This window comes from Echinicola salinicaeni, from assembly GCF_014280965.1.
GTDB classification, from domain to species: Bacteria; Bacteroidota; Bacteroidia; order Cytophagales; family Cyclobacteriaceae; genus Echinicola; species Echinicola salinicaeni.
Genome location: NZ_JACODZ010000008.1, coordinates 173,015 through 371,590 on the forward strand (window position 1 = coordinate 173,015; position 198,576 = coordinate 371,590).

The 198,576-nt window shown below is 38.0% G+C and carries 175 protein-coding genes, 9 tRNA genes and 2 riboswitches (1 of these 186 running past the window's edge); of the genes, 92 read left to right on the top strand and 92 right to left on the bottom strand.

The genetic code is table 11. From position 1 onward, the window contains the following. The 3 genes from H7U17_RS16440 to H7U17_RS16450 form a co-directional block, all read right to left on the bottom strand. On the bottom strand, positions 1–362 hold the start of the coding sequence (locus H7U17_RS16440) for an MBL fold metallo-hydrolase (RefSeq protein ID WP_186758022.1). Its footprint begins 481 nt before the window's first position; the window shows 362 of its 843 coding nt (coding positions 1–362); the start codon lies at positions 360–362; its stop codon lies off the left edge, out of view. Between the two features lie 119 nt (positions 363–481). Continuing rightward, the gene (locus tag H7U17_RS16445; RefSeq protein WP_186757848.1) at positions 482–1,429 is read right to left on the bottom strand and encodes an acetyl-CoA carboxylase carboxyltransferase subunit alpha; all 948 of its coding nucleotides are present in this window, start codon (positions 1,427–1,429) and stop codon (positions 482–484) included. Between the two features lie 230 nt (positions 1,430–1,659). Then, the gene (locus H7U17_RS16450; RefSeq protein ID WP_186757849.1) at positions 1,660–2,727 is read right to left on the bottom strand and encodes a BamA/TamA family outer membrane protein; all 1,068 of its coding nucleotides are present in this window, start codon (positions 2,725–2,727) and stop codon (positions 1,660–1,662) included. Between the two features lie 929 nt (positions 2,728–3,656). Between H7U17_RS16450 and H7U17_RS16455 the strand changes: the two genes are divergently transcribed. The 4 genes from H7U17_RS16455 to ilvA all read left to right on the top strand — a co-directional run bounded on the left by H7U17_RS16455 (position 3,657) and on the right by ilvA (position 5,340). Continuing rightward, positions 3,657–3,730 (top strand) — tRNA-Asp (locus tag H7U17_RS16455). Positions 3,731–3,768: 38 nt separating this feature from the next. Next, positions 3,769–3,842 (top strand) — tRNA-Asp (locus H7U17_RS16460). 49 nt (positions 3,843–3,891) lie between these two features. Next, a tRNA-Asp gene (locus tag H7U17_RS16465) sits at positions 3,892–3,965 on the top strand. Positions 3,966–4,086: 121 nt separating this feature from the next. Next, positions 4,087–5,340 (top strand): threonine ammonia-lyase IlvA, encoded by a 1,254-nt coding sequence (gene ilvA, locus H7U17_RS16470; protein WP_186757850.1) that lies wholly within the window; start codon positions 4,087–4,089, stop codon positions 5,338–5,340. 75 nt (positions 5,341–5,415) lie between these two features. Here ilvA and H7U17_RS16475 read toward each other — a convergent pair whose 3' ends face one another. Next, positions 5,416–8,568 (bottom strand): PKD domain-containing protein, encoded by a 3,153-nt coding sequence (locus tag H7U17_RS16475; protein WP_230981458.1) that lies wholly within the window; start codon positions 8,566–8,568, stop codon positions 5,416–5,418. A gap of 185 nt (positions 8,569–8,753) precedes the next feature. Beyond that, positions 8,754–11,888, bottom strand: coding sequence for a PKD domain-containing protein (locus tag H7U17_RS16480; protein ID WP_186757851.1), 3,135 nt, complete (start codon positions 11,886–11,888; stop codon positions 8,754–8,756). A gap of 365 nt (positions 11,889–12,253) precedes the next feature. Between H7U17_RS16480 and H7U17_RS16485 the strand changes: the two genes are divergently transcribed. The 3 genes from H7U17_RS16485 to H7U17_RS16495 all read left to right on the top strand — a co-directional run bounded on the left by H7U17_RS16485 (position 12,254) and on the right by H7U17_RS16495 (position 16,660). After that, complete coding sequence (locus tag H7U17_RS16485) at positions 12,254–13,489, top strand: Bcr/CflA family multidrug efflux MFS transporter (protein WP_186757852.1); 1,236 nt, start codon at positions 12,254–12,256, stop codon at positions 13,487–13,489. Positions 13,490–13,770: 281 nt separating this feature from the next. After that, entirely contained in the window at positions 13,771–15,390 is a 1,620-nt protein-coding gene (locus H7U17_RS16490) for an ABC-F family ATP-binding cassette domain-containing protein (protein ID WP_186757853.1), read from the top strand. Positions 15,391–15,475: 85 nt separating this feature from the next. After that, complete coding sequence (locus H7U17_RS16495) at positions 15,476–16,660, top strand: class I SAM-dependent rRNA methyltransferase (RefSeq protein ID WP_186757854.1); 1,185 nt, start codon at positions 15,476–15,478, stop codon at positions 16,658–16,660. Positions 16,661–17,024: 364 nt separating this feature from the next. Here H7U17_RS16495 and H7U17_RS16500 read toward each other — a convergent pair whose 3' ends face one another. Next, positions 17,025–17,882: a formate/nitrite transporter family protein gene (locus H7U17_RS16500; protein ID WP_186757855.1), complete on the bottom strand. Its 858-nt coding sequence runs from the start codon at positions 17,880–17,882 to the stop codon at positions 17,025–17,027. 60 nt (positions 17,883–17,942) lie between these two features. After that, complete coding sequence (locus H7U17_RS16505) at positions 17,943–18,548, bottom strand: hypothetical protein (RefSeq protein WP_186757856.1); 606 nt, start codon at positions 18,546–18,548, stop codon at positions 17,943–17,945. Positions 18,549–18,803: 255 nt separating this feature from the next. Here H7U17_RS16505 and lhgO point away from each other — a divergent pair, with 255 nt between their 5' ends. Then, positions 18,804–20,006 (top strand): L-2-hydroxyglutarate oxidase, encoded by a 1,203-nt coding sequence (lhgO, locus tag H7U17_RS16510; RefSeq protein ID WP_186757857.1) that lies wholly within the window; start codon positions 18,804–18,806, stop codon positions 20,004–20,006. A 142-nt stretch (positions 20,007–20,148) separates the two neighbouring features. On the opposite strand, the gene H7U17_RS16515 is transcribed toward lhgO, so the two are convergent. The 4 genes from H7U17_RS16515 to H7U17_RS16530 form a co-directional block, all read right to left on the bottom strand. Continuing rightward, positions 20,149–21,657 carry an FMN-binding glutamate synthase family protein gene (locus tag H7U17_RS16515; protein ID WP_186757858.1) on the bottom strand — a complete coding sequence of 503 codons (1,509 nt, stop codon included), beginning with the start codon at positions 21,655–21,657 and terminating at the stop codon, positions 20,149–20,151. A gap of 114 nt (positions 21,658–21,771) precedes the next feature. Further along, on the bottom strand, positions 21,772–22,734 hold the full coding sequence (locus H7U17_RS16520; protein ID WP_186757859.1) for a YheT family hydrolase: 963 nt from the start codon (positions 22,732–22,734) through the stop codon (positions 21,772–21,774). 84 nt (positions 22,735–22,818) lie between these two features. Continuing rightward, positions 22,819–23,187, bottom strand: a complete 369-nt coding sequence (locus H7U17_RS16525) for a hypothetical protein (protein ID WP_186757860.1) — start codon at positions 23,185–23,187, stop codon at positions 22,819–22,821. Positions 23,188–23,189: 2 nt separating this feature from the next. Next, positions 23,190–24,398 carry a BaiN/RdsA family NAD(P)/FAD-dependent oxidoreductase gene (locus H7U17_RS16530; protein WP_186757861.1) on the bottom strand — a complete coding sequence of 403 codons (1,209 nt, stop codon included), beginning with the start codon at positions 24,396–24,398 and terminating at the stop codon, positions 23,190–23,192. A 607-nt stretch (positions 24,399–25,005) separates the two neighbouring features. Between H7U17_RS16530 and H7U17_RS16535 the strand changes: the two genes are divergently transcribed. Beyond that, entirely contained in the window at positions 25,006–25,749 is a 744-nt protein-coding gene (locus H7U17_RS16535) for a DnaJ-like cysteine-rich domain-containing protein (RefSeq protein WP_230981459.1), read from the top strand. A gap of 82 nt (positions 25,750–25,831) precedes the next feature. On the opposite strand, the gene H7U17_RS16540 is transcribed toward H7U17_RS16535, so the two are convergent. After that, positions 25,832–26,434: a tetratricopeptide repeat protein gene (locus H7U17_RS16540; RefSeq protein ID WP_186757862.1), complete on the bottom strand. Its 603-nt coding sequence runs from the start codon at positions 26,432–26,434 to the stop codon at positions 25,832–25,834. Between the two features lie 15 nt (positions 26,435–26,449). Next, on the bottom strand, positions 26,450–27,265 hold the full coding sequence (locus H7U17_RS16545) for a 2,3,4,5-tetrahydropyridine-2,6-dicarboxylate N-succinyltransferase (RefSeq protein WP_186757863.1): 816 nt from the start codon (positions 27,263–27,265) through the stop codon (positions 26,450–26,452). Between the two features lie 296 nt (positions 27,266–27,561). Between H7U17_RS16545 and H7U17_RS16550 the strand changes: the two genes are divergently transcribed. The 7 genes from H7U17_RS16550 to H7U17_RS16580 all read left to right on the top strand — a co-directional run bounded on the left by H7U17_RS16550 (position 27,562) and on the right by H7U17_RS16580 (position 34,420). Then, a complete protein-coding gene (locus H7U17_RS16550) occupies positions 27,562–28,422 on the top strand; it encodes a glycosyltransferase family protein (protein WP_186757864.1) in 861 nt (286 codons plus the stop codon). Between the two features lie 484 nt (positions 28,423–28,906). Further along, positions 28,907–29,575 (top strand): metal-dependent transcriptional regulator, encoded by a 669-nt coding sequence (locus H7U17_RS16555; RefSeq protein ID WP_186757865.1) that lies wholly within the window; start codon positions 28,907–28,909, stop codon positions 29,573–29,575. Then, positions 29,572–30,492, top strand: a complete 921-nt coding sequence (locus H7U17_RS16560) for a metal ABC transporter solute-binding protein, Zn/Mn family (RefSeq protein WP_186757866.1) — start codon at positions 29,572–29,574, stop codon at positions 30,490–30,492. Before H7U17_RS16555 ends, H7U17_RS16560 begins: the two co-directional genes overlap by 4 nt. Further along, complete coding sequence (locus H7U17_RS16565) at positions 30,489–31,277, top strand: metal ABC transporter ATP-binding protein (RefSeq protein ID WP_186757867.1); 789 nt, start codon at positions 30,489–30,491, stop codon at positions 31,275–31,277. The genes H7U17_RS16560 and H7U17_RS16565 overlap by 4 nt, the downstream gene beginning before the upstream one ends. 1 nt (position 31,278) lies before the next feature. Beyond that, positions 31,279–32,571: a metal ABC transporter permease gene (locus tag H7U17_RS16570; protein WP_186757868.1), complete on the top strand. Its 1,293-nt coding sequence runs from the start codon at positions 31,279–31,281 to the stop codon at positions 32,569–32,571. After that, a complete protein-coding gene (locus H7U17_RS16575; protein WP_186757869.1) occupies positions 32,568–33,473 on the top strand; it encodes a metal ABC transporter permease in 906 nt (301 codons plus the stop codon). The genes H7U17_RS16570 and H7U17_RS16575 overlap by 4 nt, the downstream gene beginning before the upstream one ends. Positions 33,474–33,643: 170 nt before the next feature. Further along, complete coding sequence (locus H7U17_RS16580) at positions 33,644–34,420, top strand: NIPSNAP family protein (RefSeq protein ID WP_186757870.1); 777 nt, start codon at positions 33,644–33,646, stop codon at positions 34,418–34,420. A 56-nt stretch (positions 34,421–34,476) separates the two neighbouring features. On the opposite strand, the gene H7U17_RS16585 is transcribed toward H7U17_RS16580, so the two are convergent. After that, the gene (locus H7U17_RS16585; protein ID WP_186757871.1) at positions 34,477–35,067 is read right to left on the bottom strand and encodes a hypothetical protein; all 591 of its coding nucleotides are present in this window, start codon (positions 35,065–35,067) and stop codon (positions 34,477–34,479) included. Between the two features lie 95 nt (positions 35,068–35,162). Beyond that, positions 35,163–35,687, bottom strand: a complete 525-nt coding sequence (locus tag H7U17_RS16590) for a HEAT repeat domain-containing protein (RefSeq protein WP_186757872.1) — start codon at positions 35,685–35,687, stop codon at positions 35,163–35,165. Positions 35,688–35,767: 80 nt separating this feature from the next. Here H7U17_RS16590 and H7U17_RS16595 point away from each other — a divergent pair, with 80 nt between their 5' ends. Continuing rightward, complete coding sequence (locus H7U17_RS16595) at positions 35,768–36,481, top strand: hypothetical protein (protein WP_186757873.1); 714 nt, start codon at positions 35,768–35,770, stop codon at positions 36,479–36,481. Between the two features lie 79 nt (positions 36,482–36,560). Here the strand turns inward: H7U17_RS16595 and H7U17_RS16600 are convergent, their stop codons facing one another. Further along, complete coding sequence (locus H7U17_RS16600; RefSeq protein ID WP_186757874.1) at positions 36,561–37,889, bottom strand: ammonium transporter; 1,329 nt, start codon at positions 37,887–37,889, stop codon at positions 36,561–36,563. A 512-nt stretch (positions 37,890–38,401) separates the two neighbouring features. Between H7U17_RS16600 and H7U17_RS16605 the strand changes: the two genes are divergently transcribed. Beyond that, the gene (locus H7U17_RS16605; RefSeq protein WP_230981461.1) at positions 38,402–39,742 is read left to right on the top strand and encodes an OmpP1/FadL family transporter; all 1,341 of its coding nucleotides are present in this window, start codon (positions 38,402–38,404) and stop codon (positions 39,740–39,742) included. A gap of 193 nt (positions 39,743–39,935) precedes the next feature. Here H7U17_RS16605 and H7U17_RS16610 read toward each other — a convergent pair whose 3' ends face one another. The 16 genes from H7U17_RS16610 to H7U17_RS16685 form a co-directional block, all read right to left on the bottom strand. Continuing rightward, a complete protein-coding gene (locus tag H7U17_RS16610; protein ID WP_186757876.1) occupies positions 39,936–40,895 on the bottom strand; it encodes an aldo/keto reductase in 960 nt (319 codons plus the stop codon). 155 nt (positions 40,896–41,050) lie between these two features. Continuing rightward, positions 41,051–42,121, bottom strand: coding sequence for a ThiF family adenylyltransferase (locus H7U17_RS16615; RefSeq protein WP_186757877.1), 1,071 nt, complete (start codon positions 42,119–42,121; stop codon positions 41,051–41,053). Then, positions 42,111–43,232, bottom strand: a complete 1,122-nt coding sequence (gene thiH, locus H7U17_RS16620) for a 2-iminoacetate synthase ThiH (protein WP_186757878.1) — start codon at positions 43,230–43,232, stop codon at positions 42,111–42,113. The genes H7U17_RS16615 and thiH overlap by 11 nt, the downstream gene beginning before the upstream one ends. Beyond that, positions 43,229–43,993 (bottom strand): thiazole synthase, encoded by a 765-nt coding sequence (locus H7U17_RS16625; RefSeq protein WP_186757879.1) that lies wholly within the window; start codon positions 43,991–43,993, stop codon positions 43,229–43,231. The genes thiH and H7U17_RS16625 overlap by 4 nt, the downstream gene beginning before the upstream one ends. Further along, positions 43,974–44,627 (bottom strand): thiamine phosphate synthase, encoded by a 654-nt coding sequence (gene thiE / locus H7U17_RS16630; RefSeq protein ID WP_186757880.1) that lies wholly within the window; start codon positions 44,625–44,627, stop codon positions 43,974–43,976. The genes H7U17_RS16625 and thiE overlap by 20 nt, the downstream gene beginning before the upstream one ends. Next, positions 44,617–45,219 carry a thiamine phosphate synthase gene (locus H7U17_RS16635; protein WP_186757881.1) on the bottom strand — a complete coding sequence of 201 codons (603 nt, stop codon included), beginning with the start codon at positions 45,217–45,219 and terminating at the stop codon, positions 44,617–44,619. The genes thiE and H7U17_RS16635 overlap by 11 nt, the downstream gene beginning before the upstream one ends. Then, the gene (gene thiC, locus H7U17_RS16640; protein WP_317172754.1) at positions 45,219–47,090 is read right to left on the bottom strand and encodes a phosphomethylpyrimidine synthase ThiC; all 1,872 of its coding nucleotides are present in this window, start codon (positions 47,088–47,090) and stop codon (positions 45,219–45,221) included. The genes H7U17_RS16635 and thiC overlap by 1 nt, the downstream gene beginning before the upstream one ends. A gap of 12 nt (positions 47,091–47,102) precedes the next feature. Continuing rightward, positions 47,103–47,309 (bottom strand): sulfur carrier protein ThiS, encoded by a 207-nt coding sequence (gene thiS / locus H7U17_RS16645; protein ID WP_186757882.1) that lies wholly within the window; start codon positions 47,307–47,309, stop codon positions 47,103–47,105. A gap of 55 nt (positions 47,310–47,364) precedes the next feature. Then, positions 47,365–47,464, bottom strand: a riboswitch (TPP riboswitch). 89 nt (positions 47,465–47,553) lie between these two features. Next, positions 47,554–48,795, bottom strand: coding sequence for an alkaline phosphatase family protein (locus tag H7U17_RS16650; RefSeq protein WP_186757883.1), 1,242 nt, complete (start codon positions 48,793–48,795; stop codon positions 47,554–47,556). Between the two features lie 139 nt (positions 48,796–48,934). Continuing rightward, complete coding sequence (locus tag H7U17_RS16655; protein ID WP_186757884.1) at positions 48,935–50,146, bottom strand: tetratricopeptide repeat protein; 1,212 nt, start codon at positions 50,144–50,146, stop codon at positions 48,935–48,937. Positions 50,147–50,174: 28 nt separating this feature from the next. Then, positions 50,175–52,730: a DNA gyrase subunit A gene (gyrA, locus tag H7U17_RS16660; protein WP_186757885.1), complete on the bottom strand. Its 2,556-nt coding sequence runs from the start codon at positions 52,728–52,730 to the stop codon at positions 50,175–50,177. 94 nt (positions 52,731–52,824) lie between these two features. Then, positions 52,825–53,775: a hypothetical protein gene (locus tag H7U17_RS16665; protein ID WP_186757886.1), complete on the bottom strand. Its 951-nt coding sequence runs from the start codon at positions 53,773–53,775 to the stop codon at positions 52,825–52,827. A gap of 254 nt (positions 53,776–54,029) precedes the next feature. Beyond that, on the bottom strand, positions 54,030–54,539 hold the full coding sequence (locus H7U17_RS16670) for a hypothetical protein (RefSeq protein ID WP_186757887.1): 510 nt from the start codon (positions 54,537–54,539) through the stop codon (positions 54,030–54,032). A gap of 154 nt (positions 54,540–54,693) precedes the next feature. Continuing rightward, positions 54,694–55,347: a ribulose-phosphate 3-epimerase gene (gene rpe / locus H7U17_RS16675; RefSeq protein ID WP_186757888.1), complete on the bottom strand. Its 654-nt coding sequence runs from the start codon at positions 55,345–55,347 to the stop codon at positions 54,694–54,696. A 159-nt stretch (positions 55,348–55,506) separates the two neighbouring features. Then, positions 55,507–57,159, bottom strand: coding sequence for a S8 family peptidase (locus H7U17_RS16680; RefSeq protein WP_186757889.1), 1,653 nt, complete (start codon positions 57,157–57,159; stop codon positions 55,507–55,509). Beyond that, positions 57,146–57,823: a hypothetical protein gene (locus H7U17_RS16685; RefSeq protein ID WP_186757890.1), complete on the bottom strand. Its 678-nt coding sequence runs from the start codon at positions 57,821–57,823 to the stop codon at positions 57,146–57,148. The genes H7U17_RS16680 and H7U17_RS16685 overlap by 14 nt, the downstream gene beginning before the upstream one ends. A 163-nt stretch (positions 57,824–57,986) precedes the next feature. Between H7U17_RS16685 and trpF the strand changes: the two genes are divergently transcribed. Beyond that, positions 57,987–58,613, top strand: a complete 627-nt coding sequence (gene trpF, locus H7U17_RS16690; RefSeq protein WP_186757891.1) for a phosphoribosylanthranilate isomerase — start codon at positions 57,987–57,989, stop codon at positions 58,611–58,613. 50 nt (positions 58,614–58,663) lie between these two features. Here the strand turns inward: trpF and trmB are convergent, their stop codons facing one another. The 9 genes from trmB to holA form a co-directional block, all read right to left on the bottom strand. Further along, on the bottom strand, positions 58,664–59,323 hold the full coding sequence (trmB, locus tag H7U17_RS16695) for a tRNA (guanosine(46)-N7)-methyltransferase TrmB (protein WP_186757892.1): 660 nt from the start codon (positions 59,321–59,323) through the stop codon (positions 58,664–58,666). A 1-nt stretch (position 59,324) separates the two neighbouring features. Next, on the bottom strand, positions 59,325–60,617 hold the full coding sequence (locus tag H7U17_RS16700; protein WP_186757893.1) for a bifunctional folylpolyglutamate synthase/dihydrofolate synthase: 1,293 nt from the start codon (positions 60,615–60,617) through the stop codon (positions 59,325–59,327). A gap of 6 nt (positions 60,618–60,623) precedes the next feature. Then, positions 60,624–61,592, bottom strand: a complete 969-nt coding sequence (locus H7U17_RS16705; RefSeq protein WP_186757894.1) for an energy transducer TonB — start codon at positions 61,590–61,592, stop codon at positions 60,624–60,626. Between the two features lie 5 nt (positions 61,593–61,597). Next, entirely contained in the window at positions 61,598–61,990 is a 393-nt protein-coding gene (locus H7U17_RS16710; RefSeq protein WP_186757895.1) for an ExbD/TolR family protein, read from the bottom strand. Between the two features lies 1 nt (position 61,991). Next, positions 61,992–62,687: a MotA/TolQ/ExbB proton channel family protein gene (locus tag H7U17_RS16715; RefSeq protein WP_186757896.1), complete on the bottom strand. Its 696-nt coding sequence runs from the start codon at positions 62,685–62,687 to the stop codon at positions 61,992–61,994. 1 nt (position 62,688) lies between these two features. Further along, positions 62,689–63,525 (bottom strand): SPOR domain-containing protein, encoded by an 837-nt coding sequence (locus H7U17_RS16720; protein ID WP_186757897.1) that lies wholly within the window; start codon positions 63,523–63,525, stop codon positions 62,689–62,691. A 109-nt stretch (positions 63,526–63,634) separates the two neighbouring features. Further along, on the bottom strand, positions 63,635–65,317 hold the full coding sequence (locus H7U17_RS16725) for a TonB-dependent receptor domain-containing protein (protein WP_186757898.1): 1,683 nt from the start codon (positions 65,315–65,317) through the stop codon (positions 63,635–63,637). Positions 65,318–65,346: 29 nt separating this feature from the next. Next, entirely contained in the window at positions 65,347–68,334 is a 2,988-nt protein-coding gene (locus H7U17_RS16730; RefSeq protein ID WP_186757899.1) for a tetratricopeptide repeat protein, read from the bottom strand. Positions 68,335–68,349: 15 nt separating this feature from the next. After that, the gene (gene holA, locus H7U17_RS16735; protein WP_186757900.1) at positions 68,350–69,372 is read right to left on the bottom strand and encodes a DNA polymerase III subunit delta; all 1,023 of its coding nucleotides are present in this window, start codon (positions 69,370–69,372) and stop codon (positions 68,350–68,352) included. 218 nt (positions 69,373–69,590) lie between these two features. Here holA and H7U17_RS16740 point away from each other — a divergent pair, with 218 nt between their 5' ends. After that, positions 69,591–70,322 carry a tetratricopeptide repeat protein gene (locus H7U17_RS16740; protein ID WP_186757901.1) on the top strand — a complete coding sequence of 244 codons (732 nt, stop codon included), beginning with the start codon at positions 69,591–69,593 and terminating at the stop codon, positions 70,320–70,322. On the opposite strand, the gene H7U17_RS16745 is transcribed toward H7U17_RS16740, so the two are convergent. From H7U17_RS16745 to H7U17_RS16755, 3 genes are read right to left on the bottom strand one after another with little or no spacing between them, the layout of a single operon-like run. Continuing rightward, a complete protein-coding gene (locus H7U17_RS16745) occupies positions 70,323–71,156 on the bottom strand; it encodes a universal stress protein (RefSeq protein WP_186757902.1) in 834 nt (277 codons plus the stop codon). 20 nt (positions 71,157–71,176) lie between these two features. Then, positions 71,177–72,097: a 2-hydroxyacid dehydrogenase gene (locus H7U17_RS16750; protein ID WP_186757903.1), complete on the bottom strand. Its 921-nt coding sequence runs from the start codon at positions 72,095–72,097 to the stop codon at positions 71,177–71,179. Further along, positions 72,098–72,706: a DNA-3-methyladenine glycosylase gene (locus H7U17_RS16755; protein WP_186757904.1), complete on the bottom strand. Its 609-nt coding sequence runs from the start codon at positions 72,704–72,706 to the stop codon at positions 72,098–72,100. Between the two features lie 93 nt (positions 72,707–72,799). Here H7U17_RS16755 and H7U17_RS16760 point away from each other — a divergent pair, with 93 nt between their 5' ends. Further along, entirely contained in the window at positions 72,800–73,651 is an 852-nt protein-coding gene (locus H7U17_RS16760) for a DUF2911 domain-containing protein (protein ID WP_186757905.1), read from the top strand. 81 nt (positions 73,652–73,732) lie between these two features. On the opposite strand, the gene H7U17_RS16765 is transcribed toward H7U17_RS16760, so the two are convergent. Together H7U17_RS16765 and H7U17_RS16770 are read right to left on the bottom strand one after the other, a co-directional pair. Then, positions 73,733–75,439, bottom strand: a complete 1,707-nt coding sequence (locus H7U17_RS16765) for a sodium:solute symporter family transporter (RefSeq protein ID WP_186757906.1) — start codon at positions 75,437–75,439, stop codon at positions 73,733–73,735. Positions 75,440–75,532: 93 nt separating this feature from the next. Continuing rightward, entirely contained in the window at positions 75,533–78,010 is a 2,478-nt protein-coding gene (locus tag H7U17_RS16770) for a PIG-L family deacetylase (protein ID WP_186757907.1), read from the bottom strand. Positions 78,011–78,448: 438 nt separating this feature from the next. Between H7U17_RS16770 and H7U17_RS16775 the strand changes: the two genes are divergently transcribed. Then, positions 78,449–78,991: a DUF4136 domain-containing protein gene (locus H7U17_RS16775; RefSeq protein ID WP_186757908.1), complete on the top strand. Its 543-nt coding sequence runs from the start codon at positions 78,449–78,451 to the stop codon at positions 78,989–78,991. A gap of 27 nt (positions 78,992–79,018) precedes the next feature. Beyond that, the gene (locus H7U17_RS16780) at positions 79,019–79,609 is read left to right on the top strand and encodes a hypothetical protein (protein ID WP_186757909.1); all 591 of its coding nucleotides are present in this window, start codon (positions 79,019–79,021) and stop codon (positions 79,607–79,609) included. A gap of 675 nt (positions 79,610–80,284) precedes the next feature. Here the strand turns inward: H7U17_RS16780 and H7U17_RS16785 are convergent. The 4 genes from H7U17_RS16785 to H7U17_RS16800 form a co-directional block, all read right to left on the bottom strand. Beyond that, positions 80,285–80,357 (bottom strand) — tRNA-Thr (locus tag H7U17_RS16785). A 51-nt stretch (positions 80,358–80,408) separates the two neighbouring features. Further along, positions 80,409–80,481, bottom strand: a tRNA-Thr gene (locus tag H7U17_RS16790). 203 nt (positions 80,482–80,684) lie between these two features. Continuing rightward, complete coding sequence (locus tag H7U17_RS16795) at positions 80,685–82,544, bottom strand: DUF349 domain-containing protein (RefSeq protein ID WP_186757910.1); 1,860 nt, start codon at positions 82,542–82,544, stop codon at positions 80,685–80,687. 54 nt (positions 82,545–82,598) lie between these two features. Beyond that, positions 82,599–83,168: a YqgE/AlgH family protein gene (locus H7U17_RS16800; protein ID WP_186757911.1), complete on the bottom strand. Its 570-nt coding sequence runs from the start codon at positions 83,166–83,168 to the stop codon at positions 82,599–82,601. Between the two features lie 95 nt (positions 83,169–83,263). Between H7U17_RS16800 and pdxH the strand changes: the two genes are divergently transcribed. After that, positions 83,264–83,899, top strand: a complete 636-nt coding sequence (gene pdxH / locus H7U17_RS16805; protein ID WP_186758026.1) for a pyridoxamine 5'-phosphate oxidase — start codon at positions 83,264–83,266, stop codon at positions 83,897–83,899. A 56-nt stretch (positions 83,900–83,955) separates the two neighbouring features. On the opposite strand, the gene bshB1 is transcribed toward pdxH, so the two are convergent. From bshB1 to H7U17_RS16845, 8 genes are all read right to left on the bottom strand, one after another. Continuing rightward, a complete protein-coding gene (gene bshB1, locus H7U17_RS16810) occupies positions 83,956–84,672 on the bottom strand; it encodes a bacillithiol biosynthesis deacetylase BshB1 (RefSeq protein WP_186757912.1) in 717 nt (238 codons plus the stop codon). 65 nt (positions 84,673–84,737) lie between these two features. Continuing rightward, complete coding sequence (locus H7U17_RS16815) at positions 84,738–85,721, bottom strand: peptidoglycan DD-metalloendopeptidase family protein (RefSeq protein WP_394353725.1); 984 nt, start codon at positions 85,719–85,721, stop codon at positions 84,738–84,740. Positions 85,722–85,772: 51 nt separating this feature from the next. Next, positions 85,773–86,717: a thioredoxin-disulfide reductase gene (trxB, locus tag H7U17_RS16820; RefSeq protein ID WP_186757914.1), complete on the bottom strand. Its 945-nt coding sequence runs from the start codon at positions 86,715–86,717 to the stop codon at positions 85,773–85,775. Between the two features lie 192 nt (positions 86,718–86,909). Further along, complete coding sequence (locus H7U17_RS16825; protein WP_015267200.1) at positions 86,910–87,773, bottom strand: sigma-70 family RNA polymerase sigma factor; 864 nt, start codon at positions 87,771–87,773, stop codon at positions 86,910–86,912. Between the two features lie 83 nt (positions 87,774–87,856). Further along, a complete protein-coding gene (gene pnp, locus H7U17_RS16830) occupies positions 87,857–89,998 on the bottom strand; it encodes a polyribonucleotide nucleotidyltransferase (protein ID WP_186757915.1) in 2,142 nt (713 codons plus the stop codon). 109 nt (positions 89,999–90,107) lie between these two features. Continuing rightward, positions 90,108–90,383 (bottom strand): 30S ribosomal protein S15, encoded by a 276-nt coding sequence (gene rpsO / locus H7U17_RS16835; protein WP_186757916.1) that lies wholly within the window; start codon positions 90,381–90,383, stop codon positions 90,108–90,110. Between the two features lie 77 nt (positions 90,384–90,460). Continuing rightward, positions 90,461–92,302, bottom strand: a complete 1,842-nt coding sequence (locus H7U17_RS16840) for an LptF/LptG family permease (RefSeq protein ID WP_186757917.1) — start codon at positions 92,300–92,302, stop codon at positions 90,461–90,463. Positions 92,303–92,386: 84 nt separating this feature from the next. After that, a complete protein-coding gene (locus H7U17_RS16845) occupies positions 92,387–92,782 on the bottom strand; it encodes an START-like domain-containing protein (protein WP_186757918.1) in 396 nt (131 codons plus the stop codon). 172 nt (positions 92,783–92,954) lie between these two features. Here H7U17_RS16845 and H7U17_RS16850 point away from each other — a divergent pair. Together H7U17_RS16850 and H7U17_RS16855 are read left to right on the top strand one after the other, a co-directional pair. Continuing rightward, positions 92,955–93,028 (top strand) — tRNA-Met (locus H7U17_RS16850). Positions 93,029–93,081: 53 nt separating this feature from the next. Continuing rightward, positions 93,082–93,345: a GIY-YIG nuclease family protein gene (locus H7U17_RS16855; protein ID WP_186757919.1), complete on the top strand. Its 264-nt coding sequence runs from the start codon at positions 93,082–93,084 to the stop codon at positions 93,343–93,345. A gap of 402 nt (positions 93,346–93,747) precedes the next feature. Here the strand turns inward: H7U17_RS16855 and rplT are convergent, their stop codons facing one another. The 8 genes from rplT to H7U17_RS16895 all read right to left on the bottom strand — a co-directional run bounded on the left by rplT (position 93,748) and on the right by H7U17_RS16895 (position 102,974). Further along, positions 93,748–94,092 carry a 50S ribosomal protein L20 gene (gene rplT / locus H7U17_RS16860; RefSeq protein WP_186757920.1) on the bottom strand — a complete coding sequence of 115 codons (345 nt, stop codon included), beginning with the start codon at positions 94,090–94,092 and terminating at the stop codon, positions 93,748–93,750. 106 nt (positions 94,093–94,198) lie between these two features. Further along, on the bottom strand, positions 94,199–94,393 hold the full coding sequence (rpmI, locus tag H7U17_RS16865) for a 50S ribosomal protein L35 (protein ID WP_186757921.1): 195 nt from the start codon (positions 94,391–94,393) through the stop codon (positions 94,199–94,201). 22 nt (positions 94,394–94,415) lie between these two features. Next, a complete protein-coding gene (gene infC, locus H7U17_RS16870; protein WP_186757922.1) occupies positions 94,416–94,967 on the bottom strand; it encodes a translation initiation factor IF-3 in 552 nt (183 codons plus the stop codon). A gap of 88 nt (positions 94,968–95,055) precedes the next feature. Next, positions 95,056–97,005, bottom strand: coding sequence for a threonine--tRNA ligase (gene thrS, locus H7U17_RS16875; protein WP_186757923.1), 1,950 nt, complete (start codon positions 97,003–97,005; stop codon positions 95,056–95,058). Positions 97,006–97,183: 178 nt separating this feature from the next. Then, positions 97,184–97,882, bottom strand: coding sequence for a TrmH family RNA methyltransferase (locus H7U17_RS16880; RefSeq protein WP_186757924.1), 699 nt, complete (start codon positions 97,880–97,882; stop codon positions 97,184–97,186). 1 nt (position 97,883) lies between these two features. Further along, positions 97,884–100,490, bottom strand: a complete 2,607-nt coding sequence (locus H7U17_RS16885; protein WP_186757925.1) for a DNA gyrase/topoisomerase IV subunit A — start codon at positions 100,488–100,490, stop codon at positions 97,884–97,886. Positions 100,491–100,547: 57 nt separating this feature from the next. After that, positions 100,548–102,452, bottom strand: coding sequence for a DNA topoisomerase IV subunit B (locus H7U17_RS16890; RefSeq protein WP_186757926.1), 1,905 nt, complete (start codon positions 102,450–102,452; stop codon positions 100,548–100,550). Positions 102,453–102,479: 27 nt separating this feature from the next. Further along, entirely contained in the window at positions 102,480–102,974 is a 495-nt protein-coding gene (locus H7U17_RS16895) for a DNA topoisomerase IV (RefSeq protein ID WP_186757927.1), read from the bottom strand. Positions 102,975–103,279: 305 nt separating this feature from the next. On the opposite strand from H7U17_RS16895, the gene H7U17_RS16900 reads away from it, so the two are divergent. Then, positions 103,280–103,675, top strand: a complete 396-nt coding sequence (locus H7U17_RS16900; protein ID WP_186757928.1) for a magnesium transporter CorA family protein — start codon at positions 103,280–103,282, stop codon at positions 103,673–103,675. Positions 103,676–103,681: 6 nt separating this feature from the next. Here H7U17_RS16900 and H7U17_RS16905 read toward each other — a convergent pair whose 3' ends face one another. Next, entirely contained in the window at positions 103,682–104,599 is a 918-nt protein-coding gene (locus H7U17_RS16905; RefSeq protein WP_186757929.1) for an ROK family protein, read from the bottom strand. A 49-nt stretch (positions 104,600–104,648) separates the two neighbouring features. Further along, positions 104,649–105,137, bottom strand: coding sequence for a YkgJ family cysteine cluster protein (locus H7U17_RS16910; RefSeq protein WP_186757930.1), 489 nt, complete (start codon positions 105,135–105,137; stop codon positions 104,649–104,651). 108 nt (positions 105,138–105,245) lie between these two features. Here H7U17_RS16910 and H7U17_RS16915 point away from each other — a divergent pair, with 108 nt between their 5' ends. Continuing rightward, complete coding sequence (locus tag H7U17_RS16915; RefSeq protein WP_186757931.1) at positions 105,246–105,605, top strand: arsenate reductase family protein; 360 nt, start codon at positions 105,246–105,248, stop codon at positions 105,603–105,605. On the opposite strand, the gene H7U17_RS16920 is transcribed toward H7U17_RS16915, so the two are convergent. Then, positions 105,602–106,432, bottom strand: a complete 831-nt coding sequence (locus H7U17_RS16920; protein ID WP_186758027.1) for a CvfB family protein — start codon at positions 106,430–106,432, stop codon at positions 105,602–105,604. The two genes, H7U17_RS16915 and H7U17_RS16920, sit on opposite strands and share 4 nt — an antisense overlap. Positions 106,433–106,610: 178 nt before the next feature. Here H7U17_RS16920 and H7U17_RS16925 point away from each other — a divergent pair, with 178 nt between their 5' ends. Both H7U17_RS16925 and H7U17_RS16930 read left to right on the top strand, forming a co-directional pair. Continuing rightward, the gene (locus tag H7U17_RS16925) at positions 106,611–107,501 is read left to right on the top strand and encodes a 3-hydroxyacyl-CoA dehydrogenase family protein (RefSeq protein ID WP_186757932.1); all 891 of its coding nucleotides are present in this window, start codon (positions 106,611–106,613) and stop codon (positions 107,499–107,501) included. A gap of 28 nt (positions 107,502–107,529) precedes the next feature. Continuing rightward, a complete protein-coding gene (locus H7U17_RS16930) occupies positions 107,530–108,147 on the top strand; it encodes a deoxynucleoside kinase (protein WP_186757933.1) in 618 nt (205 codons plus the stop codon). A gap of 5 nt (positions 108,148–108,152) precedes the next feature. Here the strand turns inward: H7U17_RS16930 and H7U17_RS16935 are convergent, their stop codons facing one another. Both H7U17_RS16935 and H7U17_RS16940 read right to left on the bottom strand, forming a co-directional pair. Further along, positions 108,153–108,797: a DUF7255 family protein gene (locus tag H7U17_RS16935; RefSeq protein WP_186757934.1), complete on the bottom strand. Its 645-nt coding sequence runs from the start codon at positions 108,795–108,797 to the stop codon at positions 108,153–108,155. A 24-nt stretch (positions 108,798–108,821) separates the two neighbouring features. Continuing rightward, entirely contained in the window at positions 108,822–108,983 is a 162-nt protein-coding gene (locus H7U17_RS16940; protein WP_186757935.1) for a hypothetical protein, read from the bottom strand. A gap of 132 nt (positions 108,984–109,115) precedes the next feature. Between H7U17_RS16940 and H7U17_RS16945 the strand changes: the two genes are divergently transcribed. The 3 genes from H7U17_RS16945 (at position 109,116) to H7U17_RS16955 (ending at position 112,662) form a co-directional block, all read left to right on the top strand. After that, the gene (locus H7U17_RS16945; RefSeq protein ID WP_230981462.1) at positions 109,116–109,484 is read left to right on the top strand and encodes an Hpt domain-containing protein; all 369 of its coding nucleotides are present in this window, start codon (positions 109,116–109,118) and stop codon (positions 109,482–109,484) included. A 78-nt stretch (positions 109,485–109,562) separates the two neighbouring features. Beyond that, positions 109,563–111,926 (top strand): S9 family peptidase, encoded by a 2,364-nt coding sequence (locus H7U17_RS16950; protein ID WP_186757936.1) that lies wholly within the window; start codon positions 109,563–109,565, stop codon positions 111,924–111,926. A gap of 196 nt (positions 111,927–112,122) precedes the next feature. Next, positions 112,123–112,662: an SRPBCC family protein gene (locus tag H7U17_RS16955; RefSeq protein ID WP_186757937.1), complete on the top strand. Its 540-nt coding sequence runs from the start codon at positions 112,123–112,125 to the stop codon at positions 112,660–112,662. 47 nt (positions 112,663–112,709) lie between these two features. Here H7U17_RS16955 and H7U17_RS16960 read toward each other — a convergent pair whose 3' ends face one another. From H7U17_RS16960 to H7U17_RS16985, 6 genes are all read right to left on the bottom strand, one after another. Continuing rightward, entirely contained in the window at positions 112,710–114,515 is a 1,806-nt protein-coding gene (locus H7U17_RS16960) for an OmpA family protein (RefSeq protein ID WP_186757938.1), read from the bottom strand. A gap of 1 nt (position 114,516) precedes the next feature. Then, entirely contained in the window at positions 114,517–115,488 is a 972-nt protein-coding gene (locus tag H7U17_RS16965) for a deoxyhypusine synthase family protein (RefSeq protein WP_186757939.1), read from the bottom strand. Between the two features lie 104 nt (positions 115,489–115,592). Next, the gene (locus tag H7U17_RS16970) at positions 115,593–116,231 is read right to left on the bottom strand and encodes an OmpH family outer membrane protein (protein ID WP_186757940.1); all 639 of its coding nucleotides are present in this window, start codon (positions 116,229–116,231) and stop codon (positions 115,593–115,595) included. A gap of 125 nt (positions 116,232–116,356) precedes the next feature. Next, entirely contained in the window at positions 116,357–117,259 is a 903-nt protein-coding gene (locus H7U17_RS16975) for a histone deacetylase family protein (RefSeq protein ID WP_186757941.1), read from the bottom strand. 68 nt (positions 117,260–117,327) lie between these two features. Beyond that, positions 117,328–117,891 carry a hypothetical protein gene (locus H7U17_RS16980; protein WP_186757942.1) on the bottom strand — a complete coding sequence of 188 codons (564 nt, stop codon included), beginning with the start codon at positions 117,889–117,891 and terminating at the stop codon, positions 117,328–117,330. A gap of 189 nt (positions 117,892–118,080) precedes the next feature. Continuing rightward, positions 118,081–118,446 (bottom strand): phage holin family protein, encoded by a 366-nt coding sequence (locus tag H7U17_RS16985; protein WP_186757943.1) that lies wholly within the window; start codon positions 118,444–118,446, stop codon positions 118,081–118,083. Positions 118,447–118,827: 381 nt separating this feature from the next. Between H7U17_RS16985 and H7U17_RS16990 the strand changes: the two genes are divergently transcribed. The 9 genes from H7U17_RS16990 (at position 118,828) to H7U17_RS17030 (ending at position 128,815) form a co-directional block, all read left to right on the top strand. Next, positions 118,828–119,577 (top strand): acyl-CoA desaturase, encoded by a 750-nt coding sequence (locus tag H7U17_RS16990; protein ID WP_186757944.1) that lies wholly within the window; start codon positions 118,828–118,830, stop codon positions 119,575–119,577. Positions 119,578–119,770: 193 nt separating this feature from the next. Then, positions 119,771–120,133: a BlaI/MecI/CopY family transcriptional regulator gene (locus H7U17_RS16995; RefSeq protein ID WP_186757945.1), complete on the top strand. Its 363-nt coding sequence runs from the start codon at positions 119,771–119,773 to the stop codon at positions 120,131–120,133. A 5-nt stretch (positions 120,134–120,138) separates the two neighbouring features. Beyond that, positions 120,139–122,574 carry a M56 family metallopeptidase gene (locus tag H7U17_RS17000; RefSeq protein ID WP_186757946.1) on the top strand — a complete coding sequence of 812 codons (2,436 nt, stop codon included), beginning with the start codon at positions 120,139–120,141 and terminating at the stop codon, positions 122,572–122,574. 101 nt (positions 122,575–122,675) lie between these two features. Next, entirely contained in the window at positions 122,676–122,795 is a 120-nt protein-coding gene (locus tag H7U17_RS17005; protein ID WP_186757947.1) for a 30S ribosomal protein THX, read from the top strand. Between the two features lie 179 nt (positions 122,796–122,974). Next, a complete protein-coding gene (locus H7U17_RS17010; RefSeq protein ID WP_186757948.1) occupies positions 122,975–124,000 on the top strand; it encodes a hypothetical protein in 1,026 nt (341 codons plus the stop codon). A 487-nt stretch (positions 124,001–124,487) separates the two neighbouring features. Next, positions 124,488–124,597: riboswitch (SAM riboswitch) on the top strand. 197 nt (positions 124,598–124,794) lie between these two features. Then, positions 124,795–126,102 carry an O-acetylhomoserine aminocarboxypropyltransferase/cysteine synthase family protein gene (locus H7U17_RS17015; RefSeq protein ID WP_186757949.1) on the top strand — a complete coding sequence of 436 codons (1,308 nt, stop codon included), beginning with the start codon at positions 124,795–124,797 and terminating at the stop codon, positions 126,100–126,102. Positions 126,103–126,106: 4 nt separating this feature from the next. Further along, positions 126,107–127,162, top strand: a complete 1,056-nt coding sequence (gene metX / locus H7U17_RS17020; RefSeq protein WP_186757950.1) for a homoserine O-acetyltransferase MetX — start codon at positions 126,107–126,109, stop codon at positions 127,160–127,162. After that, positions 127,155–128,381 (top strand): homoserine dehydrogenase, encoded by a 1,227-nt coding sequence (locus H7U17_RS17025; protein WP_186757951.1) that lies wholly within the window; start codon positions 127,155–127,157, stop codon positions 128,379–128,381. Before metX ends, H7U17_RS17025 begins: the two co-directional genes overlap by 8 nt. A 44-nt stretch (positions 128,382–128,425) precedes the next feature. Further along, on the top strand, positions 128,426–128,815 hold the full coding sequence (locus tag H7U17_RS17030; RefSeq protein ID WP_186757952.1) for a VOC family protein: 390 nt from the start codon (positions 128,426–128,428) through the stop codon (positions 128,813–128,815). Between the two features lie 2 nt (positions 128,816–128,817). On the opposite strand, the gene H7U17_RS17035 is transcribed toward H7U17_RS17030, so the two are convergent. Beyond that, positions 128,818–130,245: an alanine/glycine:cation symporter family protein gene (locus H7U17_RS17035; protein ID WP_186757953.1), complete on the bottom strand. Its 1,428-nt coding sequence runs from the start codon at positions 130,243–130,245 to the stop codon at positions 128,818–128,820. 389 nt (positions 130,246–130,634) lie between these two features. Between H7U17_RS17035 and H7U17_RS17040 the strand changes: the two genes are divergently transcribed. The 12 genes from H7U17_RS17040 to H7U17_RS17095 all read left to right on the top strand — a co-directional run bounded on the left by H7U17_RS17040 (position 130,635) and on the right by H7U17_RS17095 (position 140,591). After that, positions 130,635–131,528: a cell division protein FtsX gene (locus tag H7U17_RS17040; RefSeq protein WP_186757954.1), complete on the top strand. Its 894-nt coding sequence runs from the start codon at positions 130,635–130,637 to the stop codon at positions 131,526–131,528. A gap of 1 nt (position 131,529) precedes the next feature. Beyond that, positions 131,530–131,736, top strand: a complete 207-nt coding sequence (locus H7U17_RS17045; protein WP_186757955.1) for a DUF3098 domain-containing protein — start codon at positions 131,530–131,532, stop codon at positions 131,734–131,736. Positions 131,737–131,743: 7 nt separating this feature from the next. Beyond that, a complete protein-coding gene (locus H7U17_RS17050; protein WP_186757956.1) occupies positions 131,744–132,541 on the top strand; it encodes an undecaprenyl-diphosphate phosphatase in 798 nt (265 codons plus the stop codon). Position 132,542: 1 nt separating this feature from the next. Then, the gene (gene truB, locus H7U17_RS17055; protein ID WP_186757957.1) at positions 132,543–133,226 is read left to right on the top strand and encodes a tRNA pseudouridine(55) synthase TruB; all 684 of its coding nucleotides are present in this window, start codon (positions 132,543–132,545) and stop codon (positions 133,224–133,226) included. Further along, entirely contained in the window at positions 133,223–134,155 is a 933-nt protein-coding gene (locus tag H7U17_RS17060) for a bifunctional riboflavin kinase/FAD synthetase (protein ID WP_186757958.1), read from the top strand. Before truB ends, H7U17_RS17060 begins: the two co-directional genes overlap by 4 nt. Positions 134,156–134,167: 12 nt before the next feature. After that, positions 134,168–134,863, top strand: coding sequence for a CoA transferase subunit A (locus H7U17_RS17065; protein ID WP_186757959.1), 696 nt, complete (start codon positions 134,168–134,170; stop codon positions 134,861–134,863). A 30-nt stretch (positions 134,864–134,893) separates the two neighbouring features. After that, the gene (locus H7U17_RS17070; RefSeq protein WP_186757960.1) at positions 134,894–135,550 is read left to right on the top strand and encodes a 3-oxoacid CoA-transferase subunit B; all 657 of its coding nucleotides are present in this window, start codon (positions 134,894–134,896) and stop codon (positions 135,548–135,550) included. Between the two features lie 377 nt (positions 135,551–135,927). Further along, on the top strand, positions 135,928–136,992 hold the full coding sequence (gene rsgA / locus H7U17_RS17075; protein WP_186757961.1) for a ribosome small subunit-dependent GTPase A: 1,065 nt from the start codon (positions 135,928–135,930) through the stop codon (positions 136,990–136,992). A gap of 122 nt (positions 136,993–137,114) precedes the next feature. Continuing rightward, positions 137,115–137,927, top strand: coding sequence for a hypothetical protein (locus H7U17_RS17080; RefSeq protein ID WP_186757962.1), 813 nt, complete (start codon positions 137,115–137,117; stop codon positions 137,925–137,927). A 349-nt stretch (positions 137,928–138,276) separates the two neighbouring features. Beyond that, positions 138,277–139,446, top strand: coding sequence for a hypothetical protein (locus H7U17_RS17085; protein WP_186757963.1), 1,170 nt, complete (start codon positions 138,277–138,279; stop codon positions 139,444–139,446). 510 nt (positions 139,447–139,956) lie between these two features. After that, positions 139,957–140,175 (top strand): DUF1272 domain-containing protein, encoded by a 219-nt coding sequence (locus H7U17_RS20815; RefSeq protein WP_186757964.1) that lies wholly within the window; start codon positions 139,957–139,959, stop codon positions 140,173–140,175. Continuing rightward, complete coding sequence (locus H7U17_RS17095; RefSeq protein WP_186757965.1) at positions 140,172–140,591, top strand: GNAT family N-acetyltransferase; 420 nt, start codon at positions 140,172–140,174, stop codon at positions 140,589–140,591. Before H7U17_RS20815 ends, H7U17_RS17095 begins: the two co-directional genes overlap by 4 nt. A 114-nt stretch (positions 140,592–140,705) precedes the next feature. Here H7U17_RS17095 and H7U17_RS17100 read toward each other — a convergent pair whose 3' ends face one another. Continuing rightward, a complete protein-coding gene (locus H7U17_RS17100) occupies positions 140,706–141,575 on the bottom strand; it encodes a LysR family transcriptional regulator (RefSeq protein WP_186757966.1) in 870 nt (289 codons plus the stop codon). Positions 141,576–141,667: 92 nt separating this feature from the next. On the opposite strand from H7U17_RS17100, the gene H7U17_RS17105 reads away from it, so the two are divergent. The 3 genes from H7U17_RS17105 (at position 141,668) to H7U17_RS17115 (ending at position 143,943) form a co-directional block, all read left to right on the top strand. Then, a complete protein-coding gene (locus tag H7U17_RS17105) occupies positions 141,668–142,375 on the top strand; it encodes a class I SAM-dependent methyltransferase (RefSeq protein WP_186757967.1) in 708 nt (235 codons plus the stop codon). A gap of 436 nt (positions 142,376–142,811) precedes the next feature. Then, the gene (map, locus tag H7U17_RS17110) at positions 142,812–143,576 is read left to right on the top strand and encodes a type I methionyl aminopeptidase (RefSeq protein ID WP_186757968.1); all 765 of its coding nucleotides are present in this window, start codon (positions 142,812–142,814) and stop codon (positions 143,574–143,576) included. 7 nt (positions 143,577–143,583) lie between these two features. Further along, positions 143,584–143,943, top strand: a complete 360-nt coding sequence (locus H7U17_RS17115; RefSeq protein ID WP_186757969.1) for a DUF2200 domain-containing protein — start codon at positions 143,584–143,586, stop codon at positions 143,941–143,943. A 27-nt stretch (positions 143,944–143,970) separates the two neighbouring features. Here H7U17_RS17115 and H7U17_RS17120 read toward each other — a convergent pair whose 3' ends face one another. Continuing rightward, positions 143,971–148,458, bottom strand: a complete 4,488-nt coding sequence (locus tag H7U17_RS17120; protein WP_186757970.1) for an excinuclease ABC subunit UvrA — start codon at positions 148,456–148,458, stop codon at positions 143,971–143,973. Positions 148,459–149,180: 722 nt separating this feature from the next. Between H7U17_RS17120 and H7U17_RS17125 the strand changes: the two genes are divergently transcribed. Continuing rightward, positions 149,181–149,627 (top strand): DUF4174 domain-containing protein, encoded by a 447-nt coding sequence (locus H7U17_RS17125; RefSeq protein ID WP_186757971.1) that lies wholly within the window; start codon positions 149,181–149,183, stop codon positions 149,625–149,627. A 71-nt stretch (positions 149,628–149,698) separates the two neighbouring features. Here H7U17_RS17125 and H7U17_RS17130 read toward each other — a convergent pair whose 3' ends face one another. Next, positions 149,699–150,139 (bottom strand): DUF2147 domain-containing protein, encoded by a 441-nt coding sequence (locus H7U17_RS17130; protein ID WP_186757972.1) that lies wholly within the window; start codon positions 150,137–150,139, stop codon positions 149,699–149,701. Positions 150,140–150,573: 434 nt separating this feature from the next. On the opposite strand from H7U17_RS17130, the gene gldC reads away from it, so the two are divergent. The 3 genes from gldC to H7U17_RS17145 all read left to right on the top strand — a co-directional run bounded on the left by gldC (position 150,574) and on the right by H7U17_RS17145 (position 155,477). Continuing rightward, positions 150,574–150,915 (top strand): gliding motility protein GldC, encoded by a 342-nt coding sequence (gene gldC / locus H7U17_RS17135; protein WP_186757973.1) that lies wholly within the window; start codon positions 150,574–150,576, stop codon positions 150,913–150,915. A gap of 204 nt (positions 150,916–151,119) precedes the next feature. After that, the gene (locus H7U17_RS17140; protein ID WP_186757974.1) at positions 151,120–154,011 is read left to right on the top strand and encodes a TonB-dependent receptor; all 2,892 of its coding nucleotides are present in this window, start codon (positions 151,120–151,122) and stop codon (positions 154,009–154,011) included. A gap of 11 nt (positions 154,012–154,022) precedes the next feature. Further along, positions 154,023–155,477, top strand: coding sequence for an SGNH/GDSL hydrolase family protein (locus tag H7U17_RS17145; RefSeq protein ID WP_186757975.1), 1,455 nt, complete (start codon positions 154,023–154,025; stop codon positions 155,475–155,477). A 123-nt stretch (positions 155,478–155,600) separates the two neighbouring features. On the opposite strand, the gene H7U17_RS17150 is transcribed toward H7U17_RS17145, so the two are convergent. From H7U17_RS17150 to H7U17_RS17160, 3 genes are all read right to left on the bottom strand, one after another. Next, positions 155,601–155,672 (bottom strand) — tRNA-Glu (locus tag H7U17_RS17150). A 155-nt stretch (positions 155,673–155,827) separates the two neighbouring features. Continuing rightward, positions 155,828–155,899 (bottom strand) — tRNA-Glu (locus H7U17_RS17155). 24 nt (positions 155,900–155,923) lie between these two features. After that, a tRNA-Glu gene (locus H7U17_RS17160) sits at positions 155,924–155,998 on the bottom strand. A 204-nt stretch (positions 155,999–156,202) separates the two neighbouring features. Between H7U17_RS17160 and gap the strand changes: the two genes are divergently transcribed. The 3 genes from gap to H7U17_RS17175 all read left to right on the top strand — a co-directional run bounded on the left by gap (position 156,203) and on the right by H7U17_RS17175 (position 158,690). Beyond that, positions 156,203–157,207, top strand: coding sequence for a type I glyceraldehyde-3-phosphate dehydrogenase (gene gap / locus H7U17_RS17165; protein WP_186757976.1), 1,005 nt, complete (start codon positions 156,203–156,205; stop codon positions 157,205–157,207). 14 nt (positions 157,208–157,221) lie between these two features. Then, entirely contained in the window at positions 157,222–157,752 is a 531-nt protein-coding gene (locus tag H7U17_RS17170) for a YdeI/OmpD-associated family protein (protein WP_230981463.1), read from the top strand. 68 nt (positions 157,753–157,820) lie between these two features. Further along, positions 157,821–158,690 carry a cation diffusion facilitator family transporter gene (locus tag H7U17_RS17175; RefSeq protein WP_186757978.1) on the top strand — a complete coding sequence of 290 codons (870 nt, stop codon included), beginning with the start codon at positions 157,821–157,823 and terminating at the stop codon, positions 158,688–158,690. 59 nt (positions 158,691–158,749) lie between these two features. Here the strand turns inward: H7U17_RS17175 and H7U17_RS17180 are convergent, their stop codons facing one another. The 3 genes from H7U17_RS17180 to H7U17_RS17190 are packed head-to-tail and all read right to left on the bottom strand — an operon-like array spanning position 158,750 to position 160,644. After that, on the bottom strand, positions 158,750–159,346 hold the full coding sequence (locus H7U17_RS17180) for a methyltransferase domain-containing protein (protein WP_186757979.1): 597 nt from the start codon (positions 159,344–159,346) through the stop codon (positions 158,750–158,752). Between the two features lie 6 nt (positions 159,347–159,352). After that, the gene (gene arfB / locus H7U17_RS17185; RefSeq protein ID WP_186757980.1) at positions 159,353–159,769 is read right to left on the bottom strand and encodes an alternative ribosome rescue aminoacyl-tRNA hydrolase ArfB; all 417 of its coding nucleotides are present in this window, start codon (positions 159,767–159,769) and stop codon (positions 159,353–159,355) included. 2 nt (positions 159,770–159,771) lie between these two features. Then, positions 159,772–160,644 carry an AraC family transcriptional regulator gene (locus tag H7U17_RS17190; protein WP_186757981.1) on the bottom strand — a complete coding sequence of 291 codons (873 nt, stop codon included), beginning with the start codon at positions 160,642–160,644 and terminating at the stop codon, positions 159,772–159,774. Positions 160,645–160,844: 200 nt separating this feature from the next. Here H7U17_RS17190 and H7U17_RS17195 point away from each other — a divergent pair, with 200 nt between their 5' ends. The 8 genes from H7U17_RS17195 to H7U17_RS17230 all read left to right on the top strand — a co-directional run bounded on the left by H7U17_RS17195 (position 160,845) and on the right by H7U17_RS17230 (position 169,189). Then, positions 160,845–162,158 carry an L-fuconate dehydratase gene (locus H7U17_RS17195; protein ID WP_186757982.1) on the top strand — a complete coding sequence of 438 codons (1,314 nt, stop codon included), beginning with the start codon at positions 160,845–160,847 and terminating at the stop codon, positions 162,156–162,158. A gap of 74 nt (positions 162,159–162,232) precedes the next feature. Beyond that, positions 162,233–162,988, top strand: a complete 756-nt coding sequence (locus H7U17_RS17200) for an SDR family NAD(P)-dependent oxidoreductase (RefSeq protein ID WP_186757983.1) — start codon at positions 162,233–162,235, stop codon at positions 162,986–162,988. Between the two features lie 210 nt (positions 162,989–163,198). Further along, positions 163,199–164,056, top strand: coding sequence for a fumarylacetoacetate hydrolase family protein (locus H7U17_RS17205; protein ID WP_186757984.1), 858 nt, complete (start codon positions 163,199–163,201; stop codon positions 164,054–164,056). A gap of 78 nt (positions 164,057–164,134) precedes the next feature. Further along, positions 164,135–164,962, top strand: coding sequence for an amidohydrolase family protein (locus tag H7U17_RS17210; RefSeq protein ID WP_186757985.1), 828 nt, complete (start codon positions 164,135–164,137; stop codon positions 164,960–164,962). A 253-nt stretch (positions 164,963–165,215) separates the two neighbouring features. Beyond that, entirely contained in the window at positions 165,216–165,551 is a 336-nt protein-coding gene (locus tag H7U17_RS17215; RefSeq protein ID WP_186757986.1) for an L-rhamnose mutarotase, read from the top strand. 274 nt (positions 165,552–165,825) lie between these two features. Beyond that, the gene (locus H7U17_RS17220) at positions 165,826–167,049 is read left to right on the top strand and encodes an exo-alpha-sialidase (RefSeq protein ID WP_186757987.1); all 1,224 of its coding nucleotides are present in this window, start codon (positions 165,826–165,828) and stop codon (positions 167,047–167,049) included. A 101-nt stretch (positions 167,050–167,150) separates the two neighbouring features. Further along, positions 167,151–167,522 carry a BlaI/MecI/CopY family transcriptional regulator gene (locus tag H7U17_RS17225; RefSeq protein ID WP_186757988.1) on the top strand — a complete coding sequence of 124 codons (372 nt, stop codon included), beginning with the start codon at positions 167,151–167,153 and terminating at the stop codon, positions 167,520–167,522. Next, complete coding sequence (locus tag H7U17_RS17230) at positions 167,519–169,189, top strand: M56 family metallopeptidase (protein ID WP_186757989.1); 1,671 nt, start codon at positions 167,519–167,521, stop codon at positions 169,187–169,189. Before H7U17_RS17225 ends, H7U17_RS17230 begins: the two co-directional genes overlap by 4 nt. A 356-nt stretch (positions 169,190–169,545) precedes the next feature. Here the strand turns inward: H7U17_RS17230 and H7U17_RS17235 are convergent, their stop codons facing one another. Continuing rightward, positions 169,546–171,294 (bottom strand): ABC transporter ATP-binding protein, encoded by a 1,749-nt coding sequence (locus H7U17_RS17235; protein ID WP_186757990.1) that lies wholly within the window; start codon positions 171,292–171,294, stop codon positions 169,546–169,548. A gap of 65 nt (positions 171,295–171,359) precedes the next feature. Next, positions 171,360–172,028, bottom strand: a complete 669-nt coding sequence (locus H7U17_RS17240; RefSeq protein ID WP_186757991.1) for an MCP four helix bundle domain-containing protein — start codon at positions 172,026–172,028, stop codon at positions 171,360–171,362. A 439-nt stretch (positions 172,029–172,467) separates the two neighbouring features. On the opposite strand from H7U17_RS17240, the gene H7U17_RS17245 reads away from it, so the two are divergent. The 15 genes from H7U17_RS17245 (at position 172,468) to H7U17_RS17315 (ending at position 188,106) form a co-directional block, all read left to right on the top strand. Further along, on the top strand, positions 172,468–172,803 hold the full coding sequence (locus H7U17_RS17245; protein ID WP_186757992.1) for an ArsR/SmtB family transcription factor: 336 nt from the start codon (positions 172,468–172,470) through the stop codon (positions 172,801–172,803). A gap of 39 nt (positions 172,804–172,842) precedes the next feature. Next, the gene (locus tag H7U17_RS17250; protein WP_186757993.1) at positions 172,843–173,385 is read left to right on the top strand and encodes a DUF6428 family protein; all 543 of its coding nucleotides are present in this window, start codon (positions 172,843–172,845) and stop codon (positions 173,383–173,385) included. 5 nt (positions 173,386–173,390) lie between these two features. Further along, positions 173,391–174,014 carry a low molecular weight phosphatase family protein gene (locus H7U17_RS17255; protein WP_186757994.1) on the top strand — a complete coding sequence of 208 codons (624 nt, stop codon included), beginning with the start codon at positions 173,391–173,393 and terminating at the stop codon, positions 174,012–174,014. 218 nt (positions 174,015–174,232) lie between these two features. Continuing rightward, entirely contained in the window at positions 174,233–175,264 is a 1,032-nt protein-coding gene (gene arsB / locus H7U17_RS17260; RefSeq protein WP_186757995.1) for an ACR3 family arsenite efflux transporter, read from the top strand. A gap of 232 nt (positions 175,265–175,496) precedes the next feature. Further along, positions 175,497–176,075 carry a hypothetical protein gene (locus tag H7U17_RS17265; protein ID WP_186757996.1) on the top strand — a complete coding sequence of 193 codons (579 nt, stop codon included), beginning with the start codon at positions 175,497–175,499 and terminating at the stop codon, positions 176,073–176,075. Positions 176,076–176,299: 224 nt separating this feature from the next. Further along, on the top strand, positions 176,300–176,911 hold the full coding sequence (locus tag H7U17_RS17270) for a fumarylacetoacetate hydrolase family protein (RefSeq protein WP_186757997.1): 612 nt from the start codon (positions 176,300–176,302) through the stop codon (positions 176,909–176,911). After that, the gene (locus H7U17_RS17275; RefSeq protein WP_186757998.1) at positions 176,898–178,763 is read left to right on the top strand and encodes a M23 family metallopeptidase; all 1,866 of its coding nucleotides are present in this window, start codon (positions 176,898–176,900) and stop codon (positions 178,761–178,763) included. Before H7U17_RS17270 ends, H7U17_RS17275 begins: the two co-directional genes overlap by 14 nt. A 66-nt stretch (positions 178,764–178,829) precedes the next feature. Continuing rightward, positions 178,830–179,279 (top strand): thioredoxin-dependent thiol peroxidase, encoded by a 450-nt coding sequence (gene bcp, locus H7U17_RS17280; protein ID WP_186757999.1) that lies wholly within the window; start codon positions 178,830–178,832, stop codon positions 179,277–179,279. A gap of 10 nt (positions 179,280–179,289) precedes the next feature. Then, on the top strand, positions 179,290–180,141 hold the full coding sequence (locus tag H7U17_RS17285; protein WP_186758000.1) for a transketolase: 852 nt from the start codon (positions 179,290–179,292) through the stop codon (positions 180,139–180,141). Positions 180,142–180,206: 65 nt separating this feature from the next. Further along, entirely contained in the window at positions 180,207–181,175 is a 969-nt protein-coding gene (locus H7U17_RS17290) for a transketolase family protein (RefSeq protein ID WP_186758001.1), read from the top strand. A gap of 200 nt (positions 181,176–181,375) precedes the next feature. After that, positions 181,376–182,299 carry a DUF6807 family protein gene (locus tag H7U17_RS17295; RefSeq protein ID WP_186758002.1) on the top strand — a complete coding sequence of 308 codons (924 nt, stop codon included), beginning with the start codon at positions 181,376–181,378 and terminating at the stop codon, positions 182,297–182,299. A 245-nt stretch (positions 182,300–182,544) separates the two neighbouring features. Next, positions 182,545–183,351: an AraC family transcriptional regulator gene (locus H7U17_RS17300; protein WP_186758003.1), complete on the top strand. Its 807-nt coding sequence runs from the start codon at positions 182,545–182,547 to the stop codon at positions 183,349–183,351. 72 nt (positions 183,352–183,423) lie between these two features. Then, on the top strand, positions 183,424–185,886 hold the full coding sequence (locus H7U17_RS17305) for a TonB-dependent receptor domain-containing protein (RefSeq protein ID WP_186758004.1): 2,463 nt from the start codon (positions 183,424–183,426) through the stop codon (positions 185,884–185,886). A gap of 314 nt (positions 185,887–186,200) precedes the next feature. Next, entirely contained in the window at positions 186,201–187,211 is a 1,011-nt protein-coding gene (locus H7U17_RS17310) for a DUF3500 domain-containing protein (RefSeq protein WP_186758005.1), read from the top strand. A 127-nt stretch (positions 187,212–187,338) separates the two neighbouring features. Further along, positions 187,339–188,106, top strand: coding sequence for a cyclase family protein (locus H7U17_RS17315; RefSeq protein ID WP_186758006.1), 768 nt, complete (start codon positions 187,339–187,341; stop codon positions 188,104–188,106). A gap of 72 nt (positions 188,107–188,178) precedes the next feature. Here the strand turns inward: H7U17_RS17315 and H7U17_RS17320 are convergent, their stop codons facing one another. Both H7U17_RS17320 and H7U17_RS17325 read right to left on the bottom strand, forming a co-directional pair. Beyond that, positions 188,179–189,507, bottom strand: a complete 1,329-nt coding sequence (locus tag H7U17_RS17320; RefSeq protein ID WP_186758007.1) for a Gfo/Idh/MocA family protein — start codon at positions 189,505–189,507, stop codon at positions 188,179–188,181. Positions 189,508–189,698: 191 nt separating this feature from the next. Further along, positions 189,699–190,460, bottom strand: a complete 762-nt coding sequence (locus tag H7U17_RS17325) for a 3-keto-disaccharide hydrolase (RefSeq protein ID WP_186758008.1) — start codon at positions 190,458–190,460, stop codon at positions 189,699–189,701. 365 nt (positions 190,461–190,825) lie between these two features. Between H7U17_RS17325 and H7U17_RS17330 the strand changes: the two genes are divergently transcribed. Beyond that, positions 190,826–191,437, top strand: a complete 612-nt coding sequence (locus H7U17_RS17330) for a hypothetical protein (protein ID WP_186758009.1) — start codon at positions 190,826–190,828, stop codon at positions 191,435–191,437. Positions 191,438–191,761: 324 nt separating this feature from the next. Here the strand turns inward: H7U17_RS17330 and H7U17_RS17335 are convergent, their stop codons facing one another. Continuing rightward, positions 191,762–192,895, bottom strand: coding sequence for an NAD(P)/FAD-dependent oxidoreductase (locus H7U17_RS17335; RefSeq protein ID WP_186758010.1), 1,134 nt, complete (start codon positions 192,893–192,895; stop codon positions 191,762–191,764). 246 nt (positions 192,896–193,141) lie between these two features. On the opposite strand from H7U17_RS17335, the gene H7U17_RS17340 reads away from it, so the two are divergent. The 4 genes from H7U17_RS17340 to H7U17_RS17355 all read left to right on the top strand — a co-directional run bounded on the left by H7U17_RS17340 (position 193,142) and on the right by H7U17_RS17355 (position 198,526). Then, positions 193,142–194,326: an aspartate aminotransferase family protein gene (locus H7U17_RS17340; protein ID WP_186758011.1), complete on the top strand. Its 1,185-nt coding sequence runs from the start codon at positions 193,142–193,144 to the stop codon at positions 194,324–194,326. 373 nt (positions 194,327–194,699) lie between these two features. Further along, a complete protein-coding gene (locus H7U17_RS17345) occupies positions 194,700–196,334 on the top strand; it encodes a hypothetical protein (protein ID WP_222439230.1) in 1,635 nt (544 codons plus the stop codon). 101 nt (positions 196,335–196,435) lie between these two features. Then, positions 196,436–197,644, top strand: a complete 1,209-nt coding sequence (locus H7U17_RS17350; RefSeq protein ID WP_186758013.1) for an MFS transporter — start codon at positions 196,436–196,438, stop codon at positions 197,642–197,644. 300 nt (positions 197,645–197,944) lie between these two features. After that, complete coding sequence (locus H7U17_RS17355; RefSeq protein WP_186758014.1) at positions 197,945–198,526, top strand: YdeI/OmpD-associated family protein; 582 nt, start codon at positions 197,945–197,947, stop codon at positions 198,524–198,526. Positions 198,527–198,576: the final 50 nt, after the last annotated feature.

The window sequence follows — 198,576 nt, forward strand, 5'->3', positions numbered from 1 at the left end:
AATTGATCTGTACCCGATCTATATTGCACTCCGCCCCCACAGTGATCAAAATGAAGGTGCGTCAAAAAATTATCTGTAATATCACTTGCTGAAAAGCCTGCTTTTTCCAAAGAACCATGAAGGCTATCCTCCCCATGAAGGTAATAATGTGAAAAGAACTTGGCACTTTGCTTATTTCCAATCCCGTTATCAATTAATACCAAACGATTTCCTTCTTCCACTAATAGGCATCGCATTGCCCAATTACAGAGATTGTTCTCATCAGCGGGATTTGTTCTTTGCCAAAGGGTCTTTGGCACCACTCCAAACATAGCTCCCCCATCTAATTTAAAGAATCCGGTATTGATCACATGTAAGTTCATATGGAAATTAATATTTTTATAAAACATTGATTTAAAGCAATTTAACAAACTGCAGTTAAAGTATAGAAACAAAAAAACCTCTGCGCAATACAGAGGTTTTAATTATATCTATTATACGCCTATTCATTAACGACGCCCATACTCGAAAACTTATCAATTCGAGTTTCAATTCTTTTCTCAGGTTTCATTTTATCCAACTCTTTCAAAGCATCTTGGATATTAGCTTTGATCGTAGATGCCATAGCCTTCATATCTTTATGGGCTCCACCTAATGGCTCTGGAATAATACCATCAACTAATTTATTGTTTTGCATATCAGTAGCGGTAAGCTTAAGCGCTTCCGCAGCTTGCTCTTTGTAATCCCAACTTCTCCAAAGAATGGAAGAACAAGATTCAGGAGAAATTACAGAATACCATGTATTTTCTAACATCATCACCTTATCTCCTATTGCTATTCCCAAAGCACCACCAGAGGCACCCTCGCCGATGATAATACAAATCACTGGAACTTTCAGCATGAACATCTCCTTGATGTTTCTTGCGATGGCTTCACCTTGTCCTCTTTCTTCTGCTTCCAATCCAGGAAATGCCCCCGGAGTATCAATGAGTGTAACGATTGGTTTTCCGAACTTTTCAGCCATTTTCATAAGACGGAGTGCCTTACGGTACCCCTCAGGATTGGCCATACCAAAATTTCTTTCTTGTCTTTGCTTGGTATTACGGCCTTTTTGTTGTCCGATAAACATTACAGTACGTCCATCGATATCTCCAAGTCCGCCAATCATGGCTTTATCATCTTTTACATTTCTATCACCATGAATTTCTATGAAGTCATTGGTAATCTCATAAATGTAATCCAAAGCATAAGGTCTATCTGCATGTCTGGATAGTTGAACCCTCTGCCATCTGGTTAAATTTTGGAATGTTTCTTTCTTCAAAGTTTTTATTTTTTCTTCCAAAGACTGAATATCGGCTGACAAATCTATCTCTTTGCCTTTAGCCAATTCCTTCATTTCCTGAAGTTTAAGCTCTAAATCAGCAATTGGCTTTTCAAATTCTAGGACCATGTTTAATTTTTTTAACCAAAACAAAGATAAAAAGATTATCTCGAAGAAAAATCTTTGCTCAATAGACTTTTACCTAATAGTCAAAGATCATTAAATGTTTCTATTTAAGCAGTCACCATAAGATTCTATTTATCAATAATTTAACTAAATTATCCCTTCATACATAATTATTTTAAGATTTTAGAAGCTAGATGATATGTCGAAAATTATTTTTTAAATATAGATTAGGCCTAAAATGCTTCAGAGAAATTAAAGTAAAGGCCTGAGCTCTTCTTTCCCAAACCAAAATCCACCCTGAGGTTCATCCTCGGCTGCAATTCTAAACGATAGCCCAAGCCTAAATTTGGCAACCAGTGCTCCAACTCACCTAAATCATTGGCAACTGTTCCTGCACCCAACCATGTACTTATTCCATGCTTGCTTTTATTCCCTGTTTTATCCAAAAACATATACCTCCATTCTCCCACCATAGCCACTCCAGCTTTATCCCTATACTGACCATTTAAATATCCTCTCAAAATAGAAGTATCCCCTATTAAGGTCATTGCACTGTAAGGCACTTCACCATATGCCCTCCTCCCATACCATCTAAATGCTAAGGTGTTTCCAGGACGATTTATGGTTTTATAATAGCGTAAATCCATATCCATAACATCAAAATCTTGATTACCTCCTAAATGCTTGCTTGAATTATAATAGGAAATAGCGGCATAGAACCCTTTATAGGCATTTACTACGACATCTCTGCTATCGTAAGTTAAAGAATACACCAAGCCTGATTCCTTGATTTTAGGACCAAATGCCAAATAATTAGGATCTTCGTTCATTATAGGATTTGTCTCTTTGACATTAAAACTGCTGTATAAATAAGATAGGCCAAGATATAAATGAGGCAGGATCCTAAAATCGACCCTAGGCTGAAATTGAAAATACACTCGGTTATAAGCTGTCGTTTCTTTGCCCCTGGAAAGCGACGAATTTGTTTCATAACCAATCCCAAAATAATCATCATTGACATTGGATACTTTTGTAATCAACTTTACCCTTAACCTATCTCCCAACCAAAATGTATTGATCGTTGAACTTAATCCAATATTTCCCCTACTGCTGATCATCCCCAATAAAGGTATGGAAGACCGTTGCAGATCAGGCTGTTTGGGGTCTGTCGTAAAAGTGTACAATAAACCACCACCAATTAGTAATCCAGCTTCAGGTGTATATCCTGGGCCCGCAAACACGCTTAAAAATGGCTTCCCTGCTGAAATCAAGGAATCTTTTTTGATTTGTCTTGCCTCCATGTAATTTTGGATTCTATCCTTTAAAGACGCTTTCTGGGCTAGAGTATCCTTATTTATCAAAAAAACACAACAGATCAGCGATAATACTAATTTAAAAAGCACACTTTTCACATATCCAGTTTGGATATCGTCTCTCCGCCTAAAGCAGAAATTTCCCTTAAAATCCACCTTGATCATTGAGTGCCCCACATTATATCATTCTTTTTGTTTAAAACCTTTCTTATATCTATTCCACTTTTCTTTTTAGCAAGCATAAAGAAAAAATTCAACCTCCTCTTATTAAAACAGTAGCTCTATTGAATCCCTTATAAACTTAATTATGCCCGCCCCTTAGTTTTACTAAAATAGGCTTTCTTAGATTTCCACTTAGGGGTTCAATTTATTTCTGTAAAAACCTGTCTTTTGATAGGCTAGTCTGTATAATCTCCCAATAAATCGGGACCGGTGGTGAAAATTAAAATTACTTTTACTAAGACTAATAACCATTGTGGCGTTAAATAACAATACTAATTAACTAAAATAACAATCTTTTATTTCAAATTGAGCTTCTGTTCAGGATTCTCAATATTTTCCAATTGTCCTAGCTTATCCGATATAAACAATACCCCTTTTAATAACTAGCTAACTCATTTGAGTGTTTATAATATCCTTACCTTCTAGCTTCAACTATGGGGCCATCAAACGAAATAAAGTCTCTTGGGATAAATATCAATAATAGATAAATCTATTAAAATATAGTTTTTGCCAAATTTTAGGTGATCAAACCATTGAATCTACTCGAAGATGATTTATCTCAAAAAAATTATTTAGCTGAAAAAGAGGGGGATTAGGGTATGGGGCTAATATTTTTTTACAATGGGGTTTTGCTTTAAAGAACAATACTACTACCTTTGCATCACTTCAAACGAGAAGTAATAAATATTATTAACGGAGTGGTAGTTCAGTTGGTTAGAATGCCTGCCTGTCACGCAGGAGGTCGCGGGTTCGAGTCCCGTCCATTCCGCTTAAAAATTTTATTGAAAGAAGTTAACCTATTATCAAGGAGTGGTAGTTCAGTTGGTTAGAATGCCTGCCTGTCACGCAGGAGGTCGCGGGTTCGAGTCCCGTCCATTCCGCAAGAATCGTTCTAAGAATTAAATGATAGTGTTAACTGATTTTATCTAAGGAGTGGTAGTTCAGTTGGTTAGAATGCCTGCCTGTCACGCAGGAGGTCGCGGGTTCGAGTCCCGTCCATTCCGCAAAAAGCCTTGCTAAGCAAGGCTTTTTTGTTTTAAAGCTATTTACTGGTAGATAATTCAGAATATATCAGTAGATACAGCTTATATTTATAGGGACAAATAGCTATCTACAAGTAATATCATGAGTGATTCTGTTTCTTTTGAAGGTATCGTTCAAGCGAGTCATGTTTTGGCCAATGTGGTCACCCCTACTCCTCTGCAATACAACTACCAATTGAGTGAAGAATACGGTTGTAATGTCTACCTAAAAAGAGAAGATCTCCAAGTTGTAAGATCTTATAAACTTAGAGGTGCCTACCATAAAATTGCCAGTTTAAGTGCTGAAGAAAAAGCTAGGGGCGTAGTCTGTGCCAGTGCTGGAAACCATGCACAGGGAGTAGCTTTTGCCTGTAAAAACCTGGATATACAAGGTACTATTTTTATTCCATCCACCACTCCCGCTCAGAAAATTAACCGAATGAAGCTATTCGGAAAGGACAGAGTAGAAATTATACTGGCTGGAGATACTTATGATGATGCCTATAAAACTGCCTCAAACTATTGTAATGAAAAAGGCGCTGTCTTTGTTCACCCTTTTGATGACCCAAAAGTCATAGAAGGTCAAGGTACAGTAGGTAAAGAAATACTTGACGAAGCAAAATTCCCTATCGATTATTTGTTTTTACCCATTGGAGGTGGTGGATTAACTGCCGGAGTCTCTACTTACTTTGAAAGAACCAGTCCTTCCACCCTTATTATTGGTACTGAACCAGAAGGTGCTCCTTCAATGTTGACTTCAATTCAAAACCACAAGAACACTGCTTTAGAAGAAATAGATGGTTTCGTGGATGGTGCCGCTGTAAAAAAAGTCGGTAATCTGACCTTTGATATTTGCGAGAAAAACCTTGATGAGATGCTCTTGGTTCCAGAAGGAAGGATTTGTACAACCATACTGAACCTTTATAATAATGAAGGAATAGTAGTAGAACCAGCCGGAGCCATGACCCTGGCAGCGTTATCCCTTTATGACAAAGAAAAAATTAAAGGCAAAAATGTAGTTTGTGTAGTAAGTGGCGGGAATAATGATATCATGAGAACAGCAGAGATCAAAGAAAGATCACTGCTCTATGAAGGATTAAAACATTATTTTATGATTCAGTTCCCCCAGCGTCCTGGTGCGCTCAAAGATTTTGTCACCAAAATCCTAGGACCAAATGACGATATTGCCTATTTCCAGTTTACTAAAAAGAACAATAGAGAAAATGGCCCTGCAGTGGTAGGAATTGAATTAAAAAACCCTAATGATTTGGGTGGGATTTTTGAAAGACTGGATGAAAACCGTTTCAAATATAATTACCTCAATGATAATTTAGATCTCTTAAATTTATTGATGTAAGATAAATTTTAACAAAACAGCCCTGAGAATTATTTTTCAGGGCTGTTTTGTTTTATATAAACCGCTTAGGGCAATTTAATACACTACTGTAAACACTCCCCTTTGCTGCTCTGTAATTGAGTTTCCCTCCAATATATAAGTATACTCGATCAAATAGGTATAGCTTCCACTTGTAGCCAAATTATCATTTACCCTGCCATTCCAAGGCGCAGCACCGCTATAGATCAATTCTCCCCAGCGGTTATAGATTGACAATGCGTAATCTAAATTACAATTTGAAATAAGCTGAAATAAGCTATACTCCCCATCATCAGTTGGGTTAAAACCGGTTGGCATCCTTACAATTGGTGCCGCCTCAGGCATTTCAGCAGCACCGAGGCTAATGCATCCATTTTGATCAAGCACTGACACACTGTAAATTCCTTTGGGCAAGCCCTCAATCCTAGCGCCTGTACTTTGGTCATAATCCCAAGTATAGGTAAAAGGACCATTCCCCCCGCTTGGTACTGCCAACAATACACCTGTAGATTCTCCAGGACAACTTTTTTTCACCAATTCAATATCCACTAAAATGGGTTCTGGGCTTGGTACCTCCAAAGAAATATTCACTTGGCAGTTATTGGCATCTGTTATAAAATAAGCCTGTTCACCTCCTGCTAAATTGGTCAAATAAAACTCATTTGACTGAAATGACGCTGATTCATAATCTACACGATAAGGAGGTACCCCACCACTTACTTGAACCCTAAGCTCACCATCTTCTTTTCCATAACAGCTCGTCCCCACAACTTGAATGACCTCAGCTTGAAGCTGATCTGGCTGTTTAATTTCAATATCTTTATGAATAAATTCACAGCCCTTACTGTCTATGACAGTCACACTATACATTCCTGCTTCCAATCCATAAGCTGTATTGGTTAACAAATTCTCGTCGTGACTCCATTGATAAGAATATGGAGCTGTGCCCCCACTCGTGCTAAGCAAGATCTCACCCTCATTGCCTCCAAAACAATTAATGTCCTCTTTAGTGTATTCACTGATAATTTCTGGATTAACATTTACATCTAAGCTTTCTGAAATCCCTGCACACATTGCATCCAATAAACTAGCTTCCTCATACCATAATTCACCTTGAATTCCAGGATTATCCCACTTTACTTCTACCAACTCTCCATCAGCACCAGAAACAATTTCCCCACCAGTAATAAACCATTGGTAAGTTCTTTCAGGAGCTCTTTGTGAAACCTCATAGGTATAAAGTTCATTGGGATCAAAACAGATTTCAACGGGACCTATAGGAGCTTTTGGTTCGATCCTCTGATCAATTTCAACTTCCAATATAATGGGCTCTCCCGGACAACCACTTTCTGTAAAAGGTTGAGCGGAAATATATGCCATATCATTGGCCTCACCCCATAATACAGTTGCTGATTCAGCATCGGATTCTAAAAGTTCACCACCAAACACCTCCCAATTAACCCTGCCAATATTTTCCGTATTGGCCAGCTCATAGATTATTTCATCTACATCTGGACAAACCATATTCGCTCCCATGATTTCTCCCTTAGTTTCCAGCACAATAACTTCAAAAGAGATATCTTCTTGTTCTTCGCAGGAATTTTCACTTATGGAGGCTGTTACCGTTACAGTATATTCGCCAGCATTTTCGAAGGTATGATTTACCTCCTGACCTTCTTTTATACCTGTACCATCTCCGAAATCCCAAGTAAAATAGGTGAAAATCGGATTTTCTGGCTCTATGCTCCATAAAGACTCTTGGTTCAAACAAGCTACCTTATCACCTACTACCTCAAATTCATACTCAGGTTCTACCAAAAAATTTAAGTTTTCCAGACTCGCACCCACCGAGTAACCATACGACTCTATCTCCCCAAAGCCATATACATAAGCAATAAACCCTTCTGCATTGCTAAGTTTATGTGTTCCACTATAAATATTAATCCTGGCATACTCATAGGAAGGATTAGAGGGTACTGGAATAAATTCACCTGAAATATCCCTTCCATCCAATCTCGTTTGATCTACGGAAGAGCTAGCCACTATGATATTCACATAGTTATATTGAATTTGTTGAACACTCATAGCCTCAAAAGTAATACTGGTCAGCATTTGCTCATTAGGGCTATAGGTGACCATAAACGGGTCTCCTAAATTTTCATAGAGCGCAGTAGATAAATTACAATTTTGACTCTTGGAAAAAGTAGTCACCGAAATCGGCTTATCACTTTCTATAAACCTGATATCCTGAGCACCTAATTCAAAGTTTTTAAACCCTCCCTGATCCAAATTGGCTACACTTATACCATTCATACTGATTTCGGTATCATCCTCTGCAGCAATGATCTTTACCAATTCACCGGATGAGCGATCTTTTAACGGAATGTGGATAAACTCCTTACCCCAAGTGTTGATGGGATACATTTGTTGAAACAAGTGGTCATTGGCATTACCACATTTCCCAACGCCTGTCCATTTATTACCTCCAAAAACAGCTACATTCTTGCAATCATTTGCACTGGTCCCCAGAACCCTCACCCTACTACCGGTCAAATCAGCCCTTGCCTTTAATTGATAGCTTTGACCGGCATTCAAAACAACTTGAAAAGCGGTGTTAGCAGCCTTTCCATCTATGGTTCTTTCACTTGGAGTAATTTCTACTGTTGTATTATCCTCCACAGCCACCACCATAAATAGGCTTTCGTTATTATAATTTAAATTTTGATTATTATTATTTGGAGTAATTTCAAAATGAGAAGTAACATAATATTCTTTGCCAAGGGTGGTCACAGGAAGTACAACTGTACCATCAGCACTTCTTAACCTTTCGTTAAACGCATGAACGGAAACCTTTCCATCTGAAATAATATGAATACCTTTGTTTTCTACCCTACCTGAATTCCTATTTAATAAATCCTGTTGGCTTTCAGGAATCCTGAGTGTATAATTTTGACCTGCTTGCAAATTAAAGTTATAAGTCAATCCAGAACTAAAATTACTAAGGTCTATAGTCCCTTGAGCGGCTTCATTAGCCGATATAACTATTACAGCAGTACCGTTTTCCCCATTGGTATTGTTCTCCATAAAGCCAAACCAAAACTCTTTGCCAACTGTGGTCAACTGTCCATATACCGTATTAGTGCAAAAAAATAATAGTACAAATACTATTGGCAAAATGTATTTTATATAGCTCATTTTAACCTTAGGCATACGGCTTTTTAAATAAGAATCCCATAATAATAGGTGAATGATGATATTAGTAAACTATTTAGAATCTTAATTATATCACAATTTCTTATAAATTATACCAAAAACATCCCTATTTAATTATTAATGAGTAAAATTTATTAAGAAGTGACCTATAGGTCTTTTAAAATTATGGAGCTAAAAAATTATCAATCCACAATCTGGAAAGTACCTCTGCTATTTTTACTAACCTGATTACCTTCCAATTGATAAGTATACTCCAAAACGTAATTATACGTATCAGGGAGCGCTTTCTCCCCTGCAATGGTTCCATCCCAACCAGAATTCCCCATATAAATTAGTTCTCCCCACCTATTATAAATAATAATTTTATAGATAAGTGGGCAATTAGCAACTGGCTCAAAGTAAGGAAAATCACTGTTATCACTCGGTTTGAAAGCATTGGGCATCCTTACAGCAGGTGCCATCTCATCTAATGCTGCACTGCCAAAACTGATACAGTTATTTTCATCTGTAACTGTTACTGTATAAGTTCCTTTAGGGGCATTATTTAAATTAGCTGAAGTCTGATTTTCATAGTCCCATGTATAACTAAATGGCTCACGCCCTCCCCTTGGAATAGCAAATAATTCACCGTCTGCCTCTCCAGGACAACTTCTTCTTAGCACCTCAATCCCTACCTCCAAAGGTGCTGGACTAGTGATCTCAAAACTTATTGGAATTGAACATCCATTTCTATCAACAATTGTAAACGCATGAATGCCACCTGACAAACTTGGCAAAGAAAGTTTGTCAAGTGATAGCCCAAAGCCTTCATAATCTATGGCGTATGGTTTGGTGCCTCCTTGAATTGCCAATTCAGCAAATCCATCTGCACGCCCATAGCAACTAGTACCATTTAATGCTATTACTTTTGCCTCTAAAGGATCTGGATACCCTACTTCTATACCATTCACATTTTTCTGGCAACCATTTGCATCAGTAATCATTACACTATATGTACCTTCTGGCAATCCTTCCACTCTAGAGGAATTTAAGGAGGGATCATGCCCCCAAGAATAACTAAATGGCGAAGCACCCTCAATAACATCCAGTTCTATAAAAGCACTTTGATCACCAAAACACAAACCGTTCTGAACCGTGACATCCAGTTTGATTTCCTCCCTTACACTTACACTCAATATTTCTGATATGCCACTACATTGTCCACCATTTGATTCTTCAAACCAAAGCTCTCCTGTCACACCAGGTTGATTCCAACGAATTTCTACCAAAGTATCATTCTTCACTGAAATGATTTCTCCTCCGGACACGTACCAATCCACTTGCCTTCCAGTGATAACATTATTCGCCATATATTCATACCTAATATCAGGGTCAAAACAGACTTCCTCCGCTCCCTTTGGCATATCGGGACTAATATCATTGCTAATATTCACTTTTAAAACTATTGGCTCCCCGGGACAACCCTCAAAAGTAAAGGGCTGGACCTGTAATTCTGCTTCCTCATTACCCCCTCCCCATATGACCTTCACTGTATTGTCTTGTTGACTGATGATTTCACCACCCTGAATTTTCCAATCATAACGCTCAATTCCAATTTTATCTATCAATTCATAAGTCATTTCTTCAAAAGGACAAGAAGCTTCGGGGCCAACTATTTCACCACTCGTTTTCAATACCTCTACTTCAAATACAATTTCTTCCTGTTGATCACATGAAGACTGGCTTACTGCAGCAATTATTGATATGGTATATGTCCCCGGCTCTTGAAAGGTATGATTCACTTCATTTCCCTCCTTTATTTCAGATCCATCTCCAAAATCCCACTGAAAATAGGTGAAAATTGGATTTTCAGGTACAATTGACCACAAGGCCTCTTGATCAAGACAGGCTACTTTTTCTCCGAAAACTTCAAATCTGTATTCAGCATCCACTTCAAAATTAAGATTCTCTAAATTGGCTCCCACAGAATAGCCATACGATTCTAGATAGCCAAAACCATAAACATAACCAATAAAGCCATTGTTATTTTGTAAGTGATGAGAACCACTACTAATCTCAACCCTTGCATAAGAAAACTCAGCATTACCAGGGACTTGGTTAAATTGATTACCAATATTCTGTCCATCCAAAAATGTTTGATTAACTGAATTGGAATAAGTGATTATATTAACATAATTCTGCTCAATGGAAATGATATCCAAAGCCTCAAAAGTTACATCTTTTAAGAGCTGCTGGTTGGGACTATAGCTGATCATAAAGGGATCACCATATGTGGATAAATCCTGACTTTGGTCATTACACATTTGGCTTTTAGCAAAGACCGAAACATCTGCAGGTTGGCTTGTTTCTATCTCTACAACTTCATTATTTTCGAAATCTAAAGTGGCATACTCCCCTTCATTCAAAGTCGTATAATACTGTCCATTAAGACTGACCTCGGTGCCATCAGCAGCTGCGAGCACCTTGACCATTTCTCCAGAAGTCCTTCCCTTAAAAGGAATGTGAATAAATTGTGTTCCCCAGGTACTGATGGGATAAACTTGTTGAAATAAGTGGTCATTTGCTTCACCACACTGGCCAACCCCAGTCCATTTATTACCACCAAAAACTGCTATATTTTTGCAATCCTCAATATCTTCACCTAAAACCCTCACCCTAGATCCTGTGAGATCCCCCCTAGCCCTGAGCTGAATACTCTGACCCTCATTCAATAGCAATTCAAAAGGAACCTTTGCGGATTTTCCATCATCTGTATCTACCGAAGGAGTTATTTCAACTCGCGTATCATCTTCCACACCTACCACAAGTAGTAAACTTTCATTTTTGGCATTGAGCTCTACCAAAGGGTTATCACTTCCGGGTGAAACTTCAAAATGAGAAGTCACCAAATAGTCCTTTCCCAAAGTAGATAATGGTAGGACGACAGTTCCATCCGCACTTCTATATCTTTCATTAAAAGCATACACAGATATCTTTCCATCAGAAGAAACAAACACTCCCTTATTCTCTATTGTACCTGAAGAGCGGTGCATCAAATCTTCTTGGTAGGTAGAAATACGCATGGTATAACTTTCGCCCTCCTGTAAATCAAAATTTATCGTCCAATTGGGACGAAAATTGCTCAAATCAATTGTTCCTTTTGCCGGTTCATTGGCTGTAATGATCAGGACTGAATTTCCATATGATTCTTCAGTAAAGTTCTCCATAAACCCCACCCAAAAGGCTTCACCTACGGTCGTCAATTGTGCAGAAGCGGTCTTTATGCAAGCAATGCAAAAAGTAAGAGTGAATAAAAAAACTAATGAAATGGACTTCATTTTAAAACAATTCTGGATTTACTATAGCAATAGCTAATTACTTACAGGTAAAATTCTAAACAATATTGGTATTTACAAATTATTTACTTTTGCTATTATCCATTTTTTATAAAATCACCTATTTTCTTTCAACCATGAATAATTTTCACTTTTCTACCATTTGGCCAATTTTTCTAATCAACAAGCAAATACCCACCTATTATTTATAACAACAAAAAGACAAATACTTAACAGATCAATAAATCAAACCGTATTTGATTAAGCATAAATCAATAAAACAAAAAGAAAATTATGAACTAAGCACAAATAAATCCTGTTTAGAAACATTAAGATTATTTTGATCGAAGTAATAAAGAGGTTTGGAGATGAGTAAGAAACAGTATTTTGTAGTCATTTTGATTTTAGGTGCTTTAAGTACCATAAGTCCTTTTTCCATTGACATGTACTTGCCTGGTTTTCCTGCTATTGCAGAGAATCTAGGTACGAGTATTGCCAATGTCCAACTGTCTCTTACCAGTTACCTAATTGGTATCGCCATTGGACAGTTATTCTATGGACCGCTTTTGGATCGATTTGGTCGTAAAAAACCACTGTATATTGGATTAGCTATTTATGTTTTGACCTCTGTGGCCTGTGCCTTTACCACAAATGTGGAAAATTTAATACTGATGCGTTTTTTCCAAGCAATCGGTGGATGTGCAGGTATGGTCGCTGCCCAAGCTTTGGTCAGAGATATATTTCCGGTTAATAAAATTGCTCAGGCTATGGCTTTGCTGATGTTGGTTATAGCGGTTTCCCCTATGATTGCTCCTACATTGGGAGGATATGTCACTGCCCATTTTTCATGGCATGTGGTCTTCTTAATTTTAGCTGCAATTACCACGATCATCATTATAGCCTCTTATTACTTTCTACCGGATGGTTCAAAGCCAGATACTGATGTTTCATTGAGGCCAAAGCAAGTATTAAAAAAGTATATCGAGGTTAGTAAAAACCGCCAGTTCTTGGTTTACATGCTTATTGGAGGTGTGGCAGGAGCTGCTCCATTTGCTTATATCTCAGGATCTGCAGATGTTTTTATGAACATCTACCATGTTACTGAGCAGCAATATGGATGGATCTTCGCACTATTGGCTACCGCTATGATCGGATCCACTCAACTAAACCATATTCTATTGAAAAGATTCAGTAGTGAACAGGTCATTAAAGTTGCCTTAACCTATCAGACCATCGTAGGTTTCATTATGATCATAGGAGTCTGGAATGATTGGTTAAATGTATTCACACTGATCGGATTGATGTTCATATTCCTGACCGGTCATGGCTTATGCAACCCCAATGCTGCCGCACTTACTTTGGCTCCTTTCACCAGAAATGCAGGAAGTGCTGCTGCATTAATGGGAAGCGCCAGAATGGCCATGGGAGGTTTAGTTTCAGCAGCCGTGAGTGTATTCCACAATGGAACAGCCAATCCGATGGTCATTATGATGAGTTTCTGTGCTGTCGGAGGTTTGCTGACATTAATATTGGACAGTAGTTTCAAGAAAAATGCGAGAAAAAGAAAGGAGATGGAGGAAAAACAACACTCCATGGCCCTATAAATTATACTGATTACCAGCCGTATTTTGTTGATTAATCCCGATAAGCCATTTATTGATTATCGGGATTTTTTACTTTCATCAATTTATAAGGCTTTCAAGTGAATGATAAAGTATGATATCATTTATCCAAGTATTGGAAGATGGTTTGACAAAGTTCCGCACCAATATCTAATAGATGATAAAAAAGCTATAATAGACCTTTGATTTAGATTAGGTTTTGGTTCTCTGCCCCAATAAAATTTGTATCTTTGCCACTTGTAAAAATAGAAGCGAAATAATTCATGATTTCAGTTGATAATCTTTCCTTAAAGTTCGGTAAACGAACCCTTTTTGACGAAGTAAATCTCAAATTCACACCAGGCAACTGTTATGGGGTGATTGGTGCAAATGGTGCTGGTAAATCGACCTTTCTGAAAATCCTTTCTGGGGAACAGGATAGTACTACTGGTAGCATTAATATAACGCCTGGTCAGCGTATGGCTGTTTTGAAGCAGAACCACTTTGAATTTGATGAGGTGGAAGTGCTCAAAACGGTGATTATGGGCCATAAGAAGCTTTACTCTATCATGGAAGAGAAAGATGCTATCTATATGAAGCCTGATTTCTCTGAAGAAGATGGATTGAGAGCTTCAGAACTAGAAGCTGAATTTGCTGAAATGGATGGCTGGAACGCTGAATCTGATGCCGCTGCCATGCTATCTGGATTGGGTATCACCGAAGATCTTCACTATGCGTTGATGAAAGATTTGGCAGGTAACCAAAAAGTAAGGGTACTTTTGGCCCAAGCCCTTTTTGGTAATCCTGATATCCTAATTCTCGATGAACCTACCAACGACCTTGATGCTGAAACCATCAATTGGTTAGAAGAATTCTTGGTCAACTTTAAGAACTTGGTCATTGTAGTATCCCACGACCGTCATTTCTTGGATGCCGTTTCTACGCATATCGTGGATATTGACTTCTCGAAAATCAAGATTTATTCAGGTAACTATACCTTCTGGTACGAATCTTCCCAGTTGGCTGCCAAGCAGAAATCTGATCAAAATAAAAAGGTAGAAGAAAAGCGTAAGGAACTTCAGCAGTTCATTGAGCGGTTCTCTGCCAATGTGGCCAAATCCAAACAAGCTACTGCAAGAAAGAAAATGTTGGAAAAGCTGAATGTAGATGAAATCCAGCCTTCCACCCGAAAATACCCAGGCATTATCTTTAAGCCGGAAAGAGAAGCGGGCGACCAAATCTTTATGACGGAAGAATTGGCCCTTCAAGATAATGAAACTGTTTATTTCAAAGATGTCAACCTTATGGTAGACAAAGGAGATAAAATTGCTTTTATCTCTCGTACCAAGCAAGCTGTCAACAAATTCTTCCAAACCATTATGGAGGAAATTCCAGTACAAAAAGGAGAATTCAAATGGGGTGTGACCATTAATAAGGCCTATCTTCCAAATGACAACTCCAGCTACTTCAAAACTGATTCCAATCTAATCGATTGGTTAAGACAATATTCGTCCAACCAGGAAGAAGCATATGTAAGAACATTTCTGGGAAGAATGCTATTTACAGGTGAAGAAACCTTAAAATCAGCGTCGGTGCTTTCTGGGGGTGAAAAAGTAAGGTGTATGATTTCTAAAATGATGCTCCAAAACCCTAACTTATTGGTGATGGACGAGCCTACCAACCACCTTGACCTGGAGTCAATTACCGCATTTAACAATGCCATTATTGAATTTAATGGTACGGTTTTATTATCTTCTTATGACCATGCATTTGTTCAGTCAACGGCCAATAGAATAGTGGAATTCACTCCTAATGGCACCATAGACCGCCGCATGTCTTATGATGATTATTTGGCTAATCCAGAAATCAAGGAACTTAGAGAAAAAATGTATCAAAAGGCCTAATAAGCTTTATAGATAAAAATCAACTAATCCCTTTTTGTATAGCCGTTTGGTTTTAGCAGGAAGGGATTTTTTAGCTTTAGATAAAATGAGCAAGTATCCTAAAATCATATTAAAGAAAGGCAAAGAAATATCCCCTAAGAGAAAACACCATTGGATATTTTCTGGCGCCATAGCCCGAACTGATGAGCACTTAGAAAATGGTCAGTTAGTCAGTGTTTACAGCAATAAACATGAGTTTCTAGGTATTGGACACTATCAGATGGGATCCATTACGGTGCGGATCATCTCCTTTGAAAACAGAATCATTGACGAGCAATTCTGGCTAGAAAAAATAAGGACTGCCTATGAAATGCGTTCCAAAATAGGATTGACTGAAAGTCAATCTACAAATGTCTACAGGTTAATCCATGGTGAAGGGGACCAGCTTCCTGGTTTAATTATTGATTTTTATAATGGAACAGCCGTTATACAAGCCCACACTATTGGCATGTACCAACACCGATTGGATATCACCGAAGCCTTAAAATTGGTCTATGGTGAAAGGCTTGACGCTGTCTATGACAAGAGCGCAGAAACACTTTCTAAAAACCAACTTGAAACTGAAAACCAGTTCCTATTTGGCACTCCAAAAACCAACTTGGTTAAGGAATACAATTCCACTTATGAAATTGATTGGGAAAAAGGGCAAAAAACGGGCTTCTTCATAGATCAAAGGGAAAACAGGAATTTGTTGGGCACTTATAGTAAGGGAAAGAAGGTCTTGAACACCTTTTGCTATTCAGGAGGCTTTTCCATTGCTGCATTGCAAGCAGGTGCTAAGGAAGTACATTCTGTGGATATCTCTGCCAAAGCCATAGAACTGACCGAAAAGAATCTAAAGCTCAACCCAAATTTGAGTGGAAAGCACGAATCAAAAGTGGCTGATGTGGTCAAATACATCAGAGAAATCGAACAAGACTATGATGTGATCGTACTGGATCCACCAGCATTTGCAAAAAATATGAAAGCCAGGCATAATGCAGTTCAAGCATACAAACGCCTAAATGCGGAGGCTTTGAAACATATTAAACCCGGTGGAATACTATTTACCTTTAGTTGCTCACAGGTGGTTGACAAAGCTTTATTTGCTCATACATTAACCGCGGCAGCCATTGAAGTGGGAAGAAATGTAAAAATCTTACAATATCTTTCCCAACCTGCCGACCACCCTATTAATATCTTCCATACAGAAACTGAATATTTAAAAGGATTGGTATTATATGTTGAATAGATGAAAGAGGCTGTCTGATAAGTCGGAAATATGTCCCCGATCTAGAACGGGGCAGGCTATCACGATTGAAGCAACATGATCTCAAAGTACTCACATTGTACAAATAAAGGGATTGCCTGTCTTCCACCTTTAGGCAGGCTTCTCTTCGCTATTGCTACATTCGCAATTACATGGATTTTTGAGACAGCCCGTTTTTACTATAATATGTATATTCACAATTGATTCAGTTAAGATAAAAAAAGGCTCTAAACGATTGTTTAAACTAAGAGAACTTAGATAGTAGCCTCTTTGGTCTTAAAGATTCTGCCATGTGACTACTAAATCAAAGGATATCTAATCTTTGGCATCATCATGGGCTATCAGATTATTTTATATCAATATTAGAAACAAAAGCCCGGTATTTTAATAAAGCTACAAATACCGCTCCGCCTATTGCATTTCCTAACAAAGCGAAAAATTGAAAATTAAGGTAATTCAACAAATTGATTTTATCCGAACTCACCAATCCCGAAAATACCTCCACATTACCTATGATACTGTGATGTAAACCTGTAAAGGACATCATTGCAGTAATAATAAAAATAATTACTATTCGGCTAAGTGTATCTCTTGATGAAGTCAGTAGCCATGACAATAAGCCCATTAGCCAACCTGCCAAAACAGCACTGGTAAGTATAACAAGCGGGGAAAACTCAGTTACATGCAAAGCAATCTTTTCTACCGTAGATAAATTAAATATCCCTAATCTTGGACCTATCCACATTAATAAAAATGAAATAAGATAACCTCCAATCATATTCCCTGATATAACTACAAACCAGATTTTTAATAGGCTACCAATGCTTCTCTTCTTGTTTAATACGGGTAAAGTTAGCAAAGAAGTTTGTTCTGTAAATAGAATAGATTGACCAAGAATCACCATTATAAAGCCTACAGGATACACCAAAGAAATCAGTTTATAACTATTTTCTTCAGTGATAACCCCGGAAAAAAATTGGAAAACTGTACAAATAAGCAAATAACTAAAACCAATCTCCAGCCCCGCTGTAACTGAGCTTAATAATAAGCTTATGGGCTTTCTGTCATAGGTTTCTTGCCCTTCCGTGATTTGTTGCTTAAGGATTTCTCCATGGGATTTGGAAGCATCCTTTGAAATAGAGGAAGATTTCTTTAACTCAGAATCTATACTTCTTTGCTTCTTTGCTTCTTCTTTGTCGGACATAGTATTTACTTGAAAACTGTAATTTTCACAAAATCTATTCCTTATTTTCTTAGAAAGCTACTATTTCAATAAAAAACCAACTTTATAGGTCAACATTGCATGCCAACCAAAATAGTTATCATAACCTGTTACGGATAGATCTATAGCGTGTTTTCGATCAGCTTGGTTTCCTTCCCAATCAAATGATAGCTGCGTGATAAGCCCCAATTGACTTCTTGAAATCCTTTCATGGCCATTGGAAACCAACACATTGTTTTCATTAATGGTATAGCCAATAAAATACTTATCCACACCAACATGATAAGATGGCCCAGCTGCCAAGCCCATCCTAAAACCGTCGTTCGTTTTCAGTATATCAGCCTGAAAACCCAAACTCATTAAAAGCGCTGTACTTTTATCAGCTAATGATGGATATGGATTTTCACTCGTTCTTTTTTGAGGAAAATCGGTGGATTGAAATAAGATCAGCGAAGGGTTGAGAGATAAGCTTTTGTTCAAATAATAATTTAAATCACTGGCAATATTGATTCCAGGAATCCCCACATTCCCCTCTACCGCAACGCCTCCTCCAAAATTTAGATAAGTATCGGATTTCGATTGGGCATTTAATTGAAGAAATGATAAAAAGGAAATTACTAAACCAATTAAAAATATTTTAATATTCATAATCAAACAATTTTATTTCATACAAAGCTAATATATCAAATAAAAGTATTCAATAAAATCAACTAATTATTAGAAAATAACAGCATACACGATTGATTACCAATTAATTTAATTTCAATACACATTTTCACTTTAATTGAATACATGAATTGCCCTATTACACTTTACCAATCTGTGATAGTAATGTATATTTGTATTCGTTAATGTAAGTACCTTCATTTTATACAACTACTTACCCCTGACTCACCAAGATTTATGACATACGATATTACAATTATAGGTGGCGGTATTGTTGGACTGGCCACAGGTTTAAAAATAAAACAACAAAATCCAGCTTTAAAGGTAGCCATTCTCGAAAAAGAAGATGAGCTGGCCAAACACCAGACTGGTAATAACTCTGGTGTAATCCATTCTGGACTTTACTATAAACCGGGCTCCTTAAAAGCTACCAACTGCATCAATGGTTACCATGAGTTGATCAATTTCTGCGAAGAAGAAAACATCCCCTTTGAACTTACTGGAAAAGTTGTCGTTGCTACCAAAGATGAACAAATTCCATTATTGCAAAACCTGCTCCAGAGAGGCCTCCAAAATGGCTTAGAAGGCACCCGTCAAATCTCACTGGATGAATTAAAGCATTATGAACCCTATTGTTCGGGAGTTGCTGCTTTACATGTTCCCCAGACTGGAATTGTAGATTATAAAAAAGTAGCTTTAGCCTACGGAGAAAAATTCAAAGCTATTGGAGGAGATATATTTACATCTCATAAAGTGCTGAAAATAAATCATAAAGACAATTTGTCTGAAATCGTTACTTCAAATAATAATTTCACTTCAAAACTAATCATTAATTGCGCTGGTCTATATTCTGATAAGGTGGCAGATATGAATGGAGAAATGGATCTTGACGTAAAAATCATTCCATTCAGAGGAGAATATTATAAGATAAAAAAGGAAAGAGAATATTTGGTTAAAAATCTGATCTATCCAGTGCCTGATCCTAACTTCCCTTTTCTGGGAGTTCACTTTACCAGGATGATGAAAGGCGGCGTGGAAGCTGGACCGAATGCCGTGATGGCATTCAAAAGAGAAGGATATAAGCGAACAGACTTTAATTTCAGCGAGTTCAGGGAATCCATCACCTGGCCAGGACTTCAAAAAGTAGCCAAAAAATACTGGAAAACCGGTATTGGAGAATATTATAGATCATTCTCAAAAGCGGCTTTCACTTCTGCCTTACAAGAATTGATCCCTGATATCAAAGAGGACGATTTGGTGGACGGTGGTGCTGGAGTCAGGGCCCAAGCATGTGACAGAACTGGAGGTCTTTTGGATGATTTTGCTATTACTGAAAACGCACATGCTATCAATGTACTGAATGCTCCCAGTCCTGCAGCCACCAGTTCCCTAAGTATCGGCGGGACCGTTTCAAAACTTGCCATCCAGCGATTTGAATAAAAAAAGAGGCTGTCTCAAAATATATTATTTCGAAGCTAGGATAAAACTCTAGATTTGTTTGTTAATGGGAATCAACTCTATGAGATTTTCCTTTCGTCAGAATGACACAAAAAAATTGACTTATGAGACAGCCTGTTTTATTTTAATCAACCCTATTCAGTACTGAATCAGGGAAATATTTATTACTCAAAGCGACCATTTCGTCCCCTTTCACAAACATACTTATATCTATCTCATCAGTGTGTTTCACTCCGCATGCTCCCAAGAGTTCCAATACAGCATGCATGGTATTTCTATGGAAGTTATAAGCCCTCTCCGCTTTGTCATCAACTACCAAACCTTTTACCAACATTTTATTTTGAGTAGCCACTCCTGTTGGACAATCGTTGGTATTACACCTTAAGGCCTGAATACAGCCTACACTGAACATAAAAGCCCTTGCAGAATTACACATATCCGCACCCAGTGCCCTCATCCTCAATATTGAGAAAGCAGTCAACACTTTACCACTGGCAATCACCTTCACATTTTTTCTTAATCCATATTTCTCCAGCGTTCTATTAACAAATATCAATGCCGGTTCAAGAGGAATGCCCACTGAATCGGAAAATTCCAAAGGTGCTGCCCCGGTACCTCCTTCAGCCCCATCCACGGTAATAAAGTCTGGTGCTATACCTGATTTCTTCATAACTGAACACAGGTCAATAAATTCCTCTGTCCTCCCTATGCATATTTTAAATCCAATAGGTTTACCACCACTCAATTCTCTTAACTCCTTAATAAAATCAACCAAGCCCTCAGGATTTGAAAATTTCTTGTGACTAGGTGGAGAAACTATGGTTGTATGGGCCTTTACTCCTCTTATTTTGGCTATTTCAGTTGTATTTTTCTCTCCTGGTAAAACACCACCATGGCCAGGTTTGGCACCCTGAGAAATTTTGAGTTCTATCATTTTGATCTGCTCATGGGCAGCCGTTTCCTTGAATTTTTCTGGATCAAATTCTCCATATTCATTTCTACAACCAAAATATCCTGTCCCGATTTGCCAAACCAAATCACCACCTTCCTTTAAATGGTAAGGAGAAATACCACCTTCACCAGAATTGTGATAAAACTTCCCTTTCTTTGCACCTTTATTAAGTGCCATCACTGCATTCTTGCTCAAAGAACCAAAGCTCATGGCCGAAATATTAAGAATTGAAGCACTGTAGGGCTTTTTACAATCCTTACCTCCTACGATGACCCTAGGTATCTCAGTTACTGGAGGAGTGGCATAAATCGAGTGACGGATCGCTTCATAGTTTTCTCCTGAAATATCTAATTGCGTACCAAATGGATGCGTATCATTGACATTTTTTGCCCTTCGGTAAACAAGTGCCCTGTGATTTCTGCTAAAAGGTTTGCCATCAGTAGTTCGCTCAATAAAATATTGCTGGATCTCCGGAGAAATCATTTCAAACAAATACCTGAAATATCCTAAAATGGGAAAGTTACGAAGTATGGTATGTTTCTTCTGAAATCGATTGTAAATCCCTGTTAATGCCAATGGAATGAGTATAATAAATGCCCAAATCCATTGTTCATAATAATAAGTTAAAATGGAAAAAATGATTACAAGAACGATTGTAATATTATAAAATAAATACCTCATCTTAATTACTGTTGTTTATACTATTTAAATATACCTTTTAAGAAGGAATGAAAAAACTGCAAGCCTCATTTTGAAATGCTGCTATTCCCAATTCGAATAGATTCAAAACCTTATCTATTGCTCCATCAAAAATCGATACATCCTCTGTTCAACCCAGCTAAATTCCTGATTTTTTAAAGCAAATCCTGTATGCCCCCCTCTCTTGGGCATTTCTAGAAAAAGGTTGGCCTTTTTTTTGGCCAATTCTACAGGATAACACCTTTCTTGTAATAAGGGGTCATTTAAGGCATTTACTATCAAAATTGGAATATTAACCTGGTGCAACCAATTATCAGGGCTTACCGATTCATAAAAATCCCGGGCATCCTTAAAACCATGGATTTTGGCGGTAAAGTGATTGTCAAAAGTATTGAATTCCCTTACTTTATCAAGGAATTCCAAATCAATCAATCCAGGAAATTGTTTCCCTTTCTCTGCCATCTTTACCTTGAGCTTGGAAAGAAATTTTTCCTTATAAAAGAAATTACTAGGGAAATGAAGTGTTGCGGCACTATCTGGAAGATTACATGGCGTACTATAAACCGCTGCCTTCTTAATTTGACTTGGAAGAGATCCGGCTTCCTCTCCCAAATACTTTAAGGTTTGGGCACCTCCCATACTGATTCCTGCAAGATATATTTCACTGTAATTATAATTATCTACTACATGCTCTACGACCGTCTTTAGGTCATAAGTAGATCCATGATGATACAGAATCGGTCTGTGGTTCATCTCTCCACTGCAGGATCGGTTATTCCAAGCCAAAACATCTACATCTTTTTGGTTAAACAATTTCACCAAAGCTTGTATATAATGTCTGGAAGAATTCCCTTCCAATCCATGTGAAATTACTAGTAATTTGCACTGTCCTTGCCTACTCCAATCCAAATCCAAAAAATCTCCATCTGGAGTTTCAATCCTTTTTCTTTGATAAGCTACTCCTTCTATTTTTCTAAAAATACTAGGTAAAATGGTTTCAAAATGTCCGTTAAGATAAAGTGCAGGCGGACCAGGGTAATTGGAATTTATTATTGGCATGTTATATTTTGAACAATGTTAATATGTCCAAAATATAACATGCATAAAGTCCCTAAAAAAGTCAAAATACTGGTTTGGTAAATATTAATTTATTGTCGAATTAATATCAGCCAATAAATCATTAACAGCTTCCTCAAATAGATGATAATGATTATCCAAATCAGCATTTAATCCTTTGGTGTTAATCAAGTTTCTACCATTTTCCAAAACGAAGCTGAGCTTTCGCAATTCGAAAATAGTGATTGTCGGTTTCACCTTATGACGTGCTTGATGCAAGATTTCAGGATCCTTTTTATCCAGCCCTTGTAGGTATCTTTCCTTCAATTCCTTCACTGAATTGGAAATGGCATGAAGTAATTCTTTTTCAAATGCTACATCTCCTTCTGACATTTCATGGACCTTATCAAAATTAATGTTAATACTTTCTACCATAAGTAAATTTGGATTTCTCATAGCTAAGTTGTTGAAGATTTTCCTGCTAAATATCCTGTCGTCCACGCAGCTTGAAAATTGAATCCCCCTGTAATACCATCGATATCTAATACCTCTCCAGCAAAATATAATCCTTTTAAGATACGACTTTCCATGGTCTTTGGATTGACCTCTTTTAAACTGACTCCTCCTGCGGTAACAAACTCTTCTTTAAAAGTTGTTTTACCATTTACATGCAATATATAACAAAAAATATGTTGTTCCAAACCATTTATTTGCTTTTTACTAGTGTTCATCCATAGTAAATCCCTTTTTATACCTGATTTTTCTATCAAATGTTCCCAAAGTCTTTTTGGTAAATCAAAAAGCGGATAACCCAAAACCTTTCTTTTTGGATGATTGGCCTTATATGCCATCAATGTATTTCTAATTTCTTCTTCTTTTAATTCAGCATTCCACCTGATATGTGCATTTGCATTATAGTTATGATCATATAACCATTGAGCGCCAAAGGCTGATAGCTTTAATACTGCAGGACCACTAACTCCCCAATGTGTAATCAATAATGGCCCCTCATAAGAAAGTTTTGTTCCTTCCAATCTAACATGTGCATTTGGAACAGATATTCCCTGCAGGGATTTCAGGCTTTCGCCTGGCGTATTGAAGGTAAACAAAGAAGGAATAGGTGACACTATATCATGTCCTAGATCCTGATACATACTAAATCCCGCTAACTTTGGACTTCCCCCAGAAGTAATGATGACCTTGCTCACCTTTTCAGTTCCATCTCCCACAAAAAGTAAATAACCATTCTCATCTTCCTCTATTTTATTTACTGCTGACTTCAATCTAACCTGCACCCCATTTTTATCAGCTTCATTTCTCAATACATCAATGATGGTTTGGGAATCATCGGTTATTGGAAACATCCTTCCATCCTCTTCTGTCTTCAGTTTTACTCCTCGTGATTCAAACCATCCTATTGTATCTTTTACTTGAAACTCCTTGAATGCCTTCTTCAAAAAATTGGCTCCTCGGGGGTAATTCTTCAATAGATGCGAGGTTTGAAATGCTGCATGGGTAACGTTGCACCTTCCTCCTCCAGAAACTTTAACTTTTGAAAGGGTTTTTGAAGTCTTTTCAAAAATGATAACCTGCGCACCTTTTTCTGCTGCATGAATTGCTGCGAAAAAACCTGCTGCTCCACCTCCAATAATTCCTATTTTATTCATATGTCATTAAAACAATTTATTTGGGCAAAAATGGAGAAAATTGATGATAGCATCCATAAAGTCACAATTATTCTAACTCTTTAAAAAATATTTTGTTAAAGCCACCCTCTAGCTCAATTAATATCATTGAAATTTTTATGGCTTCTGGCTCTCACTCACATATTTCTCCTATTACTGTAAGCTATTGGTATTACATTGATTCATGATTCGCTTTTTGCCCCACACTTGCAAAAAATGAATCTTTTAACGCTTCCAAACCAGCGCTAAGCCTGATTTAGTCTCAGCTCAAACTCTTGTGATAATTTTTAAAAGAACATCTGAGATGGTGCTTCTAAAAATAGACCTTAGTATGACCTTGAAGTTTATTAATATTCACACCAAATTTCTTGTACTAAAAAACATTATAATTAAGATAATAATTATTGCCCAATAATTAGATTAAATATCCTTACAAATTCACATTTTAAAACATAAACTTCTGTTTCGATATTAATAGGCTCCAAAATACTAGTAGTTAATTATCCTTAAATATTTCAGAAAATGTATGGACATTTGGATCAATTTTAAGTTCTTTAGGCACTGGAAAAGAACTCAATAGTTGAAAACAATGCCGCTTATTCATTATAAAAGATTCAAGAATTACGGGATAAAAAGATATCCACATTATTACTTCATTTTAATTCTCAGTTTATTCAGCCTGATTATTTTTGATTCCTCAGCTCAGGTAAAACCCAACTTGGGACAAACTGATAAACTGATGCAATTGGGCAAACAAGCCCTTGAAACCAAAGAATACGAAAAAGCCAATTATTATTTCAGGGAAATAATTGAAAGTGGTGTACCCATTCCATCGGAAATGCCGTATTTTTTTGCAGAAACCCTCTTTGCTCTCAAACAATTTGATAACAGTGCTAATTTTCTCAATAAGTATTTACAGTTAAATGGCTTTAAAGCTGACCACTTTGATGAAGCAAAAGGGCTCCAAAAAAGATTGGTCTCTCCGCTGAATGCAATAAGGTCTTGTTCTCTATGTGATGTGAAGGGGTACCGTTATCATACCTGCTCCACCTGTGAAGGCAAAAAGGTAATAGAACAAGATTGCCATTATTGTAAAGCCAATGGAATCGTTGGATGCAGTAGATGTAAAGCTACCGGTTTGATTACAAAGAAAAATATCTTCGATCAAACAGAATATTTTAAATGTGAAAGATGTGAAGGAAAAGGCAGATTGGTTTGCCCCTTCTGCAAAGGTTCATTAAAAGAAAATAGTGATTGCAATAGCTGTGATGGTTTTGGAAAAGTCCATTCAGATGAAATTTGTGACCATCAAGAGGAAAAAGAAATTATCTAAGCTATTTTTTAAAACTAGCTCCTTACATATAAATAAAAAGCCAGGAAAATTCCTGGCTTTTTATTTATTCATCTTGAAAGAATCATTTACAATATTTTTCCAAAGCTACATCAGCCTGCTTATAATTAAGCCCAGAAGCCAACCTAAAATCTTCACATGCACTGCGCGTTTTCTTGGTGGCATATTTTAAAACACCTCTGTAATAATAGGCCTGGCCATATTTCTCATCTATCTGAATGGCAGTACTGTATTCATCCATTGCCTCGTCGGTTTTACCCATTTGATGCAATGCCCTGCCTTTCATAAAATAGGCTGTTGCAGGTGCTCCAGGAACCTCTACAGCATAACCTGCATATAGCAAAGATCTTTCAAAATTGTCTTCCTTCTGGTATAAATTGGAAAGACTGAGTAAGATCTGAATATTTTTTGGGTCTTGTTTGTACCCTGCTTCAAAATCTTCCTTGGCTGAGTCTAAATCCCCTAACTCCTCATAAGCTCTTCCCCTTTTATAAAGGGCATTTACATCTTTGGGTTTGGTGGCCAATCGTTCAGAGTAAGCATCCACTGCCTCTTTGTAATGCCCACTTTCAAAGAATTTATCACCTTCAGAGCTTCCTTGATTGTTACATCCCCACATTAGACTTGTTGAAACCAACAAGACCAAAACCGATTTTTTGTAATTCATTATTCAATTTAAATTTTAGACTGCGACATTATTTTCTCTCAAAGCCTCATTCAATGAAGTTTTGCGATCTGTCGATGCCTTTCTTTGTCCGATGATCAACGCACATGGAACTTGGAATTCACCTGCTGCAAATTGCTTAGGTATTGATCCAGGAATAACCACTGATCTTGGAGGAACATAGCCTCTGTATTCTTTTGGTTCATCACCAGTCACATCAATGATCTTGGAGCTGGCAGTCAAGGTTACCCCTGCACCAATTACAGCTTCTTTACCTACATGAACCCCTTCTACGATAATGGCTCTAGACCCAATAAATGCACCATCTTCGATAATTACCGGAGCAGCTTGAACTGGTTCCAATACTCCTCCAATACCTACTCCACCACTAAGGTGAACGTCTTTACCGATTTGAGCACAAGAACCTACAGTAGCCCAAGTATCCACCATAGTACCTCCATCTACATAAGCACCGATGTTCACGTAAGAAGGCATCATGACTACACCACTTGCAAGAAACGCGCCATATCTAGCTACTGCGTGAGGAACTACTCTTACACCATGTTTGGCATAATTGGTTTTAAGAGCCATTTTATCGTGAAACTCAAAAGGACCTACCTCGATGGTTCTCATTTTTTGGATAGGGAAATATAAAATAACCGCCTTTTTTACCCAGTCATTTACCTTCCATTCGCCACCTTCCACTGGCTCGGCTACCCTAATTTTTCCTGTGTCCAAATCATCAATCACTGTTTTTACAGCAATTTGAACATCCTTTTCCTTTAATAACTCCCTGTTTTCCCAGGCCTTCTCAATGATAGTCTGTAATTCCATAAAATTATATTAGATTCGCTCTAGTTAAGTTTTCTTTTTTAATGAATAAAGCCACTATACTTATCGCTTCCGTACTGAAACCTGTTAATGACACAAGGGCTTTTGACAAACTCGCAATTTCACTGCGTGAAACAAATAAATACCACATAAACATCATAGGATTTTTAGAAAAAAAAACACCAAAACAGGATAATATTGAATTTACTTCAATATTTAACAAAAACCGTCTGCACCCCTATAGGCTACTGGCTCCTTTTAAGCTTTGCTATTTTTTATTTAAATCAAAACCAAAATTGGTGATCATATCTACCTATGAATTATTATTTCCTGCTGTGCTACTCAAGGGGATATTGAAATACAAACTGATTTATGATGTACAGGAAAATTACACTAAAAATATTGAATTTAACCAGACATTAGCCGATTGGTTAAAATTAATTCCCATAAAATATATCCAGTCTGTTGAGAAAATCACTAAACCAAAAATAGACCATCACTTTTTTGCTGAAAAATGCTATCAAGATGAATTCCCAGACATCAGAGATTATACTGTATTAGAAAACAAATATGCCGGTAAGTCTCGCTCAGTCCCCCAATTCAAAATTGATGATGATCATTTAAAATTCGTTATCACAGGAACCATCACCCCGGCATACGGAGCAGCACAAGCCATCCATTGGTTCAACTATATGAAACAACATTACCATAATGCAAGCTTAGAAATAGTAGGGTACTGCCCCTTGTCCGAATACAAGTCAAAACTTGAAGGACTAGCCTTGACCAGTCCAGGTGTAAAACTCAGGCTGAGCGCTAAGCCTATGGCCCAGAAAGTAATTTACGATGCTTTATTAAAAGGCAATATCCTATTATTACCCTACCATGACCTACCCAGCATTTCCCCAAAAATCCCCACAAAAATTTATGAAGGATTGGCCTTGGGCATCCCAATGATTATACCCCAAAATCCTATTTGGGAAGAACTGATTTTGCCTTATTCTGCTGGATGCTCTATCGACTATTCAAAACCAGAAGATAGCCTTTTAACATTTAAAAATTTCCTTAAAACTCCTAAGTATACTAAGACCGTTGGGCCTGAAGTAACTTGGGAAAATGAAGCAAATAAGCTTTGTAAAATAGTAGCTAAGTTGATCCCTTAAATGCTCTTCAACTTAATAGCCTCTTTCATTTTTTCCAGCTCCATTTAACTAAGCTATTCAGTTCATTTTCTATTCCCAACTTGGCACTGGGCGTAGTATATACTACGCCCAGCGCCGTGTTCCCAGTACAGTGTCCCATATGCTAGTACCAAAAGCTAGCACCGGATATCCAATAGTCAACTTATACACATCTCTATAAAAAGTTATCCACCAATCCCACCTCTAAAAAACTATAGGTATGAAAACGGAAACTCTAAATTTTAAACCAAAAGTAAAACAACGAAAGAAATAGTCAAATCATAAAACCTTATATTCCTGATTATTAAACAATAATTCAACACTAACTAAACTTTATTTTAGTCAAGACTTAAACAATAATAACATTAAAATTTGAGTTATCCACAGTCGATTTAGGTCTTATTGAAATATTTTTTTAGTATAATCTAAATCACTATATTTGAATTGTCAACCTAAACATGAATTAATGCCGAGCTTAACATACGCAGAAGAGAACTACCTCAAAGCGATCTACCATTTGTCTGATGGAGGCAAGAACAATGTCTCTACCAATGACCTCTCCAAGGAGATGAAAACCAAGCCTGCCTCTGTCAGCGATATGTTGAGAAAACTTTCAGAAAAAGAGGTAATCAACTATAGAAAATACTATGGGGTCACAATCACAGAAGAAGGGAAAAAATCCGCCCTACAGATCATCAGAAAGCACCGCCTTTGGGAAGTATTTTTAGTAGAAAAATTAATGTTCAGCTGGGATGAAGTACATGATGTGGCGGAAGAGTTGGAACATATAAAATCCCCTATCTTGATCCAAAGATTGGATGACTTCTTAGGCAATCCAAAATATGACCCTCACGGTGATCCTATCCCGGATGAATTTGGAGATGTAAAAGCAAGACCTAGACTCCCCCTCAATGAATTGATGGTAAATGATGGAGGTCAAATCGTAGCAGTGAAGGACAGCAGTGCTGCCTTCCTAAGATACTTAGACAAAGTGGGAGCTTATATAGGAGCCAGAATAAAGGTACTGGACAAAGTGGAATTTGACGGATCTTTGGAAATATTGGTTGACAACAAGAAAACCCTGTTCATGTCCAAAGATGTTGCAGGAAATATATTAATCATGCAAACCTCATGAAATATAGATTTCTATTTATAATAATATACTCCGTTCTAACCAGCTCCTGCAAGTTTGACAGAGATGGAGAAAATGGAAAGTTCCGAATTACTGCCACCACCAATATCATGGCTGATGGTGTAAAAGAATTAGTTGGCGACAGCGCTATTGTGACTCCTGTCATGGCTGTGGGTGTCGACCCTCATTTGTACAAGGCATCTCAAAGAGACCTTGATCTTTTCTTCGATGCTGACTTGGTTATTTACCATGGGCTTCATCTAGAAGGAAAGATGGTGGAAGTGCTGGACAAATTTGCCAGAACCCATCCCATCATTGATGTTGGTGAACTGCTCCCTCCCACCCTATTGATTGCAAGTCCCGAATATGCCAACACGGTGGATCCTCATATTTGGTTTGATGTCAATTTATGGACAACTGCCATGAAAAATCTGAAGGATGAGATCATTAGAAGAAAACCAGAGTGGAAAGATTATGTCAATACCAACTGGGAAAAATATCAGATAAAGCTAAATGAATTAGATAGTTACACCAATAACAAAATCCACGAAATCACTCAACAAGGCCAGATATTGATTACCGCCCATGATGCATTTTCCTATTTCGGAAAGGCATATGATATAGAAGTGAAAGGACTACAAGGTTTATCCACTCTTAGTGAGCCTGGACTAAATGATGTTTCCAAATTGGTCAGTTTCATAATTGAAAAGGACATCAAAGCCATTTTCATTGAACAATCCATTTCGCCCAAGGCTATTAAAGCGGTAATTGAAGGATGTAAAAGAAAAGGACATGCTGTGAAGCTTGCTGGACCACTATATACTGACAGTTTGGGGGAACCTGATGGCCCAGCAGGCACCTATCTTGGAATGGTAAAAACCAATGTAGATGCTATCGTACAAAACCTGAAATCAGAATGATACAACAAATAGATAATCCAGTAGTTGAAGTACATGACCTTATGGTCAGCTACGGGCAAAATCCGGTACTTTGGAATATTGACCTGACTTTACCAGCAGGCGCCCTCATTGGTATACTTGGCCCTAATGGAGCAGGAAAATCCACCCTCATTAAAAGCATAATGGGGCTTATTGAAGCCAATAGTGGCTATTCAAGGATTTTTGACCAAGAGTTAAACCAAGTTAGAAACAGGGTAAGTTATGTCCCTCAGCGGGAGTCTGTAGACTGGGATTTCCCAGCATCTGCATTAGATATTGTGATGATGGGAACTTATCATCATTTGGGAATATTCAAAAGACCGGGCAAAAAGGAAAAAGCATTGGCAATGACCTGTTTGGAAAAGGTAAATATGAAAGCCTTTGCTAATAGACAAATCAGTGAACTTTCAGGAGGCCAGCAACAGCGGGTATTTATTGCAAGGGCCTTGGCCCAGGAAGCAGATATTTATTTTATGGATGAACCATTTGCAGGAGTAGACATGAGCACTGAAAAAGCCTTAGTAAGTCTCTTCCAAGAAATGACTGCAAAAGGAAAAACTGTCATCGTAGTACACCATGATATATACTCCGCTGGAAAATATTTCGATTGGCTTATTATGCTAAACATGCACTTGATTGCTTCTGGCCCTACCGAACAAGTGCTTACCGAAGAATTGTTGACCAAAACCTATGGAGGCAAGCTATCCATGCTTACGGATATTGGAGAGTTGATCAAAAAGAGTGATTTCAATCCATTGAAAAGTTAATATGGAAGATTTTATTTATTTCTTTTCTTTTCAGGATCCCAATGTACTGATGGTCGTAGTAGGAATATCCCTCCTTTCAATCAGTGCTGCCATGGTAGGAACATTCACCTTCCTGGATAAGAAAGCTCTTATTGGTGATGCCATTTCACATGCTGTATTACCAGGAGTTTGCCTGGCTTTTATGCTATCAGGCAATAAGAATCCCTACTGGATAGTTTCTGGTGCATTTATTACCGGAGCCTTATCCACTTATATCATCAGCTGGATTTCGAATTATACCAAACTAAAGGAAGACACCGTCATTGCAGCGGTATTATCCATATTCTTTGGATTGGGAATCGTCATCATGACGCAATTACAGCAAACAGGAAATGCTGCTCTCTCTGGCTTGGATCATTTTATTTTTGGGAATGCCATCTCTATTGTCAGAAAGGACTTGTTAGTATATGGCATCCTTGCCCTGACCATTATTCTAGTTATACTTTTCTTTTACAAAGAATTTAAAGTAATGGTCTTTAACAGATCATTTGCACAAAGCATCGGACTACCGGTAAAAAGATTGGAATTCCTGTTTAATTCATTGATGGTACTTGCAGTAGTCACAGGCATACAAGCCATTGGGGTAGTATTAATGGCTGCCCTGCTCATCACACCTGCCGCAGCAGCCAAGTTTTGGACAGATCGACTGGACCGGATGCTGATCATTGCAGTAGTGTTTTCCCTAATTTCCGGAATTGTTGGTGCCTATATTTCCTTTGCTCTTCCCCATATGCCTACTGGCCCTTGGGTAGTAATTGTACTTTCCTTAATCGCCTTTTTATCCTTTTTCTTCTCCGTAAAAAAAGGAGTTTTGACCAAGTGGATTGCAAAGAGAAATTATCAAAGAAAAATTCATTCTGACCATATTCTTAAGGCACTTTTTGGGGCTTGGGAAAAGGGCAAACAAGGCCTGAAAACTGAAAATATTTTCAATATATTCCCTGGTAAAAACTTTAAAACCCAGTATTCAATCAATAAATTAAATAAAAAAGGATATATAACTGAAAATCAATCAATAATAAAACTTACTGAATCAGGTTTAACCGAAGCCAAAAGGATCGTTAGATTGCATAGATTATGGGAATTATATATGACTGAATATATGAATATAGCCCCGGATCATGTACACGACAGTGCTGAAAAGTTAGAACATATTATTACCCCTGAACTAGAATCCAAATTGGATAGAAACCTTAATTTTCCAAAAGCGGATCCACATCATTCTATCATTCCTAGAGACCCCAAGAAACCATGAGTTTTGATCCAAATGCTTTCATTATTATCGTAACCGGATCCATGATTGCTATATCATGTGGATTATTGGGTGTGTTTTTAATGCTTAGAAAAATGGCCATGACAGGAGATGCCATTTCCCATGCCGTATTACCAGGAATTGTCCTAGCTTTTATGATCTCCGGAAGTCGTCATGGATTGGCCATGGTAATAGGCGCTGGTTTGGTAGGAATTATTGCCACTGTATTTATCGAATATTTAAGCAATAAGGTCAAGTTACAATCAGACGCATCCATTGGTATCACCTTTACCTCCCTATTTGCCATAGGTATTATATTAATCACCTTCCTTGCCAATAAAATAGACCTTGATCAGGACTGTGTACTTTATGGAGAAATTGCCTACGTTCCCATAGATCTATGGATATCAGGATCTGGACAAATTCTTGGACCACGAGTCACCTATTTATCCTTAATTAACCTAATACTGGTCAGTCTATTTATTTACCTGTTTTTCAAAGAACTTAAAATCAGCACATTTGATAAGGAGTTTGCAGCAAGTATTGGGCTTTCTACTGTAGGGGTCAATTATGGATTGATGGGAATGGTATCATACACTACTGTTAGTTCATTTGAAGCTGTAGGCGCTATTTTGGTAGTAGCGCTATTGGTGGTTCCACCTGCAACTGCCTATCTATGGAGTAAGGACCTAAATAAACTGATTAAGATCACCATAGCATTAGGCATCATCGTTTCAATTGCCGGTTATTATTTGGCTTTCGCTTTGAATAGCTCCATTGCTGGCGCCATGGCTTCTGTTGCGGGTCTTATATTCTTTGTTAGCGTAATTTTACAAAGGAAACAATTGCCCCTTATCAAGAAAAAATTAAGCAGTTTAAAAACCGGAGAAGCCAATACCCTTTAATGAGTTAAATGCTTCAGCAAAATATCCTAACGCTTCTAATAACTTTATAAACTCGTTTATCTGTACTATATTTTTTATAAGTGGTAATTATGCGAGTTTAAGCAAATTTATTTATTCAATTTAGTATCTATATTTAATACATAAATAAACACTTAATCAAACCACTACCTATGAAACTTAAATTAGCATTAGGCACCTTTGTTTTGTTATTGATGAACGTATTTGTAGTCTTGGCCCAAAAAGTCCAAGACCGCAGTATCTATGAGATCAAAATTTATCATATCAGTAGTACCGATCAGGAAAAAACCATTGATCAATTTTTAGAAAAAGCTTATATCCCTGCAATGCATAGCAAAGGCATAAAACATATTGGGGTATTTAAGCCAATAGCATCAGATGAACTAAATGGTAAAAGAATTTATGTGTTTACCCCTTACTCTTCAGCAAATGAATATATGGACATAAGTTCTAACCTACATTTGGAAGATTTGAAAAACGGAAAGAATTATCAGTACGCCTCACATGAAAAGCCTCCTTTTGATAGAATGGAATCCATTTTACTTAAGGCTTTTAGTGATATGCCCGGATATGATGTCCCCAAACTGAAGGGACCTAAAAAAAATAGAATATATGAATTGAGGAGCTATGAGAGTCCGACCGAAAAACTTTTCCATAATAAGGTAAAAATGTTCAATAGCGGAGAAGTGGAAATCTTTGATAACCTTGGTTTCAATGCTGTTTTCTATGGAGAAGTAATTTCAGGCCCATCCATGCCCAATCTGATGTACATGACTTCATTTGATAATATGGATGTGGAGAAGGAAAAATGGAAATCATTTTCAGATGACCCTGCTTGGAATAAACTAAAAGTAGACCCTGAATACCAAAACAATGTATCGCACATTGACAAATACTTCCTCTACCCGACCGATTATTCAGAACTATAATAAAAAAATCCCTTTAGAAATTATCTAAAGGGATTTTTTATGTTTTCTTAGTTTCCTTATTCTTTCGGAGGAGTGATCATTATATGGGCCCTGTGAGTTCCTGGATCCATTATCCAAGGCATACCGGGAGCTTCAGGCTTAAGTGGTAATCCAGTACTTTCCACAGTTGCAAAAGGGATATAAACAACATAGCGGAAATGACCATTTTTCACTTCTCCAGTATTGGCATCATAATCTTCTTCATTGGCAGAAAGTACAAATAAGGTAGCCCCATTAGTGGGCATATATAATTTTCTGCTTTTAACTTCTTCCTCACGGATATCAAAAATCTCCTTAAAATTCTTCCCTTCTTTTCTCAACTCTCGACCTCTTTCCATAAAAGCCTCCAAATCCTTATGGTAGCAGGAAGCATTAAAGCCTTCCTTTGTAGGATCATCAGCAATACAAATAAGTTCATTGGTTCCGTGACGCAAAATGACCAACTCTCCTTCCTTATCAAAACCATAAACAGTTGCTGCTAGTCTTCCTTCCTCAGGTGCTGCCAGGACTGCAGATTTTATTTGACTCTCTTTGGAAGGAAATGAACTTTGCCCTAGCACTGGTAAAGTTGTAATTGCTACTAAAAAAAAGATTAGGATAGATCTCATAGTAAATTATTATATGGTTTACCCTAATTTACTATACTTTTATCAAAAAGTAAGGCATTTATTCTTGAGTATTGACTGTCATTAATAAATGATCTCTATTCCTCGAACATAGATTTTAAATCGTTTAGAATGGATTCCACCTCTTCTTTTTTAATATCAAAACTCTCATCATGTTTGCTATTATTCTGAAAGTGATTCCAATGCTTTTCGGCCTTCTTGATGGTCCTAGGAGTGATATCAAACTCAGTATAATCAAGGTAGTCCTTGGCTATAAAAGACGCTTTAAAATTACCAAAAAGGTAAAGCCTTAAGATATCCACAAACTTTGAACTCAAGTCAAAACCTTCTAAGGCTTGCACAAAGGTACCGTTTTTCATCTTGTTATTCTTATCATGAATAACCTCCAATAATGGTTCCAAAGCTGCTTGATTATCTTCCATGGCTGATAAAGCCCTAGCTGCCAAATAGCCACTTTCAATATCATCACCTTTCAAAACATCCACTAACTTTTGGAGCACTTCCTCCCCTCCAATTTCTGCCAGTTGGTCTGCATAAACATAAGCTTCCTCTTCTTGCTTATCACACATTTTCTGAATCAAAAGGTCAATATTTGCCGCCATATTTGTTGAATTTTTCAGTACTTTGACAAAGATAATTGGATAATTTACAAGGGCGATACTATTGAACTAAATTCCTGGATATGGAGGAAAGATTGATCACAGCAAGTGAATGTGAAAAGTTAATGGAAAAGTTAGCCACCTACACTTTTCAACAGGAATACCAACCTCAAAGAAATATATTAATCTTAAGCGAAGGCAATGAAAAAAAATTGCAAATACGCTTTCCTATTTATTGGCATTCTGCAAAGGATCAAAATAGAAATCAATTAGACCAGACGAACTATGTACTACTGATGATCCGCTCAGGTATAGCCACCGTCGGATATTTTGAAAATGGAGAGAATATGGACCATAAGGTTTTTAGGGCTTATATGGTAAGAAAAAAACAAGGCAAAAGCCAGATTAAACACCTTAAAACCAAGGGAAAATCAAGAGCAGGTTCAAGGGTAAGACTAGCGGAAACACTGGAATTTTTTGAGGACATCAATGAAAGGCTCCAATATTATTTCGATGAATTCAGGGTAGATAAAATTGGATTGAGTTGTGCCACCACCCTCATTCCTTATCTATTTGGCAGTAAAAAAGCAACGCCATTTGATAAAGACGATTCTAGGCTATTTAAGATTCCAAAACACATAGCCAATCCTACTTATGAGGCATTATTGGATACCAATAAATTTATGCTCCAATCTGAAATTCAATATGATCAAAGTCTAAATGAATTGATAGAAGGGCTTTTGATTTCTTCATCTTCTAGGCCTGGATCTACTGAAGATGAAGAAGAAGATTGGTAAAAAAATAAACCAGATTGGAAGCTCCCAACACTTAAAAACTAGGCTGAAATAACTTTCAATCTGGTTCTATAAAATATTATCAAGCAGACTCTCCATGTTGGGAAATATCCAAGCCCATTTCTTCATATTCATCCCTTACTCTCAGTGTTACAAACTTATTAAGTAGGAAAAATATGATATAAGCCATTCCGAATGAGAATATAGATACTCCCAATAGAACTAACATATGTGATCCAAACACTGACCAGCCCCCATGCAATAAACTTGAACCTTCTGGTTGGGCAAAAATGGCGGTCAAAATCATACCCATGATTCCCCCTACACCATGGCAGGCAAAAACATCCAATGTATCATCCATTTTCTTCAAAGACTTAGCATTGACAGCCAAATTAGAGACTATGGCTCCTATAAAACCAAAAAACATACTTTGTGGAATGGTAATAAAACCAGCGGCTGGGGTAATCACCACCAAACCTACTACAGCTCCAATACATGCACCCATTGCTGAAATCTTCCTTCCTTGCATCCGATCAAAAAACACCCATGTCATCATTGCAGTAGCAGAGCTAATGGTAGTCGTGGCAAAGGCGATAGCTGCAGTTCCATCAGCAGCTAAGGACGAACCGGCATTAAAACCAAACCAACCAAACCATAACATGCCAGTTCCCAACATTACGTAGGTCACATTCGATGGAGCATGATGTTGATTTCTTCTTTTCCCAATAAATATAGCTCCTGCCAAGGACGCCAAACCTGCACTAATATGTACCACTGTTCCTCCTGCAAAATCCAATACACCAAAATATGCTCCAATCAAACCATCAGGATGCCATACCATATGACAAAGCGGGGCATAAACCAATACCACAAAAATCCCTATAAAAAACAGGTAACCAATAAACCTCACCCTTTCTGCAAAGGAACCAGTAATGATGGCAGGTGTAATCACTGCAAACTTCATTTGAAATAAAGCAAAAAGTACAAATGGAATACTACTCGCTATACCAATATGGGGTAACTGACCGACTTGATCAAAAAACATATACTGAAATGGATTACCGATCAACCCATAGAGCTTACCATCTATTTCTATTCCTATAGGATCCCCAAATGAAAGACTGAAACCAATAACCGCCCAAACCATGGTTACCACACCCAGGGAAATGAAACTTTGGAGCATGGTAGAGATCACATTTTTCTTTCCTACCATTCCTCCATAAAATAAAGAGAGCCCGGGTGTCATTAGCAATACCAAACAGGATGCGGTCAATAACCAGGCAATATCTGCAAAAACTAAATCATCCTCTGAACCAAAATTTTCTACAATCGGCTCAGCTGTTTCCCAAAAAAGCCCTACTAAGGAAGCAATAATGATTGTCCCAAAGGCTACTTTCCACTTTTTCTTCATACTATTTCAAAATTTGGGATCAAAATTAAATCAATTTTTCGGCATTTCCAGAATTTTTTGAAAAACATAGTTTTTAAAAAAAAATCGAAATTTTACGTATTCATTCTCTTCATTTCACTACCTTATTATATTTCAATTTTGCTAATACTTTTTAAGCTTTCAGAAAAATAATATTCATCGTATTTTAAAAAATACTCTTTTATTGATATAGGTATAAATTGACCAGCTCATAAACACATTGGACACCCAATATTGTATATAAAATTTATTGAAAATCAATAGTTTAAATCCTAATAAATAATTCAGTTTTAGTTAAATTAAACAATATTCAATTCTTATTTAAAAAGGATCCATAGATCCTAGCCATAAGGTACCTATTATTTACTTTTAATATGATTCCATTAAAAATGAGACTTTCCTTTATTCTCATATTCTACATTAATTGTTTTTTTCAGTTTAATGTATTTGGACAAAACCATCATTTTTGGACTAGAAATTATGGAAGTGAATCCATGCTCCTGAACGGTTCTGTTATTGGAAGTGTAGAGGATTTAGGAGCAGTTTATTATAACCCTGCGAGGTTGGGCTTAATAAAAAACCCTGCATTCGTCATTAGTGCAGATGTGTATGAACTCAATAATTACAAAATTGAAGATGCCATAGGAAGCCGAGCAGATCTAAACAAATCTAATTTTGGAGGCGCCCCTAGTTTGGCTGCTGGATCCATAAAAATGAAAAGCAATTCCAAGCATTCATTTGCCTATGCCATTCTTTTAAGAAGTAATAATGATTTTGGTATAAACTACAATAATGAGAATGAACGTGATATTATGCCATCAATTGCTGGAAATGAATTGGTAGAAGGTGAAGTAGACCTTGTAAATAATTCAAAGGATCATTGGTTTGGAGGAAGTTGGGCTTATGCCATTAAAGAGAATTTGAGTGTTGGAACATCGGTTTTTGTATCAAAATTAAGCTCCAGTAAAGGTAATATATACAATATAAGAGCTTTGGATAATAATGGTGATGTCAGTGTTTATGAATATAACCGGAATTATCAGATTCAAAGTTATGGCCTACTTGCCAAATTTGGCTTAGCCTATACCTTGGATGATTGGAATTTAGGATTAACCATAACCACTCCTAGAATACTAATAAGTGGAAAAGGCAAATACAATTTTTATAATTACTTCTCCTTCCCTCCTGAAAATGAAATAAATGATATTTATGCCAATAGCTACCAAGATGATCTAGATATTAAATTAAAAACGCCCTTTTCCATAGGATTTGGCGCTGGTTATATGCTAAGCAAAAAAAATATTATCCACTTCAGCGCAGAATATTTCCATCGAGTAAAGAACTTTGATGTCTTGAAAGCTGAGCCCCATAATATGCAAAGCCAACCTGATTCCACTATTAATTTCTCTTTGATAGATGGTTATAAGAGTATCCTGAATATTGGTATGGGAGGAGAATGGTATCTAAATGAAAATATTAGCCTTTATGGATCAATAAGTACTGACTTTAATTCAAGTCCTAAGGAAGTGTATAGTTTTGTCAGCCAAATGCCCATTGCTTCAAATATGGAATTTGATGCTGATTACCTGCATATCGCGGTCGGTACATTGGTCACTATTAAAGGTGCAGACTTTACATTGGGAGCAACCCATACCGGTGGAAAAAGTAATTATTCCCAACCTGTCAACTTACCCCTGCAAAATGTCAACTATGACCCGATAGAAACAGATGACTCAGGTACAATTAAGTGGTCCAGATGGCAATTTATAATTTCTGTCTCCATTCCCTTCTTTAAAGATTATGTAAAGAAAATTGAGGATAAAATTGGGCTGTAGTCATTTCAATAATGTGAAAGGAAAAATGAATGAGGCTGTCTCTTATATAGAAACAGCCTCATTTATTATGCTTAATTTGTCAATTTTATAAGTCTCTTCCGCTTAATTCCTTAATGATTAAAAATTAAAACCATGATAACATGAAGAAAAGCCCATTAGTCAAAAGAACAATGATGTTTTGATAAGAAATATTTCAACTATATTCTTCCCAAAAATCCGACAACTCATAAGGACTATCGTGCTGGGTCCATAGCTTTCCATCCGTAAACCTATACGGTCCATCCAACTTATTTAAGCTATCTATATCTGATTGACTCAAAGTTAAGTTAGTAGCATCCAAATTCTCAGCTATCCTTTTCGCATTAACAGATTTAGGGATAACTGCGATATCCCTACTCATTCCCCAAGCTAGAACCACCTGAGCGACGGTAACATTATGATTTTTTGCAATGGAAGAAACAGTATCATTTTCTAGCAAAATCGGTAAATCTAAGCCACCTGCTCCCTTCGTCCTATAGGCAGCCCCCAAAGGAGCATAGGCTGTTAAATGAATACCTTCACTTTTGCAGAAATCCACCAACTCGTTTTGTGAAAGGAATGGATGCATTTCCACTTGGTTCATTTCGGGCTTAATCTTAGCTGAACCAAGAATTTCCTTGAGTTTCTTTATCTTGAAATTAGAAACACCAATATGCCTCACTTTGCCTGTTGCCGATAATTCTTCCATCGCTTCCCAAGTACTAGTAAGCGGGATATCATCCAAACTTTCAAAATCTTCTTTCTTCTCTGGAAAATCTACTCCATGCTTAAGTGCTAGCGGCCAATGCACTAAATAGAGATCCAAATAATCTAACTGAAGGTCTTTCAATGTTTGCTCTAAAGCAGGCTTCACATGTTCAGGCCTGTGGGAATCATTCCATAATTTGGAAGTAATCCAGAGTTCCTCTCTTATTACCAGCCCATCCTTAAAAGCTTTGGCAAAAGCCTCACCTATTTCCTTTTCATTTTTATAAATATAAGCACAATCAAAATGCCTATAGCCTAATTTCAAAGCAGTAATAATGGCTTCATAGACTTCTCCAGGCTTGGATTGCCAAGTGCCAAGGCCAAAAATGGGCATCTTGTCCCCATTATCAAAAGTTAAGGTTTTCATGTTAATTAAGATTTTTATGGATTGTCCCTTTCATAAAAGATTATACTAAAACTACACCTTTTGAAAGGGATTTAAAAACTTGAAAGTTCCAATTTTCAATCCTAAAATTAAAAATTTCAAAATGTGCTAGGATACTGCTATTAGTAATCAATTCTTCAATCAACTACTCCGATAGCATTAATACCTCCTTTTAAATGGACTACATTATTTAATCCCTGTTCTTTCAAGTATTTAAGCGCCTTATCACTTCTTTGACCAGACTGACAAAGAAGCAAAACTCGATCCATTGACTTAAGTTCAACAACCTTCTCAGGTAGCATTTGTAATGGAATGTTTATTCCACCTCTATTAAAGTTGGAAAATTCTGTTTCTGATCTTACATCTACAATTCTTGTCGACCAATATAGTTCTGATTTTATAAAATCAACTGCTTCTATTTCGACCAAACCAGCTTCTATTTCACAAGCATAATCCTTACTTTCCAATTTATCAATTTCCTTATTCTCTTTAATTAAAGTATATCTCATTACACATTGACTATTGGTCAAAGCATTGGTAATAAGTAATTTTCCTGATAATGGTTCACCAATTCCAGTTAGAATTTTGATCACTTCATTGGCTTGTAAAGTACCGATCAAACCAGGCAGAACACCGATAACTCCTATCTCACTACAATTTGGCGCATCCAATGGATAAGGAGGCTCTGGAAATAAACACCTATAGGTAGGCCCATCCTCTCCATAATTAAATACACTTACCTGACCTTCAAATTCCAATATGGAACCAAATACAACTGGAATCCCCAAAATCACAGCAGCATCATTGATCAAATAGCGTGATTCAAAATTATCTGTTCCATCCACTACCACATCATAGCCCGACATAATTTTCAATGCATTATCGACATTCAAGAATTCTTCATAGGTGAAAATGCTAATGTCTGGATTTTGGGCACTTAACTTAGCTTTGGCACTTAAAGATTTGAATGCTCCTATATCATTATCTCCAAACAGCACTTGCCTTTGTAAGTTGGATATTTCCACCTTATCCCCATCTACAATCCCAATAGTTCCTACACCAGCTGCCACAAGGTATTGTAAAACCGGGCATCCCAAGCCTCCAGCACCAATTACCAAAACCTTGCTGGCTAATAACCTCTCTTGTTTTTCCTTCCCAAAACCCGGTAAGGAATAGTGACGACTATATCTTTCTGAACTATTCTGCATATTGTAAAATTTGATCCCAGTCCTTCCAAACTGCTTGGTAACCATTATTTTTCAATAATGCCGCAATTTCTTTTGGACTCCTTTCATCGGAAATTTCAAATTGTTCCAAAGACTGTTTCTCCACAGCATAACCACCGGGATTGGTTTTAGAACCTGCACTCATGGAGGTAATCCCTAACTTGATGACATGGTTACGGAAATGTTCAGTTTCTCTGGTAGATAGAGATAATTCTACATCAGGGTCCAGCAATCTATACGCACAGATCAATTGCACCAATTCTCTATCACTCATGGCCACTTTAGGCTCTTGTCCACCTGAAAATGGTCTTAACCTTGGAAAAGAAATCGCATATTTGGTTTTCCAATACTTCTTTTCCAAATATTGGAGGTGCATGGCCGTATAAAAACTATCTACCCTCCAATCTTCAAGACCTATTAAAGAACCTATACCAATCTTATGAATACCTGCTTTTCCCAAGCGGTCAGGAGTTTCTAATCGATAATCAAAATTTGATTTCTTTCCCTTCGGATGATGTTCCTTATAAGTTTCTCGGTAGTAGGTTTCTTGATAGACCAATACACTGTGCAGCCCACTTAGTATAAGCCGCTCATATTCATCTTGGTCAAGAGGCTGAACCTCAATACTTACATTGGAAAAATAAGGTTTAACCAACTGTATGGCATGTTCCAAATAATCCACTCCTACAGTCTTATTGGCTTCCCCGGTTACCAAAAGCACATGGTCAAAGCCCATAGACTTTAAAACTTCCACTTCCATAAGAATTTCCTTATCGCTAAGGGTTTTCCTACGGACCTTATTGTTCAAGCTAAAGCCACAATATGTACAAATATTTTGACATTCATTCGAAAGGTAAAGTGGTGCAAAAAGCTGCATATTATTTCCAAATCGCTGCAAAGTCAGTTCCCTGCTTTGTCTGGCCATGGTTTCCAGATAAGGTGCTGCAATTGGAGAAATCATCACTAAAAAGTCATCAAGACTTTTTTCTTTTTTTGCCAATACCCTTTCAATATCCTGCTTTGTAAATGTATCCAATCGCGCTTGGATTTCATCAGGTGAGTATTTGGCGAGGATATCTTTAAATTCCATCATAAAGAAAGAAATTCGGTTAAAGGGCTACTTGAATCTGCTTGAGCACTAACTGCAGCAGGACCGCATTCATAGGCTGTTCGACCTGCTTCCACAGCCATTCTGAAAGCATCAGCCATTTTTACCGGATCTTGCGCAACAGCAATGGCCGTATTGACCAATACAGCATCAGCACCTATTTCCATCGCTTGGGCCGCATGGGAAGGCACGCCCAAACCTGCATCTACCACCACAGGCACATTGCTTTGCTCGATAATAATCTTAAGGAAATCAAGCGTCTTCAATCCATTATTACTTCCAATTGGAGAACCCAATGGCATCACTGCTGCTGCTCCAACCTCTTCTAATCTTTTGCATAACACTGGATCGGCATGTATATAAGGAAGCACTATAAAACCCGCTTTTACCAATTCCTCTGTTGCCTTCAAAGTCTCGATAGGATCAGGTAGTAAATATTTGGGGTCTGGGTGAATTTCCAATTTTACCCAATTGGTTTCCAATGCTTCCGCTGCCAGCTGAGCAGCAAAAACTGCTTCTTTAGCTGTTCTTACACCAGAAGTATTGGGCAATAGGTTGATGCGCTGATGAGATAAATGTGCCAGCATATCATCGTGTTCGCTCTTCACGTCCACCCTTCTCAAAGCTACAGTAACTAGTTCCGATTCAGAAATCTCCAAAGATTCTTGCATCAGCTCATAGCTGGGAAACTTCCCTGTACCTGTAAATAGTCTCGATGTAAATGTCTTATTGGCTATAGTTAGCATAATCAAATGTTTTTGTAATGTGTTCAATAATCAGTTTTTGGTTTTCGGACTTATGAATCAACCCCGAAAGTGCCACGCCATAAATTCCTGTGGTGCTTAAATCATCAATATCCAATTCCTTAATACCACCTATTCCCAAAACTGGAATATCAATCCCTTTAAGCCTAAGGGACTCCATGATTGAACGATACCCTTCTTTTCCTAAAATTGGGCTCAGCTTTTTCTTGGTATCAGTAAACCTGAAAGGCCCTAAGCCAATATAATCTGCTGTTTCTGCCACTTCTAGAATATCTTCCAAACTATTGGCTGTCGCGCCTATGATCAACTTACTTCCATATCTTTCCCTGATATAAGCCACTTTTTTGTCTTCCTTTCCAACATGAACACCCGATGCACGCACCTTATGAGCTATTTCAGGATGATCATTGATAATCAGTTGACATCCGTATTGGTCACAAATATTCTTGGCTTTTGAAGCTGTTTGAAGGATGGTTTCTTTTGGAAATTCCTTCATCCTAAGTTGAACCCAGTCTGTCCCATTTTCGCATACCTGTTTGATATTATACAAATAATCATCCTGATGGTCTAAATTTGGTGTTATATAGTGTAAGGTGCTGATTTGCTTATCTTGCATGAATTAATTCTTTATTTATTCCCTTAAAAGCAGAAGTTCTAGAAGCTACATCTACTTCTTTCCATATCTCACCCATCATTACCACACCATCAAACCCCATTGCTTTAACTTTTAAAATATTACTACGACTAATCCCTCCCAAAGCATATAAGGAAAAACCAAGTTGCCGTTTATCATGATGCATCCAGTTCCTTAATGCTTGATGGTCAAATCCAGCCCTATAACCTTGCTTTGAAATACTATCAAAAATGGGACTTATAAAGCCATAATCCAGTACTCTATTTTCTACTTCCAATAGTTCATTTAAATGATGGAAGGATTTTGACTTTCTTAATGAAGAGGCTAAAATTTTCTGATCGCTCTTAAAATGACAGCCACCCAACCCCAAATCAGTCGCCAGTTTCAAATCACCATGCAAACTGATTTTTGAATAGTGTTCAACAGGAATAGATTTAACTAGTTTTTCGATTCCAATATTAGTCCAATCGGGTTTTCGAATGTGCAATCGAGAAAGCCCCTGATCCAACAATTGGACCAGGCTTTCTTCCTCTTTTTCAGGGTAGTTTGGATCTGTTATCAGCAATAAGTCCATTACTGGTTGAGGTAGATTTCTCCGCCCTTATCGGTAAATTCCTCCGCTTTTTCCTTCATACCTTTTTCAATAGCATCTACCCCATCGAGTCCTTTTTGGTCCGCATAATCACGAACATCTTGGGTTATCTTCATAGAACAGAAATTTGGCCCGCACATGCTGCAAAAATGAGCCACTTTTGCCCCATCAGCAGGTAAGGTTTCATCATGAAAAGCCCTTGCTGTATCAGGATCTAAGGATAGGTTAAATTGATCTTCCCATCTAAACTCAAATCTGGCCTTACTCAGTGCATCATCCCTATGCTGAGCTCCTGGATGGCCTTTGGCCAAATCTGCTGCATGGGCAGCTATTTTATAAGTGATCACGCCATCTTTAACATCCTTCTTATCCGGTAAACCCAAATGCTCTTTAGGTGTAACGTAACAAAGCATAGCACAACCATACCAACCGATCATTGCAGCTCCTATTCCTGATGTAATATGGTCATAACCAGGTGCTATATCTGTTGTCAATGGACCTAAGGTATAAAAAGGTGCTTCTCCACATTCCACCAGTTGCTTATCCATATTCTCCTTGATCATATGCATTGGAATATGACCTGGTCCTTCTATGATGGTTTGTACATCATGCTTCCAAGCAATCTTGGTAAGCTCTCCCAAGGTTTCCAATTCGGCAAATTGTGCTTGATCATTGGCATCTGCAATAGAACCAGGTCGCAATCCATCACCTAAAGAGAAGGTTACATTATACGCCTTCATGATCTCACAGATTTCCTCAAAATGAGTATACAAGAAATTCTCCTTATGATGTGCCAAACACCATTTTGCCATAATGGAACCTCCTCTGGAAACTATGCCTGTTACTCTTTTGGCCGTCAATGGAACATATCTTAACAAAACCCCCGCATGAATGGTAAAATAATCCACCCCCTGCTCGGCCTGTTCGATCAAAGTATCCCTAAAAAGTTCCCAAGTTAGGTCTTCTGCCTTGCCGTTAACCTTTTCTAAGGCTTGATAAATCGGTACTGTCCCAATAGGCACAGGACTATTTCTCAATATCCACTCTCGGGTTTCATGAATATTTTTCCCTGTTGAAAGGTCCATGATGGTATCTGCTCCCCATCTACATGCCCAAACAGCCTTTTCCACCTCTTCCTCAATACTTGAGCCAATGGCTGAGTTGCCAATGTTTGCATTGATTTTAACCAAAAAATTCCTACCAATGATCATTGGCTCTGCCTCGGGATGGTTAATATTGGCTGGAATAACTGCCCTGCCTTGAGCCACCTCTTCTCGGACAAATTCTGGTGTAATATGATTTTTAGGGGTATTTGCCCCGAAGTTTTGTCCAGGATGTTGCTTGGTTAATTCTTCTTGCTCCGTAATTCTTTGGTTTTCCCTAATGGCTATATATTCCATCTCTGGTGTAATAATGCCCTTCTTTGCATAATGCATCTGACTGACATTTCTTCCTTTCTTGGCTTTCAAGGGAGGTTTTACTAATTCAAAACGAAATTTATCCAAGGCTGGATTATCTAATCTTCTTTGACCATACTCCGAAGTTAGTTTATCCAATTGCTCCACGTCACCGGTAGATTTAATCCACTCTTCTCTTAATCTGGGCAATCCTTTTTTTACATCAATTTGAATATTGGGATCAGTAAAGGGGCCACTAGTATCATATACAGTTACGGGGGCATTTTGCTCTACAGTTTGGTGCCTATCCAAATGAGAGACGGTATCATGTAGGCCGATTTCCCGCATGGCCACTTTTATAGGGTGAATTTCACCTGAAACATAAACCTTTTTAGAATTTGGAAATGGATCAGTCGTAATAATATTGTCCATTTCCTGTTGATTGATATCCTTCATAGTTAATATAGATTATCCACCTTGCGTGGCTTTAATGATTAAAATGTCATCGTTTTCTTTGAGCTTAAAATCATCCCATCTGGATTTGGGAATTACCTCTTGGTTTACGGCTACAGCAAGACCACGGAGTGAACTAATATCTTGATTGGCCAACAATCCTGATAAAGTAATATCCCCGTTTGCATGAACCATTGGCTCACCATTAAGGAGAAAATTCATAAGAATAAACTTTAATAATTAAGAAAATAACTTCAGGAATGAAGATAATCTGTCGGAAGGACGCTTCACTTTTCCCTTCGCCCGCATTACCGGGATCAGGTTCAGAGGGTATGTCTCAGCCCCGATTGTTTATCGGAACACCCCTAAAGTTTTTATTACGTGTTTACAAAGGTATGGTCATTAGCCAATTTCCAAAATGTTTTGGAAATTTTCTTTTATGATCAAAAAGTATTAGCTCTAAAAATCATTCCACAAGACCTTGTAAAACAGATACATCACCATCAATATGATCCGGAATAGGTAAATTTAGAATTTCACAAATGAACGGATAAATATGAATGTTCTCAAAGGAATTAATTTCTATACCATTTTTGATAGCTGGACCATTTGCATAAAAGATACCATGCATCTCTTTGAATTTGGGGTGAAAACCATGTTCTCCAAATATATCGGTATCAAACATTCTTGACCTTTGGTTATACTTTACAAAACCTGATTTATCTATCAGATAATACCCCAAATCAGGAATTAGCATTAGATCTCCTAGTTTGGAATTATTGTCACCTGCATCACCATAATATTTTTTTGACCGAGGGTTTACCACCTTTACATGCTGAAGATTTTTCCTGATCCTTCTCCTTATTTTTGCCTTATCCTTGTATTTGTTCAGATAAATATGAAGAACAGAGCCATTATTATAATACTCCAAGGGAAGCCCCTCCAATACACTTTCTACATCCAATAAATTGTCTTTTCTTATATTGACCATTCCATGGTCAGATACGACCAAAATATTGACGTCCAAGCCTGTTTGCTTTGCGGCATTGAAAAGTACCCCAAGCTCAGCATCCAAACGAAGAACTGCCTCTTCGATTTTTTCGTCATTTTCTGGGCCATATCTATGGCCAGTATCGTCCAAATCTGAAAAATATAATGATATAAATCTAGGTCGCTGTCCATCTGGTAATGCAAGCCAATCTAAAACCTTTGCAATCCTCTCCATATTAGGCACCCCTCCATCATAATTGTAATAATAGCTCGGGCGATAGCCCAAAATTTCCGCTTCCGTTCCTATGAAAAAATAACTGGCTGCTTTCAAACCATTTTCCTCTGCTAGTACCCATATTGGCTTGCCTCCATACCATGATCCATCTTGAGCCCTTTTAGGATTGCTATTTTTATATTCCAACCTTCGAATTGGATCAAAAAAGAAATTATTTATCAATCCATGTTTTCCTGGAACCATACCAGTTGCTATGGAATAATGGCTAGGAAACGTTTTGGAGGGAAATGGAGGTATGAGGGATTGAGCACTAACACCAAGCTTGATGAATTTTGTTAAATTTTCTGGCTGAAACCTTTGAACATAATCATATCGGAAACCATCCAAAGAAATTAATATAACATATTGCTCTTTCTCCTGAGCATATGACTTAAAAACCAAACCCAAAAATAATAACAGGAAGAAATGTCTAATTACCTTCATAATGATGAAATAATGTCCAATATATGATAGTAAGATAAATGATACGATAATTTCAAATAAACAAATATTAGCATTTTGATATAAAAAAAGGCTGCTGAATTATTCAGCAACCTTTTTTTATATCTCTTTTGTGGACATATCAACCCTCCATCCAGTTTGGTCCTTCAAGTTCTTGCAATCTCTTATCATACTCAGCAGCTTTCGCTTCGTTTTTCAAACGTGTATGAATTTGGAACAAGATTCTCAAGATTTCAGTGTTTTCAGGTTTAAGGCTGGAAGCTTTTTCAAACAAAGGCAATGCTTTTTTGTAAAGTTCATCAGCTTCAGCTAACATATCATCGGATTTAGCTTCCCACTCATCATCTGGAAGGTTGTTCACTTCGTTGATGATATCTCTAGCTTTATCCACATAAACTGCAGCTGCATAATAATTACCCTCAAAGAAATCAGGATCTGTCTCTACTGCCTTCAAGTATTCTTCAAGAGCACCTTCTAAATCCCCAGATTGCTCTTTCAAATAACCATATCTCAAACGGATAGGAGCGTTATTAGGATCTTTTTCCAATGACTCTTCGATAGAAGCCATCGCTTCATCCATTTTTTCCAACTGCAATAATAACTGGATTTCAAATTCAGATAAGCCTTCATCCATTGGATACTCTTCTCTAGCCTCTTTTACCAATCGATAAGCCTCTTCTTGATCCTCATCTTCTGTGTTGGCAATTTGAATCAAGAAATAATAAGCGTTCAACTTATTATAATCAGGGTTATCCAGTAACAAAGTCAAATATTTCTTTGCTTCTTCGTAGTTTTCACTAGCATTCGCTGTATATCCAGCATTAAAAACAATTGAAGTATCAGCAGGATCAATATCGGCTGCCAGTCCAAAGAACTTAGATGCAAGATCCATTTCTTCCTCATCATACTTGGCTATAGCCTTGTCCACAGAAGAATTCTTCAATTTATAAAGGCCTTCTCCCTGTAGGTTTTCAGGCAAACCCGGAACTACTTCTTTGAAAATATCTTTCCCTAATTTACTGGTGGAATCATTACCATCCATTTCAAATGCTTTGTAAAAAGCATTGAAAGCATTTCTACCTTTATCTACAGTCCCTTGAGTATTGGAAGAATCCAATACATATTGGCTGGTCAAAATTTTTCCTTTTATAAAATATGTTTCAGGATCAGCACCCGTCTCAGGATCTTGAGTCGCCTTTTCAATTTCTGAAAGTGCAGTAGCCAACTCTCCTTTTCTTAGGCTCTTTTCCGCAGATCTTACTACCTTTTTTTGGCCAAAGGCTACCGTTGAAGCCAAACCGACCAAAGTCAATGATAAAATTAATTTTTTCATTTTGATTTATTTATTCCTCTATTGGTTTTTAGGTCTCACTTGAATTATCATCAGGGGAAGCAGCATCTCCATCAGCAGACTCAGGATTCTCTGAAGAAGTTTCATTCAGCTCATCTTGAAGCTCCTCCTCTTCAATTTCTACATTTTCAATTTTTTCAATCGATGAAATCTCATCGTTATCATTAAGTTTAATCAATCGAACACCTTGTGTAGCTCGACCCATCACCCTTAAGCCTGATACAGGAGTTCTGATAATTATTCCTGATTTGTTAATGATCATCAAATCATCAGAATCTACCACTTCTTTTATAGCAACCAGACTACCTGTTTTCTCTGTGATATTCATGGCTTTTACGCCCTTACCACCTCTATTGGTAATTCTGTACTCTTCAACAGGACTACGCTTACCATAACCTTTTTCAGAAACTACCAATAAGGTAGCATCATCCCTAGATACACAAACCATGCCAACCACATAGTCCTTATCATCAGATAAAGTAATGGCTTTCACCCCTGTAGCGGTCCTGCCCATAGGTCTAACAGCTGACTCGTTAAAATGAATCGCCCTACCTGATTTAGCAGCAATGATAATATGAGAATCACCATGGGTAAGTTCTACATTCAGCAATTGATCATCCTCCCTAATGTTCAAGGCTATAATACCATTCGATCTAGGTCTGGAATATTGCTCCAAGGTAGTTTTCTTGATAATTCCCTGCTTGGTAGTCATTACCAAGAAATTGTTCTGGATATAGTCCTCATCATTCAGGTCTGCTACTTGAATGATTGATCTTATTTTATCCTCAGATTGAATATTGATCAAGTTCTGAATCGGTCGACCCTTAGCAGCTTTACTTCCCTCTGGGATGGCATAGGTCTTTAACCAGAATAGTTTACCTAAATCAGTAAAGATCAATAAATAGTTATGCGTAGATGCTGAGAATATATATTCTGTATAATCATCATCCTTGGTACTTACTCCCCTCGAACCAACACCTCCTCTTCCTTGTGTTCTATATTCTTTAAGCGCAGTTCTTTTCACATATCCTTGATGGGATACAGTAATAATTACTTCCTCATTAGGAATCATATCTTCGTAACTGAAATCTTCCGCATTATGCTCAATGATGGTACGACGCTCATCAGCATATTTCTCTCGTATTTCAATTAGTTCAGTTTTGATGATATCCATTCTCCTCTCCTTATTGGCCAAGATATCCTTAAGATCCTCTATCAATATCATCAACTCCTCATACTCCTTCTCTATCTTCTCCCTTTCCATTCCGGTAAGACGCTGTAGTCTCATATCCAAAATAGCGCGGGCCTGAATCTCAGTCAACTCAAATTTCTCCATCAATCCATTTCTGGCCGTTTCTGGATCCCTCGAGTTTCTGATTAGATTGATTACTTCATCAAGATTATCTAGAGCGATAAGATATCCTTGAAGGATATGTGCACGTTTTTCAGCCTCTCTTAGTTCATACTCAGTTCTCCTGGTTACCACCTCATGTCTATGGTTCACATAGTGGACAATCAGGTCCTTCAGGTTCAATGTATGCGGTCTACCTTTTACCAAGGCTACATTATTGATACTGAAAGAAGTTTGGAGCTGTGTCTGCTTATACAAGTTGTTAAGCACCACATTGGCGATGGCGTCTTTTTTCAACTCATATACAATGCGCATTCCATGACGGTCAGACTCATCTCTGATAGCGGAAATTCCCTCTAACTTTTTCTCTTGAATAAGTTGAGCTGTTTTCTCGATCATATTAGCCTTATTAACCAAGTAAGGAATCTCATTGATAATGATCATTTCCTTACCGCTATCCTTGGTTTCTATAGTAGCTTTACCGCGCATGACAACTCGGCCTCTACCCGTTTCAAAGGCATTTTTGACGCCATTATAACCATAAATGATACCACCAGTTGGGAAATCAGGAGCAATAATATACTTCATCAATTCTTCTATGGTGATCTCATTATTGTCTATATATGCGACAATCCCGTCTATAACCTCTCCCAAATTGTGAGGGGCCATATTGGTAGCCATACCTACTGCGATACCAGAAGCTCCATTAAGCAATAAAGCTGGAATTTTAGCAGGCAATACCACGGGTTCCTTCAAGGAATCATCGAAGTTTAGCTGGAAATCCACCGTCTCCTTATTGATATCAATCAATAATTCCTCGGCAATTCTCTTCAGCCTCGCTTCGGTATAACGCATGGCCGCTGGATTATCACCATCGATGGAACCAAAGTTTCCTTGAGGGTCTACCAATGGATAACGCAATGACCACTCTTGGGCCATCCTAACCATGGTTTCGTATACAGCACTATCACCATGTGGGTGATACTTACCTAATACTTCCCCTACGATCCTTGCTGATTTTTTATAAGGCTTATTGTGAAGGACGCCCAATTCCTGCATTCCGAATAGGATTCTGCGGTGAACTGGCTTCATCCCATCTCTTACATCTGGGAGTGCCCTGGAAACAATAACCGACATCGAATAATCGATGTAGGCCCCACGCATTTCCTCCTCAATGTTAATCGGTATAATGTTCTCGTTTTCTCCTTGAGCCATATTTTGTAGTTCTCAATATAAGGTTGCAAGATAATAAAAAGAATAAGGTTTTAAAACACTATTTTTCCTTTCAAAAGGTTTATTTAGGCTGTTTTTAGTACCATTGACCGATCTTTCGGTTTTGCATATTCCAGATGGAACTTCCTCTGTATTCTATGCCATCATGTAAATGTTTCATTTTCACCCCACATCCACCAATTTTACATCTTTTTGTCCCAGGTAACCTTAGCGAAAGCCCGATATTTACGGTATAAAGATTTTGATCGATTATTTGACTTTCTTCCATAGTCGGAAGCTGATAATTGAATTTTCTGAACTCTACATTTGGCTTGATAAACACCTTTGTGTACTCCGAAAGCTCTCGCTCAATACGAAGTCCTATTCCATAATATGGTTCAGTAGCTGTCAAAGCTGCGTCATAACTTTCTTGAACAGTAATATTACCAAACTCCCCTTCCAGCGTAAATCGCCAAGGATAATTTTGTCGCATCCTGATCTTTTGTTCCGCTTGCTTATAGGTGTTCACACTACTATATTTCTTATACTTCCAATTTAAATAGGCACGCCGCCTTCTTGCATCATAAAGCACCAATCCTACAGTACCATATAATTTATCAAACACGTATTTATCATTACTGAAATTGAAATGATGTTGATCGCTTTCCAGCATCGCCATATTGCCAAATTCTCGACCATATCCTCCCCCAACACTTAAAATCCCAAATAGGTCAATTCTAACACCTGCATTTAGCGGAATCACCGAGCTTTTAGAGTCAAAGGAAACTACTTCTCCTGAATTTATATCGGTTGATGAAGCATCCTCCAAGACCGGACTAATTGGATAAACAGATGGATCGCTACTAATAAAATCCATATTATTATAGTGTTGTCCATATCCTCCTGAGAGTTCCAAACTGATTTTACTTATAATCCCCCTGGTCACATTTCCCAATCCACTATCGCTTCTTCTGGTTTTACTCCTTGCCTTGGTATCAATTCCAAATATATCCTCTTCTTGGGCTTTTAGTGGTACACTTATTACCATGATAAACATAAGTAATAGACCATTGAAGCACCACGACTTCAAAATAGAAAAACAGAAATTATCTAGCGATAGAATACTTAAAACCTTTTTCATCACAGTAGTTGATTTAAATATTGCCTCTTAGTGAATAATCAATTTATATAATTTCAATAAGATTTAAGCCAAATACAACATAAGCTGCAGGACTTTTTTCAAACACAAAAAAAGCCCTCCAAATAATATGGAAGGCCATTGCAATGATTTATATAGAATGCTTATTCTGCATCTCCACCCTCTTCCTCTTCTTCTGAGCTTCTTGCACTTGCTTTTTCAGCAATGATGGCATTTACTTTAGCCTTTACCTCAGGATCAGTTTTCATAGCACTGTTGACTTTATTGTATGTCGCAGCACCAAGAATTTCATCATTTTTGATCAAAGAAATCATTCTCTCTTTAATTACATCTGAAAGAGAATTTTTGGTTTCAACGATTTTGCTGTATTCTGCTTTTTCTTCATCAGTAATTTCAATTTCAGTCAGTTTAGCATCATCACCCCATGCTTCCTTGATCTCATTATATCTTGCTACATCAAACACTTCATTGTCTTTGATCATGCTTTCCAATTCTCCTTGCTTCACTTCCATGAAATGATTTACAGAATCTTTCATCGCTGCAAACTTTTCAATCTCCTCAGTGCTCACCTCTTCTGCTGCTGCCTCTTGAGCCTTTGCAGTGATGCTAACCATACACAACATCAAAAATGCCAATCCAAATAAACGCTTCATCTTTTTCAATCTTTTTAATAAATATTGTAAACTTAACTAAATTCTAATAAAAGGGTTTAAAGCTTATTAAGCAAGAATTTTCAATAAAAAACTTCATTTTATCCCAACTAAAAACATAAGATATCCATAAAAAAACTTCCATAAAAAGCTGGTTCTATTGGATTTGCTTTAAAGATGCTATGGTTTCTTCCGGATTATCAGAATTAAAGACAAAACTTCCGGCAACCAAAATATCCGCACCTGAATCTATAATTTTTGATGCATTATCCATGTTTATCCCACCATCAATTTCTATTTTGGCATTGGAGCCTGTAGCCGTAATTATGGCTTTCAAATCACGGATTTTTGAATAGGTATGCTCTATAAACTTTTGCCCCCCAAAACCTGGATTTACTGACATAATAATGACCTGATCAATATCCCTGATAATATCCCTTAACAATTCCACGGATGTATGTGGATTTATGGCCACGCCAGCCTTACACCCCAATTCCTTTATGGCTTGTATACTCCGGTGCAAATGATTACATGCCTCAATGTGTACACTGATCGTTTCAGCACCAACCTTTGCAAATGCTTTCAGGTACTGATCAGGGTTCACAATCATCAAATGTACATCTAAAGGTTTCTTGGAATATCTATTAATCGCTTCCAAAACAGGAAAACCAAATGAAATATTTGGCACAAAAACTCCATCCATGATATCCACATGAATATAATCTGCTACAGAAGCGTTCAACATTTCTATTTCAGACTTTAAATCCCCAAAATCTGAGGCCAATACAGATGGAGCTACCAGAGTACTCATATATTTAATGTTATTTAATAATAGTTAAAGAAAATAAAATTTCTGCAAAATCTAAACCATCATGAACTTAGCAACTAACTAAGTTATTCTATAAAATTACTAACTGATGGCATTTCACAATAAAAGGTATGGAGCCTTATTAAAAAGAAGATCAACAAATTACCTGATTAATATAGGATGTCTTTCTGAGGATATTCCTTCTATCAATTCAATTATATATAATCCCTTATTCAATGAATTAATTTTTAATTCGTAAGGATCTTTATTGGAAGTTCGGGAGAGCATGTCCTTACTTATAATTTGACCATTCCCATTGATCAGTGTATAGGTGCATTGATCTTCATGGCCAAATTTTATAAATAACTCTTTTCCTTCAAGTGGGTTAGGGTAAATTTTGGTTTCATAAACTTCAGGGCTCAGCTCCACATCCAAAATCTCACCATAATAAGCCAATTCAAAATTTGGCACACCGTAACCCAATTCCGAATTAGGCTCATCTGAATTGCTACCACTCATCAGCAAATAATAAACTAATTCATCCTTGGTCCATTCTGGTCTTCCTTGCCATATTCCAGCTGCAAGGGCAGAAATCTGCGGAGCAGAAAAAGAAGTCCCACTAGATGTGGATGTAGCGTTGCTTCCCCTCCATAGTCTGACTCCACTTCCCAAAGCCATTAAATCAGGCTTTATCCTGCCATCTGCAGTCGGCCCAATGGAACTAAACGAAGACCTAGTCAAATCTTTGCTGACTGAACCTATAGAAAGAACACCTTTTGAATCTGCTGGAGCTGTAATGGTAGTTGCTGAACCTCCTCCTTCATTTCCTGCACTGGTCACCACCAAAATCCCCTTCTCTGAGGCAATATTAGCAGCTCTTGTGATCAATGCGGTTTCACCATCCAAATCAGACTTGGAGTAATTCATCTCTGGATCATTGAAATAATTATAACCCAATGAGCTACTGATAATATCAGTTCCCAAGCTATCTGCATATTCTGCTGCTCTGGCCCAGTTATATTCTTCTATCCTATATTCTGAGGTAACATCTTCCGTTATGCACAAAATATAATCAGCATCATAAGCCCCTGCCACCAAAGTATTCACGTCATTGGCTGCAATCAAAGATAAGGCTGAGGTACCATGTGTTTCTGTCCTAAAAACATTATCAGACCATGGCAAAACAAAGTCCTTCGTAGCGATTATCTTGTTTTCATCAAATAAATGCTTCATACCTTCAATTTCATCGGTATTCATAAAGCCACCATCAAAGACAGCTATCGTAATCCCCTTCCCTGTCAATCCCTCTCCATGCATATCAGGAACGCCCAAAATCCCATTTTGAAAAGCATAATCATCCTCTGAACTCCCTTTGGTCCTAACCTGAATACTTATTGGGAAATTTAGAATATTGGATCTACCATTATTTCCGTTTGAATGAAAATTCTTTGCTATAAGCTCCACTCCATCTTCAGAGACAAAATCTAAAGCCTTCAATCTTTCTACTTGATCCTCACTCGCTACTATAACAGATGCATTAAACCATTTTGAATTATAGATCACTTCATCTACTATCGCACCAACTTTTTCAACATACTTCCTTGATACCGGTAAATCCGTACTATCCGCCATAACCCCCTCTCTGGCCCTTCTGTCAAGGGCCTTTTGGGTCAAAAATTCTTCAGGACTTTCTAAACTGTATTCAGTTTGTGGTTTGTACTTATACTTTACGACATACCTATCTTGGCCATACCCCAATGATACAGAAAGAAATATCCATGATAGTATTAAAAAACAAATTTTAGTATTGCCCATTACTGATAAGTTTCAAATGTGTAGTACGACCTCCATCAACAATTTGTTCACCCAAACAATCATTTCTGGAACAGTAACTAAGCACTTCATAATATTTTTCTATCATCCCTACCCCTTTGGCATAAATTTCATAGCGATTATCCCTGAAGGTAATCCTATCATCTTCCTCCTCTTGTAAAACCTTGGCCACACTTTGAAAAGTCTTATTATTCAATTCGTAGGCATTGATAAGTTCTAAATTAAATTCATCCTTGGAAAGATTATTGTAGATATTGCCATCCCAGCTGATGTAATTTTTTGGAGGAAATACTAAAGGAATTTCTTTCGTATTATCTGAATAACGCAGAAGGGATTTTTCTTTTAACTGAAGCGTATAAACGCTGTGATTTACCCAATCAGATTGATTAGTTGATTTCTCACGGTTTACCAAATAAACCAGATTACCTTCTACATCTAAACTACTTTTACTAATAATATCCCTGTAAAAAAAATTGGAGGACTCAGTATCTGACTCTCCATAATAAATAGTCTCGGCCACTTCATATATCCAGAATCTATTAACGGATAAGGGCATATAATCAAGGCCTAATTCCACAGGGGCTGGGTTATCATCCTGACAGGAAGTTAAAAACAACAGTAATACATAAGGTAGAACTTTCTTCATTCAGTTAAATTAGGTAGTATACAAAAATACATTTTTATCCCGAAAATCGGCAGTTTTGCTTTTCTAAATCCAAAGCATAATAGGATGATATAGAAAAAGCCCCTTTTCTGATTATCTTTGATCGAAAATCAAGAATTATATCATTTGCTAAAACCTATTTGGAATGGCGCTTAAGACTTTTGTAAAAATAAGTACTGTTAATAACCTCAGTGACGCACGTTATTGTGCAGGTATGTACGTGAATTTAATGGGCTTCAACTTGGAGGAAAACAATAAAAATTTCCTTTCTCCCGAGAAATTCAAAGAAATGACCAACTGGCTCTCAGGATTGGACTATGTGGCGGAATTTGAAACTACCCATCCTGACAAAATTCTGGAGACAATAAAAGATTATGAAGGTATCAGCTATATACAGGTAAGCGAAGAGCATCATTTACAAATGCTTCTGAATACTTCCTACAGTATTATCTGGAATAAATGGACAGAAAGTAAGGATGAGTTAAAAGAACTTATTAACAAAGCAGAATCCCTTAAGGATAATAAGGTAACCTTGCTTCTAGAATCTTCCAGCTTAAAGCTTAATGAAGAAACCACTGCTTTGGTCAAGGAATTATCCGGACAATGTGATGTTCTACTGGGCTTTGGACTTGATGCGGATCATATTGACGAAACTATATCGGCTACGCAAGTGAAGGGTATTGCCATGAAAGGTGGAGATGAAATCAAGCCAGGCTTGAAGGACTTTGATGAATTGGCAGATATTTTGGAAGCATTGGAAATTGAAGACTAAATATAAAAACAGTAAAAAGGCCTCTGAATTGATTCACAGAGGCCTTATTATTAATTAAACTTAAATTTCAGGTATTTTATTTTTTCGCCTTTAGCACTGAACATGGCCTCGTACCTGGTCTTAATTCCATGGTGCTCATCCTTCATTTCCGAGCAATAAAAATCATGGGTATAATCCAGAATCTCTATATCCTCCCTCTCTTTCAGCAACGCCAAGGTATAGTCAAATAAACCAGTATTATCTGTCTTAAAATTGATAATGCCATCTTTTTTGATCATTGGCTTATACAGTTCCAAAAATCTAGGACTCGTGAGTCTTTTCTTTTCATCACCGTCTCTAGGTCTGGGATCTGGAAATGTAATCCATAACTCACTGATTTCACCTTCAGAAAAAAACTTGTCCAAGTGCTCGATCTGGGTTCTAAGAAAAGCTACATTATCTAGACCTTCCGAAATGGCGATAGTACTTCCCTTCCAGATTCTAGAGCCCTTGATATCCACACCTATAAAATTCCTTTCAGGATAGTGTCTTGCAAATCCAACGGTAAACTCCCCTCTTCCACAGGCCAATTCAACTACTATAGGATGATCATTTTGAAACTGCTCTTTGTTCCAGTTCCCTTTTATCTTTTCAAAAATCTCTTTGCCTTCCTGAACTACATTCCTGTTTTCTTCATTGGCTTTAAACCTAGCAAGTTTATTTCTACCCATTTTATAAATTTTCAATTTCTGCGACTACAAAGGTACTTCCTCCAACAAAAACTAAGTCCTTTTTATCCGCTTTTTTTATCGTTTCGGCCAAAGCTTCATTAACATCTTTAATCACTCCCCCCTTTAATCCTTGCTTTTCCGCCTGTTCTTTAAGTTGCTCCGCTTCCAAAGCCCTAGGAATATTGGCCTGGCAAAAAGTATATTCGGCATCTTTTGGCAGCAACTTCAAAACCTCCCCAAGATCCTTATCATTGACCATCCCTAAAATCATATGCAATTTGCGGAAATCCATTTCCTGTATTTGTGCCATAATCATCCCAATCCCATCTACATTATGGCCAGTATCACAATAGACCAAAGGTGCTTCCTGCAATTTTTGGAACCTCCCTTTCAAACCTGTAATTTTTGATGCATGAGCCAATCCCTTTTGGATATGTTTATCCTCTATTGCAAGACCTTGGTCTCTCAGTAGCGCTATACACATTAAAACTCCAGCTAGGTTTTTGGACTGATACCTGCCTAAAAGATCAATTGAAACAAAGCTTTCATAACCATTATAAAAAACCTGATATTCAGATAACAAACCATTATTAATTAAACCTTTGAACGAAATAAAATAATTCTGATCCGCGAAACATATCGGGGCAGAACGCTCTTCAGCTATTTTTTCAAAAACAGGTTTTGTCTCCTCTTGGCTTTGGCTGATTACAACCGGTGTTTTGGACTTAATAATTCCTGCTTTTTCAACAGCAATTTCTCCTAAAGTATTTCCCAAAAACTGAGTATGATCCAAGCCAATATTGGTAATTAAGCAGAGTTCAGGTTGTAGGACATTGGTACTGTCCAACCTACCTCCCATACCTACTTCCACCACAGCATAATCCACCATTTCATATGCAAAATGTTTGAATGCCATGCCTACTGTCATTTCAAAAAAACTTGGCTTCAATTCATCCAAATATCCTTTATGTTCAGCAACAAATTCTACGACCTTATCAGCTGAAATTTCTTGCCCATTGACTTTGATCCTCTCAGTGAAAGACTTAAGGTGCGGTGAAGTATAAAGGCCAACCTTATAACCTGCCTCCTGTAAAACAGCAGCAATAGCATGTGAGGAACTCCCTTTACCGTTTGTTCCAGCTACATGTATAGATTTGAATTGATATTGAGGATTTCCTAAGTGTTCACAAAGCTTTATGGTATTGCTTAGGTCCTTTTTAAAGGCAGCCGCACCAATCCTTTGAAACATGGGCAAGGCATTGAACAGATAGTCCAACGTTTCCTGATAATTCATGTTCTACTAATCTACTTTGATAATAAAGGTAATTTTCCCTTCAGAATATTCAGCGGTTGGGTTGCCGCTTTTTCTCTTAAAATTAAGCTTATTGACCACACTTCTGTAATACGCCAATACTTCATTGCTTACATTATATTCCAAAGGTATGGCCTGGGCAATTCGGCCATTATCATCCACAACTATTTTGAATACGATTCTACCACTTCGGTTAGATACCCTATCCTGAATATTGGGTTTGCTGGCAAAATCCCATCCCGCTAAATCCAAGTTATAACCTGATCCATTTCCTGCATTACCTCCTCCAGACTGTAAAATAGACCGACCATCAATAGTACCTTCAGGGTTTCCTTCATCTCCTTCTTGTGTAGAATTACCCTGCTTACTGCCTTCTGTAGCCTCCTTGCTCGTGCCTTTATTTCCAGATGCCCCAAAAATAGCCCTCTGATCAATCTTGGGCTTTTCTTCTACCTGCTCCTCAATCTTTTCTTCAACTTGCTCTTCTTTCTTTTCTACCGGTTCGGTAACCGGCTTGGCACTTTCTTCTGGTTTATTGGTTTCTTTATTCGCCTCGGTAGTCTTCTCACTTCCCTTTAAAGGACTTACTACATTTGATTTGGTTTCAAGGCTACTTTTAGATTCAGAAGGTTTGGGCTTAGTAGCTGGTTTTGGCTGTGGCTGTACCACAGGTTGTACAGGCTCTGTTACCTGCTCCACAGGATTTCCTGGTGCAGGACTATCAGTATTGATTTCTTTGCTTTCCGATGGTGGCGCATCAGTTTGTTCATTACCACTTCCAGTATCGGTGAATCCAAGGTTCAATTCAAGCCCAAATTCAGCCATAGGGGGAACAGGTGGCCTCCAAACCACGATAAAATAAATGGCCACCAATACCAAAATATTCACTATGATGGTAATAATGGTAGCTTTCTTTTTACTATCCAGTTCTCCCTTATTGATACCCTCTACTTCCATTCTTTTTATTTATAGGGTTTGGTAGCAATAGAAACATTGGCTTCCAATAATGCTGCTATACCTCCTATTTCTACTAGGTATTCTACAGGCACTTCTTTATCAATATGCAAAACAACCTGTCCATCCTTACCTTTTAATAACTTGGTAAGCTCATTTTTAATTTCCTCACGACTGATAATTTTGTCATTCACGGAATATTTCAAGTCTTTGGTAACGGTAACAGTCACTTCCTGCATCACTATATCAGATGCCTCACTACTAGGTAGATTTACAGGCAGTCCTGAAGGGGTGATAAAGGAAGAGGTAAGCATAAAGAAGATCAACAACAGAAAAATTATATCTGTCATTGAAGACATGCTGAATGCCGCATCTACCTTATGTTTGGATTGTAGTGCCATATTATTTTTTATCCTGCAATAAATCCATAAACTCCACAGTAGTATATTCCATATTGTGGATCAACTTAGATACTCTTGTCACGAGATAATTATAACCTAAATAAGCTATAATCCCCACCATCAAACCAGTTGCAGTAGTGATCATGGCCTCATAAATACCTGTAGAAAGTAATTTAGGAGAAACCATGCCTTCTTCTTGGGCTACACCAATAAACGCCCTGATCATCCCTGCAACAGTTCCCAAGAAACCAATCATAGGCGCAGCACCTGATACAGTAGCCAATAGGCTGAGATTTTTCTCCAACTTATATATCTCTATCTTACCAACGTTTTCAATGGCCACTTCAATATTTTTCAATGGACTTCCTATCCTGTCCAAGCCTTTGGCAATCATATTGGCCACAGGGGTATCTTCCCCCTGGCAGATCATTCTCGCCCCACCAATATCGCCGGTTTGTACCATCATTTTCACCTGATCTACCATCCCTTTTGGTGTTTGGGCGGCCTTTTTCAAAGTAATCAACCTCTCTACAAAAATAAATACTGCCAACACAAATAATGCATACAAAGGCAACATCATATAGCCTCCTTTAATCATTAAATCCATTAGGCCAATACTTTCAGTACTGCTTTCCATCACGGAAAGGGAATCCGCAACCAATGAATCATTGGTTGATAAAGTCTGTAGTAATATCATATTAGTATTTAAAAACCCATAAAGTTTCTTCAAAATTGGCCTGCTCTTCGTTGATCAGGGCCGTGGCATCTACCACATTGTCAAAATCTGCTATAGCCAGTTTATAAAACGATGAACCATAGCCCGGTTGTATAATATAGGTGTTATATCCTTTTTTATTTAATCGGTCAGAAAAGTCCTTAGCCAAATCACCATCAATGAATGCCCCCACTGTCACCAAATACCTTGGACTGTCTCCCTTTTCACTTATTCGTGTAAGACTCGGTGTTTCTGGTGCTGCTTCAACTGGAGCTGCAGGAACTTCCTCGACAACTTCCTCCTCTTCTGCTGGTTCAATAGGACTTATTGGCTCTGCTTCTTCAGTCAAATAGGACTCCACGTCTTCACTATCTCCATCTCCTACAAAATAGTAAACAGAATAACCAATAATGCCCAACAAGAATATCAACAGGATAATCAGCCAAGCTTTACTATTACGCTTTTCTTCTTCTTTGTCTTCTATATTTGGCTTTTCACCAGCTGTACCTAGGGTAGTATTTGTGGCAGCAACTGGAACGCTCTCCTTTTTCTCTTCTTTAGGTTCGGTTTTTTCTTCCTTATGTTCCACCTTCTCCTCATGCGAGCTTGCCTCAGGGATTACAACTGGAGGAGTTTCCTTCTTCTCTTTTTCAGGTGCTTTAGTTTTCTCCTCTTCTACTTTTTTCTCTGGAACAGGCGTTATTTTAGATTCAGGCTTTTCTTCTTCGCTAGAAATAGGTGTGATTTTGATTTCTGGCAAACCAAAATCCTTGTCTTCTTCTTTCCTTTTTGAATGTTTATCCTGATCCTTTTTAGCCATTATCTTCTTTTTTTATTGGTGGATTAAATTGCTAAGCTAAGATAAAACCTGCAATTACTCAATAAAGCTACGAGTAATAATTACGCTTAAATTTTTGCTTTAAGTCAAGTTAAAACTTAAAGGTTAAACCACCAACCCCCTGAATTACACGGGATTGATAATTCCAATATCTTTCATTTTTTTGGTTCAACAAATTATTGCCCTTGGCAAACACGGAAAACCTATCAGTAATTTTATAATCTACCTTAGCATTCAAATCAATGATCGGGCTAAGCGTATCTGTATTATCAGCTCCTGTGAAGTTAATCACATCGATCCCACCCATCATATCCAGTCCAGCTTGTATCAACCATTTGTCATTTGGCGTGAAAGTATTATGCACATTGATTTCCCATTTAGGCTTTTGCCATGCTCCTCTTTCGAAATCTACATTTTCATCATCCTCAAACATATAATGATAATAATTGGCCGAAGCATTGATTTGATATTGACTACCAAAGCTATATCCCAGTGATCCAGTATAGTTTAACACTTGGGTATCATCATAAACAATTTGAAACCTAGTACTATCATTCATACTATTTCCATAAAAGTGCATATTTTCATAATCCCCGTAGGCAACCCCTAATTTATAGGTGAAAGCATCTTCAACACTCCCCTTGATTCCACCTTCAGCTTTGAAGTTTTGTATGGAATTCAACAACTGGTCACTCGGACCTAAATAGGGATTTTCCATGGCAAAACTGTAATAAGTATTTCTCTTTACATCACCTATATAACTTGCATACAAGGCAAATTCCTCCTGTAGATTATAGCTTGCTTCAACACTTGGGAAAATATGAAAATCGCTTCCTTTATTTTCATATACATCATTCTCAACTACCATATTAGCTCCAGCCTTAACCTCAAAACTTTCATTTTGATATCTTATATAAGGAGCAAATTTCACGTAATTCCTATTTATATCTGAATAGGTAATATCTGAAGGAGACGTTAAAAAGGCTTCTAAATCAACCCCTGCCTTAGTTTCATCATTAAAAAGATAATATGTCTTTCCTGAAAAATTGATTTCATGCTCTCTTGCATCATAATCATCATTGAAAAGTCTTGCTCCCAATTTCAATTCATAGTTAAGAGGATCGTCCTTTTCAATATTCCTAATACCGGCTTGTCCATAGATACTATGGAACAACTGTTGGATCTCATCTGCTGTTACCTCCGTGCCTGGTGCGTATCCATAAAAATGGTACCTATCCCTGTCATATCCTAGCTTACCAAACACCTCAAAAAATTCAGCAAAATAACTTGCGCTCAAACGGACATTAGTATGATCCTCTGCTGAGTTTTCCTTATCTACCGGACCCTCATAAAACCCCTGATGCTTTAGAAAAACTCCGAAATTAAGGTAGTCACTTTCAACATTATTAATATGAAGTTCTGCCAAAGGTGACTGATAATTTCCATAACCCAATTTTACCAAACCGTGATTAAGGGCTTGAGTAGTGGAAGGAAATCTTTTTTGATAGGGCTTCAATTCAGAAATACTTGGATCCAAAGTGAAGAAGAAATCCCTAACATCATAACTAAAATTCCCCAACCCATCTGGCTGTGGTATATTAGGCGCACTTTCAAAATTTCTAGGTCTTGTGGGTAAACTCAAAATACGGTCTTTTCTAATAACAAATTCCGCATTGGTGACCTCTCCCCGTTCACTGCCCCTATTGTCCTGAGCAATCGCCAAAGAGGCATTCCCCAAAAACAATAAACATATAATTATCAACGATTTATTCATCTCTATTTCAACAGTTTATTCAAGAAAAATTATTGAATGGTACCTAATAATTCTTGGGCCTCTTTTTTAATTTCTTGATTTTCAGAATTCTCTATAATAGACTCCAAAGTGGCCTTTGCCTGGAAGTTTTCATTCAAAGCAAGGTAGTTTTGAGCTAGCAGTAAGAAGCATTTTCCATACCAATAATCATAAACAGCATATTTATTTGAGAAGCTAAATATGGTTTCGTTCGATTGGGTGTGATTCCCTGCTTCATTTAATGAAGTGGCCAATAAGAAAAGGGCCTCAGCACCCTGAATGCTTTCACTTTCATTGATCAGCACCATCAATTCATCTTGTGCACCTGCAGTATTTCCAGTTTTAATCAGTGATTTGGCCTTTATCAACTGTGCATTGGCCTGGGCGTCCGTGGTGATATCCCCCAATGCAATGACTTTGTCTGCAAAGAAACTAGCAGAATCATAATTGTCAATTTCATAATAGGAAGTCATCAGTCCTTTAAATGCCTCATATTCTTCAATCCTATCCCGTGCTGATTTTGCACTGCTCAAGAAATAAGGTATTGCTTTTCTATATTGTTTATTCTCAAGTTCAATTTCTGCTATTTTTTGGACCGCCTTAGTTCTTTGAGTGGAAGCCCCCATTTTTTCTAATTCATAAAAGGTGGCCAAGGCCTTTTCCTTTTGCCCGGAACGATAATAGGCATCTCCCATAAAGAAATAAGCTTCCTGTTTATTTCCAGAATTAGGATAAGCTTTCAGATAGTTATCAAAGGCTTGAATGGCCTGCTGATAGGACTGGCTAAAAAACAGGTTCTTTGCAGATTCAAACTCTACACTTTGTAAGCTTTCATTACTTGGATTGGCTTTCTTGTATTCAGAAAGATAATTGGAAAATTCTCCAGACCGTCCCTGAAGTGAAAGCGCCTCCTGCAGGCCTACCAAAGCTGCATCGGCATTGCTTGAATTAGGGTATCTGCTCAGTATTCTTTGGTAATCATTGATGGTCTCATCATAATTTTTCAAAGAATAATTCGCTATCGCCCTACTCTCTAATGCAAAAGGTACAAAGGGACTATTTGGACTTTGATCGATCAATGCAGAAAAACCTGCCCTTGCCGCTTGATAATTGGACTCTTCCATATTGATCTGGGCCTTTTGAAAAATCGCATCATCCCTATACAAACTATTTGGATATTGGCTTATAGCCTTGTCCAATTCAGCTATCGCCTCTCTGTTTCTATTTTGGAAGTTTAGTACTACCCCTGCCATATAATGTGCATAGTCCACAGATTTATTTCTTTCATTAATCGCCCTTCTAAAAGTACTTAATGCATCGTCAAACTTCTTTTGGATATAATATGAATCCCCCAATCGGATAAGTGCATCATCATAATATCCTTTGATATCCGTTTTTTTGATTTGCCTTATATAGTTATTGAATTGTTTTTCTGCCTTTGCGTATTGTTTGGTATTAAAATAAGCATAGCCCAAACCATAATAACTTCTGATCAAGGCTGGGTCCAAGGAGGTCAAGCGCATATTGGTCACTTGTTCATACGCTTTGATTGCTTGGTTTAGATTACCGTCTGCAGCATATGCTTCAGCTTTCCAATAAAAAGCTTCATGTACGATGGTTTTATCTATCGGATAAGTGATGGATTTGTCAAAATACGTGATCGCATTTTTATATTGCTTGTTTCTGTAATAGGTCACTCCCTGGAAGTAGGTTACCTTTTGGTAGGCCGCCCTGATCCTTGGAGATTTATTCTCCATCCCTTCTATATGTGTGATGGCCCTCAAATAATTATTGGTATTGATCAAGGCATCACTGAGCAAATTTTCAGCTTCTGATCTATTTGCACCACTGGAATAATTATTCAGATAATTATCCAAAGCATTCACAGCTTCCTGAAAGCTCCCTTTCTCTAGGCTTAGCTTTGCATAATTAAATAATGATTCTTCCTGGATGGCGGCATCATAGGTACTTTTATAAGCAGCATTGAAGCTGGTTGAAGCAAATTGAGGATTGTTTAATTTCAAATAGGAATGACCTAAATAATAACTGGAAACTTGTCCCAACCGGTCTTTCTCCAAAGCAACTTTTTTAAAGTAATTAGTCGCTTCCTGATATTTTTGCACTTTGAATTGGGCTACACCAGCCTTGTACATTTGTTCCCTGCTCATCTGCCCACCACCTGCTTTTGTAAAAGCATCGTAATAGGTAGCTGCATTGGTAAAATCTCTTCTTTCAAAATAAGCCTCAGCCAACAACAGATAAATTCCTCCTTTGCGGTCCAAATTATTTCTGGATTGGGTTATTGGCGTGGCATAAGCAATCAGCTCTTCATATTGCTTTTGTCTATAATAAAGCTCTGAGAGCATATAAGGAACTTTACTTTGATAAACTTGATACCTATCTGCTTGCTTGAAATCTGCAATAGCTTGATCGTATTTACCTTGCTGAAGTGCTACATAACCTCCATAATAAAATCCATCCGCAGTATAGGAAGTCTGCATCTTCTTAACAGGATCAAAATACCTTGCTGCATTGACATAATCTTTCAATTGAAAATAGGCATATCCAGTCTTAAAATAAACCTTAGAACGTTCTTCCAAACTAATGACATCAACATTTACTTTATTATAATGCCCAATGGCTTCCTTATAATGTCGCTTTTCAAAATAATAATCCCCTAGTAAAAAAGCTGCTTCATTGGCCTTGGGGTCTGTAGGATAATTATTGGTGATATTTTCTACAAGAGAAGGGCCGTCAGGATTATCCGTCCTCAAAGCGGAAACTGCATGATAATATTCCACATCAATGCGTTGGGAAGGGCTTAGATTTTCCTCTTTCAGGTTTTCAAACTCCAGTTTTGAAGCACTGTATTGATGTTTATCAAAAAGCTCAAAGGCATCATCTATCTTTTTGTCCAACCCTTTTTGGTATAATCCTGATTGGGCATTGACTTGATAAATACAGCCTGTGGTCAGCAATAATAATAATATTTTTCTCATGGTAAAGTTCACAAACTAGTGCATCAATTTGAATATGAGTTCTTTAAGAATTTCTGCCTCAGTCATTCCATTGGCATCTATACCTTTAGAACGAAGATCTGCTTCTTTCAAATATCCTATATTATCAATAACCTTGCCTATTGGGTAATTTTTGGAGGCAATCATGTATTCTTTCATAAAAAAAGGATTAACCTTCAGCTTACCGGCAAGTTCCCTTTCCCCTAGTTTCCTGTTGGAATGCACCAATAAAAGCCTGGAAAAATGAAGGTATAACAAGGCTATTATTGGAATCAATGGGTTGGATTTAGGATTCTGGCTAAAATGGTTGATGATTTTATTGGCTTTCAGTACATCCCTGAAGCTTAAAGCCTTGGTCAGCTCAAAATTATTGTAATCTTTGTTGATCCCAATATATTGCTGGATATGATTACTGTTGATCTGAACAGGCTCACTGAAATTGATCAACATCTTATCAATTTCATTGGTCAGCACCTCGAGATTATTCCCAATCGATTCAGCAATGATCTGACATGCCTTGGGCTCAATACTGAATTCCTTGCTTTTAAGATATCCATCTATCCAAGGAGAAAGTTTGTACTCAGGCACCTTATCTGATTTAACCAATACTGCTTTCTTATCCAAATCCTTGGCCAGAGCTTTTCTACCATCCAGCACCTTATACTTATGGGCAAAAACCAAAATGGTACTGGGAAGAGGATTGGAAAGATAATTTATTAGCAGACTGTCACCAGCTTCCTTTCCCAAATCAGGTAAATTCTGAGCTTCTTTTACTATAACTACCTGCCTCTCTGCCATCATAGGAAAACGCCTGGCATTGGTCAAAACCTGATTCATTGTGGCATCTTTGCCATACATCATTATCTGGTTGAAACCTTTCTCATGCTCAGGAATGGCGTGCTGCTCAATATAATTGGTGATTTGGTCTATAAAATAAGGCTCGTCTCCCTGTAAAAAATAAACGGGAGCATATTTCCCGCTTTTCAACTCCTTTAAGACTGCTTCAGGTTGGTTTGGCATAATTCTATATTTCTACTCAAATATAGAAATTATTGGCATGATAGGAATAATATACAGCCATTATACTGTGATATTTAACCATTAACCTTTAGTCAATACAACTAAACAGAAGTCAAGCCAAAATATCGGAAATTTCACTGATGAATAAACTTCTTCGGGACATAGCCTGTTAAGTATAATGTTATTAATTTTGAAGCATATAAAAAAACAAATACATCGTGAGTGATATTAATCAGGGTATCTCCTATTATAAAGAAGGTAAATTTGAAGAGGCATTGGTAATTTTTGATCAACTGATCATTCAAAGCCCCAAAGAGCCAGTTTTACTGCTTCATAGGGGAAGAATCCTCTCCAGACTAGGAAAACTTGAAGCTTCATTGACAGATTTTAACCAGCTCATTGAAGTAGATAACTTTAATCCGGATTATATTAGTGACAGGGCTGTGGTCCTCCATTTGATGAAAAGAAATGAGGAGGCCTTGAAAGAATTGGACAGGGCGCTTAACCTTGATCCCAATAACCCCTACAGATATTCAAGCCGTGCCTTTCTAAAAGATCGTGCCGGCGATTTGGAAGGGGCTATAGCAGATTATGAAAAGGCCATTGAATTAGACCCGGAGGATGCAGTGTCCTATAATAATAAAGGTATAGTAGAGGAGAAACTGGGCTATAAAAAACGTTCAAAAGAAAGCTTTGATAAGGCCGACAACCTGGTAGGCTATCAGCCAAAGGAGTATAAAAGCACCTCTGCCCCTACAAAAAAAGAGCAAACTGAATTACCTGAAAAAGAATCCGTATCATCCACTTCATCTATTGGAAACGAAGAAAAAGCTGAAAACTCACTTTCTTTTCAAAACTACTGGAAAACTGTAGCAAAAGTCCTGGTCGATAAAGGCACCAGAGCAGAGTTTTTAGCCTTTATCAAATCAAAATTTGGAGGCAAGAAATAATTAGACACTTTTGATAACCATTAATGGTTTATTGATAAAATAGGACATCTTCCTCGATAAATTACTTGTAAAAAGCTGGTCAAACCAGCTTTTTTTCTTGCTTAGAGTAACCAAAATATCCCCTTTGGCAATAATCAGATAATTCTCAAGTCCCAGCCCTGGTTCATCTCGGTAGGTCTTAAGCACATAACTCATTTTTTCATAACTAATAAATGGCTTGATCTCTTCTACCATCGTCTGGTGCAAGGCTTTATCAATGATTTTATTTTTTGTTCCTACATGGACAATATCAATTTCGCTATCAAAATAACCTGCCATTTCCACTACCTTTTGAATAGCTAATTTATCTTCCTCTACATAATCAGTAGCATAAACGAATTTTCTTGGAGGCTTAAAAAACACTTTTCGTGGTACGATAAGTACATCCTTATTAGCTTTATCTATTACCTGACTGGACCTGGATCCTATGAAATTGGTTTTGATATCATTTACCCCTTCAGTTCCCATAATGATCAGATCAATATTGTTCTCCTCAGCAAAATCAATAATTACAGGAACGGTTTTCCCTTCTTTAATTTCAGCTTTACATGAATTAATGCCTTTATCAGAGCATTCTAGGAGCACTTCATTGACCAGACTATCCATCTTTTTTTGAACAAACTCCCATAATTCTTCCTTTGGTTTCCGGAAGAGTTTCTTATAATCATCCATGTCAGGAACATGAAACAAGATTAAATCAGCATGGTATTTTTCTGCAATTTTTGCTGCATACTCGATAGCATTTAAAGAGCATTCTGAAAAATCAGTTGGACATAAAATTTTAAAAGTACTCATTTCAAATCAGGATTTACTTATTAATAACCTCTTTCACTGTCAATCTGATTGACCAATGGTCTGTTTTCTTTTAATCTAAAATAATTATCTATTATCTGAGGCGCAGCCGCCTTAGGATTAGTCACACTAGCGATATGAGGCGTAAAAGTAATTTTTGGATGCCTCCAGAAATCATGCCCTTTAGGTAAAGGTTCCTTCCTGAACACATCCAATAAAGCTCCAGAAAGTAAGCCTTTGTCTATGGCAGGTATTAAATCTTCCTCTACAAGGTGTTGGCCTCTTGCTACATTGATCAAATACGTTCCTTTATTACACTGCTTAAATAATGCTGTATTTAAAAACCCCTCCGTTTTTGGAGTCAATGGTAATAAACAAACCAATACATTAATTTCATTTAGAAAGGCTCCCAATTGATCGCCATAAAAATAGGGATATTTGAAATTATCTTTTGGTCTATTTCCATAACCAAACACCTCAAATCCCATATAATCTAATTTATCCAAGACATCTCCACCCAGTTCACCAACACCGAGGACGCCAATTTTTACTGGTAGTTCAGGCTGACTCATATCCCATTTCTGGTTTTCCTTATCTGCCAAAAACCGTTGAATTTGACGATGATAATTGAGTACACCCATCACCACATAATTGGTCATGGAAAAAGTCAACATTGGATCTACAATCCTGCAAATTGGAATGGTCTTATCTATGGTTTCATCTCCCAGAATATGATCTACACCGGCTCCCATTGAGCAAATTAATTTCAAATTTTTGAATGGAGATAAAGCCCCTTTCGGATGTTGCCAAACCATGGCCACTTCTACCTTATCGGGTTCTTGTATGTCAGGATAAATTTCAAGAGGTATTTCTGCTGCCTCCTTTTTAAATATCTCTAACCAAGGACTAATATCTCTACTCGGGGAAATAATTGATAAACTCATCTATTTTTTACTGATATATGGATTGTCTTTAATATAATAACGCCATGGCAATAAAGCATCTTCTTCTGCATAATCAATCCCTACTCTTTTGGTAGTAATAATTTTAAAATCACTCAATTCCTCCCTACTTCCTATCCATAAGCCCGTATCCGAACTACAAAGACTCAAATCATTATTTTCAGCGCTGATGCCCAATGCTTTCGTCAATTTACCTGGTCCATTGGTCAAATCATGTTGTTTCCTCACTTTCCTCCTTTCTTGCATAATATCAATTCCCGAGATAGGCTCTACCGCCCTGATAAGGACAGCCCTTGCATCTCCTTCTTCATGCGTAACAATATTCAAGAGATAGTGGATTCCATAGCATAAATAAACATAACTTCTTCCTCCTTCTTTGAACATTACTGCAGTTCTTGGCGTTAACTTGTTTGGAAATGCATGGCAGGCTTTATCAACGTTGCCGTCATAGGCCTCAGTTTCAACTATTTTAGCGGTAGTAATCTTTCCGTCTAATTCTGAAACAATAATTTTCCCTAAAAGGTCCTTGGCGATTTCAGTTACATTCCTGTCTAAAAAGAATCCTTTAGCAAGAACTTTAATATCTTTCATCTCTAATACTATATCACGATAATATCCATAATTTAGCAAAAATAAAAAAGTCATTAATATTACTTCTTATAATTAAACCAATTCAAATCATCTATGAACCTAAGAGTCAGCATCTTCATTTTGCTACTAACCATGACTGCTACTTTTACAGCAGTTGCCCAGCAAATCCAAATGCCACAAGCAAGTCCTTCAGCTACTATCAGCCAAAAAATAGGCTTAACTGATGTAAAAATAGAATATAGTCGACCAAGTGTAAAAGGTCGAAAAATATTCGGAGTACTAGTTCCGTATGGTGAAGTATGGAGAACTGGAGCCAATGCCAGCACCAAAATCTCATTCAATACAGATGTCATCATTGAAGGGAAAAAACTACCTGCTGGCACTTATGCACTTTATAGTATTCCCAACAAAAAAGAGTGGACGATCATCCTCTCAGATAATCTTGAATTGTGGGGATCTATAGGCTACACAGCAGAAAATGATGTACTGAGATTTACAGTCCCAGCAGAGAAAAGCCGTAGGGATTATGAAACCATGGAAATCAGTTTCAATAAACTCACGGACTCGGGGGCAACTTTGAATTTAAATTGGGAAAAAACTGCCATCAGTTTTAATATTGAAACTGAAGTGGAACCAGTAGTAATGAGTCAAATTCAAGATTTGGTTATTGACCAAAATTCTGATAACCCCGGCTTGCTTTACCAAGCAGCCTCGTATTATTATTCCCAGGACAAAGACTTAAAGACTGCCCACCAATGGATAGAAAAATCAGTGGAGGCTGATCCCAAATATTGGACTATGCATTTGAAGGCAAAAATAGAAGATAAACTGGGTATGAAAGACGAAGCCATAGAAAGTGCAAGTCTTTCAAGTGAAATGGCCAGAGAGGCTAAAAACATGGATTATGTAGGCCTCAATGAGAGATTGATCAAATCGATTAAGTAAGAGACATTTTTAATATAAAAGACCACGATTAGTAAAATCCTGGTCTTTTATATTTATAGATAAGTGATCAATCTTAGCCAATTAGTCTTTAGAATTGAAAAGCTGAATAACTGCTGATAGCCCCATTACTAACAGACAACCTATGGCATTGTACCATAAATAGCCAATATCAATATTTATACCTAAAAACTCGCTCTCATTTTTCCAATGGATCAATAATATGATCACCTCTGTAATTAATGCAGCTATAAAAACCGCATTTCCCCTCACCCATTTCATATAAAAACCTACTAGAAATATTCCTAAAATTGTCCCATAAAATAGTGAGCCCAATAGGTTTACTGCCTGAATTAGGTTTTCAAACAATGTGGCATAGGTAGCAAATAGTATCGCAAATACTCCCCAAACTGCAGTGAGGAATTTAGAGGAAAGCGTATAATGTCTATCTGATTTGTTTTTATTAATGGAACGTTTGTAAATATCCATTGTGGATGTAGAACCCAAAGCATTCAGTTCTGAAGCTGTGCTGGACATGGCCGCTGAAAATATTACTGCAAATAAAAGCCCCACCACACCTGAAGGCAGGTAATCCATTACAAAGCGCATGAACACGTAATCCGTATCCCTGGTTTCCGCTTTTGGTTCATTTTTTAGTATGAGCGCTTTTACATCATCTCTTATGTCTTCCTGCTTTTGTTGACTTTTTCCAATCTGAACCTTCAACTCTTCTACCTTGCCCTCATCTCCTGAGTTTTCGGCCTCAATCATGGAAAATATGGCTGAATTCTTTTCTTCAAACGCATCAGTATAGGCTTTTTCAAGTTGGCTAAAATCATCCTTATATTCACTTTTGGCCAATTTTTCTGTTTGTACCTTATTAAAGAAGATGGGCGGTTCATAGAATTGATAGAACACAAATACCATTACCCCAATAAATAAGATAATAAACTGCATAGGGACTTTCAAAAAGCCATTCATAATCAGCCCCATCCTGCTTTCCTTCAGAGAACGCCCATTAAGATACCTTTGTACCTGAGATTGATCAGTGCCGAAATAAGACAAAAACAAGAATAAAGCCCCAGTAATACCTGACCAGAAATTATACCTGTCACCCAAATCAAACTCAAAGTTGACAATATTCAATTTCCCCATTTTTCCAGCCACATGCATGGCATCGTTGAAAGGAATAGGCAGCATATTGATCACCAAAAGCCCGGCTAATATCATCCCTCCCATCATGACAGTCATTTGCTGTTTCTGAGTTATTGAAACTGCTTTGGTACCTCCTGAGACAGTATAGATAATCACCACCAGACCAATGAAAACATTGGTAAAAGTAAGGTTCCAATTCAGCAAAGTAGACAGAATAATTGCAGGCCCATAAATCGTGATGCCAGCAGCAAGCCCCCTTTGGATCAAAAATAGAAAGGCAGCAAGGGTTCTGGTTTTTAAATCAAACCTTGACTCCAAAAATTCATAGGCTGTATAAACCTTTAACTTATAATAAATGGGAAGAAAGGTCACAGAAAGGATAATCATGGCTATAGGCAAGCCAAAATAGAACTGCACAAATCGCATCCCATCTTGATAAGCCTGCCCAGGTGTGCTCAAAAAGGTAATAGCTGAAGCTTGAGTGGCCATTATGGACAAACCTATAGTCCACCATCCAAGTTCATTCCCACCCTTAAGGTAGCTGTCCATATCCTTTGGTCCATAGGTTTTGTATACACCATAACCGATAATGGCGATCAAGGTTCCAAAAAGGACAATCCAATCAAAATAACTCATGAATAATATTTGGTAATAGTATAAAACAAAAGTATCAAGCCCGCCAAGACCAGTATTAATAAAGCATACAATTTATTCCAGTTTACCGATGGCTTATTCATTACCTTGCTCTATTAGATTAACAAAAAGTTTAATTGCCCCTGGAACTCCTGCAGGCAACAACCTGAACCAAGAAATCCCTGAATAGGTATACGTTCCTTTCCCATATTTTGCCAAAAGGAGACTTCCCTTACTTGCACTTTCACCTGGATCATTCATGGTAAGTGGCGTAACGTATTGCTTGTCCCAATTATCTGGGAAGTACAAACCTCTTTCCTGTACCCATCCTTCAAAATCCTCCATACTTATGGGATTAGGCCCTTGCAAAACCGAATGGGCTTTGAAGTCCACCATTACAGGTGAATTTTCAACCGCTACCCTTTTCCGGGTAATATCAAAAGGATAGGGGCCCAACTGATCTGTCATCAATGAAGCGGTGGTATTGTATTGGACAATCAAGTTCCCCCCGTTTTCAACATATTTCATTAATTCGTCAAACTGATTGACCAATTGCTCATTGACGTTAAAGGCTCTGATTCCTATTATGACAGTTGAAAAACCTGACAGCCTTGCTTCATCAAAACTTCCACTTTCCAAAATTGATACCGAATATCCTAGGTTCTGCAATACCTGGGGAACATCATCTCCTGCCCCTGGAATATAGGCTATCTTTTGATCACTGATCTTCAGATCAAGTTTAATTAAATCAAATTTTGCTTTTGGAAAATAAGTCAGTTCAGGAATATGCTTATAACTGATATGCCTTACTCCTTGATCATAGGTTTTACCACCATTAGTCTTATACTGAGCTGTTATGCTGGTCTTGCCTATTTTTGCATCACCATTGATACTGATTTGATAAGTAATTGTTTTATCGTTTTGATTCTTATCCTCCGATATAATCTTATAGGCACTTTGCGACAAGCCTAATAGTTCCAAGCTTCCAGGAACTAGTTTATCTTTAAATTTTACACTAATAGTAAAAATTGCGGGCTTGCCAGCAATGGCGTAAACCTGATCTTGTTCAATGCTCAACTGAATGGCAGGAATCAAAACAAAAGGTTGGTTGATCTCGCCATCAACCGGATCATTATATTTATACTTTAAAGGCACATCAAGTTGAAATTGCTGTCCATCAATATTGAAACTAACCTTAGCTAAAATAGTTGGCTTATTGAATGCCATACCTATCTTGCATTGGTCTGTTACGTTATAAAGCTTGCCTTTTGGTTCTTTTTCTATCCAATAAGGCTGAGAAACATTGTTACTAGTTACGAAGGACAGCTGCATTCTTTCCCTCAAAACCTCATTATTTGAGACTGTTTTGTTCAAATCATGATTTCCATCCTGGACGTCTATTTTATTCACTTCCACTGGAATTGAGGATGGATTATTAAAAATAAAGGTTGTATTCACCTTTTCTCCAACATAAGCCTCTTGTTTGTCTGCTAAAAGCTCCATTTTTAGCCCTAGCGTATTCACAACTATTTCATCAATAAGTGCTTTTTTCTCTTTAATCCACTTTTCTTTACTTTTGACTTGATACAACAGCGCTTTTACCTTGAGTAGATTAGCCAGATTATTGTCCAAATGAACAAAATCAAAATTTGAAATCGCCTTATCTAGGGCCAACTGAATTTCCTTTCCATCTTTAATTGTGTTCCATCGATTTTCTACTCCTTCAAAAGGATCATTTTGAAATTTTTCCCCATCCACCAATTCAATAATATCTTCAATCTGCCCAATTGAAGCCGTTGAGCCAAAGCCTTGGGATTTGTGCATGGTCCGGCTATTAGCTGCTATTTGTGCATAGCTAGTACCCAATAGATCATTATACTCTCCCACTGGAAAAGAATGATAAATAGCATCCTTTGATGGCTCATACGGTCCTCCCCAATTATAGGCATTCCAAAATACTCTTTTGGTTTCCCAAGTATCTACTTTATCCAGTTGTTTGGGAAAAACATTCGGATCTGCAGCCGCTTTGAAAGCCTCAGTAGATAAAATAGCAGAAGTGGTATGGTGGCCATGGGTGGTACCTGGAATGGTATTGAACCTATTGATAATGATATCTGGCTGATAATTCCGGATGACCCATACCACATCTGAAAGTAATTCTTCCTTATCCCAATTATTAAGGGTTTCAGAGGGATTCTTACTATATCCAAAATCTATTGCTCTGGAAAAGAACTGTTGTCCCCCATCTGTCTTCCTTGCTTTCAAAAGCTCCTGAGTCCTGATCATTCCCAATTCTACACCTAATTCTTTACCAATAAGATTTTGTCCTCCATCTCCCCTTGTCAGCGATAAATAGCCCACCTGAACATGTTCTTTATTACCTAAATAAGCTATTAATCTTGTGTTTTCATCATCTGGGTGAGCAGCTATATACAGCACTCTTTTGGTTTCATTTAACCTTAATAATTGATGAAATATATAAGATGAAGGTTGAGGGGTGATTTTTTCGGCAGCAGCTTGGCCAAAAATAGAAATCAAAATAAGTGAAAATAGTAATCGGGTTTTTAGCTTCATAAAGTATGGTCTTATAAAATCGAATCTAAAATAACCATTATATATGATAAAACACTTTTATATAAGTGGTATTGGAGATTAAAGGTTTGTCATTTATATGGCTTAAGAACATACCATCGTTGGAATATAAATCTAGCCTAGCACCTTAGTATTAAGGTAAAATGAGGCAAAATAAAATCAGATAAGCAAACTCAAAAAAATGATGTCCAAAATTCGATACTGACAATTTTCCTCCAATTATTACTGAATATTTGGCATATCAAGTTTATTAATTCAATAGGTAGCTAATTTTATTCGTATTTTTAGTAAAATATCATTAAACATTCTTAATTTATTTATCAACGGCAAAAGAAAACATATATAGAAACATACTTAGAATTTATTTGAATCATTAACCTCTATTGGGAATTTGTTTACCAAGTTTCAAACTAAAACATTATGAATAAACAAAGTCTAATTGCCATTGCTACTATTATTTATTTGTTCAGTAGCTGCTCTGCAGGAAAAGTCATTGACATCAATTCAGATGAGAACTTTCATATCAATAATTATGAAAGTTTTGATTTTTATCAAACAGACCTTGAAATCGACCAGATGCCAGAATTTGAAAAACGTGTAGATTGGATAAAAGAAGCCATAGGAGAAGAATTTCGTGATTTAGGCTTGAAAAGAGATACAGTTACCCCTGAACTTTTAGTCAATATCGGCATAGTACTAGAAGAAAAAATCCAAACTAGAGAAACAGACCTAAGAAGTGACCCTCCAACCTATATCGGGCAAAGAAGGTACCATTGGGAAGTACAAGAAGTAGAAGTTGGACGATATAATGAAGGTACTTTTACCTTAGACTTGGTAGATGCAAAAACTGAAAACTTGATGTGGAAAGGGGTTGCTGAAGGTATTGTATCTGATAATGAAAACCGAGCCTATAAAAACATCAAAGAGGGAACAAAGAAATTATTATCTGATTTAGACCATTAAAATTCTTTTAAAACTAACCTTAACGCTATGAAAAACTTATGGATTTTATTCCTTTTACTAATGATGGCTTGTTCTAGCAGCACTTCAATAGTAAGTTCTTGGAAAGAACCTGGAGCAAATACCCAGAACACCAAATTTTCAAAAATTTTGGCTGTAGTAATGGCCAGTACAGAGTCAGCGAGAAGACAAGCAGAAGATGAACTTGCAAGAGAAAATCCAATTTTTGTCCCATCATATCAAGTCCTCAATAGCAAGGAAGTGTCTATGGACAAAGAAAAAAGTGGGGATATCTTGAAAGATCAAAATATTGACGGAGTATTGATACTAAAACTAGTGGACAAAGAAAAAACCCAAAATTATGTCCCTGGTTCTTATACGGGAGGATACTACGGGAGGTATAGTTATTACTGGGGAGGCTACTATGATCCTGGCTATTACCAAGAAAACACTAATTATTTGATTGAAGTCAGTCTATATTCCCTTGAAAAGAATGAGCTAGTTTGGTCTGGTATCAGCTCTACAGTAAATCCAAGTTCTGTTGAAAAAACGGTGAAAAATATTCTTAACGAATCATATAAGCAAATGAGAGTAGATGGATTTTTACCTCCAGCGAATTGATTATGGTAAAATAAGCTTAATCAAAAAAGAGGAAAGTTTTTTATCTGACAAGATGAGCCGGTTTTTACATCGGCTCTTTTTTGTGTCAATTACTTTTCATTTAAGAAACAAATTAACACTTGATTAATCCAATGTAAAAAGTTTCAATGGATTTTGGATTAAGCAATATTTCTGGGGGTGAATAATTTCAAACTTAAATTTTGTCTACCCTTGTCAGATTAAGTGTAGTTGAAGTTACAGACCTGCCTAGACAGTCAATTGCGTAAAAGGAAACACAGATGCATTATAAATAAATATCCGTGTTCATCTTTATCCATCTGTGGTTGATAAATAGCGCATATCAAAGCTAAAATAGACTGTTTTTCCCCGACTTTTCGGCTTGGTCCAACCTTGCCCCAAACTAATACCAAAGCTGGGGCAAAGCTGTATCAAAGCTGGGGTAAAGCTAGGGCAAAGCTGGGTTTAGCCCTCTTTTTTGTTCATAAACTCTCTTCCTGGTCCAGATTTGCAATCTGGGTCCATAAATAAGCGGTATTTAATAAATAGTGCATATCAAAGCTAAAATAGACTGTTTTCCCCCAGTTTTTCGGCTTGGTCCTGAATTTTGAGTACAGTATGTGAACACTAAAAATTGACATATACAAAAAAAAGGACAGCTGTTATACTGTCCTTTTGAGCCTCCTGTCGGGATCGAACCAACGACCTACTGATTACAAGTCAGTTGCTCTACCAGCTGAGCTAAGGAGGCATTTTATTATCCAGTAAATCAATACCGAAATAATAAATTAATAAGAAATAGAGCCTCCTGTCGGGATCGAACCAACGACCTACTGATTACAAGTCAGTTGCTCTACCAGCTGAGCTAAGGAGGCTTTTTTTTATGTTCCCATACCGATAGTTATCGGGATAAGGTGACTTTTGCTTTAGTCTTTCAAATAATCTTGAAATCTCAAGGCTTTTTTTGCTCGGGCTTTTCCCTTATTGCGAGTGCAAATATATGGGCATTCTTATATCATCCCAAATGATTTGGTAAAAAAATTAGGGAGATATTTTTATCTCCCTAATAGTTAGAAACTTAAAATTCTCTTAGAATGGAAAGTTTTTTCTTAAGCTTCTCAATCTCCTCTTCTGCTTTCTCTATTTTCTGATCAAATTGATCTTTGAGTTTATCAGCAGTTTTTGATGAAGCAAAAAATTCAAGATTATTTTTCCACAAAGTTATATTGTTTTCAAGATCACTTATCTGTTTTCTAATACCGTGTTCCTTTTTGTTGAACACCCTATCAGAATTTGGATCAGATTGAATTTTGTTCAAGTTCAAACGGAATAGGAATTCTTCCCTATTTTCTCCATCAGTATCCATTACATCAACACAAGATTCAACTGCTTCGTTAAACTTAGCAGCTATACTCTTGATATTCTTTCTAGGAACGAAACCAATAGAATTATATTCTTCCACTAATTTTTCCAGCTTTTCAATAGTAAGCTCATCAGAACCAGGTAAACCACTTATTTTCTCACATATGGCTTCTTTAAGCTCCAAGTTCTTCTCAAACTCTTGATTAGTTTCTTTATTGGCCTGTCTTCTATTATCGAAAAAGGTATCACAAGCAGTTTTAAACTTCCTGTAGAGCTCATCCCTAACTTTCTCAGGTGTTGGTCCGAGTTTCTTCCATTCTTGTTGAAGTTTAATTAAGGCATTAGAGGTATTTTGCCAATCGGTACTGTCTTTAAGCGTTTCTGCTTTTTCAATCAAGCCCTCTGCTTTTTCTTTGTTTATCCTTCTAATTTCATCCAGTTCTTTGAAGAATAAATTTTTATTATGGAAAAACTGTTTAAAACAGCCCCAAAAACTCCTATTTATCTCTCTCCCACATTCTCTTGGTACCGGCCCAATAGATTCCCATTCTTTTTGGATTGCAAGGATTTCCTTGGTCTTAACATTCCACTCTTTGATCCGATTAGCCTTAAATTCTTTAAATTCATCCAGCTTTTTGATCAAAGCTTCTTTTTTAACTTGGTTCTCTTTAAATACCTCCTTTTGACTTTCATAATATGCTTTACGCTTAGCATATACAGCATCGGAAGCACCTTTAAACCTCTGCCAAACATTTTCTTGTTCCTCTCTAGGTACAGGACCAATATGCTTAAACTCTTCATGAAGGTCGTTCAATGCCTTGATAGCACTTCTCAGGTCTTCTTCTTCATTGAGCGCTTCAGCCTTCTCACAAAGCTCTATCTTACCTTCAAGGTTCTTTTTACGATCGAGTTCCTTTAATTCGAAATAGATACTTCTATTATCATAGAATCGATCCATTAAAGCATTATATGAAGCCCATAAGCTCTTATTTTGAGCCCCGGGAACAGGACCTATTTCCTTCCATTCTTGTTGGATATCCTTAATGGTAGAGATACTGTGAGTAGTTTCCTCTCCATCTACCAATTCTCTTAATTTTTCTAGGATTTGGTTCTTGGAATAAAGGTTTTTCTCCTTTTCCTTCTCCAGGTTCTTTATTTGTTCTGTCCTTCGATTCTTGAAATCACCGTATAAGGCAAAAAATATCTTGTCTTCTTCTGTTTGTCTATATTGGAAATCATCTTCTACACCTCCATCATTCAAAAAGCTTTTTAAAGCTCCTTCCCTCTCCTTCTTATAATGGTCCTCCTCAAAGTGACTTTTTATATCATTTACTATTTGATCGGATTTGATGTAATTACCTTTTTCTATAATTTCCTTCAGCGCTCCTATCAGCTGCTTTTTGGAATAATTACCATAATCTACATCGTGGTGTTCTTCTTCATGATGCTCATCATCATGATGATCCTCTTCATGGTTTTCCACATTTTCCGATTCTTGCTGATTACCCATTTCAGTGGATTCCACTGATTCTTGGGTCACCTTGTTTTCTTCTGACATTTCCTTATCGTTCTTCATAATCTCTATGAGTACATCTTACCAAATATGCTATAAGCAAAAGTAATAAATAATTTAATTTAATCTTGGGTCGATTGGATAATTTGCCAAAACCTGAAAATCTCCTCCCATATTTCGTAGAGCAACCCTCCAAAGCTCATCAGGCGATGAGTCAAAAATCGTCTTCGCATCCACTTGATCACATAATATCCAGGTTTTCTCTTTTAGTTCATCCTCCAATTGTCCCTCTGACCAACCAGAATAACCAATAAAAAACCTAAACCCTTCAAGATCAACCTGCCCTGTTTTATACTTAGTTACCAACTCCTCAAAATTCCCTCCCCAATATAAATCCTCTCCTAGTTGAACACTGCCTTCCAAGAGAGAAGGGCCTTGATAGATAAAATGTAAAGTATTTTGCTCTACTGGGCCTCCTACATATACTTCCATGTCAAGAAATTCCAGTTCATCTAACAAATCCTTAATCTTCAATATCGACAACTTATTTAAAACAAGACCAAAGGAACCGTTCTCATTACTTTCACATAGCAACACCACCGATCTTACAAAATTCTCATCTTGTAGAAAAGGCTCCGATATAAGTAATTGCCCCGATTTAGGTGTGATTTTCTCGTTTTTATCCATCAAAGAGTATTTGATATTCGATCTTTAATATAGGTCAAAATTTCATAAATGCAATTAACAATGGTATTTTTATGACGATAAAAATCACTGGTAAAATGGATATTTCAGCACTTAGAACAGAATACACACTCAAATCAATGGAGGTATCTTCAATGGATGATTCTCCTTTAAAACAGTTTAGCTCTTGGTTAGAGGAAGCTATAAATGCAAAAGTCAATGAGCCAAACGCAATGAATTTGTCCACTATAGACAAATACCATAAACCTAAATCCAGAATTGTCCTTTTAAAGGGTATTGACAGTGGATTTATTTTTTATACCAACTATAACAGCAACAAAGGGAAGGAACTACTGGAATTCCCTTATGCTGCACTTACATTTTTTTGGCCTGAACTCCAAAGACAAATTAGAATTGAAGGTAAAATTGAAAAAGTCAATCCCGAAATTTCGGACCATTACTTCAAAACAAGACCTGAAGCCAGTCAAATTGGTGCTTGGGCTTCACCTCAAAGCCAAGTAATCCCCAACCGGGAATTTATCGAAAATAAAGAGGCTGAGATGATTGAAAAATTTAAACATAAAGCCATTCTAAGACCTGAACATTGGGGAGGTTATCGATTAACCCCTGAAGCGATCGAGTTTTGGCAAGGTAGAGCCAGCCGACTGCATGACAGGATTTTATATACCATTATGGAATCTGGCCAATGGAACAAAGTCAGATTAGCACCATAAAAAAGAGGTGGTCTCCCACCTCTTTTTTATTTTGTTTAGCAAGAAATTAAATGAAATTACTTTAGATCAAAAAGGTTGTCCACTCCGATCATTTTTTCAACTGTAAATCCCTCACCATATTTCACATTAATACTTTGACCAAATTCCTTGGCTCTGGCCTCAATAAAAGTGAAAAATTCAGGACTACTTATATAGCTTTCTGGTTCTTTATTATTTGGGTCATAAAATTGGGACTTAAACGCTTTTATACTCTCAAGCTTTGTTTCCCAGTAATTTGATATATCAAACACAAAATCTGGCTTAATATAATTTGTTTGGATATAATGATACACATATTTGGGTCTCCAAGCCTCTTGGTTTTCACCTTCAAAACTGGTCTCTACTTTTCTAAGCCCACTGATGAAGCAGGCGTTACTTGCCAAACTGCTCCCTTTTCCATGGTCGGGATGTCTGTCAGTCACTGCATTGGCCAAAACAATCTCAGGTTGGTATTTCCGGATCACTTTAACTACCTCAAGATGATGCTGTTCATCATCTCTAAAAAAAACATCTTTAAAACCAAGATTCTCCCGAGCAGACAGTTGAAGAATTTCAGCAGATTTGTTCGACTCCTTTAACCTTAAGCTGGGGGTGCCTCTAGTACCCATTTCTCCTTGGGTCAAATCCAAAATCCCAACTTTATATCCTTTTTCAATATGTGCTGCTATGGTACCTGAACATGATAACTCGGCATCATCAGGATGGGCAGCTATAACCAAAATATCTAACTTCATCAGAAATTTATCTTTATGAAAATTTATTCAAAACTCCCATTAAACAAGAATATGAAATGAATAGTTTACCTAATCCTTAATCTTTGGCCTACTCGAAGAATAGATCTGGTAGAAATATTATTCTTTCGTGTAATCTGCCTAACTGTCGTACCATACCTTCTTGCTATAACACTTAGGTTTTCTCCACTCCTCACCCTGTGATATATAGCCTTCTGCATCTCTATTACGTGATCGAAACTATTGGCAGTAATAGTATAAACACTGTTTTTTAGCCTTCCCACTGAAAAGTCAAACAACTCAGTTGGGTTAATGGACAAGCCTTGATACCTCACTTCAAAATGTAAATGGGGACCTGTACTCCTTCCAGTACTTCCCCCCTTGGCTATTACTTCTCCAGCCTTTACCTCTTGCCCTACATTAACATTAAATTTAGACAAATGCCCATATAGGGTCTCAAGTCCGTTTCTATGCCTTATCACCAAATAATAACCATATCCATACCTATCGTAAGAACGCATCCTTACAATACCATCAAATACAGCATATACAGGATCTCCCGTATTCAAGTCCAAATCAGTCCCGTGATGCCAACGGTACCTCCTAAAACCAAATTCAGAATTGATTTTTGTTTGGTCCAGCGGTTTGCTCCAATTGCTACCGTAAAATGAATCGTAAAGTTTTACAGGAATGGTATCCTTAAAGTCTTTAGGGTTAAAATCATAACTATTAATCCGCTGACTGTCCCAAGAGGAATAATGCTCAAAGGCTGTTACCCAAATACTATCTATTTGAACTTTTTCAGTTACCTGCACTAATTGATGGGTGGGCACCCATACCAAGGAAAGCGTATCTTCGCTTACTGCACTCAACCTACGCCTCAAATCCACCCTGTCCTTATATATCAAAGAGTCAGTATCCCGGTGCAAATCTTTTAGATACTGTTTTACATCAAAAGTATTGATACTACGAACATCCGGCAATTTTACCGCCGGTTCGGTATTCTTTTTAATTTTAGGAAAAACCTGTGCATGGGCCCAGTTGATGCCCATGCACAGAATTATTGTTAATATTAAGCGAAATGCATTTATACTCATGGAATTTTAAGCCATTTCTTTTTCAGCAAGAAATCGCTCTGCATCCAGAGCAGACATACATCCGGTTCCTGCAGCAGTCACTGCTTGTCTATAAATATGATCTTGAGCATCACCACAGGCGAATACACCTTCGACATTAGTTTTTGTGCTTCCTGGCTGCGTAATAATGTATCCAGCATCATCCATATCCAATACCCCTTCAAAAATCTGGGTATTAGGTTGGTGACCAATAGCCACAAAGAATCCAGTCACATCAAGTTCTGTAACTTCTCCCGTTTGATTATTCTTAACCCTTGCTCCCGTCACTTCTTCTTCACCCAAAATCTCCTCAGTCTCAGTATTCCAAAGAATCTCAATCTTAGGATTATTCTTAACTCTTTCCTGCATGATTACTGAAGCACGAAGTTCATCTTTTCTCACTAGCATATATACCTTTTCACAGATATTTGAAAGATAAGATGCTTCTTCACAAGCAGTATCACCACCGCCTACTATCGCTACTTTCTGTTGACGGAAAAAGAATCCATCACATACCGCACAAGCCGAAACTCCTTTACCGTTTAATTTGGTTTCACTTTCAAGTCCAAGCCATTTAGCTGAGGCTCCCGTAGAAATAACTACTGTATCAGCAAGTACTTCTGTTTGGTCATCTACTATCACCTTATGTGGTCTAGAGCTAAAATCAACTCCTGTAACCAATCCATAGCGCACATCTGTACCAAATCTTTCTGCTTGCTTTTTGAAGTCTTCCATCATTTGTGGTCCCATGACACCATCAGGGTATCCTGGATAGTTTTCAACATCATTAGTGATGGTAAGTTGACCACCTGGTTGTCCTCCAGTATAGAGTACAGGACTAAGACCGGCTCTTGATGCATAAATAGCCGCAGTATATCCTGCAGGCCCAGAACCGATAATTAAAACTTTAACTTTTTCTGCTTCTTTATTCATTGACCAAGAATTTTTGGTTGGCAAATTTTAGAATTTTAATCTTGTTAACAAAGAATCTCCCTGTTAAAATTCCCTAAATATTCAATTAAAATTTTTCATATCCTTTCAGGGTATACCCAAGGAGAATTCAGGAATAATATTCAACAAAAAAAAAGGGGCTTGAGCCCCTTTTCTTGTCTGATGACTTATTTTTTATCCTAAATAAGGTTTTAGCGTCTTACTTCTCGATGTATGTCTTAACCTTCTGATAGCTTTTTCTTTGATTTGTCTTACACGCTCACGGGTAAGGTTGAATTTCTCACCTATCTCTTCCAGCGTCATGGCATGTTCACCATTAAGACCAAAATACAAAGTTATAACATCGGCTTCTCTTTGAGTAAGCGTAGAAAGGGCTCTCTGAACTTCTTTCCTTAAGGAATCATTCATCAAACCATCATCCGGCTTCTCTTCACCATCATTTTCCAGAACATCTAAAAGACTATTCTCTTCACCTTGAACGAAAGGTGCATCCATGGATACATGGCGACCTGAGATTTTCATGGTATCCACCACTTCTCCAGCAGTTACTTCCAATACCTCAGCCAATTCCTCCGGAGATGGCTCTCTTTCAAAGCGCTGCTCTAGCTCACTGAAAGTTTTGCTGATTTTATTTAAAGACCCTACACGGTTCAAAGGAAGACGCACAATCCTAGATTGCTCGGCCAATGCCTGCAAAATAGATTGTCTGATCCACCATACCGCATAAGAAATGAATTTAAACCCCCTGGTTTCATCAAAACGCTGTGCTGCTTTGATAAGCCCAAGGTTTCCCTCGTTGATAAGATCTCCCAAAGACAACCCTTGGTTTTGGTACTGTTTTGCCACAGATACCACAAACCTTAAGTTTGCTTTAGTCAATTTCTCAAGAGCTAGCTGATCACCTTCCCGGATTCTTTTGGCAAGAACAACCTCTTCATCTGCTGTCAAAAGGTCGACTTTACCGATTTCTTGTAAATACTTATCGAGAGACTGACTCTCCCGGTTAGTGATCTGTTTGCTAATTTTAAGCTGCCTCATTCAGGAATTTCATTTTTAGTTAGGACTTACTTATAACAGATTTTCATCTTAAATAAGTTCAAATTACTAATCTACTGGATAATTTAATCTTTTTTCCCAGATTTCTCAGGCTTTGGCAAAAGAACCTTTCTAGAAAGCTTGAATTTTCCAGTCTTTTTATCTATGTCAATTAATTTAACAACTATTTCTTCTCCAGGTTCCAAAACTCCATCCATATTTTCAAGTCTTTCCCACTTGATTTCCGAAATATGTAATAAACCATCTTTACCTGGCATGAACTCTACAAACGCGCCAAACGGCATAATGTTTTTCACTATACCAGTATAGGTCTCTCCTATTTCTGGTTGAGCAACAATATTCTTGATGCGTTGAATAGCAGAATCCATCGATTCTTGGTTGTTAGAAAATATATTGATCTTACCAAGGTTATCAACCTCTTCAATAACAATAGTTGCTCCAGTATCCTTCTGGATTTCTTGAATCACCTTACCTCCTGGTCCAATCACCGCTCCGATCAACTCCTTAGGTATAGTCATATTGTAAGACCTTGGAGTATGTGGTTTTAGTTCAGCCTTCGGCGTCGCCAGTGTCTCAGAAATCTTATCCAGAATATGAAGTCTACCATCTTTGGCTTGGTACAATGCTTCTTTCAATACATTATAATCCAACCCTTCTACCTTAAGGTCCATCTGGCAAGCAGTTATCCCCTTGGATGTTCCGGTCACTTTAAAGTCCATATCTCCCAAGTGATCCTCATCACCCAGAATATCAGATAAAATAGAATAGTTTCCGCTTTCAGCATCAGAAATCATCCCCATTGCAATCCCTGTAACAGGTGACTTAATCTGAATACCTGCATCCATCATGGCTAATGAACCAGCACAAACTGTAGCCATGGAAGAAGATCCGTTTGATTCTAAAATATCTGAAACCACACGGATAGTATATGGATTTTCGTCTTCTCCTGGAAGCACCTTTTTAAGCGCTCTCATGGCCAAATTACCATGTCCTACTTCCCTCCGTCCTGGTCCTCTGTTTGGTCTTACCTCCCCAGTTGAGAATCCTGGGAAATTATAATGAAGGAAGAACTTATTGTATCCGGAGATAACTGCTCCATCAACCATTTGTTCATCCAATTTGGTACCCAAAGTACATGTAGTTACAGACTGGGTTTCTCCACGCGTAAATACAGCAGATCCATGAGCTGATGGCAAGTAATCCACCACAGACCAAATAGGCCTCACCTCATCAAGCTTACGTCCATCTAAACGTTTCTTCTCATTCAAGGTTAAGTTCCTTGCTGCTTCTTTATGGATTTTTTTGAAATACGGACCGATCAAGTCTGCCTCATATTCATGCTCTTCACCTAAACTTTCAACAAACTCTTCTTTGATCGCACTGATCAATTCAGACCTTTCATTTTTATTGGCGATTTGCTTGCTGACCGCTTCATAACATTTGTCATAAAGCTCAGTCTTCATTTTTTCATATAATGCCAAATCTTCTTTTTCATGAGAGTATTCTCTCTTCACTTCCTTACCTACCAATTTGGTAAGCTCCATCTGAACTTGGCAATGTTTTTTAATCTCTTCGTGAGCAAATTGAATAGCTTCAACCATCTCATCTTCTGAGATTTCATCAGCTTCACCTTCTACCATCAAAATAAAATCCAATGATCCGGCAACGATGAATTCTAGTGTAGCTTCTTCTAATTTGCTTGGTGTTGGATTGATTACCAATTCACCATCAATTTTAGCTACCCTCACTTCTGAAATAGGTCCATTGAACGGAATATCTGATACTGCAAGTGCTGCAGAAGCTGCTAAACCCGCCAAACAATCTGGCAATACTTCATCATCCGAAGACATTAGGGTGATCATGATCTGCGTGTCAGCATGATAGTCTTCTGGAAAAATAGGACGGATAGCCCTATCAACAATTCGGCTGATCAAGATTTCATAATCTGAAAGCCTACCTTCTCTTTTTAAGAAGCCCCCCGGAATCTTGCCTGATGCGGCAAATTTTTCTTGATAATCTACTGACATCGGAAGAAAGTCCACGCCTTCTCCCGCTTCTTTTTTTGAAACAACGGTTGCCAAGAGCATAGCATTGCCCATTTTAACCACCACAGCACCATCCGCCTGCTTGGCCAATGCACCGGTTTCAATAATGATTTCTCTACCATCCTCAAGAACGATAGATTTTGAAATTACATTTGGTAACATACGATTTCTTTAAGAATAAATCTTCTGACTAGTTTTAAAAGTAAGGTTTAAATATATGGGGGAAAAGAAAAAAAGTAAGGTCCCCGCAGTCGGGAACCTTACATGCTAATTATTTACGTAGTCCTAAGTCTGCTAATACAGCTCTGTATCTTGAAATATCATTCTTGTAAAGATAATTCAAAAGAGCTCTTCGCTTACCTACCAATTTCAAAAGACCTAATCTTGATGAGTGATCTTTTTTGTTTGTTTTCAAGTGGTCAGTTAAGTGCTTGATTCTGTATGTGAACAAAGCAATCTGAGACTCAGGAGAACCTGTATCTTTGTCAGACTTTAACCTACCATGATTTTGAAACAACTCTGATTTTTTCTCTGAAGTTAAATACATGCTTAGTTAAAATTAATTATTACGTTTATTTAAAGCAGCTACAAAGATATGACTATTATTTCTAATAGTAAAATCCCTTAGAGTTTTTTACTGCCTTTTAGCTTTAGGCGCCCCTTGATTTTCTGAAAAGCAGCATAATATGCGTCAGCTTCAAATAACCTGGCATCTTTCCTTGCTTGCCTTAGGAAGAAAACTCCTGCAGGAATTAAAGCTATATTAGCGAACCAGCTTCCAAACAATGGATCTGCCAACCCCTCTTTTGCCCATTTTTCTCCTGTCAGATTCAACATATAAAACAAAATAAAGAAAATGATCGACAGCAACACTGGCATCCCAAGCCCTCCTTTCTTAATAATAGCCCCCAGTGGAGCACCTATCATAAACATCACTATACAAGCAAAGGCCTGGGTATATTTCTGATACCAAGCTATTTCAAACCTCCTTTTTTGACGAGCAAGGCCATCCACATTGGCCATATTACTGTTAAAATTATTTCTTAACGTTCTAGCACTCTGCAAACCAATGGTAGCTGCCCTTGACTTATACTGGCCGCTCTCCAAAACCGAATCTACCTTGGCTATTTGTCTTTCAGAAAAGTCCAAATAAGCTGTCTTTGTATCCTCTTCACTCTTCTTTCTATCGGCAATTAACTTCTTGGCCTTATTAACCTCAAGTGTATCGACATTCTTTTTTTGTTTCTCAACCAATCTATTTTCAACATTGGTAGCATTCTCTACACCAACATTTGAATCCTTAGGAAGACTATCCTTAGCAATTGTAATTGGCTTTTCTATCTCGGATGAAGCTATATTCACGCTTTTGCCACTATCTATCTTGGCTTGGGATTTAACATCTTTACTTGCCTCACTATTCTCTTCACCTTCCACATGTGTCGTTATATTATTCATTCCTGCTAGCTCTTCTTCCCTGGCCATCTTTCTTTTGAATTCAAGATCCTTAAGCGAGTCTATTTTGGCTTTTTTTCTCTGAAGATCCTCTGGAATCTGAATTTCCCTTTGTTTACTGAAAAATGAATAGGCAGACTTTAGCTGTGCATAATTATAATATTGGTAATTCACCAATTGATTCGACATAGAATCTACGTCCAGCTTTATTTCGCTTATATTCTTTATGGACCTATTGGATGACCATAGATTCTCTGGGGTCCTGTCCATTTCAAATGCATCCAAACTGAATACGATCTCATTTTTATCAAAATGGGTCCTTGTAAAAGGAACTGGCTTCCCTCTAATCCCCCTTTGAGCCTTATCTTCATTGTAGCTTTTTCCATGAAATAAAGTAAGTTTCATATAGCGGTCATTGAAATAAGGTTCCATCCTACCCGAGTCAGCCATAATCATGCTTAAATTACCTTGCCCGCTAGAATGATCATAAATGATGACATCCTGCAAACGGACATCATCCAGTTTTTTATTCACCTTAATACTATAGCCTGGAATGCCATTATAAAAAACTCCTTCCTTGATATCCAATGCAGGTGATTTCATTCGAATATCATAGAGCAAGCTAAAAGTCTTTAGATTAACCTTTGGCACTAAATAATTATTGGAGAAAAACGCAGCGATGGTAAGAAAAAAAACAAAAACGCCTATTGGCATTAAAGCCCTCACCAAGGATATCCCGCTACTTTTAATGGCAGTCAATTCAAAATGCTCCCCTAAATTACCAAAAGTCATCAATGAGGACAGCAATACAGCCAAGGGCAATGCCATGGGTGAGATAGACACCACAAAGTACCCTATCAACTCCATATAGACACCAAACCCTAAACCCTTGCCAAATATCTCATCGAAATATTTGAGCATGTTTACAGTTAGTAGAATAAAGTCTACAACAATGAAAGTCAATAAAAATGGCCCAATAAAGGACCCTAGAATTAATTTATCTAATTTTTTCATGAGGCGTTCAACCACCAATTATTCACGTAATATGAGCGCACTAAGTTCATCATATTAAATGAAAAATTATAATGATCGAATTATTTATCCGCCAATAATTTCCTTTAAAGTGCTAATCAAACCATCCCAAATCTCCTCTTGCTCTCCATCATCATAAGAATCACTATAGTCTATCACCTTCAAAAACATGGTTTGTGTGAGTTCATTTTCATCTAACCTAAACTCGACATAGGAGCGATCCTCTTCATCAGGCATAGCTGGGTCGAAAAACTCAAATTTCACCCCATGGTTAGAACGAATAGCAGCTATCCTCGCATAATGATCGATCCCATCATAAATAAAATTAAAATTCTTATCAGCGTCGATGGTTACATCATCAGCAAACCATTCAGAAAGTCCACTGGCAGTACTCAAATATGGGAAAATAATCTTTTTGGAAGTATTCACCTGATAGTCAGCAACAAACTTATTCTTTACCATAACTATAAAATTTTATTCTATAAAAAGTTAACATTTTTCACCTTCAGGACTTGCATTTAATCAGATAACCCTACATATTTGCATTCCCATTCAGCAAGGAGTTGGCAGTTAACCAAAGCCAAAATTAATACTCTTGATGATAGTGACGACTCAAAAGAGAGTCAATTTTCCTGGCGAGGTAGCTCAGTTGGTTAGAGCGCAGGATTCATAACCCTGAGGTCACGGGTTCAACTCCCGTCCTCGCTACAAATAGGCTTCCATTTTTGGGAGCCTTTTTTTGTTTTTTTACTCTTTTTATCATGGATGAACTTTTCACTGTTTATGTTTTATCCTCTAAATCTTCTGGTAAAACCTATACCGGAATGACATCTGACCTTATCAATAGGTTCCATTCACATAATTCCTTTGCTAAAATAGGCTTTACTACCAAATATAGACCATGGATAGTTATTCATACTGAAATCTTTTCTTCTAAATCCAATGCCCTTCAAAGAGAAAAGGTGCTTAAAACTGGTAAAGGAAGACTTTGGATCAAAACAAATATCCTACCCAACTATCTATAAATTAAGTTAGCAATAGATTAATATCCGCCAAGGCGGAAAAGGGTTCAACTCCTCCCGATAACTATCGGGACTACAAATAGGCTTCCGTTTTTGGGAGCCTATTTTATATATTTCACTTATTCAATCATGGAAGAATTTTTTATCGTACAGTTTTTTCGAAACAGGTCACAACCTATTACTCAACCTCTATGAATAAATTAGAAGTACCGAGACAATACTCTTAATAATATCTACACCTAAATTTGAAAGGAAGCCCCTCCCCCAATTTTTAATAAATATTTGTTCCGTGCTTTTTGTAATATAGTGAAATTTAAGAAATTGACCTGCCGGTAAACAAAAAATATTAACAAACAAAAAGCCCCTCAAACGAGGGGCTTTATTAATAGAGTAAGTTAGTGCTCCTTACTTTACTTTTTCAACAACAGCTTTGAATGCCTCTGGATGATTCATAGCAAGGTCAGCCAAAACTTTTCTGTTTAGCTCAACTTCTGCTTTCTTGAGCAGACCCATGAATTGTGAATAAGAAATGCCATGTTCTCTGGCACCGGCATTGATACGCTGAATCCAAAGCTTTCTGAATTCTCTCTTCTTAGCTTTTCTATCCCTGTAAGCGTATTGTAAACCTTTTTCGTACTTGTTTTTTGCTACAGTCCATACATTGCTACCTCTTCCGAAATAACCTCTTGTAGCTTTTAATACTTTTTTTCTTCTTGCTCTTGACGCTACCGCGTTTACTGATCTAGGCATAATTAATTAATTTTTTGACTCTTGGTGCCTGCAGACTTTCATCCTCAGAACTTGACAAACCAAGCATCTGGTGAATAAATAACCTTTAAATTGATTTTGTCGAAAATTAGATTCTCAACATGTCTTTTACTCTGCTCACATCTGACTCATGAACTTCACCCATTTTAGTAAGATTTCTCTTTCTTTTGGTTTCCTTCTTAGTCAGGATGTGGCTTTTGTAAGCATGTTTCCTTCTAATTTTTCCAGATCCAGTTAATTTGAATCTCTTTTTTGCACTTGATTTAGTTTTTACTTTAGGCATAACACTGTATTATTTGTTGAAATTATTTCTTACTGGTTTTGGGAGCAACAAACATATTCATTCTTTTACCTTCCATTTTAGGAAGTTGCTCCACATGACCGTATTCTTCCAAAGCCTGTGCGAATTTCAATAACAGCATCTCTCCTCTTTCCTTAAAGACAATTGACCTACCCACAAAGTGTACGTAGGCTTTCACCTTAGCACCATCTTTCAGGAAATTGATGGCATGCTTTAATTTAAAGGCGAAATCATGATCGTCCGTATTAGGTCCGAATCGAATCTCTTTCAGAACAGTTTTAGCAGCATTAGCTTTAATTTCCTTTTGCTTCTTTTTCTGTTCGTATTTGAACTTCGCATAATCAATCACCTTACATACAGGCGGATTAGCATTAGGAGAAATTTCTACGAGATCAAGATCCTGCTCCTTGGCGATCTTGATAGCTGCATCCGTAGGAAGGACTGCATTTCCTCCTTCCACAAAGTCACCAACTACCCTCACTTCTCGCGCTCGGATTTTTTGATTTACTTTATAAGGTTCTTCTTGTCTCGGTCTAAACGGTTTTCTTCCTCTCAAAATAGTTATATTGATTAAATGAATTTGACTGCAAATATCGGATATTTTTTTAATTATTAAAATACCCCTTCTTTTTTAGCTTTTATTTTTATTTACTCAGGGATTCCGAAATAATATTTTTGAAGTACTTCACAAACTCTTCCGGAGTGAAACTACCCAAGTCACCTTCACCGTGCTTACGCACAGACACTTTGCCTTCTGCTTCTTCTTTTTCACCTACAATTAGCATAAAAGGCACTTTTTTAACTTCTGAGTCCCTAATCTTTCTGCCAATTTTCTCATCTCTATTATCTATTGAACCAGAGATATCCTGCTCATCAAGTAACTGATGAACCGTATTGGCATACTCAATAAATTTCTCGGAAATCGGTAAAATATTTATTTGCTCAGGTGATAACCAAAGCGGGAAATTACCTGCGCAGTGTTCTATAAGCACCGCTACAAACCTTTCCAAAGATCCAAAAGGAGCTCTGTGAATCATCACCGGACGGTGCTTCTGGTTATCCGAACCAACATACTCCAATTGGAATCTATCAGGCAATTGATAATCAACCTGAATAGTACCCAACTGCCAGCTTCTTCCCAAAGCATCTTTTACCATAAAGTCCAGCTTTGGACCATAGAAAGCCGCTTCACCAAGTTCAGTAACGGTATCAAGTCCTTTTTCTTCGGCAGCCTCAACAATGGCAGCTTCCGCTTTGTTCCAAGCATCATCTCCACCAATGTATTTTTCTTTGTTCTCAGGATCCCTAAGAGAAATCTGAGCGGTATAATCATCAAAACCCAATGCCTTGAACACATAAAGCACCAAATCTATTACCTTGATAAACTCTTCCTTTACCTGATCCGGGCGACAGAAAATATGGGCATCATCTTGTGTAAAGCCCCTTACCCTTGTCAAACCATGCAATTCACCACTTTGTTCATACCTATATACGGTACCAAACTCTGCATATCGAATGGGCAGGTCTTTATAAGATCGAGGCTTATGCTTATATATCTCACAGTGGTGAGGACAGTTCATTGGTTTCAATAAGAATTCTTCTCCCTCATGAGGGGTCGCGATTGGCTGAAAAGAATCCTTGCCATATTTTTCATAATGTCCAGAAGTTTCATAAAGTGCCTTATGACCAATATGCGGAGTCACCACTTGTTGGTATCCTGACTTGTCTTGGGCTTTCTTCAAAAAGCTTACCAAACGCTCTCTTAACAACGTACCTTTTGGCAACCAAAGAGGAAGCCCCATTCCTACTTTTTCGGAGAAAGTAAATAATTCTAACTCTCTACCCAATTTTCTATGGTCACGCTTTTTGGCTTCCTCAAGCATCTTAAGGTACTCAGTAAGCTCCTTGGCCTTTGGAAAAGAAACACCATAGATCCTTGTAAGCATTTTATTATTCTCATCCCCTTTCCAATAGGCACCGGCCACATTAAGCAGCTTAACAGCTTTGATAAAGCCAGTGTTTGGTACGTGCGGACCTCGACAAAGGTCTACGAAATTCCCTTGTTCATAGAATGTAATTGAGCCATCCTCTAATCTGTCGATCAAGTCTAGCTTATATTCATCACCTTTTTCTTCGAAATAGGCAATGGCATCACTTTTGGATATATCTTTTCTAATATATTCATTTTTCTGGCGGGCAAGCTCAACCATCTTTTTCTCAATGGTCTCCAACTCTGTTCCATCTATCTGCTTATCCCCAAAATCCACATCGTAGTAAAAACCTGTTTCAATGGATGGGCCGATACCAAATTTCACCCCAGGATACAATGCCTCCAAGGCTTCAGCCAAAAGGTGGGCAGATGAATGCCAAAAAGTAGATTTTCCATCTTTGTCATTCCAGGTCAATAATGCCACCTCAGCATCAGTATTAATTGGTCTGGTTGCATCCCAAACCTCTCCATTTACTTTAGCAGCAAGAACGTTCCTAGCCAATCCCTCACTGATACTAAGCGCGATTTGTAAGCCGGTAGTTCCTTTTTCATACTCTCTCACTGACCCATCGGGCAGTGTAATGTTAATTAAGTTATTAGACATTTAACTCTTCTAAAATTGAATTGAACATAGCACCTTTACAAACAGGTGCTTTAAGTATGCAAATATGCAAATTCAGCATGGGATTGAAAAATTTTAAACTTAAAGAATAGGATATTTGGTTATAATACAAATAATAGCCTTTACCTTCCACTTAATCAATCAAATATTCCCGCTTTTTTCACCCCTTTTCATTGGATTGATAAAATTGCTTGATATGGATATCAGAATTCTTTACCACGCTTTTATACCACTCCAGCCTCAAGACTTCTTTTTCTGCTTCTTCTAGATAAAAATCAGCAGGACGGTTCTTGGCAATCTTTTGATGAAGGTCATAAAGACAGACAGAGGCACTTACTGAAATATTAAAACTTTCCGTAAAACCTGCCATGGGAATATGGACCAAACCGTCACTTTTCTCGATAACTTCATCACTTACTCCGGCATGCTCATTCCCAAATACCAAGGCTATTTTTTCATCCGTTTTCACCTCACTTAAAGGCATGCTTTTACCATGCGGGGAAGTAGCCAATATTTTGTACCCATTGTTTCTCAGTACCGAGAAACAACTATCTACAGCCGAAATAGAAGGGGCTTCTTCATAGCGATGAAGATTTACCCATTGAGCCGCTCCCCTAACCACATAGGGGTTGATATGATAAGTAGTTGATTTCTCTAAAATATGTATATCCTGAACCCCAAAACAATCACAGGTTCTGATCACCGCGCTGGCATTATGCGGTTTGTAAATATCCTCCAAAACCACAGTAAAAAATCTAGACCGTAAGGCCAAGACTTCTTCCATCTTGGCCTTTTTATGGTCAGTAATATATTGTTCCAAATAGGCCATCAAGGCCTTATCAGGATTTTTATTTGTCATATTAAAATAATCCTAATTGCTCCTTGTCATCCTCATCCTCTTCCCCTTTCACATCTAAATCCACAGTGGAGCCAACTTCTAGATTTCCCTCTTTAGGCTTTTCTTCAGCTTTTTTCACAGGAACCAATAACTTGATATCCTTGATCGGATGGGAAGAAAGCTTATTTCCTACTGCCTTCCAGCCTTTCACATCAATCAACATATCCAAATCATATTCTACCTGCTCCACTTCATTGCCTTTCTTGAGACTTACTTTTACCTGTGGTTGCTTATCCAAAGAAACAACCTTCAAATAGGATTTTTTATGGTCCGAAATAAAACAAAACTTTTTATTGACCGTACTGGTCTCTATCAAGAATCGCTTCACATAATAATGCTTACTAGATCCATCATAATAAATGGCTGAAACTACCTTTTCCGGATCAAATTTCTCAATTGACAATAAGGTATTCGTATCGTATCTATTGGTCAATTCATAAGAAGTAACCTCGTAACTACCATCATTATAAAAAGCAATGATCTTATCATCACCCAGGAAATTACCGATCAGTTTTCCCCTCTCATCAGTATTTAATCTTCCCACAGCATCATCAAAATATACATCAAGGCCGCCCAAAGTCGACACCCCCTCCATTTTCAATTGGATTTTCCTTACCGGGTATTTGGTAAGGATATTTCCTCCTGCTCCTCTTCCCTTGATATCTATGTCCTTAAAGTCAAAATCAAAAACTTTTACCCTAGCCTTACTGCCTTGAGTCAAATAAGCCGTAATGATTTCAGCCTCACCATTACTGTTGGCAGTAAAGTAAAGTACCTTGGATCCTTTGGTTCCTTTGGTAAGCACATATTCTCTATCCCTGGTAACACTTAATATCTGGAATCGCTTCACCATTGCCCTTCCTGAACCACCGTCTAAATAGATCATATTATAGACCATCCTTTCATCTCCTTTTCTGAAGACCCCAACATGGATAATATCTTTACCAACGAATACCTTATCCTGTATTTTGGTTACTACACAAGTACCATCCTTTTTAAAGGCTATGATATCGTCAAGATCAGAACAGTCACATACAAATTCGTCCTTTTTAAGACCATGGCCAATAAAACCATCTTGCCTGTTCACATACAACTTGGCATTATTTGCTGCCACTACTGTTGCTTCTATGGTATCGAAAGTTCGGATTTCAGTTTTTCTCTCCCTTCCTTTACCGTACTTTTTCAACAGGTTTTTATAATATCCAATAGCAAACTCGGTAAGGTTTTCCAAGTTATAATTGACCTCTTTAAGCTCTTCCTCCAACTTCCTCATCAACTCGTCAGCCTTGAAGGTATCAAACTTAGAAATCCGCTTTATCTTAATCTCTGTAAGCCTTATGATATCATCTTGGGTGATTTCCCTATAAAATTCAGGTTTATAAGGATCCAGTCCCCTATCAATGGTTTCCAAAACTGCCTCCCAGGTCTCACACTCTTCAATATCCCTATAGATCCTGTTTTCAATAAATATTTTTTCAAGTGATGAGAAAAGTAATTTCTCCATCAGTTCTCCTCTACGGATTTCCAACTCTTGCTTGAGCAAATCCTTGGTTTGTATGGTATTCCTTTTGAGAATATCATTGACAGTCAAGAAAACAGGCTTATCATCAATGATCACACAGGCATTAGGAGAAATGGACACCTCACAATCCGTAAATGCATACAATGCATCAATAGTCATATCAGGAGATTGGCCAGAAGCCAAGAACACTTGTATCTCTACATCTTTGGCAGTATTGTCCACCACCTTTTTGATCTTTATCTTACCCTTATCATTGGCTTTGATAATAGAATCTATAATAGAGTTGGTAGTCGTCCCAAAAGGAATGTCTTTGATCAAAAGGCTCTTACTGTCACCTTCTTCAATCTTGGCCCTAACCTTGATCTTTCCACCTCTAAGCCCTTCATTATACTCCGAAAAATCAGCCAAACCACCTGTCGGGAAGTCTGGCAGAACATTGGTTTTCTTCCCTTTCAATACATCTATGGATGCCTGAATAAGTTCGCAGAAGTTATGGGGTAAAATCTTGGTAGAAAGTCCCACGGCGATTCCTTCCACTCCCTGAGCAAGCAGCAATGGAAATTTAACAGGCAAGGTCAATGGCTCCCTTTTCCTTCCGTCATAAGAAAGCTGCCATTCAGTTGTCTGAGGATTAAAGACTACATCCAAGGCAAACTTAGAAAGTCTTGCCTCTATATACCTGGCAGCTGCAGCACCATCACCTGTCCTGATATCCCCCCAGTTTCCCTGTGTTTCTATCAGTAGGTCCTTTTGTCCCAGGTTAACGATGGCATCACTAATGGAAGCATCCCCATGTGGGTGGTATTGCATGGTTTGACCAATGATATTTGCTACCTTATTGAAGCGGCCATCATCCATCTCTTTCATTGCATGCAAGATCCTACGCTGTACCGGCTTGAAACCATCTTCAATCGCAGGTACTGCACGCTCCAAAATCACATAGGAAGCATAATCAAGAAACCAGTCTTTGTACATTCCGGTAACGGGTACCGAATTGTGAAGGGCTTCGCCATTATCTTCCATACCATTATTTTCTATATCACTCATATTCTATTCTAGCAATTTAATAAAGGGTATTAAACAGATTTAGTTGAAAAGTAGCAATTATGCCGCCTCTATCTCCTTCTCATCAGCAGGTTTTAGATTATCTTTTTCATCGACCACATCCTTTTCCACCTTCAGGTTATCAATGATAAACGTCTGCCTTTTCGGAGTATTTTTCCCCATAAAGAAGGATAACAAATCTGCAATTTTGGTTTCTTTCCTAAGAATAATAGGCTCCAAACGGATATCCTCTCCTATAAATCCACCAAATTCTTCTGGAGAAATCTCTCCTAATCCCTTAAATCGGGTAATTTCTGGTTTATTACCCAGCTTGGCGATGGCATTTCTTCGCTCTTCGTCTGAATAACAGTAAATGGTCTCTTTTTTATTTCTCACCCTAAAAAGTGGGGTATCCAATATATATAGGTGGCCATTTTTTACCAAATCAGGGAAAAACTGTAAGAAATAGGTCATGATCAGCAACCTTATATGCATTCCATCCACATCAGCATCAGTAGCGATCACAATTTTCCTATAGCGAAGCCCCTCTATGCCATCCTCAATATTAAGAGCGTGTTGAAGCAAGTTGAATTCCTCATTTTCATACACCACCTTTTTGGTCATACCGTAGCAGTTCAGTGGTTTACCCCTAAGAGAAAACACTGCTTGCGTTTGTACGTCCCTAGATTTAGTAATAGAACCTGAAGCAGAATCCCCCTCTGTAATAAAGAGCATGGTTTCATTTTTGGCTTCCTCATTCGCCTTCTTGTCATCATAATGGACACGGCAATCTCTCAGTTTCTTATTGTGAAGATTCGCCTTTTTGGCGCGTTCATTGGCCAGCTTCTTAATACCGGAAATTTCCTTCCTTTCCCGTTCAGACTGCAATATCCTTTTAAGTAGCGCATTAGCGGTGTCAGGGTTTTTATGCAAGTAATTATCAAGTTCTACCTTGATAAAGTCATTGACAAATGTCCTCAATGTCGGCCCATCAGGCCCAACACTTTGGGAGCCCAGCTTGGTCTTGGTTTGGGATTCAAAAACTGGCTCTTGAACCCTCACCGCAATGGCACCCACAATACTCTGTCGTATATCAGAGGCATCATAATCCTTTTTAAAAAACTCCCTAATGGCTCTCACCAAAGCTTCTCTAAAGGCTGACAAGTGCGTACCACCTTGGGTAGTAAACTGTCCATTCACAAAAGAATAATACTCTTCACCATATTGGTTGGAATGGGTCAAGGCCATTTCTATATCATTTCCCTTGAGGTGAATAATGGGATATCTGCTACTATCTTCATCAATCTTTCTGTCCAAAAGATCATGTAGTCCTCTGTCAGAGAAATACTTCTTTCCGTTATAATTGATATTTAGTCCAGCATTAAGAAAGGCATAGTTCCAAATCTGGTTTTCAAGATATTCAGGAATAAAATGGTAATTCTTAAATACTGTAGGGTCAGGAGAAAAAACGATTTTTGTACCATTCCTTTCAGAGGTTTTCACCACTTCCTTATCTTCAACCAGTTCTCCTTTATTGAATACTGCCACTTTGGTTTGACCATCCCTATAGGATTGTACCTTAAAATATTCAGATAAAGCATTCACCGCCTTGGTACCGACACCATTCAGTCCTACTGATTTCTGAAATGCGCCTGAATCGTACTTACCGCCCGTATTAATTTTGGAAACGCAGTCTATCACCTTTCCTAGTGGTATTCCCCTACCATAATCCCTTACCTCGACCCTATGCTCACTGATCTTGATGTCAATGGTCCTTCCGTGGCCCATCATATGTTCATCAATACTGTTATCAAGGATTTCTTTTACCAAAACGTAAATCCCATCATCCTGAGCACTACCATCTCCTAATTTCCCAATATACATCCCTGGACGGAGTCGAATATGCTCTTTCCAATCAAGGGACTTGATGCTATCTTCGGTGTATTGTACGTTTTTTTCTGCCATTGATATTTTAAATTTCTACGGTACTTCTTAAGCTTCTGATTTAAGGCTGTTCATCTTTTTGGAAACAATTACAAACAACCAAACAATCCATATTACAAAAAATACTGGAATTAAATACAAGCCATATCCAGATCCGTCACCAATTGTCTCAGTCATTCCATTAATTCCATGCACAAAAAAGGCAATAATTATAATGGAAATATTCAAAACCGATGCAAAAGAATATGACCAGGTCAACATATTATCCTTAAATGGATCTCCATTCCTAAACAGCTTCTTGATATTCGCAGTAGACTTGTTTTCTATCATTTTTGCCGGAGTAATCAAAACCAGATTAAGTAGGATAAATAAACCTATACCTACATAGAAGAAGGTATTCTTATCAATTACCTTTAAGGTTTCGCCATTTTCTCCGAGCTCGTAATTAACCTGCTGAGGCAAGGCAGAGTAGATATACAAGAAAATGGCAATGAAGAAGAATACGGAAAGCAAATGAAATGCTTTGGCAAATCGATAGTTCATAAATTCATAATTTAAACTGCTAATATAAGGTTTAAGATCAAAGAATACCTTGATGGAAGTAGTAGATTTTTCATCCTTGATCTAACACATATTTGCAGATATGCTTTAATTTACTGACAATAAGAGCCATTTAAGCTAAATTTTTCCTGTTTATAATTTATCGAAATTAATGAAGTGACAAGGTCAATGACTTATACAGCTAATGCTCCCACTTAAAACTTTATAATTCTAAAGGTCATGTTTTACTTTATCCTTTCTTATCGTACCTTCGTTGCTCAATTTCAATCGCTTCTGATCATTAGTATATGAACAAGTCTCTTTTTTCATCATTATCCTTACTATGTGTTGTCCTTATTTTCAGTGCTTGCTCAAGTAAACTGGATGCAGGAAAAATAAACTTGGAAAACTGGAAAAACGATCGTTATGGTTGTAAAGGACTTAGGATTCAAGACCTTGAAGAACTAAGAAAAATCAAAAACACATTTTTGGAGGCCAATAATCAAGAACTCATTCTTACTTTTGGCAGGCCAGATAGAGTCGAATTATTGGACAAAAGTCAGAGTTTCTTTTTTTACTTTCTAGAACCATCAGAAGATTGTCAAGAAGGTCAAAAAACAGAAAAAGAACCCCTAAAGGTTCTCTTTCGATTAAATGCTATTAATAAAGTGAGTGAAGTAACCATCACCACTTTGAATCCTTGATTTGGATCAAAAACAAAGGGCTGCAGCTCCAAGCGTACCTGCATTATTCCCTAAGGTGGCTTTAGTTAATTTCAAATCATTGACATAATATGGGGTAAGATACTGCCTTACCGTCTTATCCAGAGATGGCATCATAAATTCCAAGCCTGCAGATATTCCTCCTCCAAAATAAATCTCAGTGACATCAAGGATTCTAACTGTAGATACAATGGCTTCTCCCAAAATATTACCAACTTCTTCAAAAGTCATCAAGGAAACCTCATTTCCTTCAAGGGCAGTATCCACCAATAAATGTGTCCCCAATTCCTTGTCATGAAGTACACCTGCCTTCTCTGGATAGGCGTGGATCATTCTTTGCAAAATGGTCAAAATTCCATTCCTTCCAATTAAGGTCTCCAAACGGGCATTCCCACGAGACATCATATGTCCCATTTCCATGGCATTCCCCCTAGCACCTTTAAAGATCTTTCCATCGATCACCGCAGCGCTACCGATTCCCGTCCCCATAGTAATAAATAGGAAATTGGGAGATGGTTTGGAAGATGCAAATTTAAATTCACCCACAGCAGCCGCACTGGCATCGTTTTCCAAGAAAAAAGATTTATCTGGATATTTATCCAAAAGAGATTGCTTTAAATTAAATCCGTCCAAATTTGGAATGGCTGGAATTTCAAGCGTAGTTGTCCTCTCCTTGTTGATCAAGCCTGGTAGTCCAATACCCACCTTGTGGATATCAGGATATTTGGAAAGGTACTTTCCAATCACATCTACAAAACAAGCATTAAACCCTTTGGGGTCATCTTTATATGGACTGGTATCTTCTTTATCAAAAGAAACAATTTCTCCTTGCAAGTTTACCTTGCCAATTTTAAGGTGTGTTCCACCCACATCTACACCCAAAAAGTGTTCTTGTTGATTATTCATGGTTTATGGATTAATAGGTTTTGGCTCCTAAATTAGTAAAGAGTTCAAGTTACTTCCTAAAATCTTTTAAAAAGACTTGAAAGATTTCATGAACTGCGGGGCAAATCATCGTATTCTTCAATGTCAGGTTCAAGATCCCATGTATATTTTTCCGATTGGTATGGGGATACTCCCTGCACGCCTTAGGTCTGGACTCATATACAAAACACTTATTATCTTCTCCTAAAAATGGGCAAGGAGAACTATTCAAAACAAAATCCCCTTCTTCATCCCGGTGTAAATAAGTATCAATAAATTCAGAAGACTTCATTCTGAAAACTTTAGCCAATCTGTCAATATCAGTTTGAATAAAAATCGGACTGGTTGTCTTACAACAATTGGCGCATTCCAAGCAATCCATTTTCTCAAATTGCTCATCATGGGCTTCAGAAAATTTTTGATCAAGTACCTTTGGTTTTATTTTTCTTAATCTTCCCTTTAATTTTTTGTGATTAGCATATTCACTACGGGCTTTATTTTTAAAATTTTCTAAATCCATAACCACAAACAACAAATTAATACCTCTGTTTCCATTAATTTAATAGGTAAAATATTTGGAATTCTAGTCTTTTTTTGTATTTTTAGAGGTACCTCAAACCAAACTGACATGAAAATGCACCCTAGCGAATTATTCTTCTATTTTATCCCCTCTCATCCTATTGACAAACAGGCCAGGGCTTATGCGCGCTCTGTATCCAAATATGTCAATGAAATTGATATTGAGAAGGAACGTATCACCACCACTGGCTGGAGAACCATTTTGGAAAAGCTGAAGCTCCGTCCAAAAGACTTACTCAATAGGGCCCACCCAGATTACCAAAGTCTAATAGCGGGTAAAACCTGGGACGATGAAAGTTGGCTGAACATTTTGGTTAAATACCCTTATTTGATCAAGGCCCCCATTGCCATCAAAAGAGAAAAGGCCGTGCTTTGTACCAAACCCATGGAGGTTTTGAAATTAAGTTAATCTACAATTTCGATACCGTCATTTAGAATCCTGATTTTCTTACTCTTATACAACTGTCCGATAGATTGCTTAAAGTGCTTTTTACTCATCCCTAGACTTATTTTAATATCTTCGGGAGATGATTTGTCATGTAGTGGCAAGAATTTTTTCTCAGTCAAAACAGCTAGTATCTTTTCTGCACCTTCTTCATATTTTTGCCTGCCGATTGGTGTCAGTTGAAGATCCAACTTCCCATCATCCCGCTTCTTCTTGATATATGCTGTAATTTCCTCTCCAACCATAATGGGCTTAAAAACCTCATTGCCATATACCAGTCCTTCATAATGCTGGTCTATCAATATCTTATAGCCAAGATCTGTTTTATCAAACACCAAGCCCTTAATTTCCTGCCCTTCTTCAAAACCACCGGTATCAGAAAGCATGAAATCCTGGTACTTAGAAACTCCTATCAATCGATTGGTTTTATAATCCACACAAACCATTACCAAATATTTTTGTCCTTCAGTAATTGGTTTTCCCATTTCTGATTTAGGAACAAAAAGGTCTTTTGGCAAGCCCCAATCCATAAATGCACCAAACTGAGTAACTTCCTTCACATCCATCACCGCAAATTCATCCACCAAAGCCACTGGTCGATCAGTTATGGCTACAGGTCGATCTTCACTATCTGTATAAACAAAAACCTCTTTTTCATCCCCTTCCTTTTCATCTCCATTAAGGTATCCCTGCGGAAGTAATACTTCTTCGCCATCAGATAATTGTAGATATGCACCGTTACTAGTAAATCGATTAATTGGTAATGTGGAAATTCTGCCCAGTTCTTTCATATTCTTCATTTTCCCAAAGTTACAGAAATATGATCAAAACTGATTTTTGCAGAAGAAAAACTATTTTATTTCTCCCTGCTGATTGGAATAACAAGCTTTAAAAATTAGATTTAACTAAGAATAACAAACACAAAACGATCCCTTTCCTCCCATCTGCGGGAAATTAAATTGAATTTTTATGGTTAAAGTTGCAGTAGTAGGATCTGGCACAATGGGCAATGGTATTGCACATGTTTTTGCCCAATTCGGACATAATGTGTCACTTGTAGACATCAATGCAAAGGCGCTTGAAAAGGCGATGAATACCATTGCCAAAAACCTGGACAGACAAATTGCCAAGGAAAAAATAGATCCTGAGGAAAAAGAAGAGATACTATCAAGGATAAGTACTCACACAGAATTGGAATCAGGGGTTCATAAATCCGATTTGGTAGTGGAAGCAGCCACTGAAAACCAATCGATAAAATTGGATCTTTTTAAAAAACTGGACCAATATTGTCCCAAAGAGACCATCCTTGCCTCAAATACTTCCTCTATATCTATTACCCAAATCGCTTCTGCAACGGCCAGGCCAAGCAAGGTAATAGGGATGCACTTCATGAACCCTGTTCCTGTTATGCCTTTGGTAGAAGTAATAAGGGGCTACAGTACCTCTAATGAAACCACTCATCAAATCATGTCGCTTTCCAAAAGTCTAGAAAAAACACCAGTTGAGGTCAATGACTACCCGGGCTTTGTTTCCAATAGGATATTGATGCCAATGATCAATGAAGCAATTTACTCCCTGTATGAAGGAGTTGCGGGTGTTAAGGAAATCGATACTGTTCTAAAAATGGGCATGGCCCATCCTATGGGCCCATTGCAGTTAGCTGATTTTATTGGCTTGGATGTCTGTTTATCCATTCTTAAGGTGCTTTATGAAGGCTTGGGCAATCCAAAATATGCCCCTTGTCCACTTCTTGTCAATATGGTGGCTGCCGGTCATAAAGGTGTAAAAAGCGGAGTAGGATTTTATACTCACGAATTAGGTTCCAAAGAAATACATGTTGCTGACCGCTTCGCAAAATAAATAGTTCTGGGATAAAATTAAATCCAGCATGCATATCGCAATTTCGGGAAATATAGGCAGTGGCAAATCCAGCCTTGCTAAAATGTTGGGCAAGCATTTCAACTGGAATGTCAACCAGGAAGATGTTGAAGAAAACCCCTATTTGATTGATTTTTATGAGGATATGCATAAATGGGCCTTTCATCTTCAGGTTTATTTCCTCAATAGCCGTTTCAAGCAGATCAAACAGATTCTCGCCGATAAGAAAACGACCATTCAGGACAGAACCATTTATGAGGATGCTTATATTTTTGCAGCCAATCTAAACCACTCTGGACACCTTAACAACAGAGATTACGAGAATTACCTGCAGCTCTTTCATGCTATGATGGACTATATCCAGGCTCCGGATCTATTGATTTATTTAAAGGCAGATATACCCAAATTGGTCAGTCAAATTCAAAAAAGAGGCCGATCATATGAAGCTAATATAAGCATTAAATACCTCAAAAACCTGAACACCCATTATGAAAACTGGATAAGCAGTTATGATAAGGGTAAGTTATTGATCATTGACGTCAACAACTTGGATTTTGTATCTAAAAAGGAAGACTTTAGCTTTATTGTCAATTTAGTTGACCGGGAATTAAATGGTTTGTTTGCTTAAAGCTATTAAACCAGCTTTCGCATAAACCAATTATAAATACCTTTTGCATTCTCCTCCTTCGGATTAATAAGCAGTTGGTCCAATTTTTTCAAACTTCCACCCATCATAATATTTTCATACATGGGCAGGCGGATGATCTTATAACCATGCAGCCTACTCAACAAATCATACTGTGCATCATTATAGGCATTCAACTTCCAACCGGCTGAGCCATTTCCACTAAGATCTCCAGCCTCTTCAGAATCCCCAAAACACTTTCCTGCTATCGGTGGGCCTTCCCATATTCTCTCCTGTAGCCCGGCCTTGAGACATTCCCTCTCAAATGTCCTGCACAGCCGCTTATAAGCATCCACCCACGTAAAAGTAAACACATCATAAAGTTCTGATTTGAATGAATTTAACCTATACCGATTAAAATGAACTGCATCATCATAAAGAAAAAGAAAACGATCTATTTTAAAGTCAAACTTCAAATTATCCAAGTAGATAAATTCCCCTTCTCCTCCTAATCTTTCATAAAGATCCTGGAACATGGATTTGGCTCTTTCATCGAGTAAATTTGAATTGGTTTCCAATAAAAAAGGATCTTCCAGTTTAAGGTCTTGCTCTAGTAGCACCTTAATAAGATTATTTACTTTTAGTTGATGCAAAATTCAAGGTTTTTAGGCTAATTTCTATTCGTTTTCAGCTGCTGAATTGGATTCCTTTATTCTTTCTTTAAGATTTCCTTTGGAACCTGGAAAGGTAGTTTTTGAGGAAATATCAATCCCTATCAGGACCATTAAAACCAGAAAGATGATGCTTAGAATAAGAAATATTATTTTCTTTGTTTTCATTATTGAATCTTTTCCTCAATTTTACAAAAAGGATGGTTCGGCAAAAGTAAGGCAATCTTTCCTCTTATGAAAACCTTGAAATAAAAGCCTTCTAACTTAAAAATGCTTTTATTTAATAGTTGTTTACATTAAATGAATACACTGTTTACCACTACTACCATGTATAAGCTGATCAATAAGGATGTAATTTTTCAATTTTTAGGTGATAACCCAGAACTCATCAAGCCCATGATGGAAATGGTCCTGAACAATAATATATTAGAGCTCAAAGACTTGGATCAATTCTACGATAAAGAAAATTTTGATGAAGTAAAATTAAAATGCCATAAAGCAAAATCAGCGATGGGCTATGTCGGTTCCTCCAAAACCAAAAAACTTCTTCAGTCCATTGAAGTGGACGTTAAAGAAAATTACCCCAAGTATAAGGATGAATTGAAAGAGCATATTACTATTTTGGAAGAAGAACTAGAACAATTCTTGGGAGAACTAAAGGATGGTTAAAGCCTATCACTTGCCATTCACAACTTTTTGTTTGTTTTAAACAAATTGCATGCTCATATTCGGGCAAAACTTTCGAATATGAAAAAAGCACACTTACTAATTCTTTTAATTTCCCTTAGTTTGGGCTTCGTCCAAGCTCAAAACAGTGAATTAACTGTTGAAAAAATCATGCAGGATCCCCAGTGGATAGGTACATTTCCATCCAATGTTCATTGGGATGAAACTAGTTCTGCTATTTATTTTCAATATAATCCAGAACAGAACATTTCTGATTCGCTCTACAAAATTCCAGTTGCAGATTTAAATAAAATACAAAAGGTAAACTGGAAGGCATCAGATAAGCTCATCCCAACCTATGGACACTATAATAAGGACAAAAGCAAAAAACTCTATACGAGGGATGGAAAGCTTTTTCTTTACAATTCTTCCAAAAAACAGGAAATAAAACTTTTAGAGTTAAGCGGTAGAATCTCAAACCCTATCTTTCTCGAAGATGAAAATAAATTCGCTTTTGAGATCGAAAACAATATCTTTACTTATGATCTTTCTAAGGGAGCTATCAGTAAAATCACCGACATAAGAAATGGTAACGAACCGTTAAAAAAAGACAATGAACTGTCAAAAAAAGACAATTGGTTGAAAAAAGAAAACACTGAACTTTTACAAGTTATCCAAGAAAGGGAAAACAAAACAAAACTCAGCAAAGCATATAGAGAGGCTACTCATAATAAGGACCATTATACCTTTTACACCGGCAAAGACCGTGTTTCCAACTTGCAGATATCTCCAAATGCGGAATACGTCATTTTCAATCTGATCAGTCCAAATGAGAAAAGGAAAAACACCTTTGTTCCTGATTTTACTGATGTCTCAGGTTATACGACTGAACTCAATACCAGACCAAAAGTAGGTACCGAGCCTACACAAGCAAAAATGGTCATCTATAATATCAAAAAAGATACAGCTTATACGGTTAATACTGATAATCTTCCTGGCATTACCGATTTACCAGATTATGTCAGCGATTATCCGGACAAGGAATGGAAAGAAGAAATCAGGCCTGTCATTCCGGCCAACCCCATCTTTTCCGATGACAGCCAAGCCGTAATCAATATTAGGTCATCTGACAACAAAGATCGTTGGATTGCCCTTGTGGACCTTGAATCTGGCGAATTAAAATCTTTGGACAGACAAAGAGATGAAGCATGGATCGCAGGCCCAGGAATAGGCTATAGTTTTGGAGGTGGTACCTTTGGTTGGTTACCGGACAATGAACATATTTATTTTCAATCTGAGGAAAGTGGATATTCCCACTTATACCTTCTAAATACTAAAACAGGCAAGAAAAAAGCCCTGACCAGCGGTAAATATGAAGTGTTTTCGCCTAAACTTTCCAATGACAAGAAACATTGGTACCTGACCACATCTGAAATTCATCCTGGTGAGAGACATTTTTATAAAATGCCTGTAATGGGGGGAAAAATGATAAAGTTGACTTCTATGACAGGAAACAATCAAGTTAGCCTATCCCCTGACGAAAAGCATTTGGCCATATTATTCAGTAACAGCAACCAACCTTGGGAACTTTACTATAAAGCCAATAATGTAAAGGACAAAGCAGTGAAATTAACTTCAGGTCAATCAGCTGAATTTAAAAGCTACTCCTGGAAAGCCCCTGATTTAATACAGTTTGAGGCAAATGATGGAGCCAAAGTTCATGCAAGGTTATACAAACCCAAGCAGGGAAAAAGCAATAAAGCAGCTATCATCTTTGTCCATGGTGCAGGCTACCTCCAAAATGCCCACAAATGGTGGTCTAGCTATTTCAGGGAATATATGTTCCATAATTTATTATCTGACCTTGGGTATACGGTATTGGATATAGATTATAGAGGCAGTGCAGGCTATGGTCGCGATTGGAGAACAGGAATCTACAGACATATGGGAGGAAAAGACCTTTCAGACCAAGTGGATGGGGCCAAATACCTTATTCAAGAACTTGGAATCGATTCGGAAAAAATTGGAATTTACGGAGGAAGCTATGGAGGATTTATTACCCTAATGGCCTTATTTAATGAGGCGGACATGTTTAAATCTGGTGCAGCTTTAAGGTCAGTTACGGACTGGGCCCATTATAATCATGGCTACACTTCAAATATCCTAAATGAACCTTTCAATGATCCTATCGCCTATAAGCGATCATCTCCAATATACTTCGCAGAGGGCCTAAAAGGACATCTATTGATGGCTCACGGCATGATTGACACCAATGTTCATTTCCAAGACGTGGTGAGATTGTCTCAAAGGTTGATAGAATTAGAAAAGGACAATTGGGAAATGGCCATCTTCCCGGTTGAAAACCACGGCTTTGTAGAACCCAGTAGTTGGACCGATGAATATAAAAGAATCTTAAAATTGTTTAACAACACCTTATTGGACTAAGCCAGATAATTAACACACATCAAGCCTCCTGATTATTTATATAGTCAGGAGGCTTTTTTATGTAAAAGCGAAAGCAAGATGTTTTTTGGCAATAACCAAATATTATACTAATTTATATCAATTAACTAAATTTAATTATCACCACTAACATTACCCAAGCAGAAAATCATCATATAAACCCTTAATCACCAATATTATGAAAATACTAAAAGGTATACTATTTGGCATATTGGGCATTATTGCCTTGGCTTTAATCTCAGCCCTTTTTATAAAAAAGGAGTTCGCAGTAGAAAAATCAGTTGTTATCGAACAACCTGTTGAGGAAGTTTTCAGCTATGTCAAAATGTTAAAAAACCAAAATAAATTTTCTGTTTGGATGCAAATGGACCCTAATATGAAGAAAACATATATGGGTATGGACGGCACTGTAGGCGCCGTAGCCGCTTGGGACAGCCAAAACTCTGATGTAGGCAAAGGAGAACAGGAAATTATCGGAATAGAGGAAAACAAGCGTATCGATTATGAACTACGATTTATCGAACCCTTTGAAGCCACCGACAAAGCCTATATGCTCACTGAGAAAGTTGCAGATAATCAAACTAAGGTAATCTGGGGATTTAATAGTAAAGCTGATTACCCAATGAACCTAGTGATGAAGTTAATGGGTATGGAAGAAATGTTGGGAAACCAACTTCAAGAAGGACTAAATACATTAAAATATCAAATAGAAGATTAAAAAAAGGGCTTTTAAAAAGCCCTTTCCATTTACAATTAATATCATTTTTAATCTATAATAACCATCTCTACCCTGCGGTTTTGTTCTCTTCCACTTAGGGTGTTATTATCGGCAATAGGTTTAGATCCACCGTAGCCTCTGAGCATTATTCTCTCAAAATCTACTCCTTTTTCTACCATAACATCACGTATGGCAGCAGCCCTATCCATGGACAATTCCTTATTCAATCTAACGTTGCCCACATTATCGGTATGCCCCTCCAATCTCACCTTTAGGCTTGGATTATCGTTTAAAAAGTCTACCAGTTGGTTGATATAGACCACGGAATTTTCATCAGCCAATTCGGATGTTCCCTTTTGAAATAGCACTTCTTCCAATACAAGACTAACTCCTTTTTCAGCTGAGGTTAACAAAACAGGCTCATCTTTATTTTCCAAAAACCCTAGGCTAATCGATTCTGGCAAATAGTTCGGAGATGATATGGTAAGTTTAGTAGTTCCCTCTCTCAAAGCAAATACATCTTCCGATCCCAAACCACTTTCAGTCCCTAGCTGCCTTCCCTGATCATCTTTGAAAATCACTTTATACGGAATCGACTCCCTTGTTTTCTTATCCAATACATTGAGGGCATATTGAGTACTGGAAACAACGGCAGTTGAAAATCCTTGCTTTTCTTCTATTGCCTCATTTTCACTTAAGACTAGGCGCTCTTCCTGAACTGGCTCCTCAACAATTGCTGTCGACTCAGAAGGAACAATAGGTGAAGTTGCTATGGCTTCCCGACTCTCATCTACATCAGACTGCTTATTAACTAGTTCCTCACTGATAACAATTTCATTAGCCTTAACAATTTCAGCTTCCTGAGGCTCACTGTCCTTCAGATTGGACCTACTGACGAAATTAGCAGCCAAATAAGGCTTAGGATCGATTTCTTCTGGACTTAATTCCTCAAGAACTATTTCCTCTTTCCTTTGCATCAGAATATCCCCATATCCCTCACTATTTTGAGTGGTAGTCACAAAAGCTGTATATGGACTATTGGGGTCAATAAAATAGGACAACTCTACCCCATTACTGTTGATTTCATTTTTCAACCTTTTTGGCTTGGTCCATTTCTCCCATGAATTATCTAACCGTTGAGCATAATAAATATCACGGCCTGCGGAGGTACCATGACCATTTGCGGAAAAATACAATACTTGTTTGTCATCTGAAATAAAAGGGGTCATTTCCTGCTCATAGGAATTTACATCAGGACCAATGTTCTTCGGTACGGACCATTTTCCATTAGACTGTTTAAAGCTGACATAAATATCCTCATTCCCATAGGTACCAAAGGAATTCATGGACATTACCAATATCTCTCCGGATGGATGTAGCCTAGCGCTAAAACTTTTGCCATTATTTCTAAAGCTTCCAAAGTCCAATTGGCTTTCATACTTCCATGCTGTTTCTCCGGTCCTTCTGTATTGGTGGATACCATGTGGCTTCTTTTTTCCATCATGATACACCAAGGCAGTTTCATCATCAGGAAAACCTATCAAAAGGTCATAACCTGAAGTACTCAGACTTTTCACTGCCTTCGGGGCTTCCCATTGATTAAAATCATTTTTCTTGCTGTACCAAACATCTCCATAATCCTTACTTCCCCCTGTATTATCCGGATGAAAGGCCACACTCAGAAAGAGTTCTTCTTTTGAGGAAATTACAGGCTGCTGCTCATCATAGGGGGTATTTACCTGTTTCAAGGCATAAACACCTTGTCCCAATGAAGGAGTAAAAGCACAAAAAGCAAGCACGGGAATAGTGCTTGCTTTAAGAATAGTTGATTTTAATTTTTTCGTTACTTTCATGTCATTGATCTAATACAATCGCAAATACTAATGGAGCCACAATGGTTGCATCAGATTCTATGATGTATTTTGGTGTATCAATGCCCAGTTTCCCCCAGGTTATCTTCTCATTAGGCACTGCCCCTGAATAAGATCCGTAAGAAGTCGTCGAATCAGAAATCTGACAGAAATAGCCCCATAAAGGCACGCCATCCCTTTGCAAATCCTGATGCAACATAGGTACTACACAAATAGGGAAGTCTCCAGCTATCCCTCCTCCTATTTGGAAGAACCCTACAGTACTGTCATCTGTAGCATTTTCAGTATACCAATCTGCCAAATACATCATGTACTGAATACCGCTTTTCACGGTATGTACATTCTTCACATCTCCTGTGATACAATGTCCTGCAAACATGTTTCCCAATGTTGAATCTTCCCAACCCGGAACGATAATAGGAAGATTCTTCTTAGCAGCTTCTAACAGCCAGCTATTTTTCGGGTCAATCTGATAGGACTGCTCCAGTTTGCCAGAAAGTAAAACCTTATAGAAGAATTCATGTGGAAAGTAGCTCTCACCGGCTTTATCTGCCTTAACCCATTCCTCCAGAATCACATCTTCAATTCGCCTCATGGCTTCCATTTCTGGAATACAGGTATCAGTGACCCTGTTCATATGTCTTTCTAGCAAATCCTGTTCCTCTTCTGGTGAAAGCTGGCGATAATGTGGAACTCTTTCATAATAATCATGAGCAACCAGGTTAAAAACATCCTCTTCTAGGTTGGCTCCGGTACAAGTAATAATCTGTACTTTATCCTGACGGATCATTTCAGCCAATGAAATCCCCAATTCTGCGGTGGACATGGCTCCAGCTAAAGTAACCATCATTTTACCATTATTGTCCAAGTGGGCTTTATATCCCTCTGCAGCATCGATCAATGCAGCTGCATTAAAATGCCGATAATTATGCTTGAGAAATTCTGTAATTTTCATCTGGTATAACGTTTAAATAATTACTAAAATTACTGATATAATTAACACAAAAAAAAGCCCGGTTCAAAACCGGGCTTTTTCATTTATTTTTTAGCAACGGTCTGCTACTTACCTTCTTCTTTGGTAGAATCCGTAGCAGGAGCAGCAGGCTTGGCTGCAGGATCATAAGCATCATTCAATCCTTGAGTAACTGAAGCCGTTACATCAAGCGCATCATGCGCATACCATACACCACCGCCTCTGGTATATGAAAGGATCATTTCTAGGTTATTTTCTTCAGCATAACCTTTCAAAAAGACTTGGATTTTGTCATATACCTCATTGTAAAGATTGGCTTCATCAGCAGAAAGTTCCTGCATCAAGTTATCTCTGTAGGTTACCAAATTTCTCTCCTTCTTCATCAAGTCCTCTTGCTTGGCCCTGGATTGGTTAGGCGTCATATTTTGCGCAGTCTGTTGGAAATTAGCCACTTCTTGCTCAAAGCCTTTGGCCCTATTAGAAAGCTCACTCTCATAGCGCTTACCTTTCTCAGAAATTTCAGCTGACTTATCCTTAAAGTACTGGTAATTGTTGATTACACTGTCTGTGTTGATATAAGCAATATTCAAATCGCTCAAATCCACAGTACTTTCTGATTCAGCCCCTGCTCCGGCAGCAGCATTTTCATTTCCCTTATTATCACAAGCAGACAAAAGCGCTCCTGCAATACCTAAAATTCCTAGTGCTTTACTAATTTTTCTCACGTTACTGTTTTATTAATTCAACTTGTCGCAAATATAAACAAAGTTCTCATTCTACAAATCGAAATCTAACTTGTTCATATTTTTTAACATTTTTCCTTCAGGAAATAATTTTGATTTAAACTTACTCAGAAGAAGATTTCTTGAGCCAAGCGAAATGTATTGGCATGCGCATCAACGATATGGCTGATTTTTTCGGAATATCCCCCACCCATACAACACATTATTGGAATTTGATTGCGATGTGCAGCACTCAAAACCAATTGATCCCTTTCCTTGCATCCAGCTATACTAAGCCCCAACCTACCCAATTTATCAGTTGACAATACATCAACACCACTTTGAAAGATAATAAAATCAGGTGCCACCTTATTGATGAGTGGCTCTAGGTGCTGCTTTAAAAGACTGATGTAGAATTCATCCCCCACTTTGTCGGGCAATGCCACATCCAAATCGGATGTTTCTTTATGCATGGGATAATTGGAAGCACCATGCATACTGAAGGTAAATACTTCAGGAACGTTTTGAAAAATTTCAGCAGTGCCATTTCCTTGATGCACATCTAAATCTATCACCAGTACTTTATTTACCAGCTCATTATCCAAAAGGTAATTTGCAGATATGGCAATATCATTTAGCAAACAAAATCCTTCTCCTTTATCTGAAAAAGCGTGATGGGTCCCTCCAGCAATATTCATCGCAATCCCATATTGTAAGGCAAAAAGGCATGCCTGTACAGAACCATGCATGATATTAACCTCCCTATCTACCAAAGCCTTACTAAGTGGAAATCCTGTTTTCCTAATTTCTGATTTAGAAAGGCTTAAATTCTGAAGTTTATCTACATAGTCAGCATGGTGGGTATTCAGAATCCATTTACTTTCAAGACTTTTCGGGGTAAAAAGGTTGTCCTCACTGATTGTTCCTTCATATAGCAACTGTTCAGGCAATAACTCATATTTCTCCATAGGGAACCTATGTCCTGGAGGAAGAGAATGTGCATATTTAGATGACCAGGCAATTTTCAACATAGTTGGCAAAATAAAACCGTTTGCTGAACATCAACAAACGGCCGGAGCAAATGGTTATATTTTTTTATCTATTCTTCTACATCTTCGTCCTCAGACTGAAAAGCATACATCGTATCGTCCAAAACTATGTTATCATCATTGAATTCCTTTATGAACTTGGTGATCACCTTTTCATCTATGTGTTCTACATTCAAGGCTACATCTAAACCAATTCCATAATCATGATTGGTGTCTTCATCAATAAACTCCTGTACTTTTACCGATTCATCTTCCTCTATCTCCATAATAATCTCGGTAATGAACCAACCGATTTCTTCTTCATCACTATTCAAAGGCTTCAAATTTCCATTCTCATCTTCTTCATAGTGAATGCCCTTGAAATTAGGGAATTTTTTTGCAGCCTTATGCTCTGCCAATTCATAAACCTCACTGGTATGATGAAGCCTCAAGGTATACATAGCTGCATCATAAATCACTTCCTTACCTTCATACATCCCAATAAAATAGAAATTCACATATTCATCACTGTTATCAGGGGAAGGTACTATTTTGAAGTTTTTCCCTGAAGCTTTCAATTCGGTCTTGAGAGCATTTATTATCTCGGGTTTAAAACCATCATTCTTGTATTGCATATTATTAATCGAAAAGGGTGTTAAAGTCTATACTATGACTAGCATTATATATGTAGGTAAAAATATAAAACAGTTACAGCTAATTTGTAACTACCTTTTATCAAAATCAAATTACAATTATTTGATAAAAATAAAAATCATTACTTGCAAAAACTGATTTCATATTTTATTAATTCTTTGACTAGTTTTTCAGTTATTATTCTCAAACAAAGAAACGCCAAAAATGGTGTTTATTATTGATAATATAAAACTAAATAACAAAGCCCACCAAAAACCATCCACTTCAAAGCCCGGCACTATATTCTCGGCCAGCAGAATGATCAAAGCATTAATGACCAATAAAAATAATCCTAATGTAAATATGGTAATAGGTATGGTTAAAATGATCAATAAGGGTTTTACCGTATAATTCAATAAACTTAAAACTGCTGCTATAATAACAGCTACCCAAAAATCTTCCACACTTACTCCCGGCAATAGATAGCTAGCTATGATCACAGCAAGTCCTCCTATAACCAATTGTACCAAAACATTTCCACATCCTTGATTTGCCATGAAGAAGTATCATTTAAGTTTTATCTCAATCATCAATTATTATATAAAAACCAATTACTCAATTCTTGTATTTATAAGTTCATCAAAATCCTCAATAAAAGGACAAATAAATTTTATTGGTTAGGTATAACAAAAGCTGATTTTATGTTTCAAACTAATTTCAATAATCAATTTGACTGATTTTTTTTACTGTCAATTTGTAAAGATTTATAATTTTTATCCTAATTCTTGTTTGATTTAACTTAGAAAACCTGCCAATCCAAAAAATGATCCACGCTTAAAACATGAGTTTCATCATAATATATTAAAAATTTCAAGATCACATTTATATTTTTTATTATAAGGGACTATCTTTGTGATCTTAAATCAATTCTAAATTACGTGATTCTTATAGTTTTCTTTCTACTTCATTGGTATTTCTCTCTGTTCTGCCAAAGCTTCTTTCTGCATCGTTATGCAGCCCATCAAATGTTCGTCATGAACAAATTTTGGGAGAAGTTCTTTTATGTGTTTACTTGGGCTTGCCAGGGAAGTTCTTACCTTTCTCCACGTGCATATGCTATCCTTCATAGGATGCACCACGCTTATAGTGATACGCCAAAAGATCCGCACAGCCCGCATCATACAGAAAATCTGTTTACCATGATGTGGAAAACAAAAAACATCTACAATGAATATTTTTCTTTCAGACTTAAGCCTGAGGAAAGATTTTCAAAGGATGTTCCTGATTGGAATAAATTTGACCGCATGGCTGATAATATGATGGTCAGAGTAGCGTGGGGATTGCTCTATGTTGCCATATATGTACTTAGTATAAGTGTATTTGAACTTCCAGGTACCCACTGGTGGATGTACTTCTTGCTCCCTATTCATTTTTTGATGGGACCAGTGCATGGAGCCATAGTAAATTGGAGCGGTCATAAATATGGCTATGCTAATTTTGATAATAATGACCAATCCAAAAACAGTCTGTTACTGGATGTTTTAATGCTTGGTGAATTATTCCAAAACAACCACCATAAATTACCTAACAGACCTAACTTCGCGGTCAAATGGTATGAATTTGACCCTACCTACCCTGTTGTAAAGTTATTGCACTTTACTAAAATCATTAAACTGAGAACACAATAGCAATAACGATAGGCCACTCATTTAAGTGGCCTATTTTTTTACACACACAAACTAAATAATTAATTTAAACTATCTATATAGTTGTAAAACTAAAGCATTATCTTTAATTTGGCCTTGCCAATAAGAAGATCTGTCTCTTGCTTGTTATTTACAAACTAAATGATTAAGTTGAAGAAAAAAACAAACAGATAAAATGAGAGAGTTAACAAGAGCCGAAGAACAAGTCATGCAAATTCTATGGGATATCGAGAAAGGATTTGTCAAAGATATCCTGGTAAAAATGTCTGAGCCCAAACCAGCTTATAATACGGTATCTACTATCATCCGTATTCTAGAAAGAAAAGGTTTTGTGAAGCACAAAGCTTATGGTAAATCTCATGAGTACTACCCTATTGTTACCAAAGATCAGTACAGAAGTTTCTCTATTAAAAATTTACTGTCAGGCTATTTTGGTGGTTCTTTTTCCAAGCTTGCTTCCTTCTTCGCCAAAGATGAAAACATGGACCTAAAAGAACTTGAAAAATTAATGAATGAGGTAAAAGATGACGTAAAATAAGTCATATGGCACATTTGGTGGACTATATCTGGCAGAGTACTTTCTGCCTCTTATTTTTTTTCGGAATTTATTGGTGTTTTCTTAGAGGGGAGAAAGTTTTTACGCTTACCAGAGTTTTTCTTTTGATCTCCCCTGTTTTGGCACTTTTGTTCCCATTGATTGAAATTCCTGTTGCATTTACAAAGCCTACAATATCCTTAGAAAACACTGATTTTCTGCAGGCATTAACTTCCCTAAATGCACAAGAAGAAGTGGTTGGAACATTCGGCCTTCCAGAAGTGACTGTAAGAAGTACCAAACTGCCCATTTTACTAGAATGGAAAGACTATTTGTTTTTGGGTTATTTGATTATATCGTCTATACTGGCAGCAAGGCTTTTTTGGCAATTACTACAATTAAGACTCCTCAAAGAAAAGGGATGGTACCAAACCATCTATAACCTTAAGCACCAATACTTTTATATCCCTACTTTTGGAATGGCTCCTGTATTTTCATTTTTCAACAAGTTATTTTGGGACGATACCCAAGAACTCAATGAAAATGAAAAAGCACATATTATCAAGCATGAAATTGAGCATATCAGGCAGGGACACTCTTGGGATATGATTTATTATCAAGTCTTGTGCATTTTATTCTGGTTCAACCCAGCCATTCACCTTATGCGTGTAGCGCTGATAGACACCCATGAATATTCGGCAGATGCCAATGTCCTCAGACAAACTGATAGCAAAGAAACTTACAGCAAATTAATCGTCAAAATAGCATTCAAGGGACTTGATCTTCCTATTGGCAACCATTTTATTAGATCAACAACTTTAAAGCGAATTATGATGATGAAAAAAGCAGAAAAGACCAATTGGTTCAAATTGCTCATGGTAATCCCTCTAACCGCCATGTTATTGGGCTTGGTTTCTATGAAAACCACTAATTCGGATGGATTTTTATCTGAATTCACCAACTTGAGTATCAATTCCATCAGAAAGCAAATTGTATCTGCACAGGATTCGATTAATGTCAACACCCGTGTAGTTAAGATCAAATCACCGAAACATTATGAATACGTTTCATCTTTAGAAAATGGCAAAATCACTGCACAATTTGGAGATTTACAATATGAAATCAGCAATATCTCAGATAATGATGAATACAGCAAAGTCTTGGAAATGCTCAATATTTTCAAACAAAATTCTTCTTTTACCAAAGATTACGGAATAGAAAACCTCAAGCAAACAGCAGATTCCATGCCCGCTCCCAAGGGTGGAATGGAAGCTTGGAACAGGTATTTGTCCAAAAACCTAAAATTCCCAAAAGAAGCCAGGCAGCTTGGTGCGAAAGGAACCGTTTATATCGAATTTGTGGTAGATAAAGAAGGTCGTATCCTCTCACCCAGCATCAAAAAATCTATGGGAATGGGACTGGATGATGAGGTATTGAGAATGTTCAGTCTTGAGGGCATGCCCAAGTGGAACCCTGGTATGGACAATGGACAAGCGATCAACACCTTAATGGTATTGCCAGTAAAATTCAAAGTAGCGGGAGGTGAAACGGCACAAAAAAGTCCCTTCTTTAATAAGCCTAGTCAGAAGAGTAACAATGAAGTCTTTGATGTAGTGGAAGACATGCCTGCCCCTTATGGAGGTATGAATAATTGGAATGATTACTTGGCCAGTAGTCTTAGATATCCAGAGCAAGCCAAAGAAAAGGGCGTTGAAGGCACCGTCTATGTGACATTTGTCGTGGACAAAACCGGTGAACTAAAGGATCCTCAAATCCTTAGGGGGATTGGTAGCGGTGCTGATGAAGAAGCCATAAGAGTCATTAAAAATGCAGACAAATGGAAACCTGGCAAACAAAACGGTACTGCCGTCAACGTTAGAATGAAAGTACCTATCAAATTTGCTATTAATGATCAAAACAAGAAGAAATCAAACCGTTTGAATGAAGTAGTAGTCGTAGGCTATGGAGTCCAAGCAAAAAAGTCTCCAACTGATGGGGCTTCAGTGAATAAACAAGAAATAAAACACCTCAATCAAGCCATATTTTTTATCAATGGAGAGGAGTATGATAAAGAAATCATCAGCCAGATTTCTCCAGTTGACATCGAGAGTATCAGTGTACTCAAAGATGAAAAAGCCACAAATAAATATGATGCCAAGGGCAAAAACGGTGTCATAGAAATTACCTTAAAAGAAGGTGTTCCGCTACCCGACAAAGCACCAAAGGGTTCTTCAAGCGTAGAAGAAATAGAAGTCACTAAAAAACTCGCTGTTGATAAAAAACCGCTTTATGTAATAGATGGAGTTATTCAAACGCAAAAAGAAATGAAGAAAATGGATCCCAAAAACATTGCTACCATTTCAGTTCTTAAAAACGGTGATGCCAAGAACTTATATGGTAGTAGAGCAAAGGATGGGGCAATCCTGATTACGACAAAAAAATAAACCTTTCCTGGAAAGCTGTCCTTCTCTTTGGTCTTCCAGTAGCTGTTCCGTAATTTAGAGTTTAGGCATTAATAAATTCTTAAACCAAAAATCAAAAAACTATGGGAAAAGGAGATATGAAAACCAAAAGAGGTAAAATCAATAGAGGGACTTTTGGAGCGAGCAGACCTCACAAAAATCAGAATATAAAAACCAGAAAAGAAAAACTGGACAACAAATAAATCACAACCACCAACCTAACAAAAGCCTGAAAATTTCTTTTCAGGCTTTTGTTTTATAACGCCTTATGTAAGTAAAACTAAGTAGTTTAGTCCCCATAAATTCAAGTATTTTTTCCCTTAGCTGATCCAACTCAAGTACATAGTGCGTAAGTAGCTGAAATGATCAACTAATTAGTACTATGAAAACACAAACAAACAAATTTCTAGCTGTTGGGCTCCTGGCAACCACTGCCCTTTTTAACATCTCCTGCGACAATAATGACGATATGGACATGCCTGAAAATAATGTAGCCTCTCTTTTTGTTTCTTCCAATACCAGCGGAGAAGTTTCTATTATTGATTTTTCGGATGAAAGCAATATTACCACTACCACCACTGCTGCTGCAGGTACTGATGCCGATGGTATATATTATGATCCAGAAACAGATGAAATCATACAACTTGTTCGCTCTGATAACTCTTTGAATGTCTATGGAGACATCATGTCATCCATGATGAATACAGGTATTAATATTTCCTTAGGCATCAATACGACAGGAGGCTTTGTGAGCGGTAGAGAAATCGCTGTCAGCAATGATATGGTCGTTGTAGCAGAATCACCTGTTGAAGCCAATGGCAACCAAAGCAGCCTTTATGTTTACCAAAAAACCTCATCCGGATTCTCCTTACAAAAGACTTTTGCAGTAGACTTCGCTCTATGGGGAATCCATTTAGAAGGTAATACGCTCTATGCCATCGTGGATAAAGACAGTGACCTGGCAGTATTTACTAATTTCTTCTCCAATTCAAGTGGAATGATCAGTCCAAGCAAAAGAATCACTATCGAGGGCATTGTAAGAACTCATGGACTTACCTATTCTATGGAGGATGATTTAATGGTATTGACAGACATTGGAGATGCTGGATCTGATAGTGATGGAGCGATTACCATCATTACAGACTTTAGCAATAAGCTAAACGCTACTTCAAATGGAGGCACCATCGCATTGAACCAACAAGCCAGAATAGAAGGCAATAATACTTCATTGGGGAACCCTGTTGATGTAGCCTATAGTACAAACTCTCAAATGATATTTGTAGCAGAAAGGGCCAATGGAGGTGGAAAAATCCTTGCTTATAATTATTTCAGCAGCAATGGCAACCCTACACCTGCCTTTAGCCAAAATGTTGCAGGAGCCTCTGCAGTATATTTTTACGAAGAATAATCTACAACCACTAATATTACTACTCAGGTAAGAGGCTGTTTCATAATTTTATTATAGCAAAATTGGGGGACATTCCAGACATAGCGCAATGATAAGGGAATTGAACTTTTGAAACAGCCTCTTTTATATTTTTTGACAACTTTTTATGTTATCCCTGCTTAATTATTTCTTCTAAAAGCCAACTTTTCTCTAAAAACATATTCAATAAAAACTCCACTTAAATTTATCAGTAATAAAAGAAGCCCACTCTACCGCTTTATAGAAACTAGGCTAAAAAGGTAATCTTTCAAAATCTTTCGTTTTAAGAATATGATTTAAAGATCATTTAAGGGCTTTTCCTATTAAAAACACTCACCAACCTATTTCCCTATTGGTTTTATAGGGATTATATCATAAAATAAAATTACCAAAAAGTCTTTTTCGAAAGCTTGCAAATTCAAAAATTGAATAGTTACTTTGTCCTATCCTTTACTTTTTAAAAGTTCAGGATTTATACAGAAGAGGTGAGAGACAGGCTCATAGACCCTCTGGCAACCTGGAAAATCCAAGGTGCCAATTCCTGCCAAGCGTGAATATCCTCGTTTGGAAATATAAATTCTTAAGATATGAATTTTACAAAAAGGAAAACACCAAAGACAAAGCAACGAGCAAAACTTTCTAATTACAACTTTTATATGTGCATCCAATCAATGCACAACGATAATTTTATGCCCTTAATGCACTAGTTGGGCAGATTATTATTTAATACCACTTCTTTAAAAATTTCTTTGTCAATTAACTAATAAGTTACTAACATGTCACAACCTTATCATTACGAAACCCTTCAGCTGCATGCTGGACAAGAACCTGACCCAACAACTAATTCAAGGGCGGTTCCTATTTATCAAACCACTTCCTATGTCTTTGACTCTGCCGAACATGGAGCCAACCTTTTTGGTCTAAAAGAATTTGGGAACATCTACACCAGGATCATGAATCCTACCACGGATGTATTTGAAAAAAGAATAGCAGCCTTGGAAGGTGGTGTAGCGGCTTTGGCAACAGCTTCCGGCCAAGCTGCGCAGTTTATTGCACTTAATAATTTCCTACAAGCTGGAGATAATTTTGTAGCCTCTCCATTTCTATATGGCGGAACCTATAACCAGTTTAAAGTATCTTTCAAAAGAATTGGAATAGATGCCAGATTTGCCAAAAGCGATAAGGCTGCTGACTTAGCAGCACTTATTGATGACAAAACAAAAGCCATCTATGTAGAGACCATTGGCAACCCTGAATTCAATATTCCTGATTTTGAAAGTGTAGCCAAATTGGCCAAAGAGCATGACCTTCCCCTAGTGGTCGACAATACCTTTGGTGCAGCAGGATTCCTATTCCAGCCGATAGCACATGGAGCCAATATTGTCGTTCAGTCTGCTACCAAATGGATAGGTGGACATGGAACTTCCATCGGAGGTGTAATTGTAGATGGAGGTAATTATAACTGGGGCAATGGTAAATTCCCTCAGTTCTCAGAGCCATCTGAAGGATATCATGGATTGAATTTCTGGGAAACTTTTGGAGATAACAATCCACTGGGTTTACCTAATATTGCTTTTGCCATCAGGGCAAGGGTGGAAGGCCTCAGAGACTTTGGTCCTGCATTGAGTCCATTTAATGCTTTTCAGCTTATCCAAGGTTTGGAAACACTTTCATTAAGAGTACAAAGGACCGTGGACAATGCCTTGGCTATTGCCAAATGGCTGGAAAGTCACCCAAAGGTACAGAAGGTGAATTACCCAGGTTTGGAAAACAGCCCTTATCATACCTTGGCTAAAAAATACCTAAAGAATGGATTTGGCGGTGTCCTGAGTTTTGAACTGAAAGCTGATAAAGAAGCTGCTGCTGACTTTATCAATAACCTTTCATTAGTCTCTCACCTTGCCAATGTTGGAGATGCGAAGACCTTGATTATTCAACCTTCTGCCACTACCCACCAGCAGCTCAGTGATGAAGAACAGTTAGCAGCCGGAGTTACTCCATCTTTGCTACGCTTATCCTTGGGCATCGAACACATTGATGATATCAAAGCTGACTTAAATGCGGCTTTTGAAAAAATAAAATAGTAAAATGAACTTACAATCACCGTATCTGATTACCGATATGAGCCAAGAAGTTTTCCATTGTGAGGAAGAATTGACTTTGGATTCAGGAGAAAGCCTGCCAGGCTTCCAACTGAGTTATACTACTCAAGGACACCTTACCCCTAAAAAAGACAATGTTATTTGGGTCCTTCACGCCCTTACTGGAGATGCCAATGTCCATGAGTGGTGGAGTGGATTAGTGGGAGAAGACAAGTTCTTCGATCCTACCAAGTACTTCATTGTCTGTGCCAACTTGCTAGGATCTTGTTACGGTTCCACTCAGCCATTAAGTGAGAACCCTAGCACAGGCAAGCCATATTATTATGACTTTCCTAACCTTTCTACCAGGGATATGGCCAATGCCTTTGACAGGCTTAGAGAACATCTTGGTATTCAGCAAATAGATACGGTGATTGGCGGTTCTCTTGGTGGTCAAGTGGCCTTGGAATGGTCTTACAAACTTGCTGACAAAGTTAAAAACACCATCATTGTCGCTTCGAACGCCAAGACCTCACCTTGGACCATTGGTTTTAACGAAGCCCAAAGAATGTCCATTGAATCTGACAGTACATGGGGACAAAACAATGCTGATGCCGGAAAAAAAGGACTTGAAGCAGCCAGAGCAATTGGCATGTTGAGCTACAGGCACCAAGATATCTTCCAGGCAAGCCAAGGTGAAACTGAAGAGAAAACAGATCATTTTAGAGTCAGCTCTTACCTTAGATACCAAGGTCAAAAATTAGCCAATAGGTTCAATGCCCTCTCCTATTGGGTATTGACCAAGGCCATGGACAGCCATGATCTGGGAAGAGGCAGAGGAGGCACAGCAGCTGCACTTTCGCAGATCAAATCTAAGGTCTTATCCATTGGCATCAATACAGACCTGTTGTTTACCAAGGAAGAATCCCAATTTATCAGTAAATATGTACCTAACGGTACCTATAGAGAAATCACCTCAATATATGGCCATGATGCCTTTTTGGTCGAAAATGAGCAGTTAAATTATATTTTAAAATCTTTTTATCTGGAAAATAATGGCTAAACAGATTGGCTTATTTGGTTTTGGAGTAGTTGGTCAAGGGTATTATGAAATAGCCCAAAAACACCAACAAGGCCTCAAACCTGACACCATAGTAGTACAAAACCCGAGTAAAAAAAGAAGCAAAGAAATTGCCTTTTCCTTTGAACCCAATGATATCCTGGAAAGGGATGTCGAAATAGGCATAGAGCTTATTTCAGATGCTGACAAAGCCTATGATTATGTGAGTACCCTGCTCAAAAAGGGCAAAAAGGTCATCTCTGCCAATAAAAAAATGTTGGCCAATCACCTGCCCGAGCTTATCCAATTGGAAAAAGACTTCGGAGGCAGTTTATTATATGAAGCCTCTGCTGCTGCCGGTATCCCGGTCATCACTACCCTGGACACCCAGTTTGCAGGAGATCGAATCGATTCTTTAGAAGGCATACTCAATGGTTCCTCCAATTATATCCTCACCCGCCTTTTTGAAGACGGATTAAGCATTGCTGACGCTATTAGCTTGGCCCAGGAAAATGGATTTGCCGAAGCTGATCCCAGCCTGGATCTCAATGGAAGTGATGTCAAGAGCAAGCTTTCCATTTTGGCGCTGCATGCCTTTGGACAATATATTGAAGAAAAAGAAATCGCTACACTGGGCATTCAGCATATTAGCTTGGAAGAAGTCAACCTCGCAAAGGAATTCGATTTAAAGATCAAATTAGTTGCTAAAGCCTACAGAGTTAAAGACGGAATAGTCGCTTATATCCTTCCTTCATTGGTAAATCCCAAGGATTCATTGTTTATGGTTGAAAATGAATACAATGCCATAAAGGTAAACTCGACGAATCTGGGAGAGCAATTTTACTTAGGCAAAGGAGCTGGAAGCTACCCTACTGGAGCTTCGGTGTATGCCGATCTGTGTAAACTGGAAAATGGATATGCCTATGGATACGATAAACTGAATGGTAAAAGTCCTGTCACAGCTGTCCCAAAAGCTGTACATGAAAAAGTGCTATTAAGAGCCAAGAACCGATCAATTTTAGAGAAGTTTGCGAATGATAAAGCCATCATCTTCAGAAATGATCAGTATTGGGCCATCACTGCAATGAATACAGCCAGTGTATTGGATTATGAATCAAGTATCGAGCAAGACGCCTTATCCATTTTGGCCATTAATGACAGCCTTAATATAGATCTCCTTGAAGACTATCTCAGATCAAGAGTAACAACTTCTATAAGTTAAAAAAGATCAATGTGAATTCCCCGATAGATTGATTAAATTAAATCATGGAATTTACACAGATCAAAGAAACCTGCCTTTATATCAATGATTTAGATAAGGCCGAAAAATTTTACCACGACAACTTAGGTATGCCGATTATTTCCAAGGAAATCAATCGGCATATTTTTTTCAGGTGCGGAACATCCGTATTACTATGCTTTATCCCCGAAACCACGCAAAAAGAGAGCAACCTACCTCCCCACTATGCAACCGGAAAACAACATGTCGCTTTTGAAGTAGCAGCAAAACTATACGAAGACAGAAAGAAGAATTTGATTGATTTAGGCATCAAAATCACCCATGAGCAGGAATGGAAAGAAGGGCTGAAAAGCTGTTATTTTGAAGATCCCTTTGGGCATGTTTTGGAAATTGTACCCAAAGGGATCTGGGAATAGTTTTACTTCCCTTCCCAAAAATCGGCATTTTCAATACCAGCTTCCTTGGAATTGAAAACAGGATCTTTGCCTTCTTTCAATTGCTTGGTATAATCCTTAAATACTTTTAAGGCCGGTTTGCGCAACAATAAAATTGCAATAATATTTAGCCAAGCCATAATCCCTACTCCAATATCCCCCATGGTCCAGGCCAATTTAGCCGTGCGGATCGCTCCATAGAAAGTGGTGATGAGGAATAGTATCCGCAATCCCCATAAAGACCAAGCCCTGTACTTTTCTCTGTTCAGATAACTCAGATTAGTTTCTGCGATATAGTAATAGGCCATGATAGTAGTAAAAGCAAAAAACAAAAGTGAAATGGCTACAAAGCCACTACCTAAATCAGGGAAATGGGTGGCCACTGCGTATTGGGTATATTCAGGACCTATTTCTACGCCTGGCAAATGCTCAATGATAAAGCCTCCCTCTGGATTGATCACATTATATTGCCCTGTAAATAAGATCATCAGGGCTGTGGCTGTACAAACAAACAAAGTATCCACATAAACAGAAAAGGCCTGCACTAGTCCCTGTTTGGCAGGATGACTGACCTCTGCTGCGGATGCAGCGTGCGGTGCTGAACCCTGCCCTGCTTCATTGGAATAAATGCCTCTTTTGACACCCCAAGCGATGGCCATTCCAAACACCCCACTGAATGCCGATTCCAAGTTGAAAGCAGCTCTGATGATCATAGCCAAAACCCCTGGCACCTCCTGAATATTCATGAATATAATCACGACTGCCATTAATATATAGGCCGCTGCCATAAATGGGATAACCACTTCAGCTACTTTACTGATACGCTTGACACCTCCTATAATGATCAAGCCCAGTAATACAGCCAGCCCTATCCCAGTAATTTCTGCAGGAATCTCAAAAGCATTTTTCATACTTAAGGCGATACTATTGCTCTGTACCCCAGGCATAAATACCGCCATACTCAATATAGTAGCAAAGGCAAACAATAAACCATACCACTTAACGCCAAGTCCTTTCTCTATATAATAAGCGGGACCACCCCGGTATTCTCCCTCATTGACCTCCTTATACAACTGCCCCAAGGTAGATTCTATAAATGCCGAAGCAGAGCCCAAAAAGGCAATTACCCACATCCAAAAAATCGCTCCTGGTCCTCCCATGGCTATGGCTGTAGCTACTCCTGCAATATTACCTGTTCCTACCCTACCAGAGATGGCCAAAGCAAAGGCCTGAAAGGAAGAAACTCCTCTTTCTGAAGGCTGGCCCTTAAACAAGAGCCGAAGCATTTCCTTCAGGTACCTCACTTGCAAAAATCTGGTCATGACAGAGAAATACACACCTGCCACCAAACACAGAACAATCAGGGCATTACTCCAAACTATATCATTGATACCTTCTACAAATTCTTTCATGACAGCTTATTACGATTCCTAATAGCAAACTAAACTTTCCTCACCAATCTAACTGGTTAATAAAACCCAAATAAAAGAAAAATATTTAACAAAATTCAAAATATTATTTCAAAAAATATATTTACAAAGCCCCAAACAATAGTATAAGTATGTTCATTTAATTAAAGTAAGTCTTTTAAAAAACCATGCTCTACCAAATTATACTATTTCTACTGGAATAATTATCCATTAACCTTCTTGGTTCACTTATACAAAAAATACTATTCAATAAGTGAAAAGCGTTTAATCCCATATCAAAAAACCCAATCCACAAATTCACCTTGGCATTTTATTCAATAAGATTGGTTTAATACAGATAGCTGATTAATTTTGGAGGAATTCATAGCAACATGAGCAAATCTCTAAGGAAAAAGAAAAGACTAGGAAGTTTTAAATTTATGAGTGTGCTTTTCAGCACCACCCTATCACTTTTTATTGTAGGGCTCTTTGGGGTAATTGTTATCCAAGCACGTACCCTTACTTCCATTATTAGGGAAAATATAGAAATCCAGGTTTTTCTGAACAAGAATATTTCAGAGGCCGACAATGCCAAAATCGGCAAATTACTGGAGTCCAAGCCCTACGTTCTGGACAAGGAAGATGAAGGTCCCCAGATCAATTATATATCCGCAGACGAGGCCGCTGCATCTTTTCTGGAAGACACTGGTGAAGATTTCGGTAAATTCCTCGACGACAACCCGCTTAGACACAGTTATGTACTTTCTGTCAAGGAAGAGTTTCAAACTTCTGATCAGATGGAAAAAATAGTCGCAGAGATTGAAGGCCTGAATGGGGTATTTGAAGTCACCTATATGAATGACTTGGTAGAATCAATCAATAAAAACCTGGTCAAGGTAAGTATGGTTTTAGGAGCTTTTATCCTGATCCTCATCTTTACCGTGATCATCTTAATCAATAATACCATTAGACTGGCACTCTTCTCACAACGTTTTCTTATCAGAAGCATGCAATTAGTGGGAGCAACCAAAGGCTTTATCAGAAAGCCTTTCCTGAACAGGTCCTTTATGTACGGGGCATTGGCAGGGATTTTTGCATCAGGCATTCTATATGGTCTGATAGAATACACCAAGGCCAATATTGATGGCTTTGCCCTCTTACAAAACGAAGAGATGATGTTGATGCTTTTTGGAGGCTTGATTTTATTGGGAGCCATATTATCCTTTTTCAGTACCCTTAGGGCAGTCAACAAATATTTAAACATGACATTGGACGAACTTTATTAAAATGGATCAAAACAACTTACCTTTTTCGAAAAAGAATTATACACTGATGTTGATAGGCATTGCTATTATCGTAGCAGGTTTTATCATCATGGGACTGGACAGTGAACCACATGGATTTGGATTTCTAGGCCTAACACTCGGCCCCTTGGTCACTCTTTTTGGATTTATTTTCGAATTTTACGCGATTTTTCATAAATCAGACAATTAAGTAATCAATGAGTATTATTGAAGCCATTATCCTGGGCATCATCCAGGGGCTAACAGAATTTTTGCCTGTTTCCAGCAGTGGGCATATTGAATTGGGATCATTTCTTTTGGGGGTTAAAGCCGCCGACAATCTTTTATTCACCGTAGTGGTCCATGCCGCTACCGCATTAAGCACCATCATCGTATTCCGTAAGGACATCATCAATATCATCCGGGATTTATTGAAATTCCAATGGAACGGAGGGACTAAATTTGCTGCTAAAATTGTGCTATCCATGATCCCTATTGGCATTGTGGGCGTATTTTTTGAAGAGCAGATTGAAGCCTTGTTTGGTGGAAAAATCCTCTTGGTGGGCGCCATGCTAATATTAACAGCCATATTATTGGCATTTTCCCACTTTGCGGCCAAAAGGGATGGGATAGTCACTTTTCCCAAGGCTATCATAATAGGCATAGCCCAAACTATTGCCATTATGCCCGGTATCAGCCGATCAGGCTCAACCATTGCAACAGCCTTACTGATAGGTGTGGAAAAGGAAAAAGCAACCAGATTTTCCTTCCTAATGGTTTTGATACCGATTTTAGGTGCCTCAGCGATCAAGCTTTTGAAGTTTTTCAAAGACCCTAGCATCGCAGAGGGCATTTCGACCATCAGTTTGACAGCTGGGTTCCTGGCAGCATTTATTGCCGGTTTGGCAGCATGTATATGGATGATTAATATTGTAAAACGGGGAAAGCTTATTTACTTTGCCATTTATTGCGCCATCGTAGGTACTATTGCCGTAATGGGTGGCTTATTAATGTAGCATGGACGAGAAACCTTACGGAGAAGTATTTCTGATCAACAAACCTTATCAATGGACCTCTTTTGATGTGGTGAAGAAGGTGAGAAATGCCTTAAAAATAAAAAAAGTAGGCCACGCAGGGACCTTGGATCCCTTGGCCACTGGATTGCTTATCATATGTGCTGGTAAAAAGACCAAGAGCATCAACGACTTTATGGGCCAGGAAAAAGAATATACCGGCACCTTTGTACTGGGCAAGACCACCGAATCCTTTGACTTGGAGCAAGAAGTAAAAGAGGTCGCCGATCCCTCTCACCTGAGTCTTGAGGACATCCAAACAGCCTGTAAAAAATTTACTGGGGACATCATGCAGGTCCCTCCTACCCATTCGGCAATTAAAAAGGACGGAAAAAGGGTTTATGAATCTGCCAGAAAGGGCATAGATGTAAAATTGGAGCCAAGACCGGTACAGGTGGCTACCTTTGAAATCACCCGTTGTGAACTACCTGAAATAGACTTCCGTATAGTATGTTCCAAAGGAACCTATATCAGAAGTTTGGCCAGGGACTTGGGCGAGGAATTGAAAGTCGGCGCTTATATGTCTGCCCTAACCCGCACCCGTATCGGCGACTTCCTCCTTACAGATGCTGTAGAGGTATTGGACCTAGTCGAAAAGATCAAAGCTGAAAAAGAAGCCAAGGGATGAAAATTTACGAAGGACTTGATCATTTCCTACCTGTAAAGAATGCTGTCGTCACCAGTGGGACCTTTGATGGGGTGCACTTGGGACATCAAAAAATATTGGCCCGCATCAGGAATATTGCTGACCAAATGGAAGGCGAAACTGTCTTGATTACCTTTTGGCCACATCCAAGGTTGGTTTTACATCCTGAGGAGCACAATTTGCGCTTATTGACGACTTTTGAGGAAAAAGCAAAGCTTCTGGAGAAAGCTGGAATAGATCATTTGATCACCATTCCTTTTACCAAGGAATTTTCCCAATTGACCGGAGAAGAATTCATCCAAAAAGTCCTCATTGATAAAATCCATACCAAGAAACTGGTCATTGGATATGACCACCGGTTTGGCAAAAACCGGGAAGGCAGCTTTGATCACCTCAAGGCCAATATTGACCGATATGGGTTTGAGCTCGAGGAAATATCCAGGGAAGATGTGGATCATGTAGGCATCTCAAGTACGAAAATCAGAAAAGCACTTCTGGCCGGACATATTAATGAAGCCACAGAATTTTTGGGCAGGCCCTATGAGCTGAACGGCATTGTGATCAAAGGTCAACAAATCGGTAGGTCCATAGATTTTCCAACTGCCAATATCCATGTGCCCAGCAACTATAAGCTCATCCCTGGAGATGGTGCTTATGTGGTGGAAGTGGCCGTGGGACAGAAAACTTACCAGGCCATGCTCAATATCGGCAACCGCCCAACCGTGGATGGCGTAGAAAAAACGGTGGAAGCCCATCTTTTTGATTATAATGACAATTTATATGACAAACAAATCACAGTTTATTTCAAAGATTTTTTGAGAGCGGAGAGAAAATTTGCAAATTTAGAAGAGCTTAAAGCTCAACTAAAAAGGGACAAGGAAAAAGCCCGGCAAATTTTTAATGAATCCTAGCTGCTTAAACTCATGATCAATAAAACTGTAAAAGATGCAGAGGAAGCCACCGCAGATATCAAAAGCAATGCTGTATTGATGTTGGGTGGCTTTGGTCTTTGTGGCATTCCAGAAAACAGCATCAAAGCCCTACTCAAAAAGGATATTTCCGGCCTGACCTGTATTTCCAATAATGCGGGGGTGGATGATTTTGGCATTGGCCTGATGCTGCAAAAGAAAATGGTCAAAAAGATGATCTCCTCTTATGTGGGTGAAAATGCTGAATTTGAGCGGCAATTGCTCAGCGGGGAACTGGAAGTAGAACTGATCCCCCAAGGCACCTTGGCAGAAAGAACCCGGGCCGGCGGTGCAGGTATCCCTGCTTTTTTTACCCCTGCAGGTGTGGGCACTGAAGTGGCCGAGGGAAAGGAAATGAGGGAATTTGATGGCAAACTCTATATTCTGGAAAGTTGGCTGAAGGCTGATTTTTCCTTGGTAAAGGCCTGGAAGGGAGATACCGCAGGCAACCTTATCTATAAGGGAACAGCCAGGAATTTCAATCCCATGATGGCTGCTGCGGGTGCCATCACCATCGCCGAGGTGGAAGAGCTGGTCCCTGCAGGTGAATTGGATCCCAATCAAATCCATACCCCAGGCATCTATGTGCAGCGCATATTCCAAGGTAAGGATTATGAAAAGCGGATAGAAAAAAGAACCGTAAGAGAATAGTTCATTTACCAGGCTTTAACCCCAAACAGCATGCTCAGCAAAATTCAAATCGCACAACGCATTGCCAAAGAAATCAAAAACGGCCAATATATCAATCTAGGGATTGGAATTCCTACCTTGGTGGCCAATTATATCCCTGATGACCTCGATGTGGTCCTACAATCAGAAAATGGCCTGCTGGGCATTGGCCCCTTCCCTACCGAAGATAATGTGGATGCCGACCTGATCAATGCCGGTAAGCAGACCATCAGTATGGTGGATGGATCAGTACTTTTTAGTTCTGCCGAATCTTTCGGAATGATCCGTGGCGGGCATGTTCACCTGACCATTCTTGGGGCCATGGAAGTTTCCGAAAATGGGGATATTGCCAACTGGAAAATTCCCGGCAAAATGGTCAAAGGCATGGGCGGCGCCATGGACCTAGTAGCCTCTGCAGAAAACATCATCGTGGCCATGCAACATTGCAGCAAAGATGGCAAATCGAAGCTATTGAAAAACTGCAGCCTGCCCATTACCGGCATCAACTGTGTCAAGAAGATCGTCACCGACTTGGCCTACTTGAAGGTGCTACCTGAGGGAGGTTTCAAACTGGTGGAAAGGGCTCCCGGAGTGAGCGTAGAAGAAATTCGATCCAAAACAGAGGGTAGATTGGTGGTAGAAGGAGATATTCCTGAGATGGATTTATGATTTTGGCATCAAGCTCTTGCTTTGGTTCATTATACCGTTGAGGATACTAGAGTAACAATATAACCATCATTCTTTTGAGCCACCCTATCATTATTGGTAAATTACAATTATTTCTTAGATTTTATCCAAAAGGAAACGTATGTACTACTATTCCCCAAGGTATCCCCAAGACTGCTATAGGGGAAACGCAACTATTCAGTACCCTTCAAAATCTATAATTCCTATCGTTATATTGAATCAAAAAATAGAATAGGAAATGAAATCATTGAAAACCTATATTCATTTTATTGGGGTATATTGCTTACAGAAAAACAGTAACTTACCCCCCTTTACTGACCGATATACACGAAACTTGTGCTTAATACTGAAAGAAACAGATGATTCTTGAGGATTTAGGATATGATTTAGAATTAGAAAACTACAGAAAAGATCAAAATCTTGATTCTTTTGGCCTGGGACGGGTTATCTCAGAGCATAAGGAAAGGTATGTTGTAAAAACACCTGAAAAAGAATATGATGGTGAAATAATCGGAAACTTACGATTTACTGCACATCACAGATCTGATTTTCCTGCTGTTGGAGATTGGGTAGCAATATCTGAATATGACCATGATAAAGTGCTAATTCATGCTGTCTTTCCAAGAAAAACCATAATTGAAAGACAGGCAGTTGGGAAACAAGGAGAAAAACAGATTATCGCCACAAATATTGATTATGCGTTTATTGTCCAAGCAGTTGATAGAGACTTCAATATTAATAGAATTGAAAGATATTTAACTATTTGCCACACTTCACAAGTAAGTCCGATTATTGTTCTCAATAAAATCGATTTGATAACTGACAATGAGTTATCAAAAGTGGTTAACAAAGTTAAAGAAAGAGTTAAAAAAGTTCCGATAATTCCCATAAGTAATGAGTCCCAAAAAGGGCTGATAAAACTCAATAAGATTATTGAAAAGGGCAAAACCTATTGTTTATTAGGCTCATCAGGCGTAGGTAAATCTACCTTATTGAACAATTTATCAGGAAGAGAGTCAATGAAAACCAATACAATTAGTGCTAGTACAAACAAAGGCCGGCACGTCACAAGTCATCGTGAACTAATTGTTCTAGAAAATGGCGGAATTATTATTGACAATCCAGGAATGAGAGAAGTCGGAATTGCAGATTCAAAAGAAGGATTAGAAATTACCTTTAATGAAATCTTTGAACTTTCTAGGGACTGTAAATTTAAAGATTGTACGCATACTACTGAAGTTGATTGTGCAGTTTTAAAAGCGGTTGAAAGTGGAAAAATAGATAAACTATCCTATGAAAACTTTTTGAAAATGGAAAGAGAAAAGGAACACTTTGAATCAACAGTTGCTGAAAAACGCAAGAAAGACAAGGATTTTGGAAAAATGATTAAGAATTATAAAAAAAGTAATCATAAAAAGCACTAAGCGCAATACTAGGTGCCCATACTATCCAAAAACGGAAAACAAGCCGACCTGGCTTCTCCCAAGAGAAGGTGAATGAAAAATCATTTACAAAACCCTTGGTAACGATATCAAAACCTATTCAGATGAGAAGATTAATAGAATTGATTTTTATAAGTTTACTTTTTTACAATTGTTCAAATAAAAAAACTGAATTAGTACTGCTTGGCACCGTTCACGAAACGGTTCACAATTTCAATGCAGACAGTCTTTATAATATCTTGACGAAAATAAAGCCTGATCTGATACTTTTTGAAGTTGATTCTTCCTTTTTCACTCAAGAATTCGAGTTTAAGAAAACTTGGGACAGTAATGAAAATATTGCCACCGTAAGGTATATGAACAACTTTGAGGTAGATGTAAGGCCATATGAATTTACAGGAAGGAACGAATACAGGATAAAAATAGGTTCCCGCCCCACAGATAGCAAAGCATATGAAATGCTGGACAGTCTATATAGGAACAATCAGCTGGATGAACCAAACAAAAACATTTATCAAACCTTTCAAGCAGTAAATGATTCCCTCAATGCATTGGCCTATTTAGGTGTCCGAGCCTTTAACAATCCTAAAACGGATCAAATCGCTCAAAAAAGGCAAGAATATCAGTATAAACAGCTATTAAGCATAATGGCCAAATATCCGATTTTTTCTAATACCGATTACTTTAAAGATGATGGTGATAGCATCAGTTATTTTGAAGGATATAAAAGGGCTTCTGAATTTTGGGATTTAAGAAATCATACAATGTCCAAGAACATTTTACACTTTATCAAAACCCAGGATTATAAGAAAATAGTTGTATTGAACGGCTTTTTCCACAGGTACTATTTGAACGCTTTAATTAAGCCTATGCAGGATGAATTGAATTTCACAATAAAAGAATTTTATGAATATTAAATTCAGCTATCAATAATGGCCGTAAGAATTTATTTTCACTAGGCCAAAACTGGAAATACTCACAAATTTTCGACTTGATGTTTACTTCACAAGATAAGTGATAAATCAAAAATCTAAACATAAGCGAAAAACATAACCTGATAAATAGAAAGTCTTTTTAGTTATTTTTTTTCACTTTTTTCTCAATTGTGTGATATATTATATAATCAAACCTTAATCCACTGTATAAAAACCACTTACAAAACATCTAGTCAATATATATATATCCAGGACAAGTTAATTTGTCCCTAAGCCTTGTTCAAAGGCAAAGGGACAAATTGAAAGAGAAATAATAATTAAAGACAATACCATGACACCTCCACATTCGAATTGCACCATTACTGTCCTCAAAAGAAATGCTTTGATTTACTGGATAACCCTCTTCCTAATATTATTTAGCCAGTTAAGCATTGCCCAGCAAAAGAATAAAAAAAAGTCAGTCGGCCCGGCTGGAGGGGATATTGAAATATCCCCCATTGAGTTGAGAGTGACCATCAACGATTTCTTTTACAAGTTCGAACGAACCATAACTGAGTCTGCAGACAGTATCATAAGGCTTGCCCCAAATCCATCCATTAAAAAGAACGCCTTAATTTGGAAAATGAATGCTATTCCTGTTGCCAATGGTGCCATATTCAACAGTGATGCTTTTCTTGGCTATATAGATATGGCTGTATTTACCTACCAAATGAAACTGTATTTTGAAAAGGGTGCTGGCAAAGAGTTATTTGGCGATCATCAGCAGATAGCCCTACAGGCGCTGGATTTAATCTGGGAAGATTTACTGGATATCGGCCGGAACCTGGTACCCGATAATGATATTTCCGAGGGCACCCAGGTGGTCATAGATTTCGCCGAACAACATCCCATTACCAGCTTATACTTTGTCAGGCAATCTACCATTCCACTAATGACCAAAATTCAAACTGTTGAGAAAGTTACCTTTAAAAAAATTGCCGAAGACATGTCCCAAAGTCTTGACGAATTGCGCTCTCAACTCAGTTCATATATGGCCGTATTGCCGAAACAGGTGCGCTGGGAAACCGAGTTTTTAATCAATAACACATTGATCCATCCTGAATTAACCAGTCGCTATGACTCCATTGCCCAACTCCTAGAGAGAACAGTATACTTAATAGAATCAAGCCCAGAATTAATTGAAAACCAACGCAAGGCATCTTTTGAAGACATTCGCAGTGAGCGAATGGCGGTTTTACAGGCCCTCCGTCAAGAGCGGGAAATCATCCTGGAAGAGATAAGAAAGGAAAGATCGATCGTATTAGCTGAATTATCCGAACAGTTATCCGTCCAAAGAGAAGCAAGTTTTAAGGATTTAACCTCCATGACCAATCAAAGCATTGAAATGACTTTTAACAATATGGAAAAATTAGTAGATAAACTCTTTTGGAGAACAGTCATAATGATTTCCATTTTGTTAGTGCTGGTATTTATTGGGGCTATCGTTTATAAAAAAATCTGAACTTGAATACAAAGCCTCGTCCAATCTGAAACCTTGGTCTATCCTTCCGGTACAGTAAATTTTCATTTCACATTGATAAATATTTAGGAGGCAAAGCAAACGTTCCCCTATAGATACGCCCAGTCCTCGTATACCCCTAGTATACCATACGTTTACTTTTGGCTAAATTCCAAGAAAACATGGTACTTTTTGAATCTCAATAAATGACATAATTATTCCCTACGGAATATGATCCAAGCGCCTCAATTGGGCCTGTTCGGCAATGATACTTCACCGCCTTTACCTCATATAGGGTGACAATTCCAATGAATCCTTAGCCAAGTCGTCTTTCCGATAATCAATAACTTAGGCTTCAAAATCAAAAACGATCAGATTATATCTCAAGAAATATAAAAACAGCAGTTTAACTGCATTAACAAAAATGAGTTTTATAAATTTAGGTTTTATAAACAGCAATTAACAGTGGATTTAACCTGCTATTTTTCATAGAAAAAAAACCGTATACCATTTATGCTAGAAATCAGAACAAATTGTGAAAACTATAATAAAGAACTGACCTATGATAGCATTGAAGCCATGATTTGTTCTTTTGAATGTACCTTTTGTGAGGACTGTGTAAATACTGTTTTACAAAACCCTTGTCCAAATTGCGGAGGAGAATTTGAAAAACGGCCAATAAGACCATCCAACTTAATATCCCAATACCCTCAAACCGATAATTCCCAATGAAAAATGATTTTTTAATATCAACGGACACTGAACTTCTGGATACTGATTATATAGTGGATTATTTATCTAATCAATCCTATTGGGCAAAAGGGAGAAAGCCTAAACGAATTATAGATGCAATAAATCATTCCTTCTGTTTTGGTGTCTATCTGAACAATGAGCAAATCGGATTTGCCAGAGTTATAACTGATTTTGGAGTTTTCGCATGGATATCAGATTTATTTATTGACCCAAAATTCCAAGGAAAAGGCTATGGGAAAGCATTAATGAAAGAAATCTCCAAACATGAAAGTCTTCAATCCATATCCCGATGGGGGCTAAATACTTATGACGCACATGGATTATATGAGCAGTTCGGGTTTGAAAAAGTGGATAATCCTGATATTTATATGGAAAAACTGATTAAGCAAGAATAAGTAAGCTATACCTTTACCACGGTATCTACCCCAATCAACTGACTATATTTCTAGAAAAAAAGCAGGAACCTCACCTTTATACAATGACTGTAAGTCATTACGGATCTATCAACATTATCCCAATAGAAATGACAGGGCTGAATCTGCTATTTCTGATTTTTCATGTTTCGGTATGGCAAGCAAAACATCTGTAGAAAATTTGTCATCCAAATCCAAAAAGGATAATTCTGGATAGTGATGACTCTTTTTTAAACTACTGGGAACAATAGAGATGCCCAATCCATTTCGTACCAATTGAATTATTGAATTTATATTATTGGACTCGTGAACAATATTAGGCTTAAATCCATATTGGGCACAAATCTCTATCAGATTATCATAATATACAGGAGCATAGTCTTTATTGAAAAACACAAAGACCTTATTTTTCAATAAGGACAAATCATCTCCCTCTTCTACCCTATCCATCTTATTATTAAAAACCAATGAATAAGTATCTTTAAACCATAACTGGGAGGAAATTTTTATTGAAGATAAAGGGGCTCTAATTATACCCAAATCCAATTTACTTTGTTCTAAGGCCAAAATTTGCTTGCTGGTAGAGACTTCATAGAGTTTAATCTTTAAATAAGGATATTTATTAGTTAAAAACTGAACAAGCTTAGCAATATCATCTGAAAATGTGGAACTGATATAACCGATCCTGTACTCTCCATTGATATTCTCTGAAATTTTTCTGGTCTTCATCATTATCGCGTCCAAATCTTGCATTTGACTGATAATTTCTTCCCTAAAATATTTACCGGCTTCCGTTAAGGAAACTTTTTTATTGCTTCTCTCCAATAGCACAGCCCCTAACTCATTCTCAAGCTCCTTTATTTGCCTGCTCAAAGGTGGTTGGGAAATACAAAGCCTTTCTGATGCTTTGGTAAAATTCAGCTCTTCTGCTACTGCCAAAAAATATTTTAAGTGCCTTAACTCCATTTCTATACCTTAAAAGTATTATTATATGATAAAATAAGTCTTTTTAAATCTAACAAAAGCTAAATACTTTTGAAAGACAAAACCTTATAAAAATGAATAAATCAACAGTCAGTGAAATAAAAGAAAGATTTGATCATGAGGTAGAAAGATTTTCAAATCTTGATACCGGTCAAATATCCACCATTGATGCACAATTATCTCTTGAACTTTTAACTGAAGCTGCTAAAAGGATAAATCCTGAGGCCAAAAACTTATTGGATATTGGCTGTGGTGCAGGAAATTATAGTTTAAAAATGTTATCAAAAACACCTCATCTTAATTGCACATTGGTTGATCTAAGCAAAGTAATGTTAGATAGGGCTAAGGAAAGAGTTGCTGCAAAAACAAACAAATTGGTAGAAACTATCCAAGGTGATATAAGAGTGATAAACCTTAAGGAAAATAGTTTTGACATCATACTAGCAGGTGCTGTCTTGCATCACTTAAGAGACGATGAGGACTGGGAAGTTACCTTCAAAAAATTATACCGTTTACTTAAACCTGGAGGATGTTTGATGATTTCAGACTTAATAACACAAGAAACCGATGCTATAAATAAATACACCTGGGACCGGTATGGAGATTATTTAGAAAAGGTGGGTGGAAATGATTACAAAAACAGGGTTTTCGACTATATAGAAAAAGAAGACTCTCCCAGATCAATGACATTTCAATTAGAACTAATGAAAAAGGTAGGATTTAGAAAGACCGAAATACTACACAAGAACATGTGTTTCGGAGCATTTGGTGGAATCAAATAAAAATCTATGTGATTATTCGTCAAGGTGCCAGTACCCAGAAATCCTTTGATGAAGTGGTCGAAAGCCTGTCTAACTGCTAGGTAGAACGAAGGATTGAAGACCGAAGCAAGGATTGTTTTAGTTTAAACTATCTTTTAGAACTTCTTCTAACCTTAACTGACACAATTGCGGGCATACATAAAAATCTAATTTTCAAAAGCTTCAGATCCAGTAAATTTTCTAATCCAGGACAAAGTGATTATTAAAACTGCCTCGGGAAATTAATTTTCAAATCTGAAGGAAATATTTTATTTTAATTAAAGTATTTTGCCTCCCCAAAAGGGGAACACCACCTAAAATCAAACAATGATTGCGGTCATAGTTTTAGCAGATGGTACCCTGGGGATTTTTAGAACACAGTTATAAACCAGAACCTCTACCCCTTAAACCTAAGAAAATGTCTATATCAAAAGAGTCAGAATTAATCGGGATGAAAAAAATCAGTGAGGTAGTAGCTACCACACTCAAGCTGATGAGAGCCTATGCTAAAGTAGGGATGACAACTAAGGAACTGGATGATTATGGTGCTGGAATATTAAAAAGCTATGGAGCCAAATCTGCGCCCTATGAGACTTATGGTTTTCCTGGATACTCCTGTATCAGTGTCAACCATGAAGCAGCGCATGGCATACCTTCAAAGAAAAAAATCCTAAAGGAAGGTGATTTAATAAATATTGATGTTTCAGCCGAATTGGATGGATTTTGGTCAGATAACGGTGGATCATTTGTATTGGGAAAGGACATTTACCATCACCAAAAGCTAGTGGATGCCTCTAAAAATATTTTGCGAAAAGCGATAGAAAACATTAAAGGAGGGGTTAAGATAGCAGATATTGGACATTTGATTGAAAATGAGGCCAAGCAATCAGGCTTCAAGGTATTAAAGAATTTGGCCGGGCATGGCGTGGGAAGAAACTTACATGAAGCACCTGAAGACATCCTTAATTACAGGGTAAAAACCAATAAGGAAAGGTTCAAAAAAAACACTACCGTAGCGGTCGAAACTTTTATCTCTACCCAATCCAACTTTGCTGTCGAACTTGATGATGGTTGGACATTGGTGGGTAATAAAGGAGGTTATGTGGCTCAGCATGAACATACCATTTTGATAACGGATCAAAGTCCCATCATTTTGACCCAAGCAAACGAAATTTGGAATTAACCACCCTATGAAAGTTACCGCCGAGCATAATGAACGTATGGCAAAATTGACTTTTGCATCTGTATATCCCCATTACCTATCTAAAATTGAGCGGAAAGGCAGGACAAAGGAAGAATTACATCAGGTAATCAAATGGCTAACGGGTTTTGATCAAGCCAAAATCCAAGAATTTATAGCGGATAAAATTACCTTTGAAACTTTCTTCAAAAATGCAAAATTGAACCCCAATGCCCAGCTCATCAAAGGGGTGATCTGTGGCTACCGAATAGAGGAAATAGACAATCCCCTAACCCAAAAGGTAAGGTATTTGGACAAGCTTGTAGATGAATTGGCAAAAGGAAGGCCAATACAAAAGATATTGCGCTGAGATCGAAATGACAATGATATTCCATAATCATTCTAAGACCATCCCCACACCAATTTTCCCCAACAAATAAGGATTATGGTCGATCACCAAGATATCATTATCTTGACTGAGCCCTAGAAGGATCTCAAAGAGCAAATCAATATCCTCATAATGAAGACCAGTGCTGGGCTCATCCAAAATCAATAGCTGATCTTTGGTCTTATTTTTTAGCCAATTAAGCAGTAATAAACGCTGCTTTTCACCTGAAGAGAGAGATTTTACATTTTGGTCCAAACTCAAATGCGATAAGCCAATGCTCTCAATTTGCTGAAGAAAGGACAGATTTGAGCTGGCTACATTTTGATCAGCCAACCACTCCCCTAATTCTGTGATGGACATGGCCAATACTTCCGCAATATGAAGCCCTCCTACCCGATATTCCAATATATGCGCTTGGTATCGTTGGCCTTGACACATTTCACAAGTTTCGATATAATTGGCCGCAACATCAAGACTGGTGGAAACCGTTCCTATTCCCTTGCAGTTAGGACATTGGCTTGCTTTATTTTTATATGAAAAGTCTTTTGCCTTCAATCCTGTTGCCTTCGTGAAGACCTTGCTGATGTCTTTTAAAAGATCCAAATAAGCAACAAGCAAAGTACTGTTATGGGCATGCAGTCTTTTAGGCTCAAAATACTGCGCTCCAGCATATGGTTTGGGCCAATCTATAGCGGCACAATTCACAGGATGAGCTGAGCTGATGCTCGGTATCAGGATCTCTTTCACCAAAGTGGTCTTCCCTATCCCAGATTTACCCGTAATGGCTGTAATTCCCCCAACAGGCACTTCCAAGGATTCCCTTACCAAGGTATGTTTCGCCAACTTTTGCAATGAAATAGCCGTCTTTCCTGACTTCAATTCAATAGCTGTACTGATCTGCTTTAGAAATGGATGACAATCCGGCCGCTTCAAAAATGCTGCTGGGCTACCCTGAAAAGTTATATATCCCCCATCCTTACCGGCTTTTGGGCCTATCTCTACCAAATTATCGGCAGCCATCATGATTTCTTTATTATGCTCAATGACGATCACAGTATTGCCCTTATCCACCAATTCCTTTAAAATATTCACCAAGTCAGGAATATTTTCCGCTGACAATCCTGCAGAAGGCTCATCCAACAAATAGGTAATGCCCTTCAGCGGACTGTTTAGCTGCTTGATAAGCGCGACCCTTTGTTGCTCTCCCCCACTCAAGGTAGATGACTTCCGATTGAGCTGAAGATGATCGATATGCAATTCTCTCGCCTTTTTAAGCGTATTGGCCAAATGCGTCCTTACACTTTCAATCAATCTTTGGTCGATGGTTTCTGTAGCCACAGATAGGCTTAGCCAAGCATCAAGATTTCTAAAGTTCATTGATTTAAGTGCATGGATCGATTTACCTCCAATCTGAACCTCTAATCTTTCTGGCTTAAGTCCACTCCCTTGGCAATGACTACAAGTGGAATAAGAAAGCAGGGTTTTAAGAGGCTGATATTTGTTCTTTCTGGTTAAAAAATACTCATCCATAAGGTATTTGAAAAGTCCCTTCCACTTCATCTTGACCTGCTGTGTGCCTTCCCGCGTTTTGGTCTTAAACTTCCATATCGCCTCCCAAACTTTGTCTTTTGAACCTTTGAATACCACATCTCTTTGAACAGAAGTCAAATCCTTAAATGGCGTGTGCTGGTCAAAACCATATTCCTTCCCCACTTCCTCCAAAATAGCCATATACTGGCCGCTGGCCTGTCCATAATAAGCCAAGGCTTTATGGTGCTCAAACAGCCCTTCTGCAATACTTAGGTTTTCATCCAGTACAATCTTTTCGAGGTCGGGAAGCAACTCCTGCCCCATACCATCACAAACGCCACATTTACCCAGTTCATGATTACTTGAAAAGTGACTGGCTGACCACTCCAGTCCGTCGTATTGGGCTTTTCTGGAAAAAGCAAAACGCAGACTTTTATCGAAATCAGTTTGTTGGGCAATATCAGAACGCTCGGAAAAATCCTTCTCCTTACGCGTAATACAAATACTCGGCGTAAGGCCTTCAATATAATCCACTTCAAACTGAAAATTCACCCCCACCCTGGATTGCTGATAGCTGGAAAATTGCTTGGTCATTTCCTGCAGACCATATCCATGCAAGGTATCAATCACTAAAGAGGATTTTCCCGAACCTGAAATTCCGGTAACTACCGATAATTGACGCTTGGTCAATCTCATGCTTATATCTTTAAGGGCATGGGTACGGGCTCCTTTTATAGTAATGATATCCCTAGCTTGTTCCGCGGGCAAATTGGCTTCTTCCACCTGGGATGGCAAGGCATTATCTACCAAAGTATCGCATTCAGTTTGGAAAAGCGGATGATTTTCAAAACATACAATCCCGGCTGTTTGCTTTTTAAGTTGGTTCAAGGCAGTGATCAATTGCTGTACATTCTGATAATGAAGCCCGATACTAGGTTCCTCCAACAGCAAAACCGTCTTCTTGGAAGGCTTGGCAAAATGTTTGGTCAACTTAATACGCTGAGCTTCCCCACCCGACAATGTATTAGAAGGCTGCCCCAGTTTAATATAGCCCAATCCCAATTGGATCATCAAGGCCAAAATCTCTGCCAATTTCTTTTCTTCCGCAAAAAAGACTTGAGCTTCCCGGATACTCAAATCATATATTTGAGCTATATTTTTTTCTTTCCAATTTACTTTTAGCACTTCAGGCTTAAAGCGCTTTCCATTGCAGACAGGGCAAACTTGATTGATATTCCCCATCACGCTCATAGATAAGGTAATTACCCCAGCTCCTTCGCAGTTGGGACAGCGGCCACTTTTATTATTAAAGGAAAAAGCGCCTTTTGCCAGTTTTAAGGATTTAGCCTCTGGTGTTTTGGCCAGCAAATCCCGGATCTTATCAGCCAGTCCCGTATAGGTAGATGGATTGCTTCGGGGTGTTTTGCCAATCGGCTGGTCTGTAACGCTGAGCATTTTCAAACCTTCCTCTTCACAAAAAGCAGCTATTCTCCCAATCAACTCACTCGTCTTCCTACTCAATACGGATAAGTTTTGAGCCTTGGGTTGGAAGGCTTGCTCTTGTACAAGGTCAACCAAACCTGAAGATGCTTCCTTTGGCTGGCGAAGGGCAGTTAAGGTCGGACTGCTCAATGCTTTGCTTTGCAAGAATTCTTGAATTCGCCCATTAAAAACCACTTCTCCACCTTCTACTCCTGCTTTTGGCCCCAATTCCACCACCCAATCTGCCGATTGAATGAAATTCAAATCATGCTCTACTACCATCACGGTATTTCCACGGCGAATCAATCGATCAAAAATATGGCGAAGATGCTGTTGATAGGCTGCTGGCAGGCCAATAGAGGGTTCATCAAAGACATACAAAATCCCTTGTAAACTGCTGTTGACCTGTTTGATCAACTTTATGCGCTGTGCATCACCAGAAGAAATGTCCATGCTGGATGTACTCAGCTGATAATGCTCCATCCCCAGTCTCACTAGATCAAGCAACTGGGTACACAGCTTATCGACCAATATTTTTTCTCCACCAGACAGGTTCTGCTCCTGAAGACGATCATACAATTCCTTTAATGGAAGCTCCATCCACTCCTGAAAGTTCATGCCCTTCCATCGATATTTCAAATGATCTGCTTTTATTCTTGCCCCAAGACAATCCGGACAAATTTTAGAACTGACAAATCGTAATATGCTTACATTTCTATCCAATCGAAGGATATCAGACATGATCGGGATGATGCCCCTGTAGTAACCTTCCTCGCGAGGTTTTGCCTTGAATCCCTCCCACCTCAAACGTGATTCCAAGCTGTGTTTACCGTAAAAAACCTTGATACGATTACTGCCATAAAGGATCACATCCTGCTGTTCAGTACTGAGTTGCTTCCAAGGCACATCCACCGAAAAACCGTGCGCCTCACATACCTTGTTCAACTCCTCCACGGTTACCTGGGAATAAACTATATAGCCATTGGGTAAGGTGGTGGTGATTGCTCCTTCCCGCAATGTTTTATTTTCATCCCCCACCAATTTATTGATGTCAATGTATTCCGCCTCCCCAATTCCCCGGCAAGTTTCACAGGCACCCTTAGGATGATTAAATGAAAACAATGATTTACTCATGCTATGCTCTCCTGCATAACGGGCAAACAATACCCTAAATAATGGGGTCAGCTCAGAAAGCGTCCCGAAAGTGGCATTTAAAGATTGGAACCGTTTAGATTGCTCCACCTTAATTACAGGTGGTAATTCAGTAATACTGTCTACCTCTGCTGTAGGGATAGTTTGTGCATTTTGCTGGTTATAGGCCGGCAAGCTCTCCAAAAAATAACGATATCCCTCATTGGCAATCACCCCCATGGCCAAGGAGGATTTTCCCGATCCCGATAAGCCCGTCACTACAATCAGCTGATTTTCGGGAATATTCAATGAAACGTTTTTGAGATTGTTTTGGTGAGCTTTGGTAATGCGCATAAAAAGGTGAGATCTTTATTTGTAGTTTGCAGGTTCAAAGATATAAAGAATCTTAGCGTACCAATAAGGCAAGCAAACCGAATTTGGGGTGTTTTAGTTTACTTCCTTTTGTACGCCTCTCTTGTTGCGATTAACAAATGGTGTACTAGGGAGGTTTTATTTTTTGGGGATTTAGAATATTAGGAAAACCCTGGCTTTATCTCCCTTTATTAACAAAAGTCTGGTTATCTGAAATTGCTCTGGCCTCACAATCGTTACCAAATGTTTGATGTATAAAAGATAAACAAAAACTACCCTTACTTCTCCAAGACTTATGGGGGAATTATCCATAAGTCTTGGATAGGAGAAACACGGGATAAACACGGGATAAACACGGCTTAACTAGAGGTTAAACACGGGTTAAAAAGTTTTTATCTATCATATTTCAATACAATGGGAAAACTATATGTAGTTTATAGTTTGTCGACTCTTTGAACGATATAACTGTGAAGAAGCATGATGAATTTATTATTATGCGAAAGCAGCTCAAGATTGGCAAAATAAGCATAAAAGGATCAAGTTCATGTGGAGAGCAGAAAAATGAAAAAAATAGGTATTCCCATGCATAAAGAAATGAAACTTCCTTCCCAATTCAACTTAAAACAGTGATTCACCAAAATGAACCGCCCTAAAACATTCCTAAGACTGATTTGTTTTAATTTCAGTGTAATAACAAATTAGACATGAAATATTTAGCATTATTAATATTGGGAATAGGAATCTGTCTGCAACAAGAACTAATGGCACAGTCATTATCCAAGCATCAGTGGAAGGATAGACTTTTGATCATAAAGACCAATGACCTGGCTGACTCCCTATATACCAAACAAATCGCCGCACTAAAGAAAAACTTGGATGAATTGGAAGAAAGAAAATTGGTCGTTTACAAAGTCCACAAAGGTAAATACCAAACTGACCTCGGAACTAAAAAAAACTGGACAAAAATTGACAGTTCTCTTATACGTGATGATTTCAAAATCATCACGGAAAACTTTGAAATCACCCTTATTGGACTCGATGGGCAGGTTAAGCTCAGACAAAATACTTTTTTGGAGCCAAATCAATTATTTGGCAGAATAGATTCCATGCCTATGAGGAGGCAGGAGATTAAAAACAAATCCAATCAATAATAATGATATCTCTCCATCACCAATAAACTAATGAGCCCCAAAAAGATCAATTCATCCTTTGGCTTTCATAACTATTCATCATCAATTCTCTTCCAAAACAGTGACTTTCCAAAGGTTGGCAAACCCAAATAGCCCCTTACTTCTACTCTGTCCTTATCTATTAATTTTACTAAGCATTGATAACTTTCTCCACTTTCTGGATCATAAATTTCACCTCCTGACCATTTACCGTCATCATACTCCAATGCCTGAATCAAATGGATTTTACTAAGGGATTGATTTCTAAGTTGAGGATCTTTATTATTTACATCCTTTCTGATTTTTCCGTTTTCCCTCTCCTTTTTTAGCCAAGCTATTTTCCCAAAATATGCTCCTTCATTTTTATAAATAAGCACTTTTGCCTCCTCATCTTCTGTCAACCAAAGCCCCATAATATCATCGGCCTTTTGGGCATAAGAACTTGATAAGATGATAAAATTCATCACTAGAAAGTAGATTGCTTTATTTGGCATATTTGATTTTATGTATATCCGCAATTGCACAAGTAAGTTTTACCATTCAAAACATTCCCTATTAAGAGAATACATATCTCTCAGAAATACTAATTTAAATCTGTCTAGATCCGTGGAGTCTCCCGATAAATCAGGACAGGCCGTGAGAAATAAGTTTACTGGTGTTAAAACGTATAATCATATTTGATTTTTTTCAAAATTAATGATTTGAATTACAAAATTCCATCAGACCTGAACTATCCTCCTTCCTTCATATCAGGGATTCCTTTATTTAAATTAGAGATAAATAGCTTTTTTTATAAGCCATGTCCTTCCACTAAACACCTCACCATACAATTTCCTACTAACTAATATTTTAAAAGAATTCTTTGTCTTTTTTTGGGGAACTCAATTCATTCTTTAGTAGTTTTGCAACTTATATTTGAAAAGAGCATATGAAAAATTCTGAGATAAAATTTAAAATTAACCTTGACGAGAAGAATCTGCCAAAAACCATTGAATGGGATGCTACAGATAAAGAAGGTGATGGTTCGGAAGAAACCAAAAGTATAAGTTTAAATGTCTGGGATAACCTAAACCACAGTACACTTAGAATCGACCTATGGACAGAGGAAATGTCAGTAGTAGAAATGAAAAGGTTTTATATTGACATTTTGGGTGGTATGGCCCAAACCATTCTGAACAGTACAGGTGATGAGTATATGTCAGAAGAAATGAAGGACCTCTGTGATAGATTGGTTCAACATGTCAATGAGGAAAATAAAAATGTCAAATAAGCTGTTTTCATCCATTACAGTTTAGCAATATTAAACGCCAGTATTTCATAAAATACTGGCGTTTTTATTGATACAAAAAACATAAAATCAAGATGTTAGAAAAACCATTTTTCTATTGGACTTTATTACTGATTTTTTAGTAACTAAAAGCCTCCTTTAAAAAATTATTTTTAGTATATTCCATAGAAACAAACCCAATTTAACATGAGAAGACGACTACCCAACTACCATTGGCTGTATTTTCTGTTCGCAGCATATTTTTGGCTAGGTCTCCAAACTGAACTTTTAGCACAAGAAACAACGACAGTTATTTCCGGCTCCGTTATAGATGGAAGCAGCAATGAAAAACTTATCGGGGTAAACATCCTCGTAAAAGGAAAGGTGATAGGTACCATTACTGATTTAGATGGAAATTTTTCATTGAGCGTTCACCAAGCTCCTCCACTGGTGCTTATATTTTCCATGGTGGGCTATACCAGTGAAGAAATTACCATTGACCAAACCAATACCGAAAACCTGCAGGTTACTCTGGAAGAACAAACCCTCTTAGGACAAGAAGTTGTCGTCTCAGCGTCACGAGTGGAGGAAAGTATACTCAGTTCTCCGGTATCCATAGAAAAAATGGACATATTGAGTATAAAAGGCGCTCCAAGTGACAATTATTACAAGGCTATTGGGAACCTCAAAGGAGTAGATGTCACCTCCTCCTCTATCAATTTCCAAATCATCAATGCCCGGGGTTTTAACTCTACGGGTAATACCCGGTTTGTACAGCTTATCGATGGTATGGATACCCAAGCTCCTGCACTGAATTTTCCTATAAGTAACCTTAATGGCCCTTCGGAATTGGATGTAGAAAGTGTAGAGTTTATACCTGGAGCTTCTTCAGCACTTTATGGACCCAATGCCTTCAATGGCATCCTTTTGATCAATAGCAAAAGTCCCTTTGATTACCAAGGCCTCAGTGCCTATTATAAACAAGCCTTTAACCATTTTGGTGGCACTGAAGGAGAACCTCAAAATGTACAGCCTATCTATGAAGGTGCTATTCGCTATGCCAAAGCTTTTAACAATAAATGGGCATTCAAACTCAGTGGCTCCATGATGGAGGCTACAGACTGGTATGGAACGGACATGTCCGACCTTAATGCCATTAGTCAGGGCGACCTCCCCTTTAATCCTGGGGCCAACAGGATCCATATATTTGGGGATGAAGTATCTAATAATATAGGCCTACTAAGAAATCTGACCTCTGTTCAACAGGCTGCAAACAATATGGGGATAGGCGACTATATTCCGAGTATTCCAGACCAAGTCGTTTCTAGAACAGGCTATGAGGAAAGGTATTTAGTAGATTATGGTTCTTCCAATTATAAATTCAATGGAGCCTTGCATTATAGGATTAGCGACCGAGCCGAACTTTCCTATTCAATTAACTATGGATCAGGTACCTCAGTCTATACCGGCGCACAACGTTATTCCCTATCAGAATTCAATATCACTCAACATAAACTGGAACTCAAAGGAGACAATTTCTTCTTAAGGACATATACCACGAGGGAAAATTCCGGAGGTTCATTTATCGCGGACTTAACTGGTGTACGGATCAATGACACCTGGAAGGACAATACCACATGGTTTGGTGAATATACCTTAGCTTATATGCTTTCCATGGCCCAGCAGGGTGTAAGTCCAGGGGCCCAAGGTAGTATTGAACAGCAAGCAGCTGCTCACCAGTTTGCAAGAAACATAGCAGACGTAGGAAGGTATACTCCAGGTTCTGAATCATTCAATAATACCTCGGAGCAGATAAAATCTGATTTTGTTCCGCAAGGCTCACTTTTCAATGATCGCTCGCGCATGTACATGACCGAGGGACAATATGATTTCAAAAATGAAATTGATTTCATCAATCTTCAGGCTGGTGCAAGCTATAGACTTTATGACCTCAGCTCAGGAGGCACTATTTTCCCTGATGGTGAAGGGAATGATATTACCATCTCAGAATTTGGCGCCTTTGCCCAGGCTTCCAAAACATTATGGCAAGATCGCTTGAAACTAATGGCTTCACTAAGATATGATAAGAATGAAAACTTCAAGGGACAGGTTAACCCAAGAATTTCTGCAGTCATTACTCAGGGCAACTCCAATATTCGACTTTCTTATCAGACAGGATTTAGAATGCCCACCACACAGGGCCAGCATATTGATCTCAACGTGGTTTCTGCAAGATTACTGGGGGGACTTCCTTATTACAGGCAGAAATATAAAATATTTGAAAACGCCTTTAGCCTAGCATCTGTAAATGATTATACTGCCGCGGTAAGTACTGGTTTAAGCCCAGTTGATCCAGAAGCCACCAGTTTATTGGTCCCTGTCAACGACCTGCCTGAGCTAAGGCCAGAACAGGTCAAGTCTTTTGAAATAGGCTATAAAGGCCTGATATTGGACAACAGATTACTGATTGACTTTGCTTATTATTATAATGCCTATAATGATTTTATTACCCAAACTGCTGTAAGAAAAGCACCAGGTCCTGTCTATCCTAACCCTATTAATGAAGACCAAGTGGCTATCAATGCTGTGAATGCCCCTTCATTATTGACCCCAATCACTACACCTGGAGAGGAAAACACCTTCCAAACCTATACCAATTTGGTAGGCAATACCGTGAAGGCAAATGGAGCAGCTATAGGGCTTGAATACAGCCTTCCCAGAAGCTTTACCATTGGCGGTAATTATAATTATAATAAGTTGATCAGTGATATTCCAGAAGGCTTTCTAGCTGATTTTAATACTCCTGAACATAAATTCAACCTGAGTTTTGGAAATAGAAAGCTGACAGACCGTCTTGGATTTGGCATCAATTACCGCTACCAAACTGCCTTTAGATGGGAATCTTCATTTGCACGTGGAGAAGTTCCTGAAGTAGGGCTTTTGGATGCCCAGGTCAACTATAAGGTGAAAGCCATCAAGTCTGTCCTCAAACTTGGAGGATCCAATATCTTGAACAAAAGGTATACCCTGAATTATGGTGGACCCAAAATGGGAGCTATTTATTATATCAGTATAACATTTGATGAGTTATTAAACTAAATCCAAGCTATATGAAAACCCAAAGACATTTATATTTGCTACTATTGACTTTGTTTTTCTCAGCTTGTCAATATGAGTTTCCTGATTTACCGCAAGAAATTCCAGATTCCGGAGAAGCGGACTTTTCTAAAACCATAGCAGTGGGTAACTCCATCACTGCAGGGTATATGGACGGAGCCCTTTATAACAGAGGCCAGCAAAATTCCTTTATGGTGATTTTAGCCCAACAGCTTGAGCAAGTGGGTGGCAGTGATTTTACCAATCCAGCTATTAATTCTGAAAATGGATTTTTTGCCATGGGGCCAAACGGTCCTTTGGGGAGGTTGATATTGACCAATAATCCACTATTGGGACAGGTACTGCCTGCTCCCATTGGACCTGGTGACTTGCCCGCTGCTTTTACTGGTGATAAGTCTGAACTCAATAATTTCTCTGTTCCCGGAATTACCTTGGGACAAGCACTCACACCTTTAACCGGAGGACCGCCCAGTGAAACCAACCCTGCCTATAATCCACTTTATGCCAGATTTGCCAGCAGCCCTGGACAATCCACGCTGATCGGAGATGCAGCAAATGCACTGGCCAATGGAGGATCTTTTTTCAGTTTTTGGCTAGGAGGCAATGATGTCCTTGGTTATGCAGTAGGTGGAGCTGCTAACCCTTCCATTCTCACCTCAGACGAAGATTTCCAAATCCGTTTTACCGCAGCACTCAATACTTTGTTGACAGCCAATGAATCGGCCAATGGAATGGTATTTAATATTCCTCAAATTGTGGATTTACCCTATTTTAATCTGGTTCCTTATAATCCTCTTCCTTTGAGCCAGGAAGAAGCTGACCAGGTCAACCAAGGTTATGCTGCTTATAATGGAGGATTGATTCAGGCCCAAACCCTTGGGCTCATCTCAGAAGAAGAACGTAACTACAGGACCATCAGCTTTGAGGCCGGTTTGAATGCCTTTGTCATGGAAGATGAAAACCTTACAGACTTAAGCGCATTAGGTATGCCATCAATGAGGCAAAGCACCATGGAGGATAAAGCGGTTTTATTGCTATCAGAAGCTTTAATCCCTATTGAAGACAGTCCACAAAGAGGTGTTGAATTTCCAGTAGAAGATGAATATGTACTGACACCTGAAGAGCAAGATGAAATCAGCTCAAAAATCAATACTTTTAATTCATATATCACTAATATGGCCAGTGCAAATACAGATAGACTGGTAATGATCGATATCCAGTCCTTTTTTGACCAATTGCAAAATGGGGAAGTCAATGCAGGAGGCGCCATATTAACAGCAAGCATTATTCCTCCTAATGGAGCCTTCTCCGTGGATGGAATTCATCCCAACGCCCGAACACATGCCTTTATCAGCAATCTTTGTGCTGAGGCAATCAATCAAAAATGGAAAGCAAGGATTCCCAAAGTAAATCCCAACGCCTATATTGGAAATGACTTACCTAGATAACAAAAAAAAAAATCCTGCTTAAAAAAGCAGGATTTTTCATTCACTTTAACCACTAACAACCATAAAACAAAGATTCATCATACTCAAATGAGCAATCAGAATGATGAAAACATCGCTTTGTTGTAGTCCGTACGGGAATCGAACCCGTGTTTCATCCGTGAAAGGGATGCGTCCTAACCCCTAGACGAACGGACCATAATCAAAAGACAAGTGTAACCTGTCATTTTAATAAAAAAATCCTGCTTAAATAAAACAGGATTTTCCATTCACTTTAACCACTAACAACCATAAAACAAAAATTCATCATGCTCAAATGAGCAATCAGAAATGATGAAAACATCACTTTGTCGTAGTCCGTACGGGAATCGAACCCGTGTTTCATCCGTGAAAGGGATGCGTCCTAACCCCTAGACGAACGGACCAAAATAGAAAAGACAAGGTTAAAATGGTAGTCCGTACGGGAATCGAACCCGTGTTTCATCCGTGAAAGGGATGCGTCCTAACCCCTAGACGAACGGACCATTTTGTTTTTGTTTCCTTGCCTTTTCTTTAAGGTGATGCAAATATAGAGGGTTAAATTAACAATGCAAAACCCAACCAAAAATTATTTGGCATTTTCTTACAAACAGCTGGAAACGAAGGAGAAAAATTTAACAGTAGTCAATGTGCCCGTTCTTTAGTAATTTCACAGGCAGAAATTAAAACCCAAATTGGTAATATTAAGCATGGCAAAAATTAAGGTAGCCATCAATGGCTTTGGCCGAATTGGCCGTTACACTTTTAAACTTCTAGAGAAAAACCCTCAAGTGGATGTGATTGCCATCAATGATCTGATGGACATTAAAAATCTTTCCCACCTCCTGAAATACGATTCTGTACATGGACGCTTTCAGGGAGAAGTCATCACCCAAGATGCCAATATCATGGTCAATGGCAAAACCATACAAATATATGGGGAAAAAGATCCTGCCAAGCTACCCTGGGAAGCCTTGAACATAGACTTGGTTATTGAATGCACCGGTAGATTTGTAGCGAAAGAGAAAGCTGAAGCACACCTTCAAGCAGGAGCTAAAAAGGTAATCATCTCTGCTCCTGCTTTAGGGGAAATCCCTACCGTTGTGCTAGGCGTGAATGACCATATCATCACCGGAAAGGAAAATATCATTTCCAATGCCTCCTGCACCACAAACTGCTTGGCCCCAATGATAAAAGTCCTGGAGGAGGAATTTGGCATTGATAGAGGCTTTGTATCTACCGTGCATTCCTATACGGCTGACCAGAACCTTCAAGATGCCCCACATCGGGATCTTAGGAGAGCAAGAGCAGCTGCCTGCTCTATTATCCCTACGACTACCAATGCGGCCAAAGCAGTTGAACTGGTAATGCCAGAAATAAAAGGAAAAATCCATGCTATGGCCTATAGGGTACCTGTGCCTGACGGTTCTTTGACAGAAATGAATGTAATCCTAAAAAAAGACACTGACAAAGAGGCGATCAATAATGCCTTTAAAAAAGCCTCAGAAGGTGCAATGAAGGGCTATTTGGAATATATAGAGGATCCAGTGGTATCATCTGACATTATAGGCAACCCACACTCCTGTATCTTTGACTCAGACTTAACGGAGGTAAAAGGTAACTTCGTAAAACTGATAGGCTGGTATGACAATGAATCAGGATATGCCAATAGAGTAGTTGATCTCGTATTAAAACTTAGTCAAATTGAGCAATAGTTAACCAACTGATGATGATGAAGATCATTTCCTTTGAAGCTGATTTGGAGAATTTCCATTCGAAACTATGGCAATACCATATCCCCGTCCCTGCTGAAATAGCTGATCAATTTATTGATAAGGACAATAGAAGGGTGATTTGTCATCTTGGAAACACTTCCTTTAAGGCAGCTTTAATGAAAACCAAGGAATATTGGTTTATCCTCATCAATCAAAAAATAAGGGAGGAGCTGAATCTTAACGAAGGTGACACTATTAGCTTAAAACTTGAAAAGGACCACTCAGAATATGGACATGAAATGCCCGAAGAACTACAGGTACTCCTGGATCAGGACGAAGAAGGAAATGGGTATTTCAAGTCCTTGACTATGGGAAAGCAAAGGAGTTTGATATACATCGTCATCAAAGTCAAAAACAGTCATAGTAGGTTAAATAAATCCTTGGCTATTGTTGATCATCTGAAAGAAGTTCAGGGAAAACTGGACTTCAAATTGCTAAATGAAAAAATCAAATATTATAACAATCTGGATAAGCCTCTAAAATAGCTAATTGCAACTGAGTGGAATGAATTTAATAGTATTTTTAGTTTTGAAAATAACAAATTCAAACTACTATGTCGCACCATCATCATCATGGGCAAAACAATATAAAAACAGCTTTTTTTCTCAATCTGGGCTTCACCATTTTGGAGTTTTTTGGAGGCATCTATGTCAATAGTATTGCTATAATTTCTGATGCTCTGCACGATCTTGGAGACAGTCTCTCCTTAGGTCTTGCTTGGTATTTGGACAATAAATCCAAAAAGAGCGCCACCAATACATTTACTTTTGGCTATAAGAGATTCTCCTTACTGGGAGCCCTTATTAACAGTCTTGTACTGATAGTTGGCTCTATATTCATTATTCGGGAAGGGGGCATGCGACTTTTTGAACCAGAATTTTCAGACGCTAAAGGCATGATGGTCTTTGCGATAATTGGGGTTCTGGTAAATGGTTATGCGGCCTTTAAGCTGAGTCATGGCAAAACCCTAAATGAAAAGGTCATCTCCTGGCACCTTATTGAAGATGTTCTGGGTTGGGCAGCAGTATTGATCGCTTCGATAATCATGATGTTTTGGGAAACTCCATACCTAGATCCTGCCCTATCCATCATGATTACCCTATATATTCTATGGAATGTATTTAAAAGATTGAAAGAAACCTTGATGATTTTTTTGCAGGCCAGTCCGAGAGAGATTGATGAGCAAGAAATTACAGCAAAACTCAAAGCGCTTCCCCATGTCGATTCTATACACCATGTGCATATATGGTCACTGGATGGAGAAAAGCATGTTTTCACGGCACATATAAAACTTAAGGAAGTAGCTGGATTTGATGAAGTCCTTAGGCTAAAAAAAGAATTGAGGACACTGCTTAAAGGCTATCCTTTCTCTCACCATACCATTGAAGTGGAACTGCCAGAAGAGATTTGCGCAATGGATTAAACAGAAGTCAAAAGACTCCATCAAAGTCCAATTCAGTGTGAATTAATCCAATACCTTGACTAATGACACTTTTCCCAAAGCAATAATTTACCTTTTACTAATGAACCCTTCTGAAGATAACAATCAGGTATAACTTTAGGATCTGAGCAATAGGTCGCTACCCTAGTTCCCACTGGCATTTTTCCCAGCTGCTGCTTAAGGTAAAGGGTATAGCTTTGATAAACTTCTTCATTAATGACCACATCCTTATCTATCGCATCAATGGTATCTAAATTTTCATGGAAAGAATTAAAAAAATAAAACGCATCAAATTGCATTAAATCCAATTCCTCTACAGAAGAATGAAAAAATTCAACTTGATTTTCCAAGTCCAATTCTCTGGCTATTTTTCTAGATGACTTGACGAGGAAAGCTCGCTTTTCAACACCGTAAAACAAACAGTTGGATTGCATTGCCCCTATCAAACAAAATTTTCCAGAACCCGAACCGATATCTAGAATTTTAGTATCCACCCCTCGGCATAAAAACTCAACTACCTGTTTAATGATGGACAATGGTGTCCAATGTCTAGAGGATAGTTGCTGAATTTTAGGAGAAAACAAAAGATCAAAATCCCTATCCGTAAATTCTTTGGGCAATAGTAATTTATCCTTCATAATGGACTAATAAAGCTTCTTTCGCCACTGCTTCTTCTCTCCCTGTTTCTTTTTACTTTCCAATCTTCTCTTGACTGCCCCCTTACTTGGCTTCGTTGCCTTCCTCACTTTTTTCCGCACAAAAACATCACTTAGTACCTTTTGCAGCTTCATCAAAGCTATGGTTTTATTTTGTAATTGAGACCTGCTTTCCTGAACGGTAATTTGTAGGGATCCATCAGCATTTAGCTTCCCGGATAGACTTTTTTTTATCTTATCTTTCTCCCCCTCATCAAATAATTGGCTAGACTCAAAATCAAAAACCAATACCACTTTTGTATTTACTTTATTTACATTTTGTCCTCCTGGCCCTCCACTTTTGACCGCTCTTATATTCACTTCGGACGAAAAATCAATGGCCTTTATTTCTGCAGCACTTCTCAAAACTAACGGTGTTTTTTGTGTTTCTTCATATATTCTGAAGGAGAGATATCCATTACATTCTTAAACTGTCTATTGAAATTCGAAAGGTTATTAAAACCACATTCGTAACCTACCTCAGAAATATTCAATCTTTCTTCAATCAATAATTTACAGGCATAGCCCACCCTGATCTCATTAAGGAATTTGGAATAGGTTTTCTTGGTGGATTTTTTAAAATACCTGCAGAAAGCTGTAGGATTCAGGTGTACCAATTCGGCTACTTCTTCCAATGTAATATTCCTTTTGAAATTATTAAAGGTAAATGAATATACCTTATCGACCCTGTCGTCCCCCGTGATATGCAAGGGAAAGCTAAATCCATCAGTACTAAGCAAGTCAATGTCTTCTTCTTGGGACAATGCAGCTAAAAACTCCATCAAAATGACCAATTGATTCACTCCTTCAGCCTCATGGATCTTTTGCATCCAGGCCAATGCATTCTTTTTAGTTTCCCCCAGAAACCTAATCCCTTGATTGGCCTTATCAAGAAGTTTTCTTACTTCTTTCATTTCGGGAAGGTTAAGGAATTCCTCACCAGCAAAATTCTTATTGAAATGAACAGAATAGGCCTCAGCACTGCCCTCTATTTTTTCCTCAAAATATTCAGGGTCATTCTGCCATAAATGAGGTAAATTTTCTCCTATCAATATTAAGTCCCCTTGATCAAATTGCTCTATATTATCACCGATAAACCTTGTCCCTTTGCTTTTTAGAATATATACCAATTCAAGTTCACTATGATAATGCCAAATATCCAGAAAATAGGGATAGGAATGTTTGGCCACCAAAAACGAGCGGTCAAAGGGGCTTTTTCTTTCAAGTAATTTGGCTTTCATATAACTTGTTAAATCTTAGATCATTTTGTGATTTATTGCGACCAATATTACAAATATTATCGAACAAAATCAAAACTACCCAAAAAGTAAGCAAAAATAGTATTATATATAACTAAGATTAATGTAGCCATTAAGTACAAAACATGTCAACTTGCATGATCTTTTCTAAGAAGCAAAATAGAACAATATATTAATTGAAAATGAACATTAAAATTACCGACTATCTGGTAAAGGATATTAGATTTCCAACCAGTAAAGAAAAACATGGATCAGATGCGATGAACCCTGATCCTGATTATTCTGCTGCATATATCATTCTAAAGACCAACCATCCTGAATTGGAAGGTCATGGATTGACTTTTACCATAGGTAGAGGTAATGAAATTTGTTGTGCAGCTTTGGAAGCCATTGCACACCATGTAATCGGAAAGGACCTGGCTGAATTTACAGCAGACATGGGAGCATTTTGGAAAATGGTGAATAGTGACAGCCAAATCAGGTGGCTGGGACCGGAAAAAGGTGTGGTGCACTTGGCCACAGGAGCCTTGGTCAATGCTGTTTGGGACCTTTATGCCAAAGCTGAGAAAAAACCACTTTGGAAGCTCATCGGAGAAATGTCTCCAGAAGAATTGGTAAAATGTATTGACTTTACTTATATCACTGATGTAGTGACCCCTGAAGAAGCTTTGGAGATCTTCAAAGAAACCACCGAAGGCAAAGCCGAACGCATTAAATTCCTAGAAGAAAACGGTTATCCTGGATACACCACCTCTGCTGGCTGGTTGGGCTATACGGATGAAAAAATCAGGAGACTTTGCCGCGAAGCCAAACAAGAAGGCTGGAAGCATATCAAAATGAAAGTAGGTGCCAATTTGGATGATGATATGCGCCGAGCAGCCATCATTCGCGAGGAGATAGGCGACGACATGTACCTCATGATGGATGCCAACCAAAGATGGGAAGTTAGTGAAGCCATTGAAAACATGAAACAATTGGCTAAATTTAACCCACTTTGGATCGAAGAGCCTACCAGTCCTGATGATATCCTAGGCCATAAAGCCATCAGCGACGGAGTTAAACCTATCTTGGTTGCCACTGGTGAGCATTGCCAAAACAGGGTTATCTTCAAGCAGTTGATGAAAGCTGGTGCTTTACAGATTTGTCAGATTGATAGCTGTAGAGTTGGTGGAGTAAATGAAAACCTTGCTATCATGTTGATCGCAAAGAAATTCGATATTCCAGTTTGTCCTCATGCTGGCGGTGTGGGTCTTTGTGAATATGTTCAGCACCTATCCATGATAGACTATATTGCTATCAGTGGAACCATGGAAGGCCGTGTGATCGAATATGTGGATCACTTGCACGAACACTTTATTGATCCAGTGATCATTAAGGATGGTCGTTATCAAGCTCCTAGCCTTCCAGGCTATAGTATTGAAATGAAGGCAGATTCATTGGCTGAATATGATTTTGCCAATGGTCCAGTTTGGAATGAAGAGCCCGCAAAGGCCTAATTCCAACAGTCCAAAATAGAGGAAAAACAATTTAGAATTAGCTTTGCTAATTGATTTTGGAAGATATATAAAACATGGAAAATAAAACCATTTTGATTACCGGTGGAGCAAGTGGAATTGGCTTGGCCATGACCACCCGCTTTGCTGAAGAAGGAGGAAATGTATATTTCATAGATTTTGATCAAAATTCAGGAGAAAAAGTAGCTAAGGAGCTGACAGAAAAAGGTCATAAAGTCACCTTTTTACAGGGAGATGTTTCAAAGACCGAGGAGATGAAAAATACCATCAACTCCATACCGGGAAATATTGACGTATTGGTCAATAATGCTGGGGTTTCCCATGTTGGCAATTTGGAAAACACCAGTGAAGCAGATTTTGACCGATTATATCAAGTGAATGTAAAAGGAATATATAACTGCAGCATAGCCAGCCTGCCTAAAATGAAGGAAAACGGTGGTTCCATCGTCAATATGGCTTCAGTGGCTTCTACCATCGGAATTCCTGATCGATTCGCTTATTCCATGACTAAGGGAGCTGTATTTTCCATGACGCTTTCCATGGCCAGGGATTACGTTTCCTATAATATCAGGGTAAACAGCATTGCTCCAGGTCGTGTACATACTCCTTTTGTAGATGGCTTTTTGGCTAAAAACTACCCTGGCCAGGAAAAGGAAATGTTTGACAAATTAGCTGCTACCCAGCCTATAGGAAGAATGGGTACCCCAGAGGAGATTGCTGCCATGGCATTATACCTTTGCAAGGACGAATCATCCTTCCTGACAGGTGGAAACTACCCTATTGACGGTGGTTTTGTCAATCTAAAAATGTAATGTAAGAGAGGCTATCTCAAATTTCCACGTCATTGCGATTGTAGCGGTAGCGAAAAGAAGCAATCTCCACTTTCGTACAATCCGAATACATCGAGATCACTTCGCTTCGCTCGTGATGACGTATTTCAGACTTTTGAGAAAGCCTCTATTTTCAATATATAATCTATAACAGGTAAGCCCATTATTACTTACCTCAAAAGAATAATTAAAATGAAATTATTAAGATTTGGAAATGCTGGCCAAGAAAAGCCAGGTATTGAGAAAGCTGACGGAACACGTATCGATTGCAGTGCTTTCGGACAGGACTGGACAGAAGAATTCTTGGAAAATGACGGCTTGAACAAATTGGCAGCTTGGTTGGAAAACAACGAGGCTGATTGTCCAGTTGTGAGCAATGAAACCCGTCTGGGCCCTCCTATCAAGCGTCCTTCAAAGATCATCTGCATTGGTCTAAACTATTCTTTGCATGCCAAGGAAAGTGGCATGGAAGTACCAAAGCAGCCAGTAATCTTTATGAAGGCCACTTCTTCCCTATGTGGACCAAATGATAATATTATCATCCCAAGAGATTCTGAAAAGACGGATTGGGAAGTAGAATTGGCCGTGATGATCGGTAAAAAAGCCAGCTATGTAGCCAAGGAAGATGCCATGGATTATGTTGCCGGTTATTGCTTGCTTAATGATGTTTCTGAGCGTGACTTCCAATTGAGCCATGGTGGCCAATGGGTAAAAGGAAAAAGTAATGATAACTTCTCTCCTTTAGGACCATATTTGGTAACCAAAGATGAGATCGAAGATCCTCACAACCTTAACCTATGGTTAAAAGTGAATGGCAAAATGCTTCAGAACAGCAATACTTCTGACTTGGTATTTGACATTCCAACTTTGATTAGCCACTTGAGCAACTATATGACATTATTGCCAGGAGATATCATCTCTACTGGTACTCCTGCTGGAGTTGGTTTGGGATTGACCCCTCCTACCTACTTGAAAGAAGGCGATGTAGTGGAACTTGGCATTGATGGACTGGGTACTTCCAGGCAAACTGCTGTAAACTATAAGAGATAATTTAATCCTTTAACTATATTTAAACCTGCCATTCCTAGGATTGGCAGGTTTTATTTGTCTTACCCAAAAGAACTACTGATGAAAATAGATGCCCACCAACATTTTTGGAGATACAATTCGGAAAAACACGCCTGGATTGATGAAAGTATGTCTGTGATCCGTAAGGATTTCCTCCCTTCTGACCTCAAGCCCTTATTAGACCATGAAGGATTTGACGGTACGGTTGCCGTGCAGGCAGATGAATCATTGGAAGAAAATGAATTTTTATTGGGACTGGCCAAAGATAATCCCTGGATAAAAAAAGTAGTAGGCTGGGTAGATCTTTGTTCTGACAAGGTAGAAGCTGACCTGGAAAAATACAGTGACACAAGTAATATGTGTGGTTTCAGAATGATTCTTCAAGGGCAGCCACCAGAACTAATGGCTGATAATGCTTTCAGAAAAGGCGTTGGCTTATTGGAAAAATTCGGATATACCTATGATATTCTGATCTTTCCACATCACCTTGAGGCAGCTATTGATCTGGTAAAAAGCTTTCCTAATCAACCTTTCGTGATTGACCACTTAGCAAAGCCTTATATCAAAGATGGAAAAATAGACGAATGGGCCCAAAACATGAAGCTCATTGCAGGATTTGAAAATGTAAACTGTAAAGTTTCCGGGATGGTAACAGAAGCTGATTGGAATAAATGGACCAAAGCTGAATTGGCCCCCTATATGGATGTGGTCTTTGAAGCATTTGGCAGCAAAAGATTAATGTTTGGATCTGACTGGCCAGTAGCGCTATTAGCAGCAGATTATCCAAATAACGCTGGCATCGTCAAAGACTATATTGAAGAATTGAGTGAAAGAGAGCAAGCTGATGTTCTTGGAATTACTGCTGCTAAATTTTATGGAATTAAATAACTATATGTACCGACCAATTGAAGGATTTCAGTTAAACATTTCGTTTATAAGGGGATAAATTCAAAGTTGCCTATCTTCATTTAAAATTATAAAGTTGGTATACCCACAAAGATTCCGTATTCTCCATTCAAAAAAACATTCCCTCTGATTTCTCATAAATTGTATGGCTTATTTAATCCGTGTTAATCTGTGAAATTCGTGAGATATAAGTTTATTGATGAAATAACAGATAATCATATTAAAAAATAAAATCATGACTAAAAGATACACACTCGCTTTAGACCTAAAAAAAGATCCAAAAATAATAGAAGAATATGAAGCCTACCATAGAGCCGTATGGCCAGAAATCATTAAAAGCATCAAAGATTCCGGCATAGAAAGCATGGAAATTTACCGTTGGGAAAATAGACTTTTCATGATCATGGAAACAAGCCCAGAATTTTCCTTCGAGAAAAAAGCTGAATTGGATGCCGGCAATGCCAAAGTTAAAGAATGGGAAGACCTTATGTGGACATTCCAACAGGGACTACCAGGTGTTCCAGAGGGTGAAAAATGGCAAGTAATGGACAAGATTTTCGATATGAAATAAATAGTATTGAGTAGAGAGTCCTGAATCTTGAGTAAGTAATAAGAAGGAATATCGCTTTTAAGCTGCCATTAAAGTGATGCCAGCCTGAGCCCTTCGACTTAGCACAGGATAAACTTAAGCCGAAGATTAAAGATTGGACCTCTATTCTATTTGGTGATTAGACCGGTCCGATCAGGCTGACTTGTTGTCCCGTCAGCTTAGCTGTGGGACATTTCAATTATTAGGAGAGCCAATTTTATTAAAATTCAAAAGGGAAAATTAAAGCCAATTACAGATGAACAAAACAAATTTCACTAGCCTCATTTTGCTTCTCATCACCTTTATTTCTTGCTCGTCTCCAGATCAGACAAAGCAGCAATCTATGCTGTTGGATGTACCTTTTGAAACTGACAGCACAAAAACATATGGTGAGCCCTATTTAATGACCTCAGCTACGGGCCAGACTTATATGTCTTGGATAGAAAGAGAAGGAAATAATGCTGAATTAAGGTATACTTATTTTGACGAAGAAAAATGGAAAAGCCCACAAAGCATAGCCTCAGGCAATAATTGGTTTATCAACTGGGCAGATTACCCCCAAATTGCCAGTAAGGATGGTAAGTCCATGCTCTCATTTTTTCTCCAAAAAAGTGGTAGCAGTACTTATGCTTATGATATCCAATACCTGAGTACATTGGATGGAAAAAACTGGACAGCCCCGAAAACCCTACATGATGATGGCTTGCAGGCTGAACATGGCTTTGTTTCCATGCTTCCATATGATGGAAATTATCTTATCTCGTGGTTGGACGGAAGAAACTCTGCAGGACAAATGGACCACCATAACCATCAGTCTGGAAGTATGGCCGCCATGACCCTAAGAGCTGCCATTCTCTCACCTGAGGGAGAGAAACTTCAGGAATGGGAAATAGACAACCGCACCTGTGACTGTTGTCAAACCTCAGTAGCTTTAACCAATAATGGACCAGTAGTAGTTTACAGAGACAGGGGAATTACTGAAACGCGGGATATTGCCATCAGCAGGTTAATCCATGGAAAGTGGACAACACCCAAAATTATCTTTCTAGACAATTGGCAAATCAAAGGATGCCCAGTTAATGGCCCCAGGGCAGCATCAAAAAACAATAGCCTAGCTGTGGCTTGGTTTTCAGCTGCCAAAGGCCTGCCAGAAGTCAAGGTGATTTTTTCAAGGGATGGCGGTGAAAATTTCGAAAACCCAATTAAAATCAATGCGGCTCCAAGCATTGGAAGAGTAGATATTGTAATGATAGATGAAAGTACCGCCTATATATCATGGATGGAAAATGGGGAAATCAAAGCCAAGAAAGTGCATCAAAATGGAACGAGCGAAGAAGCAATAACTATAGCAAAAACTACGGAGGAAAGGTCCAGTGGCTTTCCTCAAATGACAATCGCTAAAGAGGGATTATTATTTGCTTGGACAGACACAGAAGGCAAAAGCACTAGTATAAAAAGCAAATTACTAAAAACACAATAATCCCCTATTATTCAAATTTTTACAAAAATATTTTTTTTTAAACTATTTTTTTAATTGACTTTTATTTCTACATTTATAGAACAACGTCTAAATATGTAGAAATGAAGCTTACTCCTAGTGAAGAACAATTGATGAATTACCTTTGGAAATTGGAAAAGGCCTTTATGAAAGACCTTCTTGAAGCTCATCCAGATCCCAAACCAGCCCCCACCACAGTGGCCACCCTTTTGAAGCGAATGACAGAAAAGAAATTTGTGGCATTCAACACCTTTGGCAACTCTAGGGAATACTATCCACTGATAAAAAAGAGCGCTTATTTCAGCAAGCAGGTAAAAGGAATCATTAAAAATTTCTTTGACAATAGCCCCTCCCAGTTTGCCTCTTTCTTCACCTCAGAAACTGACTTGAGCCAAGAGGAATTGGAGGAACTCAAACAATTGATAGATCGTCAAATCGAAAACAAAAAGCAATGATAGCCTACTTGATCAAATCCGCAATTAGCCTGTTAATTTTATACTTGGTTTATCATTTTCTACTGTCGAAAGAAAAGTCTTACCAATTCAACCGGTATTTCCTCCTAGGAAGTCTTATCTTTTCATTGTGTGTGCCTTTCATTCAGTCTCCTCTTGAACCCCATACAAAACTTGTAAAAGTTACTCCTACTTTTGAAAGCTTTACAGCAGAAGAATTGATGCCTGCAAGCCCAACAGTTACCAATTCAACACCAATTATACCAGGGAAGGAAACTGATAATATGCTGATTTCAAAACAATCACCATCATTATGGACCATTATCCTGGCAGTTTATTTATTGGTTTTACTTGTCTTAGTAATTCGTTTGACGATCAACCTTCGCACATTATTTTTAAACATAAAGAAGGGGCCCATTATTGATCAAGGGTACTACAAGGCTGTATTGAGTAAAGGAAAAGACCTTCCTTTCACCTTTTTCAAATATATTTTTCTAGAAAAATCGCAATTCCTTAATGGGCAGGTCAATCCCCAATTACTACTTCATGAAGAAATCCATGTCCGCCAATGGCATAGCGTAGATATACTTTTTATCGAAGTGCTTAAAAGCATTTTTTGGCTCAACCCTGTATTTCAGCTTTATAAAAAAGCCATACAGCTCAACCATGAATTTATTGCTGATGAGGCAGTTGTTCACAGCTGTGAGGACAAAAAAGGCTATCAATATCTCCTGCTCTCCCATGTGCTGCAGCATCAGCAAAACCATTTGGTAAGCTATTCCAAATATTCATTGACCAAAAACCGAATAACCATGATGAACAAAACCAAAAATTGGCCAAAGACCACAATAAAGATCTTATTGACTGTACCCTTTGCTATTGGAATCGTATCATTGCTCGCCATGAGTCCTCAGAAAAATACTAGAACACTCTCAATTGATACGCCCACTTCGATAGTCTCTCAACAACAGGATGATAAATATCTGGAAGAATACAAACAGCTTTATCAAAATTACGAAAGACTATTGAATGAAAGTCGATTAGAAAAACGCGCATTAAATGACAATGAATATAACCTCGATAGAATGAGGCAACTTTGGGCATATATGTCTGAAGAAAGTAGAACTAGAGCACCAAAACTTTCAATTATAAAAGCACCTCCAATTCTTAGCAAAAGACACCCCTCAAACTATCAAATGAAAGAGTGGAAAAAAAATACTGAGTATAAAATATTATTGGACGGAAAAACAATATCAAACAATCAACTTAAAAAGTATAATCAAGAAGACATTGCTTTTTGGTACTATCATAGAAACTACACCACTAAGGGCAATGGAATATATGATTATGAAACTGAGGTTCATTTACAAACCAACAATGGTTTTTATAGGACTTTTTTCATGAATAGAACAGGTTATGACCATGTTTCTGCATATGAGAAAGCCATAGAGATTTATTTTGAGCACCAGAAGAATCCGAAAAAATATAAAGGGCAATTGGGCGGAACACTTAAGGATTTACAACAAGTCTACAGTCAAATCCCAGAATGGAAAAGGGAATTGTACAAAATCAAAACTCCCTTAGAAGCCATAAAAGGAGAAAGTAAAAACAATGGAATAGGTTTTAATTATATCCCCTATTTCAAACCGCAAAAAAATGATCAGTGTTAAACCCTAACTATGTAATAGCAAATCTATTGCGGTTTGAAATTGTTTTAAAATCAGTCGGTTTGCTACTGTTTTAAAATCAGTCGGTTTGCTACTGTTTTCTTGCACTTTAAAACCTCATTACCACTACTATCATATAGTTCTGGTTAAAAAGGATTGTAAATCCTTTTTATTGCTAGTTCCTGATTGCAAATCAGGAACAGCTTTTTCAATTTAATGCAAGGGGGCTCGACCCCACCTGTCTTGCGACAAAGTCAAGCTCGACCTGACAAAATCATTCTTTACAAATCAACATTAACCTTTCTTTCCAACTTCTTACTGTAAACTCAAGACCCAATACTCATGACTAATTACTAACTCTATATCCTCGCCTGATAAGTATACAAATCAAAATACCTACCCTGCTTTTCCATCAGTTCTTCATGCCTTCCTCTCTCTACAATTTGGCCCTTTTCCACCACCAAAATTTGGTTGGCCTGACGGATGGTGCTTAAGCGGTGTGCAATGACAAAAGTAGTTCTTCCCTTCATCAACTCCTTCAAACTGGCCTGAATCAATGTCTCACTTTCCGTATCTAGGTTGGAAGTAGCCTCATCCAAAATCAAAATCCTTGGATCGGCCAATATCGCTCTGGCAATGGCAATCCGCTGCTTTTGTCCTCCAGACAGTTTTACTCCCCGCTCCCCTATCATAGTATCCAAGCCATCTTCAAAACGATCAGTAAATTCATGGACATGAGCTGCATGAACTGCCTGTATCAACTGTTCTTCATTTGCATCAGGTCTTGGGAATAATATATTTTCCTTGATGGTTCCTTCAAATAAAAAATCATCCTGTAATACAACCCCCAACTGCCCCCTATAGCTGTTCAAACTAACCTGCTGCAAATCTTGATCATCAATCTTTACCATTCCGCTGTTCGGATTTAAAAAGGATGCCACCAAACCCGCTATGGTGGTCTTTCCAGAACCAGAAGTCCCTACTAAGGCTGTCATAGTCCCAGCTTTTGCTTCAAAGCTCACTTCTTTCACTACATTTTTTCCTTCTTCATAGGCAAAGCTCACCCTGTCAAATTCCACATCACCATGAATTCTGGGCAACTGTATATTACGACTCTCTTCATCTTCTTCCAATGGGATATTCATGATTTCCTCAGTCCTGTCCAAGCCTGCAAAAGCCTCTGTCAGCTGGCTTCCTATATTACTCATTTGTACAATTGGTGCTATCATAAATCCCAAATAAAGGGTAAAAGCCAAAAAGTCCCCGAATGTCATGCTTTCATTCATGATCATATATCCCCCTATACCCATAATACCTGCTGAGGCCAAACCGAGCAGAAAGGTAGCTGAACTGGTGACCATACTTGTAGCCGTCAAACTGGATTTGATATTCTGATAAAGCCTCAGAACTCCATCCTCAAATGTTTTAATCTCCTGTTCCTCTGCATTAAAGCCTTTAATGACACGGATACCTCCCAAAGTTTCTGTCAACCTACCGGTTACCTGTGCATTAATTTTTCCTCTTTCCCTAAAAATAGGACGGATTCTCCCAAAAGCTTTCAGGGATATCAAGCCGAAAATAGCCACGGGTACCAAAACATATAGCGTCATCATTGGACTGATATAAATCAACAATCCTAAACAAATGATAGAGGTTAAGATCCCTCCAACCATTTGGGCCAAACCAGTCCCCACAAGGTTCCTAACCCCTTCCACATCGGTCATGATCCTGGACACTAATTCTCCTGTCTTTGCATTGTCAAAAAAACGAATAGGCAGCCTGATAATGTGTTGCTGAACCTTCACCCTTAATTTGGCAATCAGGTGTTGGGCTTCCACACTGAGGATTTGGGTCAAGGCAAAGGAAGTAACCGCTTGTATGGACACAGCAATCCCCACTGCAATTACAAGCCATTTTAGCAATTCCATATTTGAATTGGGGATCACATCATCCATCAGGTATTTACTGGCTCCCGGCAAAACCAGACCAGACAACCTACTTATGATGATCAAAAACAATCCTAGAAATAGTTGATTTTTTCTCGGCCAGATGATGGTTTTAAAAACATGGCCTATGGTCACTTTCCTTTCTTTATTGGGCTTGGTCATAGTCTTAAAATAAAAAGAGGCAATTTTCTCTAAAAACTGCCTCTATAAATAACTTTTATTGAATATTAGTTCAAATGTGCTCTTTGACTTATCTTACTTCTACTGGATACCAAACCAAAAATCAGGGCGTTGATCACTAAAGCCATAATAATCAATATGGCTGTTTCAAACCTGGTCAAGATCGAATTTCCAGCTACTATTTTTTGGGAATGATCGTTTAATTCTTTGCCTACTGACAATTGAATTTCTGATAATTTATTGAGTTTGTCTGCAGCTTGGCTGATAAGCTGATCAGAGTTAATTTTCGCTGTAACAAAATCATCATCAGAAACCTGTCGCAATGCAAGATTTCTTTCTACACCATAAATTGACTGGATATCCTTTTCCAAGGCCGCTAAATATAGCGCTTCGTCCTCTGTCAATAAAGTGGCTTGGAAATCCACCAATATTGAATCTATTTGCTGGTTATAGTCCCTGTTGATTTTTATATCAGCTAAATATTCTTGCTGCCCTACACATTGGTCTATAAGGATTCTTTTCTTGTAAAGAATTTCTGATAAGTGAAAAATATAACTCTCCGGTAAAAGTCTATCCTCATAAATGGTAGTAAAAGAACCAGCCAAATCAGATACGTTCCCCTCTTCAAGAAGATTCTTTATGAATACAGAAGTAAAAACAACCATCAGCAACAATGATATTTTTACACGATTGTTAATATTGTACGCCCATTTCATAATCTAATCTCCTTCTATACTTTGGGTTGAATTGATCCTTTTCATTCTTGTCGCTAATCAACCAAGAACCATAATTGTAATTATAAATTAATCAAATATGAATGAATTTACAATTACATAACAATAATATCATCTTTTGATGAAAGCCGCTATAATTCAGCGTTTTTTTATTATGTATATCCGCAATTGTACCAGTAAGTTTTACCATTCAGAACATTTGCTAAAAAGAGAACACATATCTCTCAGAAACACTAAATTAAATCTGTGTAGATCCGTGGAATCTCCCGATAAATCGGGACAGGCTGTGAGAAATAAGTTTACTGGTGTTAAAACGGATAATCATATTTTTAATTACCAGTTTTTCTTAATCTTAATTTTCACACCTTAAAAATTTGACACTAAACCTATTATCGTTATATTGCGATATAACTTTAATATAATGGGCATAACTAAAACAGATTTATTTACCAAAGAGCAAAACGAACTAGCCCTGATTGCAAAGGCTTTTGCCCACCCAGCAAGAATCGCAATCATCCAACATTTACTGAAAACCAATGCCTGTATCAATGGAGACCTGGTTCAGGAACTCGGTCTAGCACAGGCCACCATAAGCCAGCACCTAAAAGAACTCAAAAATTTGAATATAATTCAAGGTAGTATAGAAGGGGTTTCCATGAGTTATTGCATCAACCCTTCTACTTGGAAAAAAATAAAAGACCTATTCAATGGGCTATTTGATCAATACGATTTAAAAGGAAAATCAAATTGTTGTTAAAAAAATTTACTCAGAACCATCGTAATATTGCAATTTATCATGAAAACCAAAGAATTTATAGAGATTATAAGCCAAAATCCTGATTTATCATTATCATTTGAATATGCTCAGGGTAAATTTGTCAGAAGTGACTTTCATATTACCGAAATCAAAAATGTCACCTTTGACACTGTGGATTGTGGAGGCAAACGAAATCAATGGGAGGAGACCCATGTCCAATTATGGGAAAACCAATTCGTGGAGCCAGACCATAAGGTCAATGCGGAAAAGGCTCTGAAAATATTTCAGGTAGTAGAAAATGTACGCCCTACCTTCCAAAATACTGATATTAAATTCGAATATGGTAATGAAAACTTTCCTACGACCATTTTATCCGTTGGGGAAATCAGCCAATCGGACAGCTCACTTGTGGTGAAGCTATATGAAACAGGAACCACTTGTAAAGCCAAAGACAGGGCTACAACTGAGGAAGAAAAAGCCGCTGCATGCTGCCCAAGCCCACAGAAAAAGATTAAAGTATCTTTAAAATCCTTAAAGCCAACAAAATCAAACAATTGCACACCTGAATCAAATTGCTGCTAACCACAATGAATAAAAGACAAAAAAGCATCTTTCCAACGCTTCTCTCCAAGATTGATAAAATACGGTCTTCCAGCCCGAGTGAAGACAGAAAAAAGGAATTGAACGAACTTATTGAATATATTCAGCAATCAAAAGATAAAGACCAAATTGCCCAACTGAATTTCATCTGCACCCATAATTCCAGAAGAAGCCAATTGGGACAAATTTGGTCCCAACTGGCAGCCTATTACTATAATATTCCTGCCCAGTGTTACTCCGGAGGAACTGAAATCACTGCATTTAACTGGAGAGCAGTCAAAGCCGTGGAAACTGCTGGATTTAAAATATCAAAACTTGGGAATGAAAACCCTTTATATGAAATCTTTTTTGGAGAGGGCATTCCTTCCTTTAAGGCCTTTTCCAAGCTTTATGATGACATGAATAATCCAAAAAATGATTTTTCGGCTATCATGACCTGCTCCCATGCAGATCAAAACTGTCCCCACATCCCTGGTGCAACAAAAAGGATTCCGATTAGGTATGAGGACCCTAAAGCCTTTGACGACACTGAGCTTGAAGAAGAAAAATATACAGAAAGATCTGATCAGATTGCTATGGAAATGTTTTATGTATTTTCTAAAATCAAATAATCCTATAAAAGTTGAGACTGTATCATGATAATGATTTATAGTCCATTCAGGCTTAAGAGTTTGTTGCTTTAGCAATTGGAATAAACATTAAATGATTCTTATTCAGAATTTAAATTTTGAAAGATTATACCTAATGTGCAAATGACAAGCTTTAAGCCAGCCCCAACCAATTTATATAGTAAAGAAGCCTTTTAATTAGGCAGTGAAAAACCATCAAAATGAAAAAACTTAGTTTTCTCAACCAATATCTTACCCTTTGGATATTTTTAGCTATGGGAATTGGCATCCTCTTGGGATATGTCTTTCCAGGCTTTGCTGACCAGATCAACAGTTATAGCCAAGGTACCACCAATATCCCTATTGCTATAGGCTTAATTCTAATGATGTACCCGCCCTTGGCCAAGGCCAATTACAGCCTTTTGCCCAAGGTATTTAAAAACCTCAAAATACTCAGCATTTCCCTTCTACTCAATTGGATCATCGGCCCTGTCCTGATGTTTGTACTGGCCTTAATATTTTTAAGGGACCAGCCAGAATACATGACTGGATTGATCCTGATAGGTTTGGCAAGGTGCATTGCCATGGTATTGGTATGGAATGATCTAGCCGAAGGAAGTAAAGAATATGGCGCAGGCTTGGTAGCTCTTAATAGTATCTTTCAAGTTTTCGCCTATAGTTTTTATGCATGGTTTTTCATCACCATTTTACCTCCCTATTTCGGAATTGAAGGTGCCATAGTGGATATTTCTATGGGAATGATTGCGGAAAGTGTCTTGATTTACCTGGGAATTCCCTTCTTTGCTGGAATGATCAGCAGACCACTTTTGAGTTGGCTAAAAAGTGAAAAATGGTACGAAGAAACCTTTATCCCAAATATTTCACCCATCACTCTGGTATCCTTATTATTGACCATCATTATTATGTTTAGCCTTAAAGGTGAAATGATTGTAGAGATACCAATGGATGTTGTCCAAATTGCCATTCCATTATTGATCTATTTCTTGATCATGTTTATCATTGGCTTTATTACTTGTAAGCTAATGGGAGCTAATTATAGCCAAAATGCTGCCGTAGCCTTTACCGCAGCTGGAAACAATTTTGAACTGGCGATCGCAGTGGCCATTGCGGTATTTGGTATTCATAGCGGTCAGGCCTTTGTGGGCGTAGTAGGGCCTTTAATAGAAGTACCAGCATTGATACTTTTGGTAAGGTTATCCTTCTGGCTGAAAACCAAATATTATAAAAGCTGATCAACCTCTTTAGTAAGGAAAAATCAATATTCCAATCACTGGACATTTCCTCGACCAAGCGATTGATCTCCCCCTTCATTTTATTGCTTAATCAGACACCCAGTCAAAAAATTGACCGTCGATTATACTTAAAAATGAAGGGTTTTAATTTTTCTCCATCAAATAATTTTAATAGGCATGGTGATTTTCACCAACATACGAGCACATAAAATAATACAATCCAATTATTATTTTGAATATTAGAGGGAAACCAAAAAGTTTTTTAAAGGTTTTCAGGTATTTAAATATTTTTTTTGTATTCTTATATTACAAAATGAACGGCAATTTTATGCAAACAAAAGACATTATTCAGTTATTAGGGTTAGCGCCTCAAATGCCTGTAAAGATTGAATATCTGCCGGGATTAACAGCTAAAAGTTGTTTGAATTTAGGCAAAATCGAATTTTTCAAAGAAGATCAAACAGGTAAAAAATACATCCAAATCCATGTTTTTGAAGAAGGTGACCCTATTTGCTCCTTAACCACAAAGGATTTGTTCCGAGCATTAAACGAGTTTCTGAGACAAAACCCCAATGATGAGACGAATGAAATTCGTGTAGTCTTTGGAAACCAAAGCTTTCAAAAATCAGCTTTGGATATTTATGAAGTTGAAATATTTGAAAAAACCTTCAATTTAAAATTATTTACCATCAAAAAAAGAAAACCTCAAAATTCAACCGTCAGAAGCGTTCATTCAAGTAAAAAACCAACCAATAGAATTCATACCATTCTTAAAAGAATAGTATACCCCATCAGACTGGCATTTAACTAAATATCATTTTACTTCGTCTTTTATCCTATACTGGAGATTTTTATTCTTCCAAAGCATAAAGCTTCTAGAAAGCTAATATCCTTTTTTACACCTACAGGTCTTTCTCAGAACAAAATTCAATACAAACCACAAACATCAGGAATTAACGCATGGAAACATTTTATTAATAGAGGCATATATAGTTTCTTTGTGAAATCGTAAGCACCTTTAAACCTATACATTTCATGAAAATCATTGCCATAGGCCGAAATTATACAGAACATATAGAAGAGCTTGAAAATGAAAGACCTGAAAACCCGGTCGTTTTTCTAAAACCTGATACGGCATTATTGAAAAACAATATGCCCTTTTATATGCCTGATTTTTCCAATGATATCCATCATGAAGTAGAATTGGTTCTTAAGATCAACAAAGAAGGCAAGTTTATAAAGAAGGAATTTGCCCATAGATATTTTGAAGAGATCGGTATTGGGATTGATTTCACAGCAAGAGACCTTCAGAAAAAGTGTAAGGAAAAAGGTTTGCCTTGGGAAATTGCCAAAGGATTCAACGGTTCAGCTCCGGTTGGCCAGTTTTTACCAGTAAAGGATATCCAAGATTTTAATGATATCAATTTTCATCTAACTATTAATGGAGAGCAAAAGCAAAAGGGAAATACGGCTTTGATGCTTTTTGACTTTGGAGTCATTCTGGAATACATTTCACAATTTTTTACGTTAAAAAAGGGAGACTTGATATTTACTGGAACTCCGGCCGGAGTTGGGAAAGTAAATGTTGGCGATCACCTAGAAGCGTATATAGAAGATAAAAAATTATTGGATTTTGAGATTAAATAAGTTCCTACTGATATTCCTTTTAGGGGGCTGTTCAGTGCCTGCCATTGCCCAATTGAAAATAGATTATTTTCAATTCCCCATAAAACCGGGAGAGCGTAATTACCTTTCCGGGAATATGAGTGAAATACGTCCAAACCACTTTCATACCGGAATTGACATTAAAACCGAAGGTAGACAAGGACTTCCTGTATATGCCGTTGCGGACGGGAAAGTATACAGGATGAAAATTTCTTCCTTTGGTTATGGCAATGTACTCTATCTGAAACATACCAACGGGATGTATTCTCTATACGGTCACTTAAAGGACTTTAATGACCGCATAGCTGATTATATGTGGAAAAAAATGATTGAGGCGGAGCAGAATGACTTGGAGATTTATCCAGAGCCCAATGCCTTGCCTGTAAAAAAAGGGGATATTATAGCCTATTCTGGAAATACAGGAAGCTCAGGGGGGCCACATCTTCATTTTGAAATCAGGGACTCCTTGGATAGAGCAGTAGATCCACTAAAATACGGTTTTCAGGAAATTGAGGACAGCACCCCTCCCTCTCTAACTTCCATCGCACTGACCCCCTTAGAACTTGACAGCAGGATCAATGGGAAATTTGAAAGAACAGTCATTAAGGCCAATTTTAGGGGCAACAAATACGTAGTGGACCAGCCTATTCACATTACAGGAAAAGTAGGTATAGAGATAAGGGGCTATGACAAATTAGATGGCGCCTATAATAGAAACGGCTTCCCTCATTTTGAAATCTATGAAGACGGTCAAAAAACCTTCGATGTCAATGTGGATAAAGTGGATTTTAATCTTGGGCGTTTCCTATTGTCCCATACACACCAAAACCGATATACCAAACTTTACACGACAGCCTATAACCAATTTGATTATTACAGTCCAAAACAGTTGCATAGTGGGGCCATAGAGGTTAGTCCAGATAGCATCAAAAATGTTCGGGTAAGATTGGAAGATATTTTTGGAAACGATACTGACCTTACGATGAAATTTAAGGGAGATGCCCCTAAATATGATATCCGATACAATAGTCGATCCAGGGAAAAAGTAGAATTCTTTCACAACTGGATGATCCTGAGAACCGATAAAGCAGAACAGCACAAGTTGGCAAAATTCTATGTTGATGGATTGATGTTAGATGTGATGCTTTCTTACGAGGACCCAAGGTTTAGAACCTATATATGGGATATGGAATATGGGGTCCCTGACTCTGTAGATGTATGTACTGAAATGATCTATCCTGGCATTCAAGCCAAAATTCCTTTCAATAAGGAACATTCCTTCAGTGATGGCTATACCCATATCCGTTTTGATAAGGAATCATTGTTGGAAAGTCTTTTCCTCAGTACCGAAAGAGGAACTTATGATGGTCGGCCTTCTATCAAGATAAATGATAAAAGAGGTGATTATCTTAGAAGCGAAATAACAGTAAGTATGGATGTTTCCGAGTATTCTGGAGACCGTGAACATGTTCATGCCTACCAACTTTATGAAAATGGTTGGAAGCAATTCTTGGGTGGCGAATGGGAAGGAGACCATTTCACCTTTAAAACCAAAAAATTTGGTACTTTTGTACTCGCTGAAGACAATACCCCTCCTAGCATTAGGGCTATAAGGATCAATTCTTCCAGTTTAAGGTTTGTCATTGGAGATGACAGGTCTGGGATAAAAGACTTTGAAGCCAGAATTGACGGGAAATGGGTTGTTATGCGATATGAACATAAAAGCCGGGTAATTTGGGCCCAGCGAACCTCAAAAGAGCCTTTCAGAGGTCAATTTGAGTTAAAAGTCACAGATAATGCTGGAAATTCTAAAGTTTTTTCAAGAAAACTCTAGTTTTTCAAGAAATAATCAAGAACTTTAATTGTCAAAATCACACTTAACCTAAAAAAACAAAACAACATGGCACTGGAAGTAGGAATGCAAGCACCTGATTTTGAAGCCAAGATCCAGGATGGCAGCACGGTGAAATTATCTGACTATAAAGGCAAGAAAGTCGTCTTATATTTTTATCCTAAGGACAACACTCCTGGCTGTACTACCCAAGCTTGTAATCTAAGAGATAACTATGATGCCTTGATCGATGCCGGTTATGTAGTTTTCGGTATCAGTACGGACTCAGAGAAGTCTCATCAAAAGTTCATTGAAAAACATGACCTCCCATTCTCTTTGATTGCTGACGAAGACAAACAGGTTCACGAACTCTATAATACTTGGAGGGAGAAAAAAAATTATGGCAGAACCTATATGGGCACTGTAAGGACCACCTTTGTCATCGATGAGGAAGGCAAGATTGCAGAGATCATTGAGAAAGTAAAAACAAAAGAACATTCAAATCAAATACTTAATTAATTCCTTTAAAATGGAAAAGCTATCCACCGAACAACTAAAAAAGACTGCCTCACAAGTGAGACGGGACATTTTACGTATGGTTCACGAAGTACAATCCGGGCACCCAGGTGCTTCTTTGGGATGTACAGAATTCTTCGTGGCACTGTATTTCAATCAAATGAATCATAAATCCGACTTCAGCATGGAGGGGAAAGGTGAAGACCTATTCTTTCTTTCCAATGGTCACATTTCACCAGTATGGTACAGTGTATTGGCCAGAAGCGGATATTTCAATACTGAAGAGCTAAAGACTTTTAGAAAGATCGATAGTAGATTACAAGGCCACCCAGCAACTGAAGAAGGTCTTCCAGGTATCAGAATTGCTTCCGGATCTTTGGGTCAGGGACTTTCTGTAGCCATTGGTGCTGCCCAAGCCAAAAAAATCGATGGTGATGAAGGGGTAGTTTATGCCTTGATGGGAGATGGTGAGCAACAAGAAGGACAAATCTGGGAAGCCGCCATGTATGCCCCACACCATAAAGTGGACAATTTGATTGCGACCATTGACTTCAATGGTCAGCAGATAGATGGTCCAACAGATGCCGTAATGAACCTACAAGATCTAAAAGCTAAATGGGAAGCTTTTGGCTGGGAAGTGATCGACACCCTTAAGGGCAACGATATGGAATCAGTAGTTGCTGGTTTAGAGTATGCCAAAACCCTATTGGGCAAAGGTAAGCCGGTATTGAACCTGCTTCATACAGAAATGGGATATGGCGTTGATTTTATGGTAGGCACACACAAGTGGCACGGAATCGCTCCAAGTGACGAACAATTGGAGAATGCCTTGGGTCAGTTGGAAGAAACCCTTGGTGACTATTAATCAACAAAACCGTTAACCGCCCAGTTATTGAACACCTTCAAGCATTGGGCTTAACAGATCAAAAAATGGAAAAGACTTTAGAAACTAAATTCACCTATACAGAAAAGCAAGATACCCGTTCTGGATTTGGGGATGGCTTGCTAGAAGCAGGACGTAAAAACCCTAACGTAGTGGGGCTTTGCGCTGACCTTATCGGATCCCTTAAAATGGGTGCCTTCCAGAAGGAATTCCCTGAAAGATTCTTCCAGGTAGGTATTGCAGAGGCCAATATGATGGGCTTGGCAGCTGGTATGAGCATCAATGGTAAAATTCCTTTTACCGGTACTTTTGCCAACTTCTCAACTGGACGTGTATATGACCAAATTCGTCAGTCCATTGCCTATTCAGAGAAAAACGTAAAGATCTGTGCCTCTCACGCCGGATTGACTTTAGGGGAAGATGGTGCTACCCACCAGATTCTAGAAGATTTGGGCATGATGAGAATGTTGCCAAATATGACTGTAATCAACCCTTGTGATTACAATCAAACAAAAGCAGCAACCATGGCCATCGCTGAGCATGAAGGCCCTGTTTATTTGAGATTTGGTCGTCCAAAATGGCCTATCTTCACTCCTACTGACCAAAAATTTGAAATTGGTAAGGCTTGGAAAATGATCGAAGGTACAGATGTGACCATCTTTGCTACCGGACACTTGGTTTGGGAAGCTGTAGTAGCGGAAGCAAAACTAAGAGAAGAAGGCATCAGTGCTGAGGTAATCAATATCCACACCATCAAGCCCCTGGATACTGAGGCTATCTTGGAATCTGTAGCCAAAACTGGCGCCTGTGTAACTGCTGAAGAACACCAATATAATGGTGGTCTTGGTGACAGTGTTGCCCAAACTTTGGCCAGAAACAATCCTTCTCCACAGGAATTCATTGGTGTAGATGATTCATTTGGTGAATCAGGCAAACCAACTGACCTTTTGGAAAAATACGGATTGAATGCGGACAATATTGTTAAAGCAGCTAAAAAAGCTATCGCTAGAAAATAAGTTGTATTCAGCTTAAGTATATTCAAAGCAGCGCCTTATCGGGCGCTGCTTTTTTGTTTTAAACAAAATTATCCCTGACCCTTTTTTTATTAGACCAAAACCATAGGGTACTGTACTGTCTACTAAAGAAAATTATCTGTCCATCATCTCGTAGAGTCGAGGATATACCTTAATTTAAGGTTTGAATTAATAATCAAACCATGGATAAGCACCTTTTCAAGCTTTTATTACTTTTAGCCCTTTTTAGTTCAGCTAACCTATATGGGCAAAACCTTTCCTTTCAAAAAACTGCTGATGGTATCTTGCTCTCAGAAGATGGTGAAGCCCGCTTTTTCTATCAAACAGCAACTAAAAGTCTTGAGGGCAAATACCCCAGGGCCAATTATATTCATCCTTTATATGGTCTAAATGGGGAAATACTAACAGAGGATTTCCCGGAAGATCATTTTCATCATCGAGGGATCTTTTGGACCTGGCATCAACTCTATATAAATGGACAAAGAATAGCCGATCCTTGGTTTTGTGAGGGCATCAGTTGGAATGTCAAAAGCACCAATACCCATATCAAAAACAATATCGCAGAACTTGAAGCAGAGGTCAACTGGGTTTCGGATAGCCTTAATCAGCAGCCTGTTCTTAGAGAAAACATTAAGATTTCCTATCAAAAACTATCCAATGAAGCATATAGTCTTATTTTTGAGATCAAGCTCACAGCTCTTATGGATAATTTACAATTAGGCGGTTCTGAAGATCAAAAGGGCTACGGAGGCTTTTCTCCCCGAATCAAATTACCAGAAGACATCCAATTCACCTCAGAAGGAAAGAAAATTACTCCACAAAATCTTCCAGTTCAGGCAGGCCCCTGGATGAACCTCGAAGGTTCCTTTAATGGAAATTCAAAATCTGGTATTGTGATCATGGGTGACCCCCAAAAACTCCCTCAATATAAAGGCTGGATATTAAGAAATGCCAATAGTATGCAAAACATGGCTTTCCCTGGTCGGATTCCGATTGACTTAGGCAAAGAGAAACCTTTGATTTTCAGAAATCAGTTATTGGTCCATAGCAATCTAAGCACCCAAGAAATTGATCAATACTATAAAGAATTTATAAATCATCACTAGACTAGTCTATCATGGCTAGAACTAGCCAATACTCTTCTACATTTAAAATGTGGAAGAGCTAATATAGCGGGATTTAAAATCCCCTATTATTTGAGTTCCTGATTGCAAATCAGGAACAGCATTTGATTAAATTTTAAGAATAAGTTACTCGTTTATCTACCACTCATAAAAGTAATCTATCAAAAAGAAAAATTGATCGTAAATTAGCACTCTTTAAAGCTGTACCCATATATTTCACATCAATAATGGAATTTACATCAAATAATAAGTTAGCAGAGGAACAACTTATTAAGGTTTCCAAGATGAAACCAGTAATCAAGCCTACAAAACCACACAAACACGCTGGTTATCATGAGCTTATTTTTCTTTTTCAAGGAGCGGGTCATCATACCATTGGTGATGAAACTTTTGATGTTCACCCTCCAACGGCCTTTTACTTAGGTCCTGGTCAAGTACACTGTTGGGATTTCTCCAAAATCCCCGATGGTTTTGTGATTCTGTTTAAAGAGGAAATGCTTTCACTTTATCCAAAGGCTCAAAACTACCTTTTTAACTTTCCCAAACATTTTAATATGAATGATAATGGAGTTTTTTTCAAGATGTTGGAAGACTTCTACCGAGAATATAAAGCTGGGGGAAATTTAGAAATACTATCTGCATTCCTTAACCTACTGGTACTGAAAGGCTTTGAATATTCCTCCCAAAGCAGAAAAACAGACCCCAAAGTAGCCAGTGACTTTTCCAATTTCAAAGAACTCCTCAATGAGCATTATATTGATTATAAGAACTCAGAGGACTATGCTAAGCTAATGGGAATATCAGTTAAAAAACTGAACAAGACCTGTCAAGCTGCAGTTAACGCCACTGCCAAGGAACTGATCAAAGAAAGGGTATTAATGGAAGCAAAAAACCTTTTGACTCATACCAATAATAATGTTTCAGAAATTGCCCATCAGCTTAATTTCACCGATTCCTCCAATTTTGTGAAGTTTTTCAAATCCTCTACCACCCTGACGCCATTGGACTACAGAAGTAAGGCAAATGCCCAATAATACCATAATTGGGAAATAATTACCGTTAACACACCTCAGCAGGCCGTAAATTTGCGGGAAATCAAACCTATTATGAATAAGTTAGTATTATCTTTCTTTTTAATTATCATTACCCAATTCACTTTTGCCCAAACAGGCATACGTGGAATTCTTGTAGATGCAGATGATCATGGCCCACTAGAATATGCTTCAGTGGCCCTGTACAATGCATCAGATAGCTCTTTGGTAGCTGGCACCGTGACTGCTGCTGATGGAAGTTTTAATATTGTCCAACAGAAAAAAGGTAACTATTACCTTAATGCCCAATTTATGGGGTACGAGACCAAAACAATTGGCAATATTAGAATAGAAAAGTCCAAAGTAGTAGACTTGAAAACTATTCTTCTTTCTGCCAACCAGCAATTAATGGAAGAAATAGAAGTATCCGGTAAGAAATTCACTACCATGCATAAAATTGACAGGCAGGTATTTGAAGCAGCTAATTTCCAAGCCAGTCAAGGGGGAACTGCAGTGGATGTTTTAAGGAATCTTCCCTCAGTCAGCATTAATGCAAATGGAGATATCTCTGTAAGAGGCGCTACAGGATTTGTAGTGATGATCAATGGTAAACCTGTACAGTCTGATGCCAATATGATCCTTAGCCAGCTTCCAGCAAACAGCGTTGAAAATATTGAGCTGGTTACAGCACCATCTGCCAAATATGATCCTGAAGGAAAAGCTGGACTGATTAATATCATTACCAGTAAAGGGGCTACGGATGGGACCTTTGTTCAACTCAACACAAAAATAGGTGCACCAAGTATCGAAAACTACGACAATAAGGAAACCCCTAAGCGCTATGGAGCAGACTTTACCATTAACCACCGCCGAAACAAATGGGATCTATCTTTAGGTGCCAGTTATCTAAGGAATGATATAGCAGGTAGAAGAGAAGGCAATGTGTATACAATGCGCGAAGATACCACCACTTATTTTCCTTCAGATGGAGAAAGAAGTTTTGTTGAGAAAGCCTATTCTGGCCGCTTCACGGTAGGATACACTCCTAATAAAGCCAATAATTTCAGCTTGGGCTTTTATGGTGGAAAGAGAAGTAAGGACAGAACTGCCGATATCGTTTATTATGATAACCATCAAATGGTAGATGGTGAAGAAATTTATAGTATGCAATACTATAACGAAAACCTGAGAATCAGAAGAGGTGATTTTGTTTTGGGAAGCTTTGATTATAGCCATAGCTTTAAGAATGATTCAAAGTTAAGCACCTCCTTTTTGTATGAGTATACCATGTTGGGAGGACCAACTACAAACAGAAACCTCGGTTATCCTGATACCGATTTTGTCTACCAAGACGAATACAATACCAATGACAACCCACTACATGGTACGCGATTCCAAATAGATTATCAAGCTGGCCCATGGAGCATTGGTAGCTTTGAAGCGGGTTATCAATTCAGAAACCTGAACCACACCGGTGATTTTGTTTATGAACGCAAAAACAATGAAACTGGGGAGTTCGAATTAGTACCCGAATTTTCAAGTAAAGTAGATCTTAGTAGACAAATCCATTCAGCTTATGGACAATTGACCGGAGAGAAAGGAAAATGGAGCTATGCTGCAGGACTGCGTCTGGAATTTATGGACAGGAAACTAGACTTAATGGATAAAGCTGCGACAGTAGACACAAGCTATTATTATGATTTTATTAAGCCTTATCCCTCTGCCAGTCTGCAATATGCAGTAAATGATGAATTGAGAATAAAAGCTGCTTACAGCAAAAGAGTAGAAAGAACGACTACTTTCAAAATGAATCCATTCCCTGAAAGAGAGCACTCTGAAACACTTGAACAAGGAGACCCTACGCTATTACCTGAATTTATTGACCTGACAGAAATTGGCTTGGTGAAAGATTTTGGCAGCAATTCTTTCTTTGCAACAACGTATTACCGAAATGTTCAAAACTTAGTTAATAGGGTGAATACTGTTTATAATGACACCATTCTGAACCGTATTTATTCCAATGTAGGCAGAGGTCGTTCCTTGGGAATAGAAACCGGTCTGGAACTGAACCCTACGTCTTGGTGGCAAATATTTGCAGGAGGAAATTTATATAAGTACCATATCAAGGGTGAATTTGATGACAGACCAGTAGACACTTCTAGCTGGGTTTATTCCATCAATGCCAATACTAGCTTTGATCTATCCTCCACACTAAGCCTTCAATGGACGCTTAATTATCTTTCTAAAAGAAATACTGCTCAAGGTGAAGATTCCAGGTTTCTATCTCCTAATCTTACTGTTAGGAAATCATTCCTTGATGATAGACTGAGCACTACCCTTCAATGGCTAAATATGGATATGGGTCTATTGAATACCAATGAACAACGTATCACTACTTGGCGACCAAATGAGTTTTATACGACCACCAATTATGTCTATGAGGTCGATATGATTATGATCAATATTAGCTATACCCTCAACAGAACTAAAAACAAGTCCAGGTTTATAAAAAGTGAATTTGGAGAAAAAGAATTCTAGATACATATCCCACTTAACAGGCCGAGACTAAAAGTCTCGGCTTTATTTTTTTTATATAATTCAAAATCTCCATTTTAACTTCTCCACTCAAAAATCAGGCTTCTAATCTCCCGCTTTGCCTATACTTTTTATCCTAAGATCAATACTATCTTTTCCTAACACATAAAATTCTTTGAACCATTTTTGAAGTTTTCATATATTAACAAATATTATTTCTAAAACGTAAAAAGAACTGAAACAATAACCCTTCATGGAGAAATTGCTGAAAATATTATTTTTCTTATGTAATTTCTCATCTAACCTAATAATATATCATGGATAAAATGCCCCTACTGCTCATTATTTATTTGGTACCACTCCTGCTTTCATTTCATCCCAGCAACGAGGAGCTCGCTCAACGGTTCCTGAACGCTTTGAATACCGAACAAAAGGCCAAAACCCTGCTTAATTTTGACCATGACTCCAAATCAAACTGGCACTACTTCCCAGCTACCATGTTTGAAAGAGCAGGTATATCTTTAGCAGAGCTTAACGAAGAGCAAAAAGATGCCCTATTTAATTTGCTGAAAAGTTCCCTTTCGAAATCCGGCTATGATAAAACCCTAAAAATTATAGATCTGGAAAATGTATTGGCAGAACTTTCTGGCAATTCCACAATGCGGGATCCAGAAAAATACTATGCTGCGTTTTATGGTGACCCTACTAAGGATAAAATCTGGTCCTGGTCCTTTGAAGGGCATCACCTTTCCCTCAACTTCACCATTGATGATAAAGAAGTTTCCATTGCCCCTAGGTTTATGGGAGCCAATCCTGCTACAATTCTGAGCGGCCCCAGAAAAGGAGAAAGAACCTTATCCCAAGAAGAAGACCTTGGCTTTGAATTAATCAACTCCTTTAATGCTGAACAAAAACAAATGGCACTATTGGACCAAGAGGCTTTTCCTGATATTATCACCAAAAATGACAAGGAGGTTGATCCATTGAAACCTGTTGGGATCAGATATAAAAACCTCCAACTTGATCAACAATCAAAATTGTTGGATTTAATCGATGTTTACCTTTCCAATATGCCCGAGAATTTGGCAAAGCAAAGGATGGAGAACCTGAAAAAGGAAGAATTAGATGAAATTACCTTTGGATGGGCAGGTGCTACTGAATCGGGAATAGGACATTATTATAGAGTTCAAGGAAAAACCTTCTTAATAGAGTTTGACAATACCCAAAACAAGGCCAATCATATCCACTCTGTTTGGAGGGATTTTGATGGAGACTTTGGAAGGGACCTCATCAAAGAGCATTATCATAATTCCAATCACCACCATTAATTATAAAAGGCTAGACTAAATTAATCTGGCCTTCCTTTTTCTAAAATTCCCCATTTTTGTAATTATAGATTTTAACTTATAGGTTTGGCACCTAAACTATATTTTTAACTGTACTTTTCAATTCAGCATGAGTAAAATAATAGACCTATCAAAACCTATACAATTCAATAAAGAAGATCCGTGGTTTATGCGTGTAAAAATAAAGCATAAACCCCATCATAAAGCCAAATGGCTAATCAGGATCATTGGCTTGCCTTTCAGACTTTTCCCTAAAGGCTTTATTGGTTGGGCGGATGATACCATTGAAAAAATGGGCGTACATGCCACTACCCATATTGATGCTCCTTGGCATTATTCTCCCACTACCAATGACAAAAGGTCCAAAACCATTGACGAAATCCCATTGGATTGGTGCTTTGGAGAGGGCCTTGTGATTGATATGAAACATAAGGCAGATTTTGATCCCATTACTATAGAGGATATTCAAGAATTCCTAGAAGCCCAAAATCTAAAGTTGGAAAAAGGAATGATAGTCTTGATCAAAACCGGTAGGGATCAATTTAATGGTACTAAGGACTTTCATAAGAAAGGTACCGGAATGAGCAAAGAAGCTACAGAATGGCTAATAGACCAAGGCATCAAAGTCATGGGCATCGATGCTTGGGGTTGGGATCTTCCTCTACCCTATATGATCCAAAAGGCAAAAGAAAGCAATAATCCAGATCTATTTTGGGAGGCCCATTTGGTTGGTCAGGATAAAGAATATTGCCATATGGAGCAACTGGTCAATCTTGACGCCCTTCCCTATTCTGGCTTTAAGGTCGCCGCCTTCCCTCTCAAACTTGTTGGTGCCTCTGCAGGACCTTCAAGGGTGGTAGCGATATTAGATGAGTAGTAAAAAAGTGAGAATATAAATCTAGGTGTAGCATATGCTACACCTAGATTTACTTATAAAAACTATTTCGCCTTATATCTTTGGCAATTCCCATCCGTTATGGTAATGGGCAGAGACCAATTTATTAGCTTCTTTATCTGTAAACAAGCCTTTTTCGGCATCCCAATAAACCTTTTGCCCAGTTTTATAAGCAATATTCCCCATATGAGCATTAATAGCAGCCACACTTCCCGTTTTAATACCGCAGTGAAGCATAGACTCATCATTCGCAGCGATAGCATCAATAAAATTTCGGGTATGTTTATCCAGTGCATTTCCTTCAGGCTTCACCCTGGCCATTCCCTCAATCACAGGCTTACCACCTTTCTTTTCAGCGATAATTTCCCAGCCTCCACGGTTGACTACTAGTGTAGCATTATTTCCAATAAATGCAATACCCTCAGTATAGCCATAGTTTCCACCATCAATTCCAGTAGCATGTTCCCAAAGCATATTGAATCCATCAAATTCATAGACCGTCTGAAGGGTATCAGGAGTTTCTGAAGCATCATCAGGATAGGCAAATTTACCTCCTGAGGCCATGATGGATTTAGGTGCACTTACACCCATGGCAAACAAGGCAATATCAATCTCATGAACTCCCCAGTCTGTCATCAATCCACCAGCATAATCCCAGAACCATCTAAAATTAAAGTGAAAACGGTTTTCATTGAATGGCCGCTTTGGTGCAGGCCCCAACCACATATCATAATCCACACCAGCTGGCACTGCTGAATTAGGTTTCACAGGAACTGGCTTCATCCAGCCCTGATATGCCCATGCCTTTACCAATCGGATATTTCCAAGTTGCCCAGACTGAACAAATTTGATGGCATCATCATATTGGTTACCACTTCTCTGCCATTGCCCTACCTGCACCAACTTCCCATACCTTTCTTGGGCCTTAACCATGATATTACACTCCTCAATAGAGTTGGCCAAAGGCTTTTCTGTATAAGCATGTTTGCCTGCTGCAAGACTGTCAGTAAGTACCAAGCAGTGCCAGTGATCTGGTGTTCCATTGATCACTACATCCACATCCTTATCCTCTAAAAGCTTGCGATAATCCTTATACAATTTTGGCTTTTTCCCTCTAAGCTTCACCACATCTTCAGCACGCTGATCCAAAACTCTCTGGTCTACATCGGCAATGGCCACACAATTGACCTGTGGCATTTTCAAAAATGAATTCATATTGGACCAGCCCATTCCTTTGGCACCGATCAAGCCGACATTGATCTGGTCATTGGCCCCCACACTACGAGTAAACTGTCCAAATTCCTTAGCACTCAAAATATTTGGCATGGCCATTCCTGCAGATGCCAATAAGGTATTTTGTATAAATCTTCTTCTTGATGACATATTGTTTTTCTTAAAAATAATGGATAATATAATACCAGCAGAAACCAATAATCATCACTTTTTTCAACTAAATGGTTAGGACACCATAAATGTTTTCCACTGATAAGAATGCAATTGCCTATAAAATCAAAAATAAAGCCCTTGTCTGGAACACAAACTAAGGGGCTTTATTATAATTTCATAAGGCTATATTAAAGTTTTCTAACCCAGATATTTCTGAAATTAACCGGATTTCCATGATCCTGAAGTTTAATTGGTAGTTCAGCTTCATGCGGCTCATATTTATGAACGCCTATATAGGCTGTCGTTCCCTTCACCTCATAATGGTTTTGTACCAAGATACCATTATGGATCACCGTAACATAAGCGGGCGAAATCAGCATTCCATCTTTATTGAATCTAGGAGCAGTAAAAAAAACATCATAAGTATTCCACTCTTTCGGGGAACGTGTAGCATTTACCAAAGGAATGCCTTCCTTATACAAGGACGCTGCTTGACCATTGGAATAGGTTCTGTTATCATAAGAATCCAATATCTGTACTTCATACCTGTCCATAAAGAATAGACCACTATTTCCTCTTCCCTGACCTTCACCTTTTACCACATCAGGTGCCTTCCACTCAATATGCACCTGCACATCTCCAAATGATTCCTTGGTAACAATTTCACCAGTACCTGGCTTCACGGTAAAAATACCATCATGTACGGTCCATTCTGCTGCTCCCCCAGTCTTTTTGCTTTGCCATGCATCTAAATTAGTACCGTCAAATAATACAATCGCATCCGATGGTGGTAGATGGTTTTCAGCACCTGGTGTTACAATTCTTGGCTCCGGTTCCCAAACTTCAGTAGCTTCAGGAGGTAAGCTAATTTTCTTCATCTCTTGGGACATGGCCGGAACTGCCAAAAAGCCACCTGCTATAACAGGTAATAGTACTTTTTTAAAATTCATTTTATTTCTGATTTATCTTAATGACTAATTTGCAATTTATACGAATTACAATAATATAAAAAGGTAAAATTACCTATATCCACATCAAAATCTTATAAATGGTTCATTTGACGTTTTTTATGATTTAAAAAGAGAACAAGTCTTAAGAATTATTATCTCATATAGAAATATCAAGGGGGAACCTTAAATAGTTATATATTTTTTTGATCAAATTGAAGCTTACTAATTCTAGCTCTTTTAAATAATTAAGTCATCCATTGTTAAAATGAATCACTTTAAACGTATAAATTTGTGTTTATTTAATCCAAAATATTTTCTTTACCACCTAAAACACTTAATACTTACTTAACTTTTTTTCAGAAAGTATGAAAACAAATCTAATTACACTCCTATTTATCTTTTGTACTGTTATTACTACACTTATGGCCCAAGAAAAGGAAAAACGTGGCTTTATATCTATTAGCTTAGGACCGAGTGTTAATTTGGGAAATAACCAAAGTCATTATTTAACTATATATGGACCATCAGGACAAATTATCGGCAAAAGTGATAACAGCAATTCAATTCCCGTTGGAAATATAGGACTAAACCTTAATTTGATCGAGACTGGATATGTTTTTAAATTTGGCCTAGGCTTTACTGGTAAATGGCAAGGTGGAGCATATATAAAAAATAAGGACAACACTAAAATAACCAGTTCTTTTGGTGCCATACTACTTGGACCTATGTACATGTTTCATATTAATGACCAACTTGATTTGGATCTAAAAGCCCGTGTTGGGCGAATGTACTATTCAGAAGAATCAAGTAGGTCCGCTTCAGAATCCTATTATTTAGGTGGAGATTTCGGAGCCGCCTTAAGATTTCATATTGCAAAAAAATGGTCTTTACTCACAGGAATTGATTATCAAACCGGTTTAAACATATCCGATATTAACAGGATCAATACTTCTTTTGGAATTGCCTTCAGGTATTGATGCGGTGAAAATCAATAGGTCCTTCTGCCCCATTTTTCATCTGCAATATGAATAACTATAGACCAGAACAATTAATTTCAAAACAAAAAACCATCTGCTCCTCACTGGAACAGATGGTTTTTCTTTTACTAGCTTGTTTTAATTCTTTCTGTATATCCGCTATTCCCCCAGTAAGTATTTCCCTTCAAAACATTCTCTCAAAATGGCACATATTTCACATAAATAATTAATTAAACCTCTCTGGCCGCTAGGTAAATCAGTGGAAATTCGTGAAATCTGTGAGAAATAAATCTACAGGTGTGAAAAACGGATAATCATAAATTCTTAAACCAATTGCTTCACCTTTGCTTTCAGGCTCTGCAAAAGATCTTTCGGATAGCTCCTGTTTCCCAAAAAGACATCCGTCATGGAATTGATAAATCGATCGCCAAATTTCTTCATCAGAAAGTTCCTGATCATTCTTTGGCTATAAAACCACTTGGAAACAGTCAAACCTGTTTGGATTTCAGGCAACATGGACTCACCCAGCTTAGCCTCATAGATTTCACCAGCCTTTCCTGGATCAAGTCCCGCCTCTACTATAGCTTCAACTGCCAATTCACCACTCAATAGGGCATTTGATATTCCTTCAGCAGTAATCGGATCAGCAAACCCTGCTGCATCTCCAATTAAAAACACCTTGTTTCTATAAAAACCATCTGTACGGGGTGAAATAGGAATTTGAAAACCATGTGCCTCTTCCTTGATCACTTCCCTGATTTCCAATTTTTCCAAATACTTTTTATAATAATCTTTAAGATTAATACGGGTCTTTTTGGTAGAGGCCACGCCTAATGAAAGGTGGTTTTCCTTAGGAAAGCTCCATGCATACCCCTGTGGAATGGTATCCACATCAAATCGAATTTCGGTAGACAGCCTTTCAAAATCCTCAGGCCCTACCTCCACTTCATATTCCAAGGCAGGAATAAGGTTTCGAGTTTCCTTCCATCCGGCCATTTTTGCTGTTGGGCTCAAGGCACCATCACCGGCAATTACCATCTTGGCCTTTATATCACCCCGATCAGTATTTAAAACCAAATGCTCTCCGAAAACAACCCCAGTAAGTTTATGGCCTTCTTTGATCACCACGCCAAGATCTTGACATTTTTTGATGATAAAATGATCAAACTTATCACGCATCACCATGCTTACTACTGGCTCTTCCCTGAAAGCACTCAATTTGATATCTTCATTTTCAAAGTATAAGCTGATTTGATTATACTCTCTTTCTACCACCTCAGAAATATCAAAAGGTAATCTCCTCCTACCTCTGAAAACAAATCCCCCACCACAGGTTTTATACCTCGGCAGTTTCTCTTTTTCTATCAAAACAGTGGATATCCCTCTCTTGGCTAGGTTATAGGCCGCAGATGCTCCAGCAGGTCCACTGCCGATAACGGCTACATCAAATAATTCCATTATTAAGTAATCAGTGAGTTGGTTCTATAAGACCGTAAAATAAAGGAAAAATAGTAGATAAAGCCCTATAAATACTTGATTTTATCGTTCGCTTCTCATGGCAAAAAAAATGCTTATAAAAATTAATCAGTTAATAGAATGCTAATATCAAGAATACTGGATTAGTCCTTCACTTATTTATGGATTCCAACAAAACCTTGTAATTTTGAAGGATCAAATTAAAAATTTCCAGTAGGACCTCTTATCATGAATAACAGACAGCTCTTTCTATCCCATTTAGCCCAAACTACAGACTTTCCTTTATTGATTGAAATAGAAAAGGCTGAGGGTATTTATTTATATGGCCCAAAAGGAGAAAAATACATTGATTTGATTTCTGGAATTGGCGTAAGTAATGTGGGCCACCGACATCCTAAAGTATTGGCAGCTATTCAAGAGCAGCTAGACAAATACCTGCATTTAATGGTATATGGTGAATATGTACAGTCACCGCAGACTTTGCTGGCAAAAGCCCTTACAGACACGCTTCCTGAAGAACTTGACAATGTTTATTTGGTCAACAGTGGCAGTGAAGCAGTCGAGGGAGCTTTGAAACTGGCAAAGAGGTTTACTGGAAGAAGAGAAATTATCAGCTGTGTAAATGCTTACCATGGCTCTTCGCATGGTGCCCTTTCTGTTGGAGGAAATGAAATATTCAAAAGGGCTTACAGACCTCTATTGCCGGGAATGAGCCATGTCCATTTTGGACTAGTGGAAGATCTTGAAAAGATCTCAGAGGACACTGCGGCCATTATAGTTGAAACAGTTCAAGGAGAAGCAGGTATTCAGGTAGGATCCAAGGCCTATTTTCAAGCGCTAAGGCATCGATGCAATGAAACAGGAACCCTCTTGATTCTCGATGAAATACAAGCAGGCTTTGGTAGAACAGGTAAATTCTGGGCTTTTGATCATTATGATATTCAGCCTGATATTGTAGTTTGCGCCAAAGGAATGGGCGGAGGAATGCCAATTGGGGCCTTTATATCTTCTCAAGAGATTATGGCCGTATTTAAAAGCAATCCACTACTGGGACATATTACTACTTTTGGAGGCCACCCTGTGAGCTGTGCAGCTTCATTAGCGACTATTGAAGTCTTACAAAATGAAAACCTGATCAATAAGGTGGAACATAAAGCGAATCTTTTCAAAAAACTGCTAAAACACAAAAAAATAAAGGGTATCAGAAATAAGGGCCTGATGATGGCGGTGGAATTTGAGGATTTTGATACCCTAAAACCTATAATCGACCGTGCTATTGAATTAGGAATAATCACTGATTGGTTCTTATTCTGCGATGATAGTATGAGACTTGCCCCGCCACTTACCATTACAGATGAAGAAATCAACCAGGCTTGTGGAATTATCCTTCAAGCCATAGAGGAAAATAGTTAATCTGTATATCCACAATTTTACAAATAAAAATTAAGAGCGAATTTAAAGCGATCGCTTTGATTAAAGTATCAGCTCGGTCTTCAGACTTCCAACCACTTGAGCATAGGTTATATGCTTACTGGCATCAAAGCAGATATTCATAATAATTAAAATACATCTATCCCAGTCCCCAAAAACAATCGGGGCCTGATTTAATTACTTTAAAAAGGTCTCATCAATTTTAAGTACAATTGATAGCAGTTACATCCATTCATCATTTATTTTTTTGGAAAGAAAATAAAAATCGCCAGTTTGTAAGCTGATTTAAGTACAAACCTATTTTCTAAGGATCTAACTGAATTTTTCTAAAATTATTCCCATTAATAAACCCATGATGAAATATATTCTCCTTTTGTTCTGCATAATAAGCACTGTTATGGTAGTCCAAGGACAAGACCAAGTTTTGATCACCTCATTGAAGAAAAAGACAAAAGTGAGCACCAATGAAAATGGTGAATTACAGGTAAACGTTTCCGCAAAGGATGTACAGAAATTTAAATCCCAGGGATGGTTAAACTATGGGGACTTTGGCGCCAAAGGCAATGGAAAAACAGATGATATGGACGCTATTGTTGCTGCCCATGCATTTGCCAACCAACATGGCCTGAAGGTTCAAGCCGATAAAGGAGCTACCTACTATATTGGAGGAAAAGAGCGTACAGCCATCATCCAAACGGATACGGATTTCGGCTCGGCAGCCTTTATCATCGATGATACCGATGTGCAAAACCGGAACGCTTCCATTTTCATGGTCAGCTCCAGCCAGCAAGCCTACCAAATTGATGGCATCACATCATTAAAAAGAAATCAGGAGAAGATAGACCTTAGCCTTTCCCAACCATCACTGATCACAGTTACTAATTCCTATGTCAAACATTATATACGATATGGGCTGAATCAAAACAATGGACATGCGCAGACGGATATCTTTGTGGTGGATAAAAATGGCCATGTGGATATGGATGCTCCTATCATTTGGGACTTTGATCAGATTACGGATATTAGGGTGCTGCCTATGGACCAAAAAACGCTGACCATCACCGGAGGCCGGTTTACCACCATTGCCAATCAGGCAGAATCGAAGTATACCTATTATAGTCGAAACATTGCTATCCGTAGATCCAATGTGCTACTGGATGGATTGGAACACCGTATTCAAGGCGAGGGAGACCATGGAGCACCCTATGGCGGTTTTATCAATATTCGGGATTGCGCCAATGTAAAAGTTAAAAACACCCTGCTGACTGGCCATAAAACCTATAAAACCATCGGCAATGCAGGAAAGCCTGTTTCCATGGGCACTTATGATATCAGCGTCAATCGGGCCCTTAATATCAGCTTTGAGAATTGCCAACAAACCAATGATATCAATGACCGCACCTATTGGGGAATTATGGGTTCCAACTATAGTAAAAACCTATTGTATGACAATTGCACTTTCTCCCGCTTTGATGCACACATGGGAGTCGCCAATGCCACTATCCGAAACTCCACCTTAGGGCACATGGGAATCAATGCCATTGGTAGTGGCACCCTTTTGGTCGAAAACACTACTGTACGCGGAAGGAGCCTAATCAACCTGCGCTCGGACTATGGCAGTACCTGGCAAGGGGAATTCATTATCAGGGATTGTACTTTTATCCCTTCTGGTGGCCAGCCCAGTCATGCCAACCTGATCAATGGGTCTTATTCAGGACAACATGATTTCGGTTATACCTGCTATATGCCAGAAAAGATCATCATAGAAAATCTCCGAATCGAGGACACAAACCATACAGAGGAATATCAAGGTCCTGCCATTTTCTCCAATATCAATCCCAAAATGATCGATGAAAACTTCAAAGAGAAATATCCCTATGTCATTACCCAAAAAGTCATACTCAAAAATGTTAGTTCTTCCAGTGGCAAGAAATTAAGACTGAGTGATAATCCCTTTATGTTCAAAGAGGTGAATGTAATTTCCGATTAAATTACCAACTTTAACATTTGTTGAGGCTGAATCCCGATGAACAGATAATTATTAGGATCTGTTATTTTAGATGCTTTAATATCAGCTTTTAGGAAAAAGGAATGGACCATATACAATTAGGTTTAAAGGAGAATTGGAAGCAGTTCACACTACTGGTGATTGTCAATGCCTTTGTAGGAGGCATGATTGGCCTTGAGCGATCCATCTTACCCCAACTTGCCGAGCAGGAATTTAGCATTTCTACCAAAACCGCACTTTTTTCCTTTATCATTGCCTTTGGACTTACTAAGGCCATTTGTAACTATTTTACAGGAAGGTGGGCCAATCTCATAGGTCGTAAAAACTTATTGGTTATCGGCTGGCTTTTTGCCCTCCCGGTTCCTTTTATTTTAATCTATTCGCAAAATTGGAACTGGATTATATTTGCCAACCTCCTTCTTGGTATCAATCAAGGCCTAGCCTGGAGCATGGCTGTGGTGATGAAAATTGACCTGGTAGGCAGCAAAAAACGAGGCCTTGCTGTGGGAATTAATGAATTCGCAGGCTATGCTGCTGTTGGAATAGTAGCCTTTTTAACCGGACTGATTGCCAATACCTACGGAGTAAGACCTTATCCTTTCTATTTGGGGATTGGCTTCTCCATTTTAGGGCTTCTTTTTTCCTTCTTTTTCATCAAAGACACCATTCACCATGTCTCTAATGAAGGAGTAAAAAGTGATATTCCCTTTCTCAAAAAAGTATTCCTCAACACCTCTTTTACCCACAAATCCTTAAGTGGCATTACACAAGCGGGCTTGGTGAACAACCTTAACGATGGTATGATATGGGGATTATTGCCTTTGATATTATTAAATAAAAATTTCAATGCTACGGATATTGGCATCCTAACGGCCATATATCCTACCATTTGGGGATTAAGTCAATTATTTACGGGCAGGCTTTCTGATCTTTACTCAAAAAAAATGTTGCTCTTTTATGGCATGCTTTTACAAGCTGCAGCTATTATTACTTTGATATGGGCAAACAGCTTCAACCAATTTGCGATCATTGGAGTAGTTTTGGGCTTAGGTACTGCTTTGGTCTACCCTACTTTTATCAATGCCATTTCCGATTATACCCACCCCAGTCAAAGGGCAGAGAGTCTTGGTACCTTCCGTTTTTGGAGGGACTTGGGATATGCAGGAGGTGCTTTGGTTACCGGTATCATAGCAGATAGTTTGGGCATTGACTCCTCCATTCTCTTCATAGGCTTATTAACCGGACTATCTGCATTGGTTATCCTCCAAAGGGTTAAAGATGTCATTAAATGAAGAAGATCAATATTTAACAGATAGTAATCTTATTTATCTTTATTACTGATCGATTTCTAGAAAGACTTGATTTTTGATTTCCCCTAGTTATGGAAAGTCTCTTCTGATATGCTTGGCGATCACTTTGTCCAATTAACTCCTAGACCTACGAAGGATATTAAATCGCAAAATCCTTAAAAAGTAAATATTAAGATTTGCTGACTTTTGGAGCGTATATTTACTTAGAAAAGATTATCGTTTCATTAAATATTATTTTTTTATTTTTATTCTAATATCGATAAACAAAACCACATAACTACCATGAACCCTAAAGTTGATTTCTTTTTTGATAATGATTCGAAATGGCAGGAGGAATATAGGCAGTTGAGAAGGATTGTCTTGGACTGCGGATTGACAGAAGAGCTAAAATGGGGCAAACCCTGCTATACTTTTAAAAATAAAAACATCCTACTTATCCATGGATTCAAGGAATACTGTGCAGCCCTGTTCCATAAAGGTGCTCTTTTAAAGAATGAAGAAAAGCTTCTCGTTCAGCAGACAGAAAATGTTCAAGCAGCCAGACAACTTCGTTTTACCTCAACTGGAGAAATCATCGAACTAGAACCCACCATCAAAGCTTATATTTATGAAGCCATTGAAGTGGAAAAAGCGGGGGTAAATGTCGAATTAAAAAAGACTGATGAATACGAAGTTCCAGGCGAACTGCAAGAAGCGCTTGAAGAAAACCCAGATTTCAAATCCGCTTTCGAAGCTTTGACGCCTGGTAGGCAAAGAGGCTACTTATTGCATTTCTCTCAAGCCAAGCAATCCAAAACCAGAATGGCTAGAATTGAAAAATGTATGCCCAAAATCTTTGAGGGCAAAGGATTTAATGACAGGTAAATATTGGGTAAAGTGAATAACAAAATAGACAATTATTTAAATGAAGGATG

Coding starts and splice junctions, on each gene's coding strand:
- rpe (WP_186757888.1), bottom strand. CDS start 55,347: ATGAGTACTCTGGTAGCTCCATCTGTATTGGCCTCAGATTTTGGGGAT.
- H7U17_RS16705 (WP_186757894.1), bottom strand. CDS start 61,592: ATGGAAGTAGAGGGTATCAATAAGGGAGAACTGGATAGTAAAAAGAAA.
- holA (WP_186757900.1), bottom strand. CDS start 69,372: ATGCCAAACCAACCTGAAGCAGTCTTAAAGGAGTTGAAAAGCGGGAAA.
- H7U17_RS16775 (WP_186757908.1), top strand. CDS start 78,449: ATGAATAAACAAAGTCTAATTGCCATTGCTACTATTATTTATTTGTTC.
- H7U17_RS16485 (WP_186757852.1), top strand. CDS start 12,254: ATGAGTAAGAAACAGTATTTTGTAGTCATTTTGATTTTAGGTGCTTTA.
- H7U17_RS16845 (WP_186757918.1), bottom strand. CDS start 92,782: ATGGTAAAGAATAAGTTTGTTGCTGACTATCAGGTGAATACTTCCAAA.
- ilvA (WP_186757850.1), top strand. CDS start 4,087: ATGAGTGATTCTGTTTCTTTTGAAGGTATCGTTCAAGCGAGTCATGTT.
- H7U17_RS16525 (WP_186757860.1), bottom strand. CDS start 23,187: ATGAGAAATCCAAATTTACTTATGGTAGAAAGTATTAACATTAATTTT.
- H7U17_RS17015 (WP_186757949.1), top strand. CDS start 124,795: ATGTCACAACCTTATCATTACGAAACCCTTCAGCTGCATGCTGGACAA.
- thrS (WP_186757923.1), bottom strand. CDS start 97,005: ATGTCTAATAACTTAATTAACATTACACTGCCCGATGGGTCAGTGAGA.
- H7U17_RS16750 (WP_186757903.1), bottom strand. CDS start 72,097: ATGAGTTTATCAATTATTTCCCCGAGTAGAGATATTAGTCCTTGGTTA.
- H7U17_RS17065 (WP_186757959.1), top strand. CDS start 134,168: ATGATCAATAAAACTGTAAAAGATGCAGAGGAAGCCACCGCAGATATC.
- H7U17_RS17190 (WP_186757981.1), bottom strand. CDS start 160,644: ATGAAAGCCAAATTACTTGAAAGAAAAAGCCCCTTTGACCGCTCGTTT.
- H7U17_RS17230 (WP_186757989.1), top strand. CDS start 167,519: ATGATAGCCTACTTGATCAAATCCGCAATTAGCCTGTTAATTTTATAC.
- H7U17_RS17205 (WP_186757984.1), top strand. CDS start 163,199: ATGAAATTATTAAGATTTGGAAATGCTGGCCAAGAAAAGCCAGGTATT.
- H7U17_RS16800 (WP_186757911.1), bottom strand. CDS start 83,168: ATGGATAAAAACGAGAAAATCACACCTAAATCGGGGCAATTACTTATA.
- H7U17_RS16995 (WP_186757945.1), top strand. CDS start 119,771: ATGAGAGAGTTAACAAGAGCCGAAGAACAAGTCATGCAAATTCTATGG.
- H7U17_RS16505 (WP_186757856.1), bottom strand. CDS start 18,548: ATGAATATTAAAATATTTTTAATTGGTTTAGTAATTTCCTTTTTATCA.
- H7U17_RS17350 (WP_186758013.1), top strand. CDS start 196,436: ATGGACCATATACAATTAGGTTTAAAGGAGAATTGGAAGCAGTTCACA.
- rplT (WP_186757920.1), bottom strand. CDS start 94,092: ATGCCTAGATCAGTAAACGCGGTAGCGTCAAGAGCAAGAAGAAAAAAA.
- H7U17_RS16580 (WP_186757870.1), top strand. CDS start 33,644: ATGAAACTTAAATTAGCATTAGGCACCTTTGTTTTGTTATTGATGAAC.
- H7U17_RS16445 (WP_186757848.1), bottom strand. CDS start 1,429: ATGGTCCTAGAATTTGAAAAGCCAATTGCTGATTTAGAGCTTAAACTT.
- rpmI (WP_186757921.1), bottom strand. CDS start 94,393: ATGCCTAAAGTAAAAACTAAATCAAGTGCAAAAAAGAGATTCAAATTA.
- H7U17_RS16720 (WP_186757897.1), bottom strand. CDS start 63,525: ATGGCTAAAAAGGATCAGGATAAACATTCAAAAAGGAAAGAAGAAGAC.
- H7U17_RS17330 (WP_186758009.1), top strand. CDS start 190,826: ATGAAAACAAATCTAATTACACTCCTATTTATCTTTTGTACTGTTATT.
- H7U17_RS16610 (WP_186757876.1), bottom strand. CDS start 40,895: ATGAAAACCTTAACTTTTGATAATGGGGACAAGATGCCCATTTTTGGC.
- thiE (WP_186757880.1), bottom strand. CDS start 44,627: ATGCAAGATAAGCAAATCAGCACCTTACACTATATAACACCAAATTTA.
- H7U17_RS16530 (WP_186757861.1), bottom strand. CDS start 24,398: ATGAATAAAATAGGAATTATTGGAGGTGGAGCAGCAGGTTTTTTCGCA.
- H7U17_RS17245 (WP_186757992.1), top strand. CDS start 172,468: ATGGGCATAACTAAAACAGATTTATTTACCAAAGAGCAAAACGAACTA.
- H7U17_RS16895 (WP_186757927.1), bottom strand. CDS start 102,974: ATGAACTATCGATTTGCCAAAGCATTTCATTTGCTTTCCGTATTCTTC.
- H7U17_RS17070 (WP_186757960.1), top strand. CDS start 134,894: ATGCTCAGCAAAATTCAAATCGCACAACGCATTGCCAAAGAAATCAAA.
- H7U17_RS17295 (WP_186758002.1), top strand. CDS start 181,376: ATGGATAAGCACCTTTTCAAGCTTTTATTACTTTTAGCCCTTTTTAGT.
- H7U17_RS16980 (WP_186757942.1), bottom strand. CDS start 117,891: ATGCAATACAAGAATGATGGTTTTAAACCCGAGATAATAAATGCTCTC.
- H7U17_RS16575 (WP_186757869.1), top strand. CDS start 32,568: ATGAGTTTTGATCCAAATGCTTTCATTATTATCGTAACCGGATCCATG.
- H7U17_RS16495 (WP_186757854.1), top strand. CDS start 15,476: ATGAGCAAGTATCCTAAAATCATATTAAAGAAAGGCAAAGAAATATCC.
- H7U17_RS20815 (WP_186757964.1), top strand. CDS start 139,957: ATGCTAGAAATCAGAACAAATTGTGAAAACTATAATAAAGAACTGACC.
- trpF (WP_186757891.1), top strand. CDS start 57,987: ATGGCGCTTAAGACTTTTGTAAAAATAAGTACTGTTAATAACCTCAGT.
- pdxH (WP_186758026.1), top strand. CDS start 83,264: ATGGATATTTCAGCACTTAGAACAGAATACACACTCAAATCAATGGAG.
- H7U17_RS17030 (WP_186757952.1), top strand. CDS start 128,426: ATGGAATTTACACAGATCAAAGAAACCTGCCTTTATATCAATGATTTA.
- H7U17_RS16975 (WP_186757941.1), bottom strand. CDS start 117,259: ATGTTGAAAATTGCCTGGTCATCTAAATATGCACATTCTCTTCCTCCA.
- H7U17_RS17010 (WP_186757948.1), top strand. CDS start 122,975: ATGAAAACACAAACAAACAAATTTCTAGCTGTTGGGCTCCTGGCAACC.
- H7U17_RS17220 (WP_186757987.1), top strand. CDS start 165,826: ATGAACAAAACAAATTTCACTAGCCTCATTTTGCTTCTCATCACCTTT.
- rpsO (WP_186757916.1), bottom strand. CDS start 90,383: ATGTATTTAACTTCAGAGAAAAAATCAGAGTTGTTTCAAAATCATGGT.
- H7U17_RS16920 (WP_186758027.1), bottom strand. CDS start 106,432: ATGAAAGAACTGGGCAGAATTTCCACATTACCAATTAATCGATTTACT.
- H7U17_RS16545 (WP_186757863.1), bottom strand. CDS start 27,265: ATGGAATTACAGACTATCATTGAGAAGGCCTGGGAAAACAGGGAGTTA.
- H7U17_RS16815 (WP_394353725.1), bottom strand. CDS start 85,721: ATGGGCATCAACTGGGCCCATGCACAGGTTTTTCCTAAAATTAAAAAG.
- H7U17_RS16685 (WP_186757890.1), bottom strand. CDS start 57,823: ATGAAGAAAGTTCTACCTTATGTATTACTGTTGTTTTTAACTTCCTGT.
- H7U17_RS17100 (WP_186757966.1), bottom strand. CDS start 141,575: ATGGAGTTAAGGCACTTAAAATATTTTTTGGCAGTAGCAGAAGAGCTG.
- H7U17_RS16755 (WP_186757904.1), bottom strand. CDS start 72,706: ATGAAAGATATTAAAGTTCTTGCTAAAGGATTCTTTTTAGACAGGAAT.
- H7U17_RS16780 (WP_186757909.1), top strand. CDS start 79,019: ATGAAAAACTTATGGATTTTATTCCTTTTACTAATGATGGCTTGTTCT.
- H7U17_RS16615 (WP_186757877.1), bottom strand. CDS start 42,121: ATGCAGAATAGTTCAGAAAGATATAGTCGTCACTATTCCTTACCGGGT.
- H7U17_RS16665 (WP_186757886.1), bottom strand. CDS start 53,775: ATGGTAATAAGTGTACCACTAAAAGCCCAAGAAGAGGATATATTTGGA.
- H7U17_RS16570 (WP_186757868.1), top strand. CDS start 31,279: ATGGAAGATTTTATTTATTTCTTTTCTTTTCAGGATCCCAATGTACTG.
- H7U17_RS16585 (WP_186757871.1), bottom strand. CDS start 35,067: ATGAGATCTATCCTAATCTTTTTTTTAGTAGCAATTACAACTTTACCA.
- H7U17_RS17005 (WP_186757947.1), top strand. CDS start 122,676: ATGGGAAAAGGAGATATGAAAACCAAAAGAGGTAAAATCAATAGAGGG.
- H7U17_RS16965 (WP_186757939.1), bottom strand. CDS start 115,488: ATGAAAATTACAGAATTTCTCAAGCATAATTATCGGCATTTTAATGCA.
- H7U17_RS16880 (WP_186757924.1), bottom strand. CDS start 97,882: ATGACAAATAAAAATCCTGATAAGGCCTTGATGGCCTATTTGGAACAA.
- H7U17_RS16480 (WP_186757851.1), bottom strand. CDS start 11,888: ATGAAGTCCATTTCATTAGTTTTTTTATTCACTCTTACTTTTTGCATT.
- H7U17_RS16890 (WP_186757926.1), bottom strand. CDS start 102,452: ATGGCAGAAAAAAACGTACAATACACCGAAGATAGCATCAAGTCCCTT.
- H7U17_RS16825 (WP_015267200.1), bottom strand. CDS start 87,773: ATGAGGCAGCTTAAAATTAGCAAACAGATCACTAACCGGGAGAGTCAG.
- H7U17_RS17270 (WP_186757997.1), top strand. CDS start 176,300: ATGAAAATCATTGCCATAGGCCGAAATTATACAGAACATATAGAAGAG.
- metX (WP_186757950.1), top strand. CDS start 126,107: ATGAACTTACAATCACCGTATCTGATTACCGATATGAGCCAAGAAGTT.
- H7U17_RS16945 (WP_230981462.1), top strand. CDS start 109,116: ATGAATACACTGTTTACCACTACTACCATGTATAAGCTGATCAATAAG.
- H7U17_RS16490 (WP_186757853.1), top strand. CDS start 13,771: ATGATTTCAGTTGATAATCTTTCCTTAAAGTTCGGTAAACGAACCCTT.
- H7U17_RS17040 (WP_186757954.1), top strand. CDS start 130,635: ATGAGCAAATCTCTAAGGAAAAAGAAAAGACTAGGAAGTTTTAAATTT.
- H7U17_RS17140 (WP_186757974.1), top strand. CDS start 151,120: ATGAGAAGACGACTACCCAACTACCATTGGCTGTATTTTCTGTTCGCA.
- H7U17_RS17085 (WP_186757963.1), top strand. CDS start 138,277: ATGACACCTCCACATTCGAATTGCACCATTACTGTCCTCAAAAGAAAT.
- H7U17_RS17345 (WP_222439230.1), top strand. CDS start 194,700: ATGAAATATATTCTCCTTTTGTTCTGCATAATAAGCACTGTTATGGTA.
- H7U17_RS16500 (WP_186757855.1), bottom strand. CDS start 17,882: ATGTCCGACAAAGAAGAAGCAAAGAAGCAAAGAAGTATAGATTCTGAG.
- trmB (WP_186757892.1), bottom strand. CDS start 59,323: ATGGGTAGAAATAAACTTGCTAGGTTTAAAGCCAATGAAGAAAACAGG.
- H7U17_RS16985 (WP_186757943.1), bottom strand. CDS start 118,446: ATGGCAAATCAAGGATGTGGAAATGTTTTGGTACAATTGGTTATAGGA.
- H7U17_RS16475 (WP_230981458.1), bottom strand. CDS start 8,568: ATGCCTAAGGTTAAAATGAGCTATATAAAATACATTTTGCCAATAGTA.
- H7U17_RS16700 (WP_186757893.1), bottom strand. CDS start 60,617: ATGAATTATCAGGAAACGTTGGACTATCTGTTCAATGCCTTGCCCATG.
- H7U17_RS17355 (WP_186758014.1), top strand. CDS start 197,945: ATGAACCCTAAAGTTGATTTCTTTTTTGATAATGATTCGAAATGGCAG.
- H7U17_RS16855 (WP_186757919.1), top strand. CDS start 93,082: ATGGATGAACTTTTCACTGTTTATGTTTTATCCTCTAAATCTTCTGGT.
- H7U17_RS17080 (WP_186757962.1), top strand. CDS start 137,115: ATGAGAAGATTAATAGAATTGATTTTTATAAGTTTACTTTTTTACAAT.
- bcp (WP_186757999.1), top strand. CDS start 178,830: ATGGCACTGGAAGTAGGAATGCAAGCACCTGATTTTGAAGCCAAGATC.
- truB (WP_186757957.1), top strand. CDS start 132,543: ATGGACGAGAAACCTTACGGAGAAGTATTTCTGATCAACAAACCTTAT.
- H7U17_RS17180 (WP_186757979.1), bottom strand. CDS start 159,346: ATGAAGGATAAATTACTATTGCCCAAAGAATTTACGGATAGGGATTTT.
- thiC (WP_317172754.1), bottom strand. CDS start 47,090: ATGAAGGATATCAATCAACAGGAAATGGACAATATTATTACGACTGAT.
- H7U17_RS16745 (WP_186757902.1), bottom strand. CDS start 71,156: ATGAGTACTTTTAAAATTTTATGTCCAACTGATTTTTCAGAATGCTCT.
- H7U17_RS17170 (WP_230981463.1), top strand. CDS start 157,222: ATGATGAAGATCATTTCCTTTGAAGCTGATTTGGAGAATTTCCATTCG.
- H7U17_RS17195 (WP_186757982.1), top strand. CDS start 160,845: ATGAACATTAAAATTACCGACTATCTGGTAAAGGATATTAGATTTCCA.
- trxB (WP_186757914.1), bottom strand. CDS start 86,717: ATGAATAAAGAAGCAGAAAAAGTTAAAGTTTTAATTATCGGTTCTGGG.
- H7U17_RS16710 (WP_186757895.1), bottom strand. CDS start 61,990: ATGGCACTACAATCCAAACATAAGGTAGATGCGGCATTCAGCATGTCT.
- H7U17_RS17310 (WP_186758005.1), top strand. CDS start 186,201: ATGGATAAAATGCCCCTACTGCTCATTATTTATTTGGTACCACTCCTG.
- H7U17_RS16625 (WP_186757879.1), bottom strand. CDS start 43,993: ATGCTAACTATAGCCAATAAGACATTTACATCGAGACTATTTACAGGT.
- H7U17_RS17120 (WP_186757970.1), bottom strand. CDS start 148,458: ATGCGCATTACCAAAGCTCACCAAAACAATCTCAAAAACGTTTCATTG.
- H7U17_RS16650 (WP_186757883.1), bottom strand. CDS start 48,795: ATGAAGGTAATTAGACATTTCTTCCTGTTATTATTTTTGGGTTTGGTT.
- H7U17_RS16765 (WP_186757906.1), bottom strand. CDS start 75,439: ATGAGTTATTTTGATTGGATTGTCCTTTTTGGAACCTTGATCGCCATT.
- H7U17_RS16915 (WP_186757931.1), top strand. CDS start 105,246: ATGAAAATGCACCCTAGCGAATTATTCTTCTATTTTATCCCCTCTCAT.
- pnp (WP_186757915.1), bottom strand. CDS start 89,998: ATGTTACCAAATGTAATTTCAAAATCTATCGTTCTTGAGGATGGTAGA.
- H7U17_RS16955 (WP_186757937.1), top strand. CDS start 112,123: ATGAAAATACTAAAAGGTATACTATTTGGCATATTGGGCATTATTGCC.
- H7U17_RS16590 (WP_186757872.1), bottom strand. CDS start 35,687: ATGGCGGCAAATATTGACCTTTTGATTCAGAAAATGTGTGATAAGCAA.
- H7U17_RS17115 (WP_186757969.1), top strand. CDS start 143,584: ATGAAAGTTACCGCCGAGCATAATGAACGTATGGCAAAATTGACTTTT.
- H7U17_RS17285 (WP_186758000.1), top strand. CDS start 179,290: ATGGAAAAGCTATCCACCGAACAACTAAAAAAGACTGCCTCACAAGTG.
- H7U17_RS16960 (WP_186757938.1), bottom strand. CDS start 114,515: ATGAAAGTAACGAAAAAATTAAAATCAACTATTCTTAAAGCAAGCACT.
- H7U17_RS16760 (WP_186757905.1), top strand. CDS start 72,800: ATGAACCTAAGAGTCAGCATCTTCATTTTGCTACTAACCATGACTGCT.
- H7U17_RS16450 (WP_186757849.1), bottom strand. CDS start 2,727: ATGGAGGCAAGACAAATCAAAAAAGATTCCTTGATTTCAGCAGGGAAG.
- H7U17_RS16605 (WP_230981461.1), top strand. CDS start 38,402: ATGCTCCTGAACGGTTCTGTTATTGGAAGTGTAGAGGATTTAGGAGCA.
- H7U17_RS17045 (WP_186757955.1), top strand. CDS start 131,530: ATGGATCAAAACAACTTACCTTTTTCGAAAAAGAATTATACACTGATG.
- H7U17_RS17305 (WP_186758004.1), top strand. CDS start 183,424: ATGAATAAGTTAGTATTATCTTTCTTTTTAATTATCATTACCCAATTC.
- H7U17_RS17240 (WP_186757991.1), bottom strand. CDS start 172,028: ATGAAATGGGCGTACAATATTAACAATCGTGTAAAAATATCATTGTTG.
- H7U17_RS16655 (WP_186757884.1), bottom strand. CDS start 50,146: ATGAAAAAATTAATTTTATCATTGACTTTGGTCGGTTTGGCTTCAACG.
- H7U17_RS16840 (WP_186757917.1), bottom strand. CDS start 92,302: ATGAAAAAATTAGATAAATTAATTCTAGGGTCCTTTATTGGGCCATTT.
- H7U17_RS17000 (WP_186757946.1), top strand. CDS start 120,139: ATGGCACATTTGGTGGACTATATCTGGCAGAGTACTTTCTGCCTCTTA.
- H7U17_RS16885 (WP_186757925.1), bottom strand. CDS start 100,490: ATGAGTGATATAGAAAATAATGGTATGGAAGATAATGGCGAAGCCCTT.
- H7U17_RS16940 (WP_186757935.1), bottom strand. CDS start 108,983: ATGAAAACAAAGAAAATAATATTTCTTATTCTAAGCATCATCTTTCTG.
- H7U17_RS17125 (WP_186757971.1), top strand. CDS start 149,181: ATGAAATATTTAGCATTATTAATATTGGGAATAGGAATCTGTCTGCAA.
- H7U17_RS17060 (WP_186757958.1), top strand. CDS start 133,223: ATGAAAATTTACGAAGGACTTGATCATTTCCTACCTGTAAAGAATGCT.
- thiS (WP_186757882.1), bottom strand. CDS start 47,309: ATGAATTTTCTCCTTAATGGTGAGCCAATGGTTCATGCAAACGGGGAT.
- H7U17_RS17290 (WP_186758001.1), top strand. CDS start 180,207: ATGGAAAAGACTTTAGAAACTAAATTCACCTATACAGAAAAGCAAGAT.
- H7U17_RS17225 (WP_186757988.1), top strand. CDS start 167,151: ATGAAGCTTACTCCTAGTGAAGAACAATTGATGAATTACCTTTGGAAA.
- H7U17_RS16905 (WP_186757929.1), bottom strand. CDS start 104,599: ATGAATAATCAACAAGAACACTTTTTGGGTGTAGATGTGGGTGGAACA.
- H7U17_RS17210 (WP_186757985.1), top strand. CDS start 164,135: ATGAAAATAGATGCCCACCAACATTTTTGGAGATACAATTCGGAAAAA.
- H7U17_RS17325 (WP_186758008.1), bottom strand. CDS start 190,460: ATGAATTTTAAAAAAGTACTATTACCTGTTATAGCAGGTGGCTTTTTG.
- H7U17_RS17200 (WP_186757983.1), top strand. CDS start 162,233: ATGGAAAATAAAACCATTTTGATTACCGGTGGAGCAAGTGGAATTGGC.
- H7U17_RS16565 (WP_186757867.1), top strand. CDS start 30,489: ATGATACAACAAATAGATAATCCAGTAGTTGAAGTACATGACCTTATG.
- H7U17_RS17095 (WP_186757965.1), top strand. CDS start 140,172: ATGAAAAATGATTTTTTAATATCAACGGACACTGAACTTCTGGATACT.
- H7U17_RS17320 (WP_186758007.1), bottom strand. CDS start 189,507: ATGTCATCAAGAAGAAGATTTATACAAAATACCTTATTGGCATCTGCA.
- rsgA (WP_186757961.1), top strand. CDS start 135,928: ATGATTCTTGAGGATTTAGGATATGATTTAGAATTAGAAAACTACAGA.
- arsB (WP_186757995.1), top strand. CDS start 174,233: ATGAAAAAACTTAGTTTTCTCAACCAATATCTTACCCTTTGGATATTT.
- H7U17_RS17300 (WP_186758003.1), top strand. CDS start 182,545: ATGGAATTTACATCAAATAATAAGTTAGCAGAGGAACAACTTATTAAG.
- H7U17_RS17235 (WP_186757990.1), bottom strand. CDS start 171,294: ATGACCAAGCCCAATAAAGAAAGGAAAGTGACCATAGGCCATGTTTTT.
- H7U17_RS16795 (WP_186757910.1), bottom strand. CDS start 82,544: ATGAAGAACGATAAGGAAATGTCAGAAGAAAACAAGGTGACCCAAGAA.
- H7U17_RS16600 (WP_186757874.1), bottom strand. CDS start 37,889: ATGAAGAAAAAGTGGAAAGTAGCCTTTGGGACAATCATTATTGCTTCC.
- H7U17_RS16520 (WP_186757859.1), bottom strand. CDS start 22,734: ATGCCAATAATAAATTCCAATTACCCTGGTCCGCCTGCACTTTATCTT.
- bshB1 (WP_186757912.1), bottom strand. CDS start 84,672: ATGAAGTTAGATATTTTGGTTATAGCTGCCCATCCTGATGATGCCGAG.
- lhgO (WP_186757857.1), top strand. CDS start 18,804: ATGACATACGATATTACAATTATAGGTGGCGGTATTGTTGGACTGGCC.
- H7U17_RS16950 (WP_186757936.1), top strand. CDS start 109,563: ATGAAAAAAGCACACTTACTAATTCTTTTAATTTCCCTTAGTTTGGGC.
- H7U17_RS17035 (WP_186757953.1), bottom strand. CDS start 130,245: ATGAAAGAATTTGTAGAAGGTATCAATGATATAGTTTGGAGTAATGCC.
- H7U17_RS16725 (WP_186757898.1), bottom strand. CDS start 65,317: ATGAATAAATCGTTGATAATTATATGTTTATTGTTTTTGGGGAATGCC.
- H7U17_RS16535 (WP_230981459.1), top strand. CDS start 25,006: ATGCCGCTTATTCATTATAAAAGATTCAAGAATTACGGGATAAAAAGA.
- H7U17_RS17025 (WP_186757951.1), top strand. CDS start 127,155: ATGGCTAAACAGATTGGCTTATTTGGTTTTGGAGTAGTTGGTCAAGGG.
- H7U17_RS16900 (WP_186757928.1), top strand. CDS start 103,280: ATGAACAAGTCTCTTTTTTCATCATTATCCTTACTATGTGTTGTCCTT.
- H7U17_RS16635 (WP_186757881.1), bottom strand. CDS start 45,219: ATGGACTTATTGCTGATAACAGATCCAAACTACCCTGAAAAAGAGGAA.
- H7U17_RS17050 (WP_186757956.1), top strand. CDS start 131,744: ATGAGTATTATTGAAGCCATTATCCTGGGCATCATCCAGGGGCTAACA.
- H7U17_RS17105 (WP_186757967.1), top strand. CDS start 141,668: ATGAATAAATCAACAGTCAGTGAAATAAAAGAAAGATTTGATCATGAG.
- H7U17_RS17175 (WP_186757978.1), top strand. CDS start 157,821: ATGTCGCACCATCATCATCATGGGCAAAACAATATAAAAACAGCTTTT.
- H7U17_RS17145 (WP_186757975.1), top strand. CDS start 154,023: ATGAAAACCCAAAGACATTTATATTTGCTACTATTGACTTTGTTTTTC.
- gyrA (WP_186757885.1), bottom strand. CDS start 52,730: ATGGCTCAAGGAGAAAACGAGAACATTATACCGATTAACATTGAGGAG.
- H7U17_RS16715 (WP_186757896.1), bottom strand. CDS start 62,687: ATGATATTACTACAGACTTTATCAACCAATGATTCATTGGTTGCGGAT.
- H7U17_RS16730 (WP_186757899.1), bottom strand. CDS start 68,334: ATGAGAAAAATATTATTATTATTGCTGACCACAGGCTGTATTTATCAA.
- H7U17_RS17250 (WP_186757993.1), top strand. CDS start 172,843: ATGAAAACCAAAGAATTTATAGAGATTATAAGCCAAAATCCTGATTTA.
- H7U17_RS17340 (WP_186758011.1), top strand. CDS start 193,142: ATGAATAACAGACAGCTCTTTCTATCCCATTTAGCCCAAACTACAGAC.
- H7U17_RS16925 (WP_186757932.1), top strand. CDS start 106,611: ATGGTTAAAGTTGCAGTAGTAGGATCTGGCACAATGGGCAATGGTATT.
- H7U17_RS16560 (WP_186757866.1), top strand. CDS start 29,572: ATGAAATATAGATTTCTATTTATAATAATATACTCCGTTCTAACCAGC.
- H7U17_RS16540 (WP_186757862.1), bottom strand. CDS start 26,434: ATGAATTACAAAAAATCGGTTTTGGTCTTGTTGGTTTCAACAAGTCTA.
- H7U17_RS16910 (WP_186757930.1), bottom strand. CDS start 105,137: ATGGATTTAGAAAATTTTAAAAATAAAGCCCGTAGTGAATATGCTAAT.
- thiH (WP_186757878.1), bottom strand. CDS start 43,232: ATGATGGAATTTAAAGATATCCTCGCCAAATACTCACCTGATGAAATC.
- H7U17_RS17315 (WP_186758006.1), top strand. CDS start 187,339: ATGAGTAAAATAATAGACCTATCAAAACCTATACAATTCAATAAAGAA.
- H7U17_RS16930 (WP_186757933.1), top strand. CDS start 107,530: ATGCATATCGCAATTTCGGGAAATATAGGCAGTGGCAAATCCAGCCTT.
- H7U17_RS16515 (WP_186757858.1), bottom strand. CDS start 21,657: ATGAGGTATTTATTTTATAATATTACAATCGTTCTTGTAATCATTTTT.
- H7U17_RS16595 (WP_186757873.1), top strand. CDS start 35,768: ATGGAGGAAAGATTGATCACAGCAAGTGAATGTGAAAAGTTAATGGAA.
- H7U17_RS16555 (WP_186757865.1), top strand. CDS start 28,907: ATGCCGAGCTTAACATACGCAGAAGAGAACTACCTCAAAGCGATCTAC.
- H7U17_RS16770 (WP_186757907.1), bottom strand. CDS start 78,010: ATGAAGCTAAAAACCCGATTACTATTTTCACTTATTTTGATTTCTATT.
- gldC (WP_186757973.1), top strand. CDS start 150,574: ATGAAAAATTCTGAGATAAAATTTAAAATTAACCTTGACGAGAAGAAT.
- H7U17_RS17335 (WP_186758010.1), bottom strand. CDS start 192,895: ATGGAATTATTTGATGTAGCCGTTATCGGCAGTGGACCTGCTGGAGCA.
- gap (WP_186757976.1), top strand. CDS start 156,203: ATGGCAAAAATTAAGGTAGCCATCAATGGCTTTGGCCGAATTGGCCGT.
- H7U17_RS17215 (WP_186757986.1), top strand. CDS start 165,216: ATGACTAAAAGATACACACTCGCTTTAGACCTAAAAAAAGATCCAAAA.
- H7U17_RS17130 (WP_186757972.1), bottom strand. CDS start 150,139: ATGCCAAATAAAGCAATCTACTTTCTAGTGATGAATTTTATCATCTTA.
- H7U17_RS17255 (WP_186757994.1), top strand. CDS start 173,391: ATGAATAAAAGACAAAAAAGCATCTTTCCAACGCTTCTCTCCAAGATT.
- map (WP_186757968.1), top strand. CDS start 142,812: ATGTCTATATCAAAAGAGTCAGAATTAATCGGGATGAAAAAAATCAGT.
- H7U17_RS16680 (WP_186757889.1), bottom strand. CDS start 57,159: ATGGGCAATACTAAAATTTGTTTTTTAATACTATCATGGATATTTCTT.
- H7U17_RS16670 (WP_186757887.1), bottom strand. CDS start 54,539: ATGAAGCGTTTATTTGGATTGGCATTTTTGATGTTGTGTATGGTTAGC.